This is a genomic window from Sphingomonas sp. OV641, from assembly GCF_900109205.1.
GTDB lineage: Bacteria > Pseudomonadota > Alphaproteobacteria > Sphingomonadales > Sphingomonadaceae > Sphingomonas.
On the sequence record NZ_FNZB01000004.1, the window covers coordinates 57,672 to 285,755 of the forward strand.

A 228,084-nucleotide genomic window follows, 5' to 3' on the forward strand; every position below is an offset into this window, starting at 1 on the left:
CCGAATAAAGCACGCCTTCATACATAGTCAGCTTCGCCACGCCGGCGATCACCGCCGGGCCAAGCCACGCCTCAAGCAAGGGAAGGACGAAGAGCCGCCCGGCGTAGAACAGGGTGTGCATCGCCAGCAGCGCCACGACGAGCGGGTGCGAGCGCAGCGCGCGGAGCGGGCGGCAGCGGATCATTTCCCACGCCGTCAGCCCCACCGCGACGACGATCGGGATCCCGCCGATATAGCTCCACAGGTCCGCTTCCCAGCGGCTGCCCCCCGCCATCCAGGCCAGCGCCAACGCGACCAGCATGGCCACCGACAGCCCGGCATAGCGCCGGCCGTTGATCGCCGCGACGCCGTTCAGCACCAGCAGATAGCCGCTGACAAAGGTGAGATTACCTAGCGCCGAGCCAAGCACGCCCTGGCGGATGATGGCGATCACGCAGCCGGCGGCAAGCATGGCATAGCCAGCGGCGAACAGCTGCAGCTCGCGCCGCCGCTGCGGACGAGCCTGACCCTCCCACAGCGTCAGCGCCACGCTGAGGATCAGCGTGCCGATGGCGAGGACATAGAGGGTGAAGAGGTCAAAACGCATTGCGACGCCAAAGTTTCCAATGCCGCCATTTAGGTGCGATTTCGAAAGAACTCCTTAATCAGCGGGGATGGTAGCCGACCGCCACCCTGCTCTCCCCCTCCCCAGCTGGCCCCGTTCGCGGGACGCTCGCCCTCTCGGAAAGCTCGATGGCGCCCGCCTCCGCTCGGACGGGCGCCCGGCAGCGTTCGCCCGTCCAGATCCCGCGCGACATCGCCTGCGATCGCGGCATCACCGGCCGCATGAGCTTCTGACATAACCTCCCAGTCTGGAGCCTTGGCGCCCACCCATAGCCGTCATCCCCGCGAGGGCAGGGATCATGGTTCCGCAAAGCCGCCGCCCGTGAATATGCGCCCGCGTGCTGCGATCCCACCGCAGGGATCCGGCGCGCCTGCCGCGCTGGCCTTTCGCCACGCGCATCGCTATGGCGCGCGCCGCAGCCGCCTCTTTCGGGTTTCCGGCCGCTGCCTCCCCCTCAGAGCCCGCGCAAGGAGAACGCTTTTGGCGTGGGTCATCCTCGGCTGTGCCGTTGTAACCGAGATCATCTGGGCATTGAGCCTGAAATGGGCGGCCGTGCAGGGCGGCTGGCAGGCATCGATCGTGCCGATCACGCTCAGTTTCGTGAACATGGGGCTGCTCGCGCTGGCGATGCGCGGCCTCTCCGCCGGCACGGCTTATGCCGTCTGGACCGGGCTTGGCGCGGTGGGCGTCACCATCTTTGGCGTGATGCTGTTCGGCGAACGGCTGAGCGCGGTGCAGATCGGCTTTCTCGCGCTGATCATCATCGGCGTGGTCGGCACCAAGCTGTTCGCGCCGCAATAAGGGCGCGGCGCTGCCGGCGTGCGGCGGGCCGGCGCGGCGGGATGGGTAAAGGGTCGCGGCTGGCGAAGCGAATGTCGTCCGCTCGCCACTTCATTGCCCCTATAAAAGTTCGTCCTGAGCTTACCGAAGGATGTGCCCCGATTGGCATCACCCGAAGCACGCCGCTTCGCCCATCGCCGTGCGTCATTCTAGGATTTGATCCAGGCCCCTGGAAACACCTCCCCGGCGAAGGCCGGGGGCCAGCTGGGAAAGCGTTGGCAAAAGCTGGTGTGCCTGCCAGCTTGGTCGCGCAACTGGGCCCCGGCCTTTCGCCGGGGAAGCGGATCAATCTGGCTGGATCAGGTCCTAGCCCGCGGATTCGCGCAATCGGATCAGCCCGCTGAGGAAACAGACGGGGTAGATCACCTTTTCCTCCAGCCGCATGCGCTCGGCGGCGCGGGCGAGGATGAAGTGGGTTGCGACGGCGAAGTCGAACCAGTTGTTCTCGATCCTGTCCCGATCCCATTGGTGGAGATAGCTGTCCCAATCGGTCTCCATCTCCCCCACCAGGCTCGTCAGGCTTCTCTCCAGGGTGAGATCCGCATCCACGCCCCGCGCCAGCAGGGGGCCGTAGACACAGCGGCGTTCGGTGGCGCGATGCGCCTCGATGAGCAGATCGAAATCGTTGAGCTGCCGCTCCGCCTCCGCGGCATTGGGTGGGCCTTCGACCAGCGCGAGCAACGCCTTTCGCCGGGCATCGAGCGCGGCATGATCGCTCAACAGGTGTTCCACGCTGGTCGGTGCGTGAAGGGTGACGACATTGCCGCCGGAGACGGAACGTAGCCGAACCGGGATCGGCAACGCCCGGACGATATCCTCCAGCCGCGCGAGCGTACCCGATGGGCCGGGTTCCGCGATCATCGCGATCCGCGCTTCCTCCAGCTTGATGCTCACGAGATTGAGCTGACGCTCGTCCGCCAGGCCCAGTGCCTGCTCGATTAATTTGGTAAGCTCGTCGCGGTCGTTATCCACGTTCCCACTCCTGCGACTCCGGCGCTTCCTACATCGAAACGCCGATCATCAATTGATCAGATAATGACCTTCGCATCAACATAGCTGCTGCTGTAAAAAACGCGATTCTCAATGGCTTGGCGATCGCCGGTCATGCGATCCGGCTCCAGTGCGTCAGCGCCATGTCGTTGTAGCGCCGCATGGCCGCCACCATGGCCCCGCGCCGGCCGACATCGACCAGCTCGGCCGGCAGCAAGGGATCGGAATTGATCGCGCGCAGCACGGATTGGCCCAAGAGATAGGTTTCGCGCGCGGCATCTCTGGTGGCCATTTGCCGCACGCGATCGGTGCTCGCCGCCATTTCGGCCAGCCAATGATCATAGCCTGCCTCCAGCGTCGCGGCGGGCCATAAAGCACGGAAATCGCGGTCCTGCCCCGGCTCCGCCATGCAGCCGGCGAGAAGCGGCGCCTCCCCTTCCAGCCCCAGCCCGGCGAGCGTGGTGCGCAGCGCGGCGGCGTCTTGCGCCAGATTGTCGGCGCGCACCCAGGTGCCCGCGCCGGCATGGGCAAAGCCGGTGAGGCGAAGCGCATGCTCCCGGCGCTGCAGCCGCGCGCGATCGGTACGGCCGAGCGCATGGGTCAGCACCAGCAGCCATGCGCCCGTCCAGGGCCGCACGCTTTCCTCCACCCGCATCCAGCCGCGCGCCTTGGCATGGAGCGCCGCCGCCGCCGGCCCCAGCGCATAGACGCCGCGTTCGGGCTGCTGCGCCATGCCCTCGCGCACCAGCCGCCCCAGCGCGACGCGCACCGCCGCCGGCTCGATGCCGAAGATCGCCCCGCGCCCGATCAGCGTCGCTGCCGGCAGCGGCTGTGGCGCGGCGGTGGACAGCAGCCACAGCGCCAGCGAGCGCGGCGACACCGGATCGCGCCAGTCATGTAACATGCTTTGACTCATCATGCAGGAATGCGTTATATCGATCGGCGAGAGGAGAGCCAGCGTGAAGGTATCCGATTATCTGTCATCCGAGGAGCTGGTGGCGCTGACGCAGCGGTCGGATGCGCGCGCCTGGTGGGCCTTTGCGATGAACTGGGGGCTGATCGCCGCCGCCTTTGGCATGGCGATCGCCTGGCCCAATCCGCTGACGATCGTGCTGGCGGTGCTGATCCTGGCGGGGCGGCAGCTTGGCCTGGGCATCCTGGTGCATGATTGCGCGCATCACGCCCTGTTCCGCGATCGCCGCACCAACGAGACGGTTGGCCAGTGGCTCGCCGGGACGCCGATCAACCTCTCGCTCGCCTCCTATCGCACCTATCACCTGGCGCATCACCGCTATGCCGGCACGCCGCAGGATCCTGACCTCGGCTTTGTCGCCAGCTATCCCATCTCGCGCACGTCGCTGCGGCGCAAGTTCCTGCGCGACATCACCGGGCGCACCGGGGTGCGTGATCTGCGCCGCTCGTTTGCGCGCTTCCGCCTCGCGACGCACTGGCCGTGGCTGCTGTTCCACGTCGCGCTGTTCGCCGCTTTGGCGCTGGCGGGCGGTTGGTGGGCCTATGGACTGTGGTGGGTGGCGGAGCTGTTCGTCTATCCCGTGATCGTCCGCCTGCGGCAGATCGGCGAACATGGCGTGGTGCCCGATCGCGGCTCGCCCGATCCGCGGCTCAACACCTCCACCACCATCGCGCGCTGGTGGGAACGGCTGTTCATCGCGCCCAACCACGTCAATTACCATGTCGAGCATCACCTCGCGGCCGGCATCCCGCCCTATCGCCTGCCCCGCATGCACCGCCTGTTGAGCGAACGCGGCTTCTATGACGGGCATGACGCCTTGTCGCGCGGCTATGTCGACGTCCTGCGCCGCGCCACGCGCCAGCCGGCATAAGGCCCGCGCGGTTTCGGCGGCGGGTCTGCTCGACCTTGGGGCAGCGGACGCCAGCCGCGCAGATTGCGATGCGTACGGCGCCCGCCAAGTAACGGTCACGCCCACACAGCGCTAAATTCCGGTTAACGCCGCGACCGGATAATATCCGGATTTCGCACGACAATCGCGGCAGGCCACAGCCGCATCTCCTTTCACAGGAGATATTATGCCGCCTTTTGCCGCGCAGGACCTGCTTTCCGTCAGGGAGGTCGCCGCGCATCCGAACAAGCCTAGCTGGGCCAATCTCGTCGCGCATATCCATGTCGATCCCGTGCCCCAGGACCTGTGCGGGCCGGGGCTGTACGCGCTGTTCCTGGATGGCGCGCTATTCTACATCGGGCTGCATGTCGGCGCCGATGCCGATCCCGGCCTGCCGGTGCTGGAGCGGTGGAAGCTGCACGTCGTGGGGCAGACGCTTCGTGCCAAGGCGATCAGCTTCAGCCCGACGCCGCTGAACCAGGTGCTGCGCGGCCCCGATGCGTCGGGCCTTGCCGATGATCTCGCGGCCTGCCTGCCGAACGGGCGCGACACCGACTGCCACGCCGCCACCCCCCATCCGCTGCTCGGCGGATCGCATTGCACCGCGCAAAAGGCCGCCTTCGCCAGCGCCCATTGGGATAGTCTGCGCAGCGCCGCACCCGATGCGCTGCTGGCGCGGATCACCTGCCTGTTCCGCCCCCTGCCCGCCGGCTGGGACGCGCTGCTCGACGGTGCCGCGGGGCGCGAGCGGGGCGATTGGGTGCGCGAGCAATGGTTGCGCCCGGCCGAGACCCGGCTGGTGGAGCGGTTCCGCCCGATCTGCAACGCCTGCATCCCGATTGGCACGCACCACCCCCGCCTGGACGCGGGCGAGGTCGGCGCCGCGCTGGAGACGATCTTCCCGGCCGCGCTGCCGCCGTTCGACCGAGCGGTCTATGACGCCCGCGTCGCGCGTCGCCGCCCTGCCCCGCGTGCGCTGGTGGAGGCCTATGCCGCGCCGGGTACGGTGGCGGACGATCACGTCGCGGAACTGGCGGAGGATGAGGGGCTGAGCCGCGGCGAGCTGGCCTTCCGCCAGCGCCTGTCCCCGGCCGGGAGCAGCTTGGTCGATGCGCTGCTGGATGCCTGCCCGGCGCCCTTCCAGCCCTACTTCACCAACGTGCCCGATCTGCGCATCCGTCTGGGCGAGGCAGGCCGGACGCTGATGATGCTGCGCACGGCGCGCGGCCAGCTCCATTGCTTCTCCAAGGCCGACGTGGCGACCGTGGCTGCGCTGAAAACGGGGCCGGACCTGGGGCTGGAACGGGGGCTGGCGGCGGAGCCGGTGGAGAACGATCCGATGCGATCGCGCGTCACGCTTGATCCGGCGACCGCCACGCCGGCGCTGCTGCTGGCGATCGCGCAGGCCGCGGCGGAGGCCGTCGCGGACTGAGCGGGGCGCGAATTGAGCGGGCTGGGGGCGGGCGGATGGACCGCTTGCCCCCTTCCCTGCCGTGCCCTGCCCCGCGCAGTCCTGCCCGGCTCCGTCCTGTCCTGCCCTGTCCTGCCAGCCAGGCGACCCGCTCGGTCGCCTGTTGAGGCGCGTCAGCCGCCGCCCAGCAGCGCCTCGGGATCGAGCAGGGTGAGCGCCGCGCCCTCCCCTGCCCCATCCTCCGCTTTGCGCCAGCGCCACAGCACCAGATTGCGCCCGCCGCGATGCTGGACGGAAGGGACCAGCGCACCCTGCGCCCCGGCGGCGATCAGCGCCTGCGCCAGTGTCCAGCTCGGCGGCGTCTCGCGGCGGATCATGTGGATCTCGCGCCACAGGCAGGCGGTGACCGCGGGATCCCATGTCGTGAGGTCCGCCACCCGCTCGGCCGCCAGGTCAAAGGCGACCAGCGTGCCCGGCCGGATCAGATCCTGATGCATTTCCCGGATAGCGGTATTGTAGTCCGCCGACAGGTATAGCGCGGGCGTGCCGGGCGCATTCCAGCGACCGCCCGTCAGATGCGATCCGCTGTCATAGGGGCGGCGCTGCCAGCGGATGCCCAGCATGCGCCAGAACCGGCCCTGGAGCGGCGAGAGCGGGGGCAGGTCGGCCATGATGACGGGTGATCCCGGGCGGTCGCCGGCGGATCAGGCGTAGGCGCCCTGGTCCATGCTCTCCAGCGTCCACATCACCGCATCGGCATGGCCCTCCTCCACCAGCTCCTCGGCGGTCTTGCCGAAGCCGGCGATCGGCTGATGCTTGAACCAGATGATCGCGCGCCCCTCATCCCCCGCCAGCTCGGCGGCGCGCGCGATGATGCGGGCGATCTCGCCAAGCTTCGCCTGCACGGCGGGGCTTTCCGGCCGCGCGGCCATGGTATTGCGGTTGAGGTGAGCAAGCTTGGCGAGGCGGGACATGGGAAGGCGCAACCGCTCGGCCATGCGACGCGGCGCGATCATATCGGCATCGCGGATGTCATCGAGGAAAGCGGCAAGCATGAGTGCACTCCTTGCCTGTTATATGCATCAACGCCCGCCCCGGTTCAATGAATCCCTCTTCCCATCAAGTTCATGTCATCAAGACTGGTTAGAGGGTTTATGGAATAGGTTAGAAGGTTAGCCGGCCGGCACATGCTCGCAAGTCACTGTAAAGACGAGCGAACTACCGTGCAGGCTGTTCCCGATATGTCGGCCGGGCGTTCCTGAAGTGGCGATACGGGCGTTCCCGAAGTGTCGTGAAACTGTTCCTGAAGGGGCGACAGATGTTCCCGGAGTGTCGATGGACCCTGGGATAGCGTCTTTCGAGCGCACGGTTTGAATCAATTTCGCGCGCTTGTTGGATGGAGAGGTTCAAAATCGCGAGGTGCCGGTGATCTCGTCGGGTGGCAGCGGTTGCAACCCGACACTTCGGGAACGGAACGTCGGATTGGCGGGCGGTACGTTGGGGTAACAGGCGCGTCCCGACGCGGAATTGCGATCGGCTGGAATGAGAGACAATCGTACCGGCGCTGAAGCCCGATGTCGAACGATGCGCGGCTTGATGCACCAGCGCAGCGGCGACAGGCCTGTCCCCTCCCCTGCCCCCGCGTGATGCCCGCGAACCCTGCCCCCCGGCGCTGACCTGCACCCCGGCGAAGGCCGGGGCCCAGTTGGAAAGGCCGGGGCAATTGCCACCGCAAGTCGCAACTTCCTCATCCCTCTGCCGCGACGTTCAACGATGATAGTGACGCATCGCACGACCTCACGACAGGCCTCTTCCTGTTCCCGCACTTTCAACCAAGACGCGCGGCAAGCGGCCAAGTCTGGCACAGACTTCGACAAGCTCGCTACGAGCGGGGATGCGGGCGCCGCACCGGCACGATCAACCATCGAGCCCATCACGCTTGCTCCAGTCAGATCCACGTCCGCCGACCCGTGGCGCAACTTTCTCCGTCATGCCGGGCGTTGTTCCGGCATCCACTGTGCCGCGCAGCTTGCGCCCTCGAGTGTGCGCAACAGCGGATCCCGACACAAATCCGGAATGACGCAGCCTGTGCCGCCGTCGAACTATCCTGCAGAGGTTTCGCTCGCGCGAGCTGCATCGAACTCGCGTGATGGCCGGGAGATAGTCACCAGCGCCCAGGCCATTGCCGGTCAGCCGGCGAGACAAGCATAAGCAAGGGGGAAGGCGCCCGCCCGCCACGATCGGCAGCGGGATCAGCGGCCGAGATGGTGGCGGTGCTTGGCGTCCCAGCGCTTCACGAAACCGATAAAGGCATTCTGGTAGCTCACCGGCGTACGGGCAGGATCGGCGGCGAGCCACTGGCGGAATTCCTCGTGCAGCGCCTGATAATCCCAGCCCGGGCATTCCGCCTTCAGCGTCGCAAGCGTCGCATCGGTCAGGTCGCCGGCGCTGGCGCGATGGGCGAGGCTCTTCACCGATCGCCGGATCATGGCGGCAGTGGCGGAGAGCTCCGCAATACGCTCGGGCGAGGGTGTTTCCCCGGGGAAACGCTGGGCAGGCGAGGGGGCCATGATGGCGCCCGCGGCCACGCTGGCGCGCGTGTCCGGGGCGCCCCCGCCTTCGCCGCCGTCGCGCGCCACATGGTCGAGCGGCAGGGCAGGGGAGGCCGCGACCTTCGCCGGCGCGGCGCCCTCCACCGTCTCGCCCGTCACTGCCTCGGCCGTCTCTGTCTGCGGCGGCACGGCCTTGCCCCGCGACGTCCGCTTGCCCGTGTCCGCACCCGCGGCGCGTGCCGAGGGGCCGCCATCCGCCCGCCGCCGCATCCGCAGCATCGGCTCGCGCTTGTCGGCGGGCTGCTCGATCGCAAGCGAATAGCCGGGCAGGGGGTCCTTCTCGGCAATCTTGGCGATCTCGAACTTGAAGCGGCGATACTGGCCTTCCGCGCCCGACTTTTCGAACAGCGTCGGCATGGAAATGGCGAAACCGGCCTCTCCGGCGCCGCCCGCGTGCTTGCGCGCGACCTTGTAGAGCCAGCGTTCGCGCCCACCGGTCAGGTCGAAATAGGCGCGATCGATGCTGAGCACGCCGCCCGTCATCATCACGCCTTCCCAGAACCAGTTGGAAAGCTCGATCGTCATGCCGCGCGATCGCTCGGTCTTCTCGTCCACCAGCTGCGTCCAGCCATCGAGCCAGCTGAACGTCGCCTCTCGGCGCCCCCTGCCGGAGGCCGGCTCAGGTGAGGCGTCGGCACGAATGTTGGTCTTGATCGTCGTCGCGACCAACCGGTCGAGTGCCTGGCCGAGCAGCTCATAGGCCCGTCCCGTGGTCGGCCGCCCGATCGCGCGCAGCAGGTCATAGGGCATGAGATGCAGCTTGCGAGGCACGTCGTTGACCCCGCGCCTCGCCATGTCGGCCAGCACGCTGGCGCAATAGATCAGGATGTCGGCATCCCAGATCGTCGCCATGCCGTAATCGGGATTGGCCGACACATGGACCCACAGCTTGCCGTCGGGGCTTCGGTAGTCGATCGGCTTCACCCGCTTCGACTTCGCCAGGCTGAAGAAGGGGCGCTCCATCATCTCGCGCTGGTCGCGCAGCGCGAGATCGGCGACATAAGGGAGGAAGAGGTCGAACTGGTTCGAGACGGACGCGCGGCCAGCCTTGCTCATGCGGCGTTTCCCCGGGGAAACACGTGCGGGGCAGGCGAGGGCAAGCCGTGTTTCCCCGGGGAAACACAAGGTGCAGCATCTGCCGTGTCGTGATCGCGGCCGGCCCCGCGAGGCAAGTCCCGCCTGTCCCTCAGGAGCCATGGATCCCGGATCACGCCCGGGATGGCGGCGAGGCGGATCAGCCGCGAGCCACGTCGCGCGGCGCCGCGCTGCCGGTCACCGGCACGCAGGTGCCCATGTTTCCCCGGGGAAACAGGGCCCGGCGGCGCGGCTCCCCTGACCGTCGAGGCGCCCGCTCGGATCACCGTTGCAGGCCCCGCCCCTCGATCTCCAGATGATCGAGCGCCTGGCGCAGCGCCGCGGCGAGATCGTCATGGCTGGCGCCCGATCCGGCGTGAAGGCGGATCGTGACGCCCCGGCGATTGGCCGATTGGATGGTGAGGGCAGGGCGGCCGTGGTTGGTCGTCCAGGTCCATGGCTCTGCCGCCGGGCCGGCCGCGGCGCGCGGTGCCTCGAGAAGCTGGCGCACCACCTCGGCGGCATTCCACTGGGCCAAGCCATTGTCCCTGCGGCTTTTCTGGTCACGGGTGAGCGCGCGCGCCTTGGCCAGGATCGCCGGGGCGGCGGCCTTGTCATCCAGCGCCTGGGCCAGCGCATAGCCGGGCTTCAACTGCACGTCGGCGGGTGAGGCAAAGGCCTGCACCACCGCATCGGGCAGGGCCGCGACCTTCAGCATCTTGGACAGCCAACCCTTGGAGAGCTTCAGCCGCTCCGCCATGCGCGTCAGGTGATTGCCGTAATGGCTCTTGAGCGCGGCGGCGTAATTGCGCGCGCGTTCCAGGTCGGACACGTCCTTGCGCGCGCGGTTCTCCAGATCGGCGAGGCGAAAGGCGGCTTCGTCGTCGAGCGCGGCGACCTGCGCCACGAACATCATGTCGGGATAGCTGTGCGCGCGCAGCCAGGAGATCGACCAGTGCCGCCGCGTACCGGCGATCACCTCATAATCATGCGCCGGATCGCCATCGACACGGCGCACGACCGCCGGCACTTTCTGCCCGCCCTCGGCCACGATCGAATCGATCAGCTCGCGGCAGCTTTCCTCGCTAAGATGCGCATAAGACCGGGCATTTCCCGGCCAGATGCGCACGCGGGCGGGATCAAGCAGCAATTGCGTGACCTGGCGGACCTCGCCCGAGGCGACCCGCGCCAGCGCCGATTCCCGGCCGAGCAGCGTCGTGCCGCGCAGCCGCTCGCGCGTGGCTGGCAGGGGTGCGGGTAGCGGGGCGGGGGGTCCATCCGCCTGCGGCCGGTCCGGCTGCGGCGTGGTGGTGGGGGCAGGCGGGGGCGGCGTGGCGAGCGGCTCGTCATCGGCGAGCAGCCCGGCGAGGTAGTCGGATTGTTTACGCGCCATCACATGCCTCCCCTGCTGGCGAAAACGCGCGGAACATATGCGGAACAATGGCGTGTAGGAAAGGGGTGGGCGGTGGAGGCTGCCTTGCTATGCCGCGGCATGAATCACATCCTCCTCGCGCGCCGGCGCCACGCGGCCCCAGCCCTGGCGGACGAGCTGCTCGATCTGCCCCAGCGCCTCGTCCAGATTGGTGCGGCAGCGCTTGTGCGTCTTGGGCGTGCCGATCGGCTTTTCCAGCTCATAGACCGTCATCATGCGCAGCGCGGCGTGGCTGATCTCGGCCGAATCGAGGATCGGCACCGGCAGCAGCGCCGGGCCGAAGCTTTGCTCCATGATCGCGCGGACCATGGCGTGGCTGGGATCATTCGCGTCGAACTTGGAACAGATCAGACGGACGAAGCTGTAATCCACCTGGATCCCGGCGCCTTCGAGCTGGCGCAGCACCTGATCCATCATCGACAGGAATTGCACGGTGGAGCAGAAATCGGGCGTCGTCGCCGCCAGCGGCACCAGCAGCGCATTGGCCGCCTGCATCACCGCCAGGCTGATCGTGCCGAGCGCGGGCGGGGGATCGAGAATGACCACGTCATAATCCCGCGCAAGATCGACAAGCCCTTGTTTCAGCTTGCGAAATCGAGCCGCCAACACGGATTGTCCATTGGAGCCCGCCGCCGCCAGCTCATATTCCACGTCGAACAATTCGAGGTTGGACGGGATCAGATCGACGTTCGGCCAGGGCGTGCGCTTCACCGCATAGCCAAGATCCGCCTCGGTCGGGTCGATCGACAGATAGGGGTAGAGCGTTTCCTCCCGCGTGATGTTGAAATGCGGGTTGAAGCCGAACAGGGTGGTGGTGGTCGCCTGGCTGTCGCAATCCACCACCAGCACGCGATAGCCCTGCACCGCGAAATAATGCGCCAGATGCGTGGTGACGGTGGATTTGCCGACGCCGCCCTTGAAATTCTGCACCGCGATGATCGCCGGCACGTCCAGCGGCGCGCGGGCAGGGGAGGCGCCCAGCACCTGGCGCATGTGGAGCATTTCCTCCACCGTATAGCCGAGCCGCCGGCCGCTCTCGCTGGCGGGGGGTGGGGGGAGGCGGCCGTCGTCCTCGGCCATGCGGATGCGATTGGTCGAGCAGCCGAGCAGCGCGGCGGCCTCGGCAATGCCGAAGCGGACGTTGAGGCCCTTGCGGCTTTCCGGCAGGAACGCCTTGCGCCGCAGCCGTTCGATCATCCGCTCGCCGGCCTCGGCAAGATCGCCGATCTGGCTGGTGATTGCATTCATGCCGGAGCCCCGCGCGTCGATTGAAGCTTGTTCGCGCACTCATCGCACGATTTGGTTCAATCGCGCAAGATCGTTACGGCGAGCGTTCGGCAGGGCCTGTTCAGAGGATCAAGATCGCAGGCGGCGGGTCAGCTCGCCAGGGCGTAAAGCGCCGCCGGTGGCACCGATGGCTGCTGAAACACCAGCCGGGGGCGGGGCGTGCCGCGCTCCATCCGCAGCCCGGCGCGCGCGCCGATCACCGCCGCCTGCGTCCGGTTGGTGACGCCAAGCCGCGACAGGAGCACCCGGATTCGCGCCTTCACCGCGCCCTCCGATGTCTGGTGCAGGCGCGCGATCTCCTTGTTCGACAGCCCTTCGGACAGGCAGCGCATCAACTGCCACTGCTCCTCGTCCAGCCCCGCCTGATCGAGCATGTCGCCGTCGTGCGGCGCGGGGCACAGCAGATCGGGGGTGGTGCAGATCGGCTGGCCGAGCGCCGCGAGCGCCGCGACATGCGCAAGCTGCCGCCCGTCGAGCGCCGGCGAGGCGAGCGAGACGCTGCGCCCTGCCGCCTGAAGCTGCGCCACCAGCGGCTGCTGCGCTTGGCCGCCGATCACCACCCAATTGGCGATCGGCAGCGCGGCCATGCCTTGCGCGAGGTCCGCGGGATCATGATCCGCCGCGATCAGCGCCACGTCGGGGATGCGATCGGCGCCGGCGGGGCCATCATCATTGGTCGCGGCGAAGCCATGGCCGCCGGGCGCGGCGCGCGCGGGCAGGACCTCGATGTTCTGGATGCGCAGGGCGGCGACAATGGCTTCGCGCCAAATGTTGTTGGTGCACAGCAGCACCGCGCGCAGCGCATCTTGCATGAAGTAATTCCCCCCTAGATTGAACACTCCCGGCCCCGTCCGGTATGTTCACCGTTCCTTAAGCAGACTTTGCCGCACTTACGAAGATGTCAGTAGGAGTGCGTCGATAGTTGCACGCCCCTGCCTCTTTGTGAGTATTCTGGCGTCCTTCGCGTGAACCATGGCGCGCCCGGCGTCTAAAGACGCACGCCCGCGATCATCCGGTCCGCTGTGCGATCCATCGACCCGGCGGCGCTTTCCGAAGAGCAGCGCCAGCGTCCGATGCGCGATTGTTGCCGGGGCGCCGTTTCCGCAACCTTGTTGGCGGGGGCAAGCAGCTTCAACCGAACAGTTCCCGTGTCCTGACGCACGGCGAGAACTGGAGGGGGGGAAGATATCACTTGCAGACCCAGCATGACCAACAGGAGGTAATCATGAAGGCTCTCGCACTTATTTCGGCCGCCACGCTGGCGATGGTTGCGGCTGCTGCACCGGCTTCGGCGCAGGTCGGCAAGGATTCGGAACAGTATAAGCTGGCGCTGTCCGGCACGGTCGCCAGCAACTGCGAACTGCTCCCCGAGGGCAGCGGCACCTACAATGTCAACATGAGCGAGACGGGCAACCAGGGCGTGCTGACCATCGCTTATGCCTGCAACTCGCCTTACACCGTCTCGCTCCAGTCGCTGAACGGCGGCATGCGTCACGCCGAATCGAACGGCTCGGTCAACGTGCGCTATGACGTGGAAGCCAGCTTCCTGGGCCTCGGCATCGGCGCCACCAGCACCAGCTCGGCTGCGATGAAGAATGCGCCGGTCGTGATCGTCACCGACAATGACTGGACCAACATCCTGCTCAACGGCGGCACCCGCACCGGCAACCTCGACCTGCAGTTCAACGGCCTGTCGAACTATGAAGTCGCCGGCACCTATTCGGACGAGCTGACGATCACGCTCGCCGCGAACTTCTGAGCACCCCCCGGTCTCAGGATCTCGCGGTCGGGGGGAGGGGGTCGCTCCCCTTCCCCCCACTCGCGCCGCCGATCCGGGCCGTCGGGCACATCATCGCTTTGGGGGGAAACGATATGTTCAACCATGCACGCCGGGCGCTTGGCCTGGCCGGCTTCGCCATCGCCGCCAGCGCCGGCACGTCCGCGCTCGCTTATGATCTGAAGCCCATCGTGATCCAGCTTGCGCCATCGGGCGCGCGCGCCGCGCAGACGGCGGTGATCACCAACACTCATGACGTGCCGATCGCCATCGAGGTAAAGGCGTTTCAGCGCGCGCAGAAACCGGACGGGTCCGATACGCTGACGGCCGATGACGAGAATATCATCGTCTCCCCGCCGCAGATGGTGATCCCGCCCAAGTCGTCGCAAAGCTTTCGCGTGCAATGGGTCGGCGACACCGCCCCCACCACCGAGCTTGCCTTTCGCATCGTCACCGAACAGCTGCCGATCCAGTTCAAGGAACAGGTGCGCAGCGATCTGACCGCCGATGTGACGATGCGGTACCGCTATGAAGCGGCGCTCTATGTCATGCCGGAGAACCGCCAGGCGAAGGCGACGCTGGCCGGCGTCGCCGCGGTGAAGAATGCCGCCGGCGAGGACGAGCTGGAATTGCGCATCAAGTCCGAAGGCACCAGCCGCGCGATCCTTGACCGCCCGGTGCTGGAGCTGAGCGCGGACGGCACGCCGCATCGTCTGGAAGGGGAGGCGGTGAAATCGCTGGCCGGGCTGAACATCCTGCCCGGCGTGGAGCGGGTGGTGCGGATCGCCATGCCCGCCGATCTCAAGGGTCACGCCCTCTCCGGCAAGCTGACCACCCAGTATATCACGCTGAACTAGGCCGTGGCCCGGCTGGTTGGGCTCGGGCGCCTCGCGCTGCTGTCGGTCAGCGCGAGCCTGCCCTCCATGGTGATCGCCCAGACTCAGGTCCCGGCCCAGACTCAGGTCGAAGCCCAGGCTCAGGTCGAAGCCGGGGCGCCGGTCCAGGCCGGTGTCGCGCCCGCGGGCCCGGCGGAGGCGACCCCGTCCGCCGATGACATCTTCCGCCGCGTGTTCGGCAAGGAACGCCCGCCGGTGGCGGCGGGGCGCTACACCGTGCTGCTGGATGGCATGCCGGCGGGCGCCTATATGATCGACCCGGCCGGGGAGGGGCATGTCGACAGCGCCTTCGTGACGGAGGTGCTGCTGCCGATCCTGCTCGATGCGCAGGCGGATGCGTTCAAGGCGCTGGCGAACCGCGGCGCGCGCGTCGGCTTTGCGGAGCTGCGCGCGCTTGGCCTGACGGTGGCGTTCGATCCCGGCGAACTGGTGATGACGGTTGGCGTGCCGATGGCCATGCGATCCGCGCGCGTGATCCGGATGCGCGGCGCGCGGGCGCGGCCGGAGCTTGCCTTTGTCGAGCAGGCGGGCGTGTCCGCTTATGCCTCGTTTCGCGGCGGGGTGGACGTGGTGGCGCAATCCTCGCGCGGGGAAACGGGCCTGTCCGGCTTCGCCACGGATGCGGACCTCGGGCTCAACATCGGCGGCGTCGCGCTTCAGGGGCGGCTGCGCTATGCCGAGCGCGGCGAGCGGCAGTGGAGCCGCGGCGACGTTCGCGCCACCTATGACGATGTCGATCGGCTGATCCGCTATGAGGCGGGCGACCTGTCGATCGGTCGCCGCTCCTATCAGCGCGGCGGGCGCATCATGGGCGTGGCGGCGCGGCGCGAGTATCGCATCGATCCCTATCTGAACATCCGCCCGGGCGGCGCGCGCGCGTTCGAGATCGACCGGCCGGCGCGGGTCGACGTGCTGGTGAACGGGCGCGGCGGGCGCACCTTCTCGCTGCCGCCGGGGCGCTATTCGCTGCAGGATTTCTCGCTGATGCCCTCGGCCACGAACGACGTGGAGATCCGCATCACTTATGCCAGCGGCGAGGTGGAAACGATCCGCTTTCCCGCTTTCTACGATATCGACCTGCTGGCGCCCGGGATGCTCGAATTTTCCGCCAATGCCGGCGTTCCCTATCGCGACGAGGGCGGGCTGCGCCGTTACGACCGCGATGATTTCAACCTGCTCGGCTATGCCCGCTACGGCGTCAGCGACGTGCTGACCGTGGGCGCGAGCGTAGAGGGGAACGAGCGCTTCACCAATCTGGGCGGCGAAGTGACCTGGGCCTCGCCCTTGGGGTCGATCTTCGTTGCCGCGTCCACCGACGTGCGCGCGCCCTCGCTCGCCACCGCATCGGCGGTGCTGCTCTATTCGTGGCGCGATACCGATCAGCAGCTCGGCCGCTCGCTGGACGCGCAGGTGCAATTGACCGGGCGCGACTATCGCACGCTCGATGGCCTGTTCGGGGGCAATTTCACCGCCGTCTCGGCGCAGGCGCGCTATGGCCAGATGGTGGGCGAGCGGACCCGCCTGCAATTGTCCGGCGGCTATGATCGCCTGCGCGACTTCGGCGATTTCGGCGCGGGCGGCGAGCGCTGGTTCGTGGGCGTCGGCGCTTCCTATCAGGCGCGCTTCGGCACCATCTCGGCCAATGTCGATTACGTGAAGGCGCGCGAGGACAGCGGGCTGAGCGCCAGTGTCGCGCTCTTCGTGCCGCTTGGCCGCGGCACCGTGTCCGCCAGCTATGCCACGCGCGACAATGCCACCCGGCTGGAATATAACCGCATCGCCGCGCAGGGCGTGGGCGCCGCCGGGCTGAGCGCCGGGGTGGAGCGGCGCGACGGGGCGGATCGGCAATATGTGCGCGGCAGCTATGTCGGCAATCGCTTCGAGGGGTTTGCCGATGTGGTGCGCACCGCCGCGCCGGGCGTGCGCGATCTGCGCACCTCGCTTGGCTTCGGTACCGCATTGGTGATGGCGGACGGCGCCTTTGCCCTGTCCCGCCCGGTGCTGAACAGCTTCGCCATCGTCACGCCGCCCAAGGACGGCGATTATGCCTTGGAGCCGCGCACCGGCTTCGGCTCCGCCGTGACCAGCTATGCCGCTTATACCGATTGGCTGGGCGCCGGCGTGATCCCGGACCTGCAACCCTATTTGGAACGCTCGATCCAGGTCGACCAGCGCGGCGACCGGGCCGCGCCGGGCGCGGGCGCGGTGTTCAATCTGAAGCCGGGGTTCCGATCCGGCTATCTGCTGCGCCCGGCACAGTCGAGCGACGGCGGCGCGGCCGCGATCGTCGGCGTGCTGGCCGATGCGGCTGGCACGCCCTTGCCCTTCGTCTCCGGCGAGGCGCGGCGCGCGGGCGGCAAGGAGCCGGAGCCCAAGCTCGTCTTCACCAACGGATCGGGGCGCTTCTTCCTCGACGGGCTGGTGGAGGGGGCGACCTATCAGATCAGCGTCACGGTGGATGGGCGGCGGGTGACGACCGACGTCGCGGTGCCGACCGGCAAGGCTGGCCCAACCCGGATCGCGGCGCCGATCCGGCTGGATATGATCCGGGAGAAACAGGATGCGAAATAACCGTGCCGCCCCGCTGCCCGCCCCGCTACTCGGCCTGCTGCTCGGCCTGCTGCTTGGGGCGATGCCGGCGCCAGCGGCGGCGGCGGAGGGCGGGGCACCCGCGCAGCTCCCGCCGCTTGGCGCATCATCACCGGCGAGCGGCGAGCCGTGCCAGCTCGACCTGCGGCTGGCCGGGCAGACGGCGTGGCGCGGCATCTACGGGCGCGGCTATGAACCCACCGCCGAAGAGGCGCTGGAGCAGACGGATGTGGTGGTGCTGCACGATGGCGCGCCATGCCAATGGTATCTGACCGCGGAGCGCGCGCCCGACGGTGCGTTCCTCCAGTCGGCGGGCGGCGGGCGACTGGGCTTTGACGTGCTGCAATCGCCCAACGGCCCCTCCCTGTTGTCGGAGGATGTGCAGGGCACCAGCTTCTCGCGGCTGAACGGCGCCTCGGGCGAGGGGCTGGGATCGCAGGCGGTGGCGCTGTTCGTGTCCATCCCGCCGGGGCAGGTGGTGCGCGCGGGCGCTTATGCCGGGCACACGGTGATCCGCCTGTACCGGCTGGGAGACGGCCTGCCCGAGCTGGTGGTGCAGGCGCCGCTCGCTATCGCCGCCGCCGTGCCATCGGTGCTGAGCGTGTCCGCGCGCGATTTCCTGCCGGGCGCGAGCGGCGGGGCGGTGGATCTCGGCCGGCTGGAGGGCGGCGTCACCCGCACGCTCGGCTTCGACGTGACGGCGAATGCGGATGTGTCGCTCAGCTTCCAGTCGGCCAATGGGGGCGTGCTGCGCCATCAGGCGGGCGCGCCGGGCATTCCCTATCGCCTGTCCGCCGGCGGCCGGCCGATCAGCCTGGCGGCGGGCGGCACGGCAACGCGCTTCGTCACCACGCCCGAAACGCCGCTGATGCTGGATCTCACCATCACCGTCGATCCGCATCCCCGCGCTGCGGCCGGCGTCTATCGCGACGAGCTGGTCGTGACCTTCAAGGCCGAGGGGTAAGCGCACGCGTCCGCCCGGCGCCGCCCCCCTGCGCCGCCCCCCTGCGCCGCCCCCCTGCGCCGCCCCCCTGCGCTGTCACCGCCATCGGGAGTAGCCCCCGCGCGCCGGCGCTTTCCCGCCAAAGGCTATACCGATCGGCAGTCTCGCCCCGCGCGGCCCGCCCTAATCTGGCCGGGCGACATGGGGTCGCCGGCCGGGTGGGGGGCTGCCGAGGGGGGCGGCAGCCCCATCGCTCGCGAGCGGGCAAGGCGGCGGCGACGTGGCGTCGACGTGGCGCGTCCGGGGGGAGCCTGCGCGGCAGGCGGGCAGGAAGGGAGCAGGGCGCAAATGGATAATGGCCGCAAGGGCAGCATCGACCGCACGGGGGTGAACTAAAGTACGGCCATGCTCTCCTCGCCCGTTCCACCGCCAGCGCTGCCCTCCGTCCCGCCTGCCGTTTCGGCGCGCCACGCGCTGTTCGATGCGGATCCCGAGCAGCTGATCGCCATTGGCCGGCTGCTGATCGCGACCTGTGCGCTCACCGCCATCTATGTCGATCCGACCCAGCCGCTGAACCTCGCCGGCATCGCCTATTGGCTGCTCGCCGCCTATCTCGCTTTGTCGATCGCGCTGCTGCTGGTGCCGCTGAAGATCCGCGCGCGGCACCTGTGGCAGGTGCTGAGCACCGCGTGCGACATCGCCACGGTCGGCATCCTGGTGCACATCACCGGCGAACTGGAAAGCCCGTTCTTCATCAGCTTCACCTTTCTGCTCGTCTCCGCGGCGATCCGCTGGAGCTGGACGGGGACGCTGGCGGTGGCGGCGGTGCTTCAGCTCATCCTGATCGTGGTCGCCGCCAGCGACCTGACCGACGGCGAATCCGAGCTGAACATCATGATCATGCGCTCCGCCTTCTGCTGGGCGAGCGTGCTGTTGCTCGGCTATTTCGCCAATTACCGCAGCCGCAGCGCCACCCGGCTGCGTGAACTGGCCGCCTGGCCGCACGATATCGTGCCCGAACAGGACCGGCCCTGGCTCACCTCCTCGCTCGCCCATGCCAATCGCGTGCTGGAATCGGGCGCGATCATCGTGATCTGGCGCGATCTGGATCAGGACGCGCATTGCGCCGCCATCTGGGACGGCGCGCAATATCACTTCGTCCCCGTCTTCGCGGACGGCCGGATCATCACCGGCCTTTCCCGCCAGCGCCCGGTGCATGAGCTGGGCGCGGCCGAGCGCGCGGCGCTGCACGCGGGGCTATCGCGCATGGCGGGGCCGATCGCGGAAGCATGGCGGGCGGTGTTCGTGTCGCGCTTCGACACCATCCGCTTCACCGGCGCGGTGCTGGTCGCCAATCCGCATTCGCGCGAAACGGACATGAGCCTGCTGATGCGGATCGTCGCCGCGCGCATCGCCATGGAGCTGGAGCAATATGCGCTGGTGCAGGAATTCGCCTCCGCCGCGTCGCTGCGCGAACGGGTGCGGCTGGCGCGCGACCTGCACGATAGCGTGCTGCAGGATCTGACGGCGGCGGTGATCCAGCTCGATGCCGCCACGCGCGACGGGGCGGCGGATCTCGGCGTGCTGGCCCGGCTGCGCAACCAGCTTCAGGCGATCCAGGCGCGCATCCGCCGGCTGGTCAGCGACAATCGCGAACGATCGACCCGGCGGCAGTTGCTCGCCGACCAGTTGCAGATGTTCGTGGCGCCGTTGGGCGAACAATGGGGGTGCGATGTGACGCTTCGGGTGGAGCCGCCGACGCTGGTGGTGGATGAAACGATTGCCGCGGAAATGTGCCTCGCCTTGTCGGAGGCGACCGCCAATGCCGCGCGGCACGGCGGGGCGCGGCACGTGGCGGTATTGTTCGAACGCGAGCGGGAGGGGCTGGTCGTCAGCATCGCCGATGACGGATCGGGCGGCGGCACGGGCCCGGTGCCCTATCCCGCCTCGATCGGCCGGCGGGTGGAGGAACTGGGCGGATCGCTGGCGGTGGCGCGGCGCGGCACCGGCCTTGCGCTCACCATCACCCTGCCGCTGGTGAGGCTGGCGGCATGATCCGGGTGATGCTGTGCGACGATCACCCGCTGCTGCTGCGCGGGCTGGCCGATCTGATCCAGGCCGAACCGGGGATGGAGCTGGTCGGCTGCGCCAAGGACGGGGCGGAGGCGCTGGGCATGATCGCCGCCTGCCGGCCCGACGTGGCGGTGCTCGATCTGGCGCTGCCCACGCTGTCGGGGCTGGAGGTGCTGCAACGGGTGAACCGGGAGCAATGGCCGGTGCGCATCGTCCTGCTCACCGCGCAGATCAGCGATCTTCAGGTGGTTCAGGCGCTGTCCGCCAGCGTGGCGGGCATCGTGCTGAAGGAAGCCGCGCCGCAAACGCTGACCCAGGTGCTCCAGCAGGTGGCGGGCGGCGCGCGCTGGCTGCCGACGGAGGTGGTGCAGCCGGCGATCGCCCGCGCCTCCGCCTATCGCGAGGCGCCCGATCCGATCGCCGAGCTGACCCCGCGCGAGCGTGAGATCACGCAGCTCATCACCGACGGGCGCACCAATCGCGAAATCGCCACCGCGCTCAACATCGGCGAGGGGACGGTGAAGACCCACCTCAACCGCATCTATTCGAAGCTGTACGTGAACAATCGCACGGCGGTGGCGATCATGTTCGCGCGGGAGAACAGGCGCGAGAGCCGCGGCTGACGCGCGCAATCAGCGCAGCGCCGCGCGTGCCTGCTGCGTCAGCGCGCGCACCTCGGCGAACAGCGCCGCGTCGCGCGCCTTGAAGTTGAAGCAGGTCTTGCCCTGCCGCCGCTTGGCCAGCGCGCCCGACAGGCCGTCGGCGAGCGCCGGATCGTCGTACAGCGGGATCAGGTGATAGGCGACGTAGCTCTTCTTGATCGTCACCGTGCCGAACCATTGCGGCTGCCCGCTCTTCGGATCGGCCGTGTTGCGATGCACCACCAGATCGCCCGGCGCGTCGCGCGCGACGACCAGGCCGGCAGCGGCATCCAGCATGATCGCGCGCAGCTCCTGATGCACGGCATCGAACTCGGTCATCATCGTCTCGCACTGCCTCACATCTTGTTCGCCGCTTCTATATTCCGTTTCTGCGCAATTGTGCGGCCACCCCGCCAAGTTGGGGGCATGTCGCATCGCCCCCGCGTCATCTTGGGTACAAGTCCTTTGCCGCATGGGGACACGGTAACTACTTGATGGCTATGCGTTCGCACTGCGAACATACGGGGTTAGCCCGATACGGGTACTTACTTATACTCCACTCATTTGATTGAAGAATCGCACCGAATCGAACATAATCTCCGCTCATCGGGGGATGGGAGTGCGGCGATGAGCCTGATGTTTCGGAACCTGCCCAAATCGGATCGCTGGCGCGAGCTTGAGCAGGAAGCGCGCGGCGCCACCACGCTGATGGAGGCGATGCGCCTGCTGGAGGAAGCGGACCGGCTGCGCCGCCGCGACGAAGCCAGCGCCTGCTGGACCACGCCGCTGCTGCGCAACTGACGGCAGCGGCACCACCGGCAACACGGCCGGCGGGGCGTCACGGCCCGGCCGGGACCGACGCGGGCGCGTCGCCGAACAGCGGCAGCGCAGGCGCTTCCTCCGGCGCGGGCACGTCGAAATTGGATACGGTCACGCCGACCAGCCGGATGCCCGCCTCGGGCGGGTAGATGGAGCGGACGAGATCAAGGCTCGCCTGCCGCAACAGCGCCTGATCCGCCACCGCACCCGGGTGGCTGCGGCTGCGGGTGATCTGGCGGAAGTCCTGGAACTTGATCTTGACCGTCACGGTGCGGCCGAATGCCTGCGCCTTTTCGCACCATTCCCACACATCGTCCGCCATGCGCAGCACGCCCGCCTCGATCTCCGCCGGTTCGGTCAGGTCGCGGTTGAAGGTCGTCTCGGAGCCGGAGGATTTGCGCACGCGGTGCGGGTTCACCGGGCGATGATCCTCGCCGCGCGCGATGGCGTGATACCAGCCCGCCGAACTGCCGAAATGCTGCTCCAGGAACGCCAGCGACTTGGCGCGCAGATCGCCGCCGCTCTCGATCCCCAGCCGCTTCATCTTGGCCGCCGTCACCGGGCCGACCCCGTGGAAGCGCGACACGGGCAGCGCTTCCACCCAGGCCGCGCCCATGTCCGGCGTCACGGCGAACTGGCCATTGGGCTTGCGATGGTCGGACGCGAGCTTTGCCAGGAACTTGTTGTAGGACACGCCGGCGGAGGCGGTGAGGCCGGTTTCCCCCAGGATGCGAGCGCGGATCGCCTTGGCCGTAGCCCAGGCGGTGGGCAGGCCGGCGCGGTTCGCCGTCACGTCCAGATAGGCCTCGTCCAGCGAGAGCGGCTGGATGAGATCGGTATAATCGGCGAAGATGGCGTGGATCTGCCGCGATACCGCCTTGTACACCTCGAAACGCGGGCGCACGAAGATGAGGTCGGGGCAGCGGCGCAGCGCGGTGACGGAGGGGAGGGCGGATCGCACCCCGAAGGCGCGCGCCTCATAGCTGGCGGCCGCCACCACGCCGCGCGCATTGGGGGAGCCGACCGCCACGGGCCGCCCGCGCAGGTCGGGATTGTCGCGCTGCTCCACCGACGCGAAAAAGGCGTCCATGTCGACATGGATGATCTTGCGAATCGATCCATCTTCCATGCCGGCGCTGTAGCAGCATGAGAACAATATGGGAACGGCGGATCGCCCCGCGGCGGCGCCGTCCTGACGCCGTCCTGACGCGCCATCTTGACGCATTGTCGCAGCATTCGAACGTCATGTGATGGAACGAGCGTCGCGGTGCCGCGCTGTGTCACTGGCGGACCGTGTCATTGCTGGGTCATCCCCGCAAGGCGCGCCGCCGCAGTAAAGCTCCGGGCCAAGCGACCCGGCGAGATGGAGTATTCATGGCCGACAAGACAGCGATCCTCTACCGAATGGTCCTGCCGGATCACACCTGCCCCTTTGGCGTGCGGGCCAAGCAGATGCTGGAAGCCGCCGGCTATGACGTGGACGATCGGGTGCTTTCCACGCGTGAGGAGGTGGACGCGTTCAAGGCCGAACATGGCGTGCCGACCACGCCGCAGGTGTTCATCGGTGGCGAGCGGATCGGCGGCAGCGACGATCTGGAACGGTATCTTTCGGCATGAGCGCGGCCGTCACCTCGCCGCGCGTGGGCTTCTCGCGCCCCGCCGCCGCCGCGATCGTTGCCGGCGTGCTGGGCGCCAGCGCGCTGGTCGGCCGCCGCAACGCGCCCGATGCGAAGCACCCGCGCACCCGCGCCTGGTACAAGCGGCTCGACAAGCCCGGCTATACCCCGCCCGATGCGGCGTTCGGCGCGGTGTGGCCGGCGCTGGAAAGCGGGCTGGCGGTGGGCGGCTATCGCCTGCTGCGCCAGCCGGCCGGTGCCGGGCGCAATCTGGCGCTTGGCCTGTGGCTGCTCAACACGGGCATGATCGGCGGCTGGACCGAATTGTTCTTTCGCAAGCGACAGCTTGGCGCCGGCGCGGTGGCATCGGGCGCGATGGTGGCGAGCGGCGCGGGCTATGTCGCCTCCGCCGCGCGGGCCGATCGCCCGGCCGCGCTGCTCGGCGTGCCCTTCGTCGCCTGGGTCGGCTTCGCCACCGTGCTCGCCGAACAGGTGTGGCAGCGCAACAGCGCCCGCCAGCGCCAGGACGCCGACCCCACCCAATCCGCCGGCGCCTGACCGACGCGTGGATGCCGGGCCCCTCCCGGCATCCAAGCGTCCGCCAGCCGAACCGATCACGCTGGCGAAGCCCCGAACCCCACCGCAAGGCCGGGGTGACGATCGGAAATCGTCACGCGCATCCCCCGTACCCCGACAAACGCGAGCCCCTCGCGAAGCCCCGCCATCGCCCCGAACACCCCGTCATCCCGGCCCCGCGCCGGGATCCAAGGCTCCGCGCACGCACCGGCCCGAAGGTCTGCGGCTCGGTATACGCAGAGATCTGGCCAACCTCCGCGCCCCAATCGCAAAGGCCACCGCCCGCGCCCGCAGCCACCGTCCCGCCAACCTCAATCCCTCGCACACGCGGAACCTTGGACCCCGGCGCAAGGCCGGGGTGACGGCGAGGGGAAATCGTGACGCGCTTCCCCCGTACCCCGACGACGCGAGCCCCTCACGAAGCCCCGCCATCGCCCCGAACACCCCGTCATCCCGGCCCCGCGCCGGGATCCAAGGCTCCGCGCACGCAACGGCTGGAAGGTCTGCGGCGCGGTACACGCAGAGATCTGGCCAACCCCCGCGCCCCACTCGCAAACGCGCTCCCGACGGCCACCGCCCGCGCCCGCAGCCACCGTCCCGCCAACCTCAACCCCTAGCACACGCGGAACCTTGGACCGCGGCGCAAGGCCGGGGTGACGGTTGGAATTGGCGTGACGCGCTTCCCCCGTACCCCGACGAACGCGAGCCCCTCGCGAAGCCCCGCCATCGCCCCGAACACCCCGTCATCCCGGCCTTGCGCCGGGATCCAAGGCTCCGCGCACGCAACGGCTCGAAGGTCTGCGGCGCGGTACACGAAGAGATCTGGCCAACCCCCGCGCCCCACTCGCAAACGCGCTCCCGGCGGCAATCCGGCCGCCGCACCCGTCAGCGTTCAGTCGCGCGAAGGCTCACTCATGCTGATGCCGTCCGCCGCCAGCACCTCCTCCGGCACCGGCGCCTGGGTATCGCGCAGCGCGAACAGGCCGCGCAGGTCTGCCGGCCGGTTGGCGAGATCGGCCACCGAATAGCGATCGAGCGCGGCGAGGAAGGCGCGCGTCGCTTCGGCAAGGACGCGCGGCAGGCCACAGGCCGGCGCGATCACGCAGTCGCCGCATTCCACCAGGTCGAACCCGCCCTCGGTATGGCGCACCAGTTCGCCGATGTTGATCTGCGCGGCCGGGCGCGCCAGTCGCAGCCCGCCGTTGCGGCCGCGCACCGTCTCCACGAAGCCCGCGCGGCCGAGATCCTGCACCACCTTCATCAGATGATCCTTGGAGATCGCATAGCGGGTCGCGATCCGCCCGATGGAGGCGAGCTCGTTGTCGTGCGCCGCCAGGTGGATCAGCACGCGAAGCGCATAGTCGGTGTAGCGGCTCAGCTTCATGCCGCGCTTATACAGGTATTCTGGTTGCATGTATATGCGCGGAGGAATACAGGCATTGCAAATACCTCTTTTACGGAGTCGTTCATGCCCGCGCCGCTCTCCCCGCAAACGATCGCCATCGTTCAGGCCACCGTTCCCGCCCTTGCCGACCATGGCGCCGCGATCACCGGCGCCATGTATCGCCGCCTGTTCCAGGATCCGGAGATCGCCGCGCTGTTCAACACCGCCAATCAGCAGAATGGCGCGCAGCTTCACGCGCTGGCGACCGCCATCCTCGCTTACGCCCGCAACATCGAAAATCTCGCCGCGCTCGGCCCGGCGGTGGAGCGGATCGCGCAAAAGCACATCGGCTATGCGATCAAGGCCGAACATTATCCCCATGTCGCCACCGCCCTGCTCGGCGCGATCGCCGAGGTGCTGGGCGAGGCGGCCACGCCCGAGATTCTCGCCGCCTGGGGCGAGGCCTATTGGTTCCTCGCCGATATCCTGAAGGGCCGCGAGGCGGCGATCCGCGCCGAGATCATGACGCATGACGGCGGCTGGACCGACTGGCGCCGCTTCGTGGTGACGGAGCGCAAGGACGAAAGCGAAGGCATCGCTTCCTTCATCCTGAAGCCGGAGGATGGCGGCCGGGTGCTGCGCCACCGTGCCGGCCAGTATCTCACCTTGCGCTTCGATGTTGCCGGCCGCCCCGGGCTGAAGCGCAACTTCTCCATTTCCTGCGGGCCGAACGACGATCACTATCGCATCACCGTGAAGCGTCAGGCCGATGGCGGCGCCTCGGCGTTCCTGCATGACGAAGCGGTGCCCGGCACGGTGATCGAGCTGACGCCGCCGGCCGGCGATTTCTTCCTGGCGGATGCGCCGGATCGCCCGATTGTGCTGCTGTCGGGCGGGGTCGGCCTCACGCCGCTGGTCAGCATGCTGGAGCAGATCGCGGCCGTGCACCCGGGCGTTCCCATCTGGTACGTCCATGGCACCGCCAGCCGCGCGACCCATGCGCTGGATGCGCAGGTCCGCGCGCTCGCCGCCCGGCACGGCGGCACGAAGGTCGCCACCTTCTACGAGCGGCGCGACGAAGCGGACGAGGCCGAGGCCGGCCTCATCACCATCGACTGGCTTAAGGCCAACACGCCGTTCGTGGAGGCCGATTATTATCTCTGCGGCCCGCGCCCGTTCCTGCGCTCGTTCGTGTCGGGGCTGGTCGCCGCCGGCGTGCCGGCGACGCAGGTGCATTACGAGCTGTTCGGCCCGACGGACGAGGTGCTGGCGGCCTGATCCAGGAGGCCGCGACACTCACCCCGTCATGCCGGGCCCGTCCCGGCATCCGGGGTGCCGCGCATTCTCTGGCTTGAGGGTCGTGGCACAGGATGCCGAACCAGCCGGCACGAGGGGGTGGGTGTCGCGGCCTCGCGAACGCCGGATCGGTTCAGCGATGCCGGCACGCGCAGCGGCGCTCTCCTTCCGCTTTCCCGCCCTGATCCGGTCCGCGGCGAGGGCGGCGTGGCATTACCCTGAAGCCGTCCCGCCATCGCGTGCCCGGATCAACGACCCGTGCCCCGCCGCCGCCCGGCGCGGCGGGCGCGCCCCTTAGCGGCTCGCGCGCTCGGCCTGGTCCGCCTCCTCGGTCAGGTCCAGCGTCTCGAACCCGCCCACCGCAACGCGGCGGCTGATCAGGCTGTTCGTCGGCACGACATATTTGGATCGCCGCGTCAGCCGCTCGACCTTGTAATAGCCCTGCCCATCGTCCCCCGACCCGGCGGCGCGCGCCGAATAGCGCCGCTGCGCGATCTGGCGCAGCACCAGATCGGTCCAGGGATTGCCGGAAGACTGGCGCAGCACCTCCGCATCCGCCGTGGTGCCATCGGGCCGGATCCAGAAGCCGACATCGGCCCATTGGATCGCATCGAGATCGCTACTGCGATACGGGTCGGGGTCAACGTCAGCGTCGGCACGCGAGCCGAACGCCGCGCTGCTTCCCAGATAGGACCGCGCCCGGCCGCGCGCCTCCTGTAGCTGCGCCGCGGCGTCCAGCTCATAGGGCGGCGCCTTCAGCAGCACGGGCGCTTCATCCTGCCCCTGGCCGAGCGACCGGATCAGCCGGTCCAGATTCTCCCCCTCGGCATCCTTGGCGGCGATCCGCAGCCGCAGCACGCGCAGCGCGGTGGCATAGCCCGGCTGCTGCGCAAGCGTGCGGCGATCCAGCTCGTCCAGCTTGGCGCGGGCGTCCTTCGGGCGATCGGTGGCGGTCAGCAGCCACACGCGCTTCATCCCCGCCAGCATCGCCGCGCGATCGTTGCCGCTTTTCAGCGCCGCGTCCTCGCTGGCGCGATAGGCCGCTTCCGCCCGCATGGCGGTTCCCGTCTTCACCCACATGTCGCCCAGCGCGGTGGTGGCGGCGAGCACGGCGGGGTCGTCCGGCGGCAGATTGTCCTTCAGGACATGCACCTGGCTGGCCACCGCGCGGCGATAATCGTCCTGGTTGCCCTCGTGCAGCGCCACCGTGGCATAGGCCTCGTAGATCGCGGCGACCGGCTTGGGATCGCTCTCGGCCTTGCCCTTGTTGCGGGAAATCGCGCCCGCGAGCACCGATTTCGCGTCCAGATACTTGCCGGTGCGAAAGCGCGCCTCGGCCAGCGCGATGCTCGCCTGCGCATCGCGCAGCGGGGTGCAGCCGCCGCGCACGCACTGCTGATGCGCCTCCTCCAGCCGCTTGCCCGTCACCACGATCTCGCCGCTCGCTTGAGCCAAGAGCAGAAGAAACAGGGACATTGTGATCTCCCGCAGGTGAAACGGCAGCCTACACGCCGTCCGGGCGGCGGCAAGTGCCGGGGCGGGTTACATTTGCGCGCCGGCCGCCTAGGCTCGGTGCCATGGCGCGCAATCGTTACTATCAGGGCCCGACGAGCGACCATTTCGATGGTGTTCGCTTCTTCAATCCGGGCCAGCCCTCCACCGATCGGGGCCTTCGCGCCCTGCTGCGATGGAAGCTCGCGGGCGGCGCGGCGCGCTGGCCCGCCGCCGTGCCCGTCACCCAGGCGACACCGGAAGCGGCGGTGGCGGGGCTGCGCGTCACCATGGTCGGCCATGCCAGCGTGCTGATCCAGGCGGCGGGGATGAACATCCTGACCGATCCGGTCTGGTCCACCCGCGCCAGCCCCTTCGCGCGCCTCGGGCCGAAGCGGGTGACGGCGCCCGGCATCGCTTATGAGGATCTGCCGCCGATCCATGCCGTGCTGATCAGCCATTGCCATTATGATCATTTCGATGTGGCGACGCTGCGCCGGCTCCAGGCCGATCACGCGCCGCTGTTCGCCTTGCCGCTGGGCAATGATGCGATCCTGAAGGCCGCCGTGCCGGATGCGCGCTGCGTGGTGGGCGACTGGTGGGACCGGCTGGTGCTGAGAGAAGGTGGCGCGGGGCAGGGGATCGCGACCACGCTGACGCCCGCCTATCACTGGGCGAACCGCTGGCCCAGCGACGTGCGCATGGCACTCTGGTCGGGGCATTGGCTCCACACGCCGGCGGGCAGCGTCTGGTTCGTCGGCGACACCGGCTATGGCGATGGCGCGATCTTCACGGCGGTGGCCGATCGGCTCGGCGCGCCGGATGCCGCGCTGATCCCGATCGGTGCCTATGAGCCGCGCTGGTTCATGGCGGCGCAGCACATCAACCCGGCAGAGGCGGTGCGCATCTTTCGCCAGGTCGCGGCAGGCTGGGCGATGGGCATCCACTGGGGCACCTTCCAGCTGACCGACGAGGCCCGCGACGCGCCCCGCCTCGCGCTCGCCACCGCCTTGTCCGCCGCCGCCATCCCGCCCCGCCGCTTCGTCGCTGGCCACCCGGGTGAAGCGCATGACGTGACGCCCGCCGCCGACGAGGGCTGAGGCGCCGGGAGATCCTCCGGCCCGAGCGGCCCGTTATTCCTCCTCCGCCACCCGCTTTCGCGCGGCGGCGCGCACGGCCAGCCAGCGGTCCCGCTCGGCCAGCGCGTCGGGCAATGCGCGATGCGCCGGCGGATCTTCCGGCCGTGCGCCCGCCTTTGTCACGATGCGGTGCGTTTCGTCCTCCAGCTGCGGCCCCGAGAAGCGGTGCTTCAGTTCCTCGCGCGCCGTTTCCTCCAGCGCCTCGCCCGTGTTGCGCAGCCGGAGCGCGTGGCGGTCCAGCCCGGCGCCGCGCAGCAGCGCGCTCAGCCATTTGCCGTCCCAGGATGGCGCGCTGGCGAACAGGTCATGCCCGCCCAGCGCCTCCACCATCCGCGTCGCCACCTCCGCCGCAGCTTGCCCCTCCTGCTCCAGCCGCGCGCGCGACAGGCCGTGGATCCGTTCCGATTCCGCGTCCCAGTCGGTCCATTGCGGCAGCGGCGCGATCAGGTGGCTGTCGGACCGGCCGTCCTGAAACACCCAGGCCACCTCCACCGGCCAGCTGTGATCCGACAGCGACGAGGCTTCGAAATCGAGAAACACCTTCATCGCTTTCCCTTTGGCATCGCTTTCCCTTTGGTCCATCGCCCGGCGTGATACGAGAACGTCCCGTTCAGCCGATCGGTCCGGGCGATCGGTCCGGGCGATCGGTCGGGGCGAATGGTCCGGGCGATCGGCCGGGGCGATCGGGCCGATCCTTCATCGACCTCGCCAGCGCGGCGCGTCGGCGCGGCGCGGCCCCGGCTCGCCGGCCGGCGATGAACCCGCCGCCGCCCAGGCGCATTATACGGGCATGAAAGCGGCACATCTCGCGGGGAAGCGCGTGCTCGTCACCGGCGGTGCCGGCGCAATTGGCCGCTCGGTCGCGGCGCGGTTCATCGGTCTTGGCGCGCGGGTGCTGATCGCGGATCGCGACGAGGCGGATCTGCGGCGCGCCACGGAGGAGATCGTGCTTCCCGCCCAAACCGGTCTGCTGGAGGCGGTGGCCGCCGATCTCGCCAGCAGCAGCGGCCTTGCCCATGTGTTCGCGCGCGTCGATGCCGGGCTGGGCGGGCTTGACCTGCTGGTCGCCTGCGCCGGGGTTGGCGCCGGCCCGCTGATGACCATGGCGGAGGCGGAGTGGCGCGCCGTGCTCGACAACAATCTGGTGAGCCATGTCGCCGCCGCGCAATGCGCGGTGGAGCGGATGCGCGTCGCCGGCGACCGGCAGGGGATGATCATCCTTGTCGGCTCGGCCAGCGTGCATCGCGCGGCGGCGGGTGACAGCGTGCTCAATGCCTCCAAGGGCGGGGTTGCCCTGTTTGCCGAAACGCTGCGCCGCGAACTGATCGCCGACGGCATCCGCGTCACGCTGATCGAGCCGGGCGCCACTGATTCCGCGCTTCAGCCGCTCCCGCCCGAGGAGCGCGCGCGCCAGGTGGAGGAACAGCGGATGCTGGATCCCGATCAGGTGGCGGACGCGATCCTCTTCGCCGCCACCCGCCCGCCCGGCGTCGACGTGGTGTCGCTGCGGATCGAGCCGTTGGCGCAACGCGCCTCCTGAGCGCGTCCCCGCGCGGGCACATTCGTTCGCGGGCAATCATCTTGATGTGGAGCAGGGGGGCGAACCGCTTTTTATTCTGGTGCGTTGGCGCGTCCGGAGGCGAGAGGATGACGCAGGAAGACGAACGCTGGATGCGCCGCGCGATCGAGATCGCCCGGTCCAAGGGGTCGCATCCCTCCACCGCGCCGCTCGGCTCGGTGATCGTGCTGGACGGGCGCGAGATCGCCGGCGAGCGCAACCAGACGGAGGAGCTGCCCGACGCCACCGCCCATGCCGAAATGATGGCGATCCGCCGCGCGTGCGAGGGGATCGGCGATCAGGAACTGCGCGGCGCGACGCTCTATTCCACGCTTCAGCCGTGCGGCATGTGCACCATGGCCTCGATCTGGTCCAAGGTCGGCCGGGTGGTCTATGGCGCGGGGCGCGACGACGTGCACGAAATGTATTTCGAGGCGCGCCATGTCGACACGCTGTCGTTCATCGCCGATGCCTATCGCGACGACATCGTGATTGAGGGCGGGTGCCTCGCCGCCGAATGCGCCACGCTTTATTATCCGCCCGGTGCCGATCTGCCGGCGGACGAACAGGCCAATCTGTGAACCCGTCCCCATCTGTGGGCGCATCCCCATCTGAAAGCACGCTGATGCCCGATCCGTCCGCCCCGCTCGACATCAACGCCGCCTCCGCCGAGCAGATCGATGCCGTGCCCGCGCTTCAGGGCCATGGGTTCGAGATCGTCCGCTATCGCGAGGAACGGGGTCGCTTCACTGCGCTTCGCCAGCTGGAGGAAGTGCCCGGCATGGCGGGAAAAACGGCGGGCCTCGCGTCCGTGATCCGGTGCTGATCCGCGCGGCTCCGCTGTCCACCCGGCGGGATTTGGGCTAGTGGATCGGGCCATGGGAGAGCATCCAGCGGCGACGCCCGAGCTGACCGGCCTGATCGGAGGCGGGGAGGCCGGCGATCTCATCCGTGGCAGGAACTGGGGCGCCACGCCGCTTGGCCCGATCGATCGCTGGCCGGCGGAGCTGCGTGCCACCGTCCAGACGCTTCTCGCCTCGCCGGTGCCGATGGCGATATTGTGGGGCGGGGACGGCATCCTGCTCTACAACGATGGCTATGCCGAGGTGTGCGGCCCGCGCCATCCCGAAGCGCTGGGCGCCAGCGCGCTTGAGGTCTGGCCGGAGGCGCGCGCCTTCAACGAACGGGTGATCGAGGCGGGGCTCGCCGGGGAATCGCTGAGCTTCCACGCGCAGGAACTGGAATTGTGGCGCTTCGGCCGGCCCGAACAGGTCTGGATGGACCTTGAATATCTGCCGATCCGGGACACCGGCGGCCGGCCGATCGGTTCGCTCGCGATCGTCATGGATATCACCCTGCGGATCGAGGCGGAGCGGCGGCTGGAACGCAGCCGGGAAATGTACCGCTTCCTCGACGAGCTTGGCCAGGCGGTGGCGAACCTGCACGATGCCGATGAGGTGCTGCGCGTCACCACCTGCATGGTCGGCGTGCATCTTGGCCTGTCCAACTGCGCTTATGCCGATATGGATCCGGACGAGGACGGGTTCACCATTCGCGGTGACTGGCACGCGCCCGGCTCGCCCTCCATCATTGGCCATTACAGCCTCGCCGATTTCGGCCGGCTGGCGGTGCAGAAGCTGGGGGCGGGCGAGCCGCTGATCATCACCGACAATCTGTCCGAGCTGGCGCCGGAGGAAGCGCAGACCTTTCAGGACATCGGCATCGCCGCCACCATCTGCATGCCGCTGATCAAGAATGGGCGGCTGCGCGCGCTGATGGCGATCCACCACAAGGTGCCGCACGTCTGGAGCGATGACGAGCTGTTGCTGATCCGCCAGGTCACCGAACGGTGCTGGGCGCACATCGAGCGGGTCGGGGCGGAGGCGAACCTGCGCGCCAGCGAGGAACAATGGCGCCTCGCCATCGACGCGGCGGAAATCGGCCTGTGGGATGTGGACGAGGCGACCGGCACGCGCTTCTGGCAGCCGCGGGTGAAGGCGATGTTCGGCATCTCGCCCGATCAGCCGATCACGCCGGAGGATTTCGCCGCCGGAGTCCACCCGGATGATCGTGACCGGATCGCCGCCGCGCTCGCCGCCGCCGCCGATCCTGACAGGCGCGCGCTGTACGACGTCGAATATCGCGCGGTCGGCAAGGAGGATGGCGTGGTCCGCTGGATCGCCGCCAAGGGGCGCGGCGTGTTCACCGACGGGCGCTGCGTGCGGGTGATCGGCACCGCGATCGACATCACCGAGCGCAAGCAGACCGAACAGGCGCTGCGCGACCTCAACGAAACGCTGGAGCGCCGCGTGGCGGAGGCGCTGGCCGAGCGTCAGCTGCTCGCCGATGTGGTGCAGAATACCACCGCGATCATCTTCGTCGTCGATACCGAATACCGCTGGCTGGCGGTCAACAAGGCCGGCGCGGCGGCTTTTGAATCCGTCTATGGCGTCACCCCGGCGGTGGGCGAATCCATGCTGGACGCGCTGGCGCATCTGCCGGAGGAGCGCGAGCATGTCCGCCGCTCCTGGGCGCGCGCGCTCGGCGGCGAGGAATTCACCGAGACCGAGACGTTCGGTGATCCCGCCCGCGCGCGTCGCTGCTTTCAGCTGAACTACAATGTCATCCGCGATCCCGAGGGGCGGCAGATCGGCGCCTGCCAGATCGCGCATGACGTGACCGAGCGGATCGAGGAGCAGCACCGGCTGGCCGAGGCGGAGGAGCAGCTTCGCCAGGCGCAGAAGGTGGAGGCGCTCGGCCAGCTCACCGGCGGGGTCGCGCATGATTTCAACAATCTGCTCACCCCCATCATCGGCTCGCTCGACCTGCTCGTCCGCCGCGCGATCGGCAATGATCGCGAGCGGCAGCTGATCGCCGGCGCGCTGCATTCGGCGGAGCGCGCCCGCACGCTGGTGCAGCGCCTGCTCGCCTTCGCCCGCCGCCAGCCGCTCCAGCCCACCGCCATCGACGTGCACGCGCTCGTCACCGGCATGGGCGATCTGGTGGCGAGCACCATCGGCCCGCAGGTCAAGGTGGTGATCGAGGCGCCGGCGGATCTGCCGGCCGCGCGCGCCGATCACAATCAGGTGGAAATGGCGCTGCTCAATCTCGCGGTGAACGCGCGCGATGCCATGCCGGACGGCGGCACGCTGCGCATCACCGCCGCGGCGCGCACGGTCGGCGAGGGGGAGGACGCGGGCGAGCTGAAGCCGGGCCGCTACGTCATGGTGTCGGTCGCGGATACCGGCGTCGGCATGGACCCGGACACCGCCGCCCGCGCGATCGAGCCGTTCTTTTCCACCAAGGGGATCGGCAAGGGCACGGGGCTCGGCCTGTCGATGGTTCACGGCCTGGCGCGCCAGCTCGGCGGCGGCATCCGCATCTTCAGCCAGCCGGACCTTGGCACCAATGTGGAGCTGTGGCTGCCGATGGCGGAGGAAGCGGCCAATCCGCATCCGTCCGGCGGCGAGGATGCGGCGCCGCGCTCGGGCCGGCGCGGCAAGGCGCTGCTGGTGGATGACGAGGATGCCGTGCGCACCGCCACCGCGCACATGCTGGAGGAAGCGGGCTTCACCGTGATCGAGGCCGCGTCCGGCGCCGCCGCGCTGCAGACCTTGGGCGCGCAGCCCGACATGGCGGTGCTCGTCACCGATCACCTGATGCCCGGCATGGACGGCACGCAGCTCGCCCGCCGCGCACGCGAAATCCGCCCCGGCCTGCCGTGCCTCATCGTCTCCGGCTATGCCGATGTCGAAGGCATCGCCCCCGACCTCCCCCGCCTCGCCAAGCCCTTCCGCGCCCAGGAACTGATCGAAACCCTGAACACCATCCTCCCCGCCGACCCCGCACGCGACCCCGCCCCCGACCCCGCCGAAGCATCCAATCAGGCATGATGCTAAATGGGAGGGGGGAGGGAAGCGCAGACTCCCCCAACCCCAACCACCCCGGCGAAGGCCGGGGCCCAGCTGGGAAGGCCGGCGTAACAACCACAGCACCCGCCGCCGCAAAGCCTCCGCGCGACTCCCCCCGTCATGCCGAACCCATCCCGGCATCCAGCAGCCCGCGAACCTCAACCGACCAAGTTCGCGGCACCATGGATCCCGGCGCAAGGCCGGGATGACGCAGCATGTGGGGCGATCGCACGCTCCCCGCCGCGTGCCGTCAACAGCTCACGTCACCCGAAAACCCCACTCGACCAATTCCGCAAACCCAGTACCCCGGCGAAGGCCGGGGCCCAGTAGGGAAGGCCGGCGTAACAGCCGCAGCACCCGCCACCGCAAGTCCGCTCAACTGGACCCCGGCCTCCGCCGGGGAACAGCTAAGCTGTCCGAAGGGCCTACCCGCCCCATCGCCCAACCCTCAGCCGCCACCCCGGCGAAGGCCGGGGCCCAGCTGGGAAGGCCGGCGTGACAACCACAGCACCCGCCGCCGCAACACCTCCGCCCCGCGCCAACCGTCACGCCGAACCCATCCCGGCATCCAGCAACCCGCAAACTTCGACCCGACCGAGTTTGCGGCACCATGGATCCCGGCGCAAGGCCGGGATGACGCGGCATGTGGGGCGATCGCACGTTCCCCGCCGCGTGCCGTCAACAGCTCACGTCACCCGAAAACCCCACCCCCGATCACTGCGTCGCGATGGCGATCTTCACCTGGTGCGCCAGATCGTCGAACTCCACGTCGCTGATATCCACCAGCACGCGCTTCAGCGTGCCGTTGAACCGCGCCGGGCTCGCGTAGAGATCCGACACCGGCGTGATCAGGTCGCACCCCACGTCGAAGCTCTCGCCCACCGTGAAGCGCGCGCCGACCTGCTTGTCGAACCGGCCCTCGCCCACGATCGTCTCGCCCAGGCGCAGCGTCGCCTTGCCGCCGGTGGCGAATTCGCCCTCCTTGTCGCAGGTGATCTGCACCGACAGCACATGGTGGCCGGCCGGGATCGGCGCGGTCGATTCCACGCGATAACGCTCGGTATTGAACCAGTTATGCTCCCAATACAGCTTCCCCGCCTTCATGAAGAAGCTGTAGCCGCCGGCCTCCCCGCCGCAGCAGACCAGCACGCCCTCGCCGCCGCCATCGGGGATGGTCACTTCCGCCGCGATCGTGTGATCGATGTTCTTGGTCGCGGGCGATGCCGCCTCGGGGATGCGCGTGGTGCCGGGCAGGTAGATGAACTGCTTCTTGCCGCGCAGGTAGCTCGGCTTCAGGTTCACGTCCGCGCGCTCCACGAAGCGGTCGTCCAGCGGCAGGACATTGTATTTCGCGGCTTCCGCCCAGAACATGTCCTGCAACTGGCGCAGCTTCTCCGGCTCCGCCTCGGCCAGGTCGTTCGCCTGGCTGAAGTCCTCGTCGATATGATAGAGTTCCCAGGCGTCGCTGTCGAAATCGGGGGAGGAGCCCGATGTCTGCCACGGCAGCTTGCCGTGCCGCGCGCCGGCCACCCAGCCGTCGTGATACAGCGCGCGATTGCCGAACATCTCGAAATATTGCGTGGTGCGCGTCGACGGCGCGGCCGCATCGTCCCAGCTATAGGCCATGCTGACGCCCTCGATCGGCTTTTGCGGCACGCCGTTGATCGAGATCGGCTCGGTCACGCCGGCCGCCTCCAGGATGGTCGGCACGATGTCGATCGCATGGTGGAACTGGTCGCGCAGCCCGCCCCGGTCGGCGATCCGCCGGGGCCAGCTCATCACCAGCCCGTTGCGCGTGCCGCCGAAATGCGAGGCGACCTGCTTGCACCATTGAAAGGGCGACGATCCGGCCCAGCACCACGGCACGGGATAATGGTTTTCGTGGTGGGTGCTGCCCAGCTCGTCGATCACCTTCAGCATCTCCTCGACGCTGTCGACATAGCCGTGCTGGCTTTTCATGTTGTTGGCGGTGCCGTGCATCGATCCTTCGGCGCTTGGCCCGTTATCGCCCACGACATAGATGATCAGCGTGTCGTCGCGCAGGCCCATGGTCTCGATCGCGTCGATCAGCCGGCCGATCTGCGCATCGACATGCTCCAGGAACCCGGCGAACACTTCCTGCATCCGGGCGTAGAGCCTTTTCTCGTCGGCGCTGCATTCGTCCCAGGCCGGCATGGAATCGGGCCGCGGGGTCAGCACCGTTCCTTCGGGCACCACGCCCAGCTTGATCTGCCGCGCCAGCGTTTCCTCGCGCACCTTGTCCCAGCCCTGGTCGAACTTGCCCTTGTATTTGTCGGCATAATCCTTGGGGCTGTGGTGCGGCGCATGGGCCGCGCCCGGCGCCCAATAGCAGAAGAAGGGCTTGTCCGGCGCACCCGCCTTCTGGCTGCTGATCCAGGCGATCGCCTTGTCCGCCATGGCGGCGCTCAGGTGATAATTGTCGTCGCCTTCCGGCTTTTCGATCGGCAGCGTGTTCTCGAACAGCGGCGGATCCCAATTGTTGGTTTCCCCGCCCTGGAAGCCGTAGAAATATTCAAAGCCATGGCCCGTCGGCCAGCGATCGAACGGCCCCGCCGGGCTAGTCTCGAAATCGGGCGTATTGTGCCATTTGCCGAAGGCGGCGGTGTTGTAATTGTTCATCCGCATGGTCTGCGCCACGCAGGCGGCATTTTCCGGCCAGCGCCCGTCATAGCCGGGAAAGCCGGTGGCCAGCTCCATGATGATGCCGGTATGCACCGAATGGTGGTTGCGCCCCGACAGGATCGCCGCGCGCGTCGGCGAGCAGAGCGCGGTGGTGTGGAACCGGTTATAGCGCACGCCCTCCTTGGCCAGCTTCTCCAGCGTCGGCGTGCTCACTGGCCCGCCAAAGGTGGCAGCATGGCCGAACCCCACATCGTCCAGCAGGATCAGCAGCACGTTGGGCGCGCCCTCGGGCGCCTTGGGCACATCGGGGATCACCGGCTGGGAATCGACATAGGTGCGGCCCACCCGCCCGGTGAAATGCGTGTCGGTCTGCGGATAGGGGAGGATCGTCCTGGTCATCATGCTCTCCGATCGGGGCGGGGCGAAGCAGGGGAGGGGTGCCGCCGGTCGATGCAGCCGTCCGGACCCCCGCGACCGGGGGGAGCGTGATCAGGGTCGCGCGGCGGACAGGCTGCATCTGCGCCGAACCCTAGCGCCCGCCCGCCAGGCTCAAATCGGTGTAAACCCGCAAACCCGCCCCGCCTCACCCCCGAACCTGCCGAAGGATCAAAGCCGCCCGCCTCACCCCCCGCTGTCCGTTGGCCGGGGCTGGCTCGAAGTGCCCAATCCCCGTCATTCCCGCGAAGGCGGGAATCCATAAACGCAGCGCCCGCTTCTCTCGTGAGGTCCAAAGTTTATGGATCCCCGCCTCCACGGGGATGACGATAGAGAGAGTGGCAGAAGTCGCCCACTTTTGGTCATTGGCGGCCCGCAATGGGCCGCCAATAGCCGTCATTCGGTGCGGCTCAGCTCCTACGCGGCCTTGTAGCGGAAGACGATCAATAGGCCGGCGACCACCATGCCGAGACCGATAAGCATGAGCGCTGACATCGGATTACCCAGGATCGCCCAGTCCATTGCGGCTGTCACGCCGGGAACCAGGTAAAAGAGGCTGGTGACGTTCACCAGATTGCCGCGTGCAATGAGCTTGTAGAGCAGGAACGTGGTGCCGACGGAGATCACGATCGCGAGCCACAGGACCGGCATCACGAACCCTACGTCCCACGAGCCGTAGCATGCACCGAAAGGTGCGACCGCACCGGCGAACGCAAGTCCGACTGCGTATTGTGTCGGCAGCACCACCCACGGAGCCTGCTTCTCACGCTTCTGAAGGATCGAGCCTGCGGTTATGCCGAGCAGCGAGAGCGCGGCGAACGCCAGCCCCAGCAGGTCGAACTGCATTGACATAAGCCCATCCGAAACGACCAGCGCGAGACCCACGAGGGCAAATACAAGCCCGAGGAGGCGCGGCACCGTCACACGCTTCTCAGTCAGAAAAATCGTGAGGATCGGCTGCACCCCAAGAAGCGTCGCCAGCGCTCCCGGTGTGATCCCGTTATCCAGAGCCAAGAGGTAGCAAGCAGAGTAGAGGCCGGCGATGAGGAAGCCGATCAGGGCATTGCGGAGCCGGGTGCCGCGCTCCGGCACCAGCGTACCATTCCAAGCCGCTACGCTAATTAGGATCGCAAGTGCAATCCCGTAGCGGAGGACAAGAAGGGCAAATGGAGAGCCGTGCCGCAGGCCGATCTCGGACACTATGGCGCCGCTGCTCCACAGCAGGACAAACGCCGTGGTCGGCAGGAGCGCCGACACATAACGATTAAACATTGGATTTCACCTGATGAACGTCGTGAGGCCCGCCCTTCGAGCGCGGGCAGTGCACCGGCAGTTAGCCGGCGTGGATCGACGCAGATGGCGGAGGTGCGCCGACGCGGCCGATCCGTTCAGTCCCTTCAGGCGGTGGCGGTGCGGACGCACGCGCGAACAGGTCTGCTGCACCGATCTGGTTATGGCGGCCGTTCGCGAACATGTGGCGGTGATAAGCCCGCCCTATCAGGCACGCAAGCCGTCAGGGCAGCTTATAACAATCTCAGCCCAGAAGCTGCCGGGCCGCTTCCCTCCCACTTCCGGTCGTCCACGATCGCCGAACCATCTCCTGAAAGCCGACCGGCAAGGGCGAGACCTGCGCCCATCCACCGCGTCATCCCGGCCTTGTGCCGGGATCCAGTGTTCCGCGAACCGGGCGGCGTGAAAGTGTGCGGTGCGGTCGATGCCGGGGCCGGCCCGGCATGACGCAGCGAGCGCCGCAGCAGGCTCGCACCAAAGCCGGGTGATCGCCGCCGCGTCGCGCCGTCAGCGCCTTCTCCACGGCCGCGGCGCCGGAGCGCATCGCGCCCGATCCGCGCCTCTCCCCCGTTCGCGCCGAGCCCGCCCGGGCACGTGCCGCCAGCATCCCGCACCGCCACAAGGCAGACGCGCGGCGCGCCCGATCACGTGCCGCAGAAGGTGGCGGCGACGCGCTCGTGCGGTTCGGGGGGCTGGGCGAGGTCGGCCGCATCCGGCTGGTCGGTGAAGGGCCGCGACAGCACGTCCATCATCCGGTGGAACGGCGCGAAATCCTCGCGCTGGACGGCGGCGGCGATCATCGCCTCGACCTGGTGGTTGCGCGGGATGAACGCCGGGTTCGCCCGCTCCATCGCGGCGCGCCGGGCGGCGGCATCCGGCCCGTCCGCCGCCAGCCGCTGGCGCCAGTCGCGCGCCCAGTCATCAAAGGCGGTGGGATCGACGAACAGCGCGCGCACCGGCTCGTCCTCGCCCGTCACCGCTTTGGCCAGCAGGCGGAAGAACAGGGTGAAGTCGACCTGATTTTCCGTCATCCGCACCAGCAGCGCCTCGATCAGCTCGCGGTTTTGCGCCGCCGCTTCCGCGCTGGCCGAAGGCAGGCCGATCTTGGCCGAAAGGCCGCCGAAATAGGCCAGCTCAAAGGCCGGCGGGAAGGCGGACAAGGCCGTTTGCGCCTCCGCCACCACCGCTTCCTCGTCGCCCTCGAACAGCGGCAGCAGCGTCTCGGCGAAGCGGGTCAGGTTCCACAAGGCGATGCGCGGCTGGTTGCCGAAGGCGTAGCGGCCCGCCCGGTCGATGGAGCTGAATTTCGTCGCCGGATCATAATGATCCATGAAGGCGCAGGGGCCATAGTCGATCGTTTCGCCCGATACGGCCATGTTGTCGGTGTTCATCACGCCGTGGATGAAGCCAACGTTCAGCCACTTGGCGACCAGCGCCGCCTGCGCCGCGATCACCGTGTCCATCAGCGCGCGATAGGGGTTTTCTGCAGTCTTTGCAGCGGGATAGTGGCGCGCGATGACATGGTCGGCCAGCAGCCGAAGCCCTTCCACATCGCCGCGCGCGGCGAAGAACTGAAAGGTGCCGACGCGGATGTGGCTGGCGGCGACGCGGGTCAGCATCGCGCCCGGCAGGAACTCCTCGCGCATGATCGCGTCGCCCGTCGTCACCGCCGCCAGCGCGCGGGTGGTGGGGATGCCGAGCGCCGCCATATATTCGCTGACCAAATATTCGCGCAGCACCGGGCCAAGCGCCGCGCGCCCGTCCCCCGATCGCGAAAAAGGCGTGGTGCCGGAACCCTTTAGCTGGATGTCGCGGCGCTTGCCCGCGCGGTCGATCACCTCGCCCAGCAGCACCGCGCGGCCGTCGCCCAGTTGCGGCTGGAAATTGCCGAACTGATGCCCGGCATAGGCCTGGGCGATCGGCTCCGATCCGTTGGCGATGGCGCGGCCGGAGATCACGTCCAGCCCCGCCGGGCTGTGCAGCCAATCGGGGTCGATCCCGAGATCCGCCGCCAGCGCGTCATTCGCCGCGATCAGGGCGGGGGAGGGGCTTTCCAACGGGCGAACCGCGGCAAAGAAGCGCGCCGGCAGGCGGGCGTAGCTGTTGTCGAACGCAATGGCCATCCGGCTGGAACCGCCCGCCTCCCCGCAAAGTTGCGTGTCGCTACAAAGAGCGCCGCGCGATGGTGGATCACCGGCCCCCCGCGCGCAAGGCGCGATCCGCCGCCGGAGACTTTTCGCCGCCCTGCGATCCAAGGCCTCTTGATCCATGTGGCTGCGCCCCCATCTCGAGGATGCGGACCGGGCCCCTCTGGCGCTCGTCTCAGGACGAACGTGATGTCGGACCGCATCGGGTTAGCTCGATGTAGGCCTGGCTGTCTGCCGTTTCACATCTGCGCTGATCCGATCGTTCAATCTTTGATTGGAGAGAGGCGTTGAGTTTTCTTCGTTACAATCTGACCCGCCTGCACGAGCGGCTGGATGAGCAGATCCGCACCGAGCTGAAGCGCCGCGTGCCGGATAGTTTGCGCCTGCTGCGGCTCAAGACATTGCGCCTGCGCGTCAAGGACAGGCTGCACGGCCTGGCATGGCAGCCGCAGGCGGGCTGAGCCTCGCCGCCCGCATCATCATTCCATCATCAACGCACGGCCGCGAGGCGCGGACCTGTCCGCCGATCGGGCAAGCTCCCCGCGCGGCCGTGCGTGCATCGAACAGGCAGGAACATCATGACCCTTATTCCCACGCTCGCCCTGGCCCTGGCGGCCGCTCCCGCCGCTCCGGCGCAGCCCGCCGCGCACAGCGTGTCCGTCGCGCATCCGGCGGGCGCTGCGGCGGCGGAGTATCGCGGCGAGATCGACGTACGCCACCGCCAGGTCGGATCGGCCGCGCCGGGCGGCCGGCCGTCGACGCTGCGCTGCATGTGGACCGCCAGCATGGAGGTGAACCGCACCGCCACCACCGCGGCCGGCACGCTCGCCGCGCGCAGCTTCGTTCAGGACAATGTCGCCAGCGGCAGCCGGCCGGGCTGGTGCAGCGCCAATCGCGCCGCGATCGCGCGTGACGTCGCCAGCCGCCTGGGCGATGCCAGCCGTCATCTCGCCAGCGCGGCGGCGGCCGATCGCGGCGTGCTGCTCGCCGACCTCGACCGGCTGGCGCAGGGCACGCCCGGCAACTGATCCCGCTCCCGCCGCGGCGCGCGCCGCCCCCTCCCCGGCGCGCCGCGGCATCATGGGCCCCCCGCTTCCTGGCTGATCCCGCCGCCGATGCGCTTCTCCCCTGCGGCGCGCGGCGGCGGCGGCCGGGGGGCGGGGCTGGCCCCCTTCCCGCGCGACGCGCATCGATAGGTGATGCCCGCCGCTTGCCCGCGCGCCTGCCGCTGCTAGGGTCGCAAGCGCCGGCACCAGAGGAGACCCGCTTTTGCCCCAAGCCCGGATGGTCAGAAAGCCAGCGGATTATTATCGCAGCCCGGAAAACAGCATCGGCTATCTGACGCGGCTGGTATTTCGCAATTTCTCGCGCGTGCTCGAGAAATACACCCTGCAGCATGATATTTCCGCCGGCCAATGGCGCTTCCTGCGGCAATTGTGGATCGCCGACGGCATCACCCAGCGCGAGCTGAGCGAGCGGGTCGGCATGCGCGAGCCGACCACGGTGGTCGCGCTGAAGGGGCTGGAGGCCGCCGGCCTCGTCCGCCGCGAAAAGAGCGAGATCGACCGGCGCAAGATCTACATCCACCTCACGCCCTTCGCCCGTTCGCTGGAGGAAAAGCTCGCCCCGCTGAACGCGGAGGTTCACGCCATCGCGACCGCGGGCATGAGCGACGAGGAAGTCGAGACGCTGCAACGCCTGCTGCGCCAGGTGATCGGCAACCTTGCCGAAGAAGCCCGCAAGCTCCCCACCGTCACCGACGTGCGCGCCTGATCGGCAGCGGGCAGAGGTCGCCCGCCGCCGGGGCGAGCCTTATCGAGTCCCCGTCTTCAAGCCAGCTCCTCGGCGAAAGCGGGCCCAGCCGGCACGCGCAGCCGCACAATCCAGAATCGAGATGACGCGCCAAATGTGGTGCCATCAGCCCGGCGCAACGCCAGGAACAAAGCCAGGTTTGATCCACCCAGATTAACGCCTCCCCGGCGAAGGCCGGGGCCCAGTTGCGCGACAAAGCTGGCAGGCACACCGCATTCTACCAACGCTCTCTCACCTGGCCCCGAGCTTCACCAAGGAGGTGCTTCCAGGAGCCTGGATCAAACCCTAACGCCCGCGTCGTCCCTGCGCGTCGACCAGCGCCTTGGCCAGCAGCCGCCGATGCGCCTTCGCCTCCCGGTCCAGCGAGATCGCGTAAAGCTGCTTCAGCAGCGCGACATCGCTCGGCGTCGCCGTCGCGGGCGGCGCCGTCTCCTCGAATAGGCCCAGGATCGAGTCGGGCGGCGGCGGCGTCGCGAGGCGGAACTCGGCCAGCGTGACGAGCGCGGCATAATCGCCCAGCGCGTGCGCATCGTTGCGCTGCCCGATGCGGTTCACGTCGATCACCACCGATGCGCCGATGATCGCGCGTGTCGCCTGCGAGGAGATCGCGCCTTCCTTGTACCGCTGCTGCACGCCGCCTTCGCCCATCGGCAGGCCACCGCCGCCGATCCCGCCGGCCACCTGAACGAACACCGGCTGCATCGACACGGGCGGCACGCCATCGGCGTCGCCCGTCTTGATGACATGCCACCAGCGGACCGGCGCATCCCCGCCCGACAGCGCGTCGCGCCACGGCGGCGGCACGTCCCGGAACTGATCGGGCGCGCGCGCCATCACGCGGCGTGTCAGCCCGGGCGCATCATCGGTAAAGGTGACGATCGCATTGGCGGTGCAGGGGGCAGGCGCCAGCAATGCGCCCACCTCGCGCGCCAGCGTGCTGATGCGCTGGTGAACGATCGCCGCGGTTTCCGGCGCGACACCGACGATCTTGGGGCAGAGCGGGACGATCCAGCGCGCGGCGGGCTGCTGGCCACGCGCGATCCCGGTGGCGTGGACGAACGCTCTCGCCCGCTCGCGTCGCTCCTTCATCCGGGCGCCGACCACGACGACATCGCCCGATGCCGCTGCCGTGTTGGCGGCTGCTTTGTCCTGCGCCAGAACGGGTGCCGCCGCGATCAGCGATGGCAGCAGCAATGGCAATGAGAGCAGCAGGCCACCGCTTCGAGCTTTTGCCAGACGCACATGCCGCATGCCCGTTCGCCCTGATTGTTGCGCCATATCGTGATGCCCTAATGCGCGCGATCGCTCAATGCGGGCGACAGGGTCACCCTGCTTCGCCACGGCCCCGCCACGCTTCCACGCGCGCCATTCGCCGACCCGGCCCCGACACGCCTGACAGGTTGCGCCGCCAACGGGCTTGTGGCAGCGCCACGCGCGGGATAGCTTAGCTATCTAAGCTTCCGGGGGAATGCGTTGATGGGGCCACTTTCCGATATCCGAGTCGTCGAACTGGGACAGCTGATCGCCGGACCCTTTTGCGCGCAATTGTTCGGCGACATGGGTGCCACCGTGGTGAAGATCGAGCCGCCGGGGTCGGGCGATCCGATGCGCCAATGGGGCGCGGGCGATCCGCCGGTGTGGTGGGAAGTGATCGCCCGCAACAAGCGCTCGGTCGCTGCCGATCTGCGCACGCCGGAGGGGCAGGAGATCGCCCGCCGCCTGATCGCCGGGGCGGATGTGCTGGTGGAGAATTTCCGCCCCGGCACGCTGGAAAAATGGAATCTCGCGCCCGCCGATCTGTGCGCGGCCAACCCCCGGCTGATCGTGGTGCGCGTGTCCGGTTATGGCCAGACGGGGCCCTATTCGGATCGCGCCGGCTTTGGCGGCATCGGGGAGGCGATGGGCGGCTGGCGCGCGCTGGTCGGCTCGCCCGACCGGCCGCCCTCGCGACTTGGCGTGTCGATCGGGGATAGCCTGGCGGGCACCTATGGCTGCCTCGGCGCGCTCGCCGCGCTGCATGAACGGCAGACCAGCGGCCAGGGCCAGATCGTTGATGTCAGCCTGTTTGAATCGGTGCTTCAGGTGATGGAAGGGCTGGTGCCCGAATATGCCGCCGCCGGCCATGTGCGCGCGCGCAGCGGATCGGTGCTGAAGGGGATTGCGCCCTCCAACGTCTATCCCTGCCGCGACGGCGAGCTGCTGATCGCGGCCAATCAGGACGCCATCTTCCGCCGCCTTGCCGCCGCCATGGGCCGGCCCGAACTGGCGGACGATCCGCTTTATGCCACCCATGTCGCGCGCGGCCAGCATCAGGATGCGCTGGACGCGATGATCGCGGATTGGTCGCGCGGCTATGACGTGGCGGCGCTGGAGGCGCTGATGGCGGATCATGCCGTGCCCGCCGGTCGCATGTTCGCCGCGCGCGACATGCTGGCCGATCCGCATTTCCGCGCCCGCGAGGCGCTGGTGGAGGTGGAAACGGAGCGGCATGGCGCGCTGCCGATGCAGGGCGTCTTTCCGCGCCTGTCGCGCACGCCCGGCGGCATCGCCCGTGCGGCGCCGGCCACGGTGGGCAAGGACAGCGCGGCGCTGCTGGCGGAGGCGGGCTATGACGCCGCCACCATCGCCGATCTGCGCGCCCGCGGCATCATCTAGGCGGTGGCCGGCCGCACGCTCCTTGATCGTATCTGGGACAGCCATCTCGTCGCGCAGGACGGCGGGGAGGCGCTGCTCTACGTCGATCTCCACCTGCTGCACGAAGTCACCTCGCCGCAGGCGTTTGCCGGGCTTCACGCGGCCGGGCGGGCGGTGCGGGCGCCGGCGCGCACGCTGGCGCTGTTCGATCACAATGTCCCGACCGAGGGGCAGGAGCGCGGCATCGCGGCCGTCGCCGATCCCGAGGCGCGGGCGCAGCTCGGCCGGTTGGTCGAGAATAGCGAACGCCACGGAATCGAGCGGTTCGCGATGGGCGATCCGCGCAACGGCATCGTTCATGTCGTCGCGCCCGAACAGGGCCGCACCTTGCCCGGCTCCACCATCGTCTGCGGCGACAGCCACACCTCCACCCATGGCGCATTCGGGGCGCTCGCCTTTGGCATCGGCACGTCGCAGATCGAACATGTCCTCGCCACCCAGACGCTGCGGCTGCGCAAGCCGCCGGCCATGCGCGTCACCATCACCGGCGCGCTCGCCCCCCTCGTGTCGGCCAAGGACATGGCGCTGGGCGTACTGGCGGCGATCGGCGTGGATGGCGCGATCGATCATGTCATCGAATTCGCCGGCCCGGCGGTCCGAGCTTTGTCGATGGAGGGGCGCATGACGCTGTGCAACCTTGCCATCGAGATGGGCGCGCGCTCCGCCCTGATCGCGCCCGATGCGGTGACGATCGCCTATCTCGAACCGCGCATCGGCGGTGCGCCGGACTGGCCGCGCCGCCGGGCGGCCTGGGCGACGCTGGCGAGCGACGCGGATGCGGTGTTCGACCGCGAGGTGACGCTCGACGCGGGGGATCTTGCGCCCATGATCTCCTGGGGCACCACCCCGGCGCAGGTGGTGCCGGTCGGCGGCCGGGTGCCCGATCCCGCGCTGGTGGCGGACGGCGCGGCGCGGCGGGCGCAGGAGCGTGCGCTGGCCTATATGGATCTTCGCCCCGGCCAGCCGATCGCGGGCCTGCCCATCGACCGCGTCTTTATCGGTTCGTGCACCAACAGCCGGATCGAGGATCTGCGCGCCGCCGCCGCGATCGTGCGCGGCCGGCATGTCGCGCCAGGCGTTTCCGCCATGGTGGTGCCCGGCTCGGGCCTGGTGCGCGCCCAGGCGGAGGCGGAAGGAATCGCCGCCACCCTTGTCGCCGCCGGCTTCGACTGGCGCCAGCCCGGCTGCTCCATGTGCGTCGGCATGAACCCCGATCGACTGGCGCCGGGCGAACGTTGCGCCGCGACGTCCAACCGCAACTTCGAGAACCGCCAGGGCACCGGCGGGCGCACCCATCTGATGAGCCCCGCCAGCGCCGCCGCCGCCGCGCTCGCCGGTTGCATCGTGGACGTGCGCTTGGACGTGCGCGGGCCCGGGGCCGGGCCCGAGCGCGGCGCCGGGCGCGGCGCTTGATCGGCCAAGCCGGCGCGATCTTTCCCGCGGCACGCGCGGCCGGTGGTGCGAAAGCCCCCTATAATAAGGCTTTGGAAGCGGCCACCGCGCCACCGTTCAGGAGCCCTGCATGTCTGACGCCATTGCCTCGCGTCTTGAGTTCATGGAATTCGACGCGGATCAGCGCGCCGCCTTGCGAGATACTCAGCCCGCCATCCGCGCCACCATCAGCAAGGCGCTGGACCGGTTCTACGCCCGCGCGCAGCGCACTGGGGAAACGGCCAATTTCTTCAGCAACGCCGCGCATATGGCAAAGGCGAAGGCGGCGCAGGAGAAGCATTGGGGGCATCTCGCCACCGCCCAGTTCGACAGCAATTATTACGAAAGCATCCGGCGCATCGGCGCCACCCATGCGCGCATCGGGCTGGAGCCGCGCTGGTATGTCGGCAGCTATGCGCTGGTGATCGAGGATCTGATCACCGGCGTGGCGCGCCGCGCGCCGTGGTGGCGGCGGCTGATGGCGGTGTGGCGGCCGGCGGCGGCGCAGGCAGCCACCAAGGCGCTCGTGAAGGCGGCGCTGCTCGACATGGAATTGTCGCTGTCGGTTTACTTCGAGGAAGCGCAATCCTCGCGCGAGATGGCCGTGGCTCAGCTGGAGGAGGCGCTGGCCGTGCTCGCGGCGGGCGATCTCACGCGCCAGCTTCGCGGCATGCCGCAAAGCTTCGCCGGGCTGGAAACCAGCTACAATGATGCGCTGGGCAAGATCCGCGAGATGATCGTGGCGGTGACGGACGGCGCCGGGCGCATCGACGCCGGCGTGCACGAGATCGCCCAGGCGTCAGAGGATCTCGCCCGCCGGACGGAGGGCAATGCCGCCAGCCTGGAACAGACATCGGCGGCGATGACGCAGATGGACGATCGGCTGAAGAACGGTGCGCAGGCGTCGCGCGCCACGGTGGAGCGCGCCGATCAGGCGATCGCCACCGTCTCCAGCGGGCGCAGCATCGCGGACGATGCGATGCAGGCGATGACGCGCGTGGCCCATTCCGCCAAGGGCATCGACAGCGTGATTGAGGGGCTGGACAAGATTGCCTTCCAGACGCGCGTGCTCGCCATGAACGCGGCGGTGGAGGCCGGGCGCGCCGGCGAGGCGGGGCGCGGCTTCGCGGTGGTCGCCGATCTGGTGTCCGCGCTGGCGATGCGCGCCGAGGAAGAGGCCGGCCGCGCGCGCGACCAGCTCACCTCCACCCAGGGGGATATCGGCGCGGCGGTGGAGATGGTGCAGCGCGTCGACGGCGCGCTGGCGAACATCTCGGAGGATGTCGGGCAGGTCCACGTGCTGCTCGCCGCGATCGCCAGCGACAACAATGCCCAGGCGGTTGCCATCGGGGAGATTTCCGCCGCCGTCGGCACGATGGATCGCTCCACGCAGCAGAACGCCGCCATGGTGGAGGAAACCTCCGCCGCCGCGCGCAACCTGTCGCAGGAGGTGGGGCAGCTGTCCGAACTGGCCCGCGCCTTCCGCACCGGCGCCAGCGAGGCGGGCGTCTCGCTCGCTGCCGCCGCTCACCGCCCGGCGCGGCGAGGCCCGACATCGCCCGCGATGCTCGCCGCCTGAGCGTTGCTGGCCGCCGGCTCAGGCGGGTTGGGCCAGCGCGCGCTCCTCGAAGGCCGAAATGGCGCCGGCGAAGCGCAGGGTGCGGCCGATATCGTCCAGCCCGTCGAGCAGCGCCCGGCGCACGCCGGGGTCGATCGTGAATGGCAGGCGGAGGTTGCCGGCCCGGATCGCCTGCGCCTCCAGGTCCACGTCGACCGGCGCGTCGGGCAAGGCGGCCAGCCGGTCGGCCAGCGTGGCGAGATCAGCGTCGGTCACGCTCGCCAGCAGCAGCCCGTTGGATGCCGCATTCCCCGCGAAGATGCTCCCGAAGCTTGGCGCGATGACGCAGCGGATGCCATGGCCGGTCAGCGCCCAGACGGCATGTTCGCGGGACGATCCGGAGCCGAAATTGCGCCCCGCCACGATGATCCGCCGGTCGGGCGCGATTGCGTAGCTGGCGTCGCCGCCACGCACGTCGGCGAACAGATGCCGCCCCAGCCCCTTGCGCTCCAGCCCCTTCATGAACCGCGCGGGCAGGATCTTGTCCGTGTCGATATCGGGGCTGGGCAGCAGCGCGGCGGGCGCGCTCAGCCGCGTCCACGGCCTCATGCCGCGCGCTCCCGTCCCCCAACCGACGCTGTGCCCGACGCCGCGCCCGAAGCCCCGACCGGCCCGTCGCCCCAGTCGCTCGCCAGCGTCTCCAGCAGCGCCTCGAACCGCGCCTCGCCGATCGTTCCGGCGATCTGGTCGGTCAGACCTCCCATGATGCCCTGCGCATCGGCGCGCATCCGTTCGCCGAAGGCCGTCAACGTCAATTGCTTGTGCCGCGCGTCGTCGGGATCGGGCACCAGCGTCACCATCCCCTTGTCGATCATCTGCGCCACCGTTGCGTGGATCGCCTGGCGCGAGATGCCCAGCCGCCGCGCGATGTCCGACGGGCGCGTGATGCCGCTGACGATGTTGATCATCACCATGGATTGTGCGCGGCTGACGTCCGGCCACCCATGATCATGCAATTGCGCCTGCAACCGCTCGTCCAGCCAGCAGAAACGCTGAAAAAGGTGCATCATCAGTTCGATCGACTTCATGGCACGGGTTAGAAGGCGTGGCGGCGGAATGCGCAAGCCGGCTTGCTCCGCCGATATGCTTAGCATACTAGGTATCACAGAGGGAGCAACCTTTGGCTGACGCAGCATCAGGTGAGTGCGGGATCGAGATCGTGGAGGTGTCGCCGCGCGACGGGCTCCAGAACGAGGCCGGCCTCGTCTCCACCGCCGACAAGCTGGCGCTGATCGACCGGGCGATCGCGGCCGGCGCGCGCCGCATCGAGGTGACAAGCTTCGTCAACCCCGCGCGCGTGCCGCAGCTTGCCGATGCCGATGCGGTCGTTGCCGGCCTGCCGGTACACGACGACGTGACCTTCATCGCCCTGGTGCTGAACCGGCGCGGCGCGGAGCGGGCGCTCGCCACGCGCATCGACGAGCTGGGCGCGGTCTGTGTTGCCAGCGACACCTTTGCCCTGCGCAACCAGAAGCAGACCAGCGCCGAAAGCCTGCTGGCGGCGCGCGACACGGTGGCGCTGGCGCGTGCCGCCGGCCGCGGTGGGCAGATCACCATCGCCGCCGCTTTCGGCTGCCCGCTCGAGGGCGAGGTGTCGCTCGCCCGCGTGATCGACATGGCGCGGCGTGCGGCGGAGGCTGGCCCGCGCGAAGTGGCGCTGGCTGACACGATCGGCGTCGCGGTGCCGGCGCAGGTGGCCGAGGCGGTGGGCCGGGTGGCGGAGGCGATCGCGCCCTTGCCCGTGCGCGTCCATCTGCACGACACGCGTGGCACCGGCATCGCCAATGTCTGGGCGGCGATCGAGGCAGGCGCGCGGGTGATCGACGCGTCCCTTGGCGGCACGGGCGGCTGTCCTTTCGCGCCGGGCGCTTCGGGCAATGTCGCGACGGAGGACGTGCTCTACCTGCTCGATCGGTCGAACGTCGCCACCGGCTATGACCGGGCGCTGGCAATCGAGGCTGCGCGATGGCTCGGCGGCGTGCTGGGGCGCGATCTGCCCGGCAAGCTCGGCCGCGCGCCCCAGTTTCCGCCGGCGAATTTGTCCCCGGCCAGCCTCTCCGGGGCCGGCGCATGAGCGTGCACGCCGATCTCGCCGCGCGCCTGGCCGCCGCCCGTGCCAGCGGCGTGCCGATCGCCCCGCCGCGCCACGATCATCCCGCGCTTGGCCTCGCCGATGCCTATCGGGTGCAGGATCTCGCCACCGCCGCGCGCCGTGCTGCTGGCGGGCAAACGATCGGCCGCAAGATCGGGCTGACCTCCACTGCCGTCCAGCGCCAGTTCGGCGTGGACGAGCCCGACAGCGGATGGCTCTGGGCCGATTGTCGCTTTTGCGGCGGCGACACCATCGCCCGGCCACTTATCGCACCGCGCGTCGAGGGCGAGATCGCGCTGGTGCTCGGCCGCGACGTGGACGATCCCGCGGACGCGGCCGGCGCCGTGGACCATTTCATGCCCGCGCTGGAGATCGTCGACAGCGCGATTGCCGGCTGGGACGTGCGTCTGTTCGATACGGTGGCGGATAATGCCTCAGGCTGGGGCGTGGTGCTGGGCGAGCCGGTGCGCGGCGTTCCGCTGCATGGGCTGGCCGACCTCACCATGGCGCTCGCGCGCAACGGCGTGGTGGAATCGCGGGGGATCGGGGGCGCCACCATGGGCGGCCCGCTCGCCGCGCTGGGCTGGCTGGCGCATCATGCCGACGGGCGGGGCCAGCCGCTGCGCGCTGGCGAGATAATCATGACGGGGGCGCTCGGCCCGGTGCTGCCGGCGCGCCCGGGCGACGCCTTCACGCTGGAAATCGCCGGCTGCGCGCCCGTCTCCATCAGCTTCGCGGATGCGACGGGCAGGCACGAGGCACCACAGGGCTGAGCGGGCAAAGGCACCGCCGGCGACGAACAGGACAAGGGGAGGGGTCGCATGGATCGACGCGATGTGGATGGGCTGGACGTGACCTTCATCGGCAAGGTGTCGCCCACCGCGCGGCGCATCCAGGCCGGCGGGCACCCGTGCCAGGGCATCTATTATGCGCCGGCCGGCCGACGCCCCAGAACGGCGGTGATCGCCACGCACTATAACGTCGATTTCAGCGAACATTATATCGCGCCCTATTTTGCCCGTCGCGGCTATGGCTTTCTCGGCTGGAACACCCGTTATCGCGGCTTCGAGGATCAGTTCCTGCTCGAACATGCCGTGCTCGACATCGGCGTGGGCATGCGCTGGCTGCGTGAGGAGGCGGGGGTCGAGCGGATCGTGATCCTCGGCAATTCGGGCGGCGGATCGCTGATGGGTGCCTATCAGGCGGAAGCGATCGCCCCCACGCTCGGCCATGCCCTGCCGCCCGCCGGCGAGGACGCGCTGGCGCAGCTCATCAAGGCGGATCTCTATATTTCGCTGAACGCGCATCAGGGCCGGCCGGAGGTGCTGACCGACTGGATGGATGCGTCTGTGGTGGACGAATTCGATCCCGTGGCGACCGACCCGGCGCTCGATCCCTTCAACCCGGACAATGGCCCGCCCTATGCGCCCCAGTTCGTCGAGCGGTATCGCGCGGCGCAGCGCGCACGCAACCAGCGGATCACCGATTGGGCCAAGGCGGAGCTTGCCCGGCTGAACGCGGCCGGCGTGCCGGACCGCCTCTTCGCGCTGTTCCGCTGCTGGGGGGATCTCAGGTGCATGGACCCGTCGCTCGATCCGTCAGACCGCGCGCCGCGCCGCTGCTATCGCGGCGATCCGGCGGTGGCGAACCGCACGCCCTCGATCGGCCGCGCCAACACGCTTCGCACCTGGCTCAACATGTGGAGCCTCGAAACCTCACCGTGCCAGGGCGCGCCGCATCTCGCCAAGTTCGATACGCCGGCGCTGGTGGTGCAGGGCACCGCCGATACCGGTGTGTTTCCCAGCGATGCGCGCAAGATCTTCGATCACATCGGGTCGGCGGACAAGGAACTGCAACTGGTGAACGGCGCGCATTACTTCGAGGATTCGGAGGCGCATCGCGATACCGCCGCCGATCTGATGGCGGCCTGGATCGAACAAAAGGCATGATCGCCGACGTCGCCACGCTTGCCGCGCTGCGCCGGCTGGGGCTGGTGGCGGAGGGGGCGCCGGTTGCGTTGACGGCGCTGTCGGGCGGCGTTTCGTGCGACGTGTGGCGCGCCGACATCCCGGGCCGGCCCCCGCTGGTGGTGAAGCGCGCGCTGCCGCAGCTGCGCGTTGCCGCCGAGTGGCTCGCCCCGGTCAGCCGCGCGGAAAACGAGGTCGCGTGGCTCCGCCGCGTGGCACTGATCGATCCCGCGCTGGTGCCCGTGGTGGTGGCGCATTCGCCGGCCGATCACCTGTTCGTCCTCGATTGGCTCGATCCGGCGCGGCACCCGGTCTGGCGGGACGAGCTGGTCGCCGGCCGGGTCGATCCAGCCTTTGCCGCCGGCCTCGGCGCCGCGCTTGCCCGCATCCACGCCGATACGGCCGGCGAAGCAGGCGTGGCGCGCGACTTCGGCGATCCCGCGCTTTTCGATGCGCTGCGCATCGCGCCCTTTTTCCGCACCACCGCCGATCGGGTGCCGGAGGTGGCTGCGCGCCTGCACGCCATCGCCGATGCCCTGGCGCAGCGGCGCATCGCGCTGGTCCATGGCGATGTCAGCCCCAAGAACATCCTGGTCGGCCCGACGGGCGGCGTGTTCCTCGATGCCGAATGCGCGGTATACGGCGACCCGGCCTTTGACCTTGCCTTCTGCACCACGCACCTGTTGCTGAAGCAGGTCTGGCTGCCGCAGCACCGCGCCGCGCTGGCGCAATCGGCACATCAGTTCGTCGCGCATTATCTCGCCGGGGTCCGTTGGGAGGAAGCCGGCCCGCTTGCCGACCGCGCGGGGGAGCTGGTCGCCGCGCTGCTCCTCGCCCGCGTCGAGGGAAAGTCGCCTGCGCCCTATCTCGACGATGCCGCCCGCGCGCTGGTTCGCGCCCGCGCCGTGGCGCTGCTGACGGGAGAGACGCCCGATGTCACCGATCTGATCGCCCGATGGGAGCCACGATGAGCCACGCAATCACCACCGTTCTCGCCCGCCAGCTATGGGATTCGCGCGGCCGGCCGACGGTGGAGGCCGAGGTGCGGCTGGCGAATGGCGCAGTCGGCCGGGCCATCGCCCCCGCCGGCGCATCGCGCGGCGCGCATGAGGCGATCGACCTGCGCGACGGCGGCGCGGCGTTCGGCGGCATGGGGGTGGCGCATGCGGTGGCCAATGTTGCGCGGGAAATCGCCCCCATGCTCGCCGGCATGGACGCGCGCGACCAGGCGGCGGTCGACGCGGCCCTGACAGCGCTGGACGGTACGCCGACCAAGCAGCGGCTCGGCGGCAATGCCGTGGTGGCCGTGTCCATGGCGGTGCTTCACGCGGCGGCGGCGGGGGAGGGGGTGCCCGTCTGGCGCTGGCTGGCGCAGGATCGCGCGGTGCGCCTGCCGCTTCCCGAGATCCAGATCTTCGGCGGCGGCGCGCATGCCGGACGGCGCACCGACATTCAGGATTTCATGGTGATGGCCCCGCACGCCGGCAGCTTCCGCCGCGCGCTGGAGATCACGGAAGGCGTGTATCGCGCCGCCGGCCGGTTGATGGCGGATCTCGCCCCGCTCGCCGGCGTGGCGGACGAGGGCGGCTGGTGGCCCAGCTTTTCCTCGAACGAACAGGCGCTGGACGTGCTGACCCGCGCGATCGAGGCGGCGGGGCGTCGCCCGGGCGAGGATGTGTTCATCTCGCTCGATATCGCCGCCAATGAATTCGGCGATGGCAACGGCTATCGCCTGGCGCTGGACGATCGCGTCCTGGACGGCGCGGCGATGGCGGAAACGGTGATCGGCTGGACGCGGCGCTATCCCATTCTCTCGATCGAGGATCCCGCCTCGCAGGACGATCTCGCCACCATGGCCGCCGTCACCGGGGCGATCGGCGGCACGGTGCAGGTGATCGGCGACGACGTGCTCGTCACCCGCGCCGAGCGGGTCGAGGCCGCCGCCGCTGCCGCGGCCTGCAACGCGGCGCTCATCAAGGTGAACCAGATCGGCACGGTGACGGAGGCGAAGGCCGCGCTGGATGCGGCGCGCATGCACGGCTGGGGCACGATCGTGTCGGCGCGTTCGGGCGAGACGGAGGATGTGACCATCGCGCATCTCGCGGTCGGCTGGGACGCAGGCCAGTTCAAGGTCGGCTCCTTCACGCGGTCCGAGCGGATGGCGAAGTGGAACGAGATGCTGCGGATCGAGGAAGCCATGGGCGCACAGGCCGCGTTCGCCGGCGCATCGGCCTTTGCCGCCCCGATCGCCGCCCGCCTCTCGCCGGCGGGAGGCGCGCGTTGAGGATCGTCATCGACACGCACCCCGGCGCCGGTTTTCAGGCGCAGATCCTTGCCGCCTTCGGCCCCGGCGCGGTCACCGCGATCGGACCGGGCGGTGCGCTCGGCGAGGCGGAGGTGCTGCTCCACGTCCTCCACCCCGTGTCGGCCGCCGCCATCGCCGCCGCCCCGCACCTGCGCCTCATCCAGAAGCTGGGCGTCGGCGTGAACACGGTCGCGCTCGATGCCGCCGCCGCGCGCGGCATCGCCGTCTGCAACATGCCGGGCGTGAATGCGCAGGCGGTGGCGGAAAGCGCGCTTGCGCTGCTGCTGGCGGTGCTGCGTCGCACGGTGCCGCTCGACGCGGCGACGCGCGCCGGGGAATGGGCGGTGCCCGATCATGTGCTGGATGACCTGGGCGAGGTGGCCGGGCGCACGGTCGGCCTGGTCGGCATGGGCGCCAGCGCCTCGCGGTTGGCGCGCGCCCTTGCGGCTTTGGGGGCGCAAATCGTCTATGCCGCGCGCAGCGACCATGACGTGCCGTATCGCCGCCTGCCGCTCGATACCCTGGTCGCCGAGGCGGATGTCGTGTCGCTCCACGTGCCGCTCACGCCCGAAACGCGGCACTTGGTCGATCCGCTGGCAATGAAGCGCGGCGCGGTGCTGGTGAATGTCGCGCGTGGCGGGCTGGTGGACGAGGCGCGGCTCGCCCGCGCGCTCGCCAGCGGTCACCTGCGCGGCGCTGGGCTCGACGTGTTCGCGACCGAGCCGGTGTCCCCGGACGATCCTCTGCTCGCCGCGCCCAATCTCGTCGTCAGCCCGCATGTCGCCTGGCAGACGCCCGAGACGCTCGCCCGCAGCCTCGCCGCCGCGGCAGAGAATGTCCGGCGCCTGGAAGCCGGCGCGCCGCTGCTGAACGTGGTGGCACCGGCATGAGCAGGCTTCCCGTCATGCTCGCCTCCGGCCAGCTCCTGACGGCGGAAAGCTGGGCGCCGCAACGCGCCGCCTGGGCGGATCGTGACGTGCGCCACGCCGATCACACGCGGGACGACACGATCGCCGGCATGGCGGATCGCCTGCTTGCCGCCGCGCCGCCCCGTTTCGCGCTGGTCGCGCATGCCATGGGCGGCTTTGTCGCCATGGAGGTGATGCGCCGCGCCGCGCCCCGTGTCGCGCGCCTTGCGCTCGTCGCCACCTTGGCCAGTGCGGACGGCCCGGCGCAGACGGCGCGGCGACAGGGTTATATCGATCTCGTCACCGCGGGCCGCTTCGATCAGGTGATCGAGGAGCGTATCCCCATGCTCTTTCCCTCCGACCGGCGCGACGACCCCGTCCTGCTTGGCGCCGCGCGCCGCATGGCGGCCAATACTGGCGCGGACACCTTTTTGCGGCAGCAGCGCGCGATCATGGGCCGGATCGACAGCCGCCCTTCGCTTGGCCGCATCACCGTGCCCGCCCTGCTGATCCGCGGCACGGGCGATGGCATCACCACCGCCGAGCAGCAGGCCGACATGCTTGCCGCCATCCTTGGGGCACGGCTGGAGACGCTACCCGGCGTCGGCCACTTGCCGATGCTGGAGGCGCCGGCGGCGACCACCGCCATTCTCACCCGCTGGATCGACGAGGCAGAGGCATGATCGACCTTCATTACTGCGCCACGCCCAATGGCATGAAGGTGGCCCTGATGCTGGAGGAAACCGGTCTGGCGCACCGGATCATTCCCTATGACATCTTCGAGGGCGATCAGCTTCGCCCCGGCTTCGGGCGGATCAATCCCAATCGCAAGCTGCCGGCGATCGTCGATCATGATCCGGGCGCTGGAGAGTCTCCGCTGCCTGTGTTCGAGTCCGGCGCTATCCTGCAATATCTCGGCGAGAAGACCGGGCAGTTCCTGGCGCCTGCCGGCCCGCTGCGCAGTCGCACGATCCAGTGGCTGACGTGGCAGGTCGCCGCACTCGGCCCGATGGGCGGGCAGGCGAGCCATTTCCTGCGCTATGCCCCGGCGGGCCAGGATTATGCCGTCGAACGCTACACCCGCGAATATGATCGCCTGCTGGCCGTGCTGGAAAACCGGCTGGCGGAAAGCCCGTATCTGGCGGGCGAGGAATATACGATCGCGGACATGGCCGTCTGGCCGGGGCAGGCGTCTGCCTTTGTCATGGGCCGGCAGGGGTCGGAACGGCCCGCCACCCGCCGCTGGTACGAGGCGATCGCCGCCCGCCCCGCCGTGCAGCGCGCCACCGCCCGCGCCGATCTGAAAGCGCCCGACAAATATCTCGGCCGCCACCAGAAGCTGTCGGAGGCGGAATGGTCCAACATGTTCGGCGACGCCATGCACGCCGCAGTGCGCGGCGACTGAGGCGCCGACCTCCGCCGTTATCCTGGCCGGGTGCGGGAGCTGCGCGAACGCGCAGGCTGACCATATGCCACGTCATTCCGCCCTGGGGGATCCAGGATCCGACAAACTCGACAGGTCAAAGATCCCGCAGACGCCGGACGCGCGGACAAGCACGTCCTGAGCTGTGCCGTCCGGCAAGGCGGCGGCGACATCTTCACCGCGCCGCGTGCTGGCGCTCCCCCCACAGGATCGAGCGATGCTCGTCGGTGAAGCCGTCCAGCCCGCCCTCGATCGTCTCCGGCCGCGCGATGCCAAGCGCCATGCCCTCACGCACCGCCGGTCGGGCGAGCATCGCCTGGCCCCAGCGCGCGACATGGGGATAGCGGCTCGCCTGCTCCTCCACCGGCCGGCGCAGATAGGGCAGCATGGCCATGTCGGCGATCGTATATTCGCCGCCCGCCACCCATTCGGTCTTGGCCAGCTGCCCGTCCAATACCCGCAACAGGCGATCCACCTCGCGCGTGTAGCGTTCAATGGCATAAGGGTGCCGCTCCGCCGCGTAGAAGCCGAAATGCGCTGCCTGACCGAACATCGGGCCGACGCCCGACACCTGGAACATCAGCCATTGCCAGCAGATCGCCCGCGCCACGGGATCGGCCGGCAGGAAGCGTCCTGCCTTTTCGGCCAGGTAGAGGAGGATCGCGCCCGTTTCCCACAGGACGAACCGGCCTGCCGGCCCGTCCTCGTCCACGATCACCGGCGTCTTGTTGTTGGGGTTCAGCGCCAGGAACTCGGGCGTCAACTGGTCGCCGGCCAGGATGTCCACGTCCTCCAGCCGCCATTCAAGGCCCATCTCAAGCAGCGCGATGGCGATCTTGCGCGCATTGGGCGTCGGCCCGCCATGAAGCACGATCATATTCCCGTTCCTCTCTCTCTGGCCGCGCCCAGATCGGACTTGCGGCCTCATCGAACTGCGTAGAGGCGGTGTCGCGCGCCCTGGTCGGTGCGCTCGCCCACCCCGATCGCCAGAATGCCGTTCAGCCAGGCATAACCCGGATGCGCGGTTTCGAACACGGGCGCGATGCGCAGGTAATAGCGCCCCGGGTCGACCGCGCCTGCCCGCGCGGGATCGGCAAATTCCGCCCGCACATCATCCGGGATCACGCTGCGCCCGCCATAGCTCACATGGATGAGCGCGCCGTCGTCGGTCTGCCAGATCGCGCGGGCATCCATCGTGCCGACCGATCGATCATCGTCCAGCCGCCCCGCCACGGACCAATTTCCCCCGCCCGGCAGCACCATGCCCGACAGTCGCGGCCCGGCGAAGCTGCCACCGGTGACATAGCCGATCCTGCGCTCCCCGAACGGCGACGTGCCGAGCGCCAGAATGCCGCCGGCGACGTGGAAATCCACCGTGCACAGATAATCGCCCAGCACGGTTTCCCCGATCGATCCGGCCATCATCGCTCTCCCCTAGACACTTACTAAATTAATTAGTAGCCTAAGTGAAATGTCAGGATCGGCCATCGTCAAGGCCGGACGGGAGCGAGGAGGGGATATGACACACACGGTCCGTGCGCTGTTGGCGGCGTCCACCGCGGCGGCGCTGGTGCTGGGCACGCAGGCCGCGGCCGAGGCTGGCGCGCAGGCAGCGTCCACTGCCAGCCCCCCGCCGACACTCGCGCCGACACCCGCGCCCTCCGCCGATCCGCTGCCCGGCACGCCGCAATCGACCGGCTCGCAGGCGACCGCCGCCACCCAGGCCGCACCCGCCACCGACAGCGCCAGCCCGGCTAGTGTCGAGGGTATCGGCACCAGCGGCGACATCGTGGTCACCGCGCAGCGCCGCGAGCAGCGGTTGCAGGACGTGCCGATCTCCATGGAGGTGGTCACCGGTGAAACGATCGACGCCTTCCAGGCGACCGACTTCAAGGCGGTGCAGAATTACGTTCCCAACGTCTTCGTGCAGCAGACCAACGGCAACGACACCATCTACATCCGCGGTTTCGGTTCGCCGCCGCAGAACTTCTCCTTTGACCAGGCGGTCAGCGTCTATGTCGACGGCATCTATGCCGGCCGCGTGCGCCAGGCGCTCAATCCGTTCTTCGATGTCGCCCGGGTGGAGGTGCTGCGCGGGCCGCAGGGCGCGCTGTATGGCAAGAACACGCCCGCCGGCGCGGTCAGCGTCGTCTCCGCCGGGCCGACCAAGGAATTCGAAGGCTCCGTCACCGGCGTCTACAATTTCGACCTGCGCGGCATCGACCTCACCGGCTATGTCTCCGGGCCATTGAGCGACACGTTTGGCCTGCGCGTCGCCGCCCGTATTCAGGATCAGGACGGTTATCTGTTCAACCGGTTCAACAGCAAGGATGAACCCAACAACCAGCTCCAGCTCTTCCGGATCAGCGCACGGTGGGAGCCGGCCGACAATGTCGACATTTCCGGCAAGCTCGAACTCACCAATCAGGATCGCAGCGGCGGCCTGGGCGTGTCCAGCCCGGTCACCACGCGCCAGCAGGTGAAGCGCACGCGCTATATCGACAATGGCCCGCTGGGGGAGGAACAGTCCAGCAACCGTTCCGTGCTCGGCTCCGTCACCGCGAACATCGGCATCGGCGATCACACGCTCACCTCGATCACCGGCTATTCCTGGTTCAACGGCTCCGTCACCAATTACTTCGACCAGGAAACCCCCAGCGGCGCGATCACGCCCAGTTCGGTCTACAACATGTACCCGGAACGGTTCCGCCAGTTCTCGCAGGAGTTCCGCCTCCTGTCGCCCAGCGGCGGCACGCTCGAATATGTGCTTGGCGCCTATTACGATACGTCGCGCTACAATCTGACGCAGCTTGGCGGATTCAACATCGCCGCGCTCAACTATTTCGGCCTGATGGAAACCAACTTCCGGCAGAAGGCGCGCTCCATCTCCGTCTTCGGTCAGGCGACGCTGCGCCCGTTCGACGGATTTCGCGTGATCGGCAGCCTGCGCTATACCAACACGCATAAGGACGGCACGTTCGGCGGCCGCCTGCGCTACGGCCCCTATGCGCTGCGTCCGGTGAACACCACCGCGGACCAGTCGATCCGCGAAGGGCTGACCGATCCATCGGTGACGCTGCAGTACGACATCACGCGCGATCTGATGATCTATGCCGTGTACGGCCGCGGCTCCAAATCGGGCGGCTTCGTGTCGAACACCTATGGCACGACCGATGCGACCTTCGTCTATCTTCCCGAACGCTCGCGCAACTGGGAAGCGGGGGTGAAGGCGACGCTGGCGGACGGGCGCGTTTCGGCGAACGTGTCGGTGTACGATACCAAGTTCACCGACCTGCAATCTTCTGTCTACAATCCGGTGATCTCCACCTATCAGGTCGGCAACGCCGCCGCGGCCACCTCGCGCGGGATCGAAGGGTCGCTCCGCGTCGCGCCCAGCCGCTATTTCGACATCACCGCGTCCGGCGCCTATCAGGACGTGAAATATGATGACTATCCCGGCGCGGCGTGCCTCGCGACGCAGCCGATCGCGGAGTGCAACCCGGCCTCGCCCGCCAGTATCCAGGCCAACAACCTCGCCGGGGTGCGCCTGCCCTATACGTCGAAATTCACCGGCAACGTCGCGGTGCACGGCCGGATCGATGTGGGCGATGCTTACAAGATCGACGGCAATGCCATCGTCGGTGGCCGTTCGGGCTTCTACAATTCGGACAATCAAAGCCCGCTCTATGGCTATCAGAGCGGCTTTGCGAAGCTCGATCTCCGGCTCCAGTTCGGGCCGCAGGACGAGCGCTGGCACGTGGCCTTTGTCGGCCGCAACCTGACCGACAAGCTCACCACCGGCAGCGCCTTCCTGCTCCCCGCACCGATCACCGCCGTGCCCCGCGCGATCCTGTTCGTGGAGCCTCCGCGCAACATCGCGATCGAGGCGGGCGTGAAGTTCTGAAGGCATTCCGCGGCCCGATGCGCACCGGTTCCCCCGCGCCGGCCGGGCCTGGTAGCCGTCGACAGGCTCAGGCGAACGGATCAAGCCACAAGGCCTGACCCGTCCCCTGACACTCCGGTCAGACCAGGATGAAGTCCGCCGACGACAGATGCGCCGCGTTCAGCGTGCCCAGCGGATCGGCAAGCCGGATGGTGAATTCCGCGCCGCTCGATGTCACCACGTCCAGCGCGACATCGCCGTTGGCCAGGTCGTGCGCGAACACCGTGCCCGGCGCCCCGCTGCTGCTGAACGACTTGACGCCCAGCTTCTCCAGCACGATCCGGTCGATCCCGTTCTCGAAATCCATGATCGTGTCGCCGCCGTCCAGCGCGCCCGCGCCCTTGAAGACGAACCAGTCCGCGCCGGCATCGCCCCACAATTGGTCCGCGCCCAGTTCGCCCAGCAGCTTGTCGACGCCTGTTCCGCCGTGCATCCGGTCGGCCCCGTCGCCGCCCAGCATGTAATCGTCGCCCGCGTCGCCAAACATCTGGTCGTTGCCGGCCTCGCCGTTCATGTTGTCGGCGTCGTTGCCGCCCTCCATGTAATCGTTGCCGGCGCCGGCCTGCATGTTGTCGCGCCCGTCGCCGCCCAGCAGCACGTCCACGCCATATTCGGCGGAGATGATGTCGTCGCCGCTGCCGCCTTCCAGCCGATTGTCGCCGTCGCCGCCGTCGACCCGGTCGTTGCCGTCGCCGCCATAGACCTTGTCGTTGCCCGACTGGCCCTTCAGCTTGTCGTTGCCGGCCTCGCCATAGATGGTGTCGTTGCCGGCGCCGCCGCCCACCGCCTGGGTGGTCAGCTTGCCCGTCGCCGGGTTGATCTCGTTGACGAAGCCGTCGTCGCCCGCGCCGGCATAGATGATGTCGTCGCCATAGCCGCCGTCCAGATAGTCGCGCCCGTCGCCGGCGTAGATGATGTCGTTGCCGGCATCGCCCAGGATCGTGTCATGCCCCAGGCCGCCGTCGATCGTGTCGCCGTCGTCACCGCCGGTGATGGTGTCGTTGCCGTCGCCGCCGATCAGCCGGTCCGCGCCGCGCCCACCGTCCAGCTTGTCGTTGCCCAGTTCGCCGTAAAGAAAATCGATCCCGTTGCCGCCGCGCAGGAAGTCATCCCCGTCGCCGCCATAGATGTCGTCGTCTCCGTCGCCCCCTTCGACCTGATCCGCCCCGGCCATCGCGCGGATAAGATCGTTGAGGCTGCTTCCCTTTATCGTGTCGGTCTTGGCGGTGCCGCCGATCGTTTTTGCAAAGCTACGCATTTTACCTGACTGTCCCGATGGTTTGTTTCGTGGTTGATTCAGGCGAATCGTGCCCGATCCGCGCGCACCTCGCGGCGGTCGGGAGTGCAAACCATCTACTTGCGATTGCCGGAGTGTCCGGCGCGCCAGGCCGCGCGCACCGGCTTGGCGCGCGCGCCATTCGCCCCATCTTCCGGCGCGGGCCGGGATCCGATTGAGGCACGAAGCCGGCACGCGCGGCCGCCAAAGCGGCTTTCGATCACGCTGATCCGTTTGGCCTCAGCTTGTCCAAGAGCGTGCCTCGGCCGACCCTCCAGAGCATGGAACGCGACAGGCCCGATGCGGACGATCGTCGTCGCCGGTGCCGGGCGCAATCGTCCTAATTTCCGCGATAGGTCGAATAGCCATAGGGGCTCACCACGACCGGCACATGATAGTGAGCGGCGGCATCGGTGACGCGGAAGGTGAGGGTGATCTCCGGAAAGAACGGCGCGGCCGCGGCATCGGGATAGCGCGACATGTCGAACACCAGCCGATAGATGCCGATATCAAACGCCTTTGCCTCGCCAAAAGCGCGGACGCGGCCGTTGCCGTCGGTGCTTGCCGAGCCGACCTTCTGCCAGCCTCCGTCCGCCAATTGCTTCATCAGCACGACCGGCACGCCCTGACCGCCGACTCCGCGGCCCAGATCAAGCACATGGGTGGAAATGTCGGCCGCCGCCGCCGGGCTGGCGATGGCGCTGAGGAGCAGGGCAAGGGCGGGGGTCTTCATGGTGCGATCCTTGGCGATGATGGAATGGAGCGTAGCAACGGCGCGGCCATGGCGCCGGATCCACCCGCGCCGAAACGCCGCCCCGGCGGACGCGGCACGTTTCGCCGAAACGCGGGCAGCGCTTGAAGAACGCCGTCACCTCGGCCTCTCCCCGGACCCTTATGGCACTGGCATCGTCAGCCAGATTGACAAAGACCCTTATGTATCTAAGCTTCCCGTCAAGGCGGATCGTCACGGCAAATGGCCGGGGATCGCGCGCGGGGAGGATGGATGACCGATACGGCTGTGCAAACCGGGGCGGCTGGCGCGCCAGAGAGCGCGACGCCGGGCGCATCGGCGGCCGCTTCTCTCGGCGCCGCGCACCGCACGGTGGCGCTGTGGATGCTGTTCGCGATCGGCACGCTCAACTTCGTCGACCGGCAATTGCTGTCGGTATTGGTGGAGCCGATCCGCGCCGAAATGGCCTTCAGCGATACCCAGTTCGGGCTGTTGACCGGCCTCAGCTTTGCCCTGTTCTATGCGCTGATGGGGGTGCCTTTCGCCATGGCTGCGGATCGCTGGCACCGGGTGCGGCTGATCGCGGCGGCCTGCGCCGTGTGGAGCGTGTTCACCGCCGCCTGCGGCCTTGCCGGCAATTTCGCGCAGCTCGCGCTCGCCCGCTTCGGCGTGGGTGTGGGGGAGGCGGGGGGCACCGCGCCGTCCTTGTCGGTGCTGGCGGATTATTACCCGCCCGACCGCCGGCCGCTGGTGATCGGCATCTTCACCGCCAATGGCCCGTTCGGCGTGTTCCTGGGCGCGGCATTCGGCGGCTGGGCGGCGGCGACGATCGGCTGGCGCGGCGCCTTCATCGCGATCGGCGCGATCGGCGCATTGGTCGCCGCGCCGCTCTTGGTAATGCTGGTGCGAGAGCCGGCGCGCGGGCAGATGGACGCGCGCGGGCCCGTTGCCGCGCCGCAGGCCGCGCTGCCCATGGGCGCCAGCTTCGCCCTCTTCCTGCGCCGCCGTTCGCTCAGGATGCTCGCCATCGCCAGCGGGCTTTCCGCCTTTGTCAGCTATGGCATGCTGAACTGGATCCCCGCCTTTCTGATGCGCACGCAGGGCATGCCGCTGTCGGCGCTCGCCACGTGGTTCGCGCCCGCCGCAGGCATCACCTTCGGGCTTGGCATCTGGGGCGGCGGCGCGCTGGTGAACTGGGCCGCGCGCCGCTCGCCCGCGGCTTATGCGCTCGTCCCCTGCGCCGCGACGCTCGTGCTGATTCCCAGCTTCGCCGCCGCGCTGCTGGTGGACAGCTGGCAATGGTCGCTTGCGCTGATGCTGGTGCCGATGGTCGCCTGCACCATCTATGTCGCGCCGGCGCTGGCTTTGGTGCAGAATCTCACGCCGCCGCGGGCGCGCGCCACCGCCTCCGCCATCCTGCTGCTGATGTTCAACCTTGTCGGCCTGGGCGGCGGGCCGCTGGTGATCGGCATGATCAGCGATGCGATCGCCCCCGCTCATGGCGCGGAAAGCCTGCGCTACGCCTTGCTCTGCACGCTGCCCGCCGCCGCGCTCGCCGCGATTGCGCAATTCCGCATGGCGCGCGTCGTCAGCGCCGACATGCACGGCTATCACACGGATGGAGAGGCCTGATGACCGATGATGAGATGCGCGCCTTTGCCGGGCGTTTCTTCGATGCGATCGAGGCGGGTGACATCGCCACCATGCAGGCGAGCTTCGCGCCCGATGCCGCCATCTGGCACAATACGGATGAGCTGATCGTCACTCCCGAGCAGACCGCGCAGACGCTGACCGGCATGGTCGCCCGCATCGGGGAGCGCAGCTACGCCGATCGTCGCGTCCATGTCTTTCCCGGCGGCTTCGTGCAGCAGCATGTGCTTCAGGGCGTGCGCACCCATGATGGAGAGCGCGTGCGCCTGCCCTGCGCGATTGTCTGCCAGGTGGCCGATGGCCGGATCACCCGCCTCGATGAATATTTCGATTCCGCGCACGTCGCGCAGTTCCGCAAATATGCTTGAAGGAGCCGATTGATGCCCGTTTTGCGCCAGGTGCCGCTCGCCGACGTCCAGGACGATACCGTCCTTGCCTATTACAAGCGCCTGTTCGGTGATCGCGATCCGGTGGCGGAACCGGGCACCGCGACGGGCACGCCGGGGGATTGGTGGACGGTCTTTGCGCTGGCGCCGGATATCTTCAAACATGCCGTGGATGGCTTTGCGGTGTACCGCCACCCGGCCCGCCGCATCTCCCCCGTGCTGCGTGAACTGGGGCAAACGCGCGCCGGCTGGGTGAAGGGCAGCCAATTCGTCTTTTCGCAGCATTGCAAGTCCTTGCGCGGTCTTGGGGTCAGCGAGGAGAAGATCGCCGCCGTGCCATACTGGACGGTGGCGGATTGCTATGACGACCAGGAACGCGCCGTCCTCGCTTATGCCGATTGCCTCGCGCAGGCCGGCGGCCGCGTGCCCGATCAGGTTTTCGAAAAGCTGCGCACCTTCTGGGATGACGAGCAGATCTTCGAATTCACCTACATCACCTGCCTGTATGACATGCACGCCGTGATCACCCGCGCGCTGCGCATGGAATTCGACAATCGCGCCGATCCCATCACGGAGGTCGCCGCGCCGGAAGGGTTCAAGGCCGCCGACTTCCTCAGCGCGCCTCGCCCCGCATGATACCGTCAAGCAGATTGACGAAAAGCCGCAGTTCCGCTACATGGAGTCGTGAGGATTTAGGATGAGGTTTTTCAACTCGGTCGGGCCGAATCCCCGCGTCGTGAGCCTGTTCATGGCGGAAAAGGGCGTCGCGATCCCTGAGGTGTCCGTCGACATTCGCGGCGGGGAAAATCGCCGTGCGCCGTATAACGAAACGGTCAATCCCGCTGGCCAGACGCCCGCGCTGGAGCTGGATGACGGCAGCATCCTGACGGAGATCACCGCGATCTGCGAATATCTGGAGGAGCTTCATCCCACGCCCCCGCTGATCGGCGCGACGCCGCAGGAGCGGGCGGAAACGCGCATGTGGACCCGCCGCGCGGATCTCAAGGTGTGCGAACCGATGACCAGCGGCTTCCGCTCGTCGGAGGGGCTGCCGATGTTCCAGTCGCGGATGCGCTGCCTGCCGGAGGCGGCGGCCGGGCTGAAGGCGGTGGCGCAGGACGGGATCGCCTGGTTCGACGCGCAGCTCGCCGGCCGCCGCTACATCGCCGGCGACCGCTTCACGCTGGCCGATATCCTGCTGTTCGCCTTTCTCGATTTCGGCCGCAACGTCGGCCAGCCGCTCGATACGGCCTTCACCAATGTGACGGCGTGGTTCGATCGGGTGGGGGAGCGGCCCGCCTTTCAGCCTGCAACATGAATAGCACAAGGAGAGCGACGATGCCGGCCACCAACAGCCAGTTCGAGTTCAAGGGCGTCAATCACCTCGCACTGGTGTGCAAGGACATGGCGCGCACCGTGGAATTCTACCGCGACGTGCTGGGCATGCCGCTGGTCAAGACGATCGACCTGCCCGGCGGGCGCGGGCAGCATTTCTTCTTCGACATGGGCAATGGCGACAGCCTGGCCTTTTTCTGGTTCCCGCAGGCGGCGCAGGCGCATCCCGGCATTTCCGCCCCTGCCGCGCTGCCCACCCAGGGCGATTTCACCTCCGCCCACGGCTCCATGAACCATATCGCGTTCAACGTGCCGGCCGAGAAGTTCGACGAATATTATGATCGGCTGAAGGCCAAGGGGATCGCCGTCACCAAGATCCTGAACCATGATGATTCGCCGAGCCAGTCGTCCGATCACATGCACGACGACGTGTTCGTCCGGTCGGTCTATTTCTTCGACCCCGACGGCGTCTGCCTCGAATTCGCCGCCTGGACGAAGACGTTCAGCGACGCCGATGTGGCGCATGATCCGGTGACGGCGGACGGCACCAAGCGCGAAGGGCTGATCGTGCAAAAGGCGCTGGCCGAGAACGACGTCGCGGAGATGGTCCCCGCCGAATAAGCGCGTCGGGCGCCGTTCCCGGGCCTTTTCCCGCAACGCACGCCGCGTCGCGGGACAGCGTCACCCCGGCCTCGTGCCGGGGTCCAGGGTGGCGCGACCGTCATCGCCCGAGGTCGGCGCAGCTGCGCCGATCTCTCGCGCCGTCGCATCGAAATGCGTGGATCGAAAACGAACCGCCAAGCGTCCCCTCTCCCGACAGGAGAGCGGCATGACGATCCGGGCGATAGCACTCAATTGTACGCTGAAGGCACAAGGCGAAAGCAGCACCGACGCAATGATCGGCGTGCTCGAACGCGCCTTCGCCAGGGTGGACGTGACGCTCACCGAAACGATCCGCATCGCCGCGCACAACGTCAAACCCGGCGTCACCAGCGACGAGGGTGAGGGGGATGACTGGCCCGCGATCCGCGCCAAGATCCTCGCGCACGATATCCTGATCCTCGCCGGCCCGATCTGGATGGGCCAGATCGGCAGCGTCGCGAAGCGCGTGCTGGAGCGGATGGACGCCTTTCTGTCGGAAACCGACGATCAGGGCCGGATGCCGAGCTATGGCAAGGTCGCGGTGATGGCGATCGTCGGCAACGAGGATGGCGCGCACGCTTCCTCGGCGCAGGGGTTCCAGGCGCTCAACGACACCGGCTGGACGATCCCCCCGGTCGCCGCCTGCTATTGGGTCGGCGAGGCCATGGGCACGGTCGACTTCAAGGACCTGCCCGAAACCCCGGAAAAGGTACAGAAAACAGCCGCAATGACCGCCACAAACGCAGCCCACCTCGCCCGCCTGCTAAAAGACGCCCCGATCCCCGGCGCGGATTGAAGCGGGTACGAGCTTGTCGGAAGTGGGGTGGAAAGCGGACGTGACTCGTCGTCATATATTGTTGTCTGGGTCCCAGTCTCGAACGGTTGGCGTCACTGGAAGACCGAGGCTTCGCTCATCAAGCCACTCAACAACACGCCCGTCCATGTTCCGAGCCGCAAGAAGGTCGGTGTGCGCTGTCATCATCCCAAGCAGGAGTGCTTGAACTTCATCGACGCCACCGGCCCGCTTTGACTTCACGCCCTCCGGCCAATCGATTTCGTATCGGCAGAAAAAGCTCCCGCGATCCTCGTCGGGCTTGAAGAAGCGACACTCTGCGTCGCGCCCATCGATCTTGAACACTCGTCGGGCGATCACGTTGTCGGGCACGCGGGTTCCTCTTACGCATCTGCCTACCTGGGCTCGGCATGCCCGCAAATGGGGCGCTTTCAGTCATTCCGCTTCCACACGTAATTTAGGAAGCAGGCGTCGGCCGAGATGAATGTTCACCAGCAACGCCTCTGCCGTCATCCCCGCGAAGGCGGGGATCCATAAACGCCGGACCCCGCGAAAAGGCACGCTGGGCCGATGGACACCCGCCTTCGCCGGGTTGGCGAAGATAAGGCGTCAGCGCTCTTCACCGTGGCGCTCACCAGCCCCACCGCACCAGGCGTTCCTCCGGCGCAGGCTCCGGGAAGCGACGTCACGCCCGGACGGGAACGATGGGCAGGGCGTCCTCCGCCCGCTGCGCATAACGCCGGGCGAGTGCGGCGCAGACCATCAGCTGCATCTGGTGGAACAGCATCAGCGGCAGGACGATCAGGCCAACCGCGCTGGCCGGGAAGATGATGTTGGCCATCGGCAGCCCGCTCGCCATGCTCTTCTTCGATCCGCAGAACACGATGGCGATCTCATCCTCCTTGGAGAAGCGCAGCAGCCGGCTTGCCGCCGTGGTGGCGACCAGCACGACGGCAAGCATCACGAGATCGAGGAGGATGACGAGCGCGAGGCTCTGCGGCGTCACCTTGCTCCAGATCCCCGCCACCACGCCGGCGCTGAACGCGGAATAGACGACGAGCAGGATCGAGCCGCGGTCGACGAGCATCGTCAGCGTCTTCTGCCGGTTCAGCCATTCGCCGACGAGCGGCCGCGCGAGCTGGCCGACGACGAACGGCAGCAGGATCTGGAGCGCGATGTCCCACATCGATTCCAGGGACATGCCGCCCGCGCCGGCGCTCAGGAACATGGTCGCGAGCAGCGGCGTGATGACCACGCCGGCCAGGTTCGACAGCGACGCACAGCATAAGGCGGCGGGAACGTTGCCGCGCGCGATCGACGTGAAGGCGATCGAGGATTGCACGGTCGAGGGCAGCAGGGAGACGAACATCAGCCCCGTGACGAGGCCATTGTCGAGGTGCCCGCCCGCCAGCTTCGTGATCGCGAAGCCGAGCAGCGGAAAGACCAGGAACGTGGTTGCGAACACCAGGGATTGCAGCCGCCAGTGCAGTATCCCCGTCCAGATCGCCTGGCGGGAAATGCGCGCGCCGTAGATGAAGAACAGGAGGGCGATGGCGGCATGCACCACCACATCGAGCATGTCCTTGCCCGTGCCCCGGGCCGGGAGGATCGCGGCGAGCGCCACCATTCCCATGATCGCGAGGATATAGCCGTCGATCCGCAGGCGGCTGAGGATGGCATTCATGGTCAAGATCCCGGTGTGCGCTTCGCCCTTGCCGCGCGGGCATGGGCGGTTTGCTTGTGCATCCCCGCCCTTGTGCCGGGCCAGCCGCCTTGTGAAGGGGCGAGATCACCGGCGGCGGGGCGACCATCCGGCGCGGCGCGTCATCGTCAGCGCCGAACGGCCCAACCGGCCGAACGACCCAGCCAATCCAACGGCGCCGGCCGAACGGCATCGGCGGTCGGTCAGGCCGCCAGTTCCTTGCGGACGATATCGGCGCCCGCGCCCAGCGCCTTCAGCTTGCCCTGCGCGACGGCGCGCGACAGCGGCGCCATGCCGCAATTGGTCGCCGGGTAGAGCTTGTCCGCATCCACGAAGCGAAGCGCGTTGCGCAGCGTGTCGGCGACCTGCTCGGGCGTCTCCACCGTGTCGGTCGCGACGTCGATGGCGCCGACCATCACCTTCTTGCCGCGGATCAGCTCGATCAGGTCCATCGGCACGCGCGAGTTCTGGCATTCGAGCGAGATGATATCGATCGCCGACTTCTGGAGATTGGGGAAGGTTTCCTCATACTGGCGCCATTCGGAGCCAAGCGTCTTCTTCCAGTCGGTATTGGCCTTGATGCCATAGCCGTAGCAGATGTGGACGGCGGTTTCGGCCTTCAGCCCCTCGGCCGCGCGCTCCAGCGTGGCGATGCCCCAGTCGTTCGCCTCGTCGAAGAACACGTTGAACGCTGGCTCGTCGAACTGGACGATGTCGACGCCGGCCGCCTCCAGCTCGCGGGCTTCCTCGTTGAGGATGCAGGCGAATTCCCAGGCGAGCTTCTCGCGGCTGCGGTAATGCGCGTCATAAAGGGTGTCGATCATCGTCATCGGGCCGGGGAGCGTCCACTTGATCGGCTGATCGGTCTGCGCACGCAGGAAGCGCGCATCGTCGACGAAGACCGCCTTGGGGCGGGAAACGGCCCCCACGACGGTCGGCACGCTCGCGTCATAGCGGTTGCGGATGCGCACCGTCTCGCGCTTCTCGAAATCGACGCCGTCCAGATGCTCGATGAAGGTGGTGACGAAATGCTGGCGCGTCTGTTCGCCATCGCCCAGGATATCGATCCCCGCCTGCCGCTGATCGTCGACCGCCAGGCGCAGCGCGTCCTGCTTGCCGGCGATCAGTTCCTCGCCCTCCAGCTTCCACGGCGACCACAGGGTTTCGGGCTGGGCAAGCCAGGAAGGCTTGGGCAGGCTGCCCGCGGTCGTCGTCGGCAACAATGTCGTCATGATGGATACCTTGTGATGTGCGGGAGGATCAAAGGCCGGCGGTCGCGGACCAGCGCTGCAGCGCCGCGCCATGCGGCTTGATGAAATGCTCTTCGGCGAACCTGCCCTGCTCGACGGCGAGCCGGCTGCGCTCCTCGCGATCGTAGACGATGCGGGTCAGCGAATAGTCCTGGTACTTGAGGCTCGGCTGGTAATGTTGCGCGGCGACGGAATTGGCATTGTAGATTTCCGGCCGGTAGATCTTCTGGAATGTCTCCATGGTGCTGATCGTGCTGGCCAGTTCCAGATTGGTGAAATCGCCGATCAGGTCGCCGATGTGATAGAAGGCGAGCGGCGCGACGCCATGTTTCGGCATGAAATAGCGCACCATCATGCCCATCTTCGCGAAATACCGGTCAGTCGCGGAATAATCCGTGGTGGTATATTCCACGCCAAGGACCGGATGTTCGTTGGTGGACCGCTGATAGGTCTTGCTGCTCGATACGCTGAGGCAGATGACGGGCGGCTTGCGGAAATGACCGCGGTATGCGCGCGAATTCAGAAAATGCTGGAACAGCTTCCCGTGCAGGTCGCCAAATCCCTCGGGAACGCCGCCTCCTGGGTGCCCCTTCAGATATTCCGGCAGCAGCACGCTGAAGTCATAGTCGCGAACATAGGATGAGAAATTGTTGCCGACGATGCCGGGGATGTTCTCGCCCGTCGCCTTGTCGATGATCGCTGTCTCGAGGATCTCGATGATCGGAAAGCCGTCGACATCCTCCTGCACGTCGACATGCAACGAAACGGAGATGATCCGGAGCGACACCGAATAGCGATTGCCGGTCGGATTGTCCCAATGCGCCAGAGAGTTGAAGCGGTTGTCGATCATCCGCAGCGTGTTGCGCAGATTTTCCTGTCGGCTTTCACCGCGCGCGAGATTGGCGAAATTGGTGGTGATGCGCGTGTTGTCGGCCGGACGATAATCCTCGTTGAAGGGGATGCTGCTGATCGTGAACGTGAAGCCGCTGTTCGTCATGACTCACCTGCTTGTAACGGGCGGAGGTCACAGGCGAGAGCGCGCAAGCCACAGGCAGGCCCGGCTGGCGATGAACCACGGGCCTTTCGTCAAGCGCGATCCACCGGAGGAACCCCCGTCCGAGGAACGTTTTGGCGTCGAAAGGCAGGTCTCCTGGCTCACGGGTCAACGCGGTGGCTCCGGCCTTCCCGGGCTCGTTGCAAAGCCCAGTGACACGAATTGGAGCCGCCGCTCGCCGCTTACAGTTGCGGGGGCAGCGCCGGATTCTGCCCCGAAGGACACCACCGGCTTCCCGTCTTAGCCCCATCGCCACGCCTGGGATGGGGAACCTCGACATGGCTGTTCAACACCATCGATCCGCCGCTGTCAATGGAGATATAAAGATATCTTTATATGGTAATGAGAGCTGTCGCCGCGCGATCGGGGTCTTCGTAACGGACGAGCGGCGACACACATGCGCGGCGACCGCGATCCTGGTCGGCAACGATCAGCGCGCTGGCGAACCGCTGGTCTCATAACGTCAACTCATCCGCACGTTCTGCTCGATGCTCCCGGCAGAAAGGCATGAGCGACCCCGAGTGACCAGCGCTCTTTCGCGCGAGGGCAGGCATTCACGATCACCGGTGCGAAAGGCACCTGGGTGACGCCGCGTGACGGCCATCTGCATCAGCCGAAGGCACGCCCCGACGGGCGGGTGCTGGCAATTGCTTAGCTTTCGAACTATCACTGGCATCATGCCGCCATTACCGGACGCGCCGTGACGCTGGCGCTCGCCTGGATCCCCGCCACCATGCTCGCCGGCCTGCTCCAGGCCTGGCGCACGGCCGTGCAGCAGCGGCTTCGCGCGCAGCTGTCGATCAATGGCGCGGGGCTTGTGCGCTACGTCTATGGCCTGCCGCTCGTGCTGCTCGTACTTGCCGGCTATCTGTCGCTCACCGACGCGCGGCTGCCCGTGCCGGACGCTGCCTTTGTCGCGCTGGCGGCGGTGGCGGCAGTGGCGCAATTGCTGGCCACCAACCTCCTCATCATGGCTTTTGGCTATCGCAACTTCATCGTCGGCACCGCCTTTTCGAAGACGGAAACGGTGCAGGCGGCGCTGTTCGGCTGGCTGATCCTGGGGGAGCCGGTCAGCATGCTGATCGGGCTGGCGGTGACGCTCGGCATGGCGGGCGTGCTGACGCTGGCGCTGGGCGGGCGCGATCTTCGCGGGCGGGATGTGGTGCGCGCGCTTGGCCAGCCGGCCGCCTTGTGCGGGCTCGGTGCGGGCGCACTGTTCGCGATCACCGCCGTGTTCATCCGCCGCGCCGCGCTTCATCTCGATCCCGGTGCGCCGCTGCTCGCCGCGCTGGTCACGCTGGTGACGGTGATCGCGATCCAGGTCTTGGCGCTTGGCCTGTGGGTCGCGATGCGGGAGCCGGGAACGCTGCGCGCGGTGCTGCGCACGTGGCGCACTTCGGCGCAGGTCGGGCTGCTCGCTGGCACCGGATCGATCTGCCTGTTCGCCGGGCTTGCGATCGCGCCGGTCGCGCTGGTGCGGATCGTGGCGCAGGTGGAGGTGGTGTTCACCCTCGCCTTTGCCGCGTTGTACCTGCGGGAGCCGTTTCATCGCTTCGAAGCGGCGGGGCTGCTGATGGTGGTCGCGGGCGTGGTGCTGGCGCTGGCCGGCGCTTTGCGCTGAAAGGGGGCATAGACAGCCCGCAAGACGGGGGGAGAGGAACGCATGATCGATCTGGACGCCATCCGTACCCTGGCCGACATTCCCGCCGCGCAGCGTGAGGCGCGCGGCGAGGCGGTGGCCATCGCCTTTGAAGGGCGCGAGACCAGCTATGCCGCGCTCGACCGGCAGTCGCATCGCATCGCCAATGCCCTGATCGCGGCGGGCGCGGGCAGGGGGGATCGGATCGCCGTCCTCTCCAAGAATCATGATGGCTGGTATCCGCTGTTCTTCGGCACCGCGCGCGCCCGCGCCTGCCTCGCACCGATCAACTGCCGGCTGTCCGCGGTGGAGATCGCCGGCATCCTGGAGGATGCGGCCCCCGCCATCCTCTTCGTGGGCGAGGATTTCTTCGAGGTTGCGCTCGCCGCCGTGGCGGATCTGCCGCGTCCGCCCGCGCTGGTGGCGCTATATGGCGCGCATCCGCGCTTCGCCCCGCTCGCCAACTGGATCGGCGACGCGCCCGCCACCGCGCCCGCGGACACGCCGACGCCGGCGGATGACGTGCTGCAACTCTATACCAGCGGCACCACCGGCCGGCCCAAGGGCGTGGTGCTGACCAACCACATCTACCGCCGTTTCATGGAAATGGCGACGCAGGTGGACGGGTTCGCCTATGACGAGGGCGATACGGTGATGATCGTCATGCCCCTGTTCCATGTCGCGGGCACCAACATCAGCTTCGCCGCGCTGGCGCAGGGCGGGCGGATCGTGCTGGTCAAGGATTTCGACGCGGCCGCCGTGGTCGGTCTGATGCCGCGTGAGCGCGTGGCGCACACCTTTCTTGCCCCTTCCATGATCCAGATGCTGTTACAGCAGCCGCAGGCCGCCGCGCAGCGCTATCCCGCGCTGCGCACCATCGCTTACGGCGCCTCGCCCATTGCGGCGGACGTGCTGCGCCGCGCCCGCGCCACCTTCGGCTGCGGCTTTGTGCAATTCTACGGCATGACGGAATCGGCCGGCAGCGGTTCCTATCTCTCTCCTTCTGGCCATGATCTGCCGGGCAAGCTCGTCTCCTGCGGCCGCCCCTGGCCCGATGTGGAGATGGGCATCATGGGCCCCGACGGCGCGCTGTTGCCGCCCGGCGCGATCGGGGAGATCGTGATCCGCGGCGATATCGTGATGAAGGAATATTGGAACCGCCCCGATGCCACCGCGGAAACGCTGGCGGGCGGCTGGTTGCGCACCGGCGATGCCGGCTATCGCGACGAAAGCGACCATTTCTTCGTTCATGATCGCATCAAGGACATGATCGTCTCGGGCGGGGAGAATGTCTATCCGGCGGAGGTGGAGAATGCCATCGCAGGCTGCCCGGGCGTCGCTGATGTGGCGGTGATCGGCGTGCCCGACGAACGCTGGGGCGAGGCGGTAAAGGCGCTGGTCGTGCCCGCACCCGGCGCCGCCCCTGATCCCGCCCAGATCATCGCCTGGGTCCGCGCGCGCATCGCCGCCTACAAGGCGCCCAAGACCGTGGAGTTCATCGACGCGCTCCCCCGCAATCCTTCCGGCAAGGTGCTCCGCCGCGAGCTGCGCGCCCGCTACTGGCAGGGCCGCGAGCGCGCCGTCGGGTGAGGCGGCGGGGCTTCGCGCCGGGCGCTCAGCGGAAGGGAGCGCGCCTGTTCAGGATATCGTTGGCTTCGCGGCGCACATAGGCCTGCTGCTTGTCGGTCAGGGTGCCGCCGTTCGCCGCCATCATCGCATCCACCTCGGCGCGCAGCGTCTGCGCCCGTTTCAGCTTGTCGCGCCGCATGGTCGGCGTGTCGCTTGCCGGGATCAGCGAATTGGCGCGAAAGCCGGGCTCATAGGTCGAATAGTTCGGCCCGTTCATCGACTGCGCGGCGGCGAGGGTTGGCGTCAGCAGGGCGACGGCTGCAAGGGGGAGGGCGGCAAGCGGGAGGGCGATCTTCATGGCGTGAATTCCCTTTGATGCGCGTCGAGGGAGCTAGGTCCTCCCGGCCGCCCGGACAACCTTGGGCCTGCCGATCGCGACGACATGGATCACCCATCGCGTTCGTGTTAGTCACCCCCGCATGATCGCAGCATGTTCCCCGGCATGATCGACGGTACGTTGCTGATCGCCTTCATCGTGGCTGCCACGATCTTGACCGTCACGCCCGGCGTGGACACCGCCATGGTGCTGCGCGCGGCGACGGTTGAGGGCAGGCGACCGGCGGTCATGGCGTCGGCTGGCATCACCCTCGGCTGCCTCATCTGGGGCGGCGCCGTGTCGATCGGCCTTGGCGCCATGCTCAAGGCGTCCGAACTGGGCTATACGATCGTGAAGTTCGCGGGCGCGGCCTATCTCCTCTGGCTGGGCGCGAAGCTTCTGCTCAGGCCCCGTGCCGGCCTGACGTTCGCGCCCGGCGATCAGCCGGGCCGAAAGGGGCGTGACGCCTTCTGGCGCGGGCTTCTGACCAACCTCCTGAACCCCAAGATCGGCGTCTTCTACATCACCTTCCTTCCGCAGTTCGTGCCGGCCGGCGCGAGCGTCGCGGCCTATTCCTTCTTTCTTGCCGCGCTTCACGTCCTGCTGACGTTGCTGTGGTTCGCCCTGCTGATCGCGGCAACGGTTCCGCTGGGCCGCTTCCTGCGCCAGCCGAAAGCGGTGCGCGGGCTGGATCGGCTTACCGGCGGCGTGTTCGTCCTTTTCGGGCTGAAGCTGGCGACCTCCAGCGCGCGATAGCGGATTTCTCCCGCGCAACGGGCATCAATGTCAGGCGCCAGGCGCGGCGCCGCTGTGCCATGCAGGCTTTCGCCGGCACCAGATTCTCGTCGTTGACGGCACGCGAAAAAGCCGGAAGCCATGACGGCACCGGACAATCGCCGGACAAGATAAAGGGAGAAGGACCATGACCGACGAAGTTCTGACGCGTGATCAGGATGGCATCCTGATCGTCACCATCAACCGCCCCGAACAGAAGAACGCGATGACCAAGGCCGCGGCCGAGGGGATTGCGGCGGCGATGGACCGGCTCGATTCCGAGGACGCCCTGCGCGTCGCGATCATCACCGGGGCTGGCGGCACCTTCTGTTCGGGCATGGACCTCAAGGGCTTTCTGCGCGGCGAAACGCCCTCCGTGCCCGGTCGCGGCTTCGGCGGGTTGACCGAAGCGCCGCCCAAGAAGCCGCTGATCGCCGCGGTTGACGGCTATGCGCTGGCCGGCGGGCTGGAACTGATGATCGCCTGCGACATGGTAGTCGCGAACAGCAAGGCGAAGTTCGGCATCCCGGAGGCGAAGCGCGGCCTGGTCGCCGGCGCCGGCGGCCTCATCCGCCTGCCCGAGCAGATCCCGCAGCGGATCGCGCTTGAGCTGGCCGTCACCGGCGACTTCATCGATGCGGATCGCGCCTATCAGCTCGGCCTTATCAACCGCATCACCGAAGGCGCCGCGCTCGACGCTGCGCTGGAGCTCGCCGCGACGATCAGCGCCAACGGCCCGCTGGCGGTGCAAGTGTCGAAGCAGATCATCAGCCAGTATCGCGACTGGCCGGTGGATCAGCGCTGGGCCAAGCAGGGCGCGCTGATGGGCCCGGTCTTCACCAGCGCCGACGCCCGCGAAGGCGCCGCCGCCTTCGCCGAGAAGCGCAAGCCGAACTGGACCGGCAAGTAACATCAACGGCCCATCCGGTGCGGCCACCCGCCGCACCGGCCGCCACCCCAACCAGGCGGCATCCCGGCGGGTATCGGCGCCGGCGCTTACCTTCCCGGCAATCCCGAAACCTCGCCCGTCACGCGCCCCTCAAGCCCGCCCCGGCGAAGGCCGGGGCCCAGTCGGGAAAGCCATCGCAACCGCCACCACGCCCGCCCACTCCCCTTCGTCATGCCGGGCCGGTCCCGGCATCCAGGGTGCCGCAAACCCCAAGCGATCGAGTCAGGGTTTGATCCAGCCAGATCGATCCGCCTCCCCGGCGAAGGCCGGGGCCCAGTCGCGCGACAAAGCTGGCAGGCACACCGGAATCTGCCAACGCTTTCCCACCTGGACCCCGGCCTTCGCCGGGGAGGTGTTTCCAGAAGCCCGGATCAAACCCTGGCGCAACGGCGGCCGGCACAGCAGGAGGCGTTACCCCGGCCCGGTGCCAGGATCCCCTGTGCTGCGACCTCACGGCTCACCGCTCGGTGGCTGTCGCGACAATCCCGGCATGACCAACGCGGCTAAGCAAAAGGCTCGCCCCAGCCGCGAGCGGCCGGCAGTCGGCACCGCCCGCCGCGTAACCCCGCCGCGCCCTCAGCCGAAGATGAAATCCGCCGCGTTGATATGCGCCGCCGTCAGCGATCCGCCGGGATCCTCGAGCAGGATGGAGAATTTCGCCCCCGTGGAGCTCACCACGTTCACCGATACGTCGCCGCTCGACAGGTCGGTCGCGAAAACCGTGCCCTTGCCCCCGCCCGAGCGATAGGCGGTGACGCCGAGCGCCTCCAGCACGATGCGGTCGAGGCCGTTCTCGAAATCCTCGATCACGTCGCCGCCGCCCAGCGCCGCCGCGCCGCTGAAGACGAAGCGGTCGTTGCCGGCATCGCCCCACAAACGGTCCGCGCCCTCGTCGCCGGCGATCTCGTCATGCCCCGCGCCGCCGTGGATGCGGTCCGCGCCGGTGCCGCCGGACAGCACGTCGTCGCCCGCGTCGCCGAACATCTGGTCGTTGCCGGTCTCGCCCAGCATCGCGTCCTGATCGTTGCCGCCTTCCATGTAATCGTTGCCGGCGCCCGCCTGCATCGTGTCGCGCCCGTCGCCGCCCAACAGCACGTCCGCCCCGTCCTCGGCGGAGATGATGTCGTCGCCGGTCCCGCCGTCCAGCCAGTTGGTGCCGTCGCCGCCGTCCACCCGGTCGTTGCCGTCGCCGCCATAGACCTTGTCGTTGCCCGACTGGCCCTTCAGCTTGTCGTTCCCGCCCTCGCCATAGATGATGTCATGGCCCGCGCCGCCGGCCACCGCCATGGTGGTCAGCTGGCCGGTCGCCGGGTTGACCTCGTTCAGGAAGCCATCGTCGTCCGCGCCGGCATAGATGATGTCGTCGCCATAGCCGCCGTCCAGATAGTCGCGCCCGTCACCGCCATAGATGAGGTCGTTGCCCGCATCGCCAAGGATGCGGTCATGCCCGATGCCGCCGTCGAGATGGTCGTCGTCGTCCCCGCCGGAAAGAATGTCGTTGCCGCTCGCGCCGATCAGCCGGTCCTTGCCATAGCCGCCGTCCAGCCGGTCGTTGCCGTTCTCGCCATACAGATAGTCGAGCCCCGCGCCGCCGATCAGATAATCATGGCCGTCACCGCCATAGATATCGTCGTCGCCGTCGCCCCCGTCCACGCGGTCCGCCCCGGCGCGGGCGCGGATCAGATCGTTGAGACTGGTGCCGACGATCACATCGTCCGAATAGCCACCGTCGATGGTTTTCGCGAATTTGCGCATGATGCACCGGTAATTAGGCGCTTGGGATAGCGCGCTGAATACCCCTCCCGAGGCAGCGGGCGGGGGCATGAAGGTTCCGCCTGCGATACGAAGAATGCCCGTTCGGCCATGGCCCTTTGCCCGGCGGCATACCTCCGTGACCCGGCTTGATGTTGCGTGAAATTATGTTGCCGGGGGAACCAATCCGCCCCGCGCGCGGTCAAACGGGCGTCGACACACGACCGGCGACACAGCCGGCGGTTCAGGGGCCCGCCTCCGGGCGGAAGAAGTGGGAAACGGGTGACAGCGCTGGGGGGCAGAACGATCATTTTTGGCAGCCAAGGCGGCAAGTGCGACTGGCGCCTGCCGTTCGCTCCTGCTTTGCCCGCTTTCGCCTTGCTCGCGCTCGCCGGCTGCAACCGGCACCAGTCCGCGCTGGCTACCTTTGGCGAGGAAGCGGCCGGCATCGCGCATCTGTCGCTGGTGATGGTGATCGGCGCTTTGGTCATTGCGGCGGCGCTCTTGCTGCTGTTCCGCTGGGCGGTGCGCGCGCCGGAAGGGTCGCTGTCGCTGCGCGGCGGCGAGCGGCTGATCGTGGTGGCGGGGGCGGTGCTGCCGTCGGTCCTGCTGCTCGGCCTCCTCATCTACAGCCTGCCGGCGATGAAGCCGCGCCCGACCGGGCCCGGCGATCTCACGATTGACGTGACGGGGGAGCAATTCTGGTGGCGCGTGCGCTATCATCCGCCCGGCGCCGCGCCGGTCGACGCCGCCAATGCCATTCGCATCCCGGTCGGCCGCACGGTGCGTTTCCGGCTGCACGGCGGCGACGTGGTGCACGCCTTCTGGATTCCCGGTCTCGCCGGCAAGATGGACATGATCCCCGGCCGGGTGAACGAACTGCCCGTGCGCGCGGTGAAGCCGGGGCTGTTTCGCGGCCAGTGCACCGAATTCTGCGGGCTTTCGCATGCGCTGATGGCATTCGAGGTGATCGCCATGGAGCCCGCCGCCTTTGACCGCTGGCTCGCGGCGGAGCGGCAGCCCGCGCGCGCCGCGGCGGGCGCGTCGGGCGAGGGCAGGGCGCTTTTCGCCAGCTACGGCTGCGGCGGCTGCCACCAGATCCGCGGCACGGGCGAGGGCGGGCTGATCGGGCCGGATCTCACCCATTTCGCCGCCCGCCGCACGGTTGGCGCCGGCACCCTGCCGATGGACCCGGCCGCGGTCGCCCGCTTCATCCGCCATCCATCCGAAGCGAAGCCCGGCGCGCGCATGCCGGCCTTTTCGCACATGAGCGAGGCGGAGGCGAGCGCCATCGCCCGCTATCTGGGAGAGCTGCGTTGAGCCTGCACGATCAGGACGATCCCGAGCTGCGCCGCGCCCAGGAGGAACGGCTGCGCGCCGTCTGGGCGCCGCCGCGCGGGCTGTTTCTGCGCTGGACCGATACCAACAACAATGCCGTGGGCGTCTGGTACACGCTGACCGCCTTCTGCTTCATGCTGTTCGCCGGTGTGCTGGCGCTGATCATGCGCACCCAGCTTGCCATGCCGGAAAGCACGATCACCAGCGCCTCGACCTACAATCAGCTGTTCACGCTGCACGGGTCGGCGATGATGTTCCTGTTCGCCGTGCCGATGTTCGAGGCGGTGTCGATCATCCTCCTGCCGCAGCTGCTGGGGGCGCGCGACCTGCCGTTCCCGCGCCTGTCCGCCTTTGGCTATTGGAGCTTCCTCCTGGGCGGCGTGTTCGTTCTCGGCTCGATCTTCTTCGATGTCGCGCCCGATGGCGGCTGGTTCATGTATCCCCCGTTCACCACCCGCACCGACCTGTCGGGGCTCGGAGCCGACATCTGGATGCTCGGCCTGTCCTTTATCGAGGTGTCCTCGGTGGCGGCGGCGGTGGAGCTGATCGTCGGCATCCTGAAGTTCCGCCCGCCGGGGATGCGGCTGAACCTCATGCCGCTGTACGCCTGGTACATCCTGGTCGTGGCGGTGATGATCCTGTTCGCCTTTCCGCCGCTGATCGCGGGCGACCTGTTGTTCGAAATGGAGCGGCTGCTCGACTGGCCGTTCTTCGATGCGGCGCGCGGCGGCGATCCGCTGCTGTGGCAGCACCTGTTCTGGATCTTCGGCCACCCGGAAGTCTATATCATCTTCCTGCCGTCGATCGCGCTGTTCGCCATGCTGGTGCCGACCTTCGCGCAGCGGCACCTGCTCGGCTATCCCTATATCGTCCTCGCGGCGGTGGGCACGGCGTTCCTCAGCTTCGGCCTGTGGGTGCACCACATGTTCACCACCGGCCTGCCGAAGATCAGCCTGGCGTTCTTCTCCGCCGCCAGCCAGGCGGTGGTGATCCCGACGGGCGTGCAGATCTTCGCGCTGATCGCGACGCTGGCGGCCGGGCGCGTGATCTTCTCGACGCCCCTGCTGTTCGCCACCGGCAGCCTCGCGATCTTCGTCATCGGCGGGCTCACCGGCGTGATGGTCGCGATCGTGCCGTTCGACTGGCAGGCGCACGATACCTATTTCGTCGTCGCGCACCTTCATTACGTGCTGATCGGCGGCACGCTGATGCCGCTGATCGCCGGGCTTTATTATTACTGGCCGCTCATCACCGGAAAGAAGCTGAGCGACCGGCTCGGCCGCAGCGCCTTCTGGGTGATGTTCGCCGGCGCCAATCTCACCTTCTTCCCGATGCATTTCTCCGGGCTGCTGGGGATGCCGCGCCGCGTGTTCACCTATCCGGCGGAGCTTGGGCTGGGCGGGCTCAACATGGCCTCCACCATCGGTTCCTATCTGTTCGCCGCCGGGATGCTGATCGTCGTCATCGACCTGTGCCTGTCGCCGACGCGCAGCAAGGCGAAGCGCAATCCCTGGAACGCGGGCACGCTGGAATGGCTGGCGGAACCGGAAAACGAGCCCTGGGGTGTCCGCTCGGTTCCGCTGATCGAGACACGCTATCCGATCTGGGATCAGCCCGATTTCATGCGCAAGGTGGACGAGGGGCGCTTCTTCCTGCCCGATGCGGAGGAAGGGCGGCGCGAAACGATCAGCACCACCGTGCTGGATGCACGTCCGCTCGCCGTGGTGCGGCTGGCGACGCCCTCGGTGCTGCCGATGCTCACCGCCTTTGCGCTTGGCGGCGTGTTCATCCTGACGACCTTCCACTTCTACTGGGCCGCGCTGGCCAGCGGGGTGGTGACGCTCGGGCTGGTGCTCGCCTGGATGTGGACCACGGCGGAGATCCCGGAAAAGCCGTGCAAGCCGATCGGCCACGGGCTGGAACTGCCGCTATACCTGTCCGGGCCGCAGGCACCCGGCTGGTGGGCCATGTTCATCACCATGCTGGCCGACGCGACCGCCTTTGCCGGGCTGGTGTTCGGCTATTATTTCTTCTGGACGGTGCATCCCGTGTTCCCGCCGCCCGACATGCCGGGGCCGGGCATCACCTGGCCGATGGTTGCGCTGGGGCTCGCCGCCGTCAGCTGGGCGGTGACGATCGCCGCGCGGGAGCTGAACCGGCGCGGCGCGGTGGCGGCGACGCGCCTGCTGCTCGCGCTGGGCGGATTGGGGTCGGTGCTGGCGATCCCGGCAGGGCTCGCCGGGCCATGGCTCCACGGGCTCGATCCCGCCGCGCACAGCTATCCCGCGATGGTGTGGCTGCTGGCGATCTGGACGGTGATCCACTCGGGCGTCGGCGCCATTGCGCAATTCTACGCGCTGGCGCGCAGCATCGCCGGCCGCGCGACGCCGGTGCATGATGCCGACATCCGCAACACCGCGCTGTATCATCACTTCATGCTGTTCACCGCCATCGTGTGCTGGGGCACGCTCGGGCTGTTCCCGGAGGTGGCCTGACGTGCTGGACCGCCTGCATCGCCGCTTCCGCAGCCTGCGCGTCACCTTGTGGACGCTGATCGTCCCGCCGACGACCTGGGCCGCGCATTTCCTCTTCTCCTATCTCTGGGCGGCGCTCAGCTGCGCCAAGCGGGGCTATTTCGCCGAGGCGCCCGTGCTGTTCTGGGCCGGCACCATTCTGGCGCTGCTGGTGATCCTGGCGGCCGGCTGGATCGCGCTGGTCCAGTCGCGCACGCCGGGGGATGATCCGCCGCATGAACAGGGGACGGAAACGGATCGGCTGCGCTTCCTTGCTTATTCGACACTGCTGCTCGCGGGGCTCAGCTTCGTCGGCGTGATCTTCACCGCCGCGCCGGTGGTGTTCATCGAGGATTGCCGGTGAGGCGCGCGCCGCTTCTCGCCGCGCTCGCGCTGCTGGGTGCCGGCTGGGTGGCCGCGCCGCTTGGCATGACGGGGCATATGATCGCGCACATGATCGCGGTGGCGGTCGCCGCGCCGCTGCTGTCGCTGGCGGTGCGCGGCACGCCGCTTGATCCGGCGCAGCGCTGGCCGCGCATCGTCACCCCTTTCGCCATGAGCATGGTGGAGCTGGCGCTGGTCTGGTCCTGGCACGTCCCCGCGCTGCGCGCCGCCGCGGCGCAGTCACTGGCGGTGATGGTGGTGGAGCAGCTGTCGTTCCTCGGCGCCGGCGTCCTCCTGTGGTCGGCGGTGCTGGCCCGCCCGGCATGGGCGCGGGCGAGCGGCGTCGGCGTGCTCCTCCTCACCTCCATGCACATGACCTTGCTCGGCGCACTGATCGCGCTCGCCCCGCGCCCGCTCTATGCCGCCGGCCATGGCAGCCATGGCGCGATGGCGCTGCTCGATCCGATGCAGGATCAGCAATTGTCGGGCGTCGTCATGCTGCTGGTCGGCGGCGCGGCCTATCTGATCGGCGGGCTGGCGGTGCTTGGCGGATTGTTGCGGCAGGAGGCGCGGGCATGAGGATCACATGGCTGCGCGCTTCGCTCGCGGCGCTGGTGCTCGGGCTGCTCGGCCTCTTGGTCGCCTGGTCGGGCGCGATCAACGTCGCCGCCTCCAGCGGGCATTGGGCGATCACTGACTGGTTCCTTCACTGGGTGATGCGCAATTCGGTGGACACGCGCAGCACGCTCACCAGCCCGCGCGAGGCATCGGATCCGTCCGGGCTGGTCAGCGCGGCGGGTCACTTCGCCGCCGCCTGCGCCACCTGCCACGGCGCGCCGGGGATAAAGCCATCGCCGGTGTTCAAGGCCGCCACCCCGCCGGCGCCCGATCTTGCGCGCACCGCCGGGGAATGGAGCGACCGCGAATTGTTCTGGATCATCGACCATGGCGTGAAGATGACCGGCATGCCCGCCTGGCCGGCGCGCGCGCGCCAGGATGAGATCCGCCGCATGGTCGCGCTGGTCCGCCGCCTGCCGGGGATGACGCCGGCGCAGTTCGACGCGCTCACCGGCGGCACCGCGCGCATCGCCTCGGCTCCCGGCCTTGCCGCCTGTGCCGGCTGCCACGGCGCGGACGGGCGGGGGCGCGGCGCGCCGGACATTCCGGTCCTCGGCGGTCAGAAGCCGGCCTATCTGCTCGCCGCGCTGCGCGCCTTTCAGGACGGCACACGGCAAAGCGCGGTTATGGGCCATGCCGCCTCGCGCCTGTCGGGGGCGGAGATGCGGCAATTGTCGCGGCATTTCGCCGCGCTGCCGGGCCTGGGTGCCGGAACGGGCAGGGGAGGGGCAGTGAATGCGCCCCATGACGCCGCGGCCGAGCAGATCGCGCGCATCGGCCTTCCGGACAAGGAACTGCCCGCCTGCGCCAGCTGCCACACGCCGGCCAAGCCCTATCCGGTGCTCGCCGGGCAGAAGCCGGAATATCTCGCCGCCCGCCTGCGCCAGATGCGCGGTGACGAGAAGGAAGTGGACGCCCGCCAGAGCCAGGCGACCATGCCGGTCATCGCCCGCCGCATTCCGGAGGAGATGATCGATCGCCTCGCCGCCCACCTCGCCGCCGCCCCGCCGCGCTAGGAAGCGGACCTTCTCCCGCTCGCCACTTCCCGCAGGAACGCGCCATCTTGGCAGGATCGGTCACCGCCTCGCCGCGCCGCGGCCGCCGATCGAAATACGTAATTCAGTCCGGACTTCGTATCACGGGATCTTAACAAGGCTCCCGATAAACAAGGAGTTGGAGCGCGCGAGTCTAATTCATTGATGTTTCTCAGTCCCTTTCTGCAGGTAGCGCAGAGCTCGGATGCGCTCCTGCGGGATCAGTTCACGCGGCTGCGCACGCAGATCCCGCTGATGTATGCCGTGCTCGCGATCGACGCCGCCTTTCTCGGCCTCGCTACCCACGGCAGCGTGCCCGCCGCGCACAGCCTTGGCATGCCGGCGCTGTTGCTGCTCGCGGTGCTGGGGCGCGCGTGCCTGTGGCTGTTCCGCAAGTCGGCGGCGCCCACGCCCAACCAGATCCGCCGCTATCTGTACGGCACCATTCTCGCCTCCGTGATCCTCAGCGCGGCCTTCGGCCTGTGGGGATCGGTGCTGCTGGGCGAAACGGATGCGACACGCGGCACGGCCGTTGCCCTGTTCGTGTTCGTGGGGTCGATCAGCTGCTGCTATTGCCTTCAGGCGCTTCCCGTCGCTGGCTTTTCGGTGCTGCTGTTCGGCGCCATGCCGATCACCTTGCGCATGGTCGGCTCGGGCGACAGCTATCTGGTGGGCGTGGCGCTCACCTTTGTGATGGTTTCGATCGTCGTGGTGCGCGCCATGGTCTCCAGCCACCAGGCGTTCACCGCCGCGCTGAACGCGCGCGGGGACATGGCGGAGCTGATCGCTGCCCTGCGCGACAGCGAGGAACGCTACCGCCTCGCCTCGCAGGCGGCGAACGACGTCATCTGGGATATCCCGCTGGACGGCGATCGGATCGACTGGAGCAGCGCGGTCGGCACCTGGCTCGGCTATCCCGAGGCGCAGGCCGGCACTTCGCGGCACTGGTGGCAGGATCGCATCCACCCGGACGATCGCGCGCGCACCGGCGTCCGCCCCGCCGCGCTCGCCGATCCCGAGTTTACCCACTGGACGCATGAGTTCCGCGTGCTGGCGGGATCGGGCGAGTATCTCACCGTGCGCAGCCGCGGCTTCGTCGTGCGCGATCCGCAGGGTCGCGCCACGCGGCTGGTCGGCTCGCTTCAGGATGTGACGGCGCAGAAACGCTATGAAAGCGAGCTGCGCCTCGCCGCCCATTACGATTCGCTCACCGGCCTCCCCAACCGGCTGCTCTTCGCCGAGCGGCTCGATCTCGCGCTCGCTGAGGCGGGGGAACAGCGCGCCAGCGTCGGCCTGATCGTGTTCGATGTGGACCGGTTCAAGATGATCAACGACAGCCTCGGCCATGACGCGGGCGATGCGCTGCTGCGCGAGGTCGCCTGCCGGCTCCAGCGGGTCGCCCCGCCCGGCGCCACCGCGGCGCGGCTCGCCGGGGACGAATTCGCCATCATCATCCCCAGCCTGGACGACAGCGGCATGGGCACGGCGCAGATCGCCGGGCTGCTCGCCGAGATCTCCAGCCCCATGGTCCATGCCGGCCGCCATATCGACGTCAGCCTCAGCGCCGGCTTCGCCCAGGCGTTCCGCGACGGCGGCACCGCCAAGGAAATCCACAAGAGCGCCGATCTCGCGCTTTACGCCGCGAAGCGCGACAATCGCGGTGGCCTGCGCGAATTCCAGCGCGATCTGCGCGACGCGGCCGAGCGTGAAAAGCACATGCTGGCCGATGCGCGCGCCGGCTTGCAGGCCGATTGGATCGTGCCTTTCTACCAGCCCAAGATCTGCCTCAGGACCGGCGCGGTGCTTGGCTTTGAATCGCTGCTGCGCTGGCATCATCCGCAGCAGGGCTTGCGCTCCCCCGCCTCGATCAGCGCGGCGTTCGAGGACCCGGGCACCGCCGTGCAGATCACCGACCGGATGCTGGAGCGCACCATCCGCGACATGGTGCGCTGGGCGGACAAGGGCGTGCCGTTCGGCCGCATCGCCATCAACGGCTCGCCCGAGGATTTCCGCCGCGGCGGCTTTGCCGAGCGCATTCTGGAGCGGCTGGAACAGGCGAAGCTGCCGCCATCCATGCTGGAGCTGGAGGTGACGGAAACCGTCTTCCTCGGGCAGCTCGCCGAAAATGTCAGCGTGGCGCTGAAGACGCTGTCGGATGCGGGCATCACCATCGCGCTCGACGATTTCGGCACCGGCTACGCCTCGCTCACGCATCTGAAGCAATTCCCGGTCGATGCGCTGAAGATCGACCAGTCCTTCGTCTCCCGCCTGACCATGGTGGATTGCGAGGATTCGGCGATCATCGGCGCGGTGATCCAATTGGCCCGCAGCCTCGGCATCACCACCGTCGCCGAAGGGGTGGAAACGGAAACCCAGGCCGCGCACCTCATCGCCAAGGGGTGCGACATGGGGCAGGGCTATCTGTTCAGCCGCCCGATGGCAGCGGAGCAGGTCGCGCCCTTCTTCGGCAAATGGGACTGCCGCTTCGTCGCGCAGCTCTGCGAGCAGGCCGATTGGGGCACCGCCGCCCGCCAGACCTACCGCGAACGCTTCCGCTAAAGGCGCACGCCCCCCCCCGGCGGGAAAGCGATCGGGAAGCGAGCGAGCGAAATTGGGCCCGAACCGGCACCTTGTGCGTTCCTCCCCCATGCCCCGTCCCTCCAACAACCGCCTCGCCCGCGCCGCCATCATCGTCGTCGCGCTAGGCGCCCTGATGTGGATCGTCGCGCTCCTCGGCATCAGCCTCAGCAACAAGGAAACCAAGGAACGAACCCCCGACATGCAGGCCGCACCGGCCGGGCAGGGGTGATCGGGGGCCCAGTAAGCGTCTTTATCGGCCTCCCTGCGCGAGACGAACACGCGATGCCGGTACATCGTGATCCAGACCGTAGACGCTGACGGTACGATCCTCGGCGAGCGATGCCGGTGATCGGTTGTCACGACCAATATGCGAAGGGCCCGCCACCAGCGGGATGACAGGCGACAGCGCCGGGCCGCAGAAGCTTGGGTCGCGCAGATATGCGGCAACGGCGTTCGCCCGTGCCTGCGCCAGACCGATGTTGGAGGAGAAACGCTGGGCCAACTTCGCGCTCAGGTCCCGCTGGTCGGCCCTTCCGATCACCACTGCGCTTCGCATGTGGCGCGACTGCAGCTCCCTCTTGATCGCGCAAACGGATCGGACCCCATCCGCAGTCGAGCCGTCGCCTGCAATCGGGATCGACGCTTCGCCATCGCCAAACCGGATGGCGGCACTCGCGGCGAACAGGGCGGGCGCCTTCGTGCCGGAGCCCGAAACGACGGTAGGGGCACGCTCCTCGGGCTCGAACAGGTCCAGCGCGCCCCCGGCGACCAGAGCGAGAAAGGCGCAGAACACACCGATGACCAATAGTTTGGCGCGCCACTGGTAGACTGCCTGCGCGGTCAGGTGATGCCATCTCGCACTCACTTCGGTGGCGTCAGGCGTGGTACTGTCCCATCGCAGCGCGATATTCTTGCACTCCTGAAGCGAATAGGTCTTGTACGTGGATAGTGCAAAGCGCGCAGTGGCCGGACTATCGAGCAATATCTCCAGTACGGCTGCGCGCCAGTCCCCTTGCTGGATCGCGTCCCGGATCCGTTTGATGCTTTCCAGACCTGCCCCGATCCGTTCGGTCTTTTGCGCCATCAAAATCTCGCGCGTGAGAAAATAAAGACCGGCCGCCTCGATGAAGAGGGTGAGCACGCGGGCAATGATCAACCAGTCCGGCATCGATATGTCCCGCCTATGAAGCGTTGCCAGATGGCGAGACTATATCAATCGAAGCGGTTTTCGATCAGGATGAACCACCATTACCGTTCGTACTGATCTCGACGAAACTCTTTGGCTGCTTCACAAGCGGCGCGATCCCGGTCCGTCGACGCCGCCTGCAGCGTCGCTCAGGACAGGCTTGTGATAGGTGAATGCCGGGACATGCCCGGAGTGACGACAGGAGTTACGCGACGCTCGCGTCGGTATTCACGATCAGAGCGTCTTGGCCAGCGGCCCGATCGCTTGTCCAATCACCCGAACAACCCGGTCCGCAACGGCGCCAGATAGGCCGCCACCGCTTCCGCCCGGTCGCGCGGGGCGGCCCAGCGGCGCAGGTCGGAGGCGGCGCTGATCGCGGCCATCACCGTCTGTCCGGCGACCAGCGGATCCACCGCGCGCAGCGATCCGTCGGCGATGCCGTCCGCGATCGTGCCCGCCACATGCCGCGTCAGTTGCGCCGCCAGTTGCAGCATGTCCGCGCGCAGCTCCAGCGGCAGCGCCTGATAGGCGCTCATCCGCAGCAGCGGGCTGTTCTCGTCGAACTGCATCGCCACCAGCATGGCGGCGGCGATCGCCAGCCGCTCGCCCTGGTCGCGCCCCGCCGCATCGCCATGCGCCTGCGCCCACTCGATCGTCGCGAAGGAGCGGCGGAAGCAGGCGAGCACCAGATCGTCCTTGTTGTCGAGGTGATGATAGAAGCTGCCGGTGCTCACCCCCAGCTCCGCCGCGATCCGCTCCACGCTGGCGCCGGCATAGCCGTAGCGGTTGATCAGCCGGGTGGCCGCGGCCAGAAAGCGCGCCTGCGCCGTCTCGGCCTCGCCCGCCGGGGCGGCCGGGCAGGCGCCGGGCTCGCGTGCCGGCAGGGGCGGCAGAGGGGGCAGGGGCCACGTCCGCCCGTCGCTTGCCAGCCCATGCGCCAGCACGTCGAACAGCCGCGCCTCCACCCGGGCGAAATCGCGCGGCTGGTAACGATCGATCCAGGCGGGCAGCCATTGTAGGCTGGCGGTGAGGTGAGTCGCCGCAATGGCGGAGCGCGATCCGCCACTATGCCCCTCGCCTGGCGCGAACATGCCGCGCACGGCCGCGAACCCCTGCGCGTAGATCGCCTCCAGCGGCGCGCGCGCGGCCTCGTCCAGCGCGCGAATGTCGGACAGCACGGCCAGCTCCCCGGCGCCGGGCGCCTCACGCGCGCGATACAGGTCGAAATAGGTGGCGATCAGGTGCCGCACCCGCGCCGGCGGATCGGGCGCGCAGGCCGCCGCCTCTGCCGCCTCCAGCGCGAAGCGCAGCGTCCGCTCGAAACAGGCCGCCGCGAGCTGCTCCTTGCGGCGGAAGTAATAGGTCACGCTGCTGGTATCGAGCGCCAGCGCCCGCGCGACCGCGGTCAGCGTCATGCCGCGCAGGCCATGCCGGTTGATGAGCGCGGAGGCGGTGTCCAGGATCTGCGCCCGCCGCCGGTTGAACCGCGGCGTCCGCGCGGCCCGCGCCGGCCGAACGTCCGCGACCGGCTGCGCCGGTTGATCGGGGGCAGGGGCAGGCCGGGCACTCACCCCATCGGTATAGGCCGGCCCCTCGCGACACTCCAGCCAGCCAGTTCGGCCCGCCCCGCCCCGTACCCCGCCGCGCACCTGCCGAGATCACGCCGCTCCATCCGCGCATCACTCAGGTAAAGGCGCGGGCGATAGGCGGCGGCCGCAGCTCCATCCCACCCGCCCGAGCCCCGGCGCTCTCAATGAAGGCAGCTACCCCGGCGAAGGCCGGGGCCCATTCGGGAAAGGCACCGTTGGCACGAGACGCGGGCAGTTGCGAAGACCTTCCCACCTGGGCCCCGGCCTCCGCCGGGGTGGCCACGCGGCGATTGGCGGGCGGGCGCTCAAGAACGATGTGCCCCTCCCGTCGCTTCCCGCCGGAGCAACCTCCGCAACGGTCCCGGCCACGCCCCACATCCCTCGTCAGGCGATTACGACGACCTTCCCACCTGAACCCCGGCCTCTGCCGGGGTGGCCGCGCGGGTGTTCAAAAACGGTGTGCCGGTTCTTGCTGCCCCACATCGCAAACCTCTGCAGAGGTGCCGACCGCGCCTCACCCCCTCGTCACCCCGGCCTTGTGCCGGGGTCCAAGGCTCCGCGAACGCGATGGCTGAAGAGGAGCGGCACCCTGGCTGCCTGGGCAAACCCAGCATGACGGAGGGGGGCGCCCAGATCTCGCGAAAACCGGAGTCCAGTTGGGAAATGCGCCGTTGGTACGCGACGCGGGCGACCACGACGCCCTTCCCAACTGGACCCCGGCCTCCGCCGGGGTGGCTGCGCGTCGGTTGGTGGGCGGGCGTTCAATGACGGTGTGCCGGTCCTGTCGCTTCCCGCCGAGCAACCTCTGCAGAGGTGCCGACCGCGCCTCACCCCCTCGTCACCCCGGCCTTGTGCCGGGGTCCAAGGCTCCGCGAACGCGATGGCTGGGGAGGAGCGGCACCCTAGATGCCCTGACTGATTCGGTACGATGGAGCGCGCGCCCAAGTCTCGCGAAGGTCGGACTCCAACTGGGAAAAGCGCCGTCGGCACGCGGCGAGGGCAGTTACAACGGCCTTCCCACCTGGGCCCCGGCCTCCGCCGGGGTGGCTGCGCGCCGATTGGCAGGCGGGCGTTCAATAACGGTGTGCCTCTCCTGCGCTTCCCGCCGGGCAACCTCTGCAGAGATGCCGACCGCCCCTCACCCCTCCGTCACCCCGGCCTTGTGCCGGGGTCCAAGGCTCCGCGAACGCGATGGCTGAAGAGGAGCGGCACCCTGGCTGCCTGGGCAAGCCCAAAGTGAAAGGCATGTAGCAACCATCCAACTGCCTGAAACCAGCCGCGCCCGAAGCAGTCGCCGCGCAGAAAGCGACACCACCGCCCCACAAACCCCATCAAACCCACCATAGCCGAATTTGGAATCTTGACAGCGACCACGCTTTTTCCAAAACTCGTTATGGAGAGGATGATCTGTGGCGGTAAGCGGCAACAATCGCGCCGGCCGTTGGTCTGGCGGGGCGTGCGACGCGGCTGCGATGGCGGCCGCGCGGCATCCCGCCTGCCGGGTCGAAACCCGATTACGGGCGCGCGGCCGATTTGCTCCGCTCGTGATCCGATCATGCCGCGCGGCCGGCTGCGCCGGCGAAGGGGCGGCACCGGCGGGCGTCCGGTGTTCCGCAGCAAGGAGAGCATCATGGCGACGATCGCGGCTGAGCTGAGCGATGTTCCCCCCGAACGGCAGCGCGCCGGCCTGCCGCTGGGCACAAAGGTCGCGCATGGCACCGGCGCCATGGCCAATGGCTCGCTGATCTATCTGCGTTCGCTTTTGCTGTTGTTTTACAGTCAGGTGGTCGGGCTGGAGGCATGGATGGTCAGCCTCGCGCTCGCCATCGTGATCGCCTGCGATGCGGTGTGGGATCCGGCGATCGGCCATTTTTCCGACAATCTCCGCTCGCGCTGGGGGCGCCGGCATACGCTGATGTTCGCCGCGCCGGTGCCGGTCGCGATCCTCTGCGCAATGCTGTGGAATCCGCCGGTCGGCCTGTCGTCGGGCGCCACCTTCGCCTGGCTCCTCGGCAGTGCGCTGGTGCTGAACTTTACCTTCAGCCTCTATGAGGTGCCGGCCAATGCGCTGACGCCGGAGCTGGCGCCGGGCTATCATGTGCGCACCAATCTGCTCGCCTGGCGCTGGGTGCTGGGGACGGGCGGCGCGATGATCACCGCCTTTCTCGGCCTCGGCTGGTTTCTCTCGCCGGAGCAAGGCGCGGTGGGGCAGCTGGTGCGGGAGGGCTATGGCCGGCTGGGGATCGCCGCGGCGCTGCTGATGCTGGCGGCGATGCTGATCAACGCCTTTGGCACGCGGCGCTATCGCGGCGCGCTTTATGAGCCGCCCGAAAGCACCGGCGGCATCGGCAAGTCGTTGAAAGAGGCGGTGGAAACGCTGCGCAATCGCAACATGGCGGTGGCGGTGATCGCCGGCGCGCTGGCCGGTATCGGCTTTGGCATCCGCACCGTGCTGGAGGCCTATATCGCCACCTTCATCTGGGGCCTGCCCGCCTCCGCCCTGTTGCTGACGACGGTGGCCGGCTTCGTCGCCACGCCGATCGGCGCGATCGTGGGCGCGATGCTGTCCCGCCGCCATGGCAAGAAGCGCGCCTGCATGGGCCTGTTCTTCGTCGGCACGATCCTTACCAACATGCCGCTGCTGCTGCGCTTGTCCGGGGTTTTCTTCGCCAATGGCGATCCGCTGCTGCTGCCCACCTTGGTCGGCTTCGCCTTTGTTTCCGCCGTCTTTTATTACGGCGGCTTCGTGCTGGTCAGTTCCATGATCGCGGACATCGTGGAGGATGCGCAGGCGCGGACGGGCCGGCGGTCGGAAGGGCTGATCACTTCCGCCGACCAGTTCATCCAGAAGATCATCACCGCGATGGGCACGGTGCTGGGCGGCGCGCTGCTCACCCTCATTGCCTTTCCCCGCAAGGCGCTGCCGGGCCAGGTGCCGGCGGAGACGCTGGCGGCGCTCGGCTGGACCTTCCTGGTACTGGTGACGACGCTCAGCTTCCTGTCGATCGCAATCTGGAAATTCTACCGCATCGACCGGGAGGGGCATGAGGCACGGCTGACCGCGCTTGACGTGCCGGAGGTGCGCGGCGCGGCCTGAGCGTCAGCCAATCTCCCGCGTCATCCATTTCGCCGCCGGGCCATAGCCCGCGACCTTGGCGGCGAGCGCGGGCGAACAGGGCGTCTCCGTGAAGCCGAGCCTGCGCCAGTAATCGGCCGCGCCCTCCACCGCGATCAGCTCGGCACGGTGCAGGCCAAATTTCTCCGCCAGGGTGACGGATGCGGCCACCAACAGGCCACCCACGCCGGTTCCGCGGCCGAACGGCGCCACGGCGAGGTCATGGATGAACAGCACTTCCATCGCTGCATGGCGTGGCAAGATCGTGCCGACAGCAGGCGGCGCGGCGCGCGGCCAGCCATGCGCCAGCATGTAGGCGATCAGCGCGCCTTCCCGCGTCGCGGCCAGGCAACAGCTTGCGTCGATCTCCAGCCGGCTCAGGAACGCCGCCCGGTCCTCGCGCAGGAACGCGGGGTAGCTCGCCGCCTGGATCGCCAGGGCGTCCGGCAGATCGTCGGGGCAGAACGGGCGGATCAGGATGGCTGGGTCGGGCGGTGGCATGGCTGGGAAATCTGCTGATGGGTCAGGCGCTTAGGACTAGGTTCACCTGTGGATAACCTTGTGGATAACGCGAGGAGAAGCATGTGGAAAGACTGTGGAGTGGCGGTGGACGCAGCGTGGAAAGGCTGCGGACAGGGCTGTGGATGGAATGTGGATTGTGTTGTTGCGCGGACCCGATCGCCGCGCCCGTGGGTTGATGCGGCTTGATGGAGGACAGGATGCAAGACGATCGCGCAGCCGGCAAAAAGCCGCAGGAACAAGACGATACCCGCCCGCAGCAGGCGGGGGAGGGCGGCACGACCCGCTTCGGCATGGAGGATGGCGACAACACGGACGTGCCAGCCACCGGGATCGATCCGGCCGCGCAGTCGAAGCCGCCGGCCTGAAATCGGAGCGCAATCGGCCTCAAACGGCCAAGTGCCCGATATCGCGCAGCCTTTCGCACGCTCGCCCGTTCGGGCTCCCAATGGCACAAGCGAAGGACCAGCGATGAGCGACACCAAAGGGCGCGCCTGCAAGCACGCCGGCAAGACCGGGGCGCAGGCATGAACGAGGCCGTCACGCTGGATCGCACCGCCGCGCAGCGCGTCGCCGCCGACCCGATCGGCACCCTGCCGCTGCGCCTTTCCATCAACGGCGAGGCGCGCCGGCTGCAGGTGGAGCCCTGGACGACGCTGCTCGACCTGCTGCGCGACAAGCTTGATCTCACTGGGTCCAAAAAGGGCTGCGATCACGGCCAGTGCGGCGCGTGCACGGTGCTGATCGACGGCAAGCGGATGAATTCCTGCCTGAAACTCGCCGTCACGCTGGACGGGTGCGAGGTGACGACGATCGAGGGGCTGGGCCAGCCGGGCAAGCTCCACCCGCTGCAGAGCGCCTTCATCGAGCATGACGCGTTCCAGTGCGGCTATTGCACGCCGGGCCAGATCTGCTCCGCGCAGGGGCTGATCAACGAAGGCCATGCGCACAGCCGCGACGAGGTGCGCGAGCAGATGAGCGGCAACCTGTGCCGCTGCGGCGCCTATCCCAACATCGCCGATGCGGTGCTGGAGGTTCTGAGCACGGAGAAGCCGGCATGATCCGCTTCGACTACCAGCGGCCCGGCGCCACGGCCGATGCGATTGCCGCCGGACGCGACGACCATGCCGCCTATCTCGCCGGCGGCACCAACCTCGTTGATCTGATGAAGGAAAATGTCGCCCGCCCGTTGCAGGTGATCGACATCAATCACCTGCCGCTGCGCGCGATCGAAGCGCGCGAGGGCGGCGGGCTGCGGCTCGGCGCGCTCGCCACCAATGCCGACACCGCTTACCATCCGGAGGTGCAGGCGCGCTATCCGCTGCTCGCCTCCGCGATCCTCGCCGGCGCCTCGCCGCAGCTGCGCAATGCCGCGACCAACGGCGGCAACCTCAACCAGCGGACGCGCTGCTATTATTTCTATGACGTGCACACCCCCTGCAACAAGCGGCGTCCCGGCGAGGGCTGCGGCGCGATTGGGGGCGTGAACCGGATCCATGCCATCCTGGGCGCGAGCGACCAGTGCATCGCCACGCATCCGTCCGACATGTGCGTGGCGCTCGCCGCGCTGGAGGCGGAGGTGCAGGTGAGCGGGCCGGATGGCGAGCGCACGATCCCCTTCGCCGATTACCACCGCCTGCCCGGCGACGAGCCATGGCGCGATAACAACCTGCGCGCCGGCGAGCTTGTCACCGCAATCGACCTGCCGGCGGAAGGGTTCGCCAGCAACTACACCTATCTGAAGCTGCGCGACCGCCTGTCCTACGCCTTTGCCCTGGTGTCGGTCGCGGTGGCCCTGAAGATGGAGGATGGCGAGATCGCCGAGGCGCGCGTGGCGCTGGGCGGGGTCGCGCACAAACCGTGGCGCGTGCCGGAGGCGGAGCGCCTGCTGCGCGGCGAGCGGCCGGGCGAAGATGCCTTTCGCGCCGTGGCGGAGGCGATGCTGAAGGGCGCGCGCGGCCAGGGCGAGAATGATTTCAAGATCGGCCTGGCCCGGCGCGCCATCGTGCGCGCGCTGGCGCAGGCCGCAGCGGGCACGCCGCAATCGCAAACCGACAAGCGCATCGTCTGAGGAGCAACCCATGAACGCACCGGCCAAGATCGGCATCGGCTCGTCGCTGTCACGGGTGGACGGCGTGGACAAGGTGACGGGGCAGGCGAAATATGCCGCCGAATATAACGTGCCCGGTCTGCTGCACGGCGTGGCGGTCAATTCGCGGATCGCCAAGGGCTCGATCCTGTCGATCGACGAGGCCGCGGCCCGCGAGGTGCCCGGCGTGGTGGACGTGATCAGCCACCTCAACCGCCCGAAACAGGCTTGGCTCGACCGCAACTGGAAGGACGAGCTGTCGATCCCCGGCGAGCCGTTCAAGGCATTTCACGACGACACTATCCTGTTCGCCGGCCAGCCGGTCGCGCTGGTGGTGGCGGAGACGTTCGAGGCGGCGCGCTTCGCCGCCAGCCTGATCGAGGTGCGCTATGAGGAAGAGGCGCACAACATCGACTTCGAGGCCTCGCTGGCCGAGAAGTTCCTGCCGTCGTACATGAAGCGGCGGAACAATTATCATCCGCCGAAGAACCGCGGCGATGCGGAGGCAGCCTTTGCCGATGCCCCGGTGAAGATGACGGGCGATTATCACCTCGCGCCCGAACATCACAATCCGATGGAGATGCACGCCTCCACGGTGGAATGGCATGGCGACGGCAAGATCACCGTTTACGACAAGGTGCAGGGATCACAGGGCCCGCAGGCCTATCTCGCCAGCGCCTTTGGCCTCAGCAAGAAGGACGTCCGTGTCGTCAACGCTTATGTCGGCGGCGGCTTCGGATCGGGGCTGCGGCCGCAATGGCAGGTGCAGCTTGCCGTGATGGCGGCGATCCACCTCGAGCGATCGGTGCGGGTGGTGATGACGCGCCAGCAGATGTTCACCCATGCGCACCGCCCCGAATGCACCTATTCGGTGCGCCTCGGCGCCGAGCCGGACGGCAAGCTCCAGGCGATGATCCATGACGCGACCACCTCCACATCCCGCTTCGAGAACAACATGGAGGATATCGTCGTCTGGGGCATGATGAACTACGACTGCCCCAATGCCAGCGGCGAATATACGATCGCGCCGCGCGACACCTATACCTCCGCCGACATGCGCGCGCCGGGCGCGGCGACGGGCATGGCGCTGTTCGAAATCGCGATGGACGAAATGGCCTATGCCGCCGGCGTCGATCCGCTGGACTTCCGCCTCCTGAACTATTCGGAGGTCGATGCGATGAACGGCACGCCCTACACCTCCAAGGCGCTGCGCGAGGCGTATCAGGAGGGCGCGGCGCGCTTCGGCTGGGAGAAGAGATCGCCCGCGCCCCGCTCCATGAAGGAAGGGCGCGAGCTGATCGGCTGGGGCATGGCGACGGGCATGTGGGACGCCCAGTTCAGCAAGACCGCGGCGCGCGCGGTGCTGAGCGCCGACGGCAGGCTGGAGGTCGCCTCGGCCAGCTCCGACATCGGCACCGGCACCTATACGGTGATGGTGCAGGTCGCGGCCGATACGCTGGGCCTCGCGCCCGAGCAGATCACCGCCAAGCTGGGCGACAGCGACCTGCCCCAGGCACCGGTGGAGGGCGGATCCTGGGCCGCGGCGTCGACCGGCGCGGCGGTACAGCTTGCCTGCCAGTCAGTGGCGAAGAAGCTGCTGTCGGCGGCGGAGAAGCTCGACGGGCAGCCGTTTCGCGGCGTCAACGGCATCGAGGGGCTGGAGTTAGCCGGCGGCGAGATGATCCGGCGCGACAATCCCACGATCCGCGCAAGGATCACCGACGTGATGGCCGCCGCCGGGCTGGATGACATCGAGGTGGAGGAAACCGCCGCACCCGGGATCAGCGACATGGTGTCCATGGCGCGCAAGTCCCGCAACACGCACAGCGCGATCTTCTGCGAAGTGCGGGTGGACGAGGAGCTGAACCAGGTGCGCGTGACCCGCGTGGTCAATGCCGTCGCCGCCGGCCGGATCATCAACCCCAAGACTGCGCGCAGCCAGATCCTGGGCGGCGTGGTGATGGGCATGGGCATGGCGCTGCACGAGGAGACGTTCGCGGACACGAAGCTGGGCCGGTGGATGAACCACAATTTCGCCGAATATCACGTGCCCGCCCATGCCGATGTGCACGATATCGACGTGATCTTCGTGCACGAGCCCGATCCCGAGGTGTCGCCGCTGGGCGTGAAGGGGCTGGGCGAGATCGGCATCGTCGGCACCGCGGCGGCGATCGCCAATGCCATCTATCACGCCACGGGAAAACGCGTGCGCGAACTGCCGATCACCATCGACAAGTTGCTGGAAACGCCCGCCGGGTGAGCGGGCGCCGCCCGGCGCGGTGCCAAGCGCGTTGAGATAGACCTGCTGCCTAGGGTTTGATCCGACCAGATTGATCCGCCGCCCCGGCGAAGGCCGGGGCCCAGTTGCGCGACAAAGCTGGCAGGCACAGCGGACTTTGCCAACGCCTTCCCACCTGGACCCCGGCCTTCGCCGGGGAGGTGCTTCGAGGAGCCTGGATCAAACCTTAGTCGACGCCATTGCGTCGAGACCAGCTGAAGCGCGCGCTGTGTGCTAACGCACCGCTTCAACCTAGTGTTGAGGACGCAGCGTCTTTCCGCCAGGATCTTGTGATTAATCCATCTCAGACCTGGGCCCGACTGCAACTTTCGAAGGTACTGCTTGAAGTCGCCGACTTAACAATCGTTCGTATCAAATCCGAGTAGCAGAAAAGGGAAAGCCGCGTCGAGTTTCCTCTCAGCGGCTTTCGAGCTGGCAGCACGCTACCAGCGGGTATGAATAGTTGATATGGCTAGCATACCTTCATTGCGAGATGCGACGCGGGCCTACGGCCCGACGTCCGCGGCGCCGGTCTTCACCTTCATCGACGCCGGGCCCTTGAAGCCGAGCGCCTCGGACACGCGGTCATTCCAGCCATAAGGATCGTTGCGCACGATCGGCGCGCCGGATTCGTCGAACAGCACCGTCTGGTACAGCAGCCGGACGGGGATCTGGCGGGGCAGCTTGACGAAGGTTTCCTTGCCCGTCGCACGGGCCTTGTTCCATTCGTCGAGCACGCCTTCCTGCTCGGCCAGCATCTGCGCGAAGCCGAGCGCGTCCTCCACGCGGACGCAGCCGTGGCTGCGCGCGCGCTGCACCATGCCGAACAGCGGCTTGGCGGGCGTATCGTGCAGGTAGATGGCGTGTTCGTTCTGCATGTCGAACTTGACCAGGCCGAGCGAGTTCTTCGGACCCGGCTGCTGCACGATCCAGCCGTCCTTCCAGACCATGTTATTGGCCTTGAGATAGCCGGAGCCCTTGTTGGCGATCTCCTTGTTCTGGATCGAGCGCGGCACCGTCCAGGTCGGGTTGGCGACGAGGCGGAACATGGGGGAGCCGAGCTGCGGCGTTTCCGTGTCCGGCTCGCCCACCACCACGCGGCGGCTGTCGACCAGCTTGCCGTCGCGGAAATAGCTGAGCCGCGCGGCGGCGACGTTCACGTCGATGCGGGTGGGCGGCGGGCTGCGCTCCAGCCAGCGCAGCCGTTCCATGTTCACCGCGATCGCGCGGGCGCGCACGTCATCGGACATGTTGAGGATCGCCAGCGCCTCCGCGCCGATCACGCCATCCGGCTCCATGCCGTAATCGGCCTGCATCGTCTTCACCGCCGCGACCATGGCGGGGGTGTAGCTGTTGCCCTGTGCGCCAGATTGTGCGCCGGCCTGTGATCCGGCCTGCACGGCGGCACGGTCCAGATAATCGAGCGCGACCAGCTGGTTGGCGATCACTGGCAGGCGCGGATCGGTGGCGCCCGGCTTGATCAGGTCGCCCGTTTCGGGAACCGCCGGCTTCGCCTGCGCCGGCTGCTTGCGCAGCGCCACATATGCTTCGGACAGGCGGCGGTAATTGGCGTCCTGCGGCGCGAGGCCGTCGAGCCACTTGCCGACATCGCCGGCGGCGAGCGCGTTCTGCAGGCCCTGTTTCAGATCCACCTTCGGCCGCGCGACGGTATAGACGTCGTACAGCTTGGTGGGGTCGGTCGCGCCTTGCGCCAGCGCGCCGGCATAAGCGAGCGCCGCCTGGGTCAGCGCCTGTGGGTCATCGCCGCTGACGGCGAAATCCTTGCCATCCAGGCCGTGCGCGGCGCGGCCGGCGATGGCCTTGCGCAGCTGGTCGGCGGTGCTGTCACTCCAGCTTGCCTGCTGTGCCGCCTCCGTGCCGGCGGCGCCGTTTTGCGCTGATTGATCCTGAACGCTGCACCCTGCGAGAAGGGCGATTGCCGATGCGGTGACGACCCAGTTTCTACCCACTTGCTACTCCCGTGAACTATCAGGGAACGCACGGAAACGCCGCGCGCTCCACGGGATCGAGTCGGGCGGCCGGGCGCGGAGAGGGAAGGTGACGCTGACATGAGGATCGCGACGTTCAGCACCAAACCATATGACCGGACCTATCTGGCGGCGGCCAACGATGCGCTGGGCGGGGGGCATGAGATCCGCTTCCTGGAGCCGAGGCTGAGCCTCGACACCGCGCCGCTGGGGCAGGGAGCGACGGGAATATGCGCCTTTGTCAACGACTTGCTCGACCGGCCGGTGCTGGAGGCGCTGCACGCCGGGGGCACGCGGCTGATCGCGCTGCGCTGTGCCGGGTTCAACAATGTGGACCTGGTCGCGGCGCAGGAGCTGGGCATCCAGGTGGGGCGGGTGCCGGCCTATTCGCCCGAGGCGGTGGCGGAACATACCGCCGCGCTGATGCTGAGCCTCAGCCGCAACATCCACCGCGCCTATGCCCGCGTGCGGGAGGGCAATTTCGCACTGGACGGGCTGACCGGGTTCAACTTTCACGGTCGCACGGTGGGAATCGTGGGAACCGGGCAGATCGGCACCAGCCTGGCGCGCATCATGAACGGCCTCGGCTGCCGCATCCTTGGCCATGATCCGGCCGCGAACAGGAGCTTTTCGGCCACCGGCGGGGAATATGTCGATCTGGCAACGCTGTTCGCCCGATCCGACATCATTTCGCTCCACTGCCCGCTGACCCCCCACACCCGCCACCTGATCGATCATGCGGCGATCGCGCGGATGAAGCCGGGGGTGATGATCATCAACACCGGGCGCGGCGCGCTGGTGGAAACGCAGGCGCTGATCGACGGATTGAAGAGCGGCCATATCGGCCATGTCGGCCTGGACGTCTATGAGGAGGAAAGCGACCTCTTCTTCGAGAACCTGTCCAGCCAGATCATCCAGGACGATGTGTTCGCGCGGCTCCTGACCTTTCCCAACGTGCTGATCACCGGCCACCAGGCGTTCCTGACGCACGAGGCGCTGACCGCCATCGCCGAGACGACGATGGAGAATGTCGCCGCCTTCGCGCGCACCGGCCGGCCGATCTTTCCGGTGACGGTGGAAATGCTGGCCTGAGCGGTGCCGGCGACCGGCCCGCTTACCGGCCCCGCTGAGCGGCCCCGTTTACCGGCCCCGTTTACCGGCCCCGCTTACTGGCTGTAGCGATCTAGCCCGAGGCCGTCGGTAGCGATGGGAGGGCGCTGGCCCGAGATGAGCGCGGAAACCACTGCGGCCGAGCCGCAGGCCATGGTCCAGCCAAGCGTGCCATGACCGGTGCTGAGGAACAGGTTCGCGGGCCCCGCGCGGCCGATGATCGGCGGGCCATCGGGCGTCATGGGGCGAAGGCCGCTCCAGAAGCCGGTCGGCCCCGGCCGCGCCGCGCCGGGGAACAGATCGTTCAGCGAATGGAGCAACGTCGCCTCGCGCCGGCGGGGCAGCGAATTATCATAGCCGGAAATCTCCGCCATGCCGCCCACGCGGATGCGATCGCCCAGCCGGGTGATCGCGATCTTGTAGCTTTCGTCGAGCAGGGTGGAGACGGGCGCCAGCGCCGGATCGGCGATCGGCACGGTCAGCGAATAGCCCTTCACCGGATACACCGGCAGGCGCAAGCCGAGCGGGCGGACGAGCTGCGGCGAATGGCTGCCAAGCGCGACGAGATAAGTATCGCCGCGAATGGTGCCGGCATCGGTGCTGACCCCGGCGATTGCGCCGCCCGATAGCTCAAGCGCCCGGATCGCGGTGGAATAACGGAACTCCACCCCGTCCGCGGCGAGCCGCTCCGCCAGGCGGGTGGTGAACAGGTGGCAATCGCCCGTCTCGTCATTGGGCAGGCGAAGCCCGCCGACGAAGCGGTCGCGCGCGGCGGCAAGGCCCGGCTCCGCCCGCACGCAACCGTCGCGGTCGAGCAATTCGAACGGCACGCCATAATCGCGCAGCACATCCATGTCCTTCGCGCTGCCGGCCATCTGCTTGTCGGTGCGGAAGAGCTGAAGCGTCCCCTGCGAACGTTCGTCATAGGCGATGCCGAGGTCGCGGCGCAGCGCCACCAGCTCGTCGCGGCTGAACTCCGCCAGCCCGACCATGCGGCTCTTGTTCAGGGCATAGCGCTGCGCCGTGCAGTTGCGCAGCATGGCGGCAAGCCAGGTCAGCATCGCCATGTCGGGTCGCGGCCGCAGGATCAGCGGCGCGTGATGCATCAGCAGCCAGCGGATCGCCTTTGCCGGAATGCCCGGCGCCGCCCAGGGCGAGGCATAGCCGGGTGAGATCTCGCCCGCATTGGCGAAGCTGGTTTCCAGCGCCGCGCCTGGCTGGCGATCGACCACCACCACCTCATGCCCGGCGCGGCGGAGGTAATAAGCGGCGGTGACGCCGATCACCCCGGCGCCAAGAACGACGACCCTCATCGTGCCGACACCGGCATGGCGGGACGCGAAAGCGGGGCAAGAGCGAAGGCAGAAGCAGGCACCGCGCCGCCGCCGGCCCGAACCCGCCGCCAGATTGCACGATCCACCATCGCCACTCGCTCTCCCCGCTCATTCTCCAATGGCATCATAGATGAAGCCGACGCGGATTTTTGGCCGAATCTGCGACGGAAGCTGCTATCGCGGCGCCGTTTTCGCAGCATCTGCGAACGAACAGGGATAATCACGACCATGACCGACGCGGTGGACCGCCGCATCCTGAACCAGCTCCGGCTGAACGCGCGGATCACCAACAGCGCGCTGGCGCGTGAGGTGGGGCTGTCCGAATCCGCCTGCCTGCGCCGGCTGAAGCTGCTGGAAAAAAGCGGCGTGATCCGCGGCTATACCGCGATCATCGCCGGCAGCGATCCCGACGAGGGGACGGTGGCGCTGGTGCAGGTGGAGCTGGAACGGCAGACGGAGGAATATCTCACCCGGTTCGAGGCGGCGATGCGCCGCCATGCCGAGATCCGCGAATGGTATCTGCTGACGGGCGATGGCGATTACCTGCTGCGGCTGCAGATCACCGACATGGATCATTACGCCCGGTTCCACCGCGACGTGCTGTCCCGACTGCCGGGCGTGTCGCGGATCACGTCCAGCTTCGCGATGCGCAGCAATCGCAAGCCGTGAGGGAAAGCGCGCCTCACCGGGGCAGCTTCAGCAACCAGCCGAGCTTCAGCCGCGGCAGGCAATAGGCCAACGCCAGGCAGCCCAGGGTGGTGACAAGGGTAAGAAGCAGCGGCGCGGCGATGGCGGCCAGCGGCGATCCCTTGACCGCGCCGGGCAGGTACGTGGCGGCGAGGTTCAGCAGGGCGGTGAGGACCAGGAAATGGAGCACATAGACCTGTAGCGTCCGCGATCCCATCCAATGACCGAACGAACGGAGCAGCGGCACATGCCGCGTCGCGAGGCTGGAGGCGATGATGCCCCAGAAGACGCAGGCGATCCCCGCCAGCGGGAACGTGCCGAAGACGTTCTTGTGATAGGCCCATATCAAAGCGAGCATGACCGGCGTGGCCAGCGCCAGCGTGACGATGCCGGCGCGCCGCGCGAGGGCGAAGGCGGGCTCGCGGAAGCGCAGGCCAGCGAAAAAGAAGAACAGGCATTGCAGCATGAGCCGTGGCGGCGGGTGGATCGTGCCCTTCAGCGTCGGCGCGAGCGTGGCGATCACGAAGGTGACCGCCAGCACCATCATGGCGGGGAGCGGCGCCGCGATCCGCGCCAGCAGGAAGAACATCGTCAGCGCCCAGAGATACCAGGCGGGGGAATCGCCGACGATCGCCATCAGGATTTGCTGAACAACCGTGTAGCTGCTCCAGTCCAGCCGCGGCCATGCGGGGATCACCGCGATGTAGATCGCAGCCCACAGGAAATAGAGGTAGAGATTGTTCCACACGCGCTTGTGCGCGATGTCGCGCCAGGGCTTGGTGACGGCGCTGGTGGCGAGCATCCCTGAAATGAAGAAGAACAGGGGCATGCGCAGCGGCTTGTTGACGTCGCTGACCAATGGCCAGATCCGGTCGGCCAGCGCGTCATTCTGAAACCCGATCAGCCAGGTGGCGTGGCGGGAGTGGAAAAGCACCACGAGGATGATGGCGCAGGCGCGCGCGAAATCGGGCCAGGCCTCGCGCTGGCCATGCGGCGGGGAGGGCGATGCCGCGGGACGGCCGGTCTGCCCCCGTTCGGGCAAGCCCGCCGGCTGGGCGCCATCCGCCGTCGTCCTGGCACTGTTATAAGGGGTCATTCCAGTACCGCTCCGCATCGATGAAGCGTCGCCGGACCGATCCCCGGCAGGAGCGCTGACCTCATCCGGACATACCCCGTCCGGCCCGAACCGCCGGGCCGCGCGGATGGTAGGCAAGGCAGGATCGATCGGACATTGGCAATTCGGGGGTATGATCCTTTGCCGGGCGGGATCGGCGCGGCGGCGCTTCGGATCGGCGGGACGGAGACGGCATGCAGATGGGGGCGCAGACGGGAAAGGGCGGCACGACCGGCCGGCGTTGTTCGTGCGCTATCAATGCGCCGTTTCTTGACGCCGGCGCCATTCCTTGCCGAGGGGAGAGGATGGCGGGAGGATGGAACCTGATGCCCCAGCATGGCGACCGATCGGGCGTTCACCCGAAGCCGTGGGCGCGCGGGCGTGGCCGAAGCGTGACCCGCTGGCTGCTGGCGGCGCTATACTTTGGCGCCGGGGTTCTTCATCTCGCCATCCCCGCGCCATTCCTGGGCATCACGCCGGCCTGGGTGCCCGCGGCGCCCTTCGTCATCATGGCGACCGGGCTTGCCGAACTGGCGGGCGCGATCGCGCTGGTGCAGCGCCGGTCGCCGCCGGTGCGGCGCGCGGCGGGATGGGGGCTCGCCGCTTATGCGCTGTGCGTGTGGCCGGCCAATGTGAACCACCTGCTGCTGGACATGGCACGCGCCGATCATGGGCTCGGCTGGATCTATCACGGCCCGCGCATGGTGCTGCAGCCGGTGCTGATCTGGGCGGCCTTGTGGTCGAGCGGGGCGATCGGCGGGCGTCGATCGCGGGTGATCTGACGGGCTTTACGGGCCGGGCGGAGAAGCAGGGATGACGGGCCGGGATGACTGGCGGCCGGCGACCCTGTAGAGCCGGGCGGCCGAAAATAGAGTGGCAGGGTGGTGTCTCCTGCGCCCCGACGGGTTCTTCCCTGCCACGGCGTTCAACCTCATCGGGTGACGGCGCGTGGCGCGATCCGCGTCCGTCGCGAAGGAGCGCGTGTGAAATATCTGTATCTGGCGTCCGCGATCATCGCCGAGGTCATCGGCACCAGTTTCATGAAGGAATCGGACGGCTTTTCCAGGCTGGTGCCGAGCATCATCACGGCGATTGCCTATGCCATCGCCTTTTATTTCCTCTCGCAGACGCTGAAGACCATTCCGACCGGCATCGCTTATGCGATCTGGTCAGGCGCCGGCATCGTCCTCATCACCGCGATCGCCTGGGTGTTTCAGGGCCAGAAGCTGGATGTCGCCGCGATGCTGGGCATGGCGCTGATCGTCGCGGGCGTGATCGTGATGAACGTGTTTTCGAAGGCTGCGGGGCATTAGGGATTTGATCCAGGCTTCTGGAAGCACCTCCCCGGCGAAGGCCGGGGGCCAGGTGGGAGAGCGTTGGCAGAACCCGGTGCGCCTGCCAGCTATGTCGCGCAACTGGGCCCCGGCCTTCGCCGGGGAGGTGAATCAATCTGGGTGGATCAAACTACGAAGGGTCCGGGTGTGGGGGAGGGATGCCTTGGCGCGCGAGGGCGTCGTTGCGCGCAGGCGACACGCGGAGGTGTGACGACCGGCGGGAGAACGCTTACTTCGCGCCGAGGCCCGATCCGCCGACCGGGATCGTTTCCGCCACCCGCTCCATGGCGGCGATCAGCGGGCGTCCCCGGGTGATGGCGTCGCGGACGGACGGGAGCGAAAGGGAAGCGGCGTGGGCCTGCTTGCTTTCCCATACCTCGGTGATCCAGATCGTGTCCGCGCTCGCCGGATCGTTCGCGACGACATAGCTGAGGCAGCCCGGCATGCCGGCGACGCCATCCACCAGGATCGCCGCCAGTGCATCGCGCTTGCCGACCTGGGCCGTCATCTTGCCGATCAGACCGTACATGCCGTTCCTCCCTGCCGCTGCGCTCGCCATGCTGGTTGCCGGGCCGAGCGCGCCGATGGCGGCCGTGGCGGCGAGAAAGGTGCGTCGCTCGATTCCCATGCGCAGAGCGTAGCGCCAAATCGCGCGGCGGGAAGGCGGAACTCGCCTTGCCCGTCCGGGGTGGGGGCGGGGTTGTCGATGGGCCCGGCCTGAACGAGAGGCGCGGGCTTTGACAGGCTCAGCCCGGTCGGGGCGGGCACATGCTTCGACAAGCGCGCGGCGGTCGCTAAGGGAAGGGTGACGCGAGGGCGAAGGGACGTGAGCATGACGCAACTGGCCGGCAGGACCGCGCTTGTCACCGGCGCCGGCGGCGGGCTGGGGCGGGAGATGGCGCGGGCGCTGGCGGGGGCGGGGGCGCATGTGCTGCTGCACGGCCGACGTGCGGCGCCGCTGGAGGCGCTGGCGGCGACCATCGCGGCGGAGGGGGCACGCTGCGAGATCGTGACGGCGGACCTTGAGAGCGATGGCGCGGCGGCGGCGCTGGCAGCACGCGGCGCGCCGATCCACATCCTAGTCAACAATGCCGGCGCACGCGACCGGCGCGACATGGCGGCGCTTGACCGGGCGGCGGTGCGGCGGCTGCTCGAGATCAACATGATCGCGCCGTTCGACCTGGCGCGCCAGATCGCGCCGCGCATGCCGGCGGGCGGGCGGATCATCAACATCACCTCCATCGCCGGGCCGATCGCGCGCGCGGGCGACGCGGCCTATACGATGAGCAAGGGCGGGCTGGAGGCGATGACCCGCGCGCTGGCGGCGGAGCTCGGGCCCCGCGACATCACCGTCAACGCCGTCGCGCCCGGCTATTTCGCGACGGACGCCAATGCGGCGATGGTGGCCGATCCGGAAATCGCCGCGCATCTTGCCCGACGCACGTCGCTTGGCCGCTGGGGCCGGCCGGAGGAAATCGCCGGCGCGGTCCTGTTCCTCGCCTCGCCCGCCGCCTCCTATGTGACGGGGCAGGTGCTGGCGGTGGACGGCGGCTATCTGGCGCATTTCTGACGAAACGGCACGGGACGGGACCGATGGCGAAGCGCAAACGCCTGCTGCGGGCGACCATGGCCGACGGCTATGTGAAGGTGATCGGCCCCACCGCGAGCGCCTTCACCCATTATTGGCGCATCGTGGCGCACCTGGGCGGCGGGCGGACCGAAGTCTTCTGGGGTCATACCAAATCGCTGCGCGAGGCGACCGGCAAGAAAGCGGCGGCGGAAGAAGCGGCCAAGCAACGTGGCTGGGCCAGCTATGACTTCGAAGTGGTGGCTCTGGAGGAGCTTTGAATCCCGGCGAATCCGGCTGCAGTGCTGCGCCTTGGGAAGCGCAGTAGTTTGACAGATCTGTGAATCGTCCCGCCGCTGAACATTCCAACAACTGGTAGGTACTTCGCGCAGTTACTTGTGCGCGCTTCGTTAACCCTTGTGGATAGAGGGTTGCGAATCGGTTTGATTCCTGCCCAGATTGATTGGGGGAATACGGAAAACACGTATCTAAGGGGGAATGACATGGCCAAACGTTGGGAAGAGCTGGAAAAACGCGCCAGTGCCGCGCCGACTCTGAAGGAAGCGATGCACTGGCTGGAAGAGGCCAGCCGGGCACGCCGGACGGTCTCGATCGAGGGCTTTTGGCAGACGCCGTCGCCGTTCGACGGGATGGACCCTTGCGCGGGCTGGGGACAGCGGCGCTGACGACAACGCCGCACGATCTGATCTGTCCCAAATGGGGGCGGAATCTATTCGGTGACGATGATCCTACGGGCGGGCGCGACATCATCAAACGGGGCGTGAGCGCGCTTTCTTGTAATGTGGGGCGAACTGGACAATAGTCCGAAAGCGGCACCTTCTGCCGTCAGTTGAGCGCCCTGCTGTTCGAACTCCCTTCCGGCGGGGCGCTCACCTAGCGCTAATGCCGATGCCATAGCGATGCCGTTGCGATGCCGGGCTCGGGTTCAGGCTGGGACTGCGCCAATCACGCGATCGATGCGGATAGCGGCGTTCACTTTCACCTTCGGCTTTGATTGCGACCGTGTCACCGGTTTGAACTTGCGCCAGATGATCGGCGGCAAGGCGGCGTCGACTGGACGACCTGTTGATATCAGTTAAGCAAATATGGCGTTCATCCGTACGTAGTTTGCTCTTCTTGAACATTCTGTCCCAAATTGGATAAGTGCTTGGCAGAGGGATGCTTATCGCCCGATCCGAATGCGTTACTGCGCGCGTTCGTTTTGGGGAGAAAAGGATGTCCATCTTCATAGCCGCCGGGATTGCCACGCCAATCTTCGCCGTATCGACGTTGCGGATCGTCAAGGCGCGGCGCTTGCGGCGCGAGCGCGATGCGCGGCGGGACCGGCGCGATGCGGAAGCACGGCGGCGGATGGGTCTGAAGGGGTAAGCAAGGCGCCGAACCCCTGGCGATCCGTGACGAACGGGGGAGCGGATGACTGGCCAGGAGTGGATGCTTGCCGCAGTTCAGACAATGGTGCGCTTGCTTGTGCGCCTGATCGTCGCGGAGCGGGCGTAAAGGTCCTTGGCGTAGCGCTGACTGGAGTTTTTCGAGGGGGAGCTAGGCTCAGCCACGCGGTTATGCCGGATCCTTCGGCGAAGCCCAGGGCGGGCTTGTGCCGGCGTCCACCGGGCCGCAAACCTTCACATCATTGCGTTCGCGGGACCTTGGATCCCGGCGCGAGGCCGGGATGACGTGGCTTGTGAGGGGGGGGCGGGTTTCGCAGACGCCACATAAGACCTAGGTGGCGGGGCTTTGGGAAATCTTCGCAGCGGCTCGCGCAGGGCCGGGCCAGGTGGTTGCGGGTGCTGTCGCCAAGGTTCCGGCAGATGCGGATCTGCCGGCTGCGCTCCGCGATCGTTGAGGTTGGGGCCTGAGCCCACGCCGCCATGCCGGGCGCTTGGGCGGAGCTCAGGGCGGGCTTGTGCCGGCAGCCGTGGGGCGCAAACGTTCACACTGTTGCGTTCGCGGGACCTTGGATCCCGGCGCGAGGCCGGGATGACGGGGCGCGTGAGGGACCGGCGGGTTCTCGCTTCGGTTTCGTCCAAGGTCGAGATGACGAAGGTTTTGCGGCTGTCGACGTGTTTGGCGGCCGCGGGGTCGCGCACAGCTGGGCGGCGGCTTGCGTTGACTGAAGCGCGCCCGGCATCACGGCTGGCCCGCATAGACCACGATCTTGGCCGGGCTGCCGGGGCGTAGCTGTCGCTGCTCCAGGCCGTTCAGGAGCGAGAAGAGCGCCGCCGGGGCCGGATCCGCGGTGCGGGCGGCGAGCGTGGCGGGGGTGTCGCCGGGCGTGACCGCAACCGTGCGGATCACGCGCGGGCGCAGTGTTGCCGCCTCCGCCGGGGAGAGCCGCCGGAAGGAAGCGAACAGGCTGGCGATCGCCTGCGCGCTGGCATCCGCGGGCGGCGAGGCGATGATGAAATGATAGGCCTGGCCATCGCCGCCATCATAGATCGCCATGGCGAGCGGCACGGCGCCGTCGCGCACCGCCAGGCGCACCTGCATGATGATCGTCGGCAGGCCGTTCACCAGCATTTGCGACACGTCCGTGATCTCCGCCGGCGCATCGCCCACGACATGCGCGGCCAGCGCCTGGGCGTAGCGCGCCAGCCCGCCGGGGGGCAAAGGGCTGCCGCCGAACTCGCCCGAAATGCCGTTCGGCCCGGTCAGGCGAATGGCGCGCGGGCTGTTCATCAGGGTGAAGCCGGGCGGCGCCTCGAAGGAGATGCGCATCAGGGGATGGGCGAAGCGGCTGCCGATCACGAAGCCCTGTTCGGGATCGTCGCCGAAGAGCAGCCCGTCGACCGCGGCGAAATAGGGCGCCTCCAGTTCGGGCAAGGCATCATCGGCCAGCCCGGTATCCCGCGCCGTTTCCTGCGCGCGCGCGATCCGCCGCTGCGTCAGCGGATGGCTGAGCGCCCATTCCGGCACGCTGCGCGCGTCATCCTCCCGCGCGCGCTGCGTCATGAAGCGTTCCTGCCGTTGCAGCGCGGCGAGCATGTCCGCCGCGGCGTGCACGTCATAGCCGGCGTCGCGAAGATAGCGGACGCTCAGATCGTCCGCCTCATATTCCTGCGAGCGGGAATAGCGCAGGCCGAAATATTGCGCGGCCTGGTTGGCGAGGCGGGTGAGCCGTTCCGATCCGGTGACGGCCACCGCGATGACGCCGAGCTGGCGCCAGATCGAGCGACTTTCCTGCCGCTGCGCATGGCGGCCCATGATATGGCCAAGCTCATGCCCCAGCACCGAGGCAAGCTCCGCCTCGCTCGTCACCACCGCCACCAGCCCGCGCGTGACGTAGATGTAGCAGCCGGGCACGGCAAAGGCGTTCACCACCGCGCTGTTGACCAGGGTGAAGGTGCATTGCTGCTGCAGACCGGCGGCGCTGGCGACACGCTCGCCGACCTGCTGGACGTAAAGCGCGACCGAGCCGCCATATTCGCCGCCGAACTCGCTGAGCAGCACGGGATGCTGCTCGGCCCCGATCGCGCGATCCTCCGGCGAAATGGCGCCGGCCGGATCGGGCGCGCCGGGGCCACAGCTCGCCAGCGCTGCGGCGAGGGGAAGCGCGGCCAGCGCGCGGAGCCGCCGCCTCACAGCCAACCGAGCAGATACAGCAGCAGCAGCGTGACCGCCGCCGACACCAGCAACGACCCCGCGCAGCCCAGCCGCCGCGAGAACAGAAAGAACATGCCAACTCCTGCGCATTCGCCCTCGCCAACTCGCAAGGCCGTCGATTGGTTCTCCTAACGTGTGGGCGGCGTGTGGGCGGTCTGTGCCGGGGCGGGGCATGCGGCGCGATGGCCAAGGCGCCGTGCGCCCGCTAGGCCGACGCCAGCCAATGCGCCGCGCCGATGCGCCACGGGAGACAGATGCTGATGGTGATGCCGCTACGATCCACCGCCATGGTCCTGCGCCGCCGGGGCCGGGCCGGCGCCCTCGTTCTTGCCGCCACGGCCGCATTGCCGGCGGTGGCGCCGGCCGCCGATTACGCCGCGCGCAATGTCGCCGGCTGGACGGTGGCGGTCAGCAAGGACGGGCAGGGCTGTTTCGTGACGCGCGAGTTCGACCGCAACGGCGGCACGACCGTGCTGCTGGGGCTGGACGTGGACGGATCCAACCATCTGTCGGTGCTGAACCCGAACTGGTCGATCAAGCCCAAGGAACAGCTGAAGCTCAGCTATCGCCTGTCGCGCGGCGGCTATGCCGATCATTTCGCGGTCGGCATCCGGTCCGAGGGGAAGCAGGGGTTCGTCTCTTCCTTCGAAGCGCAGTTCCCGACCTATTTCGCCGCATCGCGCGCGTTGCATGTGTCGCGCGGCGACGTGCCGGTGGCGCGGCTGGACCTGACCGGCAGCGGCGCGGCGGTGGCCGAATTGCGTCGCTGCGTGACGGCGCAGAAGGCGGGCGGAGCGGCGGGATCGGGCAAGGGCGGCGAGCGCGGCGCAACGGGAGAGGCCATCCCCAAGGATCCGTTCGCCAAGGAGCCGCGACCGGATCGATAAAGAAAAAGCGCAATTCCGCCGCGAATCACGAAACCTTTTGAAGTTTCGGGAGTGTGGCGCGGTTTCGCTCAATTGACCGCAAAACAAGCACATCTGAACAGAATGAGGATTGTTGGAAATTCCGCCCTCAGCTTCGTTGTTGCGGCTAGTTGACGATCGAAAGACACGCAATGTACCTGTATGCGTCCAAAATTGCTCCGGCGGCACTTCTCCTGGTGGGCGCCGTTGGCGTCAGCGGCTGCGCCACCAAATCCTATGTGCGCGAGCAGATCGCGCCGGTGAGCCAGCGTGTCGACACGCTGGAGGCCCGTCTGCAGGAGACCGACGGCACCGCCAAGGCGGCCCTCGCCGAAGCGCAGGCGGCATCGGCCCAGCTGCAGACCAGCGGCCAGCGGCTCGATCAGCTCAACGGCCGCGTCGACGGCGTGGAGCAGCGGCTGCAGGCGCAGGAATCGCGCGGCAAGCGCCCGCGCAACTGATCGCCCGCGATCAACAAACAAGACACGGTCGCCCGCTCCATGCGAGTGGGCGACCGCATGTGTGAGCATAACCACCCGATGATCGCTGTTTTGCGGGCGCTGGCCGGGCTGTCGCTGATCCTTCCCGTGGCCGCCACCGCCCAGCCGCCGGAAACCGCCGCCGCCCGCGCGACCGGCGCCGGCAAGGCTTCCTCGACCAAGGCCAATTCCGCCAAGACCAGTGCCGCCAAGGCCACCGCCAGCAAAAGCGGCGCGAAAAAGGCCGGTACCAAGAAGAAAGCCGCCGCCAAGAACAGCGCCAAGGCACCGGCGGAGGATAGGCCCGCGCCCCCGATCGTGCAGACCGCCGAGACCGGCCGCGTGGCGCGCTGGGTAGCGGCGGAGGGCGACAACCAGAAGCTGCCCTATGCCATCATCGACAAGAATGACGCCTCGCTGTCGCTCTACACGGCGGGCGGCAAGCTGCTCGACAAGGTGCCCGTGCTGATCGGCATCGCGCCGGGCGACGATGCGACCGCGGGCGTCGGCAGCAAGAAGCTGTCGCAGATCGGCCCGGCCGAAAAGACCACACCCGCCGGCCGCTATCTGGCGAAATTCGGCCTCGCCTTCGGGCGCGAGCGGGTCCTGTGGGTGGATTATGCCACCTCCGTCGCCATTCACACGATCCCGGCCGACAGCAGCAAGAAGGAACGCCGGCGCGAGCGGATGCTGTCCGACACGCCGGACGACAATCGCATCACCTTCGGCTGCATCAACGTGCCCCGCGCCTTCTACGCCCGGCTGCTGCGCCCGCAGTTCCAGAAGAAGGGCGGCTATGTCTACGTGCTGCCCGACAGCAAGCCGATGGAAGAGGTCTTCCCCCGCCTGCGCGTCGACGCCTTGAAGGACACCCGCATCGCGGCGCCCTAGGGGCGGGGCGTGGCGATCCGATGCGCGTTAGCGGCGGGGGCGGTGGCACCCGTAGCCAGCCTCTGCGGCCGGCCGGCCCGAACGCATCACGGACAGGCGAACCGCTTCAATGGTGTTGGCCGCGTGCTGCCTCGCCGTTGAATGCCTGTCGGATGGCGGCGTAGCGGAAGGCGGGGTCGCCGCTGGGGTTGTCGAAGGTGATCGTCACCTTGCTCCATCCCAGCCCCTCGCGGACATAGCGGACGATGCAGAACAGCGTCGGGCGATCGTCCCTGAAGGAGGAGCGCATGATGCGAATGTCATCGGGCACGATGATATCCCGATCGCGGAGTTCCGCAGGGTTCAGGATGACGTTCGACACGAATTCATGCCGCAGGGCGAGCGGCTGATCCCATAGTTCCTGCAGCAACGCCTGAAACGCCGGGCGCGACGTAAATCGTTGAAGGACCAACAGTCCGTCGCGGATATTGTCCGTGATGTCGCCGGGAGTGCCGGCGGGTTCGGCGCTGGTGTCTGGCATGCGCACTGCCGGCAGCGGGGCGCTCACTGCAGCGGCTCCCAGCCATAGGAGACGCAGACAATCTCGCCGACGGAAACGCAGGTCGTGCCGCCACCGGCCAGGGAGAAGAAGGACGGTTCCGGATTCATCATCACGTCGCCCCGGATGAGATCATTGGGGTTTTCGAAATAGCGCGTCGCGATGCGCAGCCCCTCCGGAATGGCGACGCCCGCTTTCTTCAGCGCATCGACACTGGCGATCCGCTCGGCCGTTTCAAGCCGTGCTTCGGGCGGCGCAGCGGCGATCTCGGCCAAGATCTTGCGCAGTTCCGGGCTGGCGGCAATGATGGACAAAGCCTCGGCCTGCTGGTTCAGACGATTGGGATCATAATCCGGTGACTGTGCCATATATCCTCCGCAAGTTTCATGATCGGGCGAACTTCTTCGTTTAGATCTGCGCACACGCCTCCCCAGCACCGCCGAGTGCATCGGCGATGTTTGCTTTTTAAAGACGGCGCAACGCAGACCTGCACATACGACAGGCAGGACAACTGATAGATAACGGTAGTAGCAGACCAGTTAGTCTGGCCGGCAGACACATTCGCTTAGGGAGCCAATATGCGTTCCGCAGAAGATCTTCCTTCTGCTTCATGCGTGCCGTCCAACGGCGCATTTCGGAGTCGCTACCAACAACTCTCTTTATGCCTATACAATACCATTCACGCGAATACGCGTCCATAGCGTGATGTCGTTACGTAGATCCGTGGAGCGCAGGCGGCACGGCCCGGCGGAGCGCCAACTATACGCCAGCTATATGCGGTTGGCGGGAATCGATCTCGAATTGCTACGATCGAGCGGCCTAATCGCCCTGTCCTGAAGGCATCGCCACACGGCGATCGCCGGGAAGGGTGGAGCAATGAAGTTTCGTCATGCCGCACTAGTCGCGGCAGTTCTTTCGGGCATGGCAGGGGGCGCGCAGGCGCAATCGTCCCAGGAGCAGGCGGCACAGGACCAAGCCGTGCAGGGCCAGTCGGCGCAGGATCAGGCGGCGCAGGGCCAGGCGGGGCAGGAGCAGGCGGCGCAGGGCGGCGGGCCGGCGCAACCTTCGCCGATCACCGTCAGCGGCAGTGCGGGCATCGTCAGCGACTATCGCTTTCGCGGCGTGTCGCAATCGGATCGCCAGCTGGCGGTGCAGGGCGGGATCACCGTCAGCCATGCCAGCGGGCCCTATGCGGGCGTCTGGGCATCGAACCTTGCCGGATGGGGCACGTTCGGCGGCGCCAACATGGAGCTGGATCTCCTCGCCGGATACAAGGCGGCGCTGGGCGACACTGCCACGCTCGACGTGGGGCTGACCTGGTACATGTATCCGGGCGGGGCGGCGAAGACCGACTTTGCCGAGCCCTTCGCCAAGCTGACCGGCACCGCCGGGCCCGCGACGCTGACCGCCGGGGTCGCCTATGCGCCCCGGCAGCAGGCGCTGGGCCGCTGGTATCGCAGCGGCGCGGCGGCGGTGGCCGGCACCTACACGAACCCCGGCGCGAAGGACGACAACCTCTACCTGTGGGGTGACGGCGCGCTGGCCATCACCGGCACGCCGCTGACCGCCAAGGCGCATATCGGCCACAGCCGGGGGCAGGACGGCCTTGGCCCGAACGCCACCGCCGTGTCGCCGACCGGCGCCTATTGGGACTGGTCCCTGGGGCTCGACACCAGCTGGCGCGGGCTGACGCTCGGCCTTGCCTATGTCGACACGGACATTTCGGACCGCGCCGCGGCCTATCTGCTGCCCGCCTTCAGCAAGGGGCAGGACGGCACCGGCAGCATCGCCGGCGGCACGATCGTCGCCGCGCTGACCGCCGCCTTCTGACCGCCGCCCTTCAACCGGGAGGAAAGACCCATGCAGGACCTGTTGCCGATCCTCGCCATCGCCGGGCTGCTCGCGGCCACGCTGGCCTATGCCCGGCTGTGCGACGCGGCCTGACCCATTCGGACATGAGGACGCGCCCATGACGCTCGATCTCTGGCTCGCCGCAATCACCGCGGCCGGGCTTCTCCTGTATCTCGTGGCGGTGCTGATCCGCCCCGAGCGCTTCTGAAAGGAGCGCTGCCATGACCATCTCGGGATGGGCCCTGATCCTGGGCTTCCTCGCCATCCTCCTGGCGCTCACCAAGCCGGTCGGCCTGTGGCTGTTCGCGCTGTACGAGGGGCGGCGCACGCCGCTGCACCTTGCGCTCGGCCCGGTGGAGCGCGGTTTCTATCGGCTGGCCGGGGTCGATCCGGCGGCCGAGCAAGGCTGGCGGCGCTATGCGCTGCACATGCTGCTGTTCAACACGGCGCTGACGCTGTTCACCTATGTCGTGCTGCGCGCGCAGGGCGTGCTGCCGGGCAACCCGCAGGGACTGGCCGGCCTGTCGCCGCACCTCGCCTTCAACACCGCGATCAGCTTTGCCACCAACACCAACTGGCAAAGCTATGGCGGCGAGAGCACGATGTCGAACCTCAGCCAGATGCTGGGGCTGACGATCCACAATTTCCTGTCGGCGGCGACGGGCATCGCGCTCGCCTTTGCGCTGTTTCGCGGCTTCGCCCGGCGCAGCGCGGCGACGATCGGCAACTTCTGGGCCGATGTGACGCGCATCACTCTGTACCTGCTGCTGCCGCTCTGCATCGTCCTGACGATCTTCTACATCGCCAGCGGCGTGCCGCAGACGCTGGTCGGCGCGGTCGACGTCACCACGCTGGAGGGCGCGCGCCAGTCGATCCTGCTGGGCCCCGTCGCCAGCCAGGAAGCGATCAAGATGCTGGGCACCAATGGTGGCGGCTTCTTCAACGCCAATAGCGCGCATCCGTTCGAGAACCCGACCGCGCTGACCAACCTCGTCCAGATGCTGTCGATCTTCCTGATCGGGTTCGGCCTGACATGGACGTTCGGCCGGGCGGTGGGCAATACGCGCCAGGGCTGGGCGATCCTGGGCGCCATGGCGATCCTGTTCCTTGCCGGCGTCACCGTCACTTACTGGCAGGAGGCGGCGGGCAATCCGGTGCTGCACGGCCTGGGCGTGGCGGGCGGCAACATGGAGGGAAAGGACGTGCGCTTCGGCATCGCCGCCAGCGCGCTTTTCTCCGTCGTCACCACCGCCGCCTCGTGCGGCGCGGTGAACGCCATGCACGACAGCTTCACCGCGCTGGGCGGGATGATCCCGCTGTTCAACATCCAGCTGGGCGAAGTGGTGGTCGGCGGCGTGGGGGCCGGCATCTACGGCTTCCTGCTGTTCGCCATCCTGGCGGTGTTCGTCGCCGGGCTGATGGTCGGCCGCACGCCCGAATATGTCGGCAAGAAGATCGAGGCGCGCGAGGTGAAGCTGGCGGTGCTGGCGATCGCGGTGCTGCCGCTGGTGATCCTGGGCTTCACCGCCTTGTCATCGGTGCTGGCGGCGGGGCTTGCCGGGCCGCTCAACAAGGGGCCGCACGGCTTTTCGGAAATCCTCTACGCCTTCACCAGCGCGGTGGGGAACAACGGTTCGGCCTTTGCCGGGCTGACCGCCAACACGCCTTATTACAATGCGCTGCTGGGGGTCGCCATGTGGCTGGGGCGGTTCTTCGTGATCATGCCGATGCTGGCGATCGCCGGCAGTCTGGCGGCGAAGAAGCACACGCCGGAAAGCGCGGGATCCTTTCCCACCACCGGCGGCCTGTGGATCGGCCTGCTGGTCGGCATCGTCCTGATCCTGGGCGGCCTCACCTTCCTGCCGAGCCTCGCGCTCGGGCCCATCGCCGATCATCTCGCGATGATCCGCGGCCAATTGTTCTGATAAAGGGCGCGCCACATGGCACATAGCCAGACCAAGAGCCTGTTCACCGCCGAGCTTGTCCTGCCGGCGATCCGGGCATCGTTCGTGAAGCTCCACCCCCGCGCATTGGTCCGCAACCCGGTGATGTTCGTCACCGCCGCGGCCGCCGCGCTGATGACGATCCTGCTGGTGATCGGGCAGGACGATCTGTCGACCGGCTTCAAGCTGCAACTCGTCATCTGGTTGTGGCTGACGGTGCTGTTCGGCACCTTCGCCGAGGCGCTGGCGGAAGGGCGCGGCAAGGCGCAGGCGGCCAGCCTGCGCGCGGCCAAGGCGGAGCTGACCGCCAAGCGCCTGAAGGGAGACGGGCTGAAGGGCGATGGGCGAACCTGCGACACGATCCCCGCCAGCCAGCTGAAGATCGGCGACGTGGTGCTGGTCGAGACCAACGACCTGATCCCGTCCGACGGCGAGGTGATCGCCGGCGTCGCCTCCGTCAACGAGGCCGCGATCACCGGCGAGAGCGCGCCGGTGATCCGCGAGGCGGGCGGCGACCGATCCGCCGTGACGGCCGGCACCCGCGTCATTTCGGACGAGATCCGCGTCAGGGTGACGGTGGAGCCGGGCAAGGGCTTCCTTGATCGCATGATCGCGCTGGTCGAGGGGGCGGAGCGGCAGAAGACGCCCAATGAGGTGGCGCTGACCATCCTGCTCGTCGGGCTGACCATCATCTTCCTGATCGCGGTGGGGACGGTGCCCGCCTTTGCCGCTTATGCCGGGGGCAGCATTCCCGTGGCGATCCTGGCCGCGCTGCTCATCACGCTGATCCCCACGACCATCGCGGCGCTGCTGTCGGCGATCGGCATCGCGGGCATGGACCGGCTGGTGCGGTTCAACGTGCTGGCGAAATCGGGCCGCGCGGTGGAGGCGGCGGGCGACGTCGACGTGCTGCTGCTCGACAAGACCGGCACGATCACGATCGGCGACCGTCAGGCGAGCGATTTTCGCGCCGTGGGCGGGGCGAGCGAGGCGGAACTGGCCGAGGCCGCGCTCATGGCGAGCCTGGCGGACGAGACGCCCGAGGGCCGCTCCATCGTGGCGCTGGCGCGCGACCGTTTCGGGCTGGAGCGGCAGATGCCGGCCAGCGCGGAGGTGATCCCCTTTACCGCGCAGACCCGCGTATCCGGCATCCGCGCCGGCGACACGCTGATCCGGAAGGGGGCGGTGGATTCGATCCTGCGCGCGCATCCGGGCGCCGGCGAGACGGCGGCGGCGACCGAGCTGCGCCGCATCACCGACGAGATCGGCCGCGCCGGCGGCACGCCGCTGGCGGTAGCGCGGGACGGGCGGCTGCTCGGCGCGATCTTCCTCAAGGACGTGATGAAGGCGGGGATCCGCGAACGCTTCGGCGAGCTTCGGCAGATGGGCATCCGCACGGTGATGATCACCGGCGACAACCCGCTGACCGCCGCCGCCATCGCCGCCGAGGCGGGCGTCGACGATTTCCTCGCCCAGGCGACGCCGGAGGACAAGCTGGCGCTGATCCGCCAGGAACAGACCGGCGGCCGGCTGGTGGCGATGTGCGGCGACGGCACCAACGACGCGCCCGCGCTGGCGCAGGCCGATGTCGGCGTGGCGATGAACACCGGCACCCAGGCCGCGCGCGAGGCGGGCAACATGGTCGACCTCGACAGCGATCCCACCAAGCTGATCGAGGTCGTCGGCCTGGGCAAGCAATTGCTGATGACGCGCGGCGCGCTGACCACCTTTTCCGTCGCCAATGACGTGGCGAAATATTTCGCCATCATCCCGGCGATGTTCGTCGCGCTCTATCCGGGGCTGGGCGTCCTGAACGTGATGGGGCTGGCGACGCCCGAAAGCGCGATCCTCAGCGCCATCATCTTCAACGCGCTGATCATCCCCTGCCTGGTGCCGCTGGCGCTGAAGGGCGTGGCGTACCGGCCGATGGGCGCCGGCCCGCTGCTGGCGCGCAATCTCGCCATTTACGGCCTCGGGGGCCTGGTGGCGCCGTTCATCGGCATCAAGATCATCGACCTGTTGGTCGGCGGCCTCGGTCTCGCGTAAGGACAACAGAACATGGGTAAGGATTTCTCCTCCGCATTGCGGCCGGCGATCGTGATGACGATCCTGTTCGCCGCCCTGCTCGGACTCGCCTATCCGCTGGCGATGACGGGGATCGGCCAGGCGCTGTTCCCGGAACAGGCGAACGGCAGCCTGGTGCGCGGCGCCAACGGGACGGTGATCGGATCGCGCATCGTGGGCCAGGCCTTCACCGCCGATGGTTATTTCCAGACGCGCCCTTCGGCGGCGGGAAGCGGCTATGACGGGCTCGCCTCCTCGGGATCGAACCTCGGGCCGACATCGCAGGCGCTGGCCGACCGGGTGCGCGCCGATGTCGCCGCGCGCCGGGCCGAGGGCGTGACGGGGCCGCTGCCGGCCGACCTTGCCACCGCCAGCGGATCGGGGCTGGACCCGGACCTGTCGCCGGAAGCCGCACTGGCGCAGGCGGCGCGCGTGGCGCGGGTGCGCGGGCTGCCGCCGGCGGAGGTGCGCGCGCTGGTGGCCGGTGAGACGCGCGCCTCGCCGCTGGGCGCGCCGCATGTGAACGTGCTGGCGCTCAACCAGGCGCTCGACCGGCTGGCGCGTGATCGCGGGTCGGGGGCGCGCAGCGACTGATGGCGGTTTCCGGCTTCCCCTCCGACGGCATTCGCCCCGATCCCGATGCCCTTCTGCGCCAGGCGGTGCAGGAGGGCCGCGGCCGTTTGAAGATCTTTCTGGGGGCCGCGCCGGGCGTCGGCAAGACCTATGAGATGCTGGCCGAGGGCGCATCGCGGCGGCGTGACGGCGTGGACGTGGTGGTCGGCGTGGTGGAAACCCACGGCCGCGCCGAGACCGAAGCGCTCACCCGTGGGCTGGAGATCATGCCGCGGCGCGCCTCCGCCTATGAGGGGCGCACGCTGCACGAGATGGATCTGGACGCGATCCTCGCGCGGCGACCGCGCCTGGTGCTGGTCGACGAGCTGGCGCACACCAATGCGCCGGGCAGCCGCCATCCCAAACGCTATCAGGACGTGGAGGAACTGCTCGCCGCCGGGATCGACGTTTATTCCACGGTCAACATCCAGCATGTCGAAAGCCTGAACGACGTCGTCGCCAGCTTCACCCGCATCCGCGTGCGCGAGACGGTGCCCGACCGGGTGCTGGAAATGGCCGAGATCGAGGTGGTCGACATTCCGCCCGACGAGCTGATCGAGCGGCTGAAGGCGGGAAAGGTCTATCTGCCGGAGGAAGCGACCCGCGCGCTGGGGCATTTCTTCTCCCGCTCCAACCTGTCCGCGCTGCGCGAGCTAGCGCTGCGCCGCGCCGCGCAGGCGGTGGACGCGCGGATGCTGGAGGACGTGCGCGCGCTGGGGCTGGGCGGCACCTGGGCGGGAAGCGAGCGGATCGTGGTGGCGATCAACGAGCTGCCCGGCGCGGACCTGATGGTGCGCGCGGCCAAGCGCGTCGCCGACGGGCTGCGCGCGCCCTGGACCGCGGTGTTCATCGAAACGCCGCGCGCCGCCGGCTTCACGCAGGAGGAGCAGGGCCGCGTCGCCGCCGCCATGACGCTGGCGACGCAGCTTGGCGCGGCGGTCGCCAGCGTGCCGGCGACCAATGTGATCGACGGGATCAAGGGCTTCCTGGCCGAAGCACGCGCGACGCAGCTGATCCTGGGCAAGTCGCGCCGCTCGCGCTGGTTCGAGCTGCGCCACGGATCGGTGGTCGACCGGCTGGTGCGCGAGACGCCGGGCGTCACCGTCCATGTCCTGCCGATGGCGGAGGAGCCGCTGCCCCCGCCATCCGCACGGCAACGGCGGCGGCGGATGGGGGAGGGCGGCCCCGCCGGCTATGCCGCCGCGACCGCCATGGTGGCGGCGATCACCGCCATCGCCAGTGCGCTGTTCCAGGTGCTGGACCTCGGCAACATGGGGATGCTGTACCTCTTGCCGGTGATGGCGGCGGCGAGCCTTTACGGCCTGCGCACCGGGCTGTTCGCCGGCATCGCATCCAGCCTTGCCTATAATTTCGTGTTCCTGCCGCCGGTCGGCACGCTCAGCATCAACAATCCCGAGAATGTCGTCTCCGTCATCGTGCTGCTGGGCGTCGCCTTCGCCACCAGCCAGCTGACCGCGCGCGTCCGGGCGCAGGCCGATCTTGCCGCCGCGAGCGCGCGCAGCAACGCCATTCTTGCCGGCTTCCTGCGCGAGATCGGCGGCGTCAACGATGCGGCGGAGGCGGCGCAGATGATCTGCGGCGACGTGCGCCGGCTGTTCGACGTTCAGGTGGTGCTGATGACGCCGGTCGCCGGCGCCGGGCTGACCGTGCAGACCGCGACCGATCCCGAATATCGCGTCGACATCATGGACGTCGCCGCCGCCACCTGGGCGTTCGACAATGGCGTGCCGGCGGGCAAGGGATCGGGCACGCTGACCGCATCGGAATGGCTGTTCCACCCGCTGAAGGCGGGCGAGCGCGTGCTGGCGGTGCTGGGGCTGGCGCGCGACACCGGCGGCGATCCGATCCGTGCCGACCAGCTGCCGCTGCTCACCAGCCTGATCGATCAGGCGGCGCTGGTGCTGGAGCGGCTGCGGCTGGAGGCGGAGATGCGCGACGTGGACGCGGTGCGCACGCGCGACAAATTACGCGCGGCGTTGCTGTCCTCCGTCAGCCATGACCTGCGCACGCCGCTGACGGCGGTGATCGGGGCGGCGGCCGAGCTGCGCCGCGAGGCGACGCCCGAGCTGATCGCGACGATCGAGAGCGAGGCGGCGCGGCTCAACCGGTTCGTGTCCAACCTGCTCGACATGGCGCGGGTGGAGGCCGGGGCGCTGCGGCTGCATGTCGAGCCGATCGACCTCAGCGATGCGGTGACGGGCGCGGCGCATGATGCGCGCGGCGCGCTGGAGGGGCATGACGTTCGGCTGGACGTGCCGCCCGATCTGCCGCTGGTACGCGCCGATCCGCAGCTTCTGCATCATTGCCTCCTCAACCTGCTGGACAATGCCGGCCGCTATGGCGCGCCGGGCAGCGCCATCACCATCGAGGGGCGGCACCGTTTCGGCGAGCTTCGGCTGGCGGTGCTGGATCACGGCCCCGGCCTGCCGCCCGGCCGCGAGGCGCAGGTGTTCGAGACGTTCCGGCGGCTGGAGGGATCCGATCGGGCGGTCGGCGGCACCGGGCTGGGCCTCGCCATCGTGAAGGCCTTTGCCGAGGCGATGGGCATGGGCGTGGAGGCCGCCAATCGCCCGGACGAGGTGGGCGCGGCCTTTACCCTGGTCTTTCCGCCCCACCTCATCGTGCGCGAGCTGCGCACCGAAAGCGCCACCTGACATGGCGGCCAAGGTGCTGGTGGTGGATGACGATGCGGCGATCCGCCGGCTGCTGCGCAACACGCTGCTGCGCGCCGATTATGCCGTGGCGGAGGCGGGCAATGCGCGCGAGGCGCTGCGCCTGGCGCCGATCGAGCAGCCGGACGCGGTGCTGCTGGACCTGGGCCTGCCCGATCGTGATGGGCTTGGCCTCATACCCCTGTTGCGCGCGCAGGGCGGGCCGGTGATCCTGGTGGTATCCGCGCGCGAGGCGGTGGAGGAAAAGGTCAGCGCGCTGGATCTGGGCGCGGACGATTTCGTCACCAAGCCGTTCGACACGGAGGAATTGCTCGCCCGGCTGCGTGTGGCGCTGCGCCACCGACAGGCCGGGGCGGCGGCGCCGACGATCGTGCGGCGCGGCGACATCGCCATCGATCTCGATCGCCGCGCGGTGGAGCGCGCGGGCGTCGAGGTGCATCTGACGCGCAAGGAGCGCGACGTGCTGACGCTGCTCGCCCGTCACCTTGGCCGGGTCGTCACGCACGAACGTCTGCTCACCAGTTGCTGGGGCGGGGACGAGGATCCCCGGATCGAATATCTGCGCATCGTGATCCGCAACCTGCGCCAGAAGCTGGAAGCGCCCGGCCCGGTCGGCAGCGTGATCACCAACGAGCTTGGCGTGGGATATCGGCTGCGCGCCGACGGCTGACGCCGCGATCCGGCCGGCGCCGCCCGCCCGCCCGCGCGCTCAGCCGCCTATAATGGCTCCAGTGCATGGCCGCGCGTGAGCGGCCGCGAGGAGCAACGGTGCGACACGACGAACAGCAGCCAGGCGCAGCGGGCCTGCGCATCACTGAGCCCCGCGCCGGGCGGGTGCTGGCAGGCGGGACGAGCGGGCTGGCGCGCCTGCTGAGCCTCGGCGACGAGGCGATGGTGATCGCCACACGCTTGCAGCCGCATCTGGGCGAGCAGGTGACGGTGGACCTGTCGGACGAATGCTCGCTGACCGGCACGGTGATCTGGACGCAGCCTGGCGAATGCGGGCTGTGTCTCGCCGCGCCGATCGACAGCGCCGCTTTGTTGCAGCGCCTCGCCCCGAAGCGGGCGGGAGAGCGGGCGGCAGGCGAGCACCGCCGGCGTCGGCCGTCGGACACGCCGGTGGTGATGCTGAGCGAGCTGGGGCAGCAGATCGTGCGCCTGCGCGACCTCACGCCGGGCGGCGCGCGCATCGTGCATGACGGCCGCTTCCTGCCGGGCATGGCGGTGAAGCTGCAGATCGCGCCCGGCATCGAGCGCCCGGGCGTCCTGTCCTGGTCCCGCGACGGGATCGCGGGCGTGGTGCTGGGGGATGCGATGGACGCCGATCCGCAGGGTGCCGTGACCCGCATGTGAGCCGCGCCGGCGCGGCCCGGGACAGTGTGTGCCGGCCTCCGCCGTTTCGCGGATGCAGAGGCGTAGCGCGTGCGGCTCGCCGGCTGCCGGGAAAAGCCCGGTCTGACGATGTGCGCTGGCACAGGGTTCGCGATGGGCTGCTTCCGTCGCGGAGGCCGCCCCAACCGCAGCCTTCCGGTGTTTCGGACGTCGATCACGCCTCAGGGCGGGGGCAGCATTTCCAGCATCTGCGACACGCGGCTGCGCAATTTCGGCTCGCGCGTGATTTCAAGGATGGTGCCAAGGCTGCTGCGGGCAGTGGTGACATCGCCGTCGACCAGCTCCAGCCGCGCGCGCTGCCACCAGGCATGGGCATATTCGGGCGCCATGGCCGTCATGCGTTCATATAGCGTCAGCGCGCGGCGGCCGCGGCCGGCCTGTTCGGCGCGCGACGCCTGGTTCTGGAGCAGGCGGATCAGCACCGCTCGGTTCGGCATGGCGCTGACCTGAGTGACCGGCTCCTCCGCCGGCGAATGGGCCTGGAGCAGCGCGGCCAGCCGCTCCGCGCCGACCCGCGCGCCGCCGGCGAACGGATCAATGATGACGGGCGCCTCGTCCATGCCGATCAGCACCAGCACATGACCCGGCACGTCCAGCACCTGCGCATGCCAGCCCAGCCGGCGCGCGGCCGCGACATACAGGATCGACAGGCTGACGGGCAGGCCGCGGCGGCGATCCATCACGCGGATCAGATCGGCATTGTCGGGATCGTCATAGGTTTCCTCGTCGCCCAGGAAGCCGAACTCCTGCGCCAGCACCGCCGACAGCGCCTCCGCCTGATCGGCCGCCACCATTGTCTCGCCGGCCGCCAGTGCGAGGCTGTCGGCGATCTCCTCCAGCGTGCGGTGATAGGGATCGAGATCCACCTCCGGCCGGTCCAGCAGCGCCAGCGCAAGCGCCGCTTCGTCGAGGACGATCTCCTGATCCTCGACCAGGCCGAGGCGGATCAGATCGTCATCCAGCGGGGAGGGATTGGGCGAAGGCACGGATGAGGACATATCGGCAAGATGGGGATGGCGGCGCCCGGGTGCAAAGCCGCAAACCGGCCGAGGTATTGGGCGAGGAGTGCGCGGGGGAGTGGGCGAGGGACCGGGTGAGTGAGCGGGCGGTAAGGCGGGGATCGCGAACTTCGCCGCGAGGGCCTTGATCCGGCGCGCGCCTTGCCCCAGATTGTGCGGGCGGGCCGGGCCCCTCTGGCACCCCATCAATTGGGTGTGATGTCGGACCGCGTTTTCCAGGGCCCGGTTTCATCGTGACGTTTGCGACCGAGCCCCCAGATGTGGAGTGTGCGATGACGGCCGCTGTTGGCATGCCCTGTCCGATCTGCCGCGTGCCGCTGGTGATGAGCGAGCGCCAGGGGGTGGAGATCGATTACTGCCCGCAATGCCGCGGGGTCTGGCTGGACCGTGGCGAGCTGGACAAGATCATCGAGCGAAGCGCCGCCGAACTGGGCGGATCGCCGACGCCTGCCGCCCCGCCGCCGCCCGCTTTTCCGGCCGCCGCGCCGAGCTCCTGGGGGACGCATGCGCAGGGAAATCAAGGATATGCGCACGATTCCTATCGGCACGGTCACGGCAAGCCGCCCAAGCGCCGCAAGTCGTTTCTGGAGGAATTGTTCGATTGAGGCCGGCACTGCCGACTTCGCACGACCTGTAAGCTGACAAAGATAAGACGTTGTTCGTCTGAGGAGATATGATGATCCGCTTGAAGAAGGGCACCTTCGCCGCCGTTGGCATCGGCCTTGCGGCCACCGTGATGCTGACCGCGCCGCTGGAGGCCGATGCGCGGCGTGGAGGCAGCTTCGGCAGCCGGGGCGCGCGCACCTATAATGCGCCGGCGACCACCAATGTCGCCCCGCGTCAGACGGCGCCGATGCAGCGGTCGATGACCGACCGGCCGGCTGGCGCGACGCAGGCGGGCACTGCCGCGGCCGGTGCCGGCGCCGCCGCCACCAGGCAGCGCGGCGGCATGGCCAAGGGGCTGCTGGGCGGCCTGCTCGCCGGCGGGCTGATCGGCGCGCTGCTGGGCGGCGGGCTGGGCGCGCTGGGCGGGGCCGGCGCGGTGATGGCGCTGTTGCAGATCGTGCTGATCGGCGGCCTGCTGTTCTTCCTGTTTCGCCTGTTCCGCCGCAAGTCGACGGGCGCGCCAGCCCATGCCTTTGCCGGCGCCGGTGCCGGCAACGGGCGCGGCATGGCATCGTCGTTTACCGGCCATCAGGCGCCGCAGGCCGCGCCGTCAGCGACCGTTTCCGCGCTGCGCCCGGCGGTGCAGGACCAGGGTGCGGACATCGCCATCAACGACGCCGACCGGCATGATTTCGAACGGCTGCTGACGGAAGTGCAGGACGCCTTCTCCAACGAGGATTTCGGCCGCCTGCGCGAGCGTACCACGCCCGAAGTGATGTCCTATTTCGCCGAGGAGCTGAGCCAGAACGCCACCGCCGGACGCCGCAACAGCGTGGCCGGCACGCGCCTGCTCGATGCCGAGGTGGCGGAGGCTTGGCGCGAGGGCGCAACCGATTATGCCACCATCGCCATGCGCTACGAGAGCACGGACGTGATGCTCGACCGCAGCACCGGCGCGGTGCTGGAAGGCGACCCGTCGCGCCCGACCGACACCACCGAATTGTGGACGTTCAAGCGCGAGCCGCAGGGTCAGTGGCGCCTGTCGGCGATCCAGGAAGCCTGATCGATAAAGTGCGGCGAAGGACGGGCGGCGCGAGATCGCTGCTCGCCTAAGCCTGTCGAACAACACGCCCGGAGCGAGCGTCAGCCGGCGTTGCTCCGGGCGAGCCAGGCGCGATGGGACCGTGTTCCGTGCGGCGTCGCGATCAGCCTCGTGCCGCCAAGCTGCCTACGGCCGCTTCCTTCCGGATAGCGTCCGCGATGCATGCGACGGAAATCGCCTCATTGGCCCCATATTCGCCGACCACGCCGTTCAGCTTCGGCATTCCGCTTCGCCCGCCCTTGTGGTGGACGGCGATCACCTCCCAGCTGCCATAGTTGAAGACCGGGCTGCCGGAGCTGCCGCCCTCCGTCGGTGCGCGGTAATGCACCCGGCACACGCCCTCGATCTGCGGCCGGCCGCTCGCCGGGCCCTCATGGTCCAGCAGTTCATTGTCCTGGAAGGAGAAGGCGAGGTCGCGCCCACCGGGATAGCCGATCACATAGACGCGCGGCACCGTGCCGTCGCCGAGCTCCTCCGCACGGAGCGGCAGCTGCGTATTCGTCCTCAGCGGCCGGACATTGGGCACGCGCTCGGCCAGCCGAAGCAATGTCACGTCATGGCGCTGATTGTCGGATGACCAGAGGATTTCCGCCACCTGATAGGGCGTGCTGTCCACCGCTTCGAACACCACCTCCGCCTCGTCTGGCTTCAGCGCGCGCTGGCGCGTGTTGCGGTCGACGAACTCGCCTGCCGCGTTCACCACGTGATAGTTGGTGACGATCAGCTGATCGTCCGGCGTCTCGAGCCCGAAGGCGGCAGCGGTGGTCAGAAAGGCGGTGCCGACGCGCTGCCCCGTCACGCTGTCACGCACGGAGGCGACCGCCTGCGCCCGTTCCATGCCGTTCTTCCACCATCGGTAGGATTGGAAGCCGGCATTGCCCAGCACCGCCTCGAACCGCCCGGCCTTGTCCTGGTCGTCCGCCGCGCTGAGCCGCGCGGTTTCGGCCCGCACTTCATCGACGGAAAGGTCGGCGGCGCCGTCCGGCTCCTGCGCCATGCGCACGTTGAGCGCGGCGACCAGATCATGCCCGCCGCTGCGCCCCTCGATATTCCAGGTCCGCAGCAATTCGCGCAGCGTGCTGCCGATCTGAAAGGCACTCGCCCCCTTGTCGGTGAGGAAGACCTTGAAACGCTCCTGCGCCGCCTCCCAATCGCCCAGCGCAAGCGCCGCCGTGGCCGCCGATGCGCTTTGCCACGGCCCGCGTTGCTCCTCGGGCAAGGCATCGACTTGCGCCAGGATGTCGCGCGCGATCGCCGCCGGGTCCACCGGCGCCTTCCGGCCGATCTCCTGCGCTTTCGCCGAGAGGCCGAGCAGGTTGACGCCCTGCCACGCATTGGCGACCGGATCATGTTCATAGGCGATGCGATAGGCGGTCAGCGCGTGATCCAGCGCCCAGCCGGCCAGCGCCGCATCATCGCCAGCGTCGAAGAACATCTCCTTGAACGCGCGCCCGATCAGCCCGGCCGCCTTCGCGCGTTCGGGATGGTCGGGCGGCAGATCGTCGCGCATCACGCGCAGCACGTCGATCGCCGCGGTCGGCCGGCCGCTCTCGATCAGTGCCTGGCCGTAGAGTCGCCGCGCACGCACATGGCCGGGATTTCGCCGGCGGATCTGTTCGGCAAGCTGCTCCACCTGTACGAAGGCGCGCACCGCGCGGAGCCGATCCAGCAACGCGACCGCCTCGTTCACCGTTTTGTCGTCGCCCGCCGCCTTCAACCGCGCGATCATCGCGTCCGTGGCATCGGGAGGGTCGAACGGTTCGGTCGGATCGGTCATTCCGCTATTCCCAGAAGGCCGCGCAGCGCACGGCGGAACGCCGGCTGGCGCAGATATTTGGTGCCCGAGTGGCGCCAGGCGCCGTCATTCTCCACCACAAGATCCTCCACCAGCCGCTCGCCGTTCGCCTTGAAGTCATTGGCGAGCAACGGGTCAAAGCCGCACACCGGGTCCAGCCGGTCGAACAGGTTGATCCAACCGCCGCGCAGCCGTTCGCCGGGAAAACCATCGTCGCGCGTCCATTCGGGCGCGAGCTGATCCTGCACCTCGTCCAGCCCGAGCGGGCTGCCGATCGTGATCAGCCCGTCGATCGCCGGGCAATCCGCCACACGTTTCAGGCAGTCGTAAGCGATCACCGTGCCAAGGCTGTGCGAGACGACCACATGCGGCGCCGAGCGCGCCGCGCCGAGCGTGGCGACGCAGCGCTCGCGGATCGTCCGTCGGATCGGCAGCGGCGGCGGGCGGCCGGGCGGGGCGAAGGACGTGTCAAACAGATAATGATGCACGTCGCGCAGATAGGCTTCCAGAAAGCGCTTCTTCAGGAACCAGGGCAGCGGAATGCGCTCCAGCGCCGCGGGTGGGGCGTCCTCGGCCGCCATCCCGGCCGCTTCGTCCACCATCGCCGCGCCGCTTACCGCGGTCATCTTCGCGCGCAGCCCGATCAGAAAGGCTTCCTCCTCGGCGCTTTCCGGCTGGACGGGCGCCACATCACCGCCCGCATCGATCGCGGCCGGGCTGTTTTCCAGCACGCCTTCATAAGCCGCCAGATTCTCGTCCGGCGCCTCGTAGAGCAGGTCCGCCCAGTAAACGACGTCGCTGGTGATGCCGAGATCGCCCAGCGACAGCCCGTCCGTGCCGTCGCCCACCGCCGCGCGCCACAGGCGCAGCAGATCCTTGGCGGGCGGCTTGTTCGATATACCGTGAATGAAGGTGATATGGGGCATGGGCCCGGTGCTCCCGCGCGATGCTCAGTCCAGCAGCGGATCCCCGCTTTCATCCTCGGGCACCCGGGCGATGTAATCGGCATCGCCGAAGTCCACCACCGCGCCCACGCTTTCGAAACCAGGCAGCCCGGCCGCCCCGCGCAGCGCGTTCAGCCGGTTCATCCAGCCTTTCAGGAACACCTTCTGCGACGGCTTGTTCGCCACGATGGCGTGATAGAACCGCTCTCGCCGGTCGCAATAACGCGCCACCGCGCCGCCGTCCGCCCGTTCCACCGCCTTGCGGGTATTCTCGCCGAAATCGCCGTCCGGCACCGCGCCCACCGCATGTTGCAGAAACTTCACCGCCCGGCCCGGCCCCATGTTCACGGCCGTGTCGAATTGCACCAGATCGAGATCGACCGGCAGCAGATCGCAGCGCGGCGGCACCCAATAGCCCTGGCGATAGATGGCGTTCATCTCGCCTTCTTCCAGCTGCCGGACGGAGCGCGGCGCCAGCCCCTGACGCCTGCGCCAGCGATCATAGACCGCCTGCGTCACCCCCTTGTTGGTTGCGCCGCCGGGATCCGCGGGATGATCCACAAACCCGCCCTCCCACCGCAAGATGAACGGCATGGATCGCATGAAACCGTCGGTTGACATGTTAACCCCCGCGGATTTCTCATCTATCACTGTCAGCCAAGTCCAAGTGATTCGCAAGTGTTGCGTCGGCGTGGTTATTTGCTTGCCCCCATATTGCGAAGGAAATTTTCTATGCTGAAAAGCAGTCCCGTAAAGGTTCGCGACTATGTTCGCGCGCTCGACTTGCCGGAAAGCGGCGCTTTCTTGGAACGTATTGAAAGCGTTCCGATAACGGGCGCGGGGCAGGAAGCGCTGGCGATCGGCACGCAGCTTACCGAATTTACCGCCGCCGTGCCTGCCGATCTGCGGCGGCGCGTGGCCGACACCATGCTGCTGGCGCAGCTTGCCGCCGACAAGGCGATGAAGACCAGGCCGGACGCCGAACCCTTCGCCTGGTACGACAAATATTCGGAGGTGTTGCAGACGGTCGGCTGGCGGCTGGCGGATATGGAGCAGGTGGAACGCCGGCTGGATGAGCAGGGCGGCGACGTGCACCGCGCGATCATTCCCGTTGTTACCGCCGCGCTGGCGCCCGGTGCAGCCGCCGCCTCCATCGTGCTCGCCGTGCTGAAAGGGCTGGGCGACATGGACGAGGACGCGCCGTGGATCACCGTCTTCGACCGGTCGAGCGCCCATGCGCGCGGCGCGAAATTCCAGGTCGGCCATGTCGATGTGGACGATGCCGGCAATCCGCAGATGACGCTGGTGTGCTTTTCCATCGACGCCAAGCGCACCATCACCCAGGTGCTGTTCTTCAAGTTCAAGGACCAGGAGACCAAGGTGCGTCAGGCGGTGCGCAAGCTCAGCAGCACACCAGCGCATCTGGCGCTTGCCGGTGACGAGATCGCGGAACGGGTGCGCCCGTTCATTGTCGATTTCGTGCGCTCGATCGACATCTAGGCGGCGAGCGGGGGCGGGAAGGGCGGAACAGGCCGGGGCGGGGCAGGCGCGGATCGCTCCATCCGCCCCGGTCAGCCGACGCGCCCCCACACCGGGCCATAAGGCGTGCCGCAGAAGCAGGATACGCCGATCGGCGCATAGCTCGGCAGCCAGCACCAGAATTGCGGCGTGAAGCAGCGATTGCCCATCGGCTGCGCACTGGAATCGGCGCCAACGGTGAGCGCGGCGATGGTGGCCGCCGCGATCAATCCAGGGCGGATCTTCCTCATTTCTTGTCTCCGGATTGCGGCGCCCGCGCCAGGCCTGGAACGCCGCCGATGAAGGGGGAGAAGGCCGTTCCGGTGGGCGGCGCCGCTTGCTGCGGCAGAACAGCGGCCGCCCGCGCATTGCGTGCAAGTTCCTGCAGATAGGCACGTTTCTGCCGCTCATAGCAGGGCAGTTCGACCGCGCTCCCGCCGGAGGCGCCGGCACAATATCGACGCGCCATCGCCTCGGCCGAATCAAGCTGGATCTTGTACAGAGCGGAAGTGTTGGCCGCCGCCGTCTCCCGCGCCTTCGACAGTTCGGCCTGTGCTTCGGACTTCTCCTTCTCCGCCCAGGACCTCATGTTGACCGCCACCAGGATCGCCAGCGCGACCGTCAGCGCCACGATGCCGATCGCGAACATGCTAACCAGCCGCTGATTGCGCCGGAGCCGGGCGACCAGATCCTTCTCGCGTCGCAGGTTACGGTCACTGGCGGCCATCAGATCCGCGACGCTGGCCCAGTCTCTGGTGGAGCCGGCGCCCAGCACGCCCTGCGGCGAGTGCCGTGCGATCCACCCCGGCCGCTTCTCGATATCGCGATACCAGGGCAGCCGTTGCTCGGTGGCGGCGGCGCCGAGCACGATGGTGTCATCCTGCGCGTGGCTTTGCGCCTGGGTGGCGAGCGAGCGCCAGATCATGCCGTCCTGAAATTCACGATAGACCAGGCCGCGCGCACGCCCTTTCCGGTCGAACTGGCTGTCGGCGACCCGCTCCCATTGCCGCAGCAGCGCCTCATGGCTGACGCTGACGATCGCATCTTCGTCGAGCGGATCGGGCGGGAACGGCATGATGAGGCTGGCGGCGCGCGCGCGGAACGCGTCGAGGATTGGGCAGATCGTCGCCTTGTCCGCGCCCGTTTCCGCCATCAACTGTCGCAGGCTGACCGATCGGCGGATGATCCGCCCGTCGGAATCGAGATCGCTGAGCGAGCGAAAGATCCAGTCCGCCGCCTCGGCGCGGGAAAGATCGTCGCCCACCGCCGCCGCCAGCGTTTCATCCGCATGGCGGGAGAGGGCGTGCTCCGCGCCGCCCACCGCCGCCAGTGCCGCCTCGTCGACCTCGCCGTCCTCGCTCGCATGCCAGGCGCGCATCAGGGCGTGCTGCAGGATCGGCAGGCCGTCGATTTCCCGCGAGATGACGGGCATGAGAAGGTCGGCCACGCCATTTGTCACCGAGCCGCCTGCGCGCCGCGCCGGTTCGTGGATGGCGCGGATCAGCCCCACGGTGGAAATCCGGGGCAGCAGATATTGGCAGCGGTTCACCGCCTCGGCGAACCCGTCCCATATCGCGCAATGGCCCAGATAATCCGACCGCATCGTCACGATCACCGACAGGCTGCGCTTGCCAAGCGCGGTACCCTCGGGCGCCGGCTCGCCCAGCGAAATGAGAAAGTCGATGACCCGGCGCACCTCGGCCGCGGAGCCGGTGCGATTGACGGCGAAGATCTCCTCGAACTGATCAAAGACGATGCACAAGGTGGCGTCGGCCTCGGCGGCGATGGTGCCGATGTCCTCCGCCCAGTCCGGGCTGACGGCGAGCAGGGTGGGCCAGGGCATGTCGCCATCGCCGAGGTCAGCCGAATCCGCCGCTTCCTCGTCCGGCTCACGCGGGAATTCCACCTCCAGCTTGCGCGCGAGCGCCTGAAGCGGCCCGCCGGGATCGCCAGGGCGGACGATGATGATCCGCGCGTCCATCGAATTGGCCATGGCGTCGAGCCGGAACACCGGGATCACGCCAGCGCGCACGACCGAGGATTTGCCACAGCCGGAGGCGCCATGGACCACGACGAGCTGGCGCTCCTCCAGCAGCCCGGTGATGGCCGCAATCTCGCTCTCGCGCCCGAAGAAGACGCGCGACTCCCGCTCGCTGAATGGGCGCAGCCCCGGATAGGGACAGGCCGGCGCGATCGCCTCGCGCGTCTCCGCCTGCGGCGCATCGATCGCGAGAAGGTTCATGCTTCGCGCAGCGCCCCCCTCAGCACCGGCAGCCAATCGCCTTTCAGCGGCACGCGCGGCAGGTGGAAGGCGTCGCTTTCCGGCGGCGGATCATCGAACAGGTCGAGCAGCGCCCAGGGGATCGTCTGTTCCTTGTCGCGATACAGCTTGCGCCGGGACAGATAGGCCGCCTTGATGCGACGCCCGATATCGTCGTCAACGCGGCTGCGCAGGAGAAGCAGCGCCTCGCACCCGTCATATTCCTCGCCGTTCACCACCGCCGTGGCGGGCACGGGCGCGCGCTGCGGCCAGATGATGCTGGGCACCGCCCGCAACTGCGCGCTGCACCACATCCATTGTTCGAGATCGGCCTGTTCCGCCTCAAGGAAGATCACCGGCTCGACGGGCAGCTTCTGCGAGCGAACATAGGCCTCGCGCGCGCTGATCTTCTTCTGCATCGCGGTGATCTTGTCGGCGATCTCCACGACGACCCGGTTGATCGGGGTGACAAGATCGGCAAGCGATCCGCTGAGGATGAAGCCGGCCATGTTGATCGGCTGGCCGCGCTCGTCGCAAAAATCGATGAACAACCGGGGCTTGGCGTCCGTGCCCTGCAGCGCGGCCGGCCACTTGCCCTCGCTGACCTCCTGCATCCGCAAAATACAGACGTGATCGGCGAAATTCGCCTCCGTCAGCCCTTCGCAGAACCAGTTCAGCTCCTTTTGGCAATAAGGAGACGCATAATGGTCGCTGACCATGGCGACGAGGATGCCGGATCGCTGCACCGCGGACTTGAGCTCCCGGTCGAGATCCTGCCCGCCCCGCAGCACGTCGCGATCCAGAAAGGCGTTCAGCCGCACATCGCCACGATTGAACCGCTGGCTCAGCAGCGTCCGGATCGTGTCCGCGATCTTGCGCGACCATTCGCGCATGTGCTGGTCGCCAGTATCGCCCGCCCAGGCGTAGCTGAAGAAGACATCATAGTCGTAGGCGTCACCCAGTGTTGACATCGTCTCCCCCAGATCCTGTGCCCGTCGATCGGCGTTACGCGCGCTCCGCCTTTGTCATTCGCTGTCGAGACAGCCCAATGCCGCGACATAGGAGCCGCCCTGCTGCTCCCCCGCTTCCCGGCATCGGGCCTTTTTCTTCTTGGAAGCCGCCGGCCAGCGCGCGGCGAGATCCGCCTTCGCCTGCGTTTCCAGCAGCACGCACCCTTGCTTATCGGCGATGGCGGCGCAGGATCTCGCCAGATCGTAGCCGGGGAAGCTCACCTCCGGTGCCGCGAGCGCCGGGGCGGGGGCGAGCAACAGCAGTGCCGCACCACAGGGTAGCGCCCGGCAAACGGCCCTGCTCCTTTTCGAACCGGCGAAGCCTGCAACAACCACGTCCAACGCCGCCTCCTGCAACGGCAGAATAGCGCAATCACGCATGCAATAGAATAGGCGCGACTACTTGGGGGTCGAAGTATTCGTCTGTTCCGTGCGCAACCACGGCGGTATGCTGCACTTGGACAGGTGGTTACGGCATAGACCTATAGCTCAGCAGGACTGAGCCCCGAGTCGCCCGGAATGTCGCTCCATTATTGCGTAATCCTTCTTGATTACGTCCGAGGCGGTGACGATTGATCCGGTTCGGAGAGAAGGAAGCGCGAGCGTGGACATCGCGCCCCTCTCAACACTTTGGCGGCCCGCACCTGCCGCGCCGGTTCGAGCCGCGCGGCGTATCGGTAGCGGCGAGGTTCAGCCGCCGGCCGGCTCCGCATAGCTGCCCTCCAGCTCACCCGTGGCCAGAACATGGCCGGCAGCGGCCGCCAGCAACTGGTCGCGCGTGGCGCCGAGCGGAAGGTCGAGCTTGCGGTCGAGCGCCAGCAGCTGGAAGCGATAGCGATGCGGCTTGTCGCCTTTGGGCGGGCGTGGGCCATACCAGCCCAGGGTGCCACGGGTGGTCGCGCCCTGCATGATGCCGTCGAGCGCGCGGCCGGTCAGCCGATCACGCTCGTTCAGGCCCGCCGGCAGGGCCGTGGTCGTCGCCGGGATGTTCCACGCCACCCAATGCACCACCGGCTTGGCGGAACCGTCCGGATCCTCCATCACGATGGCATAGGATTGGACGCCGGGCACCGCCGTCCATGCCAGCGCCGGCGAGATGCCGAGGCCATATTCGCTATGCTCGCGCGGGATGGCGGCGCCGGCGCGGAATGCGGTTGAGGTGACGGCCAGCCGTTGAGTGCCCGCCGCGCGGGTTTCCGGCCGTTGCAGCGCCAGCGGTACGTTGCGACCGAGCGCCGCCTGCTGCTGCATCGGCCCGGCGGGGGGCGCGAGCGGCGCGGCCGACCCGGACGCGCTGTCATAGGTGACGCGGTACAGCACCCCGTTCGCATCGTCCGAAAACAGGAGCGAGCCGTCACGCAGCACGGCAACGCCCGCCAGACGCCCGTAATGGCCGGTGCCGTCGCGGCTCATGAAACCGCTGACGAACGGTTCCACCGCTTGCGCCTGCCCCTGCTGATCGAAGCGGATGCGGACGATCTCATATCCCGAGGCGGGCTTGCGGTTCCAGCTGCCGCGCAGTGCCACAAAGGCGTCGCCCGCCGCATCCGGTCCGAAGCCGCCGCCGGGGTGGAAGGCCCATTGCATGCCGGCCGAATGGGCGACGTGCATCAGCACCGGGTTGGTGGAAGCGGCGGCCCATTGCGCGCCGGTGATCCCGCCGGGCGGCTCGTCCTGCGGATTGCGCTGGCCGTTCTCGAACACATAGGGCCAGCCGTAGCGGCGGCCGCGCTCGATCTTGTTGACCTCCTCGCGCTGCAGGTCGTTGCCGAGCCAGTCGATCCCCTGATCCCAACCCCAAAGCTCGCCCGTGACGGGGTGCCAGCCGAAGCCGATGGTGTTGCGCAGGCCCGATGCCCAGATCTCGCGGGACTTGCCGTCGAGGCTGGCCCGCAGGAGCGTCGCATTCTCCTGGCTCGATTCGTCGCACGCGTTGCAGGTCGATCCGGCGCTGATATAGAGCATCCGATCAGGCCCGACCGCGAGCGTGCGGTTCAGATGCTGGCCGGCATCGGGCAGATCGTCGATCAGCGTCTCCACCGCACCAATGCCGCCATCGGGCCGCAGGGGTGCGCGGAACACTTCGCGGGCAGTCATGAAGTAAAGCATGCCTTCAAAGATGGTCAGGCCGTGCAGCCCGGGGCGGTTCACGATCACAGTCGGCGGCCCGTCCGCCCGCCCATCGCGGTTGGCATCGACAAGACGAATGATGTCCGCCTCCGACCGGCGGCTCACATACACCGATCCGTCCGGCGCAACGGCGAGCATCCGGCTGTTGCCGAGATCCTGCGCCCAGACGCTGACCTTGTATCCGCGCGGCGCCTTCAGCCGACCAGCGAAGTCAGGGCCCGGCTTCAGCGGAGTCAGTTCGTAGAAATGCGCGTCGACCGGGCGCTTGTCCGCATCCTCCGGGCTGCTCTGGGCGATCGCCGATGTGCTGGCGAGCAACAACGCGGCGGCAAGCGAGAAAGATTTCATGATGTTCTGACCCCTGGGTGACTGCCGTTGAACTCTCGGCGGCACCGGATGCTCCCGCGATTTCTGCGCGTTACGTGGCCAGTGCTGTCAGGTCGTCATCGAACGCTTCGTTCGCCGCGCTTCAAGCGGCTTGCCGGCCCCGGCGAAAGGGCGCTGCGGCGCAGTCGCCGGTCTGCGGAACCGAGCGGTTGTTCCACCTGTAGACCTGAAAAGGCGCGTCGGCGGGGAGGTTCACGCGCGTCGCATGCCGCTGAATGGCGTCGGCCGTGCTGGGGATGACCGAGAATTCGCGCCAGCGCCCCTCGGGAACGATGATGGCGCCGCTGCGGGTGCATCTGATGTAAAGTTCGATCGAGCGCGGCTGGCTCGCCATCAACACGCCGGTGCGCGTGTCCCGGGCGAACTCCTGTTGCGTCAGATCCCACTGAACCGTGCGGTTCAGCATGAGATCGAGCCTGCCGAGGAAGTAGAGCGTTCGCATGTCATCAACGCCGACCAGCCTCTCGGCTCCCGACACGGCCTGGCGAAGCATCGGTGTCCAGGGCGCCCAGTCGAAGTTCCGGCTTTTCCTCATCTCTTCGCGGGAAACGACGTCGCCGGTCTGCGCGAACGTCTTCAGCCGAGCGGCATTGCTGCGGAAATTGTAGGCGCTGCCCACGAGCAGCACGGCCATCGCAAGTAGCAACGCGGGGGCGCTCCAGCCGGGAAGGTTGCGGCGCGATGCATGCTGCGTGGCGGCGTCAAGCGCCCAGGCGGCCGCGATCGCCCAGATGGCGAGGAAGAAGGGGATGGCGTAGAAGATGTAGCGCGGTGCCTTTTGCGGTGCGATCGAGGCGATCAGGACCGGCACGACGAACATCATCGCGAGGAACAGCGCCATGCGCCGGTCGAAGCGCCATGCGGCGACGAGCGCGACCGGGAAGAGATAGGTCAAGAGCCCGTAGGAGCGCAGGGACTGGAAATAGAACAGATAGTCGGACTGCGACCCCTGCGACCAGAGCGCGGCGTTCCAGAACCGGTCGTACAGCGATGTGGCGAGTTCCCCGAGCGGCGACATGGCCAGGATGGCGAGGGCGATGCACGCGAGCACGACCAGGGTGAGGATGAGCTTTCTGCCGAACAGGGCGCGCGCGCGACCGTGCGGGGCTATCGCGAAGTCCAGCACGGCCCATAGCGCAAGCGCGACGATGGAGATCAGCGTCAGTATCTGAAGATCGAGCGCCAGTGCGAGGGCGCCCGCGATGCCCGCCGCGAGCAGGGCCTTGCGAAAGGGAGGTCGGGGCTGGGTGATCAGGGCATAGGTGCCGATCGAAGCCAGCCAGACCATCAGGGCATGGAGCGTGTAGAACCGGGCGAACCCGGCGAGTTGCAGGCCGAAAGTGTCGATCGCCATCAAACCGGCAGCGATCAGAGCGGCGGGCCGGCTCCATCGCTGCAACCACAACGCCACTGAAGCCACCAGCAGGATACCGGAAATCATCGCCGGAAGCCGCAGTGCGAGCAGTCCGTCGCCAAATGCCAGCATGGATAGGCCGGTGAGCGCAGTATAAGGCGCCGCACGAACATAGTGACCGGTGCCGATCGTGAAGGTCCCATCCTGTGCAAAGGACAGTCCGGCAAAGTAATGGTAGAATTCGTCGTGCAGAATGACACGGCTCATACCCATCGGAACGCGAAGCGCCAGCGCAATGATCAGAATGACGAGCAAGGCCGCGTAATAGGGTGTTTGGCCGCGCCGTAGAAAACTCGGAACACCTGTCGAGGTCCGTAGCGGAACTTTCGGTTCTTCTTCGCTCACGGTGTAACCGTCCAGAACAATTTGTCGCACGGCTCACCCTGCAATCAAGTGCCAAGTCGGCATTTCATCCGCCGAAGCAAGCAAACCTGTCAATCATCGCAATGCAGTAGCGCGGCCGGGGAAAATGGAGACTTTGATTGCACGGCCATACTTTGGGGGTACGATCCGAATTAAGGAACAACTCGTTTTCGCGGAGAATACCTAACATACCCATGCTGTCCTAAGCGCTTCGTCGGCCTACTCAGCGTTCTCCCGCAGTAAGACCGGATGTGCTGATGCGCCCCCAGGGACGTGAAATCAGAAGACGAGCAATTCCGGCGGTGAGCTGTCTCGCCGTCGATGCGCACGTCCATCTCTACGATGGCGAGGCCTCGCTGCAGGTCGCGGCCCGCAATGTCGCGCGCTTCTGTCCCGATGCGCAGGCCGGTGTGCTCCTGCTTGCCGAGCGCGCGGGCGAAGCGCTCTTCGCCTCCCTGCGCGATGATCCGCCCGCCGACCTTTACGCGACCGGCGAACCAGTCACCCTGTTCTATGATGCCGGCCCGCTGCCGCTGCTGATCGTGGGGGGGAGGCAGGTCGTGACCGCCGAGGCTATCGAGGTGCTGCTGCTCGGCACGCTGGATGCCGCAGGTGACGGCCTGGGGATCGAAGAAACGCTGCGGCAACGCGCCCCCGGCACGCTGGCGGTTCTGCCCTGGGGTTTCGGCAAGTGGACCGGGCGGCGCGGTGGCCTGGTTGCGGCGGCGCTCGCCGGGTGCGGCGACGTCTTCGCCGGCGATATCCAGACCCGCCCGTCATGGCTGGCGTCACCCACACTGCGGCGGACGATCCGGTCCGGCCGACCGGTCCTGACGGGAACGGACAGCCTGCCGATGGACAGCGACCGGGAACGGGTCGGCGCCTTCGGCCAAGTACTGGACACGCGGATCGACCCGGACCGGCCGGCCGCTTCCATCCTCGCGGCGATGAAACAGGCTGGCCACCGGCTCTACGGCCACCGGACCTCGACGACAGGGGCGCTTCGCCAGCAACTCGCCTGGCATCGCGGCGGGCGGCGGCGGGCGGCATGAGGATCCTGTTCCTCGCCCCGCAGCCGTTTTTCGTCGAGCGGGGAACGCCGATCGCCGTGCGCTACGCGGTCGAGGCGCTGTGCCGGGCCGGCCATGAGGTTGACCTGCTGGTGCTGCACGAGGGCGCGGACCTCGAGGTGCCGGGCCTGACGATCCACCGCGCGGGGCGGCCGCCCTTCGTTGCCGCCGTGCCGATCGGCATGTCCGCATCGAAACTGGCCTGCGACGCCTTTCTCGTGGCCGCCGCCACGCGCCTCCTGTTGCAGCGCCGGTATGACGTGGTTCATGCCGTCGAGGAGGCGGTTTTCCCGGCGCTGCTGCTGAAGCTGCCGGGTCGGTTCAAGCTGGTCTACGACATGGATTCGCTGCTCGGCGAACAGATCGTCGAGAAGTGGCCGCGCCTGTCGTTCCTGCGTCCCCTGCTGAGGGCGGTCGAGGGATGGCCGATGCGCGGGGCGGATCTGGTGCTGCCCGTGTGCTCCGCGATCGCCGAGCGCGTCGCCCGGGAAGCGCCGGGGCAGACCATCCATGTGCTTCCGGACGCCGCGCCGGCCAGGGCGACCGGCGATCCCGCCGAACCGGTGATGGACCTGCGCGCGTTGGTCGGCGGAGAGGGGCCGATCGCGCTCTATGTCGGCAATCTGGAACATTATCAGGGCGTCGACCTGCTGCTGGAAGCGATGGCCGATCTGCCGGCGGACAATGACCTGTCGCTCGTCATCGTGGGCGGGACCAGGGATCATCTGGCCGAGGCGCGCGCCACCATCGGCCGGCTGCGCATCGAGGACCGGGTTTATCTCGCGGGGCCTGCGCCGCTCGCGCATCTTCCGCACCTGCTCGCGCAGGCGGATATCCTCTGCTCGCCGCGCATCGCCGGGGTGAACACGCCGATGAAGCTATACGCCTATATGCAGGCGGAACGCGCGATCATCGCCACGGCGATCCTCTCGCACACCCAGGTGCTGTCGTCGGCACATGCCTGTCTGGTCGCGCCCGAACGCGGGGCGATGGCGGCTGGCCTGACGCAGCTTGCCGCCGACGCATCGCTGCGGGCACGGCTGGGCGAAGCCGCCGGCAAGGCAGCCGAGGACTACAGCCCGGCGGCCTTTGAGGCGCGGCTGCGCACTGCCTATGCCGCTCTGGGTGAGGCGGAACCCCGGCGGGAGCGCCCGGCCCTTGCGGCGGTGCGGCGCGGGCAATGACCAAGATGCACTCGCCCGGCACGCTGCGCCCGCCGCCCGAACCGGATTTCTCGGTCGTGGTGCCGCTGTACAACGAGGAGGAGAATGTCGCGCTGCTGCACCGGGCAGTGACCGACGCGCTGGCGCAAGGAACGCGCACCTACGAGCTTGTGCTGGTGGATGACGGCAGCCGGGATGGCACCCTGGCCCGGGCCGCCGCGCTGGTGGCGACCGATGAGCGGGTGCGCGTGGTCGAGTTCGCGCGCAACTACGGCCAGACGGCGGCCATGGCGGCCGGCATCCACCATGCGCGCGGCCGGGTGATCGTCACCATGGATGGCGACCTGCAGAACGATCCGCGCGACATTCCCGCCATGCTCGACCTGCTGGAGCAGGGGCATGACATGGTCGCAGGATGGCGGCGCAAGCGGCAGGACGAAGGCAAGCGGATGTTCGTCTCCAAGGTGGCGAACCGCATCATCAACGGCCTGCTTGGCGTGTCGGTCCGCGACAGCGGCTGCTCGCTGAAATGCTATCGCCGCGAACTCATCCAGAGCCTGCCCTTCTATGGCGAGATGCACCGCTTCATCCCGGCGCTGAGCCAGATGGCGGGCGCGCGGATCAAGCAGGTGGAGGTGCGCCACCACCCGCGCCGCTTCGGCACGTCGAAATACGGCTTTTCGCGGATCTACAAGGTCGCGCTGGATATCGTCTCGATCCGGTTCCTGCTGCGCTATTCGCAGCGCCCGCGGACATGGATGCTGCGCCCGACGCTGGCCGCCCTGCTGCTGGGGCTGGCGATCCTGCTGCTGGTCGAGATCGAGCGCCCCGGCGTGATCGTGGGATGGTCGATCGTGCTTCTGTTCGCCCAGCTTGCCCTGTTCCTGGGTGCCTGGTCGATGCTGGGATATTTCCTTTCGGTCACCGAGCCGCGGGTGAGCCAGTTCTCGGCGCTCGCCGCGAAGCTCTACGGCTACCGGAAGCCGCCTGTGAGAGAGGTGCCATGAACGCCGCCGGAACAAGACCCTTGCCGGACCTGTCGGTCATCCTTTGCGTGATGGACCGGATCGATGAACCCGGCGAACTGCTGGCGATCTATCGCCGCGCGCTGGCGCCGATCGGGAACAACATCGAATTCATCTACATCCTCGCCGAAACGCATCCGCGCGTGGACGACATCACCGCGCTGTCGAAAAGCGGGGTGAGGGTGATCCACATGCCCAAGCTCTGCGGCGAGATCTCCATGCTGCGCGAGGCAATCGCGGCGAGCACCAGCGATCTGGTAATGACGCTGCCGCCTTATCTTCAAGTCGAGCCTGGGGTGCTGGCGGGTCTGGCGCACGATCTGGAAGGTGCCGACATGGTGGCGGCCTCCCGCATCCGGGCGAAGGACTCCCTGTTCAACCGCGCCCGGGCGAGCGCCTATCGCAGCGCCACGCGCCTGACGGGCACGAGGTTCGACGATCTCGGCTGCCGGGTGCGGCTGTTCAGGCGGTCCGTGCTGGACCGCGTCGTCCTGCGCGACGAGCATGCCGGATATCTGCCGATCTTCGCCGAGCACGCCGGTTGCCGGGTCAAGCAGGTCAAGGTGCCGCAAGCCGAACTCGATCGCCGGCCCCGATCCTATAATCTGCCGATCTATTTCGACGGGCTGCTCGATGCGGTGTCGATCTCCTTCCTGATCCGCTTTCTCCAGAAGCCCTTCCGACTGTTCGGCACGATCGGTGCCGCCCTGTTCGCCAGCGGCTTCGCTTTGGCCTGCGTCCTCATCATCGAGCGCGTGATGGGGCAAAGCATCGCCGAGCGTCCGGCGCTGCTGCTCAGCGTGCTGCTGCTGGTGCTCGGCATACAGGTGGCGGCGGTGGGCCTGATCGCCGAAGTGATCCTGTTCACCCGGCTACCCGCCAGCTCGATTTACCGCGTCCGGCGGATCATCGAGCATGTCAGCGAGGTGCAGCCCGAGAATACGCCGGTCCATGCCGGCCACGAGATTTAGCGACAGCGCCGTGTATGGCGCGATCATCGTCGGTGGCGGCATCCAGGGGCTTGTCGCCGCCCTTACCGCCGCGGAGCAGGGGCTCCGGCCGCTCGTCCTGGAGCGCGGGAAGCTGGGCGCGGGGGCGAGCACCGCGAGCATGGGCGTGCTCCACGGCGGGCTGCGCTACCTGCAATCGCTCGACATCGGGCGATGGTATCGTTCGCGCCAGAACCAGGACTGGTTCGCCCGCGAGTTTCCCGACCATTGCGAGCCGCTGCTTTGCCGCATGCCGCTTTATCGCGGTGCCCTTCGCTCGCCGCTCCTGTTTCGCGGCGCCTTTCTTGCCGAGCGCTGGCTTTCCCGCCTGGCCTTCTCCGCGCCCCGGCCACCGACGCTGCCGACGCCCCCGCGCGTCGCGCGCGGCGATCACGCGTTGCCTCCGCAGGTGCCGGAGCGCGGCCTTGTGGGCGTTGCCGAATGGTCGGAACTGGCCATCAGCGATGCGCCGGCGCTGCTCGCCGCCATGGCCGCCAGGGTCGAGGCCATGGGCGGGGACATCAGGCAGCAGGAGGAAGCGACGGAACTGGCGGAGCGGCCCGGGGGCGGGCTGTCCCTCACCACGCGCGCGCGCGGCCGGGAGAACAGCTATGCCGGCAGCACCGTCCTGATCTGCGCAGGCGGCGGCGCTCGCTCCCTGGCCGCACGCTGGGACCGGGATTTGCCGGTGCTTTCCGCCCGGGTGCTGGCGTTCAACCTCCTGTTCGATCGGCCGATGGAGCCCGGCGTCGCGCTGGCGCTGTCCGCAGCGCCCGGCAGGGGCCGCAGCTTCTTCCTGCGCGCGCATCAGGGCGGAACGCTGGCAGGGACTTTCTATCACCCGCTGCCCGAGGATCTCGGCCGCGAGCCGAGGCCGGCCGTGCCGCAAGCGCTGATCGATCGGGCGACCGCCGAGATCGAGCGCGCTGCGCCGCAGCTGCGGGGCGGCCGGGTCATTGAAGTCTGGGCGGGAGCGCTGCCGGACAAGACGGGACAAGGAGTGACGTTGCGCAATCGAGACCTGATCGTGGATCACGCGAAGCACGGCGGGCCGCGCGGCCTGTTCACATTGCTGGGCACGAAGCTCACCACGGCCCGGTCGCTGGCGCTGGCCGCGCTGGAGCATATCGGCCCTGACGCTGGCCTAAGCGACCCGCCGGGGCTGTGGATGGCGACGGCATGATCCCGGTCGCCCCACCCGACCTGATCGCGCTGACCGGCGCCAGCGGCCTGCTCGGCGGTGCGGTCGCCCGGCGTCTTCAGGATGCTGGCTTTCGCGTGCGCTGCCTGTTGCGCCGGCCCGATCCGACCCTGCCGGGCGAGGCGGTGATCGGAGATCTCGCCGACGTGGCGGCGATCGACCGGCTCGTCGCGGGCGCGGCAGCGGTCGTCCACATCGCCGCCATGTACCGCAGCGACGGCCCGGCCGAGGAATTCATGGCGGTCAATCGCGACGGCACCGAGCGTCTGCTCCGCGCCGCGCAGGCGGCGGGGGCGCGGCGGTTCGTGCAATGCTCGACCATCGGCGTCCATGGCTCGGTCCCGACCAGCCCGGCCGACGAGAACGCCCCCTTCGACCCGCGCGATGCCTATCAGGAAAGTAAGCTCGCCGCCGAGCGGATCTGCCGCGCGGCGGTGGGGACCGGCCCGATGGAAATCGTCATCCTGCGCCCCTGCGGCATCTACGGCCCCGGCGACACCCGGCTGCTGAAGATGTTCCGCATGTTGCAGAAGCGCATGTTCGTGCAGATCGGGGAGGGGAGCGCCAATTTCCATCCGGTCTACATCGACGACCTCGCCGAAGGCTTCATGCGCGGGCTGACGGTACCCGGGATCGACGGCGAGACGTTCATCCTGGGTGCCGCCGAATACATCCCGCTCAAGGCGTTCATCGCACAGGCGGCCGCGTCGCTCGATCGCGCGCCGCCGTGGATCCGATTGCCCTACAAGCCGGTCGAGCGCGTCGCCGACCTGTGCGAAGCGATCTGCCGCAAGCTCGCGATAGAGCCGCCGCTGCACCGCCGCCGGCTCACCTTCTTCAAGCACAACCGCGCCTTTTCCATCGCCCATGCCCGCGAGCGCCTGGGCTATGAGCCCCAGGTCGATCTGGCCGAGGGCTTCAGGCGAACCGTCGCCTGGTATCGCCAGCAGGGAATGCTCGAATGAGCCCGGCGGCGCTCGATCTGGCTCCCGATGTCGTGTCCTCCGGCGATGCTTATGCACGGCGTTTTGCGGGGCGGGCAGGGCGGCTTTTTCTCGACCGGCAGGAGCAGGTCATCGCCGGTGCGCTGGCCGACAAGCAGGGCGTGACGATCCTCGACGTCGGCGGCGGACATGCGCAATTGAGCGGGCCGCTGGCGGCACGCGGCCATCAGGTCACGGTATCGGGCAGCACGGCAGCCTGTGCCGACCGGCTGGCCGGCGACCCGCGCAATGCCGGCGTGGCTTTCGAGGTCGGCGCGCTCGACCGGCTGCCGTTCGAAAACCAGGCGTTCGACACGGTCGTTTCGATCCGCCTGATGGCGCATGTCGCCGACTGGCGCGCCTTCCTAGGAGAAATGTGCCGCGTGGCGAGCAAATCGGTGGTGATCGACTATCCCGATCTCGCCAGCGTCAATGCGCTGTCCTTCGCCACCTTCGCGCTGAAGCGCTGGGTCGAAGGCGATACACGGGAATATCGGAACTTCACCGCCGCGATGCTGACGCGTGAATTCGCCCGCCACGGTTTCCACGTGAGCGGGGTGGAGCGGCAGTTCGTTCTGCCCATGGCCCTGCACCGCGCGTTGCGCGCGCCGGCCTTGCTGACCCGCGCCGAGCAGGCCAGCGCCCGCATCGGCCTGACGCGGCGGTTCGGCAACCCGGGCGTGATGCGAGCCGACCGTGTCGCCGGATAGCCGCGCCGTCCCGCGTGCACGGGGTAAGCGGCGAAGGGCGCTCTTTCCGCTCAAGCTGGCGGTTTCGGCAGGGCTGCTTGTCCTCCTCTTCCGACACATACCGCTGGACCGCGGCGCTTCCCTGCTGCTTCACGCCGATGCCTTGCTGGTTGCGGCGGGAGGCGCGCTCATGGTCGCGCAGACGGGGCTGAGCGCGCTCAAATGGAAGGTGCTGCTGCGCGGGCAGGGCGTGATCGTGCCTTATGCGAAGCTGATCCGCACGTGCCTCCTTGCCAATTTCGTCAACCTGTTCTCGCCGGGCGTCCTTGGCGGCGACGCCTATCGCTCGATCGCGCTGCGGGAGCATACCGGCGGGCTCGCACGATCGCTGCCCTCGATCATCGCCGACCGGACCACCGGCCTGGCCGTACTCGTCGGTCTGGCCGCGACGGGCGTCAGCCTGTATTTCGTGCCGGCGGCGCCCGCGCTTGCCGCCGGGCTGATCCTCCTGACGGCGCTGCTGGGCTACGCGCTGCTGGTGGCCGTGGTTGATCCGTTGCTCCACCGCCTGATCGCCGGCCGGGAGCATTCGCTGATGGTCCTGCTCTCGGGCATCCTGGTGGCGCTGCGACCGACGCGCGCGCTCAGCACGGCCTTCGCCATCGCGCTGGTGTTTCAGCTCAACACCATCTTCATCGTTTACGTCTGGAGCACGGGACTGCACCTTTCGGCGACCGTGTTGCAGCTCTTCCTGATCGTGCCGACGGTGTACCTTCTCGAAATGGTGCCGATCTCGGTCAGCGGCGTGGGGCTGCGCGAGGGGGTATATGCCGTGCTCTTCTCCTTTTTCGGCCTGCCGCCGGAGCAGGGCCTGGCCCTTGGCCTGCTCACCAGCATCATGCGCTATGTGGTGAACGCGATCGGCGCGCTCATCTGGTTCGTGCCCGATGGTTCGCGGCTTGAAGCGGTATCGGTGCCCGGCCGGGCGTGATCTCAGGCCCGGTCGGCAAGGGCGAGGCGCTGGCGCAATTCCGAACGCTTGAGCTTGCCATTCTCCGTCCGCGGCATGTCGGCGATGGCGATGATCCGTGCCGGCCGCTCGTGCGCTTCGAGCCGGGCGGCCAGTTGCCGCAGGCACGCCCGCGCCTCAAAGCCACTGTCCGCCCTGGTGGCGACGAACAGGACCGGGACCTGCCCCGTCAGGCCCTGCGCATCGGCAACGCCGACGCAGCCGGCGTCCAGGATGCCGTCGATGGCGAGCGCCGCCTGCTCCACGACGACCGGATCGACCTTCTTCCCCCCGACGTTGATCTGGTCGTCCACCCGCCCGACCAGGGTCAGATAGCCACCGTCATCCAGCCGTCCGAGGTCGCTGGTGCGCAGCCAGCCGTCCGCGGTGCGCGTACACGATGTGGTTTGCGGATCCTGCCAATAGCCGCTCATCTCGGCCGGGGAGCGGATCTGGATCACGCCTTCCTGCCCGCAGGCGAGCGGCCGATCCTCCTGATCCGTGATGCGGAGCGCGACACCGGGCGCTGGCCGGCCGACGCTGGCCAGCCTGGCATCGTCGCCATGGAAATCGAGGAAGCAGCTGCGCGAAGCCTCCGTCAGCCCATAATGCATGCACAGCCGCGTCAGGGGGAGGAACCGCGCCAGCGAGCGCTTGCGCTCCTCCGCCATCGGGGCGCTGCCCAGCTCCACATAGCGCAGCCGACGGGCGGCGCCGGCGAGCTCGTCGCGCCCGAACCGTTCCAGCATGGCGATGCCCATCGGTACGCAGGACAGGCCAGTCACCCGCGTATCGGCAAGCGCATCGACGACCAGCGCCGGAAACGAGAGCCCGGGCACGACAACGAGGCTCCCGCCCGCCAGAACGGCGCAGCGGATGCGGCCGAGGCCGAAGGAATGGGAGAGCGGCACCGTCACCACTTCGCGATCCTCCGGCCCATTGCCGATGAAGCCGTTGGTAGCCAGCGCGGCGGCATGGATCGCGCCATGGCTGAGCATGACGCCCTTGGGCGTTCCGGTGCTGCCGCTGGTGAAGAGGATGTCCGCGATCGGCGCAGGCTGGGGCAGCGCCGGGTCGAGATCGATCTCCGGCGCGTCCCTTGGCGGCAGGTCGCCGGCGAACAGCGCGTCGAGCGCGGCGCTATCAAGATGCACCGCCGCCTCGGTCCGCGCCGCCACGCGCGCAGCGGCCTCGCCGCGCGACGCCGTCACGGGAACGGCGATCGCGCCCGCGAGATGCGTTCCGAAATAGGCGGCAACGAAGTGAAAGGGTTCCGCCGAAGCCTCGATGACCACGCGCGCGCCCGGCACTATCTGGCGCCGGAGCAGCCAGTGCCGCACCCGGCACGCCAGGGACCACATTTCCGCGAAGGTGATCCAGCGGTCTCCATCAGCGATGAACGGCGCGGCCCCGCGCAATCGCGCATTCCGCCGGAGCGCGGCAACGACGGTCGTCGGCCCGTCATTCACGATTGAAGACCACTTTCGCCGGGCTTCCCGCGACGATGGAATAAGGCGCTATCCTGCCCGACACGACGCTGCCCGCCCCGATCACGGCGCCCTGCCCGATCCGGCAGCCGTCCAGCACCACGGCGCCTGACCCGATCAGGACATCGTCGCCGATCGTGATCCCCTTGTCGCGAAAGCCCTGTTCGGTGATGAGCCTGTCCTTGCGGCGATAGTCCCGGGTGGTCGCGACCACGGTGACATGCGATCCCAGGCGCACGTCATCGCCGATGATGAGGTCCGCCACGCCCGCGATCAGGTGATTGAAGCTTCCCACCGCGCAGTTCCGGCCGAGGGTGATCCGACCCCCGCTCGATTGTATGATCGCCCAGCGCTTGACCACCGTTCCCTTGCCGAAGCGGACGCCGGCCGACAGCTGCACGCTCGAGCCGGGATGTATCCTGGCCCGGTCGCGAATGAAGAAATAGGGTGAGGCGAGAAACGCGGGAATGGCGTGGCGCTGGAGCGACCTTCGCAACCCCGACAGCTTCGCTTCCTTGTCCCTGTCGCTGATCATGGCGCTGATCATGAAGCCGGGCCGTGTGCCGATCGCTCGGCCAGGAACCGGGTCATCCCGGTGAGGGTATCGAAGTTCGACGGCGTCAGATCCCGATTCGAGATCCTGGTGTTGAAGCGGTCCTCCAGCTCCTGAACCAGTTCGATCATCATCAGCGAATCAAGGACGCCGGCCTCGAATAGCGATTCGTCATCGGCGATAGCATTCACATCGCCCAGGCTTACGGTCGCCAGGACATTGCGGACGTCAAGCACAGTGATTTCGCTCACGGTTCTTCCTCTCTCGCACGCAGGCAGCTGTGCTGAGACGAGCCCGCACTGCCCCTTGCAGAAAAGTCGATGTTCTTATGCTGTGTCCGGCCAGGCGCGTTGCTTGCCCGGTCGATCATCGCCGCCCGATTTGACTATCAAGTGGCCGCATCGCCAACGGAAATAAAGGCGAGGCTACCCCTTACTGGGGAGATGGGCGGCTGCGATTATACTCCAGCGTCGTGGCGCGCTTGATCAGCTTGTTTTCGGCGCGAGAACCCACATGAACCCTCGACCGCCGACGGCCTGCCTTCCGCGACGCAAAGCCGCCAAAGTCTCAAGGCAGGCACAACCACGCCGAACTGTGACGCGCTAATCCGCCTGGTCAGCGCCTAGCGGCGACCGTCGCCATAGCCGCAGCGCAGCCGATCGCCGGCCCGGCACGCCGCCACATCCGCTTCCCAGCGCGCGCGATCGGCACGGGCGGCGGCGAGCTGCGCCTCATAGTCCGACATGGCCGCTGCATAAGCGGCGCGCTCCTCGCGATATCTCGCCAGACGGTCCTGCTGGGCGCGCTGATCCGCGGTGATCTGTTCGAGCTGCGCCTGCTTGGTCGCCAGCTGCGCGGCATTGGCCTCCCGCAGCTTGGCCGCCTCCGCCGCGGCGATGGCGTCCAGCGCGAGCTGCTCGGCGCTGCGCTCCTCCGGAATGTCCGATGCGTCGGGCGCGGCGATCGTTTCGGCGGCATCCGCCTCCGGCGCCCCGTCCGGGTCCGGCAGGTCAAGCGTCAGGCTTTCCTGCGGCTCGATGCGGGAGGGCGGAATGTCGATGGTGCGCATCGGCGTGAGCCCGGACTGCGCCAATGCGGGCAGCGATCCGGCGAGCAGCGGCAGGGCAAGGCAGAGCGAAAGGGGGGTACGACGGAACGGCATAAGCGAGGCTAACGCCCTCGGACTTTCGCCTGGCTGAACGGGGCTGTCCGGTGACGGACGTTAGCGGGGCTTGGTCGGGGCAGGTGACAGCCCGAAGCGCCAGATCGTGGTCGATCGAAATATCTCTCCGGGTCTCAGCAGGGTGCTTGGGAAGCTCGGCTGATTGGGGCTGTCCGACAGATGCTGGGTCTCCAGCGCCACGCCATCGAACGGGTTCATGATCCGGCCGCTCGGGCCACGGTCGGTCCCGTCGAGATAGCCCGCGGTATAGACCTGGATCGAGGGCTCGCTGGTCTCCACGGTCAGCGTGCGGCCCGACGCGGGATCCGCCAGCCGCGCGACGGTTGCGAGCTCTCCGGCCGGCTTGTCGAACAGCCAGGCGTGGTTGAAGCCGCGCGACCCCATCAAGGGTGAGCGGCTGTCGATCCCGGCACCAAGCGGGGATGGCGTGCGCAGGTCGAGCGCGGTGCCGGCGACCGGCGGGAAAGCGCCCGTTGGAATGCCGCCTGCATCGGTCGCGACATAGCGGTCGGCCAGGATCTGAAGCGTCTGCGACCGGACCGTGCCGGATCCTTCGCCGGCCAGGTTGAAATAGACGTGATTGGTCAGGTTCAGCACCGTCGGCTTGGACGTGCGCGCCTCATAATCGATACGCAGCGCGTTGCCGGCGATCAGGCGGTAGGTGACGAGCACCTGAAGCCGTCCCGGAAAGCCCTGAAAGCCGTCCGGGCTGTCGAGGCTGAAGGTCACTGCCCGGGAATCGCGATGCCGGACGGTCCATTCCTGCGTGTCGAACTTCGCCGCGCCGCCGCCGTGCAGTGCGTTTGGGCCATCATCGGCGACGAGCTGCACCGGCTGCCCGTCGATCGTGAAGCGGGCGCCAGCTATCCGGCCGGCGTAGCGGCCGATCGTCGCGCCGAACGATGCCTTGTGATTCTTCGCGCGGAACTCGGCCGGACTTCGGAAGCCGAGCAGGACGTTGGCGCGCCTGCCGGTGCGGTCGGGGACCTCGATCTGCGTGACGGTCGCGCCGAACGGTATCAAGCGGACCACCATGTCGCCACGGCGCAGCGCGATCGCTTCGTCGTCCTTTGCCTGCGCGCCAGCGGCGGTCGCCAGAACAAGGGAGAGGCCGGTCAGCGCTCGCTTGCACATCGCGCTCGCCTGCATTGTGGTCCTAACGGTCGCCATCCACGAGCCATGGACACATTGTACCTGCCCGACAACTGCCCCTACTGATCACGCCATGGAAGATGGAGGGTCGCCCGTGGTTATCGCTAAACTTGCCGGTGTCGCGCTCGCCGCTTTGCTGCTCTGCCCCGGCCCTGCCATGGCGCAGTCGGCACCGGCGGACGCGGCCAGCGCCGCCGAGATCCGCGCCAAGGTTGCCGCGATGGCCGCACGCATGGGGAAAGGCACGTTCGCGTACGAGCCGCTGGTGAAGGACGGCGAGACGATCGCGGCGCTCGAATATTGGAAGGCGCCCGGCAAGCCCGCGGTTCATCCGGACGAAGCAGAATATGCACTGGTGATCGAAGGCGCCGGTACGCTCGTCTCCGGCGGCACGATGGTCGAGCCGGCGGAAACGCGCCCCGGTCTGGTCGAGGGCAGCAGGATCGACGGCGGATCGACGCGCCGGCTGGGGCCCGGCGACGTGATCCTGGTGCCGGCGGGCGTGCCGCACTGGTTCGGGATCGAGGGCAAGCTGGTGCTGCTGGGCATGAAGCTTCCCCGAAAGTAACCTCCGGGCGATCAGCGCCGGAAGGCCGAGCCCGGCGGCGAGACAATGGTCGCTGTCGCCATGAGCGAAGGCGGCAGCGCGCGTCGACTTGCCCGTCCCGTTTCCCGCGTGCCGGCATCGCCACCTTTTCATGTCGCGCCGAGGCTCTGATAGCGCTACCGTGCGGGTACAAGCAGGAGAGAGATCATGGGGGACTGGAACAGGCGAACGGTGCTGACGGGGATCGGCGCGGGCCTTGCCAGCGCCACCGTGCCAGCCATGGCTGGAGCCGGCGCCCCCAAGCGCAAGCTCGGCTATGCGGTCGTCGGCCTCGGCAGCTATGCCACGCGCCAGATCATGCCGCAGTTCAAGAATTGCGAACATTCGCGTCTCGTCGCCCTCGTCAGCGGCACGCCCGAGAAGCTGGAGCGCTACGGCGCCGAATACGGCATCCCCAAAACGCATCGCTACAGCTACGCCGATTACGACACGATCCGGAACAATCCGGACATCGACGTCGTGTACGTCGTCCTCCCCAATTCGATGCACGCCGAATATTCGATCCGCGCCAGCCAGGCCGGCAAGCATGTGATGTGCGAAAAGCCGATGGCCACCACCGCGGCGGAGGCGGAAGCGATGATCGCCGCCGCCAGGAAGGCCAACCGCAAGCTGATGATCGGATATCGCTGCCATTTCGAGCAGCATAACCTTCGCGCGGTCGAGCTGGTGAAATCCGGCTTCGTCGGCCGCCCGACGCTGATCACCGCCGAACACGGCTTCTACGCGCCCGCCGGAATCTGGCGGCTCGACAAGGCCATGTCGGGCGGCGGATCGCTGATGGACATCGGCATCTACAGCCTCAACGCCGCGCGCTACCTTGCCGGCGAGGAGCCGGTCGAGCTGGTCGCGACCGAATGGACCGACAAGAGCGATCCGCGCTTCAAGAACACCGAGGACCGCATCGACTTCCAGCTGAAGTTTCCTTCGGGCCTGATCGCCAATTGTGTGTCGAGCTATTCCTCCGGCCACAACGCCTTCCGCGTCACCGGCACCAAGGGCTGGGTCGGCATGGAGCCGGCGACTTCCTACGAAGGCCATCAGATGTGGACGCGCGCCGACGGCAAGACCGAGCAGGTGAAATTGCCCGCGCCGCGCAAGAACCAGTTCGCCGCGCAACTCGATCATCTGCCCGAAAGCGTGCTCACCGGCATCCCCCTGCGCGCTTCGGGTGAGGAGGGGCTGCGCGACATGCGGCTGATCGAGGCGATCTACCGCTCGGCGCGCGAGCGGCGGGCGGTGTCGCTGGTATGAATTCCACACAGCTCCATCGGCGCGACGTGATGAAGGCGGGCGCGTTGCTCGCCGCCTCCGCCTGGGGACCCGTGGCGATTGCGAAGAGCACGCGCGATCACAGCGCGCGCATCCGCGATCTGATCGGCCGGATGACACTGCCTGAGAAGATCGGCCAGATGAACCAGATCGCGGGCGGGCGGCAAAAGGCGCTCAACTCGCGCCTTGACGAGGGCATGATGAACCGCGTGCGCCGCGGCGAGATGGGCTCGTTCCTCCACGTCGCGGGCGCCGAGCCGCTGCGCAAGCTGCAGAAGGTCGCGGTCGAGGAGTCGCGGCTCGGCATTCCTTTGCTGTTCGCGATGGACGTGATCCACGGCTACCGCACCATCCTGCCCGTGCCGCTCGCGCTCGCCGCCAGCTGGGATCCGGCGATGATGGAGCAGGCCGCCGCGCTCGCCGCCGAGGAAGCGCGCGCCGCCGGGCTGCACTGGACCTTCACCCCCATGGTCGATGTTGCCCGAGACGCGCGCTGGGGCCGCGTGGTCGAGGGGGCAGGGGAGGACGCCTATCTCGGCAGCCGTATGGCCGAGGCGCAGGTGCGCGGGATCGAGGGCGGCGATCCGTCTGCGCCGGGCCGGATGCTGTCGTGCACCAAGCATTTCGTCGGCTATGGCGCGGTCGCCGGCGGGCGCGATTACGACAGCGCCGACCTGACCGACCGCGCGCTGCACGAAGTCTATCTGCCGCCGTTCCACGCCGCGATCCGCGCCGGCACCGGCAGCTTCATGACCGCCTTCAACGACGTCGCCGGCGTGCCGATGACCGCGCATGAGGATCTGGTACGCGGGCAGTTGCGTGGCCGCTGGGGCTATCAGGGGCTGATCGTCAGCGACTGGAACGCGATCCGCGAGCTGATGAACCATGGCGTCGTTGCTACCCCGGCCGAGGCCGCCGCGCTCGCGCTGCGTGCCGGCGTCGACATGGACATGGCGAGCGGCACCTATATCGAGCATCTCGCCGCCGCCGTCGCCGCCGATGCGACATTGCTGCCGCTGGTGGACGAGGCGGTCGGCCGCATCCTCGCGGTCAAGGCGCGGCTCGGCCTGTTCGACGATCCTTACGGCTTCGGCGACGCCAGGCGCGCGGCCGCGCCGCTCGCTCGCACCAAGGCGCGCGAGATGGCGACGCGCTCGATCGTCCTGCTGCGCAACGAGGGCGCTGTGTTGCCGCTCAAGCCCGGCACCAAGGTCGCGCTGATTGGCGCGCTTGCCGACGATGCCTCATCGGCGATCGGCTCGTGGCGCGCGCGTGGCCGCCCCGAGGATGCAGTGACGCTGCGCACGGCGCTGCCACAGGCAAGCTACGATCCGGGCACCGATCCCGCCGCCGCCGCGCGCATCGCCGGCGCCGCCGACGTGGTGCTGCTCGCGATCGGCGAGGATTTTGACCTGAGCGGCGAGGCGCGCAGCCGTTCCGACATCACCTTGCCCGGCAAGCAGCAGGCGCTGGTCGATGCGATCCGTGCGACCGGCAAGCCGATCGTCGCGATCCTGATGAACGGTCGCCCGCTCGCATTGGAGAAGGCGCTGGCCGGCATCCCCGCCGTGCTCGAAACCTGGTTTCTCGGCATCGAGAGCGGCCCCGCCATCGCCGAGATCCTGACCGGCAAGACGTCGCCCGCCGGCCGCCTGCCGATGGGCATGCCGCGCGTCACCGGCCAGCTGCCGATGACCTACGCGCACGTCCCCAGCGGTCGCCCCGCCAATCCGGACCTCGCGATCGACAGCGCCCGCTATCGCGACGTCGACGTGGGTCCGCTGTTCCCGTTCGGCCACGGCCTCAGCTACAGCCGCTTCGACTATGGTGCGCTCGCCATCGAGCAGCGCGGCGACGCGGCGGTGGTGAGCGTTGCCGTCACCAACGCCGGCGAGCGGTCGGCCGAGGAAGTGGTGCAGCTCTACGTGCGCGATCCCGTCGCCTCCGTCGCGCGACCGGTACGCGAGCTGCGCGGCTTCCACCGCCTGTCGCTGCGCGCCGGCGAGCAGCGCACCCTGCGGTTCACGCTCACGCACGCGCAACTCGCCTTGTGGAAGGCGGGCAAATGGGTGATCGAGCCGGGAGTCTTCGAGGTCATGGTCGGCAGTTCGTCCGCCGACATTCGCGCGCGAGGCCGCTTTGCGATCGCCGAAGGAGGTGAAGGAACGGCGCCAGCCGCTGCGATCGCGACGGTGGTGAGCGTCAGCTGACGAGCCGCGCTGCCGCACTACAGATAGGAACGCGACGATGATGGACATGACGCGGCGATCGATGCTTGCCGGCGCAACGGCCTTGCTGGCTACGGGCGCCGCGCGCGCCGCGTCCGGCGGCACGATCACCCGCTTCGATCCGGAACTCGACCGGCTGATCGATCCGGCCAGCCCGATCGAGGTGATCGCCACCGGCTATCGCTGGGCGGAAGGGCCAGTGTGGGTGAAGCGCGGCGGCTATCTGCTGTTCTCCGACGTGCCGGCCAACATCGTCTATCGCTGGACGCGCGGGGAGGGGGCGGCGCCGTTCCTCCAGCCCTCCGGCCTCGCCGGACCGATCCCGGCGGGGATCCGCGAGGCGGGCGCCAACGGCCTTGCGATCGACCATTCCGGCGCGTTGATCCTGGCGGATTCGGGCACGCGCGCCATCGCCCGCGTCGATCTCGCCACCAGGCGCAAGACGATCCTCGCAGACCGCTTCGAGGGCAAGCGCTTCAACAGCTGCAACGACGTGGCAATCGCGCGCGACGGAGCGATCTATTTCACCGATCCGCCTTATGGCCTTGCGGAAGGCGATTCCTCGCCGCTGAAGGAGCTGCCGTTCAATGGCGTCTATCGCCTGTCGCCGACGGGCGAAGTCGCCGTGATCGACCGCAGCCTCCGGCGCCCGAACGGCGTCGCGCTGTCGCCGCGTGGCGATCGCCTGTACGTCGCCTGTTCGGACGAGGAGGCGCCCGAGATCCGCGTCTATGATCTGGCGGCGGACGGCGCCGCGCGCGGGCCCGGTCGGCGTCTGGTCGACTTCTCCGCCGAAGATGCGCGACGCCTGCCGGGTCTGCCGGACGGCATGAAGGTGGCGCGATCGGGCCATCTGTTCGCCAGCGGCCCCGGCGGCCTCTACGTGATCGCGCCGGACGGGCGAAAGCTCGGCCTGATCGCGGTCGGCAAGGCGATCGCCAATTGCACGTTCGGCGAAGATGGCCGTACCCTGTTCATGACAGCGAGCGATAGCGTCCTGCGGCTTCGCCTCAATATGGCGGTGTAACCCGGTCGCGCTGGGCGCCTGCTGCCTCCGCCCACCAAGCCAGATCGTCGGCAAAGCGCGGAAAGGCGCGCGTGAGCGAGGCACCGCTGTCGCCCTGAGGCTCGCCTGCCGCATCGAAGGTCCGGCCGATGCCACTGACCGCGATGGTGCTTGAGACAACGACCATGCCCATTTCCGACAGGATGCTGTGCCACGCGACGCCCGCACGTGCGCCTGCAAAGCGTCCGGCCGAGTAGCTGACGATCGCGGCGGGGCGCCAATACCATTCTTCCAGGAAATGATCGGTCAGGTTCTTCAGCCCTGGCTGCACACCCCAATTATATTCACCTGTCACGAACACGAAGGCATCAGCGTTCCTGATCTTGTCCGCCAACTCCGCCAGCGCTGATGGCGCCTGACCCGCTGGATATTCCTTGTACATACGGTCCAGCATGGGGAGATCGAGCACCTTGGCGTCGATCAACTCGGGCTCGGCTCCACGTTCGCGAAAGGCGCGAACCAGCCAATTGGCGAGATGGATGCCCTGCCGGTCGGAACGGTAGGAACCGTATAAGATCAATATACGATCGGCCATGGCGACACCCTCGTTCAGCTTCCCTCGTGATGCAAGGCCGGTTGACCGTTTAGGCGAAGCGCGGAGATCCGGCGCGCTCGCTAAAGCGAGGCGAACGCGGGCGGCTTTTCGTCTGGCTGAACGGGGCTCGGCCGGAAGGTAAACGGCGTACACGCAGGAGGCCGGCGTCCGCTGCGCGTTCACCGGCAGCGCTGCAGGCGAGTGGGCGAGCAGGCACCAATCCGGTTTTGCACGGATCACCATCATAGCCACGGACAGGTGTAATAAACCGCCCATTAACTTCTTGAACCCAACCAGTGGATCATGATCCACTCTGGTTCATCACCTGAACCTGCGTCTATACTCGGGACCCTGGCCAAGCTCCTTTTTGGCCTCTTGGTGTTCAGCGTGATCACCGGCACGTTCTTGTTCTTCAGGTTTCCTGATCGAACGCGTGAGCCCTTGCCAGATGCTCAGGTATCGAATGGGCGGTGCGTGCTGTGGCTGGTAGGCAGTTCCTCGATACATCGCTGGGCCTCGGCGCAAACCCAGCTCGGAAGCTGGCAGATTCACAATCGCGGGATCGAGGGCGCGCGCTTGCCCGAGTTGCAACAGCGGGTCCTCCTCACCGCGAAGGAGATGGCTCCAACCGCCATCATTCTCTACGCCGGCGAGAACGACCTTGCAGACGGAGTTGCCGACGCGCCTGTCGCGTCACGCCTGGAGAAACTCGCGGGGACGCTTGCACAACAGGCGCCAAAAGCAACGATCCTTTTGGTTTCGATGAAGCCGAGCCCGACCAGATGGAGCAATCGACAGGCGCAAATCGCGGTTGATGCGCGGCTTCGCCGCTTCGTCGCGGCGCGAGCGAACATGGAATTCGTCGACGCCGGGCAGACGCTCCTGAACGGCGGCACGCCAGGGCCATTCTACATGGACGATGGCATACACTTGTCCTCCGCCGGTTATCGAGTGTGGGGCGACGAGATTGAGCGACATCTGGACCGAAGCTTCGACCTCTCCTCCGAACGGTGCAGCCGCACGCGGCTTGCGAGCAAAGGATGAGCCTACCGGGATCGGAGGAGACGAAAGTCCTTCAGGCTAACCCCACGCCGGGCGAGCGCATCGAGGGCCTTGATGTCTGGCGGGTCGCGCTGATGCTCGGCGGCCTGCTGCTTCACGGTTCGCTCTGGCAGCCGCCGCAGCCCTTGTTCACGGTCGTCGGGCTGGTCTCTAGCGCCTTTCGCATGGGATGCTTCTTTGCCCTGTCCGGTCTTCTATGCGGAATGGCGCTGCGCAGACGAACCCTTCGTGAATGGCTGGTTCGCAGGCTCGTCCAGATCGGCCTGCCGATGTCGTTTGGCTGGGGAGTGCTCTGCCCCTCTGTCCTGATGCTCGCGCGCTGGTATCCACATGCCCCCGTGCCGCTGATGTTTGATTGGCATCATGTCTGGTTCTTGGTCGCGCTGCTGATGTACGCGCCGGCCACTGTTGCGCTCTACAGGCTGGACGACAGGCGCGGAATGATCGGCAACTTCGCCACATTGGTTGCGGCCGGTTCACCGGCACAACTCTTGTTGAGATTGGCTCTGGCCTCGTTCGTTCTGATGGTGTGGACGAGATTTCTTGTTTACCTGATCGCCCCGAAACTTCTCGTTCCGATGCTCGGTCAGGCACCGAACATCTCCGGTTACTTGCCTTTGTATCTTTTTGGATTGGCGATGGCGCGCTCGCCGATTTTGGGGGATACCCTCTGGCGATCCGTCCGTCCGGCGGCCGCAATCCTCGCCGTCGTTGCCGCACTTTACACGGCCGTGATGCTGACGGCTCCGATGTCCCCGCAAACGTATCAGATGCATGGCTTGTTGCGGATGGTCGCAGCGGCGCTTTGCCCGCCGGCAGCCTTTGCACTGATCTATCGCTCAGCAATCGCAATGTCGAAAGTCCATCCGCTGATCAAAAAGCTGTGTGACGCATCCTTGACCATCTACCTATTGCATCTACCCCTGTTGCTCGCCCTGAATGCAGCGCTCGCGCCTTTGCACTGGCATCCGTATATCCAGTTCGTAGTTGCCATCGCGATGGCGGGTGGGTTGTCCTACGTGACGCACGTTTGCATCGTTCGCCAAGTGCCGTTGCTCTCCTTGATCGTGAACGGCCGAACGGAGAGCTGGCCCAGGCTGATGGGCTTTCGCTGGAGCATGTTGCGCGCCCGGACCTAGGGTCGTTCACACGAAGCGCGGAGATCCAGCGCAGGCGCCTGTCGGCCCGGCGCGTGCGGATGGAACCGCACTCGCGCCGCCATGTTGAGGTTGTTCGGCGCCAGCGAGGAGTCTTGGCCCATGCATTTCAACATCAATGGCCAGCACCATGAGTTGGAGGTCGACAGCCGGACCTCGTTGCTCGATCTCGTGCGTGAGCAGCTGCACCTGTTCGGGACCAAGAAGGGCTGCAACCAGGGCGCGTGCGGCGCCTGCACGATGCTGGTGGATGGACAGCGCATAAATTCATGTCTTGCCCTGGCGGTGCAATATCAGGGACGCGAGATCACCACGATCGAAGGCATCGGTACGCCGCAGGCGCTGGCCGACATCCAGGCCGCCTTTGTCGAGCATGACGGTTTCCAGTGCGGCTATTGCACGCCCGGCCAGATCTGTTCGGCCGTGGGCATGGCGAACGAGGCGACGCGCGGGTTGCCGAGCAACGTGACGCCCGATCTCGCGGCCGAGACGATCGACCTCGACCATGACGAGTTGCGCGAGCGGATGAGCGGCAATCTGTGCCGCTGCGGCGCCTATAACGGCATCATCGATGCGGTGCGCGAAGCTTTGCTCCCCGACGTGCAGGCACATGCCGGCAAGGTGAAGGAGCCCGCCTGATGCTGACCTTCGACTATCTGCGCGCCGAAAGCCACGAGGATGCGCTGGCCAAGATCCAGGCGGAAGAGGCGCGCTTCCTGGGCGGCGGCACCAATCTGGTCGACCTGATGCGCGAGACGATCGAGGCACCGCGCACGTTGGTCGACGTGACCGGCCTCTCCACCTCGATCGAGGAGACGGTCGACGGCGGCGTGCTGATCGGTGCCGCGGCGAAGAACACCGCCGTGGCCGAAAGCCGGCTGATCCGTGAGCGCTATCCGATCCTGGCACGGGCGATCCTGGCCGGCGCGAGCGCGCAGATCCGCAACATGGCGACTGTCGGCGGCAACCTGCTGCAGCGCACGCGTTGCTATTATTTCTACGACAACGAGGCGGCGCGCTGCAACAAGCGGGTGCCCGGCGCGGGCTGCGATGCGGTGCACGGGTTCAATCGCATCCATGCGATCCTCGGCAGCTCGGACGCCTGTGTCGCCACCCACCCGAGCGACATGTGTGTCGCTCTGGCCGCGCTCGACGCGCTGGTCCATGTCGAGGGAGGTGAGGGGCGGCGCGTGGTGCCGCTCACCCGCTTCCACACCTTGCCTGGCGCCAGCCCGCAGATCGAGACGGTGTTGAAGCCCGGTGAACTGATCACCGCGGTCGAGCTGCCGGCCACCTCGGCGAACCTTGGCGGCACGTATCGCAAGGTGCGCGATCGTGCCTCCTACGCCTTCGCGCTGGTGTCGGTCGCCGCCACGCTGGCGGTGGATGGCGGCACGGTGACGGGCGCCCGGCTGGCGCTTGGCGGCGTCGCGCACAAGCCGTGGCGGGCGGAAAAGGCGGAGGGCCTGCTGGTCGGCAGACCCGCCACCGCCGACACCTTCCGCGCCGCTGCCGAGGCGGAACTGGCGGACGCCAGGCCGCTGCGCGACAACGGCTTCAAGGTGCCGCTCGCGATCCGCACCATCACGGCCGTTCTCGAGGAGCTGGCGGTATGAGCGTTCTCAAAGACACCTATGAAATGGCCAAGGGCACGGTGCAGGGCGTGATGCAAAAGGCGATCGCGCTCGCCCCGGATTCATGGATCCCCGGCGGCACGCCCGATCCGCTCATCCGCGAACAGCATGGCCATACCGGCAAGCCGGTGAGCCGTATCGACGGGCCGCTGAAGGTGGCGGGCAAGGCGCCGTTCTCCGCCGAGTTTCCGCTCGACGGGATGCTCTATGCCGCCGTTGCGTTCAGCACGGTTGCGAAGGGCAGGATCACCTCCATCGACAGCGCCGCGGCGGAAACGGCACCCGGCGTCGCGCTGGTCATGACGCACGAAAACGTGCCGACGATGAAGCCCATGCCCCTGTTCATGACGAGCGAACTGGCCGCCGGTGGCAATTCGCTGCCGATCATGGATCCGGTGATCCACTGGAATGGGCAGCCGGTGGCGGTGGTGCTGGCGGCAACGCAGGAGCAGGCCGATCATGCCAAGTCGCTGATCCGCGTCACCTATGACACGGACGCCGCCGTCACCACGCTGGAGACCGCCAGGGCGAACGGCACCGACCTTGCCGAATTCCAGGGCCAGCCGCTGCGGATGATCGTGGGCGAGCCCGAGGACGAACTCGCCCGCGCGCCGCACAAGGTCGACCATGTCTATCGCACGCCGCGGCACAACCATAATGCGATCGAGCTGCATGGCTGCACCGTCGCTTGGGATGGCGATCGCCTGCGCGTCCATGATGCGAGCCAGGCGGTGGCGCATCACGCCTGGACGCTGGGCGCGATCTTCGACGTCGGCGCCGAGAACGTGCACGTCACCTCGCCGTTCGTGGGCGGCGGCTTCGGCGGCAAGACCCTGTGGTATCATCAGCCGCTCGCCGCGGCGGCAAGCAGGCTCGCCGGCGTGCCGGTGCGGCTCAACCTGTCGCGCGAAGGCGTGTATCGCACGGTGGGCGGGCGCACGCTTACCGAGCAGCGGGTGGCATTGGGCGCCGATGCGGACGGCAGCTTCACCGCCCTGATCCACACCGGTTCCACGATCATGACGCGTCACAATGCGATGCCGGAGCCGTTCATCACCGGATCGATGAGCAGCTATGCCAGCGCCACGCGCCACCTGGAGGTGCGCGTCGGCTATATGGACATGCTCGCCAACACCTTCATGCGCGCACCCGGCGAGGCGCCCGGCACCTTTGCGCTGGAAAGTGCGATCGACGAACTCGCCCATGCGATGAACATGGACCCGATCGAGCTGCGCATGAAGAACGAGCCGGAGCGCGATCCCACCACCAACCTGCCGTTCTCGCAGCGCGACGTCGAAAAGGCATATCGCATGGGAGCCGAGGCGTTCGGCTGGGCGGCGCGCCAGGCACCGGGCGCGCGGCGCGAAGGCGAATGGCTGATCGGCATGGGCGTCGCGACCGCGACCTATCCCTATTACCGCATGCCCGGCGGCGCGGCGCGCCTGACGATTGCCCGCGACGGCCGCGCGCGGGTCGAGATCGCCGCGCACGAAATGGGCATGGGCACCGCCACGGCGCAGAGCCAGGTGATCGCCGATCGGCTCGGGCTCGACATGGAACAGGTCGATTTCGCTTATGGCGACACGCTATTTCCCGGTCAGGTGTTGGCAGGCGGATCGCAGCAGACCGCCTCCATCGGCGCATCCGTCATCGCGGCGCAGAAGCTGTTGTGGGCCGAACTGCTCAAGCTCGCCGGCAACGATTCACCGCTCGCCGGCCTTTCCCCCGATGAGGTCGGCGGTCTGCGCGGTGGCATCGCCGCGCTGAACGATCCCGCACGGTGGGAGAGCTACGCCTCCATCCTCGCCCGCGCGCAGCGCGACGAGGTGAGCGTCGAGGGCAAGGCGCCGCAGCCGCTCGAGATCCAGCATTGGTCGATGCACTCGCACGGCGCGATCTTCGTCGAGATCGCCGTCAGCAGCGTCACCGGCGAGCCGCGCGTGCGGCGCCTGCTTGGCGCGTTCGACTGCGGCAAGATCCTGAACACCAAGACGGCCGCGAGCCAGTTTCGCGGCGGAATGATCATGGGGCTCGGCCTTGCGCTCACCGAGGAGACGATGTTCGACGAGCGATCGGGGCGGATCATGAACCCCAGCCTCTCCGAATATCACCTGCCGGTGCACCTCGACGTGCCGGAGATCGAGGTGATGTGGACCGATATCCCCGATCCGCACACACCGATGGGCGCGCGCGGGGTGGGTGAGATCGGCATCACCGGCGTCGGCGCCGCCGTGGCCAATGCGATCTTCAACGCAACGGGCAAGCGGATCCGCGACCTGCCTATCACGCTGGACAAGCTGTTATAGTTGCAGTCGGACGGGCCGGCGGTGCAGCGGACGATCGGCTCGCCCGTCCGCAGTCGGCGCATCGGAGCCGTCAAGTAAGACGATAAGAACCGTTATGTTAAGCGCTCTGCTGCCGACTGTTGTGAAACAGTGACTAGCCTCGATGACGCAGCGCTTCGACCAGTAACGCGAAGGCGGCCGATGGCTGGCGGCGGCTGGTGTAATACAGATGGTAGCCGGCAAATGGCGGGCACCAATCGTCCAGCACGGTGACAAGGCTGCCGTCAGCGATCGCGGGCGCGGCCTGATCCTCCATGATGAAGCCGAGCCCGAAGCCGGCAATCGCGGCACGCATGATCATGTCGGTGTTGTTGAACGCGAGCTGGCCTTCCACACGCACGCGAAGCTCGCGCCCGTCCTTTTCCAGTTCCCAGGCGTAGATGCCGCCCGAGCTCAGCATACGCAGGTTGATGCACTGGTGCCCGGACAGGTCCTGCGGCGTCCGCGGAACGCCCGCCTTTGCCAGATAGGCCGGCGAGCCGATCACGACCATGCGCTGTTCCGGGCCGATCCGGACCGCGATCATGTCCTTGGCCAGCGCCTCGCCGAGCCGAACGCCCGCGTCGAACCGGTCGGCGACGATGTCGGACAGGCTGGAATCGATGCTCAGTTCGACATGCACGTCGGGATAGTTCGGCAGGAAGCGCTCAAGCGCCGGCCACAGGATCGTTCGTGCCGCATGGTCCGACGTTGTGATGCGCACGGTGCCCGACGGCTTGTCACTCAATTCGCTGATCATCGACAATTCGGTGCCGATCATGTCGAGCGCGGGGCGCAGCGTCGCGATCAGCCGTTCACCCGCTTCCGTCGGCGCGACGCTCCGCGTCGTCCGCGTCAGGAGGCGAACACCCAGCCGGGTTTCCAGCCGGCGCACGGTGTGGCTCAAGGCGGATTGGGAGGTACCAAGCCTCGCCGCGGCGCGTGTGAAGCTCTGCTCCTCCGCCACGGCAAGAAAGGCGTTCAGATCGACAAGCTCTTCGCGGCGCATAGCGCGATCTATCACTCAGCCCGGGCTTGGTCGATGTGGTTCCATGAATACCAGGCATAGCCGCTTGCGACGAACGCCGCCTAATCGGACGGGACATGAGCTGCTACATGGAGCCTGGCGACCGACATGCGGTGCCCTCAGGAAAGGAACCTCCGAGATGCAGATCGTCCGCAGCGGAGCCCAGGATTCGAACAAGGGGCCGGCCGAATACTTCACCGGCAACGTTCGCGTGGACGCGCCCTTCAAGGGCAGCGGCGCGCTGTCCGGGGCGACCGTCACCTTCGAGCCGGGCGCCCGGACAGCATGGCACACACACCCGCTCGGCCAGACGCTCCTGATCCTTTCGGGCCTCGGGCGCGTGCAGCGCGAAGGCGGACCAGTCGAGGAGGTCAGGCCCGGCGACATCGTCTGGTTCGAGCCCGACGAAAAGCACTGGCATGGCGCGGCGCCCGGTTGCGCGATGAGCCACCTTGCCATCGCCGAAATGAAGAATGGTTCGGCCGTCACCTGGATGGAGCAGGTCAGCGACGCCCAATACGCCGGCTGACGTTCGGTGCAGCAAGGGGGATGGCGCCCGTTTCCAGCCCTTCCCGGCGGTGGCCCCTTCTCCCTGACCTGCCGCGACCGGCGCCGCCGGTCCCCCGGTTGCGCGATATTTTCTTTGCGAGGAACCTGCCCGATGAAGCCGCTCGTCATCTGCCACATGATGTCCTCCCTCGATGGTCGCCAGCATCCCAGCCGCTTCACGATGAGCCCGGACGGGGAGCGCCGCGATTGGTCCGCATTGTACGAACGCGTTCACGAGGATCTTGCCGGCGACGCCTGGATGGTCGGGCGCGTGACCATGGCGGAGATGAGCAAGGCCGGCCCCCACGCACCCGTCGCCCCTGGACGAGTCGAGCGCCCGGTGCATGTCGCGCGCGCCGCGCAAAGCTACGCCGTCGCGATTGACCGTTCCGGCAAACTCCACTTCGATGGCGATGCGATCGGCGGCGATCACGTGATCGTGCTGCTCGGCCGCGACGTGCCGGACAGCCACCTCGCGGAGCTGAGCGCGGATGGCGTGTCCTACATCGTCGCGCCGGACGACGACATGGATCTTGCCGTGATGCTGGAAACACTCGCCGAACGCTTCGGCATCCGGCGCCTGCTGCTGGAAGGCGGCGGGACCATCAACGGCAGCCTTCTGGCGGCCGGGCTGGTGGACGAGCTGAGCGTCCTGATCGCGCCCGCGCTCGACGGCGGAACGCAAACCCAGGGCTTCGTCGCGCACGGAACCGACGGTCTTGCGGGAATGGTGCAGCTAAGCCTGATCGAGGCGCGGACGCTGGAACACGGCACGGTTCACCTGCGCTACCGGGTGCAACAGCCCGATTGAGCCGCCACCGCGCCCGAGATCTCGGTGAGCCCGCTCACCGGCTGGAACGGGAAACGGCCGGGGCCTGATCCGTCATCACTATTCCCGCGAACGGCCAGGCCGCCTCCCAAGGAAACGAACCATGCGATCTTTCTTGCCGCTCCTTCTGGCCGCTGCTCTGCCGACATCCGTGCTCGCCCAATCCGCACCGCCGCCACGCTCCGTCGCGCCGGCCACCATGAAGCGCTGGGCGCCAGCGCTTGCCGGTGACACGGACCGGGTGCTCTTCGGCGACGTCTGGCGGCGCGCCGAGCTGTCGCCGCGCGACCGCAGCATGGTGACCGTCTCGGTCCTGATTGCGACGGGCAGGACGGCGCAGCTCGAGGGCCATCTCGGCCGCGCGCTCGACAACGGTGTTCGACCCTCCGAAGTCGCGGGTCTGGTGACGCACCTTGCCTGGTACACCGGCTGGCCCAATGCCGTCTCCAGCCTCCAGGTCGTCGATCGTGTCATGAGCGGTCGCGGCATCGACCCATCGGCGGTGCAATCCGACGGTACGCCAGTGGGCCTGCCGTCGACCGACCCGGCGCGCGCCCGGGGAGTGAGCGACACCATCGCGCCGACCGCGCCCAAGCTCGCCCAACTGACCAACGACGTTTTGTTCGCCGATGTGTGGCGACGTTCCGATCTGGCCCCTCGCGACCGCAGCCTCGCCACCATCGCGGCGCTCGCCGCGAACGGGGACGCGGACCAGCTCGCCTTTCACGTCACACGAGGGCTCGAGAACGGCCTCACCCGCGCCGAGATCGCCGAGGCCATGACGCACCTCGCCTTCTACGCGGGCTGGCCCAAGGCGATGGCGGCCGTCGCCGTGCTTGCGAAGATGAACGGCGCGCGGGAGGCTGTTGCCGAACCGCTGGTGATCGTTCCGCACGGCGGATCGCCGCAGAAGGGGCCGGCCGAGCGTTTTACCGGGACTGTCACGGTCACATCCCCCTTCCGCAGCAGCGGGGACGCGCGGCTCGGCGGTGCCACGGTGACGTTCCGTCCGGGCGCACGATCGAACTGGCACAGCCACCCGCTCGGCCAGCTCCTCGTCGTTACCGATGGCGAGGGCCGCATCCAGGTCGAAGGCGGAGACATGCGCGCCATCCGGGCCGGCGACACGGTCTGGACCGCACCCAACGTGCGGCACTGGCATGGGGCCTCGCCGGATCGGGCGATGACCCATGTGGCGATCAGCGAGAATATGGCCGGTCAGGACGTGTCCTGGGGCGAGCCGGTCTCCGAGGCGCAATATCGCGGCCTTCCCGCCAGCCCGAGTGAGCGATAGACCGAGTGCAACGTCGCTGCAGGCTTGAGCGGCTAACCCGCCCCTCGACAACCAACTCCCTTGCGACAACGGGATTACTCCTTTGTTCACCTCCATCGACATGACCCGCGGCGAAGCGCCCGGAGCCGGCGCTGCCCCGGCCGCGCGGCGCGTGCGCGCGGCATGACGCTGCGCTTCGGGTGCACGGCATGCGGCCGGTGCTGCCACGATCTTCGGCTGCCGCTGTCGCTGCGCGAGGCGCAGAGCTGGCTGCAACGCGGCGGCGAGGTCGAGGTTCTGACCGATGCGGCGCCCGCCCTGCCCGCTCAGCCGGACGACCCCCGCTCCCGTTACCGTCGCGAGCGCGCGCTCGCCGGCGTCAGTGGCGGGCTGGCCATTACCGTCAATCTCACGCTGGCGGCGACCTTTTCCGGCCCCTGCCCGCATCTGCTGCCGACCATGCGGTGCGGCGCCTATGCGGATCGGCCCAGCACATGCCGGATCTATCCGGCCGAGCTCCTGCCGGGGCGCCTGGTGGATCCGGACACCAAGGCCTGTCCGCCGGAGGCCTGGGATCCCTCCGGCCCACCCTTGCTGAGCCCGGACGGCCGGCCCGCCGATCCGGATGTCGCGCGCGCCGCCCGGCAAGCACGCGCCGACGGCCTGGCGGATGTCGCCGGCAAGGCGCGGCTCGCGCATTTGCTTGGCATCGACACGGCGGCGCTGGAGAATGAAGGACTGGCGGTGCACCGGCGATCGGCTTCCGCCCTTCTGGCCGCGCTCGGCACGGCCTGCTCGATGCCGGCCGGGCCGCCGGAGCATATCGAGTGGCGGTTCATCAGCCCGTCCGCTACCACGCGCAGCATGATCGGGGATGCTGGCGCGATCGCGACCGCTGCCGCTCAGTCGACAGACACGTCGTTCCTGTCGTTCGGCCCGGTCGCTCAGCAACACTTTGAAACTCATGAACAGCCGACATAAGAGCATGCCAGGGATTTCAGGTAACCAACTGATCGCAAGTGAGTTATCTTTGATCAGAAGACTTGCCGCCCGGCCGGGGTCGCGCGGCCCGAACGGGGAACAACCATGCCGGAATCAGGCGATCTTGAGTTTTCACGGCGCGGCGTGCTCGCCGGCAGTACGGCGGCGGTCGCGCTGACGGCGGTACCGGCTGACGCGCAGACCCCGCGTGCGGAGCGCGCGCCGGCCGCGATGCCGGTCTCCTTCGAGGTGAACGGCAAGCCCGCCAACCTCCAGCTCGACACGCGCACGACGCTGCTCGATGCATTGCGCGAGCATCTGAAGCTGACGGGCACGAAGAAGGGCTGCGACCATGGCCAGTGCGGCGCCTGCACGGTTATCGTCAATGGCGAGCGGATCAACTCCTGCCTCAGCCTCGCCGTGCAGCACCAGGGCGACAAGGTGACGACGGTGGAGGGGCTGGGCACGCCCGACAAGCTCCACCCGATGCAGGCCGCGTTCGTGAAGCACGACGGCTATCAGTGCGGCTATTGCACGCCGGGGCAGATCTGCTCGGCGGTGTCGGTGCTGGACGAGATCCGGCGCGGCGTGCCGAGCCACGTGCAGGCCGACCTGCTCGACCGCCCCGGCTTCTCCCCCATCGAAATGCGCGAGCGGATGAGCGGCAACATCTGCCGCTGCGGTGCCTATTCCAACATCCTTGACGCGATGACCGAAGTCGCCGGAGAGCGCGCATGAAGAGCTTCACCTACGAGCGCGCCAAGTCTCCCGCCGAGGCGGCGGCGGCCGTGGCGCGGCGACCGGGAGCCAAGTTCCTGGCCGGCGGCACCAACCTGCTCGACCTCATGAAGCTGGAGATCGAAACGCCGACGCACCTCGTCGACGTCCAGGATCTCGGCCTCGACCGGATCGAGAAGACGGATGCCGGTGGCCTCAGGATCGGCGCGCTGGTGACCAACACCGCGCTCAGCGCCGATGAGCGGATCCGGCGTGATTATGGCGTGCTGACGCGTGCGATCCAGGCCGGCGCCTCCGGTCAGCTCCGCAACAAGGCCACCACCGCCGGCAACCTGCTCCAGCGCACCCGCTGCCCGTATTTCTATGATCCCAACATGCCCTGCAACAAGCGCAAGCCGGGCTCGGGCTGCGGGGCGATCGGCGGCTATTCGCGCCAGCTCGCCGTGGTGGGCAGCAGCGACAAGTGCATCGCCACCTATCCCGGTGACATGGCGCAGGCGCTGCGCGTCCTCGACGCCAGCGTGGAGACGGTGAAGGCCGACGGCAGCACCCGCGCCATCCCGATCGCCGACTTTCACCGGCTGCCGGGCGACCGTCCCGAACAGGACAATGTGCTGGAGCGCGGCGAGCTCATCACCTCGGTAACGCTGCCTCGGCCGCTCGGCGGCACGCACCTCTACCAGAAGGTGCGAGACCGTGCGTCCTACGCCTTCGCGCTCGTCTCGGTCGCCGCGGTGATCCAGAAGGACGGCACCGGCCGGGTTTCGTTCGGCGGCGTCGCGCACAAGCCGTGGCGTGTCGAGGCGGCGGAGGCGGCGATGCCGCAGGGCGCGCGTGCCGTCGCCACCCGCGTCTTCGCGGATGCGAAACCGACCGAGGACAACCGATTCAAGATCAACCTGGCGGAGCGCACGCTCGCGTCGGTCATGGCTGAGGCCAAGGGGTAAGTCGCATGGAGTTCAACGCACCAGCAGGGACGAACCTGTTCGACAATGCCAAGGTCGTCGGCAAGTCGACCCCCCGCATCGACGGCCCGCTCAAGACCACCGGCACGGCGCCCTATGCCTATGAGCGTCACGACGTCGCGCCCAACGCGGCCTATGGCTATATCGTCGGCAGCGCCGTGGCGAAGGGCCGAATCAACAGCATCGACACGCGCGAGGCGCTTGCCGCGCCGGGCGTGCTCGCCGTTCTCAGCTCACTCGACCATGCGGAGCCGCTGCCGCTCGGCATGTCGAACAACACGCCCCTGTTCGGCGGCCGTGAGGTCAACCATTATCATCAGGCGGTCGCCTGCGTCATCGCCGAGACGTTCGAGCAGGCGCGCGCCGCCGCCGCGCTGGTGCGGGTGGACTATGCCCGCGCGAAGGGCGTCTTCGACTTGCCCGCCGTCGCCCCGACCGCGCCGCCAGCCAAGGGACGCGACGGCAAGCCCGACGTGAAGACGCTGGGCGACTTCGAGGCGGCGTTCGCCGCCGCGCCGGTGAAGATCGATCAGCGCTACACCACGCCTGACGAGACGCACGCAATGATGGAGCCGTTCGCGACCATCGCGGAATGGCAGGGCGAGAAGCTGACCATCTGGACGTCGAACCAGATGATCAACTGGGCCAAGCAGAGCATGGGCACGATCCTCGGCATCCCCAAGGAGAATGTGCGGGTGGATTCGCCGTACATCGGCGGCGGTTTCGGCGGAAAGCTGTTCATCCGCGCCGATGCGGTGCTGGCGGCGCTGGGCGCGCGCAAGATCTCGCGGCCGGTGAAGATCGCGATGCAGCGCCCGCTGATGGCGAACAATGCCACGCATCGCCATGCGACGATCCAGCGCATCCGCATCGGCGCCGGCCGGGACGGACGGATCACGGCGATCGCGCATGAGGGCTGGTCCGGCAACATCAACGGCGACGATCCCGAGCGCGGTTCCGCGCAGACCAGGTCCATGTACGCCGGCGCCAACCGGATCACGGCGGAATATATCGCCAAGCTTGATCTGCCCGAGGGCAATGCGATGCGCGCACCGGGCGAGGCGCCGGGGCATCTCGCCCTGGAGGTCGCGATTGACGAGCTGGCCGAGCAGCTCGGCATGGACCCCATCGCACTGCGCATCCTGAACGAGCCGGCGACCGCGCCGTCCTCCCCGGAAAAGAAGTTCTCCGACCGCAATCTGGTGCGCTGCCTGCGCGAGGGCGCCGCACGGTTCGGCTGGGACAAGCGAAACGCGAAGCCCGGCGCCGTGCGCGACGGCAAATGGCTGGTCGGCATGGGCGTGGCTGCCGGCTATCGCGGCGGCCCGACCGCGAAGTCGGGCGCGCGCGTTCGCCTCGACGGCGGGCGCGTGGTGGTCGAAACCGACATGACCGACATCGGCACCGGCACCTACACGATCGTCGCGCAGACCGCGGCCGAGACGATGGGTGTGCCGCTTGACCGGGTATCGGTGAAGCTGGGCGATTCCGTCGACCCGGCCTCCGCGGGCTCGGGCGGCCAGTGGGGCGCCGCCAGCTCCACCGCCGGCGTCTATGCCGCCTGTCTCGAGCTGCGCCGTGCAATCGGCCAGAAGCTCGGCTTCGACGGCGACGGTGCGACCTTCGCCGACGGGCGCATCATCGCCGACAATCGCAGCTGGCGCCTGGCGGAGGCCGGCAACCTGTCAGCGACCGGCGAGATGACCTTCGGCGATTTCAAGCAGGGTTACGACATCGGCACCTATGCCGGCCACTTCTGCGAGGTGGGCGTCAACATCTACACCGGCGAGACCCGCATCCGGCGGATGCTGGCGGTGTGCGACGCCGGCCGCATCCTGAACCCGCTCTCGGCCCGCAGCCAGGTGATCGGCGCCATGGTCATGTCGGCGGGGGCCGCGCTGATGGAGGAACTGGCGGTCGACAAGCGCTTCGGCTTCTTCGTCAACCACGATCTCGCCGGCTATGAAGTCCCGGTCCATGCCGACATTCCGCATCAGGAATGCATCTTCCTCGACACGCTCGACCCGATCGTGTCGCCGCTCAAGGCGAAGGGCGTCGGCGAGCTCGGCATCTGCGGTCCGGGCGCGGCCGTGGCGAACGCGATCTACAATGCCACCGGCGTCCGCATCCGCGATTATCCGATCACGCTCGACAAGCATCTCGACAAGCTGCCGCAGGTCGCCTGACCGGCGCGGGAGAAGACGCATGAGGCTCGATACGCCCGCGGGCGACGTGCCCCATGCGTCATGCGTTCCGGATCGATCGGGCGTCATCGGCGGCTGATCTCGACCCCCATGCGAAGAGGAGCCTCGCGATGAACCCGACCCGAACAGCCGTTCTGTTCATCGAATATCAGAACGATTTCGTGACCGAGGGCGGCGCGCAGCACAAGGCCGTTGCCGCCGTGATGCAGTCGACCGACATGCTCGCCAACAGCACCGCGCTGCTCGCCGGTGCGCGCCAGGCCGGGCTGGTGGTGCTGCACGCCCCCATTGCGTTCGCGGAAGGTTATCCCGAGCTACCGGCCGAACCCTATGGCATCCTCGCCGGCGTGAAGGGCGCCAACGCCTTTCGCCGCGGAAGCTGGGGCGCCGAGATCGCGGAAGCGATGCGCCCCGAACAGGACGAGATCGTCATCGAGGGCAAGCGCGGGCTCGACTGTTTCGCCAGCACCAACCTCGACTTCGTCCTGCGCCAGCGCGGGATCACGACGCTGGCGATCGCCGGCTTTCTCACCAACTGCTGCGTCGAATCCACCATGCGCTCCGCCTATGAGCGCGGCTATCGCGTCGTCACGCTCACCGACTGCTGCGCCACGATCGGCGAGGAGGAGCAGCGCGTGGCGATCAGCAAGGACTTCCCGATGTTCTCGCTTCCCATGGCGCACACCGATTTCCTCGCGGCGCTGTCGCCGGAGACCGCGACGGCCGGATAGCAACCGGCTCCGTGCGCCGGGCATTCATGAATGGCAGGTATCATGGCTAGCGCGACTGGCCCGCTAATCTTCCGGGCGGCGCAGGCCTAGCTACCGGTCGGGCGCCACGGGGGCGGAGGCATCGGCCACGACCTTGCGCGCTCCATGCCATTGATTACGAAGGAACACCGATGCTCGGCACAGTCATGTACGGAAAGGGCGACGTCCGCTTCGAGGAGCGTCCCGAGCCCGAAATCCTGAAGCCCACCGATGCCATCATCCGCCTGGCCGCGAGCTGCGTGTGCGGGTCGGACCTGTGGCCGTATCGCGGCTTCGGCAATGACGGCGCGCCCAAGGCGATGGGGCACGAATATTGCGGCGTGGTCGAGGCCGTCGGCGATGCCGTGACCAGCGTGAGGCCGGGCCAGTTCGTGGTCGGCTCCTTCTGCATCTCGGACAACACCTGCCCGCACTGCAAGTTCGGCTTCCAGTCGTCCTGCGAGCAGATCGAGTTCATGACGGGGGCACAGTCGCCGCTGGCGCGGGTGCCGCTGGCCGATGGCACGCTGGTGGCGCTCGATCAGGCCCCGGACGATGACCTCATCCCGCACCTGCTCGCGGTGTCGGACGTGCTCGGCACCGGCTGGTATGCGGCCGATGCCGCACGGGTGCAGCCCGGTTCAACCGTGGCGGTGGTCGGCGACGGCGCGGTCGGCCTGATGGGCGTGCTGGCGGCCAAGCAAATGGGCGCACACCGCATCATCGCGATGAGCCGCCACAAGCAGCGCCAGGATCTCGCGCTCGAGTTCGGCGCGACCGATATCGTCGCCGAGCGCGGCGACGAGGGTGTCGCCAAGGTCAAGGAACTGACCGGCAACGTCGGCGCCGATGCCGTGCTGGAGTGCGTCGGCATGGAGGAATCCATGTGGCAGGCGATCAACTGCGCCCGCCCCGGTGCGACGATCGGCTATGTCGGCGTGCCGCACGGCGTGGAATTCGACGGCTCCAAGCTGTTCTTCGCGCAAAAGGGCCTGATGGGCGGCCCCGCCCCCGTGCGGCGCTTCCTCCCCGACCTGATCGACCGTGTGCTTCGCCGCGAGATCGCGCCGGGCAAGGTGTTCGACCTCCAGATCCCGCTCGCTGACGTCGCCGAAGGCTATAAGGCGATGGACGAGCGCCGCGCCATCAAGACGCTGCTGCGCGTCTGACCGAAAGGACCGGGCGGCCCCGCACCATGTACGACATCGTCATCGTCGGCGGCGGGGCTGCCGGGATCGGCGCCGCGCGGCGGCTGGCCGGCTCGCAATGTGACACGCTTCTGATCGAGGCTGCGCCGCGGCTCGGCGGGCGGGCGCATACGGTCAGCGTCGACGGCCTGGCGCTCGATCTCGGCTGTGGCTGGTTGCACTCGGCCGACCGGAACTCCTGGGCACAGGTCGCGACGGAACGCGGCATGGCGATCGACCGGCGCCCCCCGGCCTGGGGCAAGCAACATCGCCACCTCGGCTTCACCGCGCGCGAGCAGCATGACGCGCGCGGCGCGCTGAACGACTGGATCGCGCGTCTCGCCGACGCTCCCCCAGCCGATGACAATGCGGCCAGCGTCCTTCCCGTCGATCGCAGATGGCACGCCTATATCCGTGCCATGACCGGCTTTATCAGCGGCGTGTCCCCCGACCGTATCTCCGCCGCCGACTTCACCGCTTATGATCAGGCAGCGACGGGGCAGAACTGGCGGGTGGCAGAAGGCTATGGCGCATTGATCGCCGGCAGCCTGCCGCACGCCGCAAAGCATCGTTTGGGAACCGCGCTCCAGCGGCTTGCGCTCGCGCCCGGGTCGGTCCGTCTGGACACCACGGCCGGCACCATCCAGGCCCGGACGGTGATCGTGACGGTTTCCACCGCCGTCCTCGTCGACGACACGATCCGCTGGCCGGCCGAGATCGAGCCATGGCGCGATGCGGCTTATGCGATCCCGCTCGGCCGCAACGAAAAGCTGTTCCTCCGCCTCGCCCCGAACGCGCCATTCGAGGATGAGACCCAGCTTCTCGGCAATCCGAACGATCCCGCGACAGGGGCCTATTACATCCGTTCCTTTGGCCGGCCGGTGATCGAATGCTTCCTCGGCGGCGACGGGGCAGCGCTGATCGCGCGCGAGGGACAGGAGGCCGGCTATGCCCATGCGATCGCCGAGCTCTCGACCCTGCTGGGCTCGGATGTTCGATCGTTTCTCCAGCCAGTCGCCGCCTCGGACTGGACCCGCACGGCGAGGATCGGGGGCGGCTATAGCTGCGCGCTGCCCGGCGGCGCTGCCGAACGACGGCGGCTCGCCGCGCCGTTCGAGAACCTGCTGTTCTTCGCCGGCGAGGCGACCAGTTCGACGGACTTTTCCACCGCGCACGGCGCCTATGCATCCGGCATGCGCGCGGCGGAAGAAGCCCTCGCCGCGCTCAGCCGTTCCCGCCCCGCCTAGCTGTTCGCATCGGCAAGCCCGAACCGGCTCCCCGGCGAAGGCCGGGAAGGCGGATCGAAGGCCGTGGATCAGGGTTCAGTTACCCGTCGTCGCCATGAGCTGCGGCGGATAGCGTTCGCCCTCTACGTCGATCGCCGCCAGCCCGTCGGTGAACGCGGCAAGGTCGGCCGCCGTCAGCGTCACGTCCGCGCCGCCGAGGTTTTCCTCCAGCCGGTGCGGCTTGGTGGTGCCGGGGATCGGCACGATGTACGGCCGCTGCGCCAGCAGCCACGCCAGCGCAATCTGCGCCGGCGTCGCGCCCTTCTCCTCGGCGGTGGTGCGGATCAGGTCGATCAGCGCCTGGTTCTTCTCCATCGCCTCCGGCGTGAAGCGCGGCAGCAGCCTGCGGAAGTCGCCCTCCTCCAGCTTGCTGTCCTTGCCCATCGCGCCGGTCAGAAAGCCCTTGCCGAGCGGGCTGTACGGCACCAGCCCGATGCCAAGCTCATCGCACAGCGCCAGGATGCCGTTCGTCTCGACGCCGCGGGTCCACAGCGAATATTCGTTCTGCAGCGCCGCCACCGGCTGCACCGCATGGGCGCGGCGGGCCGTCTCGGCGCCCGGCTCCGACAGGCCGAAATGCTTGACCTTCCCCTCGGCGATCAGGTCGCGGACGGTGCCCGCAACATCTTCGATCGGCACGTTCGTGTCGACGCGATGCTGGTAGAACAGGTCGATGCGATCGGTGCGCAGGCTTTTCAGCGATGCCTCGCATACCTTGCGGATCTGTTCCGGCCGGCTGTTCAGCCCGGCCATCTTCCCGTTGACGATATTGAAACCGAACTTGGTCGCGATCTGCACCTGGTCGCGCACGGGCTCAAGCGCCTCGCCCACGATCTTTTCATTGGTATAGGGACCATAGACCTCCGCCGTGTCGAAGAAGGTCACGCCCAGATCGACCGCCTTGCGGATAATGCTGACGCTGTCCGCATCGGCAAGGGAATTGGCATAGCCGAAGTTCAGGCCCATGCAGCCGAAACCAAGGGCGGAGACCTCAAGGTCTTTGCCAAGTGTGCGCTTTTCCATTCCAGCAACTCCATCAATCGCCCAAACCATCGGGCGGTGTCGCCCCGCGAACATGGCGCCGGACACCCGATCCGACTACCGCGCCGGATCAGCAAAGACCTATGAAGCCGGGGCATGAAACCGAATGCGCCGCCGTGGCGAGCATCCGCCGGCCTCAGCCGCGCCGCGTTGTCGGCCGCGCGCCGAGTTCGTCCAGCGCATCCGCATTCTGGCGGCCCCAAGCGTATAACAGCTCCACCGGCTCGACGAACCGGCGCCCCACCGCTGTCAGGCGATAGGTAACGGCGGGCGGCACGGCGCTCTCGACATGGCGCGAGACGAGCCCAACCTCCTCCATCTCGCGCAGCGTCTGCACCAGCATCTTCTTCGAAATGCCGGGAAGGCTGCGCTGGAGCACGCCGGTGCGCGCAGCGCCGGCGTGGCGCACGTGCAGCGTATGCAGCACCATGCTGGTCCATTTGGTCGCGAACAGCTCCAGCACCCTTCGCGGCGCGCAATCCTCGCGCCAGTCCTCTTCGGGCGAACCCGGCTTCATGGTCACCTCCTGGTGCCTACGTCCCCAAAGGGTGCCGTCTAGAAGAGCCGGGCGACCGCGCCTAGCTGCTGCATCGAACGAGAAATGGAGATTGGCGATGACGAAGACGGCGCTGGTCGTTGGGGCAAGCGGGATCGTCGGCAGCGCGACGGCGGCGCTGCTGGTGGAACAGGGCTGGACGGTCCATGGCCTCGCGCGGCGGCCAACCGGGCAGGACGGGGTTCAGCCGGTCGCAGCCGACCTGCAGGACGCGGCCGCCACGGCGGCGGCGTTGCGGGGCATCGATCCCGATGCGGTGTTCATCACCACCTGGCTCAGGCAGGATAGCGAGGCGGAGAATATCCGTGTCAACGCCGCCATGGTCCGCAACCTGCTGGACGGCCTGCCCACGCCGACGGGGCCGCGCCATGTCGCGCTGGTCACGGGGCTGAAGCATTATCTCGGGCCGTTCGAGGCATATGGAAAGGGCACGCTGCCGCAGACGCCGTTCCGTGAGGAACAGGGCCGGCTGGATGTCGAGAATTTCTATTATGCGCAGGAGGACGAGGTGTTCGCCGCGGCGACGCGCGACGGCTTCACCTGGAGCGTCCACCGCCCGCACACGGTGATCGGCTTGGCGGTCGGCAATGCGATGAACATGGGCACCACGCTGGCGGTGTACGCCACACTGTGCCGCGAGACGGGGCGGCCCTTCACCTTTCCAGGTTCGGCGGCGCAATGGAGCGGGCTGACCGACATGACGGACGCCGGCCAGCTCGCGCGGCACCTTCTCTGGGCTGCCGAAACCCCGGCGGCGCACGATCAGGCGTTCAACGTCGTCAATGGCGATGTCTTCCGCTGGCAGTGGATGTGGCGCCGCGTCGCCGACTGGTTCGGCATCGAGGCGGCGCCGTTCGACGGCACGATACGCCCGCTCGAACAGCAGATGGCCGACGACGCCGGCCTGTGGCGCGAGATCGCCGAACGCGAGGGGCTGGGCGAACCGGACCTCAACCGCCTCGCCTCGCCCTGGCACACCGATGCCGACCTCGGCCGCCCGATCGAGGTCGTCACCGACATGTCGAAGAGCCGCCGGCTGGGCTTTACCGCCTACCAGCCCACCGACGACGCCTTCTTCGCCCTGTTCGAGCGTCTGCGCGCCAACAGGCTGATTCTGTGAGGTCCTGAGAAGACCGACTGGACCGAGGCGTGAACCGGCGGGCCGCCACAGCGGCCCGTCGATCCGTCACTCACGATGCAGCTTTCCCCGACCATGCCTCGGTCGCGGACTGCAGCACCGACATGGGCATGGGCCCGCTCGACAGCACCAGATCGTGGTAATCACGAACGTCGAAGCGGTCGCCCATCGCCGTGCGCGCTTTCTCGCGGGCGGCATGGATCGCGTTGGCGCCGACCTTGAAGCTGCACGCCTGCCCCGGATAGACGGCGTAGCGCGTCACCTCGCGGTCGGTCGCTTCCTGCTGCTCGCCGGCATTCTCCACCATCCAGGCGACCGCCTGCTGCTTGGTCCAGCGATGATGGTGGAGGCCGGTGTCGACGACGATCCGCGCCGCCCGGAACAGTTCCGACTGCAGATAGCCGATCCGGCCAAAGGCATCGTCCTCGAACGCGCCAAGTTCGTCCGCCACCTGCTGCGCGTACAATGCCCAGCCCTCGGTATAGGAGGAGAAGCGGACGATGCGGCGAAACAGCGGCAGCGCGGGTGCGCGCCGCAGCATGCTGTACTGGAAGTGATGCCCGGGAATGCCCTCGTGATGGGTCAGCGTCGGCAGGCGCCAAAGGACATGCTCGTCCGGCCGATGGAGATTGATCGAGTAAACGCCTGGCTGTCCCGGCGCCCCTTCGGAGTAGAAGGCGCCTGGCGCCCCCGCCTCGATCGCTGGCGGGATGCGCCGTACGACGATCGGGTCGACCGCCGGCTTGTTGAACGCCGCCGGCAACCGCGCGGTGATCGCCTTCAGATGGTCATTGGCCAACCCGAGCAGCTTGGCGCGGCCGGCATCGTCGTTCGACACGATGAAGCGCGGATCCGCATCAAGCGCAGCAATGCGCGCGATGACGCTGCCGCCGCTCATCCCCTGGGCCTTCAGCAACGTATCGATCTGCGCGGTAAGCGCGCGGCATTGCTCCAGCCCGATGCGATGCAGCTCGGCCGGGGACGTGTCGACCGTCGTGTTCGATCGCACCGCCGCGGCATAATAAGCGTCGCCATCGGGCAGCTTCCACACGCCGGCGCGCGCATCGGTGCGCGGCAGCAGGGCTTCCAGCACCTCGGCCTGCCGCGTCAGTGCCGGCTGGATGCGCGTGCGGAATATGCCCAGCGCCTGTGCCTCGACATCGCCCAGGCTCTTCTCGCGGATACGCTTCAGCGCGGGCGCGATCAGCGCCGATTGTAGCGGTTCGCCGTCGCGCAGCCCCTTGATCTGCACCATTGTTCGCTGGATCACGAAATCGGGCGGGATCACCCCCAGCCCGGCATCGTGGCGGATGCGATCGGTTTCCTGATCCAGCGCGGTAGCGAGCGCGGCTAGCCGCAGCAGCCATGCCTCCACATCCGCGCGCGTCTCGATCGGGTGGCGGCTGCCGATGAAGTCGGGCAGCCAGTAATAGGCGCCGTTCATCTGGCTGACGACATAAGGGCTCGGCCGCAGATTGCCGTCGACATAGCCATAGCGACCAAGCAGATCGCTCAGCGTCTCGTACACGAAGCGCGCCACCGCATGATCCAGCGCGCCGCGCGGCGAGAGCGCGGCCACGTCGATCGCGCCAAGCTGCGTTATCGCGCCCCTGATCGCCGCCTGGTCGCTCGCCCGCGCCGCCAGCGAGCGATCGTCCAGCCGGGCGCGCAGCGCCGCATTCGCGCCGACATCGTAATCATTGCCGGTCGCTTCCTCGGGCGAGCGGCGCAGATAGGCCTCGCTATGCCGCTGAAGCAACGCGGCGAGCGCCGCATCGGCGCTTCCCCCGCCCTGCCCGAGCGCTGGCACCGCATGGCCGAACGCCAGGCTGGCCGCGGTACCTTCAAGAAAACGACGACGATCGATCACGCAACTTACCCCCCGGACGCTCCGTCATTCCGGCCTTGCGCCGGGATCCAAGGTGCCGCAACCCGCCGCGTTCGAGAAACGAGCGACAGCGACTGCGGATCGCTGGATCCCGGCGCCGGGCCGGGATGACAAAGGTTCAACCCCTTAGAACTTGAAGCCGACGCTGCCGCCGATCACGCGGTACGATGGCTCCACCTGCACGCCCGAGTAGAACGCCTTCTCATAGGCGTTGGCGAAATATTTCGCGTCGAACAGGTTCTCGACATAGATCACTGCGCGGATCCTGTCCGTCTCGATCCCGGCGCGCAGGTTCACATTGTGGTAGCTCGGCGAGATGAACGGATAGACGTTGTAGCGATAGGCGTAAGGATTGGAGATCATCGTGTCGCGGAAGTTCCACTCCGCCCGCACGAAGCCGTCCAGCCCATCGGTTAGTTCGCGCTTGTACTGGGCCTGCGCGCCGAGCGTCCATTCGGGCGCATTGACCAGTTGCTCGCCAGTCACGTCCACCACCACGCCGTCGATCAGCGCGTTGGGGTAATCCTTGAACTTGCTCTTGTTCCAGCCGACCTGCGCGCTGAGCGAGAATTCGGGCGAGATGCGCGCGTCGAAGCTCGCTTCCGCGCCATAGCTTTCCGCCGCCGCCGCATTGGCGATGCCGCTCACGCCGCGCAGCAACCCGGTGGTCGGATCGATATACTGGAAGCGGATCGTCTGCTGGACGTTCTTCCAGTCCATGTAGAAACCGGTGACGTCGACGCGCACCTTGCCGTCGAACAGGTCGAACTTGGTGCCAAGCTCATAGTCCCACAGCGTTTCGGGCGCGAACTCATTGGCAAGATTGACGTTGTTGCTCGTCTGCGTACCGCCCGACTTGAACCCGCGTGAGGCATTGGCGAAGATCAGCCAATCCGGGTTTGCCTTGTAGCTCAGCGTGAACTTGGGCGACACGTCGTCGAACTTTGCGGTCCGGTCGTTCACGCCGGTCGTGATCAGGTTCGACTGGTTGATCGAGTTGTTCTTCACCGTCTCGCGCGAATAGCGCAGGCCAACGGTGGCGCCGAGCGCGTCGGTGATGTTCCACGTCCCCTGCCCGAACACCGCCCAATAGTCGCTCGAGCTGACGCTCTGCAGCCCCGTCACCGGCAGGCCTTCGCACTGCCTGTTGTACGAGGCCGGGCAAAGCGGGCTGGCGGTGCCGTGATAGGTCGACTGGTCCATGTCGCCCGTGTCGCGGCCCGCCGTGACGCCGACGCTCCAGTCAAGGACGTTGCCGCTGCCGGTGGATTGCACCCGCAACTCGCCGCTGGTCGATTTGCGCAGCAGGCGCAGGTCTTCGTAGAAATAGTCGATGCTGCCGCCGTCGACGTCGCCATAATTCTCGACGGTCGACTTCAGCGATCCGGCGACGCCGGTGATCGCGACATTGCCGATTTCCCACACAGCGCGCGCGCTGACATATTCGAAAGAGCCGCCCACCTGCTGCGGACGGTTGAAGTTCACGCGCGTGGCATTGTCGGGAAAGAAGCCCACGCCATCGGGATTGCCGATATAGCCGGCGGTCCGGCCGTAATAGACCGACGCCCAGGTGGAAGTGACGAAGCCGGTCGGCACGCCGTTGCGCATGCCCACGGTCTCGTCCGAGAAGTTGTAGGTCATGTCGAGCGTGAAGTTCGGCGCGGGGGTCACGCGCCCCTGGATGCGATAGGTGTAATATTCGCTGTCGTTGCCGCCGCCGATCGGATTGATGTTCTTGATGTAGCCGTCCGAATGCTCGTACTTGCCCGAGGCGCGGATCGCGAGAAGGTCGTCGATGACCGGCACGTTGACGGCCCCTTCGGCGCGCCAGGTGTCATAGCTGGCATAGCCGCCTTCGATGAACCCCTCGAAACGGTTGACCGGCTTCTTGGTCAGCACGTTGATCGCGCCGCCCACCGCATTGCGGCCGAAATAGGTGCCCTGCGGCCCGCGCAGCACCTCGATCCGCTCCAGATCGACGATCTGCGGGTTGCTGGTGCCGGCAGCGACGTTGAACTCGTCGATGTAGAAGGCATAGGTGGACTGGCGCACGTCGGCATAGGGGTTGAGCTGGTTCGAAATGCCGCGGATCGCCAGATCCTTGCGATCGCGCGAGCCGTTGCTCTGGAAGCTGACGTTCGGGGTCAGCGCGAAATAATCCTCCACGCTCTGCACGTTCTGGTCCTGCAGCGTCTCGGCCGTCACCGCGGTGATCGCGATCGGCACGTCCTGCAGGCTCTGCTCGCGGCGCTGCGCGGTGACGACGATGTCGTTCGACACCTGCGCCTCCGGTTCGCTCGTGCTGGCCAGTTCCTGCGCCGACGCCGGCGAGGCAAAGGCGGCGGCCATGGCGATGGCGGCGCACCCCAGCGCCAATCGCTCCCGGATCGTGAAATGCTTGATGTTCATGGTCAAAGTCCCTCCGCCCTCCGGCGACGCATGCGTCGCCGGGCCCTTGTTCTTCGCGATCCTCCTGCGTCGCTGCCGCCGTTCAGGCGGTCAGTTCGTCCAGCATTGCGGGTCCATCGGCCCCTTTGCGGGATCCAGTTCGCTGCGGACGAGCACGATCGAGGCGATCTTGCCGTCCTTCACCACGGCATGTCCGGCCGCCAGCGAGCAGGCGGCCTTGCCGCCCCGGCGCGACCGGATGACGTGGTAATTGTAGATCAGGCCGTCCTTTTCGAAGACTTCCTTGAACGGCACGACGATCTCCACCTCGCCGCCGCCCGACTGGATCCGCTGGAAATGCTTCGCCCAGCCATCAACACCAGAAATGACCGTGCGCCCCTCAAGCACCAGAGTCGCGTCGGGCGTGAAGAACTTGGAGAAGTTCTCCGCCGTATAGGCACCCGGCGTCTTGAATGCCTGGTTCCACCAGATGAACATGCGCGACAGGATATCGGTCGCAGGCTTTGGTGACGCCGCAACGTCCTGAGTAACTGTCGCCGGGCGCGCTGCAACCGGTGAAGATAGCGCCATCAACGCCATAGCGGATGCAAGAACGACTTTCTTGTTCACGGCGTGCTCCCTGATATATTGTTTCTTGTCGGCCGGCTGTTCAGCCTGAACCTCGCCGGGGAGTGTCATTCACTTGCAATGTTGTGGCAACGACATTGCAAACGCGCGTTCGTTGCACTCAGCGCAAATTAGCCGGCGGCACGGATCGGGGCGCGCCGCCAGGCCCGTCATTTCACCAGCAATATGCGGCTGTTGGGCGGATAGGCCCATTGCAGGCCGCTTTGCGTCACCACGCCATTGTCCTCCAGCGGGATCTTGATCTTGCGCGTCCCCCACTCGGGCACGACCGTGTAGACGAACAATTCCACCGACAGCAGATTGCCCGGCCGCAGCGTGTAGGTCATCCTCAGCGGGTTGAAATCGGCCATGGACGGCCCCGATCCATGTCCCAGATCGCCTACCGAATGGCTGCCGATCACCACATCGGTCACCTTCGGATCGGCGCTCGGATCGTCATATTTGCCCAGCACGAAGCCAGGCGTGGCCGCCACCCGTTTGTTGACCGCCGCCAGCGCATCGCCCGCGGTGACGCCTGGCCGGATCACGTCCAGGATCATGGCGCGGATCGCCTGCCCCTTGTCATAGGCACGCTGCACGCCGGCGGGCGGGGCATTCTCGCCCGGCTTCAGCACATAGGCCATGCGCTTCATGTCGGTATAGGCGGTCAGATAGTTCACGCCCCAGTCGACGGTGATGAGGTCGCCCGGCTGGATCACGTGATCGCCCGACACCGGCCCGCGCGGCCCTGGGCCTAGGATATAGATGCTCGGCAGCCCGAAACTGTTGCCCAGACCGAGCGTGTGGAGCTGCTCCATCATCCACCAGGCGACATCGCCCGTGGTGGTATGGCCCGGCCGGATCACCTCGTTAGACAGCGCCCGCTCGACGATCGTGCGTGAATATTCCCCTGCCTTGCTGAACGCCGCCAGCCCCAGGGCAGTGTTGCGCGAACGGAAGTCGGAGACGAGCTTCTCCGCCGACACCAGCCGCGCCGACAAATCGGGCCCGAGTTCGGCGCGCAATCTCTCATGCAGCGAATGGCTCAGGCCATCGGCGCTGCCGATTTCCGTTGCGACGTTGATGCCGATCTTGCGGGGCTGGCGCGCCTTTACGAACGCTCCGAGCTTGGACGGCGCCGGCCGCAGGTCATAAAGCGGGCATTGATCGAACGCCGCGCCGCCGATTCCGAACGCCGCGCGTTCGATCCGCCCGCCGCCGCGATCGGTGAACACATAATAGCCGATGTCGCCGATATAGCCGCCGCCCAGCAGCATCGCATTGGGATCGTCATGCCCCTCACGCCCGGCGACGATCCACATGTCGATGCCGTTCTCGCGCATTGCCTCCGGCAGGATGATGTCGAGCTTGTCCTTGCGGATCTGGCACAATTCGTCCCACCGCCGCTTTGCCTCCTGCGCAGCGACCGGCGATGCGAGCACGGTGGAAAGCGCAAGGGCAAGAGCGAGAACGGATCGCGGCACCATCAACTCCCTGATCGAAACGGCAGACTGCACGATTCCTGACACATCGCAACCGTTTTCACGCGATATCGGGATCTAGCTGATCTTCCTGCCACGCCGCCACGTCATTCCGGCGTGGCGCCGGGATCCAAGGTGCAGGCGCCGTGGCCGGTAACGGACCGCGCGCGGATGGCTGGATTCCCGCGCGGCCGGGATGCGGCTGCGTCGAAAGGCAGCTCTCTGCGCACCTCGTTAGGCACGGCTGCGCTAACGGCGCGGCGAAAGCCACGCCTCACCGCGCGTCGTTGCGCACCACCTTGCCGCCTTTCATCACGAAGCCGATCGTGCGCAGCGCGCGGATGTCCTGCGTCGGATCGGCATCCACCGCGACGATGTCGGCGAGATATCCCTGCTTCAGCTCGCCGACCTCTGCCTCGACGCCCAGCATGCGCGCACTGTCGATCGTCGCCGAACGCAGCGCCTGCGCCGGCGTCATCCCCGCGTCGACATACAGCTCCGCCTCGCGCACCGTGGCGGTGGTGCCCTCGTTCGGCTCCCACGGATATTGGTCGGTGCCAAGCGCGATGTTCACGCCATTGGCGATCGCGTCGCGCAGCGATTGCATATGCTGCTTGCCGACCGAATCCACCCGCGCCAGGTACCAGGGCGGCGAGCCGATCTTGCGGTAGAATTCCTTGGCGCCATTCTGGCTGACCACGATCGTCGGCACGTACCAGACGCCCTTGGCCTTCATCTTCTTCAGCACCGGCGGGGTCAGGAAATAGCCATGTTCGAAACAGTCGATGCCGGCATCGATCGCCGCATCCGATGCGATCGGTGAGCCGGTATGGCCGGTCACCTTCACGCCGTTGCGATGCGCCACCTCGATCGCGGTGTTGAGCTCGTCATCGGTGAAGGGCGAGGCCGCGATATCGCCATGCGTATCCGAAATGCCGCCGGAAATGCCCAGCTTGATCCAGGTCGCGCCGGCCTTCACCTGCTCGCGCACCGCCTTGGCAAATTCGGCGGGACCGTTCACCTCCAGCTTGCCGTGCCCGCCCGTCGGCACGATCGATGCGCCCGCGGTATGGATGCGCGGCCCGTCGAACACCCCTGCGTCGATCGCCTTCTTCACCGTGAAGTCGACGCCCGCGTCCGATCCGGTCAGCCGCATCGTGGTGACGCCCGACCACAGCGACTTTTGCGCATTGTCGAGCGTGCGAAGCGCCATTGAATCCACGCCCTCGTTATACACCCGCGCCGCGCCGGGCAGGTTCAGCGCCAGATGGACGTGCATGTTCATGAGGCCCGGGATCAGCCACTTGCCCGTCATCGGCACCACGGTGGCCCCGGCCGGCACCGGCGTGGTGCCGCGCGGGCCGATGGCGGCGATCCGCTCGCCCTCGATCACCACCACCGCATCGCGGATCGGCGCCTTGCCGGCGAGATCGGCGACATTGCCGCCGACCAGCGCGATCGTTTCAGCCGACACGGCGGAGGCGAAGAGGGTCAGGATTGCGGCACCGGCGGCCAGGATGTGCTTCATCGTTCGTCCTTGTCACTCGCGCCCCGGCGAAGGCCGGGCCCAGTTGGGCGTCGTTGCTTGGAAGGCGGCACTATCAATCACTGCACTCGTCGTTACTGGACTCCGGCCTTCGCCGCGGAACAGCAGCGGGCAGCAATCAGCGTGCAATCGTCTCGGGATGGTCGTCGTCGCGATAGATCGCCCCGCCCTTCATCACGAAATCGAGCGTGCGCAGCGCGGCCACGTCCTTCGTCGGATCGGCATCCACCGCGACGATATCGGCATATTGCCCCGCCACGATCCGCCCGACCTGCGCATCCAGCCCAAGCATCTTGGCCGGCCGGATCGTCGCCGCCTGCAATGCGGCCAGCGGCGTCATCCCCGCCTTCTGGTACAATTCCGCCTCCGCGACCGTCGCGGTCGTCCCGTCGTTCGGCTCGAACGGAAACTGGTCGGTGCCCAGCGCGATGTTGACGCCCATGCGGATCGCCTTCTGCAGCATGGCCCAATGGTCCTTGCCGGTCGAGGCGACACGGTCGAGGTACCAGGGCGGCGAGCCGATCTTGCGATAGAATTCATAGGCGCCCGGCTGGCTCACCACCATTGTCGGCACCAGCCACACGCCCTGCGCCTTCATCTTGGTCAGCACCTCGTCGTTGAGGTGATAGCCATGTTCGAAACAGTCGATGCCGAACTTCAGCGCCTGGAGCGCCGCTTCGGACGATCCGTTGTGCGCCGTCACCTTCACGCCATTGCGGTGCGCGACCTCGATGATCGTCGACAGTTCCGCATCGGTCATCGGCGCGGCCGAAATGCTCCCGTGCGTATCCGAGATGCCGCCGGAAATGGCTATCTTGATCCAGCTCGCGCCGCGCTTGATCTGCTCGCGCGCCACCTTGCTGAACTCGGCCGGGCCATCTGCCTCCAGCGATCCATGCCCGCCGGTCGGCACGATCAGCTCGCCGGCGGATTCGATCCGCGGCCCGACCGCCTGCCCCTTGGCGATCGCCCGCTTCAGCATGAAGTCGATGCCATGATCCTCGGCGGTCAGCCGCACCGTCGTGACGCCCGCCATCAGGCTGCGCCGCGCATTGTGCGCCATGCGCAGCGCTTCCTCGCCATCCGTCTCGTTGAGCAGCGCATTGCCCTCGGCACCCGGCAGCTTCAGCCCGAAGTGGACGTGCATGTTCATGAGGCCGGGGATCAGCCACTTGCCGGCCATCGGCACGACCTTGGCCCCCGCCGGCACCGCCACCGATGCGGCCGGCCCGACCTGCAGGATCTTCTCGCCCTGCACCAGCACCACGGCATTCGGGGTCGTGCGCCCATTATCCACGTCGACGACATTACCGCCGACCAACGCCGTGACCGGCGCAGCCTCCTGCGCCGCCACGGCACTCGCCGACACGGTCGCCAGCGCGGCAAGCGCTGTGCGCCAAAGCTTCATTGCGTCCCTCCCTGAAGATGGTGCGAGACTGCGGGATCTGCCCACGAAGACAATGCGAAAAGTCGCGTGACATAATTGCGTCAAACGCAACGCAAAGCACAATTGCTTACGTCTGCGGCAACGCAGAAGCCAGAAAGTGTCCTGATTTCCTGTCGTTAGCTCCCGAATGCTCACTGCGCGCAGGTCGTCGTCCGAAAGGTTGCATTCCCGCCGCAACGCGACACGATTGGCACCAAGAAAAGGGGGCCGCACTTTGCCGAACGATCCACGCCTGCTCACACGCCGCACCACGCTCGGCCTGCTGGCGGCGAGTGCCCTTGCCCCGGCCCCGGCCTTTGCGCAGGCGGACCAGGGCGCCAGGCTGCGGGCCTTGCTGGACCGCAGCGCAGCGGCGGAGGCGGCGCTCGACCCGTTGCGCGCGGCCCGCAACGGTACCACAAGCGGCGCGCTGTTCGTTGATCCGCTAAGTGACGCTTACGAGGCGCAACTGCGCGCCGACAAGCAGCGCGACGCCGCCCAACTCGCCACCATCGATCGGACCGCGCTCGGCCCGGTGGACCGGATCGCCTATGACGTATTTGCCTACAAGACGCGGCAGATGCTCGACCTCATCACCACCGGGCTGTTTGCCGTGCAGCGCATGGCGCCGCTCAACCCGTCCTTCGGGTTGCACGTCGAATTCCCTGACTTCCTCGCCGGCGCCAAATACGAGAGCGCTGCCGACTATGACGACACGCTGGCCCGGTTCGATGGCTTTGTCGGCTATATGAACAGCAACGTCGCGCGATTGAAGCAGGGCCTCGCTGCTGGGCAGGTGCAGCCGAAGATCATCGTCACCAACGTGCTGGCGCAGGTCGACGCCATGCTTGCGCTGCCGATCGAGCGAAGCCCGTTCTGGACCGGCATTACACGCCTGCCCGACACGATGCCGGCCGCCGAACGCACCCGCATCACCAATGCCTTTCGCCAGGCGATCGGGGACAAGGTGTATCCCGCCTATCGCCACTGGGCGACCTACCTGCGCGACACCTATCTGCCCCGCGCGCTCGAAGCGCCCGGCCGCAGCGCGATGAAGGACGGCGCGCGGCTCTACGCCTGGGAGCTACAGCGCCATACGACGACCAGGCGCAGTGCCGACGACATTCACACGCTTGGCCTCTCCGAAGTCGCGCGCATCCGCGCCGAGATGGAGAAGGTCCGCGCGAAAGTTGGTTTCACAGGCGATCTCAAAGCGTTCTTCGAGCACATTCGCACCGACCCTCAATATTATTACAAGACACCCGACGAACTGCTCGCCCGCTTCAAGGCGATCGAGGCGAAGATCTGGCCCGGCATTCCAAGGCTGTTCCACGATCGCCCCAAGGCGCCGTTCGAGGTTCGCCCGCTGCCGGCGCTCGGCGACCAGCGCGGCACCGGCTATTACCGGCCCGGTCCGCCCGACGGCGTCTCGCCGGGCGTGCTCTATTTCAACATGTCGATGCTGAACACGCGGCCGATTCCCACGCTGGAAACGCTGACGCTGCACGAGGGCATTCCCGGCCACCATTTCCAGCTCACGCTCGCGATCGAGAATGCGGCGCTGCCGCCGCTGCTGCGGCACGGCCAGGCCACCGCTTATACCGAAGGCTGGGGGCTGTATTCAGAATCGCTCGGGCCGGAACTCGGCATGTTCGGCGATCCGATGCAATTGTTCGGGCACCTCGACATGGAAATGCTGCGCGCCGTGCGGCTGGTGGTCGACACCGGCCTCCACGCCAAGAGCTGGGGCCGGCAACAGGCGATCGACTACATGCTCGACAACACCTCCATGGCGCCGCGCGACGTGGCGGTCGAGATCGACCGCTACATCGCCTATCCGGGCCAGGCCTGTGCGTACAAGATCGGCGAACTCAAGTTCCGCGAGTTGCGCGAAGCCGCGACCGCGAAGCTCGGGGCGAAGTTCGACGTGCGCGATTATCACCGGCAGGTGCTGAACACCGGCGCGCTGCCGATGGACGTGCTTGACGCCAAGATCCGCGGCTGGATCGCTGCCGGCGGCGGCCCGGCGTGACCGCCCGAAAGATCGCCCGAAAGGTCGCACGCCCGCACCGCTGGCTGCTGCTGATCCCGTTCCTCTGGCAGGTCGGCTGCATCCCGCTCGTCAATGACGTCGCATGGCGCCCCTTTTCGCTGCCCTTCCCGATGGTCTGGCAGATGGCGGGGATCATCGTCACCTCGATCGTGATCGCCACGGTCTTCGCGATCGACCGCAAGAACCCCGAGTTCGCACAGGATGACGCGGCATGATCCTCGCCCTCACCCTTGCCGTCGTCCTCGGCACCATGGCCGGCGCATTGCTGTCCGCGCGGCGGCAGGCGAAGGCGCGCACACTCACCGAATGGGCCGTCGGCGGGCGCAAGTTCGGCGTGCTGATCTTCTGGTTCCTTAACGCCGGGGAGATCTACACCACCTTTGCCGTGCTCGGCATTTCAGGTTTCGCCTGGGCCTATGGTGCGCCCGCCTATCTGGCGCTCACCTCCGTCTCGCTGTCCGCCACGATCGGCTATTGGCTGATGCCGCTGATCTGGAACGCCGGGCGGAGGCACGGCCTGGTGACTCAGGCCGATTTCTTCGCCGCGCATTATCGTGCGACCTGGCTCGGCGTCGTTGTCGGCCTAGCGGGGATCGCGGCGCTGATCGTCTATGTCCAGATCCAGATCGTCGCGCTCAGCCTCATCGTCCGCATGACGCTTGGGCCCGAGGTATCGCCCGCGCTGTCCGCGATCATCGCCGCCGTCTTCATGCTCGGCTTCGTCTTCTTCGCCGGCCTGCGCTCCGCCGCCTTTGCTGCCGGGGTGAAGGACGTGCTGATGGTGCTGATCGTCATCGGCCTGTGCGCGAGCGTGGCAAGCAAGGTCGGCGCGGCCTCGATGCTGGATGTCTACCGCCTCGCGCAGGACAGCTTTCCCGGCATCGGCAGACTGCCGGGGCTGCAGCCGGGCGCGGCGCTGAGCCAGGTGTGGCTGATGACCTCCGCGCTCAATGTCGCGCTCGGCAACTGGATCCTGCCGCATCTGTTCCAATTGTGCTTTTCGGCCGGCAGCGAGGCGACGATCCGCCGTAACGCCATCTGGCAGCCGATCTATTCGCTATCCTATTTCTTCATCATCCTGCTCGGCTTCGCGGCATTGCTCGCGGGAACGCAGCCGGCGGGCGGCGACACCAATGCAGTGCTGCTGCAATTCGTCGCCGATCGCTATCCGGCCTGGGTGGTGGGCATCTTCGCCGGCACCGCCTGCCTGCTGGCGCTGGTGCCGGGATCGGTGCTGTTGCTGACGGCCGGGTCGATCTTCAGCCGCAACGTGCTGCTGCCGCTCCGGCCGGCTCTGTCGGAGCGCGCGACCCTGCTCGCCTCGCGGCTGTCGATGATCGGTTTTGCCGCCGCGGCGGTGTATCTGACGCTCGGCGGCTCCAAGTCGCTCGTCGAGATCGGCCTGTCCGCTTATGCCGCGATCGGCATGCTCGCGCCGGGCGTGTACGCCGCGTTCCTGTGGCCGCGCGCGAATGCCAGAGGCGTGTTCCTCGGCATCGTGGCGGGCTATTGCGCGCTTCTGCTTCCGCAGGCGCAGGAGCTATGGAAGGCATTGCTGCCCGGATGGGAGCCGGGGCTGATCGCGATGGCGGTCAACGCCGCGGTGATGGTGGCGGCGTGCCTCGCGCTGCCGGAGCGGCGAGCCAGGGCATTGGTCACTACTTAACCGCTTCTCCTCGTCATGCCGGCCGCAGTGCCGGCATCCACCGGGCCGCATATCCTCATGCGGGCGGTTTGCGAGCGGGTGGATGCCGGGACAAGCCCGGCATGACGGGTAAATTTTGGTTTCAGCTACAACCCGTTGCCCTAGCCTGTCGAAGGGCGTGCCACCGGCGACACCGCTCGGGGCACGTGCTTCGACAGGCTCAGCATGAGGGGGAGAGGGCGAGTCCCTCCGCCCTTCCCGCCTCAGCTCCAGCTCCAGCTCTTCAGCTTCGCCTCGATCACCGCCAATAGCCGCGCCGGCGCCCCGTCGAGCTGTCGCCCGAGCCGATGGATCAGGCTGACCGTGCTATGCTCGATCGCATCGTCGATCAGCGGCCGGGCGACCAGCGACCCCTCCTCCAGCTCGGCGATGGCGGAAATGCGCGGCAGCACCGTTACCGCTCGCCCGCCCTTGGCGATTTCGCGCATCATCGCGATCGATGTCGTCACCAGCCGCGGCTCCAGGCACACCTGCGCGCGCTTCTGCGCATCGTTCAGCGTCGCGCGAATGCGGAAGCCGCCCGGCGGCAGGCACATTTCGAACGTGGCCAGATCGGCGACGGTCAACGCCTCCATCGCCGCTGCCGGATGATCGGGCGCGCACAAGACCAGCAACGGCTGCGCCACCGCCGCCCGCGTGCGGATCTTGGGCTCGCTGGTGGTCGACAGGATCATGCCGATATGCGCCTCGTCCTCGATCACCATGCGGATGATCTCGGCGCTGGGGCAGCTGGTGACCGACACGGCGATCCCAGGGTTCTTCGCCTGGAACGCCTCGATCATCGCGGTGAACGGCGGCCCGAAGAATCCCTCGCCGATCGCCAGGTCGACCCGCCCGGTCTTGACCTCGCGCAGCTCCTGGATCTGGTTCAGCAGCCCCTCGCGCCCGGCCAGCTGGTTCTTGTGATATTCATAGGCGAGCTGCCCCGCCTCGGTCAGCCGGATCGAGCGCCGCCCCCGCTCGATCAGCGGCACTCCCAGCTCATATTCGAGCTGCGCGATCTGCCGGCTGATCGAGGATACCGCGACGCCGATCTTGTCGCTGGCCAGACGCATCGATCCAAGGTTCGCCGCTTCATAGAAATACTGAAGTGCACCGTCCCACATGATTCACCCCCCGGTGATGTGACAGAATGAAGACTGACATAAGTTGCGCGGATCGCAACATGATTCGCGCTTCGTTGCCCTTGTTGCGACATTCGCTTCCCCGTTACGGCTATCGGAAGGGCAATCGCCCGCGGGGAAGGGAACCGATGAACAAGCGATCGCGCGCGGATTGGCGTGGCTATATACCCGCAATCACCACGCCCTTTGATGCGGAACGCAATCTGGACCTGAAGGCGCTGGGCGGCTTGCTCGAATGGCTGCACGGCGAGGGGATGCATGGCCTGCTGATCGCCGGCACCACCGGCGAATGGCCCAGCCTTTCGGACCCGGAACGTGCCGAACTGTTCGCTGCCGCCGGTGCGCAGCTCAAGGGCAAGCTGCCGCTGTTGGCCGGCTGTACCGCCTATACGCCGCGCCAGGTGCTGGCGCTTGCCGATCATGCCGCGGCGAGCGGCTTCGACGGGATCGTGGTCACCCCGCCGCCCTACTACAAGCCGTCGGACGAGGAGATCCTGGGCTTCTACGCCGATCTCTCCGCCGCCACGCCGCTGCCGATCTGCGTCTACAACTGGCCACCGGGCACCGGGATCGACATGCCGCTCGACCTGCTGAAGCGGATCGCGGCGCTGGAGAATGTCGTCGCGATCAAACAGTCGACCAGCAACCTGCGCCGCTTCATCGACACCTTCTTCGCGCTCAACGACGAGGTGCGCGTGTTCGGTCATTCGATGGACGAACACGGCCTCACATTCCTGCGCGCGCATGGCGGCGACGGCACGATGGGCGCGGGCGCGGTGCTCGGCCGCACCCATCCCGATTTCTACAACAAGCTATGGGCGGGCGACGTGGAGGGCGCACGCGCCTGCGGTCGCCAGGATCGGGTGATCCTCGATCAATGGTACACGCCCGAACTGGTCGGCCGCTTCGGCTCCGGCCCGGCGATCCTGAAGGCGGCGCTCAATGCGCAAGGGTTGCCCGGCGGCTATGTCCGCGCGCCGCTCCGCGATGTGTCGGCGGAGGATGCGGAAATAATCCGGGAGACTCTGGTCGAACTCGGGCGCATCTAGGCTCCATGGACCGGGCGGACGTGGCGATCATCGGTGGCGGGCTGATCGGCTGCGCCACCGCCTGGCGCCTGGCGCTCGCTGGCGCGTCGGTGGTTTTACTGGAGGCCGGTGACGTCAACACCGGCGCCTCGGGCCAGAATGCCGGCTCGCTCCACTTCCAGATCGAGCGTCGCTTTCTCGAAAACGGCGATGCGCTGGCCGACCAGGCCGCCGGCATCGTCGCGCTCAGCCGGCTTGCGGTCGAGGACTGGCGCGGGATCGAGCGGGAGCTTGGCGCCAGGCTCCACGTCGCCATGAAGGGCGGGCTGATGGTCGCGGAAACGCCTGAACAGGTGGCGCTGCTGGAGCGCAAGGCGGATCGCGAGCGGCGCGAGGGGCTATCGGTCGAAACAGTCGACGGCGCCATTGCCCGCACCCATGCGCCCTATCTGTCGGAGTGCATTCTCGCCGCCAACCTCGCGCGCGACGAAGGTCATGCCGATCCCAAGGCAATCACGCCCGCGCTGGCCGCCGCGGCACGCGCGGCTGGCGCCGAGCTGCGCATGCACACGCCAGTCGCCACCATCGCCCGGCACGGTGCCGGCTTCCGGCTCGGCGGCAGCGGCTGGTCGTTTGCCGCCGATCGCGTGCTCGTCGCGGCAGGGGCGTGGACGGCGCCGCTGTGCGCCCGCGCGAACCTCCACATGCCGCTCTATCCCGTCGCATTGCTGATGAACGCCACGGTGCGCACCGCGCCGCTGGTGTCGCACCTCGTTCAGCACGTCGGCCGCCGCCTGTCGCTGAAACAGACCTATGCCGGCAATCTGCTGATCGGCGGCGGCTGGCCCTCGCGCCTCGCTCAGAACGCCGGCGGCTTCGACCTGTCGCGCAAGGCCTCGCTGATCCCGGACTCGCTCACCGGCAACCTGCGCGCCGCGACCGACACGGTGCCGGCCATTGCCGGGCTTGATCTGCTGCGCAGCTGGACGGGCGTCACCGCCATCTCCGCCGATCAGCTTCCGATCGTCGGCGAAGTGCCGCGCATGCCCGGGCTGTACGTTGCGGCGGGCGGATCGGCCTTCACCCTCGGCCTTACCTTCGCCCGTCTGCTCGCCGGCGCGATGAGCGGGCAGTCGGTTCCCGAGCTCGCGATCGTCTCGCCCGCCCGGTTCGAGCATCTGAACGGGTTCATGGGGTGAGCGCGCGACGCACCTCCGCCGAAGCCTCGACGGTCACGCTGATCGTCGATGGCGAGCCGCTGGTCGCCGCCGCGGGTGAAACGATCGCCGCCGCGATGCTCGCGGGTGGGCGCATCGCCTTTCGCCGCGACACGCAGGGGCGCCCGCGTGGCCTGTTCTGCAACATGGGCAGTTGCGGCGAATGCACCGTCACGCTCGCGCGCAGCGGCCGCCGTGTTCGCGCTTGCCTGGTCGAAGCGACCGACGGGCTGGAGCTCACGACCCTTGGCTGACCCCCTCTCCCTCGACGTCGCGATCATCGGCGGCGGCCCCGCCGGCCAGGCCGCGGCGCTGGTGCTCGCGGCTCACGACGTGTCGATCGCGGTGATCGACGAACAACCGCGCCCCGGTGGCCAGATCCTTCGCCAGCCGCCGCGCCGCGGTGCGGACTGGCTGCCGGGCCGCAGTTATGCCGCGCTCAAGCACCAGCTCTGCCGCTTCGAGGCGCTCGACGGCATCGCGTGGCTCGGCGGCCGATCGGTGCTCGATTGCCAGCCCGGCCGCCTGCTCGTCCACGGGCCGGACGGCACGCAGGCGATCGCCGCCAGGCACATCCTGATCGCTTCGGGGTGCCAGGATCTTGCCGTGCCGCTCCCCGGCTGGACGCTGCCCGGCGTCTATGCCGCAGGCGGGATCCAGGCTTTGCTCAAGAGCCAGCACATCCTGGCCGGCGAGCGGATCCTGCTCGCCGGCACGCACCCGCTGCAGCTCGTCATCGCCGAACAGATCATTCACGCCGGCGGCAGCGTCGCGGCGGTGCTGTTCGCCCAGCCGCAGCGCGCAATGCTCGCCCCCTTGCTCCGTGCGCCCGCGACGGCGGTGCGCCGCGCGCGCGATCTTCTCGCCGGGGGCGGCGCCATGCGCACGCTGCGCCGCGCCGGCGTGCCCGTCCACTTCGGCACCGGCCTTGCTCGCGTCATCGGCACCGACCAGGTCGAGGCCGCCGAAACCAGCGCCCGCACGATCGCCTGCGATGCGATCGGCCTGTGCTATGGCTTCGTGCCGCAATCCGTCCTTCCCCGCATGGCCGGCGCGCAGGTCGTCGCGGCCGGGCCGGCAGGCGGCTGGCGCGCCACGCATGACGCCTGGATGCGCGCCTCGACACCCGGCATCCATGTCGCGGGCGAAGTAACCGGTGTTGCCGGCGCGGAAGCGGCGCGGGCGGCAGGCACCATCGCCGGGCTGGGCATCGCGCTCGACCTTGGTCTGGTCACGCCCGCCGCCGCCGAGACCGCCGCCCGCCCCGCCCGCCGCGCACTCGCGCAGCACCGCGCCTTCGCTTCGATGCTCGACGCCGTCGCGGACCCGCGCGCCTACCTGCCCGGGCCGGAGCCCGACACGTTGATCTGCCGCTGCGAGGATGTGCCGCTCGCCCCGATTGAGCAGGCTGTCGCGACCGGCGCCTCGGCCAACGCCGTCAAGCTCGCCACGCGTTGCGGCATGGGCCTGTGCCAGGGGCGCAATTGCGAGCCCACGCTGCTGCGCCTTCTGGCCGACGCAGGCCGACCTGGCGACCCAGGCTTCACCGCGCGCTTTCCCGCCCGCCCGGTCGCGATCGGCGACCTTCTCGCCTGAGTGCCGGGCCTGACCGTTGCAACCGAGGCAACGATGTTTGCGCCGCCGCCGAATTGCCTGCGCGCCGCCGCCCCCGCACACTGGCGCCTCATCCTCAAGGAGTTTGCCATGAGCGCCGCGCCGCCCAAGCCCCGCTTCCTCTCGGTCGACCATATCTCCTGGACGGTGCCCGACCTGGACGTCGCCGTCGCCTTCTACCGCGACGTGATCGGTGCCGAGGAGCTGTTCCGCATGGGGCCGATGGACGCCGCCGACATCCCGCTGGACGATCAGGGCCGCGACTGGATGGAAACGCATGTCGGCGTCCCCGGCGCCCGGCTCACGCTGGTGATGATGAAGCTCACCGACAACATGAACTTCCAGCTGGTCCAGTACGACAAGCCTGTCGACCGCCGCCAGGATCTGCCGCGCAATTGCGATCGCGGCGGGCATCACCTCGGCCTCAAGGTCGACGATGTCGAGGCCGCGATCGCCTATCTCACCGCGCACGGCTGCACCGCGTCGGAGATCATCCACATCGATGCCGGCCCGCTCGCCGGCAAGAAGAATGTCTATGTGCTCGATCCCTTCGGGCACCAGCTCGAAATCGTCGACTGAAGGAGACCGCCCGATGGCCAATACCAAGATCAACCCCGCCGGCCTCTACGATGCGGTCGGCTACGGCTTCTCGCACGCCAGCCTGCAGGCGGGCGGCCGCACGCTCCACCTCGCGGGGCAGGTGGCGTGGGACAAGGACGGGAATGTCGTCGGCGCCGGCGATCTCGCCGCACAGACCGCTCAGGCGCTCGCCAACCTCAAGGCCGTCCTCGAAGAAGCCGGCGCGACGCCTGCCGACGTCGTGCGGCTGCGCACCTATGTCGTCGATCACAGCCCCGACAAGCTCGGCCCCGTGCTGGGCGCGATCGGCGCCTTCTACGGCGATGCGATGCCGGCCCCCAACACCTTCATCGGCGTCGCCGCGCTCGCGCTGCCTGATTTCCTGGTCGAGATCGAGGCGACCGCCGCGCTCGACTGACACGCCTTTGCCGCCACGATCCAGCGCCCGCGCCGCTCCCCGGCGCGGGCGTTTTCTTGCTCCCGTGTCATCAGCCTGCCGCACGAATCCACTAACGCAGAGATCAGAAATTACGTGCAAAAGCACATGCCTTCGGCTAATTTCCGGCTCCGTGTCGAAGCCGTCGCGTCCTGCGCCGGGCCGGCGGCTTGATCGGGAAAGAAGTTCCCGCCTAAGCTTTCAGCAATGGCGGCCAGAGAAGCCGGGGCATGGCAGAGGATCGAATGGAAAACCGCAGTAGCTATGACCCGAACAGCCCGAGTTTCCGGCTGGAGAATTCGCCCTTCTACTTGATTGCTCACGCCGACTTCAAATATCATGAGGATATGGACAAGGTGCTGCACAAGCACGGCGTGTCCAAACCCATTTATCGCATCCTCACCGTGCTGCGCGAACGCGCACCCGCCTCGATCGGCACGATCGCAGAAGCCGCGCTGACCAAGCGCTCCACGGTCAGCCGGATCATCGACCGCATGGTCGAACAGGGCCTCGTCACCACCGAGCCCAATGCCGACGACAACCGCATCACCGACGTGACGCTGAGCCCCGCGGGCCAGCAGATGCTGCGCAAGCTGACCCCCATCGTCGGCCGCCAGTTCGACCGCGCCATGGAAGGCATCAGCAACCGCGACATCGCCCACCTGCTGCGCACCTTGCACAAGATCGGCGCGAATTTGAGCAAGCTGCCGATCGAGTAAAGCGGGCGGGTACGCCCATCATTCCCTCCATGCGCCAGCATGATGGAGGGAACGCCACGGGCGCTACCCTCCGCCGCCTTCCCCTCCACTCCGCTTTCCGGACGCGCTCCTCTTGCGCTGCCCGGAGACCACGGATCCCCGCCTGCGCGAGGATGGTGAAAGGGTATCTGCTGGCGAATAGCCGTCTCAGCCGATTCCACCGTCCGGGATCGCCGCCTAGCGGATGTTCAGCGACAGAAATCGCTGCCTTTCCAATCGTCGTTCAGGCGCATCCAGGGCTCGCCCGCAGGTGCCAGGATCAGCACGAGGCTGCGGCGCCCTTTTGGTGCCGCCTGCAGGTGTGCGCCACCCGGCACGATATAGCTTTCACCGGCCTTGATGACGCGCCGATCGGTCGGGCTCTGCGTGCATTGCTCACCGTCGATAACGTAGAAGCCCTCGGGCCCGGAGTGGCTGTGCACGCGCGTGCGCATGCCGGCCGGGAACCATGATTCCATGAACCGGGCCGTGATTGGCTTTCCCTTTGTCGAATGAAATGGCCCCGCGACATGATGCGGCGGCAATGACCTGACGACTTTCTGCGCAGACAGGACGTACAGCCACCAGCGGTCATGAGCCTGCACGGCGACGCTCCAGGCGCGCCCTCTACCAAGCCGATGTGCGTCCGCTTCGTTCCTGGCGGGAACGATGTGCCAGTAGAGCGTCGCGGGAGGCGAGCCGAGCGAGATCTCCGTGCTCAGGAAGCAGCCCGACTTCCCCCTGTTCTCGGCCGCAGGCTCGGTGCAGCCACCGGGAACAGGCGGCACCTGCTGTGAGATCATGGCTGCGAGGAGCGCGAAACCTTCGAGCATGGCGATCTCCCTCGACGCTGCGCCAACAAGATCTCACTCTACCTCAATGCCCGCAATGGTCGCTTTCCCGCCAACTCCGGGCGCCCGTGGTCGCCGGAAAGCTGAGAGAAACAGGCCGGGCTGAAGACGCCGGCTTGCGGACGTTGCGCCACTTCCGGTTCAGCGCTCACGCCCCGTTACGTTGACAATCTTGAAACCTGCCATTTGCAGCGCGTAGATTACACCAGCGACGCAACGCCAAGGAACTTCCGCCATGTCCTGTTCGACATAGGCGCGTTGTGCGGACTTTACCGCTGAACGACCGAGAACCAGCAATTCATCCGTCGTAACTTTTTCCCCTCCAACCTCGATGTTGCAGGCGGAGGCAGACCCCCGAATGGTCACGCCAAACGGCGTCGGGGCTGTTCGGCCTACACACGCCGGGGTGGCAAGCGGAGCAGCAACAAGCATAGCCAATCGGAGCGCTTGAAACATCCATCAACGATGCCGAAGCCGTGCTCGCTTGACAATGACCGCATCCACCACGTTCCGGGCGTCTATGAATACCGCCGACGATCCCGAATGCTGCCGGGCTGAAAACGCCCAAGGGCGGACGAACGCAGCCGCTGACTCTATTGTAAATACTAGAAAGGAGGAAAATACCGATGATAGACTTTTCCGATGATGACTTTGAGATTCTACAGAAAGGGAATCCGTTTCTTAAATCGTCTGAATTAGCGTATAACCTTGTTCTTCTACTAGGACCTTTCAACGCTTTCGAGGCTCGTGCGGTCGCGGCTTATGAGAGTGAAGATTTGACTTGCCGCCGTGAAGTTGCAAAATTTATCGATAGAAATGATTTCTCCCTAACAGGGAAACAGAGGGCACGACAAAACTTGTTCTATAACATGCTTTACTTTGATGATATGCTGAATTGGGACAGTTATAATGCGATAAGCGAAAGTGTTTCCCAAGCGGGTGCGGAAGGAGACGCGATCGAAAGGGTTTTAAAGAGCTACATCTAGATACGATCCGGCGATGCGCGATGATCGAGCAAATGTCGCGCAGCGGGTTCTGGCCAACGGCAGCTAACCTGCCCAACTACCGCCGTCCGCAATGGGCAGGGACGATCCCGAAAGCGGCCGGGCCGAAAACGCCCAGTTGCGGACATCGCCGTTCCGGTTCAACTTGATGGCATGATCGCATATTGGCTTGGCACGGCAGCACTGATGAGCAGCGCACTGGCGGATGAGCCGACCAAGCCATCCGTTCCGAGTCAGACTTACCCTGCTGCGAAGATCGAGGCACCCGCAAGCGCGGAAAAGCTTGTCCTGATCAGGCAGTTTCTCCGGGCCATTGGGCGGCAAGATCAGCTTGATAGCGCAAGCTTCCTTGAGCGTTACGCCATACCAGGTGGGGTCATGTGGCCGATCAAGCCGGGCAGCCAAATAACGGAAGACCTGCGTAGCGGATTCGAGCGGCGGATGTCGGCACTTAAGAGCGCCTACGAGAAGCATCGGGCGACGTATCAGAAGGCCTACGAAGACCATGTGAATTGGGAGTTCACAGAGGACGAACTCGCCAAGATCGTGACGTTTTTGGAGAGCCGCGTCGGCAAGCATTACCTTGATGGACGCTGGCGCATGGAGGCGTACACCGAGACAAATACGGAGGACATCGAGCAGGGTATCGTGGCCGAGGCGCAAGCTAGCTTGGCAAAATAGCCGAAGTCCGCTTTCCACCCCCTTTCGGTCGCTCACGATTGCCGAGACGCTTCCCGAAAGCAGACCGGCAGCTATCACGGGGACGGCTTCCGAAAGCGGCAGTTCCGAAATCGCCCACTTGAACACACTTGCGCGTGAAGGCAGGCAAGTGCTCATGACCTATGGGATCGTTGAGCAATGGCATCCGGCTCCCGCCCTTATCGGACGGAAGGCCTTGATCTTCGACCTAAGCTGGCAAGGCGGTGAGAAGCGCCTTATCGCCACCGTTTGGTTCACGAACGAGGCGGGCGTAGGCGAAGAGAATGCCAGCGCCGTTATCATCTTTGAGGATGTATTCGCATTTCAAGTTCTTGACGAGAACATGGAGTTTAGCGGCATCACGGAGGATAATGCAGTTGTTCCGAAGATCGGCTTTCCTTGGGGTGGTCGCTGGCCCTATCTTGAGGTTCATTCTTCCGAGTGGATCAGGCAACTGGCTGAACACGATGGGGCGTGGAAGGCGTCCGAGTTCCGGCATCTGGTAATTACCACGGAAAGCCTGCATTTGCATGTAGCCTGTCGCAAACTGTCTCCGCCGTCCTATCACTTTGCCGGCTAGGAACGAACGCCCGCTTTCCACCCACAACGGACATCACCCTCCCCGCAAGGGCAGCCACCAACAGAACGCCAGCCCTTTACCGCGCGACCACGACCTTCCCGTCCGCCACCACGTACCGCACCTGTCGCAGGTTCTTGAGGTCCGCCAGTGGGTTCGCGCCCACCACCAGCAGGTCGGCGATCTTGCCCGGCTCCACCGTGCCAAGCTTGTCGCCCATCCGCATGATTGTCGCCCCAACGCGCGTTGCGGAGGCGAGCACGTCGGCGTTGCTCAGTCCCGCCTGCCGCAGATAATCCAGCTCCCGGAAATAAGCGTCCGGGTAGCGCACTTCATTCTCGAACGGGATGTCCGTCCCCACCCCGATCGGCACGCCCGCGCGATGCGCCTCGGCGACGCGCTTCAGGTGATCGCCTTGATCGATGACGAAGCGGCGCGAATGGGTGTGGTAGAAGCCGCCGGTGGGGATGCCGGCGGTCGGATAGCCGCCCTCCAGCAGGTTATCGAAGGCGCCGATCGTCGGCACGAACGCCGTGCCGTGCTTCTTCATCAGCGGCACCGCCTGGTCGCTCATGTCGAGCGGGTGCTCCAGCGTGTCGACGCCGGCCGCGATCGCCCAGTCGGTGTATTTGCCATAGCTGTCGATCGCCACCGGCACGCCCAGCGAATGCGCCTCGTCGATCGCGGCGGCGATTTCCTCCTGGTCGCCCGGCGCGCCGAGCTTGATCCAGTCGGCCAGCACGCGCACTTGCTCGCGCACCGCTGCGCGCCATTCCCACGGGCCGTTGTTGCCGTGTGAGGCGCCGCCCAGCCCCGGCTTCTGCCGCCCCGTGGCGGTCGAGGTCACTTCGTCGCCATGGCCGCTGGTGCTGGAGATGATCCGCCCGCTCCACATGACGCGGGGACCCCGGATGATGCCGCGGTCGACCGCTTCCTTGATGCGTAGCGCGACGTCGTCCATCGTCCCCACGTCGCGCGCGGCGGTGATGCCGGCGTCGACCAGCTGGCTCGCCAGCGCCGTGCCGCGGATCGCGGCGGCGGCCGGGCTGTCCGAATAGGCCCCCATGTTTGGCCCGCGCTGCTGCGTGAAATGGATGTGCAGGTCGATCAGCCCCGGCATCACGAACATGCCCGTGGCGTCGATCGTGCGCGCGGCATTGGCGGGCACCGGCGTGCTCGCGGCCGGGCCGGCGGCGAGGATGCGGTCACCCTGCGTCACCACCACCGCATTGGCGATCGGCGCACCGCCGCGACCGTCGATCAACGTGCCGCCGGTCAGCACCAGGATCGGCTCTCGGCTGCGATCGATCGGCGGGATCGGGATGCGGCGCACATCGTCGGTCGTCTCGGGAATGGCGCGCTTCGTTTGAGCAACCACCGGCGACGACAAAACCACCGCCCCGAGCATCCCCGACACCCACGCGCGCACCATCCGCCGATCCGCCATCGCCGACCCCCCATTTCTCAATATAACGAATTGCACGTGATTTAGCGCATGTTTACGTTGACCGCACAAGCGCTTTTTGCTTCCATGTGACGCAACGATGACGCGGAATCGTCGCGTATGGCGCAACGATCTTGCCGTTGAAGCCGCACGCTCGCCGCGTCATCCTCGCACGCATTGGCCCCGAAAGGACCACGCATGACCAGCCAGACGCTCAACGATTTCGCCACCGGCATCGCCACCGGCGCGATCCGCACGATCGACCTCACGCAGACGCTGTCGCCCGACACGCCCACGCTCGTCCTGCCGCCCGAGTTCGGCCAGTGCGCCGGCTTCAGCCAGCAGGAAATCTCGCGCTACGATGAACGCGGCGTCGCCTGGTATTGGAACAATTTCACCGTCGGCGAGCATACCGGCACGCATTTCGATGCGCCGATCCATTGGGTCACTGGCAAGGATCTGCCCAACAACGCGCTCGATACCGTGCCGCCCGCCGATTTCGTCGCTCCCGCGGTGGTGATCGACATCAGCACCCAATGCGCCGCGGACCCCGATTATCTCCTCACCGTCGAAGATATCGAGGCATGGGAGGCCGAATACGGCCAGATCCCGCCGCGCAGCTGGGTGATGCTGCGCACGGACTGGTCGAAGCGCGAGGGCGAAGCCTACACCAACCGCCGCGAGGACGGCGCGCACACGCCCGGCCCGTCGGTGGAGGCGGTGCGCTTCCTCGTCGACGAGCGCGATGCGCACGGCTTTGGCGTGGAGACGATCGGCACCGATGCCGGCCAGGCGCATCTGCTGGAGCCGGCATATCCGGCGCACAGCTTCTTCCACGCCGCGGGCCGCTACGGCCTGCAATGCCTGGCGAACCTCGATCTCCTTCCGCCGACCGGCGCGCTGGTCGTGGCGACTCCGCTCAAGATCGCCGGCGGCTCGGGCAGCCCGCTGCGCGTCCTCGCCTTCGTGGCCGGCTGAGGCGATGGCGGAGCGGTCGTTCAAGGCGGAGGTCGAGCAGCTCAGGCTCGGCGACGGCGACGTCTTCCACGGCGAGGGCATTCTCGCCGTCACCAAGGCGCTGCTGCAATCGGGCGTCGCCTATGTCGGCGGCTATCAGGGCTCGCCGATCAGCCATTTGATGGACGTGTTCGCCGACGCGAACGACCTGATGCGCGAACTGGGCGTGCACTTCGAATCCTCCGCCAGCGAGGCGACCGCCGCCGCGATGCTCGCCGCCTCGGTGAATTATCCGCTGCGCGGCGCGGTGGCGTGGAAGTCAGTCGTCGGCACCAATGTGGCGTCGGATGCGCTCTCCAATGTCGCGTCGGGCGGCGTCACCGGCGGCGCGCTGGTCATCCTCGGCGAAGATTACGGCGAAGGTTCCTCGATCATGCAGGAGCGCACCCACGCCTTCGCGATGAAGTCGCAGATGTGGCTGCTCGATCCGCGGCCGAACCTCACCGCGATCGTAGACATGGTGGAAAAGGGCTTCCAGCTCTCCGAAGCATCAAACACGCCGGTGATGCTCGAACTGCGCGTGCGCGCCTGCCACGTCACCGGCAGCTTCGTCGCCAGGGACAATAAGCGCCCGCCGCTGACGGTGGCCGACGCCGCCGAGGCCCCGGTGCGGGACACCGACCGCATCGTGCTCCCGCCGGCGAACTTCCTCCACGAAGTCGAGAAGATCGAACGGCGCTGGCCCGCCGCGCTCGATTTCATCCGCACGCACAAGCTCAACGAGCATTTCGGTACCGCCACCGACGACATCGGCATCATCGTGCAGGGCGGCCTGTTCAACTCGCTGAACCGCGCGCTCGAACTGCTCGACCTGTCGGACGCCTATGGCAATGCGAAGCTGCCGATCTACGTCCTCAACGTCACCTACCCCCTGATCCCCGACGAGGTCCGCGACTTCTGCGCCGGCAAGAGCGCGGTGCTGGTGATCGAGGAAGGCCAGCCCGAATTCATCGAGCACGAGCTCAACACGCTCGTCCGCCGCGCCGATCTCCAGACGAAGATCGTCGGCAAGGACGTCCTCCCCCGCGCCGGCGAATATGGCGGCGCGGTGATCCGCGACGGCATCGCCAAGTTCCTCCGTGCCCATGCCCCCGACCGCGCGCCGCCCGAGGCAGCACCCGCCCCCGCGCCCGCGCTGTCACCCGCGATGGTCCCGCAACGCCCCGCCGGCTTCTGCACCGGCTGCCCCGAGCGCCCGATCTTCTCCGCGATGAAGCTGGTGCAGAAGGAACTCGGCGCGTTTCACGTCTCGGCCGATATCGGCTGCCACCTGTTCTCGATCCTGCCGCCCTTCCATATCGGCAACACGACGATGGGCTATGGCCTGGGCACCGCCGGCGCCTCCGCCTTCAAGCCCCGCGACAAGCGCGCGATCGCGATCATGGGTGATGGCGGCTTCTGGCATAACGGCCTCACCTCCGGCATCGGCAACGCCGTCTTCAACCAGGACGATAACCTTACCATCATCGTCGACAACGGCTATTCCGCCGCCACGGGCGGCCAGGATATCCTCTCGTCCCGCGCGAAACCGCCGCATCGCAAGACCAATAACCCGATCGAAAAGGCGGTGCGCGGCGTCGGCATCGGCTGGGCAAAGACAATGACGCGCACCTATGACGTCGCCGGCATGCGAGACGCCATCCGCGATGCGCTGGTCGCGCCCGAAAAGGGCCCCAAGGTGCTGGTCGCCCAGTCCGAATGCCAGCTCAACCGCCAGCGCCGCGTAAAGCCCTTGATGGCCAAGGCGATCAAGAACGGCGAGCGCGTCGTGCGCGAGCGGTTCGGCGTCGATCCCGACACCTGCACCGGCGACCATAGCTGCATCCGTCTCTCCGGCTGCCCCTCGCTGACGATCAAGCCCAATCCCGATCCGCTGCGCCAGGATCCGATCGCGTATGTCGAGAACAGCTGCGTTGGCTGCGGCGTCTGCGGCGAGGTGAGCCATGCCGCGGTGCTCTGCCCCAGCTTCTACAAGGCCCAGATCATCGCCAATCCCGACCGCCGCGACCGGTGGCGGCAGCGGGTCCGCGACTGGGTGATCGGCGCGCTGCAGCGGCGCACCAGCCGCTCGATCGCCGCGAGGGCATTCTGATGGAAGAGATTTCGAAGACGGGTCGGCGCATCACCATCGCCATCCTGGGCCTCGGTGGCCAAGGGGGCGGCGTGCTTGCCGACTGGGTGGTGCAGCTCGGCGAAGCGAACGGCTATGTCGCGCAAGGAACCTCGGTCCCGGGCGTCGCGCAGCGCACCGGCGCCACGATCTATTATGTCGAGATGATCCCAGCCGGCGCCAGCGAGCCGGTGCTGGCGCTCACCCCCGTGCCGGGCGATGTCGACGTGGTCGTCGCGTCCGAGCTGATGGAGGCCGGCCGCGCGATCCTGCGCGGTTTCGTCGGCAAGCAGACGGTGCTGATCGGCTCCACCCACCGCGTCTATGCCATCGACGAGAAGTCGGCGATGGGCGACGGCCGCGCCAGCGGCGAGCGGATCGTCGCGGCCGCGCGGGAACGGTCGAGGCGCTTCATCGGCTTCGACATGGACGCCGCCGCCGACCGTGCCGGTACGGTGATCAGCTCCGTCATGTTCGGCGCGCTGGCCGGCAGCGAGGCGCTCCCTTTCCCGCGCGAGGCGTATGAGGCCGCGATCCGCGCTGGCGGCAAGGCGGTCGAGGCGAGCCTAAAAGGGTTCGATGCAGGGTTCGAAGCCGCCCAGGGCCGTCCCGAGCCGGCCTTGGTCGCCGCGCCCGCGACCGTGCCGACCTCCCCTGCCGGCCGTGTGCTGCTCGCCCGGATACAGGCGCAACTGCCGGTCGAGGCGCACGCCTTCGCCATCGAGGGCGTTCGCCGCCTGATGGATTATCAGGACGCCGCTTACGCCGGCCTGTACCTCGACCGGCTCGTCGCCCTGAGCGACGATCCCGCGGTGCTGACCGAAGCCGCCCGCCATCTCGCGCTATGGATGGCCTATGATGACACGATCCGCGTCGCCGACCTTAAGGTGCGCGAGACGCGCCTCGCCCGCGTGCGCGGCGAGGTGAAGGCGAAGCCCGACCAGATCATCGCCGTCACCGAATATATGCACCCGCGCCTGGAGGAGATCTGCGAGACGCTCCCGGGCTGGCTCGGCGGGCGCATCCTCGCCAGCGAGCGTCTTGGCCAATGGCTCGCCCCCATGTTCCGCAAGGGGCGCCACGTCGAGACGACCAGCGTGCGCTGGTTCATCGTCCTGTGGTTGCTCGCCGCCATGCGCCGCTGGCGCCGCGGCACCCTTCGCTACGGCCACGAACAGGCGCGGATCGCGGACTGGCTGGCGCTGGTGCACGACGCCGCGCCAGACGCCGGCCTAGAACTCGTCAAATGCCAGCGGCTGATCAAGGGCTATGGCGACACGTTCGCGCGCGGACTGGGTAATTACACCCGCATCACCGATCGTTACCGCGCCGGCGGGCTGGACGCCGCGGGCATCCGGCGCCTGCGCGAAGCAGCGCTGGCGGACGAGGATGGCGTGGCATTGGGGCAGGCGCTGGCGTCGTAGCGGCCCTGCTCCCCGAGCCGGACTGGAACATGGGGCCGGTGCGATTTCCTGCTTGAACTGTCATTCGGCCGTGAGCGGGAATCCGCCGTGCCGCTTACGCCAAGGCAGGAGGAGCGAGCGACAGCGCCAGCGGACGGTTGGATGCCGCGACACGCCCGGCGTGACGGATGGTCGCACGGCTTTGCATTCCGCTCGTGCCGAGCCTGTCGAAGCACGTGCCCCGAGCGCTGGCCTGCGCGACACGCCCTCCGGCAGGCTCAGGGCAAACGGATGCTGGCCCCGGATCCCCGCATCCACCCCGCGCGCCGATATTTGCGCAAGCTCAGGATCGACAGCCTTATTGTCGGGTGAAACACACCCGCGCCACGTCAGTTTGACAGGTAAGCCATCGACATCAGCACCTTGGGCAGCATCGCCGCGCCTGCATGCATGCGGATCGGCGTCGGCGCGCGCGGCGTGACCGACAGCGCCTCGCGATCGTTCGACGCCAGCATCGCGCCCATCTCCGTGCCGATCATCGTGTTGAGCGAAATGCCGCGGCCATTGTCGGCCTGGATCGCAAAGGCGCCATCGCCCAGATCATAGACTTCGGGCAGGAAGGATGCGTTGAGCCACGCCACCCCTTCCCACAGATAATCGATCCGCGGGTTTGGCAGGGCGGCGAAATGCTGCGCCACCCGCCGCCGCGCCTCGCGCACATGGGCACGCTGCCCCTTGACCAGATAAGAGGTGGCAAAGGCGGAAATCAGATGGCCATGATCGTCGATGCGCGCGGTGAACAGATACGGCACCTTGTCGGTGAACGCCCCACCCTCCGGCAGGATCACGGCGCGCTCCTCGGGCGATAGCGGGGCGGTGGCGAACTGGATCACGTGCAGCGGCAGCGCCGTGCGCCGCAGCGCGGGGTGCAGGCCCGCATTGCCACCATTGGCCGCCAGCACCAGTCGCCGCGCCGTTACGGTGCCGCCGGGGGTGCGCGCCACCCAGCGATCGCCCTCGCGCCGCAACGCGTGCACCCGGCTGTCGGCATACACGCCGGCGCCCAGCCGCCGCGCCGCCGCTGCCAGCCCGCGCGCATAGCCCAGGGGATTGACGCTCCCACCCTCGGCAAACCGCAAGGCACCGACGTAACGCTCGGCGCCGAACACCTGCCCGATCCGCTCGCCTTCCACGAACGAAACCTTGAAGCGCCGCGACGACCATTGGTTGGCAACGCGCCGCTGTGTCTCCGCGAGCGCGGCATTGTGCGCCGGCGCGTAGAAGCCGTCCTCGCGCGCCTCGCACTCCAGGCCATGGCGGGCGATCAGGTCAAAGACGCCGCGGGCGGAGCCGCCCACCATGCGCGTCAGCTTCTCGGCCTTGGCGCGGCCCAGCACGCGCCCGACCGTCTCGGGCGTGTGCCGGATATAATCAGGCGCGATCAGCCCGCCGCTCCATCCAGTGGCGCCGTCGCCGGGCTGGCCCGCCTCCAGCAGCACGGTCTGGACGCCGGCTTCGGCCAGGCGCAGCGCGGTGGTCAGCCCGGCCACGCCGCCGCCGATTACCAGCACGTCCGTGTCGAGGTCACCGGCCAGTGACGGCAATGTCGGCGCCGGCACGGCAGTCGCCGACCAGACCGTCGCCGATGAGGGCAGCTCGTCCACCGGAGGACGGCTCGGCTGGTGCAGCATCACCGCATCTTCGCGCGAAGGGGACCGGGGTTCGTCGCGTGCGGCGCGCCTGGTGCCGGCACGACACCCGCAGACTGGGGCAACGTCATGATACTCATACTTTCCTGTCGCGCCGCAGCCGGCGCTGGTTTCGTCAAGCGTGGCTCAGGCAGTCACCGGCGCGACCTGCGGCGTGCGCTCGATCCGCCGCGCGATGGCAACGAAGAGCAGCACGAAGCAGAGCGCGACGGGCGTGTTCATGATCATCGGCAATGACATCTCATTGTTGCCGACGATGGAAACCGCGATGAAAATGGCGGTGCCTTCCTGCCGCATCAGGTGCTCGACGCCGATCGCGATATTCTCGCGGCGGCTGAACCCGGCGAAGCGCACGATCGTCATCACCACGCAGACCATGATCAGGTTGAGCGCCACGGTGATCCAGAACAGCGCGCCCAGATTCTGCCGCAGCACCGGGATCTGATCGACCAGGATGACGCCGAACGAGCTGAACAGCACGATCGTCGCGGCGTTCTTCAGGTACCGCTTGAACCAGATCGCGAAGGCGGGCCGCAGCGCACGCACCGTAAAGCCGACCGCCGCTGGCAGCACCGTGATCGAGAAGATGTCCCAGAAAAAGGACGCCAGCGGCACCTGCACGTCCGCTTCCAGCCCCATGAAGTGGAGCAGCGCGAAATGCGCATAAAAGGGAATGACGAAGATGTAGATCATGCTGAGCAGCAAGGTCATCGACATGGACAGCGCCAGGTCGCCTTTCGCCATGTCGGTGAACAGGTTGGACAGCATCCCGCCGGGCGTGGTCGCGAGCAGCACGAAGCCGACGGCCAGCGCCGGCGTAGGCGCGACGGTCAGCGCCAGCGTCAGCCCGATCGCCGGCGGCACGATCAGCATCGAACACACGCCGAAGATCAGCGCGCGCTTGTTGCGGAACACCTGGCGGAAGTCGTCGGCGGTCAGCGACAGGCCCATCGAGGCCATCACCGCGATCAGCGATCCGGGCAGGAACCAATTGCCCAACAGGTCCATCAGATCGGCATAGGTCATGGCGCGGCGATCCTCAGGCGGTGGCGAGCGTGATGGTGCAGGCGCCGTTGCGCCGGATCGTGCGGCAATCGGCCTGCGCCTTCGCGAGGTCCTCGGGCAGGATGCGCGCGCACACGTTCGCCTGGATCCAGCCGAACGGCATCAGCAGCCGCCCGCCCGGGCCGTAGAACAGCCCGATGTCGTAGAATTCGCCCGGTGGCAGCCCCTTGGTGCTTCCCGCCGCCAGATACGCCAGCACGATGTCGCCGGTATCGGGATAGGAGGTGGCGTTCTCGAACGGGATCGGCGGCGTCGCCATGCCCGCGGGCAGCGTGCTCGCCGGCATCGGCACGGAGATTTCCGGCCCGGTCCAGATCGCATGCATCGCCTCGAACCCGGCCTTGCGCTCGGCCAGATCCCACAGAAACGCACAGGATTGCGGCGCTGCCGCCTCCAGCAGCTCGCAGCGCGCGGACAATCCCGACACCGGCTCGTTCAACGTGATCAGCCGCATGGCTCAGCGCTCCCCCAGAGTGGCCAGATATTCGTCGCGTTGCAGGGCGATCGGCACATTGCCGTTCAGCCACAGGAAATCGTGGAAACGGCGCAGGTCAAACGCGTGGCCCTCGCGGATCCGCGCCTCGGCAAGGAACTCCAGCGTCTGCATCTTGCCGATCTGGTAGCTGATCGCCTGGCCCGGCGCGGCAGCGAAGAACGCGGCTTCCTCCAGCGCGGTGGCACGGTCCATCGGTACCGTTTTCTCGAGGTAATCCGCCGCCTGCGCGATCGAGAACGCGCCGAGCGCCAGCTTCACGTCCACCTCGACGCGCAGCGCGCGCAGCCGCGCGAAATTGTAGATGATCTCGCGCGTCTTGGGCGCATCTGCCCACAGGCCCGCCTGCAGCATCATCTCCTCGGCATAGAAGCCGGTGCCCTCATTGGCGGCGCTGTCGTAATAATGGCGGCGCAGCGGATCGGGATGTTTCCAGCCGAGGCTCAACTGGAAGAAGTGCCCCGGCACGCCCTCGTGCACGATGATCGGACGCGGATCGCGCGTGATCGACAGGTTGAAATAGCCGAGCTTGGGCGACGGATCGGGCAGATAGACCGTCGCATTCTGCCCCACGCGCGACGGGCCGGTCAGGTCGAACGTCCGCCCCAGCCAGCCGATCGGCGCGAGATAGGCCGGGAATGGCAGCGCATTGTAATGGCCCACCCAGTCCGGCACCGTCAGCAGCCGCTGCTCGGTCAGGAAGCGCCGCACCTTCAGTTCCTCGGCATCAAGCCGCGCGGTTACTGCGCCGATCGAAGCGCCGATGGGCAGCTCCGCCGCGCCCCGATTGCGGTTGCGCTCCAGCGTCTCGAACAGCACGGCGCGTGCCCATTCTTGCCGACCCATCACCAGCAGCTCTTCGGGAGCATGCGGGATCAGCGCGACCTGGTCGAGGAAGAAGCGATAGGCGTCCGCGCCCACCGCCGTCTTGGCCGGCAAGCCGCCCTGCTTCGCCTTCAGATAGGCGCCGAACTCCGCAAATGCCTCGATCGCCGCCGCAACCGCCACCTTGAGCTTCGCCGCCTGCGCGGCATCGGCAAAGGGCGTCAGCCCCGCCGCCATGCCGTTCAGGCTGGCCGGCACCTCGTCGATCTGCGCACGCGCGATCGCGACGAACGGCCCGCGCATGTCGGTCAGGTTCGCCCGCCCCGCCGTGAGCGTCGCCGGCACGCGGCCGAGCAGCCGGATCACTTCGTCGATGCGCGCGCGCTCCACCGGCGGCGGGGGCAGCAGCACCTCGAACACCGGCTCGATCGCCTGCGCGACATAGAAATGCGGCTGGCGCTGCCACGCGGCGACGTGATCCAGCTCCCAATGCACCCGCGCCAGCGCCGATCCGACGAGGCGATAGTCGGTCTTTTCCTGCGGGCTGCGCGGGGCGCTCGCCAGCGCCTTCCAGCGGGCATCGAACGCGGCAAGCTTGGCCTTTTGCGCCGTCACGCCGGCGGGCGTCCAGTCGGGCGCCCAGCCTGCCGGCCGCTCGATCCGCGGCACGTCGTCGCTGGTCGCCGGCTGGGTCACCGCCCGCCACGCCCAGAAGTCCGCGCCAAGCGCCTGCACCCCCGATCGTTCAAGGGCCGTCTGTGCCGCTACCGGCTGCGCCAGCAGGAGGCTGAGGATCAAGGCAAGCCGCGCACGCACTTACTGCTTGTTCTTCACGTTGCGGTCGAAGAATTCGGCCATCTTCTTGAAGGCAAAGCGCGTCTGCACCGTGCCTTCATTGTCCCAGCCGTGATTGGCGCCGGGCAGCGTCACCAGCTCGAACGGTTGCTGGTTGGCGATCATCTTCTCGGTCAACGCCACCGTATCCGAATAGAGCACCACGGGATCGCGCGTCCCGTGAATGATCATCAGCGGGTCCTTCACGCCCTGCACCTGATAGAGCGGCGACTGGCGCTCGTACCGTTCCGGCATGTCGGGCCCGGTCGGCGGCCCCATGATCCACATCTGCGACGGGTAAGCGTGCCAAACGTTGGTCGCCGGCGCGCCCGCGATCCCCGCGGCATAGACGCCCGGCTTCTTGGCGAGCGACATGATCGTCATCAGCCCGCCATAGCTCGATCCCCACAACCCGACGCGCTTGGGATCGGCATAGCCCTTCCCGACCAGGTAGCGCACGCCGCTCTCCAGGTCGTTGATGTCCATCGTGCCGTAGCTGTGGTGCTGCGTCTGGTTGTGCGCGCGGCCCTGCCCCCAGGAACCGCGCAGGTTGACGGTCAGGACGATATAGCCCTGCGCGACGAAATATTGGTCGATGCCCCAGGTCGGGTGCGCACGGCGCCCGCCCCATTGGTTCTGCACCCCGTCCGAATAGACCGATCCGACGATCACCGGATATGTCTTCGCCGGGTCGTAATTCGCCGGCAGCATCACGCGGCCGAGCAGGTTCTGCCCGTCGACATGGCTGGGAAATTCCACATAGCCGACCTTCGCCCAGGTCTGCTGATAGAATGCCGGCAGCGGCGACTTGGTCACCTGCGCCGCCTTCGCACCCGGCTTCGTGAGATCGGCGAGGTACAGCTCGGGCGGCGTCATGTCGTCGCTGAACCAGTCGGCGGCATGGCGGAAGTCGGGCGAATAGACCGGCTTGTGCGTTCCCGCCGCCGGCCCGCTGACGCGCTCCACCGCGCCGCCCGCAACCGGCACGCGATACACCTGCCGCTCGGCAAGATAGCTCTGGTTCGACAGGAAATAGAGCTGGCGATTGGCGCGATCGACCTCAAACGAGGCGATCTCCCACTTGCCGCTGGTGATCGCGCGCGGCGCCGCGGCGGCCGTCTTCTGGTGGTAGAGATGCGCCCAGCCGTCACGATCGGTCAGGATGATCAGTCCGTCGTCACCGGGCGCCCAGGCGACCTGCCAGTCGGGGCGGATATGGTGCGGCTCGGCCAGCTGGTAGAAGGTCTCGCGCGCACCGCTCGCCACGTCATAGACGTAGATCGTGTGCTCCTTGGCCTCCATGTCGGAGCCGCTGACGAACAGCCGCTTGCCGTCCGATGACAGGCCATAGCCCCAGATATGATGCTTGGGATCGGGCCGCTCGTAGAATTTCGTCGCCCCGCCCGCCAGCGTCACCACGCCGACGCGCGCCTTGGTCGTCTCGTCGCCCGGAAAGGCGCGGATCACGCGATTGTTCTGCGCCTTGCCCTTGGCATAATAAAGGATGTCGCGCTCCGGCATCAGCCGGTCGTCGTCCTGCTCGAATGCGATGGCGCGGCTGTCGTCGCTCCACTGGAAATCGCTGATGTAGACCTTCGGATCGTCGTCACCGACCAGCTTGCGCGCGGTCGCGCCGCTCGCCACATCGCGCACCCAGAGCACGCCGCCCAGCGTCACGCGGTTCTTGGGATCCACCGGGCTGCCGGAAATGAACGCCAGCTTGGTGCCGTCGGGCGAGACCGCGAGCTTGCGGATCGCCTGCTTGTCGGCCTCCACCTTGGCGATCGTCCCGTTCGCCTCGCGGATGTGAAGCTGCCCGCCCAGCGTAAAGGCGATCCGCCCACGGTCGAGATACACCGCCTGGCCGATGCCATGCGCTTCGGCCTCGGGCTTGGACTCGCGGCCAAGGAACGTCAGCCGCGTCTTGCGGCCGGTCACGGGCGAGAACGACCAGATGTCCTGGAACGTCGCGCCCTCGTCGTTCCACAGGAACAGCACCGCCGATCCGTCCGCCGCCCAGCTATAGCCGACGGGCTCGGTCCCGACGATGCTCTTGAAGCGATAGAGGTCGTCGATCGACAGCGCCGTGCCCGGGACGCCCGCCGTGCCCGCGACCGGCGTGTCGATCCGCTGCGCCCCCGCCGGCCCCGTTCCCGCCGGCACCGTCCCCGCCAGCAGCGCCACCACCGCGACGCTCTGCGCGATCCCCCGAACGACCTGCGACCTCTTCATACGCCCACCCCTTTGGCACTCTTATCAGCCTGCCGGTGGCGGCACTCCCCGCCACCGGCAGACGCCCCCCGTCAGAACCTCTTGCGGAAGCCCACCGTGAAGCGGCGGCCGATCGCATCATAGGTCTCGCGCTCGTAAAGCTGGAAGGGCGGATCGTGGTCGCCGACATTGTCGATGTTGCCGAACAGCGTGAAGCCGTCCGCCACATCCAGCGACGCGCTGAGGTCGAAATAGCTGATCTCGCCCGTCTCCGGCACCGCCAGCAGCGGCGTCGCCGCGCCGGAGGCGATCGCCGCCGCGATCCGCCCGTCCTTCACCGATCCCAGGAAGCGATGACGCACCGACACCTGGAATGCATCGTTGACATCCCACGTCAGGCGCTGCGTGAACCGCCATTCCGGGTTTGCACTGCCGCAACTGCCCCCGCCGATGAAGCCGGCGCAATCGACCGCCGCGGCGATCGGGCTGCCCTGCGTGATCGACTCGATCAGATAGCTTCCGGTGATGAAATAGCTCAGCCGGCCCAGCGATCCGATCTCATGCGCATAGTCGAGCCGGAAATCGACGCCCGATGTCTTCAGCGACGCGATGTTCGCGTTGAGCAACGGCACGTCGAACAATTGCCCTTCCGGCGTGCGATTGGCGAGCGGCTGGCAGAAGATGTTCGACAGGGAAAGGTCGCCGCGGCACGCCGTGATGACCTGCTGCAATCCGCCGCCGAAGGCCGCGATCGCATTGTCGATCTTGATGTTGTAATAATCGACCGTCAGCTGGAGATTGCGCACGAAGTCCGGCCGGAACACCGCTCCCAGCGACCAGGTGTCCGACGTTTCTTCCTGCAGGTTCGGATTGCCCCCGGTGATCGCCCGGATCTGCACGTTTTCCTGCTGGAAAATGTCGATGACACTGGCCGGCACGCCCAGCGAGTTGACGCAGAAGTCGCGCTCCGCCGCCGTCCGCGTCGCGGTGGCGTTGCAGAAATCGGTCGCCTGCGGCGCCGTGTTGGTCGCGCCAAGGAACAATTCGCTGACGTTGGGTGCGCGCACCGCACGCTGGAAGAGGCCGCGGATCTTGAGGCTGCGCACCGGCGACCATTCGCCGCCCGCCTTCCACGACGTTACCGATCCGGCCGTCGAATAGTCCGAGTAGCGAATGCCGCCTTCGAACGCGAGCGAGTGGATCAGCGGCAGATCGCCGAGCAGCGGCACGATCAGCTCGCCGAAGACTTCCTTGACGTCATAGCTGCCGCCGGTCGGCTGGATGCCCGCCGAGCGCGAAAGCGCCTTGCCCTGCACGTAGAGCTGGTCCGGATTGAACTGCGAGCTTTCCTTGCGATATTCGGCGCCCAGCGCGATGCCCACGTCGCCCGCCGGCAGGCTGAACAACGTGCCCGACACCGTCGCGCCGACCTGCGTCTGGCTCAGCGACGTACGGTTCGTCAGATCCGTGCTGATATAATCGATCATTGGCTGCGTCAGCGAGTTCAACCCGAACGGATTGATCGTCACGCAGCGCGGATCGGCCACCGCGCAGTCGTAGGGATTGGCGGGGTTGGTCAGGAAGCTGTTGGCGAAATTGTCGATCAGGACGCCGCCGCCCTGTTCGTCGGTGATGTTGACGTCGCCGCGATTGTAAAAGACTTCCCACTTCAGCCGGCTCGTCAGGTCACCGCGCAGGCCGACCACGAAGCGCGAGAATTCGCGCGTCTGGTCGCTGGTGCGCGACCCGAAGTCGAGCAGGCGGCGGTTGATGTTGAGCGAGACGAGATTGTCGCCGTCACGGTCGAGATTGGTCGACAGGAAGGTGCGCAGCGACGGCGCGAGATACGGGTTGCGCAGGTCGAGCTGGAAGTTCGAGATGAAGCCCGAGCTGCTCATCGGCACCGCGCCCAGCGTCGAGTTGATCTCGTTGCGGACGTAGGATCCTTCGAAAAAGGCGGTGACGCTCTCGGTGACGTCGTAATGCGCCATCACCGATCCCTGCCAGCGCTTCATCGGCATCTGCAGGTTGGTGAACGGCCGGTCGTTGAACCCGTCCGCCGTCTGATAGGCGCGCCAGCCCTCCGGCGCGAAGAAAATGCCCGAGGCGCCGATCGGCGTGCCATATTGATCGCGCAGGCCGACCAGCGACGTGCCGAAGATCGTGCCTTGCGGCGTCACGCCATTGCCGCCGGGCACCAGCACGCCGACGCCATTCTGCACCGCATCGACCAGATAGAGCGAGGCATGGTCGCGCGCGGCGCCGGTCACCTGCGCACGATCGAAATAGCTGCCATGGACGACGACATTGCCGCGATCGTCGGCGAAATTGCCGCCCAGCGTGAATTCGAGATTGTAGCGGGCCGCATCGCCCTCTTCGGAGATGCCATATTGGCCGCCGACCTCGAGCCCCTCGAAGTTGGTCTTGGTCACGAAGTTGACGACGCCGGCCATCGCGTCCGAACCGTAGACCGCGGATGCACCGCCGGTGACGACCTCGACCCGCTCGATCAGCGAGGGCGGGATCATGTTGAGGTCGACGACGCCATCCTGGCTCGATCCGATAATGCGGCGGCCGTTCTGCAGCACCAGCGTGCGCACCGCGCCCAGGTTGCGCAGGTTGACCGTCGCCGAACCATTGCCGGCGTTCGACTGCGCGCCCGTTCCCGCCACCGCCTGCGGCAGGGTGTTGAGCAATTGCTCCGTCTCGACCGCCGCGGTCTTCTGGATTTCGGCATTGGTGATGACGTTGACCGGGCTGTTCGAATCCAGGTCCGGCCGCGGGATGCGCGATCCGGTGACAATCACGTCCGCGCCCGCGTCTTCGGTGGCGATCGCCCCCGCCGGCGTCTCGATCGTCGATTGCGCCGCCGCGGCGCCCGTCATCAGCAACGCGGCCAGGATGGCCGTACTCCCCCGATATGCAGCGCGTGCCGCAACCCTTTTCCGATGCATGTGCATGTCTCCCCGAGTGCGTCTTCCCTGCGGCTTGCCCGAACGCCGGTCTTCGCGCCGTGTTTTGTGAACAAGTGCGTGATTTTGATCATATCGGCAGGTTGCCGTCAATCGCGCGTCGCAAAAATGTAAGATTGCGGCGAAATCCCGTGCTTTCCGGCGATCAGGCGGCTGGTCTACCGCGCGGCTGTCGCCGCTGAGCCTCGTTGCGGGGCCACAATATGCCCGCTTGTGGACCGATCGTTCAGCAATGATTCGCGTGTTTGCCGCCCCGCTGACAGCTTGTTCGTTGCGCGGCCCGCAACAGATGATCGCTTGACAAGCACGTCGCTAGGCCATCGTGTGCATATTCATATTTTTTCTGTTGCGCCATGCCGCTTGCCGGCTGGTGCCGCGAAGGGATCGAGATGACCAGGATCGCCAGCTTCGTCGCCACGCTGATGATCGGCTGTGCGCCGGCCGCAGCCGCCCTCCCTGTCGCAGCCGCCCTGCCCGCCGCCGCCGCTGCACAGGCGGCGACACCGCGGCCCGGCCCGCCCAACGGCACCAGGAGCTACGACCAGCTCGTCACGCTATTCGATCAGTTCCGCGCCTGGAGCGATCTCAAGCCGGTGGATGGCGTCGTCGACTACAGCCCCGCGACCGTCGAGAAACGCCGCGCCGAGCTGCGCGCGTTCCAGGCGCGCCTCCCCGACTTTGCCGTCGCGCGCTGGGATCGCCACCAGCAGGTCGACTATCTGGCGGTGCGCGCCCAGCTGGATCAGCAGGATTTCATCCTCAACGTCACCAAGCCATGGGCGCGCGATCCCGGCATGTACGTCGATGAGCTTCAGCGGCTTGCCTATACCGAACTGCCGCTGGACGCGGCGAAGCTCGCGCCGTTTCAGGCGCGGCTGAAGGCGATCCCGGCCTATCTCGCGCAGGCGCAGGTGAACCTGGACTCGGTCGCCGCCGATTACGCCGATCTCGCGCTCCACAGCCTGTCGAACGGCGATGGCGTGGGCCATGGCATGCCCTATCGCGCGGTGGAGCCCGCCGGCCTGATCGGCTGGTTCGCCGATCTGCACGGCCGCGCGCAGAAGCAGCAGCCGGCGCTCGTACCCGACATCGCCAGGGCGCAGGCCGCAATCGCTTCCTTCCGCGACTGGCTCACCGCCAACCGCCCGAAGATGACGACGCGCGCCGGCGTCGGGGGGCCGGCGTACGACTGGTTCCTCACCAACGTTCGCCTGATGCCCTATACCTCGGACGAGGTCGTCACGCTCGCCAATCGCGAGCTTCAGCGCCATTGGGCGAACTATACGACGGAGCGCCACCGCAACCGCAAGCTGCCCGAGCTTGCGTTGCCGACATCAGCCGCGGAATATGAGGCCCAACTCGCCGGCACCGACGCGAAGATCCGCCGCTGGCTGCGCGACGAGGAGATCCTGACGATCCCCGATTATATCCCCTCCACCTATCAGGAGGTCGGCTTCAACGCGCCCTGGATCGTCCGCCCGACCGGGCCGATGTTCTGGGAACAGGTGCAGTTCCGCGACGCCTCGCCCGATCACCTCCACGCCACCTTCCCCGGCCACCGCTTCGACGGCATGACCGCCAAGCGCGTCACCCACCCGATCCGCCGCTATGTCAGCGACAGTGGCCGCACCGAGGGCTGGGGCTTCTACCTCGAGGAAACCGCGCTCCAGCTCGGCCTGTTCGACGATCGCCCGCGCACCCGCGAACTGATCTACATCTTCGGCCTGTTTCGCGCCGCCCGCACGTTGGGCGACGTGAAGATGCAGCGCAACGAGATGACCGTCGCGGAAACGATGGCCTTCTGGAAGGAATGGACGCCGTACCTCGACGACAATGTCGCGCGCACCGATGCCGCCATCTACATCCGTCGCCCGCCGGGCTATGGCATGACCTATACGATCGGCATGATGCAGCTCCAGCAGCTGATGGTCGACCGCAAGCGCCAGCTCGGCGACAAGTTCGCGATCCGGGACTATCACGATTATCTGATGAACGCCGGTCGCCTGCCGGTGTCGCTGCTGCGCTACGACCTCACCGGCCAGGACGACGAAGTGCAGCGCTTCTGGGCACACACGCCGCTGAGCGAGGTGGTGCGGTAGACCGCAACCGTCATCCCCGCGCAGGCGGGGATCCAGCCGCACAGGTCTCGCGAGAGCCGCTGAGGGCAGCGTTTATCGATTCCCGCCTGCGCCGGAAGGACGGCGATCGAGGCAAGCCCCTCTACTCCCCCAGCAGCGCCTTCACCTCGTCATCCTTCCCCGTCATCTCCCAGCGGATCAACGAGATCGGGATCGACCCCGCCGCGCGGAAGCGATCGTGGAAGGCCTTGATGTCGAACCGCTCGCCCTCGGCGACGGCGACGTCGGCCATCAGCTTCTCCAGCTCGACCTTGCCCATGTAATAACCAATGCCATAGCCCGGCTGGCGCAGGTACAATTCGATGTCGAACTGCGCGACGGCATCGCCCGGCTTCATCCACTTGGGCGTGCGCGACACAAGCGAGGCATTGGCCTCAGCCCACGTCCACTCATTCGCCTGCATCTTCAGCTCGGGCAGGATCCGCGCCGCGCGCTTGGCGCCCAGGATATAGTCCATCTCGCGCGTCTTCGGCCGATCGGCGAGCATCCCCGCCTGAAGGATGAATTCCTCGAGATAGAAGGACCAGCCCTCGTTCCTCAGGCCATTGACGAAGAACAGCCGCTGCGCGCCCCGGATCGGGCGCGTGTCGCGCGCCGCCTGCAACCCGTCGAAGCCATGGCCGGGCAGGTTGTGCGCGCGCAGCGGCCGTCCGTCGCGAAACTCGCTCTGGAAGAAAAAATGGAGGTTCAGCGGCTTGTCGAACAGGCCGGGGCGCGAGGGATCCTTCTCGAACGGGAATTGATACGGCCCCTCCTCGGGATCGTGCTTCACGTAATCCGGGATCGTCATCCACTCGCCGCCGCGCAGGAAGGCGAGCAGGTCCTCATCCTCGGCGCGGCGCTTGGCGTCGAACTCGGCACGCGTCTGCACCGGCTCGGGCATCGGGATCGCGCGGTTGCGATGTTCCTCGATCTTCAGGAACGCCACCTGCCGCTGATATTCGCGCTCGCCGATCACCTGCACCTCGTCCGGCGTATAAGGCAGCAGCAACACGTTCTTGAGATACCAGGCGTAATTCTCCCGCCCCACGCCGCCATGTGCGGGGAGTGTGGCCTCGATCCCCTCCAGCCACGCCTTGAACGACGCGGCCGCCGCCTGCGCGCGCTTCGCCGGCGCGGCGAGCGCCGGCTGCACCTTCGCCGCCTGGGCGGCGAATTGCCCATAGACGTTCACCTCGACCTGCTTCTGCACGATGCCCAGCCGCGCAAGATCGCCGCGCGTATCGGTCAGGTTCACCCGCGCCTGCCGCAGCGCCTCGGGCACGGCATTGAGCTGCGCCGCCAGCGCCGCCGCCTTGTCCGCCGCGATCGGCAGCTTGGGGAGCGCGATCGCGCCGTGCATCTTGGGGCCGAAGCCGAGATTGGTGGTGGAGTAGAAGGCCGGATCGCGCGTCCACGGCTGCATCACGCGATACTGGAAATCCATGCCGTTCATCTCGGCTCGCACGACCATCGCGTCGACCCGCTGCGCGATCGTCCAGCCGCGCTGGTCGATCGCCGAAAGCCGCGCCTGAAACCGCTTCAGCCCAGCCTGCTGCCGCGCGATGGCGGCGGGGGAATAATCGGGCACGCCGTTGACCATCGCCGGCGGCACAAAGGCGCGGAACTCGGCATAGAGGCTGACGAGCTGGTCGTACCCCGCCGGCGCGGTCTGCGCGGCCGCGACCGACGCGGCCGATGAGAGAACCGGCGCGGCAAGCAGCACGGCGGCAAATCGAAGCGTCCTGGTCATCGTCATCCCCCTCATCGTCATGCCGGGGAAGGAGCGCGGCGGCCAACCTCCCCAATCGTCACCCCGGACTTGATCCGGGGTCCAACCCTCACCGAGCGCTGCCCGCAATGATCATCCGAAACGCCCGCCGCACCATGGACCCCCGATCAAGTCCGGGGTGACGAAGGACAGATCACAAGCCGTTGAAGAACCGCGCCATCCGCTCCATCGCCTCGGCGATCCGCGCCTCGGACTCCGATCCGAAGCACACCCGCAAATGCCCCTCGCCGCCCGGCCCGTAGAAGCTGCCCGACTCGACCACCACATGCGCTTCGTTGAGGATCGCCGTGGCCAGCTCCTGTGAGCTGCGGCCCGTGCCGGTGATGTCGGGAAAGGCGTAGATCGTCCCCTGCGGCTCGGCGCAGGTCACGCCGGGCATCTGGTTCAGCGCCTGGACGACGATGTCGCGCTTGCGACGATCGGCTTCGACCATCGCCAGCATCGGCTCCTGCGGCCCTTCCACTGCCGCCCGCGCACCTTCCTGGACGAAGACGTTGACATGGGTCACATCCGTCACCGCGATGCGCTGGATCGCCGGCATCAGCGCGGCGTCCGCCGTCAGATAGCCGATCCGCCACCCGTCCATCGAATAGGCCTTGGTGAAGGCGAAGCAGGTGATCGTCCGTTCGCGCATCCCCGGCAGGCTGGCGATGCTGACATGCTCGGCACCGCCATAGGTGATATATTCATACACCTCGTCGGACAGGACCAGCAGGTCGTGCGCGATCGCCAGGTCCGCGACATGCTGCAGCTCCTCGCGGCTATACACCCGCCCGGTCGGATTGGCCGGGTTGATCAGCACGATCATCCGCGTGGCCGGCGTGATCTTCGCCGCGATCGCCGCCTTGTCGATCGCATAGCCCTTCGCCTTGTCGAGGCTGGCGACCACTACCTTGCCGCCGGCCAGCTCGGTCTTGGCGATATGCTGCGGGTAATAAGGATCGAGCAGGATCACCTCGTCACCCGGATCGATCGCCGCCATGAATGCCGCGAACGAGCCATGCGTCAGCCCGTTGGTGACCAGGATCTCGTCGACGCCATAATCGAGCTTGTTGAAGTCGGTCAGCTTGCGCGCCAGCGCCTGGCGGAACGACAGCGTGCCCTTGAACTCGCCGTAATGGACGATCCCCGAGTCGAGCGCCGCCTTGGTCGCGTCCTTGATGTGCGCTGGCGTATCGGCGTGCGGGCGGCCGAATTCCAGGTGGATGAGGTCCACCCCGCTCGCCTCCAGCTTGGCCGCCTCGTCGAACATGCCGAAGCTTTTCTTGGAGCCTGTCGCAAGGCGCTGTGCCGGCCATTTCATCTGCTGACGCTCCCAACCATGATTGCGTGATATCGGATATTTCAAGCTTGATATTTTAGGCTTGAAACGTTTTCAAGTGCGCATAGGATCATGAGGCTTCGGTTCGCCGGGAGGGAAACACGCCAATGAAGATCGCATGCCTCGGCGGCGGACCCGCCGGCCTCTATTTCGCCATTTCGATGAAGCTGCGCGATCCCGCGCATCAGGTCGAGGTGTTCGAGCGCAACCGCGCCGACGACACGTTCGGCTGGGGCGTCGTCTTCTCCGACCAGACGGTCGAAAACCTGATGACCAACGATCCCGTCAGCGGCCGTACGATCGCGGGCGAGTTCACGCATTGGGACGATATCGACGTCCACCTGGGCGGCGAATGCATCCGGTCCACCGGGCATGGCTTCATCGGCATCGGCCGCAAGCGCCTGCTCGCCATCCTGCAGGAACGGGCGCGCGGACTTGGTGTCGTGCTCCACTTCCAGCATGAGGCAAGCCCCGATCTCGCCGACTGGGCCGGTTACGACCTCGTCATCGCCGCCGACGGTGCGAACAGCCGTATCCGCACTGCTTATGCCGAGCATTTCGATCCCGACATCCAGGTGAAGAAGAACAAATTCTTCTGGTTCGGCACCAACAAGGTGTTCGACGCCTTCACCTTCGCCTTCGAACAGACCGAGGCGGGCTGGGTCTGGGCACACGCCTATCGCTTCGACGACAATCTCTCGACCTTCATTGTCGAGATGGCGCCCGAGACCTGGGCCGGGCTCGGGCTCGATCGCATGGATCAGCCCGCGGCGATCGCCTTGTGCGAACAGATCTTCGCCAAATATCTGGGCGGCCACCCGCTCATGTCCAACGCCACGCACCTGCCGGGGCCGCAGGCATGGCTCAACTTCCGGCGCATCATCACCGGCCGCTGGTCGCACGACAAGATCGTCCTGCTCGGCGACGCGGCGCACACCGCGCATTTCTCGATCGGCTCGGGCACCAAGCTCGCGCTGGAGGATGCGATCAAGCTTGCCGAGGTGTTGAACCGCCCCGGCCTCGACCGCGCGTCGGCGCTCGCGGAATATCAGGCGGAACGCAGCGTCGAGGTGCTGAAGCTCCAGAACAGCGCGCGCAACTCGACCGAATGGTTCGAGACGCTCGATCGCTACCTCCCCTTTCCGCCGATCCAGTTCGCTTATTCGCTCCTCACCCGCTCGCAGCGCGTCAGTCATGAGAATCTCCGGCTGCGCGACAAGGCCTGGCTGGAGGGGGTCGAGCGCTGGTTCCAGGCGCAGGCGCCCGGGGCAAGCGGCCGCAATGCCGCTGCGCCGCCGATGTTCGCGCCCTATCGACTGCGCGACCTTCGGCTGGAAAACCGCATCGTCGTCTCGCCCATGGCGATGTACAGCGCGGTGGACGGCACGCCGACCGACTTCCACCTCGTTCACTACGGCACGCGCGCGCAGGGCGGTGCCGGCCTCGTCTATACCGAAATGACCTGCGTCTCGCCCGACGGCCGCATCACCCCCGGATGCCCGGGCATGTATGCGCCCGATCATGTCGCGTCTTGGCGGCGCATCACCGACTTCGTTCACGCCAACACCGCCGCGAAGATGTGCCTCCAGCTCGGCCATTCCGGCGCCAAGGGCTCCACGAAGATCGGCTGGGAAGGCATGGACGCGCCGCTCGATGCCGGCAACTGGCCGCTGATCGCCGCCTCCGACGTGCCGTGGAGCGACACCAGCCAGGCGCCGCGCCCGATGACCCGCGCCGACATGGACATGGTCCGCGACCAGTTCGTCGCCGCCACGCGAATGGCGATCGATGCCGGCTTCGACATGGTCGAGATGCACGCCGCGCACGGCTATCTCCTGTCCAGCTTCATCACCCCGCTGCAGAACACGCGCACCGACGATTATGGCGGCAGCCTCGAAAACCGTCTGCGCTTCCCGCTCGAGGTATTCGCCGCCATGCGCGCCGCCTGGCCGGCCGATCGCCCGATGTCGGTGCGCATCTCCGCCACCGACTGGATGGGCGATGCCGGCGTCACCCCCGACGAAGCGGTGCGGATCGCCGAGGCCTTCCGCGACGTGGGCGCCGACCTCATCGACGTCTCCGCCGGCCAGACCTGGGCCGCTGGGCAGCCGGTCTATGGCCGCATGTTCCAGACGCCCTTCGCCGACCAGGTGCGCAACGAGGCGCGCGTCTCGACCATGGCGGTCGGCAACATCTTCGAGACCGATCACGCCAATTCGATCCTTGCCGCCGGCCGCGCCGATCTGGTCGCGATCGGCCGCCCGCACATGATCGATCCGATGTGGACGCTGCGCGCCGCCGCGGCGCACGAATATCGCGGCGTCGCCGTGCCGCCGCAGTATCTCGGCGGCATGAGCCAGCTTGCGCGCAACATGAAGCGCGCGGCCGAGCAGGAGGCGGCGCTGCGTGGTTGACGGGGGCGTGGTTGAGGGGGGCGTGGCCAAGGCGGGCGCGACAGAGGGGTCGCTCGCCGGGCTCCACGCCGTCGTCACCGGCGGCGGTTCGGGCATCGGTGCCGCCATCGCGCGCGCGCTGGCTGGGGATGGCGTTCGCCTCACGCTCGTCGGTCGGCGCCGCGACGCGCTGGAACAGGTCGCCGCGACGCTGCCGCACGCCATAGCCGCGCCCGCCGACATCACGGATCGCGCGCAGGTGGACGCCGCCTTTGCCGCCGGCCGCGCCGCGCATGGCCCGATCGCGATTCTCGTCAACAATGCCGGCACCGCGCCCGCCGCGCCCTTCGCGAAGGTCACCGCCGACGCCTGGCGCCAGGTGATGGCGATCAACCTCGACGCGCTGTTCCACTGCTGCCAGGCCGCGTTGCCCGATCTCAGGGAGGCGGCCGCCGGGCGCATCGTCACCGTGGCCTCCACGGCGGGGGTGAAGGGCTATGCCTATACCGCGCCCTATGTCGCCTCCAAACATGGCGCGATCGGATTGATGCGCGCGCTGGCGGTCGAACTCGCGGGCACCAGCGTCACCGCCAACGCCGTCTGCCCCGGCTTCACCGACACCGATATCGTCGCAGACGCCGTGGCGAACATCCGCAGCAAGACCGGCCGGAGCGTGGAAGAAGCCGAGGCCGAACTGGTCCGGTTCAATCCGCAGAAGCGGCTGATCGCGCCGCAGGAGGTCGCCGATGCGGTCGTCTGGCTCTGCCGCCCGGCCGCCAGATCGATCACTGGCCAGGCCCTGATGGTCGCCGGCGGAGAGGTGATGTGACGGACGCGCTCGACATCCGGGAAAAGCATGACGGCGCGCTCGATGATCGCAGCAACGTGCGCCTCTGGCTGCGCCTGCTCACCTGCACCACGGTTATCGAGAAGCGGATAAAGCGCCGGTTTTCGGACAATTACGACATCACTCTGCCGCGTTTCGACGTGATGGCCGCGCTTGATCGTAATCCGGAAGGCATGACGATGGGACAGCTGTCGCAGGCGCTGCTCGTCTCCAGCGGCAATGTGACGGGCGTGGTCCAGGCGCTGATCCGCGACGGTTACGTCACCAACGCGCCCTCGCCCACGGACGGCCGCGCCTCGATCGTCCGCCTCACCCCCACCGGCCGCGACTGTTTCGCCGGCCTCGCCGACGCGCATCACGACTGGATCGACGCGATGCTCGCCGGCCTCACCAATGACGAGCGCCGCGCGCTGTTCGACCTGCTCGGCGTGCTCAAGCGCTCGCTCGCCAGCGATACAGGAGAGGAAGCATGAACCCCGAAACCTTCACGCCCCGGCATTTCGGCTGGAGCTTCGCCGATGGCGTCGCCACCGTCACGCTCAACCGTCCCGAGCGGAAGAACCCGCTGACCTTTGAAAGCTATGCCGAGCTGCGCGATACCTTTCGCAACCTCGTCTATGCCTCGGCGGTCAAGGTGGTGGTGATCACCGGCGCGGGCGGCAATTTCTCCTCGGGCGGCGACGTGCACGAGATCATCGGGCCGCTCACCGAAATGGCGACGCCCGAACTGCTCGCCTTCACCCGCATGACCGGCGATCTCGTCAAGGCGATGCGCCTTTGCCCGCAGCCGATCGTCGCCGCGCTTGACGGCATTTGCGTCGGGGCCGGCGCGATCATCGCCATGGCATCCGACATTCGCCTCGCCACGCCCACCACCAAGACCGCCTTTCTCTTCACGCGCGTCGGCCTCGCCGGCTGCGACATGGGCGCCTGCGCGATCCTGCCGCGGATCATCGGCCAGGGCCGCGCCAGCGAACTCCTCTACTCGGGTCGCATGATGCTGGCCGAGGAAGGCGAGCGCTGGGGCTTCCACAACCGTCTGGTCGCGTCGGAAACGCTGCTCGCCGAGGCGCAGGGCCTCGCGCGCGATCTCGCCAGCGGGCCGACCTTCGCGCATGGCATCACCAAGACGCAGCTCAACACCGAATGGGCGGTCAGCCTCGAAACCGCGATCGAGATGGAGGCGCAGGCGCAGGCTATCTGCATGACCACCAAGGATTTCCGCCGCGCCTTCGAGGCGTTCGCCGCCAAGCGCACGCCGGTGTTCGAAGGCGACTGATGGCCGATCGCAGCTTTCTCGACTGGCCGTTCCTCGACGACGGCCATCGCGCGCTCGCCGCCGCGCTGGAGGAATGGTGCCTCGCCAACCTCCATCATGCGCACGGCCCCGATGTGGATGCCGAATGCCGCGCGCTGGTGCGTGCGCTCGGCGAGGGTGGCTGGCTGCGCTATTGTGTCCCCGCCGCGTACGGCGGGGTGCACGATGCGCTCGACGTCCGCTCGCTTTCGCTGATCCGCGAAACGCTCGCCCGCCACTCCGGCCTGGCCGACTTCGCCTTCGCCATGCAGGGGCTCGGCTCCGGCACGATCTCGCTGCTCGGCACCGAGGCGCAGAAGCAGGCGTATCTGCCCGCGGTCGGTCGCGGCGAGCGGATCGCCGCCTTTGCGCTGACCGAGCCCGCCTCGGGCTCCGACGTCGCCTCGATGGAGACCACCGCCGATCGCACCGCCGACGGTTATCGGATCAACGGCGCCAAGACCTATATCTCGAACGGCGGCATCGCCGACCATTATGTCCTGTTCGCCCGCACGGGCGAGGCGCCCGGCGCGCGCGGCGTCTCCGCCTTCATCGTCGATGCCGACACGCCGGGCCTCGCCGTCACCGAGCGCCAGCAGGTGATCGCCCCCCACCCGCTCGCCACGCTCGCCTTCACCGACATGCTCGTGCCGCACGACGCCCTGCTCGGCGAGGCCGGTCGCGGCTTTGCGGCCGCGATGGCGACGCTCGACATCTTCCGCACCACCGTCGGCGCCGCCGCGCTCGGCTTTGCCCGCCGCGCGCTCGATGAGGCGACCGCCCGCGTCACCGTCCGCAAGCTCGGCCAGGGCACGCTCGCCGACAGCCCCGTCACGCAATCGGCGCTCGCCGACATGGTGCTCGACGTCGATACCGCCGCACTGCTGATCTATCGCGCCGGCTGGCTGCGCGACGTGCAGGGCCAGCGCAACACGCGCGAGGCCGCGCTCGCCAAGCTCCACGCCACGGAAGGCGCGCAGCGCGTCATCGACAAGGCGGTGCAGCTGTTCGGCGGACTCGGCGTC

The 228,084-nt window shown here is 67.7% G+C and carries 205 protein-coding genes and 1 riboswitch (2 of these 206 running past the window's edge); of the genes, 127 read left to right on the plus strand and 78 right to left on the minus strand.

Annotated elements, in window-relative coordinates:
• Positions 1 to 586, minus strand: the 5' portion of a protein-coding gene (locus tag BMX36_RS16250; RefSeq protein WP_093067133.1) for a GGDEF domain-containing protein. The gene continues 581 nt to the left of window position 1, outside the view; the window shows 586 of its 1,167 coding nt (coding positions 1-586); its start codon is at positions 584 to 586; its stop codon lies off the left edge, out of view.
• Positions 587 to 1,084: 498 nt separating this feature from the next.
• On the opposite strand from BMX36_RS16250, the gene BMX36_RS16255 reads away from it, so the two are divergent.
• Positions 1,085 to 1,405: a DMT family transporter gene (locus tag BMX36_RS16255; protein ID WP_066775671.1), complete on the plus strand. Its 321-nt coding sequence runs from the start codon at positions 1,085 to 1,087 to the stop codon at positions 1,403 to 1,405.
• A gap of 345 nt (positions 1,406 to 1,750) precedes the next feature.
• On the opposite strand, the gene BMX36_RS16260 is transcribed toward BMX36_RS16255, so the two are convergent.
• Positions 1,751 to 2,416, minus strand: a complete 666-nt coding sequence (locus BMX36_RS16260; protein WP_093067135.1) for a hypothetical protein — start codon at positions 2,414 to 2,416, stop codon at positions 1,751 to 1,753.
• A 130-nt stretch (positions 2,417 to 2,546) separates the two neighbouring features.
• A complete protein-coding gene (locus BMX36_RS16265; RefSeq protein WP_177179188.1) occupies positions 2,547 to 3,338 on the minus strand; it encodes a PaaX in 792 nt (263 codons plus the stop codon).
• 55 nt (positions 3,339 to 3,393) lie between these two features.
• Here BMX36_RS16265 and BMX36_RS16270 point away from each other — a divergent pair, with 55 nt between their 5' ends.
• The gene (locus BMX36_RS16270) at positions 3,394 to 4,278 is read left to right on the plus strand and encodes a fatty acid desaturase family protein (RefSeq protein ID WP_256210851.1); all 885 of its coding nucleotides are present in this window, start codon (positions 3,394 to 3,396) and stop codon (positions 4,276 to 4,278) included.
• 205 nt (positions 4,279 to 4,483) lie between these two features.
• Positions 4,484 to 5,728: a hypothetical protein gene (locus BMX36_RS16275; RefSeq protein ID WP_093067141.1), complete on the plus strand. Its 1,245-nt coding sequence runs from the start codon at positions 4,484 to 4,486 to the stop codon at positions 5,726 to 5,728.
• Positions 5,729 to 5,880: 152 nt separating this feature from the next.
• Here the strand turns inward: BMX36_RS16275 and BMX36_RS16280 are convergent, their stop codons facing one another.
• The 6 genes from BMX36_RS16280 to BMX36_RS16305 form a co-directional block, all read right to left on the minus strand.
• On the minus strand, positions 5,881 to 6,378 hold the full coding sequence (locus BMX36_RS16280; protein ID WP_093067143.1) for an RES family NAD+ phosphorylase: 498 nt from the start codon (positions 6,376 to 6,378) through the stop codon (positions 5,881 to 5,883).
• A gap of 33 nt (positions 6,379 to 6,411) precedes the next feature.
• Complete coding sequence (locus BMX36_RS16285) at positions 6,412 to 6,762, minus strand: hypothetical protein (RefSeq protein ID WP_066778186.1); 351 nt, start codon at positions 6,760 to 6,762, stop codon at positions 6,412 to 6,414.
• Between the two features lie 1,197 nt (positions 6,763 to 7,959).
• Positions 7,960 to 9,375 (minus strand): replication initiator protein A, encoded by a 1,416-nt coding sequence (locus tag BMX36_RS16290; protein ID WP_093067145.1) that lies wholly within the window; start codon positions 9,373 to 9,375, stop codon positions 7,960 to 7,962.
• Positions 9,376 to 9,676: 301 nt separating this feature from the next.
• Entirely contained in the window at positions 9,677 to 10,786 is a 1,110-nt protein-coding gene (locus BMX36_RS16295) for a ParB/RepB/Spo0J family partition protein (RefSeq protein ID WP_093067147.1), read from the minus strand.
• Between the two features lie 87 nt (positions 10,787 to 10,873).
• Positions 10,874 to 12,073 carry an AAA family ATPase gene (locus tag BMX36_RS16300; RefSeq protein WP_066775938.1) on the minus strand — a complete coding sequence of 400 codons (1,200 nt, stop codon included), beginning with the start codon at positions 12,071 to 12,073 and terminating at the stop codon, positions 10,874 to 10,876.
• Positions 12,074 to 12,201: 128 nt separating this feature from the next.
• Positions 12,202 to 12,924, minus strand: a complete 723-nt coding sequence (locus BMX36_RS16305; protein ID WP_093067149.1) for a helix-turn-helix transcriptional regulator — start codon at positions 12,922 to 12,924, stop codon at positions 12,202 to 12,204.
• 413 nt (positions 12,925 to 13,337) lie between these two features.
• Between BMX36_RS16305 and BMX36_RS16310 the strand changes: the two genes are divergently transcribed.
• The 6 genes from BMX36_RS16310 to BMX36_RS16335 all read left to right on the plus strand — a co-directional run bounded on the left by BMX36_RS16310 (position 13,338) and on the right by BMX36_RS16335 (position 21,013).
• Positions 13,338 to 13,871 (plus strand): hypothetical protein, encoded by a 534-nt coding sequence (locus BMX36_RS16310; RefSeq protein ID WP_066775934.1) that lies wholly within the window; start codon positions 13,338 to 13,340, stop codon positions 13,869 to 13,871.
• Between the two features lie 113 nt (positions 13,872 to 13,984).
• The gene (locus BMX36_RS16315) at positions 13,985 to 14,746 is read left to right on the plus strand and encodes a fimbria/pilus periplasmic chaperone (protein ID WP_093067151.1); all 762 of its coding nucleotides are present in this window, start codon (positions 13,985 to 13,987) and stop codon (positions 14,744 to 14,746) included.
• Positions 14,747 to 14,749: 3 nt separating this feature from the next.
• Entirely contained in the window at positions 14,750 to 17,356 is a 2,607-nt protein-coding gene (locus tag BMX36_RS16320) for a fimbria/pilus outer membrane usher protein (RefSeq protein WP_093067153.1), read from the plus strand.
• Positions 17,346 to 18,338, plus strand: coding sequence for a hypothetical protein (locus tag BMX36_RS16325; RefSeq protein WP_093067155.1), 993 nt, complete (start codon positions 17,346 to 17,348; stop codon positions 18,336 to 18,338). The genes BMX36_RS16320 and BMX36_RS16325 overlap by 11 nt, the downstream gene beginning before the upstream one ends.
• A 384-nt stretch (positions 18,339 to 18,722) precedes the next feature.
• A complete protein-coding gene (locus BMX36_RS16330) occupies positions 18,723 to 20,372 on the plus strand; it encodes a sensor histidine kinase (RefSeq protein WP_093067157.1) in 1,650 nt (549 codons plus the stop codon).
• On the plus strand, positions 20,369 to 21,013 hold the full coding sequence (locus BMX36_RS16335) for a response regulator (protein WP_066779615.1): 645 nt from the start codon (positions 20,369 to 20,371) through the stop codon (positions 21,011 to 21,013). The genes BMX36_RS16330 and BMX36_RS16335 overlap by 4 nt, the downstream gene beginning before the upstream one ends.
• A 9-nt stretch (positions 21,014 to 21,022) precedes the next feature.
• Here the strand turns inward: BMX36_RS16335 and BMX36_RS16340 are convergent, their stop codons facing one another.
• Entirely contained in the window at positions 21,023 to 21,370 is a 348-nt protein-coding gene (locus BMX36_RS16340; RefSeq protein ID WP_218142193.1) for a hypothetical protein, read from the minus strand.
• 288 nt (positions 21,371 to 21,658) lie between these two features.
• Between BMX36_RS16340 and BMX36_RS21785 the strand changes: the two genes are divergently transcribed.
• Positions 21,659 to 21,832: a hypothetical protein gene (locus tag BMX36_RS21785; protein WP_156455453.1), complete on the plus strand. Its 174-nt coding sequence runs from the start codon at positions 21,659 to 21,661 to the stop codon at positions 21,830 to 21,832.
• A 37-nt stretch (positions 21,833 to 21,869) separates the two neighbouring features.
• Here the strand turns inward: BMX36_RS21785 and dinB are convergent, their stop codons facing one another.
• Positions 21,870 to 22,979, minus strand: coding sequence for a DNA polymerase IV (gene dinB / locus BMX36_RS16345; protein ID WP_093067161.1), 1,110 nt, complete (start codon positions 22,977 to 22,979; stop codon positions 21,870 to 21,872).
• 245 nt (positions 22,980 to 23,224) lie between these two features.
• On the opposite strand from dinB, the gene BMX36_RS16350 reads away from it, so the two are divergent.
• Together BMX36_RS16350 and BMX36_RS16355 are read left to right on the plus strand one after the other, a co-directional pair.
• The gene (locus BMX36_RS16350) at positions 23,225 to 23,467 is read left to right on the plus strand and encodes a glutaredoxin domain-containing protein (RefSeq protein ID WP_066779628.1); all 243 of its coding nucleotides are present in this window, start codon (positions 23,225 to 23,227) and stop codon (positions 23,465 to 23,467) included.
• Positions 23,464 to 24,024 carry a TspO/MBR family protein gene (locus tag BMX36_RS16355; RefSeq protein WP_093067163.1) on the plus strand — a complete coding sequence of 187 codons (561 nt, stop codon included), beginning with the start codon at positions 23,464 to 23,466 and terminating at the stop codon, positions 24,022 to 24,024. Before BMX36_RS16350 ends, BMX36_RS16355 begins: the two co-directional genes overlap by 4 nt.
• 910 nt (positions 24,025 to 24,934) lie before the next feature.
• On the opposite strand, the gene BMX36_RS16360 is transcribed toward BMX36_RS16355, so the two are convergent.
• A complete protein-coding gene (locus BMX36_RS16360; RefSeq protein WP_371262926.1) occupies positions 24,935 to 25,456 on the minus strand; it encodes an RrF2 family transcriptional regulator in 522 nt (173 codons plus the stop codon).
• Positions 25,457 to 25,510: 54 nt separating this feature from the next.
• On the opposite strand from BMX36_RS16360, the gene hmpA reads away from it, so the two are divergent.
• The gene (gene hmpA / locus BMX36_RS16365) at positions 25,511 to 26,704 is read left to right on the plus strand and encodes an NO-inducible flavohemoprotein (RefSeq protein ID WP_093067165.1); all 1,194 of its coding nucleotides are present in this window, start codon (positions 25,511 to 25,513) and stop codon (positions 26,702 to 26,704) included.
• 312 nt (positions 26,705 to 27,016) lie between these two features.
• Here the strand turns inward: hmpA and BMX36_RS16370 are convergent, their stop codons facing one another.
• A complete protein-coding gene (locus tag BMX36_RS16370; RefSeq protein ID WP_093067167.1) occupies positions 27,017 to 28,198 on the minus strand; it encodes a hypothetical protein in 1,182 nt (393 codons plus the stop codon).
• Between the two features lie 101 nt (positions 28,199 to 28,299).
• Between BMX36_RS16370 and BMX36_RS16375 the strand changes: the two genes are divergently transcribed.
• Positions 28,300 to 29,313 (plus strand): MBL fold metallo-hydrolase, encoded by a 1,014-nt coding sequence (locus tag BMX36_RS16375; RefSeq protein ID WP_093067169.1) that lies wholly within the window; start codon positions 28,300 to 28,302, stop codon positions 29,311 to 29,313.
• Between the two features lie 33 nt (positions 29,314 to 29,346).
• On the opposite strand, the gene BMX36_RS16380 is transcribed toward BMX36_RS16375, so the two are convergent.
• Positions 29,347 to 29,898 carry a 3'-5' exonuclease family protein gene (locus tag BMX36_RS16380; protein WP_066778702.1) on the minus strand — a complete coding sequence of 184 codons (552 nt, stop codon included), beginning with the start codon at positions 29,896 to 29,898 and terminating at the stop codon, positions 29,347 to 29,349.
• A gap of 244 nt (positions 29,899 to 30,142) precedes the next feature.
• Here BMX36_RS16380 and BMX36_RS16385 point away from each other — a divergent pair, with 244 nt between their 5' ends.
• From BMX36_RS16385 to BMX36_RS16400, 4 genes are all read left to right on the plus strand, one after another.
• The gene (locus BMX36_RS16385) at positions 30,143 to 30,892 is read left to right on the plus strand and encodes an SDR family oxidoreductase (RefSeq protein ID WP_093067171.1); all 750 of its coding nucleotides are present in this window, start codon (positions 30,143 to 30,145) and stop codon (positions 30,890 to 30,892) included.
• Positions 30,893 to 30,999: 107 nt separating this feature from the next.
• Positions 31,000 to 31,491, plus strand: a complete 492-nt coding sequence (locus tag BMX36_RS16390; protein ID WP_066778689.1) for a nucleoside deaminase — start codon at positions 31,000 to 31,002, stop codon at positions 31,489 to 31,491.
• A 44-nt stretch (positions 31,492 to 31,535) separates the two neighbouring features.
• Positions 31,536 to 31,736 (plus strand): ComEA family DNA-binding protein, encoded by a 201-nt coding sequence (locus tag BMX36_RS16395; RefSeq protein ID WP_093067173.1) that lies wholly within the window; start codon positions 31,536 to 31,538, stop codon positions 31,734 to 31,736.
• Positions 31,737 to 31,788: 52 nt separating this feature from the next.
• Positions 31,789 to 34,803 carry a PAS domain S-box protein gene (locus BMX36_RS16400; RefSeq protein ID WP_093067175.1) on the plus strand — a complete coding sequence of 1,005 codons (3,015 nt, stop codon included), beginning with the start codon at positions 31,789 to 31,791 and terminating at the stop codon, positions 34,801 to 34,803.
• 732 nt (positions 34,804 to 35,535) lie between these two features.
• On the opposite strand, the gene BMX36_RS16405 is transcribed toward BMX36_RS16400, so the two are convergent.
• The 3 genes from BMX36_RS16405 to BMX36_RS16420 all read right to left on the minus strand — a co-directional run bounded on the left by BMX36_RS16405 (position 35,536) and on the right by BMX36_RS16420 (position 41,312).
• On the minus strand, positions 35,536 to 37,863 hold the full coding sequence (locus BMX36_RS16405; RefSeq protein ID WP_093067525.1) for an arylsulfatase: 2,328 nt from the start codon (positions 37,861 to 37,863) through the stop codon (positions 35,536 to 35,538).
• Between the two features lie 453 nt (positions 37,864 to 38,316).
• Complete coding sequence (locus BMX36_RS16415; protein ID WP_093067179.1) at positions 38,317 to 39,171, minus strand: DMT family transporter; 855 nt, start codon at positions 39,169 to 39,171, stop codon at positions 38,317 to 38,319.
• 662 nt (positions 39,172 to 39,833) lie between these two features.
• Complete coding sequence (locus tag BMX36_RS16420) at positions 39,834 to 41,312, minus strand: protein adenylyltransferase SelO (RefSeq protein WP_093067181.1); 1,479 nt, start codon at positions 41,310 to 41,312, stop codon at positions 39,834 to 39,836.
• Positions 41,313 to 41,623: 311 nt separating this feature from the next.
• Between BMX36_RS16420 and BMX36_RS16425 the strand changes: the two genes are divergently transcribed.
• The 3 genes from BMX36_RS16425 (at position 41,624) to BMX36_RS16435 (ending at position 43,109) form a co-directional block, all read left to right on the plus strand.
• Positions 41,624 to 41,797: a DUF465 domain-containing protein gene (locus tag BMX36_RS16425; protein WP_093067183.1), complete on the plus strand. Its 174-nt coding sequence runs from the start codon at positions 41,624 to 41,626 to the stop codon at positions 41,795 to 41,797.
• Positions 41,798 to 41,914: 117 nt separating this feature from the next.
• Complete coding sequence (locus tag BMX36_RS16430) at positions 41,915 to 42,364, plus strand: hypothetical protein (RefSeq protein WP_093067185.1); 450 nt, start codon at positions 41,915 to 41,917, stop codon at positions 42,362 to 42,364.
• A gap of 241 nt (positions 42,365 to 42,605) precedes the next feature.
• Positions 42,606 to 43,109, plus strand: a complete 504-nt coding sequence (locus tag BMX36_RS16435) for a MarR family winged helix-turn-helix transcriptional regulator (protein ID WP_231731932.1) — start codon at positions 42,606 to 42,608, stop codon at positions 43,107 to 43,109.
• Between the two features lie 324 nt (positions 43,110 to 43,433).
• On the opposite strand, the gene BMX36_RS16440 is transcribed toward BMX36_RS16435, so the two are convergent.
• Entirely contained in the window at positions 43,434 to 44,399 is a 966-nt protein-coding gene (locus BMX36_RS16440) for a hypothetical protein (protein ID WP_093067187.1), read from the minus strand.
• Between the two features lie 225 nt (positions 44,400 to 44,624).
• Here BMX36_RS16440 and BMX36_RS16445 point away from each other — a divergent pair, with 225 nt between their 5' ends.
• From BMX36_RS16445 to BMX36_RS16455, 3 genes are all read left to right on the plus strand, one after another.
• A complete protein-coding gene (locus BMX36_RS16445; protein ID WP_093067189.1) occupies positions 44,625 to 45,803 on the plus strand; it encodes a CaiB/BaiF CoA transferase family protein in 1,179 nt (392 codons plus the stop codon).
• 3 nt (positions 45,804 to 45,806) lie between these two features.
• Positions 45,807 to 47,255 carry a 3-isopropylmalate dehydratase large subunit gene (gene leuC / locus BMX36_RS16450; RefSeq protein WP_093067191.1) on the plus strand — a complete coding sequence of 483 codons (1,449 nt, stop codon included), beginning with the start codon at positions 45,807 to 45,809 and terminating at the stop codon, positions 47,253 to 47,255.
• Between the two features lie 109 nt (positions 47,256 to 47,364).
• Positions 47,365 to 48,852: a methyl-accepting chemotaxis protein gene (locus BMX36_RS16455; RefSeq protein WP_093067193.1), complete on the plus strand. Its 1,488-nt coding sequence runs from the start codon at positions 47,365 to 47,367 to the stop codon at positions 48,850 to 48,852.
• 18 nt (positions 48,853 to 48,870) lie between these two features.
• Here the strand turns inward: BMX36_RS16455 and leuD are convergent, their stop codons facing one another.
• Entirely contained in the window at positions 48,871 to 49,440 is a 570-nt protein-coding gene (gene leuD, locus BMX36_RS16460; RefSeq protein ID WP_093067195.1) for a 3-isopropylmalate dehydratase small subunit, read from the minus strand.
• Positions 49,437 to 49,919 (minus strand): MarR family winged helix-turn-helix transcriptional regulator, encoded by a 483-nt coding sequence (locus tag BMX36_RS16465; RefSeq protein ID WP_093067197.1) that lies wholly within the window; start codon positions 49,917 to 49,919, stop codon positions 49,437 to 49,439. The genes leuD and BMX36_RS16465 overlap by 4 nt, the downstream gene beginning before the upstream one ends.
• A gap of 92 nt (positions 49,920 to 50,011) precedes the next feature.
• Here BMX36_RS16465 and BMX36_RS16470 point away from each other — a divergent pair, with 92 nt between their 5' ends.
• Genes BMX36_RS16470 through BMX36_RS16505 form a run of 8 tightly spaced genes read left to right on the plus strand, consistent with a single transcriptional unit; the run spans position 50,012 to position 57,568 of the window.
• Positions 50,012 to 50,965: a hydroxymethylglutaryl-CoA lyase gene (locus tag BMX36_RS16470; protein ID WP_093067199.1), complete on the plus strand. Its 954-nt coding sequence runs from the start codon at positions 50,012 to 50,014 to the stop codon at positions 50,963 to 50,965.
• Entirely contained in the window at positions 50,962 to 51,756 is a 795-nt protein-coding gene (locus tag BMX36_RS16475; RefSeq protein ID WP_093067201.1) for a 2-keto-4-pentenoate hydratase, read from the plus strand. The genes BMX36_RS16470 and BMX36_RS16475 overlap by 4 nt, the downstream gene beginning before the upstream one ends.
• Positions 51,757 to 51,804: 48 nt before the next feature.
• Positions 51,805 to 52,932 carry an alpha/beta hydrolase gene (locus BMX36_RS16480; protein ID WP_093067203.1) on the plus strand — a complete coding sequence of 376 codons (1,128 nt, stop codon included), beginning with the start codon at positions 51,805 to 51,807 and terminating at the stop codon, positions 52,930 to 52,932.
• On the plus strand, positions 52,929 to 53,921 hold the full coding sequence (locus BMX36_RS16485; protein WP_093067205.1) for a phosphotransferase family protein: 993 nt from the start codon (positions 52,929 to 52,931) through the stop codon (positions 53,919 to 53,921). The genes BMX36_RS16480 and BMX36_RS16485 overlap by 4 nt, the downstream gene beginning before the upstream one ends.
• Positions 53,918 to 55,234, plus strand: a complete 1,317-nt coding sequence (eno, locus tag BMX36_RS16490) for a phosphopyruvate hydratase (protein ID WP_093067207.1) — start codon at positions 53,918 to 53,920, stop codon at positions 55,232 to 55,234. Before BMX36_RS16485 ends, eno begins: the two co-directional genes overlap by 4 nt.
• Positions 55,231 to 56,145: an NAD(P)-dependent oxidoreductase gene (locus BMX36_RS16495; protein WP_256210852.1), complete on the plus strand. Its 915-nt coding sequence runs from the start codon at positions 55,231 to 55,233 to the stop codon at positions 56,143 to 56,145. The genes eno and BMX36_RS16495 overlap by 4 nt, the downstream gene beginning before the upstream one ends.
• Positions 56,142 to 56,846, plus strand: coding sequence for an alpha/beta fold hydrolase (locus BMX36_RS16500; RefSeq protein WP_093067209.1), 705 nt, complete (start codon positions 56,142 to 56,144; stop codon positions 56,844 to 56,846). The genes BMX36_RS16495 and BMX36_RS16500 overlap by 4 nt, the downstream gene beginning before the upstream one ends.
• On the plus strand, positions 56,843 to 57,568 hold the full coding sequence (locus tag BMX36_RS16505) for a glutathione S-transferase N-terminal domain-containing protein (protein ID WP_093067211.1): 726 nt from the start codon (positions 56,843 to 56,845) through the stop codon (positions 57,566 to 57,568). The genes BMX36_RS16500 and BMX36_RS16505 overlap by 4 nt, the downstream gene beginning before the upstream one ends.
• A 193-nt stretch (positions 57,569 to 57,761) precedes the next feature.
• On the opposite strand, the gene BMX36_RS16510 is transcribed toward BMX36_RS16505, so the two are convergent.
• Together BMX36_RS16510 and BMX36_RS16515 are read right to left on the minus strand one after the other, a co-directional pair.
• Positions 57,762 to 58,463, minus strand: a complete 702-nt coding sequence (locus BMX36_RS16510) for a glutathione S-transferase family protein (RefSeq protein ID WP_093067214.1) — start codon at positions 58,461 to 58,463, stop codon at positions 57,762 to 57,764.
• Between the two features lie 47 nt (positions 58,464 to 58,510).
• A complete protein-coding gene (locus BMX36_RS16515) occupies positions 58,511 to 59,008 on the minus strand; it encodes a DUF3237 domain-containing protein (protein ID WP_218142195.1) in 498 nt (165 codons plus the stop codon).
• A gap of 97 nt (positions 59,009 to 59,105) precedes the next feature.
• On the opposite strand from BMX36_RS16515, the gene BMX36_RS16520 reads away from it, so the two are divergent.
• The gene (locus tag BMX36_RS16520) at positions 59,106 to 61,490 is read left to right on the plus strand and encodes a TonB-dependent receptor (protein ID WP_177179190.1); all 2,385 of its coding nucleotides are present in this window, start codon (positions 59,106 to 59,108) and stop codon (positions 61,488 to 61,490) included.
• Between the two features lie 118 nt (positions 61,491 to 61,608).
• Here the strand turns inward: BMX36_RS16520 and BMX36_RS16525 are convergent, their stop codons facing one another.
• Both BMX36_RS16525 and uraH read right to left on the minus strand, forming a co-directional pair.
• Entirely contained in the window at positions 61,609 to 62,787 is a 1,179-nt protein-coding gene (locus tag BMX36_RS16525; RefSeq protein ID WP_093067220.1) for a calcium-binding protein, read from the minus strand.
• A gap of 358 nt (positions 62,788 to 63,145) precedes the next feature.
• Positions 63,146 to 63,538, minus strand: coding sequence for a hydroxyisourate hydrolase (uraH, locus tag BMX36_RS16535; RefSeq protein ID WP_093067224.1), 393 nt, complete (start codon positions 63,536 to 63,538; stop codon positions 63,146 to 63,148).
• A 270-nt stretch (positions 63,539 to 63,808) separates the two neighbouring features.
• On the opposite strand from uraH, the gene BMX36_RS16545 reads away from it, so the two are divergent.
• From BMX36_RS16545 to BMX36_RS16570, 6 genes are all read left to right on the plus strand, one after another.
• Complete coding sequence (locus BMX36_RS16545; protein WP_177179191.1) at positions 63,809 to 65,167, plus strand: spinster family MFS transporter; 1,359 nt, start codon at positions 63,809 to 63,811, stop codon at positions 65,165 to 65,167.
• Positions 65,167 to 65,553, plus strand: coding sequence for a nuclear transport factor 2 family protein (locus BMX36_RS16550; protein WP_066782216.1), 387 nt, complete (start codon positions 65,167 to 65,169; stop codon positions 65,551 to 65,553). Before BMX36_RS16545 ends, BMX36_RS16550 begins: the two co-directional genes overlap by 1 nt.
• Before the next feature lie 12 nt (positions 65,554 to 65,565).
• Positions 65,566 to 66,207 carry a carboxymuconolactone decarboxylase family protein gene (locus tag BMX36_RS16555; protein WP_093067229.1) on the plus strand — a complete coding sequence of 214 codons (642 nt, stop codon included), beginning with the start codon at positions 65,566 to 65,568 and terminating at the stop codon, positions 66,205 to 66,207.
• Between the two features lie 61 nt (positions 66,208 to 66,268).
• Complete coding sequence (locus BMX36_RS16560) at positions 66,269 to 66,889, plus strand: glutathione S-transferase family protein (RefSeq protein WP_093067231.1); 621 nt, start codon at positions 66,269 to 66,271, stop codon at positions 66,887 to 66,889.
• A 20-nt stretch (positions 66,890 to 66,909) separates the two neighbouring features.
• Positions 66,910 to 67,527: a VOC family protein gene (locus tag BMX36_RS16565; protein ID WP_066782213.1), complete on the plus strand. Its 618-nt coding sequence runs from the start codon at positions 66,910 to 66,912 to the stop codon at positions 67,525 to 67,527.
• 208 nt (positions 67,528 to 67,735) lie between these two features.
• Positions 67,736 to 68,344: a flavodoxin family protein gene (locus tag BMX36_RS16570; RefSeq protein WP_093067233.1), complete on the plus strand. Its 609-nt coding sequence runs from the start codon at positions 67,736 to 67,738 to the stop codon at positions 68,342 to 68,344.
• Positions 68,345 to 68,395: 51 nt separating this feature from the next.
• On the opposite strand, the gene BMX36_RS16575 is transcribed toward BMX36_RS16570, so the two are convergent.
• The 4 genes from BMX36_RS16575 to BMX36_RS16590 form a co-directional block, all read right to left on the minus strand.
• The gene (locus tag BMX36_RS16575) at positions 68,396 to 68,713 is read right to left on the minus strand and encodes a DUF6968 family protein (RefSeq protein WP_143058598.1); all 318 of its coding nucleotides are present in this window, start codon (positions 68,711 to 68,713) and stop codon (positions 68,396 to 68,398) included.
• 313 nt (positions 68,714 to 69,026) lie between these two features.
• Positions 69,027 to 70,025, minus strand: coding sequence for a bile acid:sodium symporter family protein (locus BMX36_RS16580; protein WP_177179192.1), 999 nt, complete (start codon positions 70,023 to 70,025; stop codon positions 69,027 to 69,029).
• 221 nt (positions 70,026 to 70,246) lie between these two features.
• Positions 70,247 to 71,275: a methionine synthase gene (locus BMX36_RS16585; RefSeq protein WP_177179193.1), complete on the minus strand. Its 1,029-nt coding sequence runs from the start codon at positions 71,273 to 71,275 to the stop codon at positions 70,247 to 70,249.
• A gap of 28 nt (positions 71,276 to 71,303) precedes the next feature.
• A complete protein-coding gene (locus BMX36_RS16590; RefSeq protein WP_093067243.1) occupies positions 71,304 to 72,290 on the minus strand; it encodes a DUF1852 domain-containing protein in 987 nt (328 codons plus the stop codon).
• Between the two features lie 125 nt (positions 72,291 to 72,415).
• Positions 72,416 to 72,638: riboswitch (cobalamin riboswitch) on the minus strand.
• 409 nt (positions 72,639 to 73,047) lie between these two features.
• Here BMX36_RS16590 and BMX36_RS16595 point away from each other — a divergent pair.
• Positions 73,048 to 73,968: a DMT family transporter gene (locus BMX36_RS16595; protein WP_371262929.1), complete on the plus strand. Its 921-nt coding sequence runs from the start codon at positions 73,048 to 73,050 to the stop codon at positions 73,966 to 73,968.
• A 42-nt stretch (positions 73,969 to 74,010) separates the two neighbouring features.
• On the plus strand, positions 74,011 to 75,576 hold the full coding sequence (locus tag BMX36_RS16600) for a long-chain-fatty-acid--CoA ligase (RefSeq protein WP_093067246.1): 1,566 nt from the start codon (positions 74,011 to 74,013) through the stop codon (positions 75,574 to 75,576).
• Positions 75,577 to 75,601: 25 nt separating this feature from the next.
• Here BMX36_RS16600 and BMX36_RS16605 read toward each other — a convergent pair whose 3' ends face one another.
• Entirely contained in the window at positions 75,602 to 75,913 is a 312-nt protein-coding gene (locus BMX36_RS16605; RefSeq protein WP_093067248.1) for a hypothetical protein, read from the minus strand.
• A 132-nt stretch (positions 75,914 to 76,045) separates the two neighbouring features.
• Between BMX36_RS16605 and BMX36_RS16610 the strand changes: the two genes are divergently transcribed.
• Together BMX36_RS16610 and BMX36_RS16615 are read left to right on the plus strand one after the other, a co-directional pair.
• Complete coding sequence (locus tag BMX36_RS16610; protein ID WP_256210853.1) at positions 76,046 to 76,687, plus strand: LysE family translocator; 642 nt, start codon at positions 76,046 to 76,048, stop codon at positions 76,685 to 76,687.
• Positions 76,688 to 76,853: 166 nt separating this feature from the next.
• Positions 76,854 to 77,615: a crotonase/enoyl-CoA hydratase family protein gene (locus tag BMX36_RS16615; RefSeq protein ID WP_093067251.1), complete on the plus strand. Its 762-nt coding sequence runs from the start codon at positions 76,854 to 76,856 to the stop codon at positions 77,613 to 77,615.
• 615 nt (positions 77,616 to 78,230) lie between these two features.
• Here BMX36_RS16615 and BMX36_RS16620 read toward each other — a convergent pair.
• Entirely contained in the window at positions 78,231 to 79,409 is a 1,179-nt protein-coding gene (locus tag BMX36_RS16620; RefSeq protein WP_093067254.1) for a calcium-binding protein, read from the minus strand.
• A 279-nt stretch (positions 79,410 to 79,688) separates the two neighbouring features.
• On the opposite strand from BMX36_RS16620, the gene BMX36_RS16625 reads away from it, so the two are divergent.
• The 7 genes from BMX36_RS16625 (at position 79,689) to BMX36_RS21790 (ending at position 88,102) form a co-directional block, all read left to right on the plus strand.
• Entirely contained in the window at positions 79,689 to 80,726 is a 1,038-nt protein-coding gene (locus BMX36_RS16625; protein ID WP_371262930.1) for a c-type cytochrome, read from the plus strand.
• On the plus strand, positions 80,723 to 83,239 hold the full coding sequence (locus BMX36_RS16630; protein WP_093067256.1) for a cbb3-type cytochrome c oxidase subunit I: 2,517 nt from the start codon (positions 80,723 to 80,725) through the stop codon (positions 83,237 to 83,239). The genes BMX36_RS16625 and BMX36_RS16630 overlap by 4 nt, the downstream gene beginning before the upstream one ends.
• Before the next feature lies 1 nt (position 83,240).
• Positions 83,241 to 83,621, plus strand: a complete 381-nt coding sequence (locus BMX36_RS16635) for a hypothetical protein (protein ID WP_066782232.1) — start codon at positions 83,241 to 83,243, stop codon at positions 83,619 to 83,621.
• Positions 83,618 to 84,220, plus strand: a complete 603-nt coding sequence (locus tag BMX36_RS16640) for a cytochrome c oxidase assembly protein (RefSeq protein WP_066782234.1) — start codon at positions 83,618 to 83,620, stop codon at positions 84,218 to 84,220. The genes BMX36_RS16635 and BMX36_RS16640 overlap by 4 nt, the downstream gene beginning before the upstream one ends.
• Positions 84,217 to 85,275: a c-type cytochrome gene (locus BMX36_RS16645; RefSeq protein ID WP_093067259.1), complete on the plus strand. Its 1,059-nt coding sequence runs from the start codon at positions 84,217 to 84,219 to the stop codon at positions 85,273 to 85,275. Before BMX36_RS16640 ends, BMX36_RS16645 begins: the two co-directional genes overlap by 4 nt.
• Positions 85,276 to 85,458: 183 nt before the next feature.
• On the plus strand, positions 85,459 to 87,852 hold the full coding sequence (locus BMX36_RS16650) for a putative bifunctional diguanylate cyclase/phosphodiesterase (protein ID WP_093067262.1): 2,394 nt from the start codon (positions 85,459 to 85,461) through the stop codon (positions 87,850 to 87,852).
• Between the two features lie 88 nt (positions 87,853 to 87,940).
• Positions 87,941 to 88,102: a hypothetical protein gene (locus tag BMX36_RS21790; RefSeq protein ID WP_177179194.1), complete on the plus strand. Its 162-nt coding sequence runs from the start codon at positions 87,941 to 87,943 to the stop codon at positions 88,100 to 88,102.
• A gap of 21 nt (positions 88,103 to 88,123) precedes the next feature.
• Here the strand turns inward: BMX36_RS21790 and BMX36_RS16655 are convergent, their stop codons facing one another.
• Positions 88,124 to 89,041, minus strand: coding sequence for a hypothetical protein (locus BMX36_RS16655; RefSeq protein WP_093067264.1), 918 nt, complete (start codon positions 89,039 to 89,041; stop codon positions 88,124 to 88,126).
• Between the two features lie 290 nt (positions 89,042 to 89,331).
• A complete protein-coding gene (locus tag BMX36_RS16660; protein ID WP_093067266.1) occupies positions 89,332 to 90,708 on the minus strand; it encodes a TetR/AcrR family transcriptional regulator in 1,377 nt (458 codons plus the stop codon).
• A gap of 1,570 nt (positions 90,709 to 92,278) precedes the next feature.
• Here BMX36_RS16660 and BMX36_RS16665 point away from each other — a divergent pair.
• Positions 92,279 to 93,745: an MFS transporter gene (locus BMX36_RS16665; protein WP_177179195.1), complete on the plus strand. Its 1,467-nt coding sequence runs from the start codon at positions 92,279 to 92,281 to the stop codon at positions 93,743 to 93,745.
• Positions 93,746 to 93,748: 3 nt separating this feature from the next.
• On the opposite strand, the gene BMX36_RS16670 is transcribed toward BMX36_RS16665, so the two are convergent.
• The gene (locus tag BMX36_RS16670; protein ID WP_093067272.1) at positions 93,749 to 94,264 is read right to left on the minus strand and encodes a GNAT family N-acetyltransferase; all 516 of its coding nucleotides are present in this window, start codon (positions 94,262 to 94,264) and stop codon (positions 93,749 to 93,751) included.
• 218 nt (positions 94,265 to 94,482) lie between these two features.
• Here BMX36_RS16670 and BMX36_RS21795 point away from each other — a divergent pair, with 218 nt between their 5' ends.
• From BMX36_RS21795 to BMX36_RS16690, 4 genes are all read left to right on the plus strand, one after another.
• Positions 94,483 to 94,650 carry a hypothetical protein gene (locus BMX36_RS21795; protein WP_156455533.1) on the plus strand — a complete coding sequence of 56 codons (168 nt, stop codon included), beginning with the start codon at positions 94,483 to 94,485 and terminating at the stop codon, positions 94,648 to 94,650.
• 159 nt (positions 94,651 to 94,809) lie between these two features.
• The gene (locus BMX36_RS16680) at positions 94,810 to 95,343 is read left to right on the plus strand and encodes a (2Fe-2S)-binding protein (RefSeq protein WP_093067275.1); all 534 of its coding nucleotides are present in this window, start codon (positions 94,810 to 94,812) and stop codon (positions 95,341 to 95,343) included.
• On the plus strand, positions 95,340 to 96,353 hold the full coding sequence (locus BMX36_RS16685) for an FAD binding domain-containing protein (protein ID WP_093067278.1): 1,014 nt from the start codon (positions 95,340 to 95,342) through the stop codon (positions 96,351 to 96,353). The genes BMX36_RS16680 and BMX36_RS16685 overlap by 4 nt, the downstream gene beginning before the upstream one ends.
• 10 nt (positions 96,354 to 96,363) lie before the next feature.
• Positions 96,364 to 98,631, plus strand: coding sequence for a xanthine dehydrogenase family protein molybdopterin-binding subunit (locus BMX36_RS16690; protein ID WP_093067281.1), 2,268 nt, complete (start codon positions 96,364 to 96,366; stop codon positions 98,629 to 98,631).
• Positions 98,632 to 99,155: 524 nt separating this feature from the next.
• On the opposite strand, the gene BMX36_RS16695 is transcribed toward BMX36_RS16690, so the two are convergent.
• Positions 99,156 to 100,619 (minus strand): L,D-transpeptidase family protein, encoded by a 1,464-nt coding sequence (locus BMX36_RS16695; protein ID WP_093067283.1) that lies wholly within the window; start codon positions 100,617 to 100,619, stop codon positions 99,156 to 99,158.
• Between the two features lie 99 nt (positions 100,620 to 100,718).
• On the opposite strand from BMX36_RS16695, the gene BMX36_RS16700 reads away from it, so the two are divergent.
• Positions 100,719 to 101,729: a 2-hydroxyacid dehydrogenase gene (locus tag BMX36_RS16700; protein WP_066781214.1), complete on the plus strand. Its 1,011-nt coding sequence runs from the start codon at positions 100,719 to 100,721 to the stop codon at positions 101,727 to 101,729.
• 74 nt (positions 101,730 to 101,803) lie between these two features.
• Here BMX36_RS16700 and BMX36_RS16705 read toward each other — a convergent pair whose 3' ends face one another.
• Positions 101,804 to 103,153, minus strand: a complete 1,350-nt coding sequence (locus BMX36_RS16705; RefSeq protein ID WP_371262933.1) for a D-amino acid dehydrogenase — start codon at positions 103,151 to 103,153, stop codon at positions 101,804 to 101,806.
• A 156-nt stretch (positions 103,154 to 103,309) separates the two neighbouring features.
• On the opposite strand from BMX36_RS16705, the gene BMX36_RS16710 reads away from it, so the two are divergent.
• Positions 103,310 to 103,750 carry an Lrp/AsnC family transcriptional regulator gene (locus BMX36_RS16710; RefSeq protein ID WP_066781227.1) on the plus strand — a complete coding sequence of 147 codons (441 nt, stop codon included), beginning with the start codon at positions 103,310 to 103,312 and terminating at the stop codon, positions 103,748 to 103,750.
• Positions 103,751 to 103,763: 13 nt separating this feature from the next.
• Here the strand turns inward: BMX36_RS16710 and BMX36_RS16715 are convergent, their stop codons facing one another.
• The gene (locus BMX36_RS16715) at positions 103,764 to 104,864 is read right to left on the minus strand and encodes an acyltransferase family protein (RefSeq protein WP_177179196.1); all 1,101 of its coding nucleotides are present in this window, start codon (positions 104,862 to 104,864) and stop codon (positions 103,764 to 103,766) included.
• A gap of 323 nt (positions 104,865 to 105,187) precedes the next feature.
• Here BMX36_RS16715 and BMX36_RS16720 point away from each other — a divergent pair, with 323 nt between their 5' ends.
• Together BMX36_RS16720 and BMX36_RS16725 are read left to right on the plus strand one after the other, a co-directional pair.
• A complete protein-coding gene (locus BMX36_RS16720; protein WP_371262932.1) occupies positions 105,188 to 105,664 on the plus strand; it encodes a DoxX family protein in 477 nt (158 codons plus the stop codon).
• Positions 105,665 to 105,865: 201 nt separating this feature from the next.
• Positions 105,866 to 106,195 (plus strand): SMR family transporter, encoded by a 330-nt coding sequence (locus BMX36_RS16725; RefSeq protein WP_066780710.1) that lies wholly within the window; start codon positions 105,866 to 105,868, stop codon positions 106,193 to 106,195.
• A 250-nt stretch (positions 106,196 to 106,445) separates the two neighbouring features.
• Here the strand turns inward: BMX36_RS16725 and BMX36_RS16730 are convergent, their stop codons facing one another.
• On the minus strand, positions 106,446 to 106,844 hold the full coding sequence (locus BMX36_RS16730) for a putative quinol monooxygenase (RefSeq protein ID WP_177179197.1): 399 nt from the start codon (positions 106,842 to 106,844) through the stop codon (positions 106,446 to 106,448).
• A 204-nt stretch (positions 106,845 to 107,048) separates the two neighbouring features.
• Between BMX36_RS16730 and BMX36_RS16735 the strand changes: the two genes are divergently transcribed.
• The 3 genes from BMX36_RS16735 (at position 107,049) to BMX36_RS16745 (ending at position 108,469) form a co-directional block, all read left to right on the plus strand.
• Entirely contained in the window at positions 107,049 to 107,786 is a 738-nt protein-coding gene (locus tag BMX36_RS16735; protein ID WP_093067291.1) for an SDR family oxidoreductase, read from the plus strand.
• Between the two features lie 23 nt (positions 107,787 to 107,809).
• On the plus strand, positions 107,810 to 108,064 hold the full coding sequence (locus BMX36_RS16740; protein WP_066782278.1) for a hypothetical protein: 255 nt from the start codon (positions 107,810 to 107,812) through the stop codon (positions 108,062 to 108,064).
• A gap of 222 nt (positions 108,065 to 108,286) precedes the next feature.
• On the plus strand, positions 108,287 to 108,469 hold the full coding sequence (locus BMX36_RS16745; protein ID WP_066782159.1) for a hypothetical protein: 183 nt from the start codon (positions 108,287 to 108,289) through the stop codon (positions 108,467 to 108,469).
• A 204-nt stretch (positions 108,470 to 108,673) separates the two neighbouring features.
• Here BMX36_RS16745 and BMX36_RS21375 read toward each other — a convergent pair whose 3' ends face one another.
• Positions 108,674 to 108,928 carry a hypothetical protein gene (locus tag BMX36_RS21375; RefSeq protein ID WP_143058599.1) on the minus strand — a complete coding sequence of 85 codons (255 nt, stop codon included), beginning with the start codon at positions 108,926 to 108,928 and terminating at the stop codon, positions 108,674 to 108,676.
• Positions 108,929 to 109,019: 91 nt separating this feature from the next.
• On the opposite strand from BMX36_RS21375, the gene BMX36_RS21800 reads away from it, so the two are divergent.
• Positions 109,020 to 109,172, plus strand: coding sequence for a hypothetical protein (locus BMX36_RS21800; protein ID WP_156455613.1), 153 nt, complete (start codon positions 109,020 to 109,022; stop codon positions 109,170 to 109,172).
• Positions 109,173 to 109,931: 759 nt separating this feature from the next.
• Here the strand turns inward: BMX36_RS21800 and BMX36_RS16750 are convergent.
• Complete coding sequence (locus BMX36_RS16750; protein ID WP_066782160.1) at positions 109,932 to 111,383, minus strand: M48 family metalloprotease; 1,452 nt, start codon at positions 111,381 to 111,383, stop codon at positions 109,932 to 109,934.
• Between the two features lie 257 nt (positions 111,384 to 111,640).
• Between BMX36_RS16750 and BMX36_RS16755 the strand changes: the two genes are divergently transcribed.
• The 3 genes from BMX36_RS16755 to BMX36_RS16765 all read left to right on the plus strand — a co-directional run bounded on the left by BMX36_RS16755 (position 111,641) and on the right by BMX36_RS16765 (position 113,679).
• Positions 111,641 to 112,291, plus strand: a complete 651-nt coding sequence (locus BMX36_RS16755; RefSeq protein ID WP_256210854.1) for a hypothetical protein — start codon at positions 111,641 to 111,643, stop codon at positions 112,289 to 112,291.
• A gap of 170 nt (positions 112,292 to 112,461) precedes the next feature.
• The gene (locus BMX36_RS16760; RefSeq protein ID WP_066782161.1) at positions 112,462 to 112,770 is read left to right on the plus strand and encodes a hypothetical protein; all 309 of its coding nucleotides are present in this window, start codon (positions 112,462 to 112,464) and stop codon (positions 112,768 to 112,770) included.
• A gap of 78 nt (positions 112,771 to 112,848) precedes the next feature.
• On the plus strand, positions 112,849 to 113,679 hold the full coding sequence (locus BMX36_RS16765) for a hypothetical protein (protein ID WP_093067549.1): 831 nt from the start codon (positions 112,849 to 112,851) through the stop codon (positions 113,677 to 113,679).
• 106 nt (positions 113,680 to 113,785) lie between these two features.
• Here BMX36_RS16765 and BMX36_RS16770 read toward each other — a convergent pair whose 3' ends face one another.
• Together BMX36_RS16770 and BMX36_RS16775 are read right to left on the minus strand one after the other, a co-directional pair.
• Complete coding sequence (locus tag BMX36_RS16770; RefSeq protein WP_066782163.1) at positions 113,786 to 114,226, minus strand: hypothetical protein; 441 nt, start codon at positions 114,224 to 114,226, stop codon at positions 113,786 to 113,788.
• Positions 114,223 to 114,585, minus strand: coding sequence for a hypothetical protein (locus BMX36_RS16775; protein ID WP_093067297.1), 363 nt, complete (start codon positions 114,583 to 114,585; stop codon positions 114,223 to 114,225). Before BMX36_RS16775 ends, BMX36_RS16770 begins: the two co-directional genes overlap by 4 nt.
• 508 nt (positions 114,586 to 115,093) lie before the next feature.
• Between BMX36_RS16775 and BMX36_RS16780 the strand changes: the two genes are divergently transcribed.
• From BMX36_RS16780 to BMX36_RS16815, 8 genes are all read left to right on the plus strand, one after another.
• Positions 115,094 to 116,047, plus strand: coding sequence for a TorF family putative porin (locus tag BMX36_RS16780; protein ID WP_093067299.1), 954 nt, complete (start codon positions 115,094 to 115,096; stop codon positions 116,045 to 116,047).
• Positions 116,048 to 116,186: 139 nt separating this feature from the next.
• The gene (kdpF, locus tag BMX36_RS16785; RefSeq protein WP_066782165.1) at positions 116,187 to 116,276 is read left to right on the plus strand and encodes a K(+)-transporting ATPase subunit F; all 90 of its coding nucleotides are present in this window, start codon (positions 116,187 to 116,189) and stop codon (positions 116,274 to 116,276) included.
• A gap of 13 nt (positions 116,277 to 116,289) precedes the next feature.
• Positions 116,290 to 117,993, plus strand: a complete 1,704-nt coding sequence (gene kdpA, locus BMX36_RS16790; protein WP_093067302.1) for a potassium-transporting ATPase subunit KdpA — start codon at positions 116,290 to 116,292, stop codon at positions 117,991 to 117,993.
• Positions 117,994 to 118,008: 15 nt separating this feature from the next.
• Positions 118,009 to 120,057, plus strand: coding sequence for a potassium-transporting ATPase subunit KdpB (kdpB, locus tag BMX36_RS16795; RefSeq protein ID WP_093067304.1), 2,049 nt, complete (start codon positions 118,009 to 118,011; stop codon positions 120,055 to 120,057).
• Positions 120,058 to 120,069: 12 nt separating this feature from the next.
• The gene (gene kdpC, locus BMX36_RS16800) at positions 120,070 to 120,669 is read left to right on the plus strand and encodes a potassium-transporting ATPase subunit KdpC (RefSeq protein WP_093067307.1); all 600 of its coding nucleotides are present in this window, start codon (positions 120,070 to 120,072) and stop codon (positions 120,667 to 120,669) included.
• A complete protein-coding gene (locus BMX36_RS16805) occupies positions 120,669 to 123,362 on the plus strand; it encodes a sensor histidine kinase (protein WP_093067310.1) in 2,694 nt (897 codons plus the stop codon). Before kdpC ends, BMX36_RS16805 begins: the two co-directional genes overlap by 1 nt.
• A gap of 1 nt (position 123,363) precedes the next feature.
• Positions 123,364 to 124,050, plus strand: coding sequence for a response regulator transcription factor (locus BMX36_RS16810; protein WP_093067313.1), 687 nt, complete (start codon positions 123,364 to 123,366; stop codon positions 124,048 to 124,050).
• A 98-nt stretch (positions 124,051 to 124,148) separates the two neighbouring features.
• Complete coding sequence (locus BMX36_RS16815; protein ID WP_143058601.1) at positions 124,149 to 124,733, plus strand: hypothetical protein; 585 nt, start codon at positions 124,149 to 124,151, stop codon at positions 124,731 to 124,733.
• A 200-nt stretch (positions 124,734 to 124,933) separates the two neighbouring features.
• Here the strand turns inward: BMX36_RS16815 and BMX36_RS16820 are convergent, their stop codons facing one another.
• On the minus strand, positions 124,934 to 125,758 hold the full coding sequence (locus BMX36_RS16820; protein ID WP_256210855.1) for a SirB1 family protein: 825 nt from the start codon (positions 125,756 to 125,758) through the stop codon (positions 124,934 to 124,936).
• 305 nt (positions 125,759 to 126,063) lie between these two features.
• Between BMX36_RS16820 and BMX36_RS16825 the strand changes: the two genes are divergently transcribed.
• Together BMX36_RS16825 and BMX36_RS16830 are read left to right on the plus strand one after the other, a co-directional pair.
• Positions 126,064 to 126,396, plus strand: coding sequence for a TFIIB-type zinc ribbon-containing protein (locus BMX36_RS16825; protein ID WP_093067321.1), 333 nt, complete (start codon positions 126,064 to 126,066; stop codon positions 126,394 to 126,396).
• Between the two features lie 71 nt (positions 126,397 to 126,467).
• Positions 126,468 to 127,460: a TIM44-like domain-containing protein gene (locus BMX36_RS16830; protein ID WP_177179211.1), complete on the plus strand. Its 993-nt coding sequence runs from the start codon at positions 126,468 to 126,470 to the stop codon at positions 127,458 to 127,460.
• Between the two features lie 142 nt (positions 127,461 to 127,602).
• Here the strand turns inward: BMX36_RS16830 and BMX36_RS16835 are convergent, their stop codons facing one another.
• Genes BMX36_RS16835 through BMX36_RS16845 form a run of 3 tightly spaced genes read right to left on the minus strand, consistent with a single transcriptional unit; the run spans position 127,603 to position 130,859 of the window.
• Positions 127,603 to 129,276 carry a serine protease gene (locus tag BMX36_RS16835; protein WP_093067324.1) on the minus strand — a complete coding sequence of 558 codons (1,674 nt, stop codon included), beginning with the start codon at positions 129,274 to 129,276 and terminating at the stop codon, positions 127,603 to 127,605.
• Entirely contained in the window at positions 129,273 to 130,220 is a 948-nt protein-coding gene (locus tag BMX36_RS16840; RefSeq protein ID WP_066778634.1) for a hypothetical protein, read from the minus strand. Before BMX36_RS16840 ends, BMX36_RS16835 begins: the two co-directional genes overlap by 4 nt.
• A 24-nt stretch (positions 130,221 to 130,244) precedes the next feature.
• Positions 130,245 to 130,859, minus strand: coding sequence for a glycoside hydrolase family 108 protein (locus BMX36_RS16845; protein WP_093067328.1), 615 nt, complete (start codon positions 130,857 to 130,859; stop codon positions 130,245 to 130,247).
• A gap of 111 nt (positions 130,860 to 130,970) precedes the next feature.
• Here BMX36_RS16845 and BMX36_RS16850 point away from each other — a divergent pair, with 111 nt between their 5' ends.
• Positions 130,971 to 131,738, plus strand: a complete 768-nt coding sequence (locus tag BMX36_RS16850; RefSeq protein WP_066778631.1) for a hypothetical protein — start codon at positions 130,971 to 130,973, stop codon at positions 131,736 to 131,738.
• Positions 131,739 to 131,809: 71 nt separating this feature from the next.
• Here the strand turns inward: BMX36_RS16850 and BMX36_RS16855 are convergent, their stop codons facing one another.
• The 6 genes from BMX36_RS16855 to BMX36_RS16880 all read right to left on the minus strand — a co-directional run bounded on the left by BMX36_RS16855 (position 131,810) and on the right by BMX36_RS16880 (position 139,170).
• Positions 131,810 to 132,007, minus strand: a complete 198-nt coding sequence (locus BMX36_RS16855) for a hypothetical protein (protein WP_093067331.1) — start codon at positions 132,005 to 132,007, stop codon at positions 131,810 to 131,812.
• Positions 132,004 to 133,998 (minus strand): ATP-binding protein, encoded by a 1,995-nt coding sequence (locus tag BMX36_RS16860; protein WP_093067333.1) that lies wholly within the window; start codon positions 133,996 to 133,998, stop codon positions 132,004 to 132,006. Before BMX36_RS16860 ends, BMX36_RS16855 begins: the two co-directional genes overlap by 4 nt.
• A complete protein-coding gene (locus BMX36_RS16865) occupies positions 133,995 to 134,987 on the minus strand; it encodes a toll/interleukin-1 receptor domain-containing protein (RefSeq protein WP_093067336.1) in 993 nt (330 codons plus the stop codon). The genes BMX36_RS16860 and BMX36_RS16865 overlap by 4 nt, the downstream gene beginning before the upstream one ends.
• A gap of 54 nt (positions 134,988 to 135,041) precedes the next feature.
• Complete coding sequence (locus tag BMX36_RS16870; protein WP_218142196.1) at positions 135,042 to 135,368, minus strand: hypothetical protein; 327 nt, start codon at positions 135,366 to 135,368, stop codon at positions 135,042 to 135,044.
• Positions 135,369 to 135,716: 348 nt separating this feature from the next.
• Entirely contained in the window at positions 135,717 to 137,504 is a 1,788-nt protein-coding gene (locus BMX36_RS16875; RefSeq protein ID WP_093067342.1) for a YbhB/YbcL family Raf kinase inhibitor-like protein, read from the minus strand.
• Positions 137,505 to 137,625: 121 nt separating this feature from the next.
• Positions 137,626 to 139,170 carry a hypothetical protein gene (locus BMX36_RS16880; RefSeq protein ID WP_218142197.1) on the minus strand — a complete coding sequence of 515 codons (1,545 nt, stop codon included), beginning with the start codon at positions 139,168 to 139,170 and terminating at the stop codon, positions 137,626 to 137,628.
• A 452-nt stretch (positions 139,171 to 139,622) separates the two neighbouring features.
• On the opposite strand from BMX36_RS16880, the gene BMX36_RS16885 reads away from it, so the two are divergent.
• From BMX36_RS16885 to BMX36_RS16920, 8 genes are read left to right on the plus strand one after another with little or no spacing between them, the layout of a single operon-like run.
• Entirely contained in the window at positions 139,623 to 140,372 is a 750-nt protein-coding gene (locus BMX36_RS16885) for a hypothetical protein (RefSeq protein ID WP_093067349.1), read from the plus strand.
• Positions 140,369 to 141,574, plus strand: coding sequence for a glycosyltransferase family 4 protein (locus tag BMX36_RS16890; RefSeq protein WP_093067353.1), 1,206 nt, complete (start codon positions 140,369 to 140,371; stop codon positions 141,572 to 141,574). The genes BMX36_RS16885 and BMX36_RS16890 overlap by 4 nt, the downstream gene beginning before the upstream one ends.
• Entirely contained in the window at positions 141,571 to 142,560 is a 990-nt protein-coding gene (locus BMX36_RS16895; protein ID WP_256210856.1) for a glycosyltransferase family 2 protein, read from the plus strand. Before BMX36_RS16890 ends, BMX36_RS16895 begins: the two co-directional genes overlap by 4 nt.
• Positions 142,557 to 143,549: a dolichol-phosphate mannosyltransferase gene (locus BMX36_RS16900; RefSeq protein WP_218142198.1), complete on the plus strand. Its 993-nt coding sequence runs from the start codon at positions 142,557 to 142,559 to the stop codon at positions 143,547 to 143,549. The genes BMX36_RS16895 and BMX36_RS16900 overlap by 4 nt, the downstream gene beginning before the upstream one ends.
• A complete protein-coding gene (locus tag BMX36_RS16905; protein ID WP_177179198.1) occupies positions 143,530 to 144,750 on the plus strand; it encodes an NAD(P)/FAD-dependent oxidoreductase in 1,221 nt (406 codons plus the stop codon). Before BMX36_RS16900 ends, BMX36_RS16905 begins: the two co-directional genes overlap by 20 nt.
• A complete protein-coding gene (locus BMX36_RS16910) occupies positions 144,747 to 145,733 on the plus strand; it encodes an NAD-dependent epimerase/dehydratase family protein (RefSeq protein ID WP_093067557.1) in 987 nt (328 codons plus the stop codon). The genes BMX36_RS16905 and BMX36_RS16910 overlap by 4 nt, the downstream gene beginning before the upstream one ends.
• A complete protein-coding gene (locus tag BMX36_RS16915) occupies positions 145,730 to 146,461 on the plus strand; it encodes a class I SAM-dependent methyltransferase (RefSeq protein WP_093067358.1) in 732 nt (243 codons plus the stop codon). The genes BMX36_RS16910 and BMX36_RS16915 overlap by 4 nt, the downstream gene beginning before the upstream one ends.
• Positions 146,448 to 147,431: a lysylphosphatidylglycerol synthase transmembrane domain-containing protein gene (locus BMX36_RS16920; RefSeq protein WP_093067361.1), complete on the plus strand. Its 984-nt coding sequence runs from the start codon at positions 146,448 to 146,450 to the stop codon at positions 147,429 to 147,431. The genes BMX36_RS16915 and BMX36_RS16920 overlap by 14 nt, the downstream gene beginning before the upstream one ends.
• A 2-nt stretch (positions 147,432 to 147,433) precedes the next feature.
• Here the strand turns inward: BMX36_RS16920 and BMX36_RS16925 are convergent, their stop codons facing one another.
• From BMX36_RS16925 to BMX36_RS16945, 5 genes are all read right to left on the minus strand, one after another.
• The gene (locus BMX36_RS16925) at positions 147,434 to 148,918 is read right to left on the minus strand and encodes a class I adenylate-forming enzyme family protein (RefSeq protein WP_093067364.1); all 1,485 of its coding nucleotides are present in this window, start codon (positions 148,916 to 148,918) and stop codon (positions 147,434 to 147,436) included.
• The gene (locus BMX36_RS16930) at positions 148,911 to 149,471 is read right to left on the minus strand and encodes an acyltransferase (RefSeq protein WP_197420493.1); all 561 of its coding nucleotides are present in this window, start codon (positions 149,469 to 149,471) and stop codon (positions 148,911 to 148,913) included. Before BMX36_RS16930 ends, BMX36_RS16925 begins: the two co-directional genes overlap by 8 nt.
• Positions 149,472 to 149,479: 8 nt before the next feature.
• A complete protein-coding gene (locus BMX36_RS16935; protein WP_177179199.1) occupies positions 149,480 to 149,740 on the minus strand; it encodes an acyl carrier protein in 261 nt (86 codons plus the stop codon).
• 371 nt (positions 149,741 to 150,111) lie between these two features.
• A complete protein-coding gene (locus tag BMX36_RS16940) occupies positions 150,112 to 150,651 on the minus strand; it encodes a hypothetical protein (RefSeq protein ID WP_093067370.1) in 540 nt (179 codons plus the stop codon).
• Positions 150,652 to 150,711: 60 nt separating this feature from the next.
• Positions 150,712 to 151,806, minus strand: coding sequence for an aldose epimerase family protein (locus BMX36_RS16945; RefSeq protein ID WP_093067560.1), 1,095 nt, complete (start codon positions 151,804 to 151,806; stop codon positions 150,712 to 150,714).
• 112 nt (positions 151,807 to 151,918) lie between these two features.
• On the opposite strand from BMX36_RS16945, the gene BMX36_RS16950 reads away from it, so the two are divergent.
• The 4 genes from BMX36_RS16950 (at position 151,919) to BMX36_RS16965 (ending at position 156,955) form a co-directional block, all read left to right on the plus strand.
• Positions 151,919 to 152,392 (plus strand): cupin domain-containing protein, encoded by a 474-nt coding sequence (locus tag BMX36_RS16950; RefSeq protein ID WP_256210857.1) that lies wholly within the window; start codon positions 151,919 to 151,921, stop codon positions 152,390 to 152,392.
• A 186-nt stretch (positions 152,393 to 152,578) separates the two neighbouring features.
• Positions 152,579 to 153,682, plus strand: coding sequence for a Gfo/Idh/MocA family protein (locus tag BMX36_RS16955; RefSeq protein ID WP_093067372.1), 1,104 nt, complete (start codon positions 152,579 to 152,581; stop codon positions 153,680 to 153,682).
• On the plus strand, positions 153,679 to 155,910 hold the full coding sequence (locus BMX36_RS16960) for a glycoside hydrolase family 3 N-terminal domain-containing protein (protein ID WP_093067375.1): 2,232 nt from the start codon (positions 153,679 to 153,681) through the stop codon (positions 155,908 to 155,910). The genes BMX36_RS16955 and BMX36_RS16960 overlap by 4 nt, the downstream gene beginning before the upstream one ends.
• A 37-nt stretch (positions 155,911 to 155,947) precedes the next feature.
• Positions 155,948 to 156,955: an SMP-30/gluconolactonase/LRE family protein gene (locus BMX36_RS16965; protein ID WP_093067377.1), complete on the plus strand. Its 1,008-nt coding sequence runs from the start codon at positions 155,948 to 155,950 to the stop codon at positions 156,953 to 156,955.
• On the opposite strand, the gene BMX36_RS16970 is transcribed toward BMX36_RS16965, so the two are convergent.
• Positions 156,939 to 157,529: an NADPH-dependent FMN reductase gene (locus tag BMX36_RS16970; protein ID WP_093067380.1), complete on the minus strand. Its 591-nt coding sequence runs from the start codon at positions 157,527 to 157,529 to the stop codon at positions 156,939 to 156,941. The genes BMX36_RS16965 and BMX36_RS16970 overlap by 17 nt on opposite strands.
• Positions 157,530 to 157,832: 303 nt before the next feature.
• Here BMX36_RS16970 and BMX36_RS16975 point away from each other — a divergent pair, with 303 nt between their 5' ends.
• From BMX36_RS16975 to BMX36_RS16995, 5 genes are all read left to right on the plus strand, one after another.
• Positions 157,833 to 158,573, plus strand: coding sequence for a GDSL-type esterase/lipase family protein (locus BMX36_RS16975; RefSeq protein WP_066776659.1), 741 nt, complete (start codon positions 157,833 to 157,835; stop codon positions 158,571 to 158,573).
• Positions 158,570 to 159,730, plus strand: coding sequence for an acyltransferase family protein (locus tag BMX36_RS16980; RefSeq protein WP_143058603.1), 1,161 nt, complete (start codon positions 158,570 to 158,572; stop codon positions 159,728 to 159,730). The genes BMX36_RS16975 and BMX36_RS16980 overlap by 4 nt, the downstream gene beginning before the upstream one ends.
• Before the next feature lie 120 nt (positions 159,731 to 159,850).
• Positions 159,851 to 160,387 carry a 2Fe-2S iron-sulfur cluster-binding protein gene (locus BMX36_RS16985; protein ID WP_093067386.1) on the plus strand — a complete coding sequence of 179 codons (537 nt, stop codon included), beginning with the start codon at positions 159,851 to 159,853 and terminating at the stop codon, positions 160,385 to 160,387.
• On the plus strand, positions 160,387 to 161,364 hold the full coding sequence (locus BMX36_RS16990; protein WP_093067388.1) for an FAD binding domain-containing protein: 978 nt from the start codon (positions 160,387 to 160,389) through the stop codon (positions 161,362 to 161,364). The genes BMX36_RS16985 and BMX36_RS16990 overlap by 1 nt, the downstream gene beginning before the upstream one ends.
• Entirely contained in the window at positions 161,361 to 163,688 is a 2,328-nt protein-coding gene (locus BMX36_RS16995; protein ID WP_093067391.1) for a xanthine dehydrogenase family protein molybdopterin-binding subunit, read from the plus strand. Before BMX36_RS16990 ends, BMX36_RS16995 begins: the two co-directional genes overlap by 4 nt.
• A gap of 133 nt (positions 163,689 to 163,821) precedes the next feature.
• Here the strand turns inward: BMX36_RS16995 and BMX36_RS17000 are convergent, their stop codons facing one another.
• Entirely contained in the window at positions 163,822 to 164,715 is an 894-nt protein-coding gene (locus BMX36_RS17000) for a LysR family transcriptional regulator (RefSeq protein WP_066779858.1), read from the minus strand.
• Between the two features lie 157 nt (positions 164,716 to 164,872).
• On the opposite strand from BMX36_RS17000, the gene BMX36_RS17005 reads away from it, so the two are divergent.
• The 10 genes from BMX36_RS17005 (at position 164,873) to BMX36_RS17050 (ending at position 175,455) form a co-directional block, all read left to right on the plus strand.
• Complete coding sequence (locus BMX36_RS17005; protein ID WP_093067394.1) at positions 164,873 to 165,262, plus strand: (R)-mandelonitrile lyase; 390 nt, start codon at positions 164,873 to 164,875, stop codon at positions 165,260 to 165,262.
• 132 nt (positions 165,263 to 165,394) lie between these two features.
• Positions 165,395 to 166,093: a RibD family protein gene (locus BMX36_RS17010; protein WP_093067396.1), complete on the plus strand. Its 699-nt coding sequence runs from the start codon at positions 165,395 to 165,397 to the stop codon at positions 166,091 to 166,093.
• Positions 166,094 to 166,352: 259 nt separating this feature from the next.
• Entirely contained in the window at positions 166,353 to 167,405 is a 1,053-nt protein-coding gene (locus BMX36_RS17015) for a (R)-mandelonitrile lyase (protein ID WP_371262934.1), read from the plus strand.
• Between the two features lie 162 nt (positions 167,406 to 167,567).
• Positions 167,568 to 168,365: a YkgJ family cysteine cluster protein gene (locus tag BMX36_RS17020; protein WP_093067402.1), complete on the plus strand. Its 798-nt coding sequence runs from the start codon at positions 167,568 to 167,570 to the stop codon at positions 168,363 to 168,365.
• Between the two features lie 105 nt (positions 168,366 to 168,470).
• Positions 168,471 to 169,103, plus strand: a complete 633-nt coding sequence (gene paoA, locus BMX36_RS17025) for an aldehyde dehydrogenase iron-sulfur subunit PaoA (protein ID WP_066779868.1) — start codon at positions 168,471 to 168,473, stop codon at positions 169,101 to 169,103.
• On the plus strand, positions 169,100 to 170,050 hold the full coding sequence (locus BMX36_RS17030) for an FAD binding domain-containing protein (RefSeq protein ID WP_093067404.1): 951 nt from the start codon (positions 169,100 to 169,102) through the stop codon (positions 170,048 to 170,050). Before paoA ends, BMX36_RS17030 begins: the two co-directional genes overlap by 4 nt.
• A gap of 5 nt (positions 170,051 to 170,055) precedes the next feature.
• On the plus strand, positions 170,056 to 172,254 hold the full coding sequence (gene paoC, locus BMX36_RS17035; RefSeq protein WP_093067406.1) for an aldehyde oxidoreductase molybdenum-binding subunit PaoC: 2,199 nt from the start codon (positions 170,056 to 170,058) through the stop codon (positions 172,252 to 172,254).
• Between the two features lie 128 nt (positions 172,255 to 172,382).
• Positions 172,383 to 173,003 carry a cysteine hydrolase family protein gene (locus tag BMX36_RS17040; protein ID WP_093067565.1) on the plus strand — a complete coding sequence of 207 codons (621 nt, stop codon included), beginning with the start codon at positions 172,383 to 172,385 and terminating at the stop codon, positions 173,001 to 173,003.
• 170 nt (positions 173,004 to 173,173) lie between these two features.
• Positions 173,174 to 174,190, plus strand: coding sequence for a zinc-dependent alcohol dehydrogenase family protein (locus BMX36_RS17045; protein WP_093067409.1), 1,017 nt, complete (start codon positions 173,174 to 173,176; stop codon positions 174,188 to 174,190).
• Positions 174,191 to 174,216: 26 nt separating this feature from the next.
• Positions 174,217 to 175,455: a flavin monoamine oxidase family protein gene (locus BMX36_RS17050; protein ID WP_093067412.1), complete on the plus strand. Its 1,239-nt coding sequence runs from the start codon at positions 174,217 to 174,219 to the stop codon at positions 175,453 to 175,455.
• A gap of 75 nt (positions 175,456 to 175,530) precedes the next feature.
• Here BMX36_RS17050 and BMX36_RS17055 read toward each other — a convergent pair whose 3' ends face one another.
• A complete protein-coding gene (locus tag BMX36_RS17055; protein WP_093067416.1) occupies positions 175,531 to 176,517 on the minus strand; it encodes an aldo/keto reductase in 987 nt (328 codons plus the stop codon).
• 154 nt (positions 176,518 to 176,671) lie between these two features.
• A complete protein-coding gene (locus BMX36_RS17060; protein WP_093067418.1) occupies positions 176,672 to 177,052 on the minus strand; it encodes a winged helix-turn-helix transcriptional regulator in 381 nt (126 codons plus the stop codon).
• A 97-nt stretch (positions 177,053 to 177,149) separates the two neighbouring features.
• On the opposite strand from BMX36_RS17060, the gene BMX36_RS17065 reads away from it, so the two are divergent.
• Positions 177,150 to 178,211: an SDR family oxidoreductase gene (locus BMX36_RS17065; RefSeq protein WP_093067421.1), complete on the plus strand. Its 1,062-nt coding sequence runs from the start codon at positions 177,150 to 177,152 to the stop codon at positions 178,209 to 178,211.
• Positions 178,212 to 178,281: 70 nt separating this feature from the next.
• Here the strand turns inward: BMX36_RS17065 and BMX36_RS17070 are convergent, their stop codons facing one another.
• The 6 genes from BMX36_RS17070 to BMX36_RS17095 form a co-directional block, all read right to left on the minus strand.
• The gene (locus BMX36_RS17070) at positions 178,282 to 180,099 is read right to left on the minus strand and encodes a DUF885 domain-containing protein (RefSeq protein ID WP_093067424.1); all 1,818 of its coding nucleotides are present in this window, start codon (positions 180,097 to 180,099) and stop codon (positions 178,282 to 178,284) included.
• Between the two features lie 144 nt (positions 180,100 to 180,243).
• The gene (locus BMX36_RS17075) at positions 180,244 to 182,526 is read right to left on the minus strand and encodes a TonB-dependent receptor (protein ID WP_093067427.1); all 2,283 of its coding nucleotides are present in this window, start codon (positions 182,524 to 182,526) and stop codon (positions 180,244 to 180,246) included.
• 90 nt (positions 182,527 to 182,616) lie between these two features.
• The gene (locus BMX36_RS17080; RefSeq protein WP_256210858.1) at positions 182,617 to 183,135 is read right to left on the minus strand and encodes a hypothetical protein; all 519 of its coding nucleotides are present in this window, start codon (positions 183,133 to 183,135) and stop codon (positions 182,617 to 182,619) included.
• Between the two features lie 167 nt (positions 183,136 to 183,302).
• A complete protein-coding gene (locus BMX36_RS17085; RefSeq protein ID WP_218142199.1) occupies positions 183,303 to 184,616 on the minus strand; it encodes a M24 family metallopeptidase in 1,314 nt (437 codons plus the stop codon).
• Positions 184,617 to 184,887: 271 nt separating this feature from the next.
• Complete coding sequence (locus BMX36_RS17090; protein ID WP_093067433.1) at positions 184,888 to 186,141, minus strand: amidohydrolase family protein; 1,254 nt, start codon at positions 186,139 to 186,141, stop codon at positions 184,888 to 184,890.
• 136 nt (positions 186,142 to 186,277) lie between these two features.
• Positions 186,278 to 187,567, minus strand: a complete 1,290-nt coding sequence (locus BMX36_RS17095; protein WP_066782149.1) for an amidohydrolase family protein — start codon at positions 187,565 to 187,567, stop codon at positions 186,278 to 186,280.
• 253 nt (positions 187,568 to 187,820) lie between these two features.
• Between BMX36_RS17095 and BMX36_RS17100 the strand changes: the two genes are divergently transcribed.
• The 3 genes from BMX36_RS17100 to BMX36_RS17110 are packed head-to-tail and all read left to right on the plus strand — an operon-like array spanning position 187,821 to position 191,304.
• The gene (locus BMX36_RS17100; RefSeq protein WP_256210859.1) at positions 187,821 to 189,617 is read left to right on the plus strand and encodes a DUF885 domain-containing protein; all 1,797 of its coding nucleotides are present in this window, start codon (positions 187,821 to 187,823) and stop codon (positions 189,615 to 189,617) included.
• Entirely contained in the window at positions 189,614 to 189,853 is a 240-nt protein-coding gene (locus tag BMX36_RS17105) for a DUF3311 domain-containing protein (protein WP_093067439.1), read from the plus strand. Before BMX36_RS17100 ends, BMX36_RS17105 begins: the two co-directional genes overlap by 4 nt.
• Entirely contained in the window at positions 189,850 to 191,304 is a 1,455-nt protein-coding gene (locus BMX36_RS17110; RefSeq protein ID WP_093067442.1) for a sodium:solute symporter family protein, read from the plus strand. Before BMX36_RS17105 ends, BMX36_RS17110 begins: the two co-directional genes overlap by 4 nt.
• Positions 191,305 to 191,546: 242 nt before the next feature.
• Here the strand turns inward: BMX36_RS17110 and BMX36_RS17115 are convergent, their stop codons facing one another.
• Positions 191,547 to 192,449: a LysR family transcriptional regulator gene (locus BMX36_RS17115; protein ID WP_093067445.1), complete on the minus strand. Its 903-nt coding sequence runs from the start codon at positions 192,447 to 192,449 to the stop codon at positions 191,547 to 191,549.
• Between the two features lie 146 nt (positions 192,450 to 192,595).
• Here BMX36_RS17115 and BMX36_RS17120 point away from each other — a divergent pair, with 146 nt between their 5' ends.
• The 7 genes from BMX36_RS17120 to BMX36_RS17150 all read left to right on the plus strand — a co-directional run bounded on the left by BMX36_RS17120 (position 192,596) and on the right by BMX36_RS17150 (position 198,060).
• Positions 192,596 to 193,516: a dihydrodipicolinate synthase family protein gene (locus tag BMX36_RS17120; RefSeq protein WP_093067448.1), complete on the plus strand. Its 921-nt coding sequence runs from the start codon at positions 192,596 to 192,598 to the stop codon at positions 193,514 to 193,516.
• A 5-nt stretch (positions 193,517 to 193,521) separates the two neighbouring features.
• Positions 193,522 to 194,694, plus strand: coding sequence for an NAD(P)/FAD-dependent oxidoreductase (locus BMX36_RS17125; RefSeq protein ID WP_093067450.1), 1,173 nt, complete (start codon positions 193,522 to 193,524; stop codon positions 194,692 to 194,694).
• Positions 194,691 to 194,966, plus strand: coding sequence for a 2Fe-2S iron-sulfur cluster-binding protein (locus BMX36_RS17130; protein WP_093067453.1), 276 nt, complete (start codon positions 194,691 to 194,693; stop codon positions 194,964 to 194,966). Before BMX36_RS17125 ends, BMX36_RS17130 begins: the two co-directional genes overlap by 4 nt.
• Entirely contained in the window at positions 194,959 to 196,308 is a 1,350-nt protein-coding gene (locus tag BMX36_RS17135) for an FAD/NAD(P)-dependent oxidoreductase (protein ID WP_177179201.1), read from the plus strand. Before BMX36_RS17130 ends, BMX36_RS17135 begins: the two co-directional genes overlap by 8 nt.
• Before the next feature lie 108 nt (positions 196,309 to 196,416).
• A complete protein-coding gene (locus tag BMX36_RS17140) occupies positions 196,417 to 196,905 on the plus strand; it encodes a VOC family protein (protein ID WP_093067570.1) in 489 nt (162 codons plus the stop codon).
• 13 nt (positions 196,906 to 196,918) lie between these two features.
• On the plus strand, positions 196,919 to 197,323 hold the full coding sequence (locus BMX36_RS17145; RefSeq protein ID WP_093067458.1) for a RidA family protein: 405 nt from the start codon (positions 196,919 to 196,921) through the stop codon (positions 197,321 to 197,323).
• Between the two features lie 365 nt (positions 197,324 to 197,688).
• Positions 197,689 to 198,060 (plus strand): MarR family winged helix-turn-helix transcriptional regulator, encoded by a 372-nt coding sequence (locus BMX36_RS17150; RefSeq protein ID WP_177179202.1) that lies wholly within the window; start codon positions 197,689 to 197,691, stop codon positions 198,058 to 198,060.
• Positions 198,061 to 198,287: 227 nt separating this feature from the next.
• Here BMX36_RS17150 and BMX36_RS17155 read toward each other — a convergent pair whose 3' ends face one another.
• The gene (locus tag BMX36_RS17155; RefSeq protein WP_093067461.1) at positions 198,288 to 198,911 is read right to left on the minus strand and encodes a cupin domain-containing protein; all 624 of its coding nucleotides are present in this window, start codon (positions 198,909 to 198,911) and stop codon (positions 198,288 to 198,290) included.
• A 159-nt stretch (positions 198,912 to 199,070) separates the two neighbouring features.
• Positions 199,071 to 199,295 carry a hypothetical protein gene (locus BMX36_RS21380; RefSeq protein WP_218142200.1) on the minus strand — a complete coding sequence of 75 codons (225 nt, stop codon included), beginning with the start codon at positions 199,293 to 199,295 and terminating at the stop codon, positions 199,071 to 199,073.
• Between the two features lie 260 nt (positions 199,296 to 199,555).
• On the opposite strand from BMX36_RS21380, the gene BMX36_RS21385 reads away from it, so the two are divergent.
• The 3 genes from BMX36_RS21385 to BMX36_RS17165 all read left to right on the plus strand — a co-directional run bounded on the left by BMX36_RS21385 (position 199,556) and on the right by BMX36_RS17165 (position 201,212).
• Positions 199,556 to 199,915: a hypothetical protein gene (locus BMX36_RS21385; RefSeq protein ID WP_143058606.1), complete on the plus strand. Its 360-nt coding sequence runs from the start codon at positions 199,556 to 199,558 to the stop codon at positions 199,913 to 199,915.
• A 204-nt stretch (positions 199,916 to 200,119) separates the two neighbouring features.
• Positions 200,120 to 200,614 (plus strand): DUF2059 domain-containing protein, encoded by a 495-nt coding sequence (locus tag BMX36_RS17160; RefSeq protein WP_218142201.1) that lies wholly within the window; start codon positions 200,120 to 200,122, stop codon positions 200,612 to 200,614.
• Between the two features lie 154 nt (positions 200,615 to 200,768).
• Positions 200,769 to 201,212: a hypothetical protein gene (locus BMX36_RS17165; protein WP_093067468.1), complete on the plus strand. Its 444-nt coding sequence runs from the start codon at positions 200,769 to 200,771 to the stop codon at positions 201,210 to 201,212.
• Positions 201,213 to 201,288: 76 nt separating this feature from the next.
• Here BMX36_RS17165 and BMX36_RS17170 read toward each other — a convergent pair whose 3' ends face one another.
• Entirely contained in the window at positions 201,289 to 202,656 is a 1,368-nt protein-coding gene (locus BMX36_RS17170; protein WP_093067471.1) for an amidohydrolase family protein, read from the minus strand.
• Between the two features lie 195 nt (positions 202,657 to 202,851).
• On the opposite strand from BMX36_RS17170, the gene BMX36_RS17175 reads away from it, so the two are divergent.
• From BMX36_RS17175 to BMX36_RS17185, 3 genes are read left to right on the plus strand one after another with little or no spacing between them, the layout of a single operon-like run.
• Complete coding sequence (locus BMX36_RS17175) at positions 202,852 to 203,631, plus strand: cyclase family protein (RefSeq protein ID WP_066782136.1); 780 nt, start codon at positions 202,852 to 202,854, stop codon at positions 203,629 to 203,631.
• A 4-nt stretch (positions 203,632 to 203,635) separates the two neighbouring features.
• Entirely contained in the window at positions 203,636 to 205,762 is a 2,127-nt protein-coding gene (locus BMX36_RS17180) for an indolepyruvate ferredoxin oxidoreductase subunit alpha (protein ID WP_093067473.1), read from the plus strand.
• Entirely contained in the window at positions 205,762 to 207,204 is a 1,443-nt protein-coding gene (locus BMX36_RS17185; RefSeq protein ID WP_093067476.1) for an indolepyruvate oxidoreductase subunit beta family protein, read from the plus strand. The genes BMX36_RS17180 and BMX36_RS17185 overlap by 1 nt, the downstream gene beginning before the upstream one ends.
• Before the next feature lie 368 nt (positions 207,205 to 207,572).
• On the opposite strand, the gene BMX36_RS17190 is transcribed toward BMX36_RS17185, so the two are convergent.
• The 6 genes from BMX36_RS17190 to BMX36_RS17215 all read right to left on the minus strand — a co-directional run bounded on the left by BMX36_RS17190 (position 207,573) and on the right by BMX36_RS17215 (position 217,205).
• On the minus strand, positions 207,573 to 208,874 hold the full coding sequence (locus BMX36_RS17190; protein ID WP_093067478.1) for an NAD(P)/FAD-dependent oxidoreductase: 1,302 nt from the start codon (positions 208,872 to 208,874) through the stop codon (positions 207,573 to 207,575).
• A 144-nt stretch (positions 208,875 to 209,018) separates the two neighbouring features.
• The gene (locus BMX36_RS17195) at positions 209,019 to 209,918 is read right to left on the minus strand and encodes a bile acid:sodium symporter family protein (RefSeq protein ID WP_066782133.1); all 900 of its coding nucleotides are present in this window, start codon (positions 209,916 to 209,918) and stop codon (positions 209,019 to 209,021) included.
• A 13-nt stretch (positions 209,919 to 209,931) separates the two neighbouring features.
• Positions 209,932 to 210,411 (minus strand): DUF3830 family protein, encoded by a 480-nt coding sequence (locus BMX36_RS17200; RefSeq protein ID WP_093067481.1) that lies wholly within the window; start codon positions 210,409 to 210,411, stop codon positions 209,932 to 209,934.
• Between the two features lie 3 nt (positions 210,412 to 210,414).
• Positions 210,415 to 212,073, minus strand: coding sequence for a DUF885 family protein (locus BMX36_RS17205; protein ID WP_218142202.1), 1,659 nt, complete (start codon positions 212,071 to 212,073; stop codon positions 210,415 to 210,417).
• Positions 212,074 to 212,091: 18 nt separating this feature from the next.
• On the minus strand, positions 212,092 to 214,341 hold the full coding sequence (locus BMX36_RS17210) for a S9 family peptidase (RefSeq protein WP_093067486.1): 2,250 nt from the start codon (positions 214,339 to 214,341) through the stop codon (positions 212,092 to 212,094).
• A gap of 71 nt (positions 214,342 to 214,412) precedes the next feature.
• Entirely contained in the window at positions 214,413 to 217,205 is a 2,793-nt protein-coding gene (locus BMX36_RS17215) for a TonB-dependent receptor plug domain-containing protein (RefSeq protein WP_218142203.1), read from the minus strand.
• 476 nt (positions 217,206 to 217,681) lie between these two features.
• Between BMX36_RS17215 and BMX36_RS17220 the strand changes: the two genes are divergently transcribed.
• Positions 217,682 to 219,391: a DUF885 family protein gene (locus tag BMX36_RS17220; protein WP_177179205.1), complete on the plus strand. Its 1,710-nt coding sequence runs from the start codon at positions 217,682 to 217,684 to the stop codon at positions 219,389 to 219,391.
• 121 nt (positions 219,392 to 219,512) lie between these two features.
• Here BMX36_RS17220 and BMX36_RS17225 read toward each other — a convergent pair whose 3' ends face one another.
• Together BMX36_RS17225 and BMX36_RS17230 are read right to left on the minus strand one after the other, a co-directional pair.
• Entirely contained in the window at positions 219,513 to 221,162 is a 1,650-nt protein-coding gene (locus tag BMX36_RS17225; RefSeq protein WP_177179206.1) for a DUF885 family protein, read from the minus strand.
• Between the two features lie 172 nt (positions 221,163 to 221,334).
• Entirely contained in the window at positions 221,335 to 222,504 is a 1,170-nt protein-coding gene (locus tag BMX36_RS17230) for a pyridoxal phosphate-dependent aminotransferase (RefSeq protein WP_093067497.1), read from the minus strand.
• Between the two features lie 125 nt (positions 222,505 to 222,629).
• Between BMX36_RS17230 and BMX36_RS17235 the strand changes: the two genes are divergently transcribed.
• The 5 genes in view from BMX36_RS17235 to BMX36_RS17255 are tightly spaced (each overlapping or abutting the next) and all read left to right on the plus strand, a layout consistent with a single transcriptional unit that may run on beyond the window.
• On the plus strand, positions 222,630 to 224,936 hold the full coding sequence (locus BMX36_RS17235; protein ID WP_093067500.1) for a bifunctional salicylyl-CoA 5-hydroxylase/oxidoreductase: 2,307 nt from the start codon (positions 222,630 to 222,632) through the stop codon (positions 224,934 to 224,936).
• Complete coding sequence (locus BMX36_RS17240) at positions 224,929 to 225,744, plus strand: SDR family NAD(P)-dependent oxidoreductase (RefSeq protein ID WP_256210860.1); 816 nt, start codon at positions 224,929 to 224,931, stop codon at positions 225,742 to 225,744. The genes BMX36_RS17235 and BMX36_RS17240 overlap by 8 nt, the downstream gene beginning before the upstream one ends.
• Positions 225,741 to 226,235, plus strand: coding sequence for a MarR family winged helix-turn-helix transcriptional regulator (locus tag BMX36_RS17245; RefSeq protein ID WP_093067502.1), 495 nt, complete (start codon positions 225,741 to 225,743; stop codon positions 226,233 to 226,235). The genes BMX36_RS17240 and BMX36_RS17245 overlap by 4 nt, the downstream gene beginning before the upstream one ends.
• Positions 226,232 to 227,041 (plus strand): enoyl-CoA hydratase family protein, encoded by an 810-nt coding sequence (locus BMX36_RS17250; RefSeq protein WP_093067505.1) that lies wholly within the window; start codon positions 226,232 to 226,234, stop codon positions 227,039 to 227,041. Before BMX36_RS17245 ends, BMX36_RS17250 begins: the two co-directional genes overlap by 4 nt.
• Positions 227,041 to 228,084: the 5' portion of an acyl-CoA dehydrogenase family protein gene (locus BMX36_RS17255; protein ID WP_093067508.1), read on the plus strand. It continues 123 nt past the right edge of the window; the window shows 1,044 of its 1,167 coding nt (coding positions 1-1,044); it begins with the start codon at positions 227,041 to 227,043; its stop codon lies beyond the right edge, outside the window. Before BMX36_RS17250 ends, BMX36_RS17255 begins: the two co-directional genes overlap by 1 nt.

Excerpts from the sequence above, each read along its gene's own strand:
- BMX36_RS16265 (WP_177179188.1), bottom strand. The coding sequence starts at position 3,338 with ATGTTACATGACTGGCGCGATCCGGTGTCGCCGCGCTCGCTGGCGCTG.
- BMX36_RS16275 (WP_093067141.1), top strand. The coding sequence starts at position 4,484 with ATGCCGCCTTTTGCCGCGCAGGACCTGCTTTCCGTCAGGGAGGTCGCC.
- BMX36_RS16280 (WP_093067143.1), bottom strand. The coding sequence starts at position 6,378 with ATGGCCGACCTGCCCCCGCTCTCGCCGCTCCAGGGCCGGTTCTGGCGC.
- BMX36_RS16285 (WP_066778186.1), bottom strand. The coding sequence starts at position 6,762 with ATGCTTGCCGCTTTCCTCGATGACATCCGCGATGCCGATATGATCGCG.
- BMX36_RS16290 (WP_093067145.1), bottom strand. The coding sequence starts at position 9,375 with ATGAGCAAGGCTGGCCGCGCGTCCGTCTCGAACCAGTTCGACCTCTTC.
- BMX36_RS16295 (WP_093067147.1), bottom strand. The coding sequence starts at position 10,786 with ATGGCGCGTAAACAATCCGACTACCTCGCCGGGCTGCTCGCCGATGAC.
- BMX36_RS16300 (WP_066775938.1), bottom strand. The coding sequence starts at position 12,073 with ATGAATGCAATCACCAGCCAGATCGGCGATCTTGCCGAGGCCGGCGAG.
- BMX36_RS16305 (WP_093067149.1), bottom strand. The coding sequence starts at position 12,924 with ATGCAAGATGCGCTGCGCGCGGTGCTGCTGTGCACCAACAACATTTGG.
- BMX36_RS16310 (WP_066775934.1), top strand. The coding sequence starts at position 13,338 with ATGAAGGCTCTCGCACTTATTTCGGCCGCCACGCTGGCGATGGTTGCG.
- BMX36_RS16315 (WP_093067151.1), top strand. The coding sequence starts at position 13,985 with ATGTTCAACCATGCACGCCGGGCGCTTGGCCTGGCCGGCTTCGCCATC.
- BMX36_RS16325 (WP_093067155.1), top strand. The coding sequence starts at position 17,346 with ATGCGAAATAACCGTGCCGCCCCGCTGCCCGCCCCGCTACTCGGCCTG.
- BMX36_RS16330 (WP_093067157.1), top strand. The coding sequence starts at position 18,723 with ATGCTCTCCTCGCCCGTTCCACCGCCAGCGCTGCCCTCCGTCCCGCCT.
- BMX36_RS16335 (WP_066779615.1), top strand. The coding sequence starts at position 20,369 with ATGATCCGGGTGATGCTGTGCGACGATCACCCGCTGCTGCTGCGCGGG.
- BMX36_RS16340 (WP_218142193.1), bottom strand. The coding sequence starts at position 21,370 with ATGACCGAGTTCGATGCCGTGCATCAGGAGCTGCGCGCGATCATGCTG.
- BMX36_RS21785 (WP_156455453.1), top strand. The coding sequence starts at position 21,659 with ATGAGCCTGATGTTTCGGAACCTGCCCAAATCGGATCGCTGGCGCGAG.
- dinB (WP_093067161.1), bottom strand. The coding sequence starts at position 22,979 with ATGGAAGATGGATCGATTCGCAAGATCATCCATGTCGACATGGACGCC.
- BMX36_RS16350 (WP_066779628.1), top strand. The coding sequence starts at position 23,225 with ATGGCCGACAAGACAGCGATCCTCTACCGAATGGTCCTGCCGGATCAC.
- BMX36_RS16355 (WP_093067163.1), top strand. The coding sequence starts at position 23,464 with ATGAGCGCGGCCGTCACCTCGCCGCGCGTGGGCTTCTCGCGCCCCGCC.
- BMX36_RS16360 (WP_371262926.1), bottom strand. The coding sequence starts at position 25,456 with ATGCAACCAGAATACCTGTATAAGCGCGGCATGAAGCTGAGCCGCTAC.
- hmpA (WP_093067165.1), top strand. The coding sequence starts at position 25,511 with ATGCCCGCGCCGCTCTCCCCGCAAACGATCGCCATCGTTCAGGCCACC.
- BMX36_RS16370 (WP_093067167.1), bottom strand. The coding sequence starts at position 28,198 with ATGTCCCTGTTTCTTCTGCTCTTGGCTCAAGCGAGCGGCGAGATCGTG.
- BMX36_RS16375 (WP_093067169.1), top strand. The coding sequence starts at position 28,300 with ATGGCGCGCAATCGTTACTATCAGGGCCCGACGAGCGACCATTTCGAT.
- BMX36_RS16380 (WP_066778702.1), bottom strand. The coding sequence starts at position 29,898 with ATGAAGGTGTTTCTCGATTTCGAAGCCTCGTCGCTGTCGGATCACAGC.
- BMX36_RS16385 (WP_093067171.1), top strand. The coding sequence starts at position 30,143 with ATGAAAGCGGCACATCTCGCGGGGAAGCGCGTGCTCGTCACCGGCGGT.
- BMX36_RS16390 (WP_066778689.1), top strand. The coding sequence starts at position 31,000 with ATGACGCAGGAAGACGAACGCTGGATGCGCCGCGCGATCGAGATCGCC.
- BMX36_RS16395 (WP_093067173.1), top strand. The coding sequence starts at position 31,536 with ATGCCCGATCCGTCCGCCCCGCTCGACATCAACGCCGCCTCCGCCGAG.
- BMX36_RS16400 (WP_093067175.1), top strand. The coding sequence starts at position 31,789 with ATGGGAGAGCATCCAGCGGCGACGCCCGAGCTGACCGGCCTGATCGGA.
- BMX36_RS16405 (WP_093067525.1), bottom strand. The coding sequence starts at position 37,863 with ATGACCAGGACGATCCTCCCCTATCCGCAGACCGACACGCATTTCACC.
- BMX36_RS16415 (WP_093067179.1), bottom strand. The coding sequence starts at position 39,171 with ATGTTTAATCGTTATGTGTCGGCGCTCCTGCCGACCACGGCGTTTGTC.
- BMX36_RS16420 (WP_093067181.1), bottom strand. The coding sequence starts at position 41,312 with ATGGCCATTGCGTTCGACAACAGCTACGCCCGCCTGCCGGCGCGCTTC.
- BMX36_RS16430 (WP_093067185.1), top strand. The coding sequence starts at position 41,915 with ATGACCCTTATTCCCACGCTCGCCCTGGCCCTGGCGGCCGCTCCCGCC.
- BMX36_RS16440 (WP_093067187.1), bottom strand. The coding sequence starts at position 44,399 with ATGCGGCATGTGCGTCTGGCAAAAGCTCGAAGCGGTGGCCTGCTGCTC.
- BMX36_RS16445 (WP_093067189.1), top strand. The coding sequence starts at position 44,625 with ATGGGGCCACTTTCCGATATCCGAGTCGTCGAACTGGGACAGCTGATC.
- BMX36_RS16455 (WP_093067193.1), top strand. The coding sequence starts at position 47,365 with ATGTCTGACGCCATTGCCTCGCGTCTTGAGTTCATGGAATTCGACGCG.
- leuD (WP_093067195.1), bottom strand. The coding sequence starts at position 49,440 with ATGAGGCCGTGGACGCGGCTGAGCGCGCCCGCCGCGCTGCTGCCCAGC.
- BMX36_RS16465 (WP_093067197.1), bottom strand. The coding sequence starts at position 49,919 with ATGAAGTCGATCGAACTGATGATGCACCTTTTTCAGCGTTTCTGCTGG.
- BMX36_RS16475 (WP_093067201.1), top strand. The coding sequence starts at position 50,962 with ATGAGCGTGCACGCCGATCTCGCCGCGCGCCTGGCCGCCGCCCGTGCC.
- BMX36_RS16480 (WP_093067203.1), top strand. The coding sequence starts at position 51,805 with ATGGATCGACGCGATGTGGATGGGCTGGACGTGACCTTCATCGGCAAG.
- BMX36_RS16485 (WP_093067205.1), top strand. The coding sequence starts at position 52,929 with ATGATCGCCGACGTCGCCACGCTTGCCGCGCTGCGCCGGCTGGGGCTG.
- eno (WP_093067207.1), top strand. The coding sequence starts at position 53,918 with ATGAGCCACGCAATCACCACCGTTCTCGCCCGCCAGCTATGGGATTCG.
- BMX36_RS16500 (WP_093067209.1), top strand. The coding sequence starts at position 56,142 with ATGAGCAGGCTTCCCGTCATGCTCGCCTCCGGCCAGCTCCTGACGGCG.
- BMX36_RS16505 (WP_093067211.1), top strand. The coding sequence starts at position 56,843 with ATGATCGACCTTCATTACTGCGCCACGCCCAATGGCATGAAGGTGGCC.
- BMX36_RS16510 (WP_093067214.1), bottom strand. The coding sequence starts at position 58,463 with ATGATCGTGCTTCATGGCGGGCCGACGCCCAATGCGCGCAAGATCGCC.
- BMX36_RS16515 (WP_218142195.1), bottom strand. The coding sequence starts at position 59,008 with ATGGCCGGATCGATCGGGGAAACCGTGCTGGGCGATTATCTGTGCACG.
- BMX36_RS16520 (WP_177179190.1), top strand. The coding sequence starts at position 59,106 with ATGACACACACGGTCCGTGCGCTGTTGGCGGCGTCCACCGCGGCGGCG.
- BMX36_RS16525 (WP_093067220.1), bottom strand. The coding sequence starts at position 62,787 with ATGCGTAGCTTTGCAAAAACGATCGGCGGCACCGCCAAGACCGACACG.
- uraH (WP_093067224.1), bottom strand. The coding sequence starts at position 63,538 with ATGAAGACCCCCGCCCTTGCCCTGCTCCTCAGCGCCATCGCCAGCCCG.
- BMX36_RS16545 (WP_177179191.1), top strand. The coding sequence starts at position 63,809 with ATGACCGATACGGCTGTGCAAACCGGGGCGGCTGGCGCGCCAGAGAGC.
- BMX36_RS16550 (WP_066782216.1), top strand. The coding sequence starts at position 65,167 with ATGACCGATGATGAGATGCGCGCCTTTGCCGGGCGTTTCTTCGATGCG.
- BMX36_RS16555 (WP_093067229.1), top strand. The coding sequence starts at position 65,566 with ATGCCCGTTTTGCGCCAGGTGCCGCTCGCCGACGTCCAGGACGATACC.
- BMX36_RS16560 (WP_093067231.1), top strand. The coding sequence starts at position 66,269 with ATGAGGTTTTTCAACTCGGTCGGGCCGAATCCCCGCGTCGTGAGCCTG.
- BMX36_RS16565 (WP_066782213.1), top strand. The coding sequence starts at position 66,910 with ATGCCGGCCACCAACAGCCAGTTCGAGTTCAAGGGCGTCAATCACCTC.
- BMX36_RS16570 (WP_093067233.1), top strand. The coding sequence starts at position 67,736 with ATGACGATCCGGGCGATAGCACTCAATTGTACGCTGAAGGCACAAGGC.
- BMX36_RS16580 (WP_177179192.1), bottom strand. The coding sequence starts at position 70,025 with ATGAATGCCATCCTCAGCCGCCTGCGGATCGACGGCTATATCCTCGCG.
- BMX36_RS16585 (WP_177179193.1), bottom strand. The coding sequence starts at position 71,275 with ATGACGACATTGTTGCCGACGACGACCGCGGGCAGCCTGCCCAAGCCT.
- BMX36_RS16590 (WP_093067243.1), bottom strand. The coding sequence starts at position 72,290 with ATGACGAACAGCGGCTTCACGTTCACGATCAGCAGCATCCCCTTCAAC.
- BMX36_RS16600 (WP_093067246.1), top strand. The coding sequence starts at position 74,011 with ATGATCGATCTGGACGCCATCCGTACCCTGGCCGACATTCCCGCCGCG.
- BMX36_RS16605 (WP_093067248.1), bottom strand. The coding sequence starts at position 75,913 with ATGAAGATCGCCCTCCCGCTTGCCGCCCTCCCCCTTGCAGCCGTCGCC.
- BMX36_RS16610 (WP_256210853.1), top strand. The coding sequence starts at position 76,046 with ATGTTCCCCGGCATGATCGACGGTACGTTGCTGATCGCCTTCATCGTG.
- BMX36_RS16615 (WP_093067251.1), top strand. The coding sequence starts at position 76,854 with ATGACCGACGAAGTTCTGACGCGTGATCAGGATGGCATCCTGATCGTC.
- BMX36_RS16620 (WP_093067254.1), bottom strand. The coding sequence starts at position 79,409 with ATGCGCAAATTCGCGAAAACCATCGACGGTGGCTATTCGGACGATGTG.
- BMX36_RS16645 (WP_093067259.1), top strand. The coding sequence starts at position 84,217 with ATGAGGATCACATGGCTGCGCGCTTCGCTCGCGGCGCTGGTGCTCGGG.
- BMX36_RS16650 (WP_093067262.1), top strand. The coding sequence starts at position 85,459 with ATGTTTCTCAGTCCCTTTCTGCAGGTAGCGCAGAGCTCGGATGCGCTC.
- BMX36_RS21790 (WP_177179194.1), top strand. The coding sequence starts at position 87,941 with ATGCCCCGTCCCTCCAACAACCGCCTCGCCCGCGCCGCCATCATCGTC.
- BMX36_RS16655 (WP_093067264.1), bottom strand. The coding sequence starts at position 89,041 with ATGCCGGACTGGTTGATCATTGCCCGCGTGCTCACCCTCTTCATCGAG.
- BMX36_RS16665 (WP_177179195.1), top strand. The coding sequence starts at position 92,279 with ATGGCGACGATCGCGGCTGAGCTGAGCGATGTTCCCCCCGAACGGCAG.
- BMX36_RS16670 (WP_093067272.1), bottom strand. The coding sequence starts at position 94,264 with ATGCCACCGCCCGACCCAGCCATCCTGATCCGCCCGTTCTGCCCCGAC.
- BMX36_RS21795 (WP_156455533.1), top strand. The coding sequence starts at position 94,483 with ATGCAAGACGATCGCGCAGCCGGCAAAAAGCCGCAGGAACAAGACGAT.
- BMX36_RS16680 (WP_093067275.1), top strand. The coding sequence starts at position 94,810 with ATGAACGAGGCCGTCACGCTGGATCGCACCGCCGCGCAGCGCGTCGCC.
- BMX36_RS16685 (WP_093067278.1), top strand. The coding sequence starts at position 95,340 with ATGATCCGCTTCGACTACCAGCGGCCCGGCGCCACGGCCGATGCGATT.
- BMX36_RS16690 (WP_093067281.1), top strand. The coding sequence starts at position 96,364 with ATGAACGCACCGGCCAAGATCGGCATCGGCTCGTCGCTGTCACGGGTG.
- BMX36_RS16700 (WP_066781214.1), top strand. The coding sequence starts at position 100,719 with ATGAGGATCGCGACGTTCAGCACCAAACCATATGACCGGACCTATCTG.
- BMX36_RS16710 (WP_066781227.1), top strand. The coding sequence starts at position 103,310 with ATGACCGACGCGGTGGACCGCCGCATCCTGAACCAGCTCCGGCTGAAC.
- BMX36_RS16715 (WP_177179196.1), bottom strand. The coding sequence starts at position 104,864 with ATGACCCCTTATAACAGTGCCAGGACGACGGCGGATGGCGCCCAGCCG.
- BMX36_RS16720 (WP_371262932.1), top strand. The coding sequence starts at position 105,188 with ATGGCGGGAGGATGGAACCTGATGCCCCAGCATGGCGACCGATCGGGC.
- BMX36_RS16730 (WP_177179197.1), bottom strand. The coding sequence starts at position 106,844 with ATGGGAATCGAGCGACGCACCTTTCTCGCCGCCACGGCCGCCATCGGC.
- BMX36_RS16735 (WP_093067291.1), top strand. The coding sequence starts at position 107,049 with ATGACGCAACTGGCCGGCAGGACCGCGCTTGTCACCGGCGCCGGCGGC.
- BMX36_RS16740 (WP_066782278.1), top strand. The coding sequence starts at position 107,810 with ATGGCGAAGCGCAAACGCCTGCTGCGGGCGACCATGGCCGACGGCTAT.
- BMX36_RS16745 (WP_066782159.1), top strand. The coding sequence starts at position 108,287 with ATGGCCAAACGTTGGGAAGAGCTGGAAAAACGCGCCAGTGCCGCGCCG.
- BMX36_RS21375 (WP_143058599.1), bottom strand. The coding sequence starts at position 108,928 with ATGTTCAAGAAGAGCAAACTACGTACGGATGAACGCCATATTTGCTTA.
- BMX36_RS21800 (WP_156455613.1), top strand. The coding sequence starts at position 109,020 with ATGTCCATCTTCATAGCCGCCGGGATTGCCACGCCAATCTTCGCCGTA.
- BMX36_RS16755 (WP_256210854.1), top strand. The coding sequence starts at position 111,641 with ATGCGCCACGGGAGACAGATGCTGATGGTGATGCCGCTACGATCCACC.
- BMX36_RS16760 (WP_066782161.1), top strand. The coding sequence starts at position 112,462 with ATGTACCTGTATGCGTCCAAAATTGCTCCGGCGGCACTTCTCCTGGTG.
- BMX36_RS16765 (WP_093067549.1), top strand. The coding sequence starts at position 112,849 with ATGATCGCTGTTTTGCGGGCGCTGGCCGGGCTGTCGCTGATCCTTCCC.
- BMX36_RS16775 (WP_093067297.1), bottom strand. The coding sequence starts at position 114,585 with ATGGCACAGTCACCGGATTATGATCCCAATCGTCTGAACCAGCAGGCC.
- BMX36_RS16780 (WP_093067299.1), top strand. The coding sequence starts at position 115,094 with ATGAAGTTTCGTCATGCCGCACTAGTCGCGGCAGTTCTTTCGGGCATG.
- kdpF (WP_066782165.1), top strand. The coding sequence starts at position 116,187 with ATGACGCTCGATCTCTGGCTCGCCGCAATCACCGCGGCCGGGCTTCTC.
- kdpA (WP_093067302.1), top strand. The coding sequence starts at position 116,290 with ATGACCATCTCGGGATGGGCCCTGATCCTGGGCTTCCTCGCCATCCTC.
- kdpB (WP_093067304.1), top strand. The coding sequence starts at position 118,009 with ATGGCACATAGCCAGACCAAGAGCCTGTTCACCGCCGAGCTTGTCCTG.
- kdpC (WP_093067307.1), top strand. The coding sequence starts at position 120,070 with ATGGGTAAGGATTTCTCCTCCGCATTGCGGCCGGCGATCGTGATGACG.
- BMX36_RS16805 (WP_093067310.1), top strand. The coding sequence starts at position 120,669 with ATGGCGGTTTCCGGCTTCCCCTCCGACGGCATTCGCCCCGATCCCGAT.
- BMX36_RS16810 (WP_093067313.1), top strand. The coding sequence starts at position 123,364 with ATGGCGGCCAAGGTGCTGGTGGTGGATGACGATGCGGCGATCCGCCGG.
- BMX36_RS16825 (WP_093067321.1), top strand. The coding sequence starts at position 126,064 with ATGACGGCCGCTGTTGGCATGCCCTGTCCGATCTGCCGCGTGCCGCTG.
- BMX36_RS16830 (WP_177179211.1), top strand. The coding sequence starts at position 126,468 with ATGATCCGCTTGAAGAAGGGCACCTTCGCCGCCGTTGGCATCGGCCTT.
- BMX36_RS16835 (WP_093067324.1), bottom strand. The coding sequence starts at position 129,276 with ATGACCGATCCGACCGAACCGTTCGACCCTCCCGATGCCACGGACGCG.
- BMX36_RS16840 (WP_066778634.1), bottom strand. The coding sequence starts at position 130,220 with ATGCCCCATATCACCTTCATTCACGGTATATCGAACAAGCCGCCCGCC.
- BMX36_RS16845 (WP_093067328.1), bottom strand. The coding sequence starts at position 130,859 with ATGTCAACCGACGGTTTCATGCGATCCATGCCGTTCATCTTGCGGTGG.
- BMX36_RS16850 (WP_066778631.1), top strand. The coding sequence starts at position 130,971 with ATGCTGAAAAGCAGTCCCGTAAAGGTTCGCGACTATGTTCGCGCGCTC.
- BMX36_RS16855 (WP_093067331.1), bottom strand. The coding sequence starts at position 132,007 with ATGAGGAAGATCCGCCCTGGATTGATCGCGGCGGCCACCATCGCCGCG.
- BMX36_RS16860 (WP_093067333.1), bottom strand. The coding sequence starts at position 133,998 with ATGAACCTTCTCGCGATCGATGCGCCGCAGGCGGAGACGCGCGAGGCG.
- BMX36_RS16865 (WP_093067336.1), bottom strand. The coding sequence starts at position 134,987 with ATGTCAACACTGGGTGACGCCTACGACTATGATGTCTTCTTCAGCTAC.
- BMX36_RS16875 (WP_093067342.1), bottom strand. The coding sequence starts at position 137,504 with ATGAAATCTTTCTCGCTTGCCGCCGCGTTGTTGCTCGCCAGCACATCG.
- BMX36_RS16880 (WP_218142197.1), bottom strand. The coding sequence starts at position 139,170 with ATGGGTATGAGCCGTGTCATTCTGCACGACGAATTCTACCATTACTTT.
- BMX36_RS16890 (WP_093067353.1), top strand. The coding sequence starts at position 140,369 with ATGAGGATCCTGTTCCTCGCCCCGCAGCCGTTTTTCGTCGAGCGGGGA.
- BMX36_RS16895 (WP_256210856.1), top strand. The coding sequence starts at position 141,571 with ATGACCAAGATGCACTCGCCCGGCACGCTGCGCCCGCCGCCCGAACCG.
- BMX36_RS16900 (WP_218142198.1), top strand. The coding sequence starts at position 142,557 with ATGAACGCCGCCGGAACAAGACCCTTGCCGGACCTGTCGGTCATCCTT.
- BMX36_RS16905 (WP_177179198.1), top strand. The coding sequence starts at position 143,530 with ATGCCGGCCACGAGATTTAGCGACAGCGCCGTGTATGGCGCGATCATC.
- BMX36_RS16910 (WP_093067557.1), top strand. The coding sequence starts at position 144,747 with ATGATCCCGGTCGCCCCACCCGACCTGATCGCGCTGACCGGCGCCAGC.
- BMX36_RS16915 (WP_093067358.1), top strand. The coding sequence starts at position 145,730 with ATGAGCCCGGCGGCGCTCGATCTGGCTCCCGATGTCGTGTCCTCCGGC.
- BMX36_RS16930 (WP_197420493.1), bottom strand. The coding sequence starts at position 149,471 with ATGATCAGCGACAGGGACAAGGAAGCGAAGCTGTCGGGGTTGCGAAGG.
- BMX36_RS16940 (WP_093067370.1), bottom strand. The coding sequence starts at position 150,651 with ATGCCGTTCCGTCGTACCCCCCTTTCGCTCTGCCTTGCCCTGCCGCTG.
- BMX36_RS16945 (WP_093067560.1), bottom strand. The coding sequence starts at position 151,806 with ATGTGCAAGCGAGCGCTGACCGGCCTCTCCCTTGTTCTGGCGACCGCC.
- BMX36_RS16955 (WP_093067372.1), top strand. The coding sequence starts at position 152,579 with ATGGGGGACTGGAACAGGCGAACGGTGCTGACGGGGATCGGCGCGGGC.
- BMX36_RS16960 (WP_093067375.1), top strand. The coding sequence starts at position 153,679 with ATGAATTCCACACAGCTCCATCGGCGCGACGTGATGAAGGCGGGCGCG.
- BMX36_RS16965 (WP_093067377.1), top strand. The coding sequence starts at position 155,948 with ATGATGGACATGACGCGGCGATCGATGCTTGCCGGCGCAACGGCCTTG.
- BMX36_RS16970 (WP_093067380.1), bottom strand. The coding sequence starts at position 157,529 with ATGGCCGATCGTATATTGATCTTATACGGTTCCTACCGTTCCGACCGG.
- BMX36_RS16975 (WP_066776659.1), top strand. The coding sequence starts at position 157,833 with ATGATCCACTCTGGTTCATCACCTGAACCTGCGTCTATACTCGGGACC.
- BMX36_RS16980 (WP_143058603.1), top strand. The coding sequence starts at position 158,570 with ATGAGCCTACCGGGATCGGAGGAGACGAAAGTCCTTCAGGCTAACCCC.
- BMX36_RS16985 (WP_093067386.1), top strand. The coding sequence starts at position 159,851 with ATGCATTTCAACATCAATGGCCAGCACCATGAGTTGGAGGTCGACAGC.
- BMX36_RS16990 (WP_093067388.1), top strand. The coding sequence starts at position 160,387 with ATGCTGACCTTCGACTATCTGCGCGCCGAAAGCCACGAGGATGCGCTG.
- BMX36_RS16995 (WP_093067391.1), top strand. The coding sequence starts at position 161,361 with ATGAGCGTTCTCAAAGACACCTATGAAATGGCCAAGGGCACGGTGCAG.
- BMX36_RS17000 (WP_066779858.1), bottom strand. The coding sequence starts at position 164,715 with ATGCGCCGCGAAGAGCTTGTCGATCTGAACGCCTTTCTTGCCGTGGCG.
- BMX36_RS17005 (WP_093067394.1), top strand. The coding sequence starts at position 164,873 with ATGCAGATCGTCCGCAGCGGAGCCCAGGATTCGAACAAGGGGCCGGCC.
- BMX36_RS17010 (WP_093067396.1), top strand. The coding sequence starts at position 165,395 with ATGAAGCCGCTCGTCATCTGCCACATGATGTCCTCCCTCGATGGTCGC.
- BMX36_RS17020 (WP_093067402.1), top strand. The coding sequence starts at position 167,568 with ATGACGCTGCGCTTCGGGTGCACGGCATGCGGCCGGTGCTGCCACGAT.
- paoA (WP_066779868.1), top strand. The coding sequence starts at position 168,471 with ATGCCGGAATCAGGCGATCTTGAGTTTTCACGGCGCGGCGTGCTCGCC.
- BMX36_RS17030 (WP_093067404.1), top strand. The coding sequence starts at position 169,100 with ATGAAGAGCTTCACCTACGAGCGCGCCAAGTCTCCCGCCGAGGCGGCG.
- paoC (WP_093067406.1), top strand. The coding sequence starts at position 170,056 with ATGGAGTTCAACGCACCAGCAGGGACGAACCTGTTCGACAATGCCAAG.
- BMX36_RS17040 (WP_093067565.1), top strand. The coding sequence starts at position 172,383 with ATGAACCCGACCCGAACAGCCGTTCTGTTCATCGAATATCAGAACGAT.
- BMX36_RS17045 (WP_093067409.1), top strand. The coding sequence starts at position 173,174 with ATGCTCGGCACAGTCATGTACGGAAAGGGCGACGTCCGCTTCGAGGAG.
- BMX36_RS17050 (WP_093067412.1), top strand. The coding sequence starts at position 174,217 with ATGTACGACATCGTCATCGTCGGCGGCGGGGCTGCCGGGATCGGCGCC.
- BMX36_RS17055 (WP_093067416.1), bottom strand. The coding sequence starts at position 176,517 with ATGGAAAAGCGCACACTTGGCAAAGACCTTGAGGTCTCCGCCCTTGGT.
- BMX36_RS17060 (WP_093067418.1), bottom strand. The coding sequence starts at position 177,052 with ATGAAGCCGGGTTCGCCCGAAGAGGACTGGCGCGAGGATTGCGCGCCG.
- BMX36_RS17065 (WP_093067421.1), top strand. The coding sequence starts at position 177,150 with ATGACGAAGACGGCGCTGGTCGTTGGGGCAAGCGGGATCGTCGGCAGC.
- BMX36_RS17075 (WP_093067427.1), bottom strand. The coding sequence starts at position 182,526 with ATGAACATCAAGCATTTCACGATCCGGGAGCGATTGGCGCTGGGGTGC.
- BMX36_RS17090 (WP_093067433.1), bottom strand. The coding sequence starts at position 186,141 with ATGAAGCACATCCTGGCCGCCGGTGCCGCAATCCTGACCCTCTTCGCC.
- BMX36_RS17095 (WP_066782149.1), bottom strand. The coding sequence starts at position 187,567 with ATGAAGCTTTGGCGCACAGCGCTTGCCGCGCTGGCGACCGTGTCGGCG.
- BMX36_RS17110 (WP_093067442.1), top strand. The coding sequence starts at position 189,850 with ATGATCCTCGCCCTCACCCTTGCCGTCGTCCTCGGCACCATGGCCGGC.
- BMX36_RS17115 (WP_093067445.1), bottom strand. The coding sequence starts at position 192,449 with ATGTGGGACGGTGCACTTCAGTATTTCTATGAAGCGGCGAACCTTGGA.
- BMX36_RS17120 (WP_093067448.1), top strand. The coding sequence starts at position 192,596 with ATGAACAAGCGATCGCGCGCGGATTGGCGTGGCTATATACCCGCAATC.
- BMX36_RS17125 (WP_093067450.1), top strand. The coding sequence starts at position 193,522 with ATGGACCGGGCGGACGTGGCGATCATCGGTGGCGGGCTGATCGGCTGC.
- BMX36_RS17140 (WP_093067570.1), top strand. The coding sequence starts at position 196,417 with ATGAGCGCCGCGCCGCCCAAGCCCCGCTTCCTCTCGGTCGACCATATC.
- BMX36_RS17145 (WP_093067458.1), top strand. The coding sequence starts at position 196,919 with ATGGCCAATACCAAGATCAACCCCGCCGGCCTCTACGATGCGGTCGGC.
- BMX36_RS17150 (WP_177179202.1), top strand. The coding sequence starts at position 197,689 with ATGGACAAGGTGCTGCACAAGCACGGCGTGTCCAAACCCATTTATCGC.
- BMX36_RS17155 (WP_093067461.1), bottom strand. The coding sequence starts at position 198,911 with ATGCTCGAAGGTTTCGCGCTCCTCGCAGCCATGATCTCACAGCAGGTG.
- BMX36_RS21385 (WP_143058606.1), top strand. The coding sequence starts at position 199,556 with ATGATAGACTTTTCCGATGATGACTTTGAGATTCTACAGAAAGGGAAT.
- BMX36_RS17160 (WP_218142201.1), top strand. The coding sequence starts at position 200,120 with ATGAGCAGCGCACTGGCGGATGAGCCGACCAAGCCATCCGTTCCGAGT.
- BMX36_RS17165 (WP_093067468.1), top strand. The coding sequence starts at position 200,769 with ATGACCTATGGGATCGTTGAGCAATGGCATCCGGCTCCCGCCCTTATC.
- BMX36_RS17170 (WP_093067471.1), bottom strand. The coding sequence starts at position 202,656 with ATGGCGGATCGGCGGATGGTGCGCGCGTGGGTGTCGGGGATGCTCGGG.
- BMX36_RS17175 (WP_066782136.1), top strand. The coding sequence starts at position 202,852 with ATGACCAGCCAGACGCTCAACGATTTCGCCACCGGCATCGCCACCGGC.
- BMX36_RS17180 (WP_093067473.1), top strand. The coding sequence starts at position 203,636 with ATGGCGGAGCGGTCGTTCAAGGCGGAGGTCGAGCAGCTCAGGCTCGGC.
- BMX36_RS17185 (WP_093067476.1), top strand. The coding sequence starts at position 205,762 with ATGGAAGAGATTTCGAAGACGGGTCGGCGCATCACCATCGCCATCCTG.
- BMX36_RS17190 (WP_093067478.1), bottom strand. The coding sequence starts at position 208,874 with ATGCTGCACCAGCCGAGCCGTCCTCCGGTGGACGAGCTGCCCTCATCG.
- BMX36_RS17195 (WP_066782133.1), bottom strand. The coding sequence starts at position 209,918 with ATGACCTATGCCGATCTGATGGACCTGTTGGGCAATTGGTTCCTGCCC.
- BMX36_RS17200 (WP_093067481.1), bottom strand. The coding sequence starts at position 210,411 with ATGCGGCTGATCACGTTGAACGAGCCGGTGTCGGGATTGTCCGCGCGC.
- BMX36_RS17210 (WP_093067486.1), bottom strand. The coding sequence starts at position 214,341 with ATGAAGAGGTCGCAGGTCGTTCGGGGGATCGCGCAGAGCGTCGCGGTG.
- BMX36_RS17215 (WP_218142203.1), bottom strand. The coding sequence starts at position 217,205 with ATGACGGGCGCCGCGGCGGCGCAATCGACGATCGAGACGCCGGCGGGG.
- BMX36_RS17220 (WP_177179205.1), top strand. The coding sequence starts at position 217,682 with ATGACCAGGATCGCCAGCTTCGTCGCCACGCTGATGATCGGCTGTGCG.
- BMX36_RS17225 (WP_177179206.1), bottom strand. The coding sequence starts at position 221,162 with ATGACCAGGACGCTTCGATTTGCCGCCGTGCTGCTTGCCGCGCCGGTT.
- BMX36_RS17230 (WP_093067497.1), bottom strand. The coding sequence starts at position 222,504 with ATGAAATGGCCGGCACAGCGCCTTGCGACAGGCTCCAAGAAAAGCTTC.
- BMX36_RS17235 (WP_093067500.1), top strand. The coding sequence starts at position 222,630 with ATGAAGATCGCATGCCTCGGCGGCGGACCCGCCGGCCTCTATTTCGCC.
- BMX36_RS17250 (WP_093067505.1), top strand. The coding sequence starts at position 226,232 with ATGAACCCCGAAACCTTCACGCCCCGGCATTTCGGCTGGAGCTTCGCC.